Origin of the sequence: Wenyingzhuangia aestuarii, from assembly GCF_011927765.1 — a bacterium.
Classification (GTDB): domain Bacteria; phylum Bacteroidota; class Bacteroidia; order Flavobacteriales; family Flavobacteriaceae; genus Wenyingzhuangia; species Wenyingzhuangia aestuarii.
Map to the genome: position 1 here is coordinate 150,135 of NZ_JAATJG010000001.1, position 230,686 is coordinate 380,820.

212 protein-coding genes and 1 tRNA gene (2 of these 213 only partly in view) are annotated in these 230,686 nt (G+C 32.2%); 139 read left to right on the top strand and 74 right to left on the bottom strand.

Annotation, left to right across the window (positions count from 1 at the left end):
- The 16 genes from GGR97_RS00615 to GGR97_RS00690 all read left to right on the top strand — a co-directional run.
- Positions 1 to 198, top strand: partial view of an NADP-dependent malic enzyme gene (locus GGR97_RS00615; RefSeq protein ID WP_167896480.1) — the 3' portion only. 2,067 nt of this gene lie to the left of the window's left edge; the window shows 198 of its 2,265 coding nt (coding positions 2,068–2,265); its start codon lies off the left edge, out of view; it ends in the stop codon at positions 196 to 198.
- A 3-nt stretch (positions 199 to 201) separates the two neighbouring features.
- Positions 202 to 783 carry a Holliday junction branch migration protein RuvA gene (gene ruvA, locus GGR97_RS00620; protein WP_167896481.1) on the top strand — a complete coding sequence of 194 codons (582 nt, stop codon included), beginning with the start codon at positions 202 to 204 and terminating at the stop codon, positions 781 to 783.
- A 5-nt stretch (positions 784 to 788) separates the two neighbouring features.
- Positions 789 to 7,799 (top strand): T9SS outer membrane translocon Sov/SprA, encoded by a 7,011-nt coding sequence (gene sov / locus GGR97_RS00625; protein WP_167896482.1) that lies wholly within the window; start codon positions 789 to 791, stop codon positions 7,797 to 7,799.
- Positions 7,800 to 7,810: 11 nt separating this feature from the next.
- The gene (gene gcvH, locus GGR97_RS00630) at positions 7,811 to 8,191 is read left to right on the top strand and encodes a glycine cleavage system protein GcvH (protein ID WP_167896483.1); all 381 of its coding nucleotides are present in this window, start codon (positions 7,811 to 7,813) and stop codon (positions 8,189 to 8,191) included.
- Positions 8,192 to 8,249: 58 nt separating this feature from the next.
- Positions 8,250 to 8,543, top strand: a complete 294-nt coding sequence (locus tag GGR97_RS00635; protein WP_167896484.1) for a VanZ family protein — start codon at positions 8,250 to 8,252, stop codon at positions 8,541 to 8,543.
- Positions 8,544 to 8,593: 50 nt separating this feature from the next.
- Positions 8,594 to 9,325, top strand: a complete 732-nt coding sequence (locus tag GGR97_RS00640) for an energy transducer TonB (RefSeq protein WP_167896485.1) — start codon at positions 8,594 to 8,596, stop codon at positions 9,323 to 9,325.
- Positions 9,326 to 9,615: 290 nt separating this feature from the next.
- A complete protein-coding gene (trhO, locus tag GGR97_RS00645; protein WP_167896486.1) occupies positions 9,616 to 10,647 on the top strand; it encodes an oxygen-dependent tRNA uridine(34) hydroxylase TrhO in 1,032 nt (343 codons plus the stop codon).
- Positions 10,648 to 10,651: 4 nt separating this feature from the next.
- Entirely contained in the window at positions 10,652 to 11,896 is a 1,245-nt protein-coding gene (locus GGR97_RS00650; protein ID WP_167896487.1) for a peptidase U32 family protein, read from the top strand.
- Positions 11,896 to 12,126, top strand: coding sequence for a ferredoxin (locus GGR97_RS00655; RefSeq protein ID WP_167896488.1), 231 nt, complete (start codon positions 11,896 to 11,898; stop codon positions 12,124 to 12,126). The genes GGR97_RS00650 and GGR97_RS00655 overlap by 1 nt, the downstream gene beginning before the upstream one ends.
- A 139-nt stretch (positions 12,127 to 12,265) precedes the next feature.
- Entirely contained in the window at positions 12,266 to 13,810 is a 1,545-nt protein-coding gene (gene ricT, locus GGR97_RS00660) for a PSP1 domain-containing protein (RefSeq protein WP_167896489.1), read from the top strand.
- Positions 13,803 to 14,285: a gliding motility lipoprotein GldH gene (locus GGR97_RS00665; RefSeq protein ID WP_167896490.1), complete on the top strand. Its 483-nt coding sequence runs from the start codon at positions 13,803 to 13,805 to the stop codon at positions 14,283 to 14,285. The genes ricT and GGR97_RS00665 overlap by 8 nt, the downstream gene beginning before the upstream one ends.
- 11 nt (positions 14,286 to 14,296) lie before the next feature.
- Positions 14,297 to 16,588, top strand: a complete 2,292-nt coding sequence (locus tag GGR97_RS00670) for a transglycosylase domain-containing protein (RefSeq protein WP_167896491.1) — start codon at positions 14,297 to 14,299, stop codon at positions 16,586 to 16,588.
- Positions 16,589 to 16,600: 12 nt separating this feature from the next.
- Complete coding sequence (locus tag GGR97_RS00675; RefSeq protein WP_167896492.1) at positions 16,601 to 17,365, top strand: exodeoxyribonuclease III; 765 nt, start codon at positions 16,601 to 16,603, stop codon at positions 17,363 to 17,365.
- Positions 17,366 to 17,374: 9 nt separating this feature from the next.
- Entirely contained in the window at positions 17,375 to 18,322 is a 948-nt protein-coding gene (locus tag GGR97_RS00680) for an OmpA family protein (RefSeq protein WP_167896493.1), read from the top strand.
- 4 nt (positions 18,323 to 18,326) lie between these two features.
- Positions 18,327 to 19,847: a transglycosylase SLT domain-containing protein gene (locus tag GGR97_RS00685; RefSeq protein ID WP_245229422.1), complete on the top strand. Its 1,521-nt coding sequence runs from the start codon at positions 18,327 to 18,329 to the stop codon at positions 19,845 to 19,847.
- A gap of 6 nt (positions 19,848 to 19,853) precedes the next feature.
- Complete coding sequence (locus tag GGR97_RS00690; protein WP_167896495.1) at positions 19,854 to 20,861, top strand: DUF4837 family protein; 1,008 nt, start codon at positions 19,854 to 19,856, stop codon at positions 20,859 to 20,861.
- Here the strand turns inward: GGR97_RS00690 and GGR97_RS00695 are convergent.
- Positions 20,851 to 21,789: an ABC transporter ATP-binding protein gene (locus GGR97_RS00695; protein ID WP_167896496.1), complete on the bottom strand. Its 939-nt coding sequence runs from the start codon at positions 21,787 to 21,789 to the stop codon at positions 20,851 to 20,853. The genes GGR97_RS00690 and GGR97_RS00695 overlap by 11 nt on opposite strands.
- Positions 21,790 to 21,930: 141 nt before the next feature.
- Here GGR97_RS00695 and GGR97_RS00700 point away from each other — a divergent pair, with 141 nt between their 5' ends.
- Positions 21,931 to 23,295, top strand: a complete 1,365-nt coding sequence (locus tag GGR97_RS00700; protein ID WP_167896497.1) for a hypothetical protein — start codon at positions 21,931 to 21,933, stop codon at positions 23,293 to 23,295.
- 66 nt (positions 23,296 to 23,361) lie between these two features.
- Here the strand turns inward: GGR97_RS00700 and trxA are convergent, their stop codons facing one another.
- Positions 23,362 to 23,721: a thioredoxin gene (gene trxA / locus GGR97_RS00705; RefSeq protein WP_167896498.1), complete on the bottom strand. Its 360-nt coding sequence runs from the start codon at positions 23,719 to 23,721 to the stop codon at positions 23,362 to 23,364.
- Positions 23,722 to 23,926: 205 nt separating this feature from the next.
- Positions 23,927 to 26,014, bottom strand: a complete 2,088-nt coding sequence (locus tag GGR97_RS00710; RefSeq protein ID WP_167896499.1) for a glutamine--tRNA ligase/YqeY domain fusion protein — start codon at positions 26,012 to 26,014, stop codon at positions 23,927 to 23,929.
- 233 nt (positions 26,015 to 26,247) lie between these two features.
- Here GGR97_RS00710 and GGR97_RS00715 point away from each other — a divergent pair, with 233 nt between their 5' ends.
- From GGR97_RS00715 to trmB, 27 genes are all read left to right on the top strand, one after another.
- On the top strand, positions 26,248 to 26,715 hold the full coding sequence (locus GGR97_RS00715) for a (2Fe-2S)-binding protein (RefSeq protein WP_167896500.1): 468 nt from the start codon (positions 26,248 to 26,250) through the stop codon (positions 26,713 to 26,715).
- Between the two features lies 1 nt (position 26,716).
- Positions 26,717 to 28,855, top strand: coding sequence for a xanthine dehydrogenase family protein molybdopterin-binding subunit (locus tag GGR97_RS00720; protein ID WP_167896501.1), 2,139 nt, complete (start codon positions 26,717 to 26,719; stop codon positions 28,853 to 28,855).
- Positions 28,856 to 28,861: 6 nt separating this feature from the next.
- Complete coding sequence (locus GGR97_RS00725; protein WP_167896502.1) at positions 28,862 to 29,869, top strand: XdhC family protein; 1,008 nt, start codon at positions 28,862 to 28,864, stop codon at positions 29,867 to 29,869.
- 1 nt (position 29,870) lies between these two features.
- Entirely contained in the window at positions 29,871 to 30,476 is a 606-nt protein-coding gene (locus GGR97_RS00730) for a nucleotidyltransferase family protein (RefSeq protein ID WP_167896503.1), read from the top strand.
- 24 nt (positions 30,477 to 30,500) lie between these two features.
- On the top strand, positions 30,501 to 30,857 hold the full coding sequence (gene folB / locus GGR97_RS00735) for a dihydroneopterin aldolase (protein ID WP_167896504.1): 357 nt from the start codon (positions 30,501 to 30,503) through the stop codon (positions 30,855 to 30,857).
- Positions 30,858 to 30,926: 69 nt separating this feature from the next.
- A tRNA-Cys gene (locus GGR97_RS00740) sits at positions 30,927 to 31,000 on the top strand.
- A gap of 356 nt (positions 31,001 to 31,356) precedes the next feature.
- Complete coding sequence (locus tag GGR97_RS00745) at positions 31,357 to 32,151, top strand: HAD-IIB family hydrolase (protein ID WP_167896505.1); 795 nt, start codon at positions 31,357 to 31,359, stop codon at positions 32,149 to 32,151.
- Entirely contained in the window at positions 32,144 to 33,301 is a 1,158-nt protein-coding gene (locus GGR97_RS00750; protein ID WP_167896506.1) for a glycerate kinase type-2 family protein, read from the top strand. The genes GGR97_RS00745 and GGR97_RS00750 overlap by 8 nt, the downstream gene beginning before the upstream one ends.
- A gap of 1 nt (position 33,302) precedes the next feature.
- On the top strand, positions 33,303 to 34,514 hold the full coding sequence (locus GGR97_RS00755; protein WP_167896507.1) for a glycosyltransferase family protein: 1,212 nt from the start codon (positions 33,303 to 33,305) through the stop codon (positions 34,512 to 34,514).
- Positions 34,514 to 36,235, top strand: a complete 1,722-nt coding sequence (locus tag GGR97_RS00760) for a sugar phosphorylase (protein WP_167896508.1) — start codon at positions 34,514 to 34,516, stop codon at positions 36,233 to 36,235. Before GGR97_RS00755 ends, GGR97_RS00760 begins: the two co-directional genes overlap by 1 nt.
- A gap of 86 nt (positions 36,236 to 36,321) precedes the next feature.
- Positions 36,322 to 37,185, top strand: a complete 864-nt coding sequence (locus GGR97_RS00765; RefSeq protein WP_167896509.1) for an MBL fold metallo-hydrolase — start codon at positions 36,322 to 36,324, stop codon at positions 37,183 to 37,185.
- Positions 37,182 to 38,840, top strand: coding sequence for a S8 family peptidase (locus tag GGR97_RS00770; RefSeq protein ID WP_167896510.1), 1,659 nt, complete (start codon positions 37,182 to 37,184; stop codon positions 38,838 to 38,840). The genes GGR97_RS00765 and GGR97_RS00770 overlap by 4 nt, the downstream gene beginning before the upstream one ends.
- Positions 38,841 to 38,901: 61 nt before the next feature.
- On the top strand, positions 38,902 to 40,728 hold the full coding sequence (locus GGR97_RS00775; protein ID WP_167896511.1) for a M1 family metallopeptidase: 1,827 nt from the start codon (positions 38,902 to 38,904) through the stop codon (positions 40,726 to 40,728).
- A 51-nt stretch (positions 40,729 to 40,779) separates the two neighbouring features.
- A complete protein-coding gene (locus GGR97_RS00780; RefSeq protein ID WP_167896512.1) occupies positions 40,780 to 41,733 on the top strand; it encodes an NAD(P)H-dependent flavin oxidoreductase in 954 nt (317 codons plus the stop codon).
- A gap of 71 nt (positions 41,734 to 41,804) precedes the next feature.
- A complete protein-coding gene (porW, locus tag GGR97_RS00785; protein ID WP_167896513.1) occupies positions 41,805 to 43,952 on the top strand; it encodes a type IX secretion system periplasmic lipoprotein PorW/SprE in 2,148 nt (715 codons plus the stop codon).
- Between the two features lie 30 nt (positions 43,953 to 43,982).
- Positions 43,983 to 44,429, top strand: coding sequence for a bactofilin family protein (locus GGR97_RS00790; protein ID WP_167896514.1), 447 nt, complete (start codon positions 43,983 to 43,985; stop codon positions 44,427 to 44,429).
- Between the two features lie 34 nt (positions 44,430 to 44,463).
- Positions 44,464 to 44,610 carry a hypothetical protein gene (locus tag GGR97_RS15415; protein WP_394352672.1) on the top strand — a complete coding sequence of 49 codons (147 nt, stop codon included), beginning with the start codon at positions 44,464 to 44,466 and terminating at the stop codon, positions 44,608 to 44,610.
- A 5-nt stretch (positions 44,611 to 44,615) separates the two neighbouring features.
- Positions 44,616 to 45,029 (top strand): DUF6168 family protein, encoded by a 414-nt coding sequence (locus GGR97_RS00800; RefSeq protein ID WP_167896516.1) that lies wholly within the window; start codon positions 44,616 to 44,618, stop codon positions 45,027 to 45,029.
- A gap of 101 nt (positions 45,030 to 45,130) precedes the next feature.
- Positions 45,131 to 46,297, top strand: coding sequence for a F0F1 ATP synthase subunit A (gene atpB / locus GGR97_RS00805; RefSeq protein WP_245229423.1), 1,167 nt, complete (start codon positions 45,131 to 45,133; stop codon positions 46,295 to 46,297).
- A 39-nt stretch (positions 46,298 to 46,336) separates the two neighbouring features.
- A complete protein-coding gene (locus GGR97_RS00810; RefSeq protein ID WP_167896517.1) occupies positions 46,337 to 46,531 on the top strand; it encodes an ATP synthase F0 subunit C in 195 nt (64 codons plus the stop codon).
- A gap of 95 nt (positions 46,532 to 46,626) precedes the next feature.
- Positions 46,627 to 47,127: a F0F1 ATP synthase subunit B gene (locus GGR97_RS00815; protein WP_167896518.1), complete on the top strand. Its 501-nt coding sequence runs from the start codon at positions 46,627 to 46,629 to the stop codon at positions 47,125 to 47,127.
- An 8-nt stretch (positions 47,128 to 47,135) separates the two neighbouring features.
- Positions 47,136 to 47,690 (top strand): ATP synthase F1 subunit delta, encoded by a 555-nt coding sequence (atpH, locus tag GGR97_RS00820; RefSeq protein WP_167896519.1) that lies wholly within the window; start codon positions 47,136 to 47,138, stop codon positions 47,688 to 47,690.
- Positions 47,691 to 47,715: 25 nt separating this feature from the next.
- A complete protein-coding gene (atpA, locus tag GGR97_RS00825; protein ID WP_167896520.1) occupies positions 47,716 to 49,290 on the top strand; it encodes a F0F1 ATP synthase subunit alpha in 1,575 nt (524 codons plus the stop codon).
- 111 nt (positions 49,291 to 49,401) lie between these two features.
- Positions 49,402 to 50,262: an ATP synthase F1 subunit gamma gene (gene atpG, locus GGR97_RS00830; RefSeq protein WP_167896521.1), complete on the top strand. Its 861-nt coding sequence runs from the start codon at positions 49,402 to 49,404 to the stop codon at positions 50,260 to 50,262.
- Positions 50,263 to 50,351: 89 nt separating this feature from the next.
- A complete protein-coding gene (locus GGR97_RS00835) occupies positions 50,352 to 51,077 on the top strand; it encodes a metallophosphoesterase family protein (RefSeq protein ID WP_167896522.1) in 726 nt (241 codons plus the stop codon).
- Positions 51,078 to 51,152: 75 nt separating this feature from the next.
- Positions 51,153 to 51,362, top strand: coding sequence for a DUF6341 family protein (locus GGR97_RS00840; protein ID WP_167896523.1), 210 nt, complete (start codon positions 51,153 to 51,155; stop codon positions 51,360 to 51,362).
- Between the two features lie 9 nt (positions 51,363 to 51,371).
- Positions 51,372 to 52,043, top strand: a complete 672-nt coding sequence (trmB, locus tag GGR97_RS00845; RefSeq protein WP_167896524.1) for a tRNA (guanosine(46)-N7)-methyltransferase TrmB — start codon at positions 51,372 to 51,374, stop codon at positions 52,041 to 52,043.
- A 31-nt stretch (positions 52,044 to 52,074) separates the two neighbouring features.
- Here trmB and GGR97_RS00850 read toward each other — a convergent pair whose 3' ends face one another.
- Positions 52,075 to 52,902: a hypothetical protein gene (locus GGR97_RS00850; protein WP_167896525.1), complete on the bottom strand. Its 828-nt coding sequence runs from the start codon at positions 52,900 to 52,902 to the stop codon at positions 52,075 to 52,077.
- Between the two features lie 45 nt (positions 52,903 to 52,947).
- On the opposite strand from GGR97_RS00850, the gene GGR97_RS00855 reads away from it, so the two are divergent.
- The 5 genes from GGR97_RS00855 to GGR97_RS00875 all read left to right on the top strand — a co-directional run bounded on the left by GGR97_RS00855 (position 52,948) and on the right by GGR97_RS00875 (position 58,237).
- On the top strand, positions 52,948 to 53,280 hold the full coding sequence (locus GGR97_RS00855) for an MGMT family protein (protein ID WP_167896526.1): 333 nt from the start codon (positions 52,948 to 52,950) through the stop codon (positions 53,278 to 53,280).
- 157 nt (positions 53,281 to 53,437) lie between these two features.
- Positions 53,438 to 54,103 carry a DUF4331 family protein gene (locus tag GGR97_RS15345; RefSeq protein ID WP_167896527.1) on the top strand — a complete coding sequence of 222 codons (666 nt, stop codon included), beginning with the start codon at positions 53,438 to 53,440 and terminating at the stop codon, positions 54,101 to 54,103.
- 19 nt (positions 54,104 to 54,122) lie between these two features.
- Positions 54,123 to 54,671: a DUF4331 family protein gene (locus GGR97_RS15350; protein ID WP_167896528.1), complete on the top strand. Its 549-nt coding sequence runs from the start codon at positions 54,123 to 54,125 to the stop codon at positions 54,669 to 54,671.
- Between the two features lie 73 nt (positions 54,672 to 54,744).
- Positions 54,745 to 56,028 (top strand): tetratricopeptide repeat protein, encoded by a 1,284-nt coding sequence (locus GGR97_RS00870; RefSeq protein WP_167896529.1) that lies wholly within the window; start codon positions 54,745 to 54,747, stop codon positions 56,026 to 56,028.
- A 4-nt stretch (positions 56,029 to 56,032) separates the two neighbouring features.
- Complete coding sequence (locus GGR97_RS00875) at positions 56,033 to 58,237, top strand: TonB-dependent receptor (protein ID WP_167896530.1); 2,205 nt, start codon at positions 56,033 to 56,035, stop codon at positions 58,235 to 58,237.
- 123 nt (positions 58,238 to 58,360) lie between these two features.
- On the opposite strand, the gene GGR97_RS00880 is transcribed toward GGR97_RS00875, so the two are convergent.
- Complete coding sequence (locus GGR97_RS00880) at positions 58,361 to 59,167, bottom strand: anti-sigma factor (protein ID WP_167896531.1); 807 nt, start codon at positions 59,165 to 59,167, stop codon at positions 58,361 to 58,363.
- Positions 59,168 to 59,171: 4 nt separating this feature from the next.
- On the bottom strand, positions 59,172 to 59,717 hold the full coding sequence (locus GGR97_RS00885) for a sigma-70 family RNA polymerase sigma factor (protein ID WP_317165725.1): 546 nt from the start codon (positions 59,715 to 59,717) through the stop codon (positions 59,172 to 59,174).
- A gap of 156 nt (positions 59,718 to 59,873) precedes the next feature.
- On the opposite strand from GGR97_RS00885, the gene GGR97_RS00890 reads away from it, so the two are divergent.
- From GGR97_RS00890 to GGR97_RS00900, 3 genes are all read left to right on the top strand, one after another.
- The gene (locus GGR97_RS00890; RefSeq protein WP_167896532.1) at positions 59,874 to 60,431 is read left to right on the top strand and encodes a DUF3575 domain-containing protein; all 558 of its coding nucleotides are present in this window, start codon (positions 59,874 to 59,876) and stop codon (positions 60,429 to 60,431) included.
- Positions 60,432 to 60,583: 152 nt separating this feature from the next.
- Positions 60,584 to 61,720 (top strand): Mrp/NBP35 family ATP-binding protein, encoded by a 1,137-nt coding sequence (locus tag GGR97_RS00895; protein WP_167896533.1) that lies wholly within the window; start codon positions 60,584 to 60,586, stop codon positions 61,718 to 61,720.
- A gap of 35 nt (positions 61,721 to 61,755) precedes the next feature.
- Positions 61,756 to 61,992, top strand: a complete 237-nt coding sequence (locus tag GGR97_RS00900; RefSeq protein WP_167896534.1) for a NifU family protein — start codon at positions 61,756 to 61,758, stop codon at positions 61,990 to 61,992.
- A gap of 102 nt (positions 61,993 to 62,094) precedes the next feature.
- Here GGR97_RS00900 and GGR97_RS00905 read toward each other — a convergent pair whose 3' ends face one another.
- Together GGR97_RS00905 and GGR97_RS00910 are read right to left on the bottom strand one after the other, a co-directional pair.
- Complete coding sequence (locus GGR97_RS00905) at positions 62,095 to 63,960, bottom strand: ABC-F family ATP-binding cassette domain-containing protein (RefSeq protein WP_167896535.1); 1,866 nt, start codon at positions 63,958 to 63,960, stop codon at positions 62,095 to 62,097.
- Between the two features lie 54 nt (positions 63,961 to 64,014).
- Complete coding sequence (locus tag GGR97_RS00910; protein WP_167896536.1) at positions 64,015 to 64,842, bottom strand: glucosaminidase domain-containing protein; 828 nt, start codon at positions 64,840 to 64,842, stop codon at positions 64,015 to 64,017.
- Between the two features lie 225 nt (positions 64,843 to 65,067).
- On the opposite strand from GGR97_RS00910, the gene GGR97_RS00915 reads away from it, so the two are divergent.
- From GGR97_RS00915 to GGR97_RS00925, 3 genes are read left to right on the top strand one after another with little or no spacing between them, the layout of a single operon-like run.
- Positions 65,068 to 66,750, top strand: a complete 1,683-nt coding sequence (locus GGR97_RS00915) for an ABC transporter ATP-binding protein (RefSeq protein ID WP_167896537.1) — start codon at positions 65,068 to 65,070, stop codon at positions 66,748 to 66,750.
- Entirely contained in the window at positions 66,728 to 67,612 is an 885-nt protein-coding gene (locus tag GGR97_RS00920) for a DUF4292 domain-containing protein (RefSeq protein WP_167896538.1), read from the top strand. Before GGR97_RS00915 ends, GGR97_RS00920 begins: the two co-directional genes overlap by 23 nt.
- Complete coding sequence (locus tag GGR97_RS00925; protein WP_167896539.1) at positions 67,605 to 68,834, top strand: murein hydrolase activator EnvC family protein; 1,230 nt, start codon at positions 67,605 to 67,607, stop codon at positions 68,832 to 68,834. The genes GGR97_RS00920 and GGR97_RS00925 overlap by 8 nt, the downstream gene beginning before the upstream one ends.
- Position 68,835: 1 nt before the next feature.
- On the opposite strand, the gene GGR97_RS00930 is transcribed toward GGR97_RS00925, so the two are convergent.
- Together GGR97_RS00930 and GGR97_RS00935 are read right to left on the bottom strand one after the other, a co-directional pair.
- Positions 68,836 to 69,345 (bottom strand): acyl-CoA thioesterase, encoded by a 510-nt coding sequence (locus tag GGR97_RS00930; RefSeq protein WP_167896540.1) that lies wholly within the window; start codon positions 69,343 to 69,345, stop codon positions 68,836 to 68,838.
- Positions 69,346 to 69,387: 42 nt separating this feature from the next.
- Positions 69,388 to 70,278 (bottom strand): HU domain-containing protein, encoded by an 891-nt coding sequence (locus tag GGR97_RS00935; RefSeq protein WP_167896541.1) that lies wholly within the window; start codon positions 70,276 to 70,278, stop codon positions 69,388 to 69,390.
- 94 nt (positions 70,279 to 70,372) lie between these two features.
- Between GGR97_RS00935 and dprA the strand changes: the two genes are divergently transcribed.
- Positions 70,373 to 71,476, top strand: coding sequence for a DNA-processing protein DprA (gene dprA, locus GGR97_RS00940; RefSeq protein ID WP_167896542.1), 1,104 nt, complete (start codon positions 70,373 to 70,375; stop codon positions 71,474 to 71,476).
- Here the strand turns inward: dprA and GGR97_RS00945 are convergent.
- Genes GGR97_RS00945 through GGR97_RS00955 form a run of 3 tightly spaced genes read right to left on the bottom strand, consistent with a single transcriptional unit; the run spans position 71,473 to position 74,252 of the window.
- Positions 71,473 to 72,336 (bottom strand): DMT family transporter, encoded by an 864-nt coding sequence (locus GGR97_RS00945; protein WP_167896543.1) that lies wholly within the window; start codon positions 72,334 to 72,336, stop codon positions 71,473 to 71,475. The two genes, dprA and GGR97_RS00945, sit on opposite strands and share 4 nt — an antisense overlap.
- 5 nt (positions 72,337 to 72,341) lie before the next feature.
- On the bottom strand, positions 72,342 to 72,776 hold the full coding sequence (gene dut, locus GGR97_RS00950) for a dUTP diphosphatase (RefSeq protein ID WP_167896544.1): 435 nt from the start codon (positions 72,774 to 72,776) through the stop codon (positions 72,342 to 72,344).
- A gap of 33 nt (positions 72,777 to 72,809) precedes the next feature.
- The gene (locus GGR97_RS00955) at positions 72,810 to 74,252 is read right to left on the bottom strand and encodes an oligosaccharide flippase family protein (RefSeq protein ID WP_167896545.1); all 1,443 of its coding nucleotides are present in this window, start codon (positions 74,250 to 74,252) and stop codon (positions 72,810 to 72,812) included.
- A 62-nt stretch (positions 74,253 to 74,314) separates the two neighbouring features.
- Here GGR97_RS00955 and GGR97_RS00960 point away from each other — a divergent pair, with 62 nt between their 5' ends.
- Genes GGR97_RS00960 through GGR97_RS00970 form a run of 3 tightly spaced genes read left to right on the top strand, consistent with a single transcriptional unit; the run spans position 74,315 to position 76,201 of the window.
- On the top strand, positions 74,315 to 75,007 hold the full coding sequence (locus GGR97_RS00960) for a DUF6973 domain-containing protein (RefSeq protein ID WP_167896546.1): 693 nt from the start codon (positions 74,315 to 74,317) through the stop codon (positions 75,005 to 75,007).
- Positions 75,004 to 75,432 carry a hypothetical protein gene (locus GGR97_RS00965; protein ID WP_167896547.1) on the top strand — a complete coding sequence of 143 codons (429 nt, stop codon included), beginning with the start codon at positions 75,004 to 75,006 and terminating at the stop codon, positions 75,430 to 75,432. Before GGR97_RS00960 ends, GGR97_RS00965 begins: the two co-directional genes overlap by 4 nt.
- A gap of 10 nt (positions 75,433 to 75,442) precedes the next feature.
- A complete protein-coding gene (locus tag GGR97_RS00970; protein WP_167896548.1) occupies positions 75,443 to 76,201 on the top strand; it encodes a lysophospholipid acyltransferase family protein in 759 nt (252 codons plus the stop codon).
- Positions 76,202 to 76,270: 69 nt separating this feature from the next.
- Here GGR97_RS00970 and GGR97_RS00975 read toward each other — a convergent pair whose 3' ends face one another.
- Genes GGR97_RS00975 through GGR97_RS00985 form a run of 3 tightly spaced genes read right to left on the bottom strand, consistent with a single transcriptional unit; the run spans position 76,271 to position 79,754 of the window.
- A complete protein-coding gene (locus GGR97_RS00975; RefSeq protein WP_167896549.1) occupies positions 76,271 to 77,818 on the bottom strand; it encodes a RagB/SusD family nutrient uptake outer membrane protein in 1,548 nt (515 codons plus the stop codon).
- Between the two features lie 35 nt (positions 77,819 to 77,853).
- The gene (locus GGR97_RS00980; protein WP_167896550.1) at positions 77,854 to 78,624 is read right to left on the bottom strand and encodes an amidohydrolase; all 771 of its coding nucleotides are present in this window, start codon (positions 78,622 to 78,624) and stop codon (positions 77,854 to 77,856) included.
- Entirely contained in the window at positions 78,609 to 79,754 is a 1,146-nt protein-coding gene (locus GGR97_RS00985; RefSeq protein ID WP_167896551.1) for a methionine aminotransferase, read from the bottom strand. The genes GGR97_RS00980 and GGR97_RS00985 overlap by 16 nt, the downstream gene beginning before the upstream one ends.
- A 117-nt stretch (positions 79,755 to 79,871) precedes the next feature.
- On the opposite strand from GGR97_RS00985, the gene GGR97_RS00990 reads away from it, so the two are divergent.
- Positions 79,872 to 80,867, top strand: a complete 996-nt coding sequence (locus tag GGR97_RS00990; protein ID WP_167896552.1) for an NAD(P)H-dependent glycerol-3-phosphate dehydrogenase — start codon at positions 79,872 to 79,874, stop codon at positions 80,865 to 80,867.
- Between the two features lie 4 nt (positions 80,868 to 80,871).
- On the opposite strand, the gene GGR97_RS00995 is transcribed toward GGR97_RS00990, so the two are convergent.
- From GGR97_RS00995 to pheS, 3 genes are all read right to left on the bottom strand, one after another.
- Complete coding sequence (locus GGR97_RS00995; protein WP_167896553.1) at positions 80,872 to 81,276, bottom strand: hypothetical protein; 405 nt, start codon at positions 81,274 to 81,276, stop codon at positions 80,872 to 80,874.
- 102 nt (positions 81,277 to 81,378) lie between these two features.
- The gene (locus GGR97_RS01000) at positions 81,379 to 83,244 is read right to left on the bottom strand and encodes a DUF4153 domain-containing protein (protein WP_167896554.1); all 1,866 of its coding nucleotides are present in this window, start codon (positions 83,242 to 83,244) and stop codon (positions 81,379 to 81,381) included.
- 85 nt (positions 83,245 to 83,329) lie between these two features.
- Positions 83,330 to 84,349 carry a phenylalanine--tRNA ligase subunit alpha gene (gene pheS, locus GGR97_RS01005; protein WP_167896555.1) on the bottom strand — a complete coding sequence of 340 codons (1,020 nt, stop codon included), beginning with the start codon at positions 84,347 to 84,349 and terminating at the stop codon, positions 83,330 to 83,332.
- A 253-nt stretch (positions 84,350 to 84,602) separates the two neighbouring features.
- Here pheS and gdhA point away from each other — a divergent pair, with 253 nt between their 5' ends.
- The 6 genes from gdhA to GGR97_RS01035 all read left to right on the top strand — a co-directional run bounded on the left by gdhA (position 84,603) and on the right by GGR97_RS01035 (position 92,466).
- A complete protein-coding gene (gene gdhA, locus GGR97_RS01010; protein ID WP_167896556.1) occupies positions 84,603 to 85,946 on the top strand; it encodes an NADP-specific glutamate dehydrogenase in 1,344 nt (447 codons plus the stop codon).
- A gap of 227 nt (positions 85,947 to 86,173) precedes the next feature.
- Positions 86,174 to 87,373 carry a T9SS type A sorting domain-containing protein gene (locus GGR97_RS01015; protein WP_167896557.1) on the top strand — a complete coding sequence of 400 codons (1,200 nt, stop codon included), beginning with the start codon at positions 86,174 to 86,176 and terminating at the stop codon, positions 87,371 to 87,373.
- Positions 87,374 to 87,465: 92 nt separating this feature from the next.
- On the top strand, positions 87,466 to 88,557 hold the full coding sequence (gene dinB, locus GGR97_RS01020) for a DNA polymerase IV (protein WP_317165731.1): 1,092 nt from the start codon (positions 87,466 to 87,468) through the stop codon (positions 88,555 to 88,557).
- A 91-nt stretch (positions 88,558 to 88,648) separates the two neighbouring features.
- Positions 88,649 to 90,301, top strand: a complete 1,653-nt coding sequence (locus GGR97_RS01025; RefSeq protein WP_167896558.1) for a DUF1800 family protein — start codon at positions 88,649 to 88,651, stop codon at positions 90,299 to 90,301.
- An 11-nt stretch (positions 90,302 to 90,312) separates the two neighbouring features.
- Positions 90,313 to 91,950, top strand: a complete 1,638-nt coding sequence (locus tag GGR97_RS01030) for a DUF1501 domain-containing protein (RefSeq protein ID WP_167896559.1) — start codon at positions 90,313 to 90,315, stop codon at positions 91,948 to 91,950.
- Between the two features lie 72 nt (positions 91,951 to 92,022).
- Positions 92,023 to 92,466 (top strand): 3-oxoacyl-ACP synthase, encoded by a 444-nt coding sequence (locus tag GGR97_RS01035; RefSeq protein WP_167896560.1) that lies wholly within the window; start codon positions 92,023 to 92,025, stop codon positions 92,464 to 92,466.
- A 61-nt stretch (positions 92,467 to 92,527) separates the two neighbouring features.
- On the opposite strand, the gene GGR97_RS01040 is transcribed toward GGR97_RS01035, so the two are convergent.
- Positions 92,528 to 93,865: a DEAD/DEAH box helicase gene (locus tag GGR97_RS01040; RefSeq protein ID WP_167896561.1), complete on the bottom strand. Its 1,338-nt coding sequence runs from the start codon at positions 93,863 to 93,865 to the stop codon at positions 92,528 to 92,530.
- 66 nt (positions 93,866 to 93,931) lie between these two features.
- Positions 93,932 to 94,540 carry a hypothetical protein gene (locus GGR97_RS01045; RefSeq protein ID WP_167896562.1) on the bottom strand — a complete coding sequence of 203 codons (609 nt, stop codon included), beginning with the start codon at positions 94,538 to 94,540 and terminating at the stop codon, positions 93,932 to 93,934.
- A 136-nt stretch (positions 94,541 to 94,676) separates the two neighbouring features.
- On the opposite strand from GGR97_RS01045, the gene clpP reads away from it, so the two are divergent.
- From clpP to GGR97_RS01080, 7 genes are all read left to right on the top strand, one after another.
- Positions 94,677 to 95,336 (top strand): ATP-dependent Clp endopeptidase proteolytic subunit ClpP, encoded by a 660-nt coding sequence (gene clpP / locus GGR97_RS01050; RefSeq protein ID WP_167896563.1) that lies wholly within the window; start codon positions 94,677 to 94,679, stop codon positions 95,334 to 95,336.
- Between the two features lie 27 nt (positions 95,337 to 95,363).
- Entirely contained in the window at positions 95,364 to 96,596 is a 1,233-nt protein-coding gene (gene clpX, locus GGR97_RS01055; RefSeq protein WP_167896564.1) for an ATP-dependent Clp protease ATP-binding subunit ClpX, read from the top strand.
- Between the two features lie 87 nt (positions 96,597 to 96,683).
- Positions 96,684 to 98,756, top strand: coding sequence for a DNA primase (gene dnaG, locus GGR97_RS01060; protein WP_167896565.1), 2,073 nt, complete (start codon positions 96,684 to 96,686; stop codon positions 98,754 to 98,756).
- A 9-nt stretch (positions 98,757 to 98,765) separates the two neighbouring features.
- Entirely contained in the window at positions 98,766 to 99,287 is a 522-nt protein-coding gene (locus GGR97_RS01065; RefSeq protein ID WP_167896566.1) for a mechanosensitive ion channel domain-containing protein, read from the top strand.
- Between the two features lie 34 nt (positions 99,288 to 99,321).
- Positions 99,322 to 100,425 (top strand): glycosyltransferase, encoded by a 1,104-nt coding sequence (locus tag GGR97_RS01070; RefSeq protein WP_167896567.1) that lies wholly within the window; start codon positions 99,322 to 99,324, stop codon positions 100,423 to 100,425.
- Positions 100,422 to 101,705, top strand: a complete 1,284-nt coding sequence (locus GGR97_RS01075; protein ID WP_167896568.1) for a polysaccharide deacetylase family protein — start codon at positions 100,422 to 100,424, stop codon at positions 101,703 to 101,705. Before GGR97_RS01070 ends, GGR97_RS01075 begins: the two co-directional genes overlap by 4 nt.
- Positions 101,706 to 101,719: 14 nt before the next feature.
- On the top strand, positions 101,720 to 102,586 hold the full coding sequence (locus GGR97_RS01080; RefSeq protein WP_167896569.1) for a glycosyltransferase family 2 protein: 867 nt from the start codon (positions 101,720 to 101,722) through the stop codon (positions 102,584 to 102,586).
- Here GGR97_RS01080 and GGR97_RS01085 read toward each other — a convergent pair.
- Positions 102,583 to 103,272 carry a cell division ATP-binding protein FtsE gene (locus GGR97_RS01085; RefSeq protein ID WP_167896744.1) on the bottom strand — a complete coding sequence of 230 codons (690 nt, stop codon included), beginning with the start codon at positions 103,270 to 103,272 and terminating at the stop codon, positions 102,583 to 102,585. The two genes, GGR97_RS01080 and GGR97_RS01085, sit on opposite strands and share 4 nt — an antisense overlap.
- A 161-nt stretch (positions 103,273 to 103,433) precedes the next feature.
- Between GGR97_RS01085 and GGR97_RS01090 the strand changes: the two genes are divergently transcribed.
- The 4 genes from GGR97_RS01090 to GGR97_RS01105 are packed head-to-tail and all read left to right on the top strand — an operon-like array spanning position 103,434 to position 112,234.
- Positions 103,434 to 106,463 (top strand): tetratricopeptide repeat protein, encoded by a 3,030-nt coding sequence (locus GGR97_RS01090; protein ID WP_167896570.1) that lies wholly within the window; start codon positions 103,434 to 103,436, stop codon positions 106,461 to 106,463.
- Position 106,464: 1 nt separating this feature from the next.
- Positions 106,465 to 108,135, top strand: a complete 1,671-nt coding sequence (locus tag GGR97_RS01095; RefSeq protein ID WP_167896571.1) for a TonB-dependent receptor — start codon at positions 106,465 to 106,467, stop codon at positions 108,133 to 108,135.
- Between the two features lie 2 nt (positions 108,136 to 108,137).
- A complete protein-coding gene (locus tag GGR97_RS01100; RefSeq protein WP_167896572.1) occupies positions 108,138 to 109,481 on the top strand; it encodes a deoxyguanosinetriphosphate triphosphohydrolase in 1,344 nt (447 codons plus the stop codon).
- A gap of 38 nt (positions 109,482 to 109,519) precedes the next feature.
- Positions 109,520 to 112,234, top strand: coding sequence for a T9SS type A sorting domain-containing protein (locus tag GGR97_RS01105; protein WP_167896573.1), 2,715 nt, complete (start codon positions 109,520 to 109,522; stop codon positions 112,232 to 112,234).
- On the opposite strand, the gene GGR97_RS01110 is transcribed toward GGR97_RS01105, so the two are convergent.
- The gene (locus tag GGR97_RS01110; RefSeq protein ID WP_167896574.1) at positions 112,231 to 113,292 is read right to left on the bottom strand and encodes a DUF3078 domain-containing protein; all 1,062 of its coding nucleotides are present in this window, start codon (positions 113,290 to 113,292) and stop codon (positions 112,231 to 112,233) included. The two genes, GGR97_RS01105 and GGR97_RS01110, sit on opposite strands and share 4 nt — an antisense overlap.
- A 38-nt stretch (positions 113,293 to 113,330) precedes the next feature.
- Positions 113,331 to 115,106 carry a 1-deoxy-D-xylulose-5-phosphate synthase gene (locus GGR97_RS01115; protein WP_167896575.1) on the bottom strand — a complete coding sequence of 592 codons (1,776 nt, stop codon included), beginning with the start codon at positions 115,104 to 115,106 and terminating at the stop codon, positions 113,331 to 113,333.
- 87 nt (positions 115,107 to 115,193) lie between these two features.
- Here GGR97_RS01115 and GGR97_RS01120 point away from each other — a divergent pair, with 87 nt between their 5' ends.
- The gene (locus GGR97_RS01120; protein WP_167896576.1) at positions 115,194 to 115,643 is read left to right on the top strand and encodes a nucleoside deaminase; all 450 of its coding nucleotides are present in this window, start codon (positions 115,194 to 115,196) and stop codon (positions 115,641 to 115,643) included.
- On the opposite strand, the gene GGR97_RS01125 is transcribed toward GGR97_RS01120, so the two are convergent.
- Positions 115,640 to 115,870 carry a hypothetical protein gene (locus GGR97_RS01125; protein WP_167896577.1) on the bottom strand — a complete coding sequence of 77 codons (231 nt, stop codon included), beginning with the start codon at positions 115,868 to 115,870 and terminating at the stop codon, positions 115,640 to 115,642. The two genes, GGR97_RS01120 and GGR97_RS01125, sit on opposite strands and share 4 nt — an antisense overlap.
- Positions 115,871 to 115,933: 63 nt before the next feature.
- On the opposite strand from GGR97_RS01125, the gene glpQ reads away from it, so the two are divergent.
- Positions 115,934 to 116,950 (top strand): glycerophosphodiester phosphodiesterase, encoded by a 1,017-nt coding sequence (gene glpQ / locus GGR97_RS01130; protein WP_209272295.1) that lies wholly within the window; start codon positions 115,934 to 115,936, stop codon positions 116,948 to 116,950.
- Here the strand turns inward: glpQ and GGR97_RS01135 are convergent.
- The 6 genes from GGR97_RS01135 to GGR97_RS01160 form a co-directional block, all read right to left on the bottom strand.
- On the bottom strand, positions 116,931 to 118,730 hold the full coding sequence (locus tag GGR97_RS01135; RefSeq protein WP_167896578.1) for a chloride channel protein: 1,800 nt from the start codon (positions 118,728 to 118,730) through the stop codon (positions 116,931 to 116,933). The two genes, glpQ and GGR97_RS01135, sit on opposite strands and share 20 nt — an antisense overlap.
- Positions 118,731 to 119,009: 279 nt before the next feature.
- Positions 119,010 to 119,528 (bottom strand): ferritin, encoded by a 519-nt coding sequence (locus GGR97_RS01140; protein ID WP_167896579.1) that lies wholly within the window; start codon positions 119,526 to 119,528, stop codon positions 119,010 to 119,012.
- Between the two features lie 130 nt (positions 119,529 to 119,658).
- Complete coding sequence (gene aspS / locus GGR97_RS01145; RefSeq protein WP_167896580.1) at positions 119,659 to 121,416, bottom strand: aspartate--tRNA ligase; 1,758 nt, start codon at positions 121,414 to 121,416, stop codon at positions 119,659 to 119,661.
- A 146-nt stretch (positions 121,417 to 121,562) separates the two neighbouring features.
- Positions 121,563 to 121,976, bottom strand: a complete 414-nt coding sequence (gene mscL / locus GGR97_RS01150; protein WP_167896581.1) for a large conductance mechanosensitive channel protein MscL — start codon at positions 121,974 to 121,976, stop codon at positions 121,563 to 121,565.
- A gap of 40 nt (positions 121,977 to 122,016) precedes the next feature.
- A complete protein-coding gene (alr, locus tag GGR97_RS01155; protein WP_167896582.1) occupies positions 122,017 to 123,123 on the bottom strand; it encodes an alanine racemase in 1,107 nt (368 codons plus the stop codon).
- Between the two features lies 1 nt (position 123,124).
- Complete coding sequence (locus GGR97_RS01160; RefSeq protein ID WP_167896583.1) at positions 123,125 to 123,703, bottom strand: thymidine kinase; 579 nt, start codon at positions 123,701 to 123,703, stop codon at positions 123,125 to 123,127.
- 117 nt (positions 123,704 to 123,820) lie between these two features.
- Here GGR97_RS01160 and GGR97_RS01165 point away from each other — a divergent pair, with 117 nt between their 5' ends.
- Entirely contained in the window at positions 123,821 to 124,570 is a 750-nt protein-coding gene (locus tag GGR97_RS01165) for a hypothetical protein (RefSeq protein ID WP_245229424.1), read from the top strand.
- 1 nt (position 124,571) lies between these two features.
- A complete protein-coding gene (locus GGR97_RS01170; protein ID WP_167896584.1) occupies positions 124,572 to 125,180 on the top strand; it encodes a DUF4254 domain-containing protein in 609 nt (202 codons plus the stop codon).
- A gap of 33 nt (positions 125,181 to 125,213) precedes the next feature.
- On the opposite strand, the gene GGR97_RS01175 is transcribed toward GGR97_RS01170, so the two are convergent.
- Positions 125,214 to 125,561 (bottom strand): arsenate reductase family protein, encoded by a 348-nt coding sequence (locus tag GGR97_RS01175; protein ID WP_167896585.1) that lies wholly within the window; start codon positions 125,559 to 125,561, stop codon positions 125,214 to 125,216.
- Positions 125,562 to 125,615: 54 nt separating this feature from the next.
- Between GGR97_RS01175 and GGR97_RS01180 the strand changes: the two genes are divergently transcribed.
- Entirely contained in the window at positions 125,616 to 126,080 is a 465-nt protein-coding gene (locus GGR97_RS01180) for a DinB family protein (RefSeq protein ID WP_167896586.1), read from the top strand.
- A 14-nt stretch (positions 126,081 to 126,094) separates the two neighbouring features.
- On the opposite strand, the gene GGR97_RS01185 is transcribed toward GGR97_RS01180, so the two are convergent.
- From GGR97_RS01185 to GGR97_RS01195, 3 genes are read right to left on the bottom strand one after another with little or no spacing between them, the layout of a single operon-like run.
- Positions 126,095 to 127,018, bottom strand: coding sequence for a hypothetical protein (locus GGR97_RS01185; RefSeq protein WP_209272296.1), 924 nt, complete (start codon positions 127,016 to 127,018; stop codon positions 126,095 to 126,097).
- Between the two features lie 57 nt (positions 127,019 to 127,075).
- Positions 127,076 to 128,656 carry an Ig-like domain-containing protein gene (locus tag GGR97_RS01190; RefSeq protein ID WP_167896588.1) on the bottom strand — a complete coding sequence of 527 codons (1,581 nt, stop codon included), beginning with the start codon at positions 128,654 to 128,656 and terminating at the stop codon, positions 127,076 to 127,078.
- Between the two features lie 34 nt (positions 128,657 to 128,690).
- A complete protein-coding gene (locus GGR97_RS01195; protein WP_167896589.1) occupies positions 128,691 to 129,377 on the bottom strand; it encodes a ComF family protein in 687 nt (228 codons plus the stop codon).
- 68 nt (positions 129,378 to 129,445) lie between these two features.
- Between GGR97_RS01195 and GGR97_RS01200 the strand changes: the two genes are divergently transcribed.
- Entirely contained in the window at positions 129,446 to 130,357 is a 912-nt protein-coding gene (locus tag GGR97_RS01200) for a hypothetical protein (RefSeq protein ID WP_167896590.1), read from the top strand.
- Positions 130,358 to 130,420: 63 nt separating this feature from the next.
- Positions 130,421 to 131,965, top strand: a complete 1,545-nt coding sequence (locus GGR97_RS01205) for a glycine--tRNA ligase (protein WP_167896591.1) — start codon at positions 130,421 to 130,423, stop codon at positions 131,963 to 131,965.
- Positions 131,966 to 132,060: 95 nt separating this feature from the next.
- Here GGR97_RS01205 and GGR97_RS01210 read toward each other — a convergent pair whose 3' ends face one another.
- From GGR97_RS01210 to ileS, 3 genes are all read right to left on the bottom strand, one after another.
- Positions 132,061 to 132,675 (bottom strand): lipoprotein signal peptidase, encoded by a 615-nt coding sequence (locus GGR97_RS01210; protein ID WP_167896592.1) that lies wholly within the window; start codon positions 132,673 to 132,675, stop codon positions 132,061 to 132,063.
- 79 nt (positions 132,676 to 132,754) lie between these two features.
- Positions 132,755 to 133,141, bottom strand: a complete 387-nt coding sequence (locus GGR97_RS01215) for a TraR/DksA family transcriptional regulator (protein WP_167896593.1) — start codon at positions 133,139 to 133,141, stop codon at positions 132,755 to 132,757.
- Positions 133,142 to 133,146: 5 nt separating this feature from the next.
- Positions 133,147 to 136,551, bottom strand: coding sequence for an isoleucine--tRNA ligase (gene ileS / locus GGR97_RS01220; RefSeq protein WP_167896594.1), 3,405 nt, complete (start codon positions 136,549 to 136,551; stop codon positions 133,147 to 133,149).
- 232 nt (positions 136,552 to 136,783) lie between these two features.
- Between ileS and GGR97_RS15290 the strand changes: the two genes are divergently transcribed.
- Positions 136,784 to 137,038, top strand: coding sequence for a hypothetical protein (locus GGR97_RS15290; protein ID WP_245229425.1), 255 nt, complete (start codon positions 136,784 to 136,786; stop codon positions 137,036 to 137,038).
- Positions 137,031 to 137,636, top strand: a complete 606-nt coding sequence (locus GGR97_RS01225) for a sugar phosphate isomerase/epimerase family protein (RefSeq protein WP_245229426.1) — start codon at positions 137,031 to 137,033, stop codon at positions 137,634 to 137,636. The genes GGR97_RS15290 and GGR97_RS01225 overlap by 8 nt, the downstream gene beginning before the upstream one ends.
- A 62-nt stretch (positions 137,637 to 137,698) precedes the next feature.
- Here GGR97_RS01225 and GGR97_RS01230 read toward each other — a convergent pair whose 3' ends face one another.
- Positions 137,699 to 138,439 carry a TerB family tellurite resistance protein gene (locus GGR97_RS01230; RefSeq protein WP_167896595.1) on the bottom strand — a complete coding sequence of 247 codons (741 nt, stop codon included), beginning with the start codon at positions 138,437 to 138,439 and terminating at the stop codon, positions 137,699 to 137,701.
- A gap of 216 nt (positions 138,440 to 138,655) precedes the next feature.
- Here GGR97_RS01230 and GGR97_RS01235 point away from each other — a divergent pair, with 216 nt between their 5' ends.
- Positions 138,656 to 139,069, top strand: a complete 414-nt coding sequence (locus tag GGR97_RS01235) for a BrxA/BrxB family bacilliredoxin (protein ID WP_167896596.1) — start codon at positions 138,656 to 138,658, stop codon at positions 139,067 to 139,069.
- Between the two features lie 72 nt (positions 139,070 to 139,141).
- The gene (locus GGR97_RS01240; RefSeq protein ID WP_167896597.1) at positions 139,142 to 139,546 is read left to right on the top strand and encodes a hypothetical protein; all 405 of its coding nucleotides are present in this window, start codon (positions 139,142 to 139,144) and stop codon (positions 139,544 to 139,546) included.
- Positions 139,547 to 139,549: 3 nt separating this feature from the next.
- On the opposite strand, the gene GGR97_RS01245 is transcribed toward GGR97_RS01240, so the two are convergent.
- Genes GGR97_RS01245 through GGR97_RS01255 form a run of 3 tightly spaced genes read right to left on the bottom strand, consistent with a single transcriptional unit; the run spans position 139,550 to position 141,636 of the window.
- Positions 139,550 to 140,239 carry an RluA family pseudouridine synthase gene (locus GGR97_RS01245; RefSeq protein ID WP_167896598.1) on the bottom strand — a complete coding sequence of 230 codons (690 nt, stop codon included), beginning with the start codon at positions 140,237 to 140,239 and terminating at the stop codon, positions 139,550 to 139,552.
- 15 nt (positions 140,240 to 140,254) lie between these two features.
- Complete coding sequence (yihA, locus tag GGR97_RS01250) at positions 140,255 to 140,869, bottom strand: ribosome biogenesis GTP-binding protein YihA/YsxC (RefSeq protein WP_167896599.1); 615 nt, start codon at positions 140,867 to 140,869, stop codon at positions 140,255 to 140,257.
- Positions 140,869 to 141,636 carry an alpha/beta fold hydrolase gene (locus tag GGR97_RS01255; RefSeq protein ID WP_167896600.1) on the bottom strand — a complete coding sequence of 256 codons (768 nt, stop codon included), beginning with the start codon at positions 141,634 to 141,636 and terminating at the stop codon, positions 140,869 to 140,871. The genes yihA and GGR97_RS01255 overlap by 1 nt, the downstream gene beginning before the upstream one ends.
- Positions 141,637 to 141,858: 222 nt before the next feature.
- Here GGR97_RS01255 and mraZ point away from each other — a divergent pair, with 222 nt between their 5' ends.
- The 14 genes from mraZ (at position 141,859) to GGR97_RS01325 (ending at position 158,015) form a co-directional block, all read left to right on the top strand.
- Complete coding sequence (mraZ, locus tag GGR97_RS01260; RefSeq protein WP_167896601.1) at positions 141,859 to 142,332, top strand: division/cell wall cluster transcriptional repressor MraZ; 474 nt, start codon at positions 141,859 to 141,861, stop codon at positions 142,330 to 142,332.
- A complete protein-coding gene (gene rsmH / locus GGR97_RS01265) occupies positions 142,319 to 143,218 on the top strand; it encodes a 16S rRNA (cytosine(1402)-N(4))-methyltransferase RsmH (RefSeq protein WP_167896602.1) in 900 nt (299 codons plus the stop codon). Before mraZ ends, rsmH begins: the two co-directional genes overlap by 14 nt.
- A complete protein-coding gene (locus GGR97_RS01270; protein ID WP_167896603.1) occupies positions 143,218 to 143,544 on the top strand; it encodes an FtsL-like putative cell division protein in 327 nt (108 codons plus the stop codon). The genes rsmH and GGR97_RS01270 overlap by 1 nt, the downstream gene beginning before the upstream one ends.
- 8 nt (positions 143,545 to 143,552) lie before the next feature.
- Entirely contained in the window at positions 143,553 to 145,547 is a 1,995-nt protein-coding gene (locus GGR97_RS01275) for a penicillin-binding protein (RefSeq protein ID WP_209272297.1), read from the top strand.
- A gap of 1 nt (position 145,548) precedes the next feature.
- Positions 145,549 to 147,015 carry a UDP-N-acetylmuramoyl-L-alanyl-D-glutamate--2,6-diaminopimelate ligase gene (locus GGR97_RS01280; RefSeq protein WP_167896604.1) on the top strand — a complete coding sequence of 489 codons (1,467 nt, stop codon included), beginning with the start codon at positions 145,549 to 145,551 and terminating at the stop codon, positions 147,013 to 147,015.
- A complete protein-coding gene (mraY, locus tag GGR97_RS01285; RefSeq protein ID WP_167896605.1) occupies positions 147,015 to 148,229 on the top strand; it encodes a phospho-N-acetylmuramoyl-pentapeptide-transferase in 1,215 nt (404 codons plus the stop codon). Before GGR97_RS01280 ends, mraY begins: the two co-directional genes overlap by 1 nt.
- The gene (murD, locus tag GGR97_RS01290; protein WP_167896606.1) at positions 148,230 to 149,564 is read left to right on the top strand and encodes a UDP-N-acetylmuramoyl-L-alanine--D-glutamate ligase; all 1,335 of its coding nucleotides are present in this window, start codon (positions 148,230 to 148,232) and stop codon (positions 149,562 to 149,564) included.
- A 4-nt stretch (positions 149,565 to 149,568) separates the two neighbouring features.
- Positions 149,569 to 150,786 (top strand): FtsW/RodA/SpoVE family cell cycle protein, encoded by a 1,218-nt coding sequence (locus tag GGR97_RS01295; protein ID WP_167896607.1) that lies wholly within the window; start codon positions 149,569 to 149,571, stop codon positions 150,784 to 150,786.
- A gap of 4 nt (positions 150,787 to 150,790) precedes the next feature.
- On the top strand, positions 150,791 to 151,888 hold the full coding sequence (gene murG / locus GGR97_RS01300; protein WP_167896608.1) for an undecaprenyldiphospho-muramoylpentapeptide beta-N-acetylglucosaminyltransferase: 1,098 nt from the start codon (positions 150,791 to 150,793) through the stop codon (positions 151,886 to 151,888).
- Complete coding sequence (gene murC, locus GGR97_RS01305) at positions 151,879 to 153,222, top strand: UDP-N-acetylmuramate--L-alanine ligase (RefSeq protein WP_167896609.1); 1,344 nt, start codon at positions 151,879 to 151,881, stop codon at positions 153,220 to 153,222. Before murG ends, murC begins: the two co-directional genes overlap by 10 nt.
- 86 nt (positions 153,223 to 153,308) lie before the next feature.
- A complete protein-coding gene (locus GGR97_RS01310) occupies positions 153,309 to 153,938 on the top strand; it encodes a cell division protein FtsQ/DivIB (protein ID WP_167896610.1) in 630 nt (209 codons plus the stop codon).
- A 6-nt stretch (positions 153,939 to 153,944) separates the two neighbouring features.
- Positions 153,945 to 155,312, top strand: a complete 1,368-nt coding sequence (gene ftsA / locus GGR97_RS01315) for a cell division protein FtsA (RefSeq protein ID WP_167896611.1) — start codon at positions 153,945 to 153,947, stop codon at positions 155,310 to 155,312.
- Positions 155,313 to 155,337: 25 nt separating this feature from the next.
- The gene (gene ftsZ, locus GGR97_RS01320; protein ID WP_167896612.1) at positions 155,338 to 157,476 is read left to right on the top strand and encodes a cell division protein FtsZ; all 2,139 of its coding nucleotides are present in this window, start codon (positions 155,338 to 155,340) and stop codon (positions 157,474 to 157,476) included.
- 89 nt (positions 157,477 to 157,565) lie between these two features.
- On the top strand, positions 157,566 to 158,015 hold the full coding sequence (locus GGR97_RS01325) for a GatB/YqeY domain-containing protein (protein ID WP_167896613.1): 450 nt from the start codon (positions 157,566 to 157,568) through the stop codon (positions 158,013 to 158,015).
- 73 nt (positions 158,016 to 158,088) lie between these two features.
- On the opposite strand, the gene GGR97_RS01330 is transcribed toward GGR97_RS01325, so the two are convergent.
- A complete protein-coding gene (locus GGR97_RS01330) occupies positions 158,089 to 158,487 on the bottom strand; it encodes an acyl-CoA thioesterase (RefSeq protein ID WP_167896614.1) in 399 nt (132 codons plus the stop codon).
- 86 nt (positions 158,488 to 158,573) lie between these two features.
- On the bottom strand, positions 158,574 to 159,620 hold the full coding sequence (locus GGR97_RS01335) for a LacI family DNA-binding transcriptional regulator (RefSeq protein WP_167896615.1): 1,047 nt from the start codon (positions 159,618 to 159,620) through the stop codon (positions 158,574 to 158,576).
- A gap of 115 nt (positions 159,621 to 159,735) precedes the next feature.
- Between GGR97_RS01335 and GGR97_RS01340 the strand changes: the two genes are divergently transcribed.
- Positions 159,736 to 160,776 carry an NAD(P)/FAD-dependent oxidoreductase gene (locus GGR97_RS01340; protein WP_167896616.1) on the top strand — a complete coding sequence of 347 codons (1,041 nt, stop codon included), beginning with the start codon at positions 159,736 to 159,738 and terminating at the stop codon, positions 160,774 to 160,776.
- Positions 160,777 to 160,783: 7 nt separating this feature from the next.
- A complete protein-coding gene (locus tag GGR97_RS01345) occupies positions 160,784 to 161,191 on the top strand; it encodes an SPOR domain-containing protein (RefSeq protein WP_167896617.1) in 408 nt (135 codons plus the stop codon).
- Here GGR97_RS01345 and GGR97_RS01350 read toward each other — a convergent pair whose 3' ends face one another.
- Complete coding sequence (locus tag GGR97_RS01350; protein WP_167896618.1) at positions 161,192 to 161,581, bottom strand: DUF983 domain-containing protein; 390 nt, start codon at positions 161,579 to 161,581, stop codon at positions 161,192 to 161,194. It lies immediately after the preceding gene.
- 118 nt (positions 161,582 to 161,699) lie between these two features.
- Here GGR97_RS01350 and GGR97_RS01355 point away from each other — a divergent pair, with 118 nt between their 5' ends.
- From GGR97_RS01355 to GGR97_RS01370, 4 genes are all read left to right on the top strand, one after another.
- Complete coding sequence (locus GGR97_RS01355) at positions 161,700 to 163,619, top strand: ABC-F family ATP-binding cassette domain-containing protein (protein ID WP_167896619.1); 1,920 nt, start codon at positions 161,700 to 161,702, stop codon at positions 163,617 to 163,619.
- A gap of 72 nt (positions 163,620 to 163,691) precedes the next feature.
- Positions 163,692 to 164,609 (top strand): 1-aminocyclopropane-1-carboxylate deaminase/D-cysteine desulfhydrase, encoded by a 918-nt coding sequence (locus GGR97_RS01360; protein ID WP_167896620.1) that lies wholly within the window; start codon positions 163,692 to 163,694, stop codon positions 164,607 to 164,609.
- Complete coding sequence (locus tag GGR97_RS01365; protein WP_167896621.1) at positions 164,606 to 165,640, top strand: glucosaminidase domain-containing protein; 1,035 nt, start codon at positions 164,606 to 164,608, stop codon at positions 165,638 to 165,640. The genes GGR97_RS01360 and GGR97_RS01365 overlap by 4 nt, the downstream gene beginning before the upstream one ends.
- Before the next feature lie 143 nt (positions 165,641 to 165,783).
- Positions 165,784 to 166,995 carry a hypothetical protein gene (locus tag GGR97_RS01370; RefSeq protein ID WP_167896622.1) on the top strand — a complete coding sequence of 404 codons (1,212 nt, stop codon included), beginning with the start codon at positions 165,784 to 165,786 and terminating at the stop codon, positions 166,993 to 166,995.
- Between the two features lie 76 nt (positions 166,996 to 167,071).
- On the opposite strand, the gene GGR97_RS01375 is transcribed toward GGR97_RS01370, so the two are convergent.
- Entirely contained in the window at positions 167,072 to 167,554 is a 483-nt protein-coding gene (locus GGR97_RS01375; protein WP_167896623.1) for a hypothetical protein, read from the bottom strand.
- Between the two features lie 141 nt (positions 167,555 to 167,695).
- Between GGR97_RS01375 and GGR97_RS01380 the strand changes: the two genes are divergently transcribed.
- The 7 genes from GGR97_RS01380 to GGR97_RS01410 all read left to right on the top strand — a co-directional run bounded on the left by GGR97_RS01380 (position 167,696) and on the right by GGR97_RS01410 (position 177,433).
- Entirely contained in the window at positions 167,696 to 169,732 is a 2,037-nt protein-coding gene (locus GGR97_RS01380) for a YgiQ family radical SAM protein (protein ID WP_167896624.1), read from the top strand.
- 258 nt (positions 169,733 to 169,990) lie between these two features.
- Positions 169,991 to 171,604: a mechanosensitive ion channel family protein gene (locus GGR97_RS01385; RefSeq protein ID WP_245229427.1), complete on the top strand. Its 1,614-nt coding sequence runs from the start codon at positions 169,991 to 169,993 to the stop codon at positions 171,602 to 171,604.
- 445 nt (positions 171,605 to 172,049) lie between these two features.
- Positions 172,050 to 172,670 carry a GNAT family N-acetyltransferase gene (locus GGR97_RS01390; RefSeq protein WP_167896625.1) on the top strand — a complete coding sequence of 207 codons (621 nt, stop codon included), beginning with the start codon at positions 172,050 to 172,052 and terminating at the stop codon, positions 172,668 to 172,670.
- A 193-nt stretch (positions 172,671 to 172,863) separates the two neighbouring features.
- Positions 172,864 to 174,060 (top strand): argininosuccinate synthase, encoded by a 1,197-nt coding sequence (locus tag GGR97_RS01395; RefSeq protein WP_167896626.1) that lies wholly within the window; start codon positions 172,864 to 172,866, stop codon positions 174,058 to 174,060.
- A gap of 126 nt (positions 174,061 to 174,186) precedes the next feature.
- Positions 174,187 to 175,164, top strand: a complete 978-nt coding sequence (gene argC / locus GGR97_RS01400) for an N-acetyl-gamma-glutamyl-phosphate reductase (RefSeq protein ID WP_167896627.1) — start codon at positions 174,187 to 174,189, stop codon at positions 175,162 to 175,164.
- Between the two features lie 74 nt (positions 175,165 to 175,238).
- Complete coding sequence (locus tag GGR97_RS01405; RefSeq protein WP_167896628.1) at positions 175,239 to 176,366, top strand: aspartate aminotransferase family protein; 1,128 nt, start codon at positions 175,239 to 175,241, stop codon at positions 176,364 to 176,366.
- Positions 176,367 to 176,473: 107 nt separating this feature from the next.
- A complete protein-coding gene (locus GGR97_RS01410) occupies positions 176,474 to 177,433 on the top strand; it encodes an N-acetylornithine carbamoyltransferase (protein ID WP_167896629.1) in 960 nt (319 codons plus the stop codon).
- Positions 177,434 to 177,507: 74 nt separating this feature from the next.
- Here GGR97_RS01410 and GGR97_RS01415 read toward each other — a convergent pair whose 3' ends face one another.
- The 3 genes from GGR97_RS01415 to GGR97_RS01425 are packed head-to-tail and all read right to left on the bottom strand — an operon-like array spanning position 177,508 to position 180,176.
- Positions 177,508 to 178,107, bottom strand: a complete 600-nt coding sequence (locus GGR97_RS01415; RefSeq protein ID WP_167896630.1) for a hypothetical protein — start codon at positions 178,105 to 178,107, stop codon at positions 177,508 to 177,510.
- Positions 178,101 to 178,634: a hypothetical protein gene (locus GGR97_RS01420; protein ID WP_167896631.1), complete on the bottom strand. Its 534-nt coding sequence runs from the start codon at positions 178,632 to 178,634 to the stop codon at positions 178,101 to 178,103. Before GGR97_RS01420 ends, GGR97_RS01415 begins: the two co-directional genes overlap by 7 nt.
- 12 nt (positions 178,635 to 178,646) lie before the next feature.
- Positions 178,647 to 180,176, bottom strand: coding sequence for a hypothetical protein (locus GGR97_RS01425; protein ID WP_167896632.1), 1,530 nt, complete (start codon positions 180,174 to 180,176; stop codon positions 178,647 to 178,649).
- 70 nt (positions 180,177 to 180,246) lie between these two features.
- On the opposite strand from GGR97_RS01425, the gene argB reads away from it, so the two are divergent.
- Both argB and GGR97_RS01435 read left to right on the top strand, forming a co-directional pair.
- Entirely contained in the window at positions 180,247 to 181,026 is a 780-nt protein-coding gene (gene argB / locus GGR97_RS01430) for an acetylglutamate kinase (RefSeq protein ID WP_167896633.1), read from the top strand.
- A gap of 105 nt (positions 181,027 to 181,131) precedes the next feature.
- Positions 181,132 to 182,193 carry a M20 family metallo-hydrolase gene (locus tag GGR97_RS01435; protein WP_167896634.1) on the top strand — a complete coding sequence of 354 codons (1,062 nt, stop codon included), beginning with the start codon at positions 181,132 to 181,134 and terminating at the stop codon, positions 182,191 to 182,193.
- Positions 182,194 to 182,278: 85 nt separating this feature from the next.
- On the opposite strand, the gene ric is transcribed toward GGR97_RS01435, so the two are convergent.
- Together ric and GGR97_RS01445 are read right to left on the bottom strand one after the other, a co-directional pair.
- Positions 182,279 to 182,998 carry an iron-sulfur cluster repair di-iron protein gene (gene ric / locus GGR97_RS01440; RefSeq protein ID WP_167896635.1) on the bottom strand — a complete coding sequence of 240 codons (720 nt, stop codon included), beginning with the start codon at positions 182,996 to 182,998 and terminating at the stop codon, positions 182,279 to 182,281.
- A 50-nt stretch (positions 182,999 to 183,048) separates the two neighbouring features.
- The gene (locus GGR97_RS01445) at positions 183,049 to 183,483 is read right to left on the bottom strand and encodes an RrF2 family transcriptional regulator (RefSeq protein WP_167896636.1); all 435 of its coding nucleotides are present in this window, start codon (positions 183,481 to 183,483) and stop codon (positions 183,049 to 183,051) included.
- A 138-nt stretch (positions 183,484 to 183,621) separates the two neighbouring features.
- Here GGR97_RS01445 and argH point away from each other — a divergent pair, with 138 nt between their 5' ends.
- The 6 genes from argH (at position 183,622) to GGR97_RS01475 (ending at position 190,243) form a co-directional block, all read left to right on the top strand.
- Entirely contained in the window at positions 183,622 to 184,902 is a 1,281-nt protein-coding gene (gene argH, locus GGR97_RS01450) for an argininosuccinate lyase (protein WP_167896637.1), read from the top strand.
- A gap of 153 nt (positions 184,903 to 185,055) precedes the next feature.
- Entirely contained in the window at positions 185,056 to 186,084 is a 1,029-nt protein-coding gene (locus GGR97_RS01455; protein WP_167896638.1) for a helix-turn-helix domain-containing protein, read from the top strand.
- Between the two features lie 96 nt (positions 186,085 to 186,180).
- Positions 186,181 to 187,506 (top strand): sensor histidine kinase, encoded by a 1,326-nt coding sequence (locus GGR97_RS01460; protein ID WP_167896639.1) that lies wholly within the window; start codon positions 186,181 to 186,183, stop codon positions 187,504 to 187,506.
- The gene (locus GGR97_RS01465) at positions 187,503 to 188,144 is read left to right on the top strand and encodes a response regulator (protein WP_167896640.1); all 642 of its coding nucleotides are present in this window, start codon (positions 187,503 to 187,505) and stop codon (positions 188,142 to 188,144) included. Before GGR97_RS01460 ends, GGR97_RS01465 begins: the two co-directional genes overlap by 4 nt.
- A 71-nt stretch (positions 188,145 to 188,215) precedes the next feature.
- A complete protein-coding gene (locus tag GGR97_RS01470; protein ID WP_167896641.1) occupies positions 188,216 to 189,106 on the top strand; it encodes a hypothetical protein in 891 nt (296 codons plus the stop codon).
- 33 nt (positions 189,107 to 189,139) lie between these two features.
- Positions 189,140 to 190,243 carry a hypothetical protein gene (locus GGR97_RS01475; RefSeq protein ID WP_167896642.1) on the top strand — a complete coding sequence of 368 codons (1,104 nt, stop codon included), beginning with the start codon at positions 189,140 to 189,142 and terminating at the stop codon, positions 190,241 to 190,243.
- A gap of 59 nt (positions 190,244 to 190,302) precedes the next feature.
- Here GGR97_RS01475 and GGR97_RS01480 read toward each other — a convergent pair whose 3' ends face one another.
- Both GGR97_RS01480 and GGR97_RS01485 read right to left on the bottom strand, forming a co-directional pair.
- Positions 190,303 to 190,512, bottom strand: a complete 210-nt coding sequence (locus GGR97_RS01480; RefSeq protein WP_167896643.1) for a CDGSH iron-sulfur domain-containing protein — start codon at positions 190,510 to 190,512, stop codon at positions 190,303 to 190,305.
- A 61-nt stretch (positions 190,513 to 190,573) separates the two neighbouring features.
- A complete protein-coding gene (locus tag GGR97_RS01485) occupies positions 190,574 to 190,795 on the bottom strand; it encodes a CDGSH iron-sulfur domain-containing protein (RefSeq protein WP_167896644.1) in 222 nt (73 codons plus the stop codon).
- A gap of 76 nt (positions 190,796 to 190,871) precedes the next feature.
- Between GGR97_RS01485 and GGR97_RS01490 the strand changes: the two genes are divergently transcribed.
- Positions 190,872 to 191,423 (top strand): YbhB/YbcL family Raf kinase inhibitor-like protein, encoded by a 552-nt coding sequence (locus GGR97_RS01490; RefSeq protein ID WP_167896645.1) that lies wholly within the window; start codon positions 190,872 to 190,874, stop codon positions 191,421 to 191,423.
- 74 nt (positions 191,424 to 191,497) lie between these two features.
- Here the strand turns inward: GGR97_RS01490 and lpdA are convergent, their stop codons facing one another.
- The 11 genes from lpdA to GGR97_RS01545 all read right to left on the bottom strand — a co-directional run bounded on the left by lpdA (position 191,498) and on the right by GGR97_RS01545 (position 204,048).
- The gene (gene lpdA, locus GGR97_RS01495) at positions 191,498 to 192,901 is read right to left on the bottom strand and encodes a dihydrolipoyl dehydrogenase (RefSeq protein WP_167896646.1); all 1,404 of its coding nucleotides are present in this window, start codon (positions 192,899 to 192,901) and stop codon (positions 191,498 to 191,500) included.
- 109 nt (positions 192,902 to 193,010) lie between these two features.
- Positions 193,011 to 193,646, bottom strand: coding sequence for a CPBP family glutamic-type intramembrane protease (locus GGR97_RS01500; protein WP_167896647.1), 636 nt, complete (start codon positions 193,644 to 193,646; stop codon positions 193,011 to 193,013).
- 10 nt (positions 193,647 to 193,656) lie between these two features.
- Positions 193,657 to 194,091, bottom strand: a complete 435-nt coding sequence (locus GGR97_RS01505; protein WP_167896648.1) for a DUF6146 family protein — start codon at positions 194,089 to 194,091, stop codon at positions 193,657 to 193,659.
- A gap of 90 nt (positions 194,092 to 194,181) precedes the next feature.
- Complete coding sequence (locus tag GGR97_RS01510) at positions 194,182 to 194,997, bottom strand: T9SS type A sorting domain-containing protein (RefSeq protein ID WP_167896649.1); 816 nt, start codon at positions 194,995 to 194,997, stop codon at positions 194,182 to 194,184.
- Complete coding sequence (gene lnt, locus GGR97_RS01515; RefSeq protein ID WP_317165735.1) at positions 194,994 to 196,499, bottom strand: apolipoprotein N-acyltransferase; 1,506 nt, start codon at positions 196,497 to 196,499, stop codon at positions 194,994 to 194,996. Before lnt ends, GGR97_RS01510 begins: the two co-directional genes overlap by 4 nt.
- A 259-nt stretch (positions 196,500 to 196,758) precedes the next feature.
- Entirely contained in the window at positions 196,759 to 198,807 is a 2,049-nt protein-coding gene (locus GGR97_RS01520; protein WP_167896651.1) for a M3 family metallopeptidase, read from the bottom strand.
- A 5-nt stretch (positions 198,808 to 198,812) separates the two neighbouring features.
- Positions 198,813 to 200,174 carry a DUF58 domain-containing protein gene (locus tag GGR97_RS01525; protein ID WP_167896652.1) on the bottom strand — a complete coding sequence of 454 codons (1,362 nt, stop codon included), beginning with the start codon at positions 200,172 to 200,174 and terminating at the stop codon, positions 198,813 to 198,815.
- A gap of 4 nt (positions 200,175 to 200,178) precedes the next feature.
- Positions 200,179 to 201,153 carry an AAA family ATPase gene (locus GGR97_RS01530; RefSeq protein ID WP_167896653.1) on the bottom strand — a complete coding sequence of 325 codons (975 nt, stop codon included), beginning with the start codon at positions 201,151 to 201,153 and terminating at the stop codon, positions 200,179 to 200,181.
- On the bottom strand, positions 201,141 to 202,382 hold the full coding sequence (locus tag GGR97_RS01535; RefSeq protein ID WP_167896654.1) for a DUF4350 domain-containing protein: 1,242 nt from the start codon (positions 202,380 to 202,382) through the stop codon (positions 201,141 to 201,143). Before GGR97_RS01535 ends, GGR97_RS01530 begins: the two co-directional genes overlap by 13 nt.
- The gene (locus GGR97_RS01540) at positions 202,382 to 203,074 is read right to left on the bottom strand and encodes a hypothetical protein (RefSeq protein WP_167896655.1); all 693 of its coding nucleotides are present in this window, start codon (positions 203,072 to 203,074) and stop codon (positions 202,382 to 202,384) included. The genes GGR97_RS01535 and GGR97_RS01540 overlap by 1 nt, the downstream gene beginning before the upstream one ends.
- Entirely contained in the window at positions 203,071 to 204,048 is a 978-nt protein-coding gene (locus GGR97_RS01545) for a stage II sporulation protein M (RefSeq protein ID WP_167896656.1), read from the bottom strand. The genes GGR97_RS01540 and GGR97_RS01545 overlap by 4 nt, the downstream gene beginning before the upstream one ends.
- Before the next feature lie 23 nt (positions 204,049 to 204,071).
- Between GGR97_RS01545 and GGR97_RS01550 the strand changes: the two genes are divergently transcribed.
- Complete coding sequence (locus GGR97_RS01550; RefSeq protein WP_167896657.1) at positions 204,072 to 204,821, top strand: RDD family protein; 750 nt, start codon at positions 204,072 to 204,074, stop codon at positions 204,819 to 204,821.
- 61 nt (positions 204,822 to 204,882) lie between these two features.
- On the opposite strand, the gene GGR97_RS01555 is transcribed toward GGR97_RS01550, so the two are convergent.
- Positions 204,883 to 205,266: a DUF805 domain-containing protein gene (locus tag GGR97_RS01555; protein WP_167896658.1), complete on the bottom strand. Its 384-nt coding sequence runs from the start codon at positions 205,264 to 205,266 to the stop codon at positions 204,883 to 204,885.
- Between the two features lie 291 nt (positions 205,267 to 205,557).
- On the opposite strand from GGR97_RS01555, the gene GGR97_RS01560 reads away from it, so the two are divergent.
- From GGR97_RS01560 to trpA, 7 genes are all read left to right on the top strand, one after another.
- A complete protein-coding gene (locus GGR97_RS01560) occupies positions 205,558 to 206,952 on the top strand; it encodes an anthranilate synthase component I family protein (RefSeq protein WP_167896659.1) in 1,395 nt (464 codons plus the stop codon).
- Positions 206,953 to 207,053: 101 nt separating this feature from the next.
- Complete coding sequence (locus GGR97_RS01565; protein WP_167896660.1) at positions 207,054 to 207,641, top strand: anthranilate synthase component II; 588 nt, start codon at positions 207,054 to 207,056, stop codon at positions 207,639 to 207,641.
- A gap of 25 nt (positions 207,642 to 207,666) precedes the next feature.
- Complete coding sequence (gene trpD, locus GGR97_RS01570) at positions 207,667 to 208,656, top strand: anthranilate phosphoribosyltransferase (protein ID WP_167896661.1); 990 nt, start codon at positions 207,667 to 207,669, stop codon at positions 208,654 to 208,656.
- 79 nt (positions 208,657 to 208,735) lie between these two features.
- Positions 208,736 to 209,518, top strand: a complete 783-nt coding sequence (trpC, locus tag GGR97_RS01575; RefSeq protein WP_167896662.1) for an indole-3-glycerol phosphate synthase TrpC — start codon at positions 208,736 to 208,738, stop codon at positions 209,516 to 209,518.
- A gap of 90 nt (positions 209,519 to 209,608) precedes the next feature.
- Positions 209,609 to 210,238 carry a phosphoribosylanthranilate isomerase gene (locus tag GGR97_RS01580; protein ID WP_245229428.1) on the top strand — a complete coding sequence of 210 codons (630 nt, stop codon included), beginning with the start codon at positions 209,609 to 209,611 and terminating at the stop codon, positions 210,236 to 210,238.
- Between the two features lie 404 nt (positions 210,239 to 210,642).
- Positions 210,643 to 211,848, top strand: a complete 1,206-nt coding sequence (gene trpB / locus GGR97_RS01585) for a tryptophan synthase subunit beta (protein ID WP_209272299.1) — start codon at positions 210,643 to 210,645, stop codon at positions 211,846 to 211,848.
- A complete protein-coding gene (trpA, locus tag GGR97_RS01590) occupies positions 211,841 to 212,608 on the top strand; it encodes a tryptophan synthase subunit alpha (protein ID WP_167896663.1) in 768 nt (255 codons plus the stop codon). The genes trpB and trpA overlap by 8 nt, the downstream gene beginning before the upstream one ends.
- A 155-nt stretch (positions 212,609 to 212,763) precedes the next feature.
- Here trpA and GGR97_RS01595 read toward each other — a convergent pair whose 3' ends face one another.
- The 6 genes from GGR97_RS01595 to GGR97_RS01620 all read right to left on the bottom strand — a co-directional run bounded on the left by GGR97_RS01595 (position 212,764) and on the right by GGR97_RS01620 (position 218,373).
- Complete coding sequence (locus GGR97_RS01595; RefSeq protein WP_167896664.1) at positions 212,764 to 213,390, bottom strand: carbonic anhydrase; 627 nt, start codon at positions 213,388 to 213,390, stop codon at positions 212,764 to 212,766.
- Between the two features lie 124 nt (positions 213,391 to 213,514).
- The gene (locus GGR97_RS01600; protein WP_167896665.1) at positions 213,515 to 214,144 is read right to left on the bottom strand and encodes a carbonic anhydrase family protein; all 630 of its coding nucleotides are present in this window, start codon (positions 214,142 to 214,144) and stop codon (positions 213,515 to 213,517) included.
- Positions 214,128 to 215,663 carry a SulP family inorganic anion transporter gene (locus GGR97_RS01605; RefSeq protein ID WP_167896666.1) on the bottom strand — a complete coding sequence of 512 codons (1,536 nt, stop codon included), beginning with the start codon at positions 215,661 to 215,663 and terminating at the stop codon, positions 214,128 to 214,130. Before GGR97_RS01605 ends, GGR97_RS01600 begins: the two co-directional genes overlap by 17 nt.
- An 82-nt stretch (positions 215,664 to 215,745) precedes the next feature.
- Complete coding sequence (locus GGR97_RS01610) at positions 215,746 to 216,075, bottom strand: hypothetical protein (RefSeq protein WP_167896667.1); 330 nt, start codon at positions 216,073 to 216,075, stop codon at positions 215,746 to 215,748.
- Between the two features lie 12 nt (positions 216,076 to 216,087).
- Positions 216,088 to 217,362 carry a serine--tRNA ligase gene (serS, locus tag GGR97_RS01615; RefSeq protein WP_167896668.1) on the bottom strand — a complete coding sequence of 425 codons (1,275 nt, stop codon included), beginning with the start codon at positions 217,360 to 217,362 and terminating at the stop codon, positions 216,088 to 216,090.
- Between the two features lie 63 nt (positions 217,363 to 217,425).
- Complete coding sequence (locus tag GGR97_RS01620; protein WP_167896669.1) at positions 217,426 to 218,373, bottom strand: bifunctional riboflavin kinase/FAD synthetase; 948 nt, start codon at positions 218,371 to 218,373, stop codon at positions 217,426 to 217,428.
- A gap of 155 nt (positions 218,374 to 218,528) precedes the next feature.
- On the opposite strand from GGR97_RS01620, the gene GGR97_RS01625 reads away from it, so the two are divergent.
- The 7 genes from GGR97_RS01625 (at position 218,529) to bioA (ending at position 228,431) form a co-directional block, all read left to right on the top strand.
- Positions 218,529 to 221,483 carry a TonB-dependent receptor gene (locus GGR97_RS01625; RefSeq protein ID WP_167896670.1) on the top strand — a complete coding sequence of 985 codons (2,955 nt, stop codon included), beginning with the start codon at positions 218,529 to 218,531 and terminating at the stop codon, positions 221,481 to 221,483.
- A 175-nt stretch (positions 221,484 to 221,658) separates the two neighbouring features.
- Positions 221,659 to 223,173: a F0F1 ATP synthase subunit beta gene (atpD, locus tag GGR97_RS01630; RefSeq protein WP_167896671.1), complete on the top strand. Its 1,515-nt coding sequence runs from the start codon at positions 221,659 to 221,661 to the stop codon at positions 223,171 to 223,173.
- A 96-nt stretch (positions 223,174 to 223,269) separates the two neighbouring features.
- The gene (locus tag GGR97_RS01635; protein ID WP_167896672.1) at positions 223,270 to 223,563 is read left to right on the top strand and encodes a F0F1 ATP synthase subunit epsilon; all 294 of its coding nucleotides are present in this window, start codon (positions 223,270 to 223,272) and stop codon (positions 223,561 to 223,563) included.
- A 68-nt stretch (positions 223,564 to 223,631) separates the two neighbouring features.
- Entirely contained in the window at positions 223,632 to 224,777 is a 1,146-nt protein-coding gene (locus GGR97_RS01640) for an aminotransferase class I/II-fold pyridoxal phosphate-dependent enzyme (RefSeq protein ID WP_167896673.1), read from the top strand.
- A complete protein-coding gene (gene bioD, locus GGR97_RS01645) occupies positions 224,777 to 225,409 on the top strand; it encodes a dethiobiotin synthase (RefSeq protein ID WP_167896674.1) in 633 nt (210 codons plus the stop codon). Before GGR97_RS01640 ends, bioD begins: the two co-directional genes overlap by 1 nt.
- Before the next feature lie 80 nt (positions 225,410 to 225,489).
- Complete coding sequence (locus GGR97_RS01650; RefSeq protein ID WP_167896675.1) at positions 225,490 to 227,064, top strand: OmpA family protein; 1,575 nt, start codon at positions 225,490 to 225,492, stop codon at positions 227,062 to 227,064.
- Between the two features lie 101 nt (positions 227,065 to 227,165).
- Entirely contained in the window at positions 227,166 to 228,431 is a 1,266-nt protein-coding gene (gene bioA, locus GGR97_RS01655) for an adenosylmethionine--8-amino-7-oxononanoate transaminase (RefSeq protein ID WP_167896676.1), read from the top strand.
- Here bioA and GGR97_RS01660 read toward each other — a convergent pair.
- The 3 genes in view from GGR97_RS01660 to GGR97_RS01670 are tightly spaced (at most 1 nt apart) and all read right to left on the bottom strand, a layout consistent with a single transcriptional unit that may run on beyond the window.
- Positions 228,426 to 229,598 (bottom strand): THUMP-like domain-containing protein, encoded by a 1,173-nt coding sequence (locus GGR97_RS01660; protein WP_167896677.1) that lies wholly within the window; start codon positions 229,596 to 229,598, stop codon positions 228,426 to 228,428. The two genes, bioA and GGR97_RS01660, sit on opposite strands and share 6 nt — an antisense overlap.
- Position 229,599: 1 nt before the next feature.
- Entirely contained in the window at positions 229,600 to 230,682 is a 1,083-nt protein-coding gene (locus GGR97_RS01665; RefSeq protein ID WP_167896678.1) for an AI-2E family transporter, read from the bottom strand.
- Positions 230,663 to 230,686, bottom strand: the 3' portion of a protein-coding gene (locus GGR97_RS01670) for an acyl carrier protein phosphodiesterase (protein WP_167896679.1). The gene runs 576 nt beyond the window's last position; only the last 24 of its 600 coding nucleotides appear in the window; its start codon lies off the right edge, out of view — the gene reads right to left on this strand; its stop codon occupies positions 230,663 to 230,665. The genes GGR97_RS01665 and GGR97_RS01670 overlap by 20 nt, the downstream gene beginning before the upstream one ends.

Here is a 230,686-nt window from a genome sequence, read left to right on the forward strand (position 1 = left end):
ACTAATACATTTATTTTTCCTAGTTTAGATGCAGCAAATATTTCTTACAAAATGATTAAGGAATTAACAGATGCTACATCAATTGGACCTGTGTTAATGGGGCTTAATAAACCAGCACATGTTGTTCAGTTAGGTGCAAGTGTAGAAGAAATTGTAAACATTACTGCCGTTGCAGTAATTGATGCACAAAACCAATAATTAATGATTACCCATTTAAAAGGTAAACTTGTTGAAAAAAATCCTACCTATGCCATTGTGGAATGCAATGGTGTAGGTTATTTTTTAAATATATCGTTACATACCTATTCTCAAATTCCAGATAGTGAGTTGGTCACTTTGTATACCCAACTAATTGTAAAAGAAGATTCTCATACTTTGTATGGGTTTACATCTACGTTGGAAAGAGAAATTTTTAAACTGTTAATTTCAGTTTCCGGTATAGGACCAAGTATTGCAAGAACTATGCTTTCTTCTTTATCAACGGAAGAAATACAAAAAGCGTTGGCTACAGAAAACGTAGCAGTCATTCAATCTGTAAAAGGAATTGGTGCCAAAACGGCTCAAAAAGTAATTATTGAGCTAAAAGATAAAATCGTAAAAACATACGATATGGAAGAAACTTCTGCTTTTGTAAACAATAGTGCAAAAGAAGAAGCGTTATCTGCTTTAGAGGTTTTAGGATTTGTGAAGAGACAAGCAGAAAAAGTAGTAACTTCAATTTTAAAGGAAACTCCAGATTTAAGTGTCGAAAAACTAATCAAACTAGCTCTTAAAAAACTATAACTAACTTGAAAAAGTGTTTTCAAATAATTCTATTATTCTTTTTTGTCGTATCTATTGGATATGGTCAAGAAAAGGAAAAAGACACACTTAATTTAGAAGAAGAAAAACATACTTTTTCATTTGATAATACTACAGAAGGGGTTTTATATTTAAAAAATCCAACTGAAAAAAAAATAGAATACGATCCTACTATTGGTCGTTATATTGTTAGAGAAACTATTGGGAACACAAGTTTTACCACTCCCAAATATTTAACAGAAGAAGAGTACAAAGAGTATCGATTAAAACAAGATGTTCAAAATTACTTTAAAGCCAAAACAGCGGCTATAGAAGGTAAAAAGAAAGATGCCCAAGAAGCACAAAAAGACTTGTTGCCTACCATGTATGTAAACAATAGGTTTTTTGAAACCTTGTTTGGAGGTACAGAAATTAAATTGGTGCCAAGAGGTTCGGTAACTATGCGTTTTGGTGTTTTGTATCAAAATATTGAAAATCCGTTACTTTCTGAAGAGAACAGAAGTAGTTTTACACCAGAGTTTGATCAGCAAATTAGAGCCAATTTAACTGCAAAAGTTGGAGAGCGTTTAAATGCAGATATTAATTACGATACACAATCTACATTTTCATTTCAAAACCAATTAAAATTAGATTTTGAACCTGGTGAAGATGACTTAATTAGAAAATTAGAAGTTGGTAATATCAATATGGATATTAAAAACAATCTAATAACAGGTTCGCAAAGTTTGTTTGGGGTTAAAGCACAGTTGCAATTTGGTGCTACTACGGTAACAGGAGTGTTTTCTCAGCAACAATCACAAGCAAAAAATATTATTGCAGAAGGTGGTTCTGCCTTAACAGAATTTGAATTAAGAACCACACAATACGATAACAATCGACATTTTTTTATAGCACAATATTTTAGAAATAATTACAATACTGCTTTGGCAGAATTGCCATTAATAAATTCGGCTGTACAAATTACAAAGTTAGAAGTTTGGGTAACCAACAGAAATACCAATACACAAGATGTAAGAAATATTGTTGGTTTGGTAGATTTAGGAGAATCGGGAACCGATAAATATGATAACTCTAAATCTAATATTTCTAACAACACAGTAACAGAAACTCCCATAAACCCTCAGTTTATACCCGATAACAAAGCCAATAGTTTAAGTCAGTACATAGGAACCGATAAAACACAGTTAAGAGATGTAGAAAATGTTCCTACACAGTTGTCAGGTTTTGAACAGGGTAGAGAATATGCAGTTGTGGAAAATGCTAGAAAACTAAATGCTAGTGAATTTACATACAATCAACAATTAGGGTTTATTTCTTTGAATTCTAGATTAAACGATGGTGATGTATTGGCTGTAGCGTTTGAATATACCTATAGAGGAGAAGCTTATAGAGTTGGAGAATTGTCTACAGATGGTATAGAAAGTGATAAAAATATTGTTGTAAAATTGGTAAGACCTCAATTAATTAATACAGAAGATGTTGTCTTTAATTTATTGATGAAAAACGTTTATAGTATTGGAGCTTACAATTTAGACAAAGAAGGTTTTGTTTTTAATTTATTGTATAGAGATGATGCTACAGGGCAAGCAACTAACAATTTACTAGGTTCTAGTGAGGATGATATTAAAAAAAGAACCATTTTAAACTTAACCAATTTAGATAGGTTAGATGCAAACAACAATTTAACTAGAGATGTAACAGGTAAAGACTATCAAACAGGAGATGGTTTTTTTGATTTTATTGATGGATTAACGGTAGACACTAAAAACGGATCTATTATTTTTCCGCTAATAGAACCTTTTGGTAGAGATTTAGAAAGCTTATTAAGCAATCAGGCAGATAGAGATAAATATGTTTTTAAGGAACTCTATACCACAACAGCATCTGTAGCAGAAAATGATTATCAGAAAAAAGATAAATTTTTAGTTCAAGGACAATACTCATCTAGCACAAGCGATGGAATTTCTTTAGGAGCTTTTAATGTGCCAAGAGGATCTGTTACCGTAACAGCAGGAGGAATTGTTTTGGTAGAAGGAATAGATTATACGGTAGATTATTTTGCTGGAAAAGTAAAAATCATCAATCCTTCTATAGAATCATCAGGACAAGCTATTAATGTTTCTTTAGAAAATAATACCTTCTTTAATCAGCAACAAAAAACATTTGTAGGAGTAGATGTAGAACATAAGTTTAGTGATAATTTTGTGTTAGGGGCTACTTATTTAAACATTAAAGAACAACCTATTAGTAATAAAGTTCAGTTAGGGCAAGACCCTGTAAATAACTCTATGTATGGGTTAAATGTTAATTACAGTTCAGAAGTTCCTGTGCTTACAGACTTGGTAAACTATTTACCTAATATAGATACCGATGCTCCTTCTAATATTTCTGTAAGAGGAGATTTTGCCTATTTAAGACCCAACACTCCATCTAGTATAGATATTGGAGGAGAAGCTACTACGTATTTAGATGATTTTGAAGGAGCTCAAATTCCAATTAATTTAGGAACAGCACAAAACTGGTCTTTATCAAGTGCTCCTGTCGGTTTTGATGGACGAGATTTTGGAGCTAATAATAGCAATAGCTTAGAGTATGGTAAAAAACGTGCAAAATTAGCTTGGTATACTATAGATCAATTATTTTATACCGGTTCTAGTTTAAAACCTCAAAATATAGATCCAGATGAATTGTCTAGGGCTGAGGTGAGACCTGTGCAAAGTGAAGAGTTGTTTCCGGAAAGAAATTTAGATGTTACACAAAGAACCAATTTACAAACGTTTGATTTAAGTTACTATCCAAACGAGCGTGGTCCTTATAACTATACTCCAATTACAAATCCATCAAAACCTAGCGAATTAACAAATCCCGAAGATAAATGGGCGGGAATTACAAGAGGTTTGGTGGTTACAGATTTTCAACGTTCTAACATTCAATATGTAGAGTTCTGGGTGCAAAATCCGTATGAGAATTACAGTATTACAAATAACGAGGGAATTGTTACCAATCCAAACCCTACCAATCAGAAAGGAACTTTGTACTTAAACCTAGGAAGTATTTCTGAAGATATTTTAAAAGATAATAGAAAGGTTTTTGAAAACGGTTTGCCAGAAAATGGAGATACTACAACAGGGGTAGATGAAACTGTTGTGGCAAATATTCCTACAGAAAAATCGTTATTATATGCTTTTGATCAAGGTGATGATACTCGTAGAAATCAAGATGTGGGTTATGATGGAATGAGCGATGCCGAAGAGAAAACTAGGTTTCCAGATTTAGGAAGTTTAGCCGATCCATCATCAGACAACTTCCGATTTTTTAGAAGTACACAATATGATTCTGAAAATGCTTCTATCTTAAAAAGATATAAAGATTATAACAACACACAAGGAAACTCACCAACGGCAGCATTGTCTCAAGAGTCTTATCCTACATCTGCAACTAACAATCCCGATGTTGAAGATGCCGATAGAGATCAGACCATGAATACCATTGATTCTTATTGGCAATACAAGGTAGATTTGTCTCAGAATAACCTAAATAAAACAACCAATGAGTTTATTGTTGATGAAAGAACCACAACAGTTACTTTAGAAAATAATACAGAAAAGCAATTTAAGTGGTATTTGTTTAGAGTACCTATTGCTGCAGGAGAATCTATAGGGGGAATTAATAGTTTTCAGTCTATTCGTTTTATGCGTATGTTCCTAACCGATTTTGAAATTCCGGTAACTCTTCGTTTTGCAGATTTTCAAATTGTAAGAGGAGATTGGAGAATTTACGATAAAGTAATAGATCAGAATGATAATTTATCAGATAGAGGGACCGAAAATTTACTAGAAACAGGAGTTGTAAATATTGAAGAGAACGAAAATAGAGTTCCAGTAAACTATATTTTACCTCCTACCATTAGTAGAGAAGCTTTACAAGGAACATCTAATGTACTACAACAGAATGAGCAGTCTTTAACAGTAAAGGTTGATAAACTAGAGCAAAACAACACTATTGGGGTTTATAAAAATATAAATGTAGATATGCGAATGTTTAAGCGTTTAAAAATGTTTATTCATGCCGAAGAAATTTTACAAAACACTGTTGATGATGATGATTTAGTTGCGGTAATAAGATTAGGGAGCGATACTAATGACAACTACTATCAAATAGAAGTGCCGTTAACCATGACGGATATTCCTAATTTTGGAACAGGTAACGCTTTAAATGCAAGAGCTGTTTGGCCAGAAAATAATGATTTAGATATTTCTTTATTAGATTTAACCAAGGTAAAGCTAGATAGAGATAAACAAGGACAATCAGTTACTGCTATTTATCCAGAGCAAACGACTATAGATAATTCACAAACGGTTCTTAGAGTTAAGGGAAATCCTAATTTATCCAATGTTAGAACTATCTTTTTAGGAATTAAAAATTTAGATGCTACTCAAAAATCTGCTGAAATTTGGTTTAACGAACTAAGAATGTCTGGTTTTGATAATCAGGGAGGATGGGCTACAAAAATTTCTGCAGATGCTACCATTGCAGATTTTGCAAAAATTGCCGTAAACGGAGGTTATCAGTCTATTGGTTTTGGTAGTATTGATCAGAGCATAAGCGAAAGGAGTCAAGAAGAAATTAAAAACTACAGTGTTAATACTACTGTAAATGCAGGACAATTATTACCTAACAATTGGAATGTTAGAATTCCAGTAAACTATACCATTTCCGAAGAAATTAGAACTCCTAAGTTTGATCCAAAGTATGAAGATGTTTTGGCTAAAGATGCTATAGAACAAGGTGTGGCTGCAGAAAGTATTGATATTAGAACTAAGCGTAGAAGTATTAGTTTAATTAATGTTAAAAAAGAAAGATCAGAAGCTACTTTAAGAAAACCTCAAATCTACGATGTAGAAAACTTTAGTATGTCTTATAGCTATAGCGATGCGACTAATGAAAGTTATGTAATTGAAAAAGATATTAGTCAAAATGTAAATGCATCTGCTAATTATGCTTTTAAATTTAAGCAAATAGAAGTAAAACCTTTAGAAAATATTCCATTCTTAAAGAGTAAAAACTTAAGTCTTTTAAGAGATTTTAATTTTAATTTATTGCCATCAGATATTTCGGTAAACAGCTCTATTAAAAGAAACTATAGCGAGTATAAGTCTAGAGATTTATCAGAAGTAGCAGGGCTTGATATTCCAACTTTAAAGCAACGTAACTTTATGTTTGATTGGGATTATAGAATTGGATATCAACTAACCGATGCAATCAATCTAAACTTTAACGCAAGTAATAATTATATTTATGATACGTTTGAGCAAGATGCGCAAACAGAAGAAGAGTTAGATAGAATAGATTTATATTCTAACTTTTTTAATGTGGGTAGACCTAACAATTACACACAAAACTTAACAGCAACTTATAAAATACCTATTAATAAAATTCCTTTGTTAAGTTTTATAAATGCAGATTATTCCTACACAGGTAACTTTAATTGGAGAGCTGCTTCGCCAGATTTTGTAGAAAAAGTGGGGAATACCATTCAGAACGGAAATACACACAATGTATCTACCAATTTAAACTTCTCTAAATTATATTCAGAAATAGGATTAAAAAAACTGTTTTCATCATCTCCTAAAAAAAGAATGCCATCACCAGGAAAAACAAAGAAAAAATCGGGAACGGTTGGGGATTTTGTATACGGAGTACTTAGTTCTATTAAAACAGGTAGAGTTAGTTATAATAAAAATAGAAGTAGTTCTTTAGATGGTTACGTGCCAGAAATAGGGTTTTTAGGAAGAAATAAATACAACGGAGGGTATGCACCAAGTTTGGGGTATGTATTTGGTCAGCAAACTGATATTGTGAAAAGTGCTGTGCAAAACGGATGGTTGTTAGGAAGGTCTGGAGCTACAGATGATGTTGTTTATAATAAGAATTACAATCAAACAGAGTTTACAAGCTTAAATTACGATATTACCTTAAAGCCTATACAAGATTTAAATATTCAGTTAACGGGTAGCAGAAGTTATTCTGATACAGAACAACAGCAAATAGATTATATAACGGGGAGTAATGATATTGAAAGTGCTCAGGTAAATAAATCGGGAAATTATAATATATCTTATTCGTTAATTAAAACAGCCATGGGAAGTGACCCTGATGCTTTATTTAACACGTTTGTTACCAACAGAGCAAAAGTGGTTACGCAAGTGTATCCTGGAGGAGATGTTACTTCTGATCAAGCGTTAAATAGTCAAGAAGTTTTAATTCACTCGTTCTTAGCAGCATATAGCGGAACAGATGTGGTTTCGTCTAACAAAACCATTTTTAAGAAAATGCCACTCCCAAATTGGAATATTACTTACAGGGGATTAATGCGATTAGATTTTATTAAAAAGAACTTTAGCAACTTTACCTTGTCACACGGATACAATTCATCGTATACCATTAGTAATTTTTCAAATAACTTAAATTCAGACACTTCAAATCCGTATCAATCAAGTTTAATTTATTCTGGAATTACCTTAATAGATGCATTTTCCCCACTAATTAAATTAGATGTTAAGTTTAAAAGCTCTTTGTCTTTTAGAGGGACTATCAATACCAATAGAACTTTGTCTTTAAACTTAAATAATACTACGCTTTCCGAAATTAATGGAAATGAATATGTGTTTGGAATAGGGTATAGATTTAAAGATGTAAAAATTAAAACTCGTTTTTTAAGAAAACAAACTACTCTAAAAGGAGATATTAACATAAAGGCAGATGTGTCTTATAAAACCGATATTACGAATATAAGAAGTATAGATACTCTAACCAGTCAACCGGTGGGAGGACAAAATTTATTCGGAATTAAAGTTGCAGCAGATTATAATTTAAGTCGTAATTTTACGGCATCATTGTACTACGATCAAAATGTAGCTAGCTATGCTATCTCAACATTGTATCCAAGACAATCAGTAAATACAGGATTAAGTTTAGTATATAACCTAGGAAACTAAAAAAATAAAGAATGAATTTTCCAGAAGAATTAAAGTACACAAAAGATCACGAGTGGGTAAGAGTAGAAGGTGATGTAGTTGTTATTGGTATTACAGATTTTGCTCAGAGCGAATTGGGTGACATTGTTTATGTTGATGTTGATACCTTAGATGAAACAATAGAAGCTAATGAAGTATTTGGGTCGGTAGAGGCTGTAAAAACAGTGTCTGACTTATTTATGCCAATTACTGGTGAAGTTGTTGAGTTTAACGATGAATTAGAAGATGAACCTGAAGTAGTAAATGATGATCCATACGGAAAAGGATGGATGATTAAGGTAAAGGCAGATAATATAGAAGACGTACAAGACTTATTAGATGCTACAGCGTATAAAAAACTTATTGGAGCATAATAGCTTATTAATAGCTATTGCAAGTAGTCTTCTAATATTAGTGTTAAGTTTAATAAGTATGGAAGGAGTTCCTAACTTTAAATATAACTACACAGACAAATTTGAACATGCATTTGCGTATGCATTTATGTCATTTTTTTGGATGCTATCTTGTCAATTAGGCAAAATAAAATTAAAATTTTTGCATTTAATTTTAATTATTATCCTCTATGGTATAGTAATTGAAGTTTTACAAGCGAGTCTAACCGTAAGTAGAACAGGTGATTTGCTTGATGTTATGGCAAATTCCATAGGAGTAATTTTAGGCTATGTTATTTTAAGATTACTTCGTCGTTTATATTTGCAAGTCTGATTCTAATTTCGTTATTTTAGCAAACTAAAATTCAATTGAACTGAATAAAAATGGAAGTTAAAAAGAATCCCAAATCTAATCTTGAAAATTTTAGTAAGGTATTTACTTTGCTTGGATTGGTATTAGCGCTGTATATAGTCTATGTGGCTATAGAGCATAAAACCTATGACAGGGTTGTAGATGAACTACAATCGGTAACCTTACAATCTGATGATGTGGAGGACATGGTCTTGACACAAATCAAACCACCATCTGCACCGCCACCACCGCCACCGCCACCGCCGCCACCACCATCTCCGGAGAAATTTGAGAAGGTTGAGGATGACGTTGAAATTGAAGAAGTAGTAATTCAAACTACGGAAGCAGAGGTTGACGACATTGTTGAAATTGAACAAATTGAATATAGCGATGAAGCTGAAGAGGTAACTTATGAAGATGTCCCTTTTGCTGCAATTCAAAATCCAGCAATTTTTCCTGGATGTGAAAAAGCTAAAGACAAAAAAGCTTGTTTTAGTGAAAAAGTAAACAAGCACATTAGTAAAAATTTTGATACTGGTTTAGCTGATGAATTAGGACTTTCAGGAGTTCAAAGATTGGCAGCAATGTTTAAAATTGATACTAACGGGAAAGTAACGGATGTTAGAGTAAGATCTAAGAGTCCAGAGTTACAAAAAGAATTTGAGAAGGCTTTAAAGTCATTACCTCAAATGGTTCCTGCAAGTCAAAATGGTAGAAAAGTAAACTTATTATTTGCTTTACCTCTAGTGTTTAGAGTAGAATAGTAAGAATTTATAAAAGTTTAAAAAGGACAACTACATAGTTGTCCTTTTTTTGTGAAAAAAAACAATGTGAATTTCTTTTTTGGCACGTACTTTGTGAAAGGTATAGTATAAGATTTAAATTTAGTTTTAGATTATAGTTTTTCATAGTTTTAGTTTATAAACTCCTTGTAAAAAGTTAGTTGCTTTTACAAGGAGTTTTTTTGTGGAATTTAATAGCATATGCGCATTGCTTTAAGTTGGTAAGTATTTGTTACCTTTGCAAAAACAATGTTTAACTAAATTAATATAGCATGCAACTGTATAATAAGTTAAGCGCAGAAGAACGTGCGCAACTAATAGACGAAGCTGGAAAAGACCGTCTTACTATTTCTTTTTACCAATATCATCATATTGGAAATCCTCAAGTTTTTAGAGATCACTTGTTTATTGAGTGGGATAAAATAGATGTTTTAGGAAGAACCTATGTAGCTAAAGAAGGTATTAATGCTCAAATTTCTATACCCGCAGATCGATTTAATGAATTTAAAGCACATTTAGATAGTATTGTGTTTTTAAAAGATATTCGTTTAAATGTAGCTATTGAGCAAGACAATAAATCTTTTTTAAAGTTAAAAGTTAAGGTTAGAGACAAAATTGTGGCCGACGGATTAAATGATGATTTGTTTGATGTAACTAATAAAGGTGTGCATTTAGATGCTGAAGCATTTAATAAAATGCTAGAAGATCCAAACACTATTTGTGTAGATATGCGTAATCACTACGAAAGTGAAATTGGTCATTTTGATGGAGCTATTACACCAGATGTAGATACGTTTAGAGACTCTTTGGATATTATTGAGGCAGATTTAAAAGATCATAAAGAAGATAAGAATTTGTTAATGTATTGTACAGGAGGTATTCGTTGCGAAAAAGCAAGTGCTTATTACAAATACAAAGGTTTTCAAAATGTTTTTCAACTAGAAGGAGGAATTATAGAATATACTCGTCAGGTAAACGAAAAAGGAATTGAAAACAAGTTTAAAGGAAAAAACTTTGTGTTTGATCATAGGAAATCAGAGAGAATATCAGATGATGTAATTTCTAATTGCCATCAATGTGGAGAAGCTTGTGATACACACGTGAATTGTGCCAATGAAGCTTGTCATTTGTTGTTTATTCAATGCGATTCTTGTAAAGAGAAAATGGACGAATGTTGTTCTGATGCTTGTAAAGAAATAAATGCACTGTCATACGAAGAGCAAAAAGAGTTGCGTAAAGGGAAATCTAACAGCAATAAAATCTTTAAAAAAGGACGTTCAGAAGTTTTAAAGTTTAAGAAGTAGGCAGATGAACAAGATTGAATTAATGGCTCCTGCTGGTAGTTTTGAATCGTTACAAGCGGCTTTAGATAATGGGTGTGATTCTATTTATTTTGGTGTTGAGCAGTTAAATATGCGTGCTCGTGCTTCTGTTAATTTTACTTTAGATGATTTAGAAGAAATTTCTAAACGTTGTACAGCTAAGAATGTCCGTTCTTACTTAACGCTAAACACCATTGTTTACGATCATGATTTATCGATTGTTAAAACATTAATCAAAAGGGCAAAAGAAGCAAGTATTACAGCAGTTATTTGTATGGATCAAGCTGTAATTGCTATGGCAAGAGCCGAAGGAATGGAGGTTCATATTTCTACACAAATTAACATTACAAATATTGAGACTGTTAAGTTTTATGCAATGTTTGCTGATACAATTGTGTTGAGTAGAGAATTAAGTCTACGTCAGGTAAAGAGTATTACAGATCAAATAGAGAAAGAAGAAATTAAAGGGCCTTCTGGAAGATTGGTGGAAATAGAAATTTTTGGACACGGAGCTTTATGTATGGCTGTATCGGGTAAGTGTTACATGAGTTTACATTCTGCCAATTCATCAGCAAACAGAGGAGCTTGTAAACAAAATTGTAGAAAAAAATACACGGTTATAGATCAGGAAACTGGTTTTGAAATGGAGTTGGATAATGAATACATTATGTCTCCAAAAGATTTGTGTACCATTGATTTCTTGGATGATATTGCTGAAGCAGGAATTAAAGTGCTTAAAATTGAAGGTAGAGGACGAGCTCCAGAATATGTAGCTAGAGTAATTAAATGCTATAGAGAGGCCATTGATAGTCTAGAAGCTGGGACTTTTGACAAAGAAAAAGTAATTTCTTGGATGCAAGAGTTAGAGAAAGTTTACAACAGAGGTTTTTGGAGTGGATATTATTTAGGTCAAAAACTAGGAGAGTGGAGCAAGGGTTCAGGGTCTCATGCCACTCAGAAAAAAGTTTATCTAGGAAAAGGAATGCATTATTTTCCTAAAGCTAATGTGGGTGAATTTAAAATTGAAGCCTATGATATTACTGTTGGAGATACCATTTTAATTACAGGTCCAACAACAGGGGCCAAAGAAATGGAAGTAAAAGAGTTGTATGTTAACCAAACATCTTCTCAAAAAGCATCCAAAGGAGATAGTTGTACCTTAAAATTGGATTTTAGAATTCGTCCTTCAGATAAGTTGTATAAAATTGTCGAAAATACAGTAGAAGCATAATGGTAGTTATTACATTACAGCGCAATAAATGTATAGGATGTAATTATTGTGTAGAATTAGCTCCAGGACAATTCCAAATGTCTAAAAAAGATGGAAAATCGGTATTGTTGCATGCGCAAGAAAAAAAAGGATTTTTTACCCTTAAGTCTCCAGACGAAACTATTTATGATGTAGCTGTGGAGGCAAAAAAAGCATGTCCGGTAAAAATAATAGCAGTAAAACAGATGTAATGATAGATAGTCTAGCTTTGTGCTTTACTTTCTGTTAATTAAGTTATATCTTTAAAAATTGATAGAAAAAGACCAACTAAAATATTGGTTTTTGATGAATTACGAATCCTACACGAAAGTGTGATAATATATAAAACATATGAGCTGTACTAGTTGCTCAACTAAAGACGGTGGTGTGCCAAATGGGTGCAAAAGCAACGGAAGTTGTGGTACTGGAAGTTGCGATAAATTAACAGTTTTTGATTGGCTTTCTAACATGGAATTGCCAACAGGTCAAAAACCGTTTGATATTGTTGAAATCCGTTTTAAAAACGGAAGAAAACACTTCTTTAAAAACGAAAAAAACATTCAATTAACAATTGGTGAGGTGGTTGCTGTAGAAGGTAACCCAGGTCACGATATTGGAACAGTTTCTTTAACAGGTGAATTGGTTAAAATTCAAATGAAAAAGAAAAAGGTAGGTGTTGAAAGCGAAGAAGTAAAGAAAATTTACAGAAAAGCTACTCTTAAAGATATTGAAACTTGGGAAGAAGCTAGAAATAGAGAAACCGAAACTCAGAAAAAGGGTAGAGAAATTATTATTAAGTTAGGTCTTAAAATGAAACTTTCTGATGTTGAATATCAGGGAGATGGAAACAAGGCTACTTTTTATTATACGGCAGATGATCGTGTAGATTTTCGTCAATTAATTAGAGAATTGGCATCTGCATTTTCTATTAGAGTAGAAATGAAACAAGTAGGTTTACGTCAAGAAGCTGCCCGTTTAGGTGGAATTGGTTCTTGTGGTAGAGAGTTGTGTTGTTCTACTTGGTTAACAGATTTTAGAAAAGTAAATACGGCAGCTGCTAGATATCAACAATTATCATTAAACCCTCAAAAATTAGCAGGGCAATGTGGTAAATTAAAATGTTGCTTAAATTATGAGTTAGATACGTATTTAGATGCTTTAAAAGGTTTTCCTTCTCCATCTACTATGTTAAAAACGGAAAAAGGCTTAGCTATTTTTATTAAAATGGACATTTTTAAAGAGGTACTTTGGTACACTTATAAAGATGATAAGTCTAAATGGTTTAAGTTAACCTTAACTCAGGTTCAAGAAATTATAGAGGAAAACAAACAAGGAAATTCAGTTGATGGATTAGAAGAGTTTGATGCTGAGAATATTGAAGAAACTAAAATTGATTTTGAAAATGTTGTAGGACAAGATAGTTTAACTCGTTTTGACGAGCCAAAGCGTAAAAACAACAGAAGGAAAAACAATAATCGTTCTAAAAATAAGCCAAGACCTAATACTCCTCAACAAAGACAAACTCCTGCAGCTAAAAAGAGTGCTACTCCAGATGCTAAACAGCCAGTTAAAGAGGGGGCAAATAGACCTGTAAGAAAACCAAATAGAAGAAAGCCTACCAATAAACCTAATGCCAATGGTCCTGCACAAAAAGCAAATCCAAATGCTAAAAATGTAGAACCTGCTAAAGAAGGAGCTAGTACAAATAAGCCTAGACCTAAAAGAAGACCGCAAAAGGCAAAACCACAAAAACCGGAAGGACAACCAACTGCTAACAAGCCACAAGGAGGTGCGCAAGCAAGTTCGGAAAATAAACCGGCTAACAAACCAAAGCGTAGAAATAACAATAGAAAAAGACCAAACAAACCAACTAATGGGCCTGCTAAAAGTGAATAAAATTCTTTTTTGCATAGTGTTGATACTATCTTTTTCTTGTGATCGTTATAAGAAATATGATAGTTATCAAACCCTAGAAAACAAAGTATGGAAAGCTAAGGATTCTGTTTTGTTTAAGGTAGATATAGAAGATATATCAAAGCCTCATCATGTGTTTTTAAATGTTCGTACTGATAATCAATATCAGTACAGAAACTTGTACGTAATTTCTAAAATGACTTTGCCTAGTAAAATTGTAATTCAAGATACTTTGGAATACGAAATGGCAGATGCTTTTGGAAATTGGTTAGGAGAAGGTTTTACTGATGTTAGAAATAACAAACTGTATTTTTTAGAAAACTATACGTTTCCAGAAACAGGAACATATCGCTTTGAGTTTTTCCAAGCAATGAGAAAACGTGGACAGGTAGAAGGAATTCCTGAACTTTTAGGAATTACAGATGTTGGTTTAAGAATAGAAGAATCAAAAAAATAACTTTATAAAAAATGGAGAAGAAAAAAGAATCAAAACCAAACTTTAAGTCTTATTTAAAGATATTTTGGGGACTGTTTTCATTTTCTATACTAAGTATATTTGCTATATTTTTATTAGTAAATATGGGAGCTTTTGGAAAGCTACCAACTTTTGAAGAATTAGAAAGTCCAGAAAAAAACTTTGCAACAGAAATTATTTCTTCTGACGGTGTTACCTTAGGAAAATACTATAGAGAAAATAGAACTCCTGTAAAATTTGAGGATTTACCAGAGAACTTAGTAACAGCTTTAATTGCTACAGAAGACGAACGTTTTTATGAGCATTCTGGAATTGATTTTTATAGTTTGGCCAGAGCAATTGCTAAATTAGGAAAAGGAGGAGGTGGTAGTACCATTACTCAGCAGCTAGCCAAACAACTGTTTACAGAGAATTACGGAACTAGAAACATTGTAAAGCGTATTGGTCAAAAACTAAAAGAATGGGTTATTGCGGTTAAGCTAGAAAAGCAATACACCAAGAACGAGATTATTACCATGTATCTTAATAAGTACGATTTTTTGTACAATGCAATTGGTATTCGTTCTGCTTCAAGAATTTATTTTAACAAAGAACCTAAGGAATTATCGTTAGAAGAATCTGCAATTTTGGTTGGGATGGCAAAAAACCCATCACTATACAATCCTAGAAGATTTCCTACCAATGCCAAAAATAGAAGAAGTACTGTTTTTGGTCAGTTAGAAAGAAATGGAATCATCACAACACAGGAAAAAGATTCTTTAAATAATTTACCAATCAATATTGATTACACTCCAGAAGGACATAGTGATGGACATGCTACTTATTTTAGAGAATATTTAAGAGATTATTTAAAAAAGTGGATCAAAGAAAACCCTAAATCAGACGGAACTTACTACAATATTTATAGAGATGGATTAAAAATTTATGTAACGCTAGATTCTAAAATGCAAGCATATGCAGAGCAAGCAGTTACAGAACATATGTCTAATTTACAGCGTATCTTTTTTAAAGAGCAAAAGAGAAATCCTACGGCTCCTTTTTATGATATCGATAAAAGTCAAGTAGAATCTATTTTGTTTAGAGCTATTAGAACTACTGATAGATATAAAACTTTAAATGAACAGGGTTTAAGTAAAAAAGAAATTCTTAAAAAGTTTAAAGAAAAACGAAAAATGGAAGTTTTTGATTGGAAAAAAGGAAGTAAAGACACGCTAATGTCTCCTTATGATTCTATTAAATATTACAAATCATTTTTACGTTCAGGTTTGTTGGCGGTAGAACCACAAACAGGACATATTAAAGCTTGGGTAGGAGGAATCAATCACAAGTACTTTAAATACGATCACGTAAAACAAGGAAAACGTCAAGTAGGATCTACTTTTAAACCCTTTGTATATGCATCTGCTATCAATCAGTTTAGAATTTCTCCTTGTGAAAAATATCCCAATACACCTTTTACCATTCCAAAAGGAAAATATGATTTATTAGAAGATTGGACTCCTAAAAATGCAGGGGATGAATATGGTGGAGAGTTAACGCTAAAACAAGCTTTGGCAAAATCTGTTAACGTAATTACTGCTAGAATGATTGATAGAGTTGGACCAGAAACAGTGGTTCAATTGGCAAAAAAATCAGGAATTACATCTAACATTCCACCTTATCCATCTATTGCTTTAGGGACTATTGATGCTAGTTTGTATGATATGGTTGGAGCCTATGCCATGTTTGCTAATAAAGGTTTTAGAGTAAACCAAACCATGGTAATGCGTATAGAAGATAAAAACGGTAGCGTTTTACAACGTTTTGTTCCAGCATCTGAAGAAGTAATGAGTGAGGAAGCTGCCTATGCAGTATTAGATTTGCTTAAAGGAGTTACCATGGAGGGATCAGGAGTTCGTTTGCGTGGGAAATGGGGAAAATATCCAGAGAATGTAGCTACAGGTTATCCATATCAATTTACCAATCCAATTGCAGGAAAAACAGGAACTACACAAAATCAATCTGATGGTTGGTTTATGGGAGTTGTCCCAAATTTAGCGGTAGGAGTTTGGACAGGAGGTGAAGAAAGATCTACACACTTTGCCGGAATTACTTACGGACAAGGAGCAAGTATGTCTTTACCTACGTGGGCTTTGTTTATGAAAAAATGTTATGCAGATGAGTCTCTAAATATCAGTCAAGAAGATTTTGAACAACCCGAAGACTTTGGTATAGCAATTGATTGTAATTCGTCCGTAGACGAAGATGGAGAAAGCTCGCTAATTGAAACAAATCCAGATTTTTAAGAATACACGTATATGAAGATTATATCCTACAATGTAAACGGAATTAGAGCCGCCTTAAAAAAAGGTTTTTTAGATTGGCTAGAAGCAGCCAATCCAGACATTCTATGTTTACAAGAAACCAAAGCACATAAAGAACAATTAGACCTTAGCGTTTTTGAAAACTTAGGGTATAAATACACTTATTGGTTCTCTGCACAAAAAAAAGGATACAGTAGTGTAGCCGTTTTGTGTAAAGAAGAACCAAACCATGTAGAGTACGGAACGGGTATAGAAACTATGGATTTTGAAGGTAGAAACTTACGTGTTGATTACGATACGTTTTCTGTAATGAGTTTGTACTTGCCATCTGGAACTAATGATGCTCGTTTAGATTTTAAATTAAATTATATGGATGAGTTTTTGGATTATGTAACAACGTTGCGTACCCAAATTCCAAATTTAATTATTTGTGGGGATTACAATATTTGTCACGAAGAAATAGACATTCATAATCCAAAACAGAATAAGAATACTTCTGGGTTTTTACCGGTAGAAAGAGCGTGGTTAAGCAGGTTTATCAATAGTGGATTTGTAGATAGTTTTAGACATTTTAACAAAGAACCACATCATTATTCTTGGTGGAGCTACAGAGCCAATGCACGAAATAATAACAAAGGTTGGCGAATAGATTACCACATGGTAACTAAAACCTTAGAAGATAGATTAGAGAGAGCTTATATTTTGCCAGAAGCAAAACATTCAGACCATTGCCCAATAGTTGTAGAAATTTCTAAATAGTACCCTCACATGAAAAAAGTTTTATTGACCCTTTTTGCAGTTGCAACTTTAACTAGTTGTGTAACCAAACAACAATTCACAGAATTATCAGATAAATATGATAGATTAAGAGATACAAGTGCAGATTTGGTGGCTCAAAATGATGAGTTAATCAAAGATAAATTTGGAATGTCTAAGGAGTTAAGAGATTTAAAACAACAACATTTATACTATAGCAATCAATCTAAAAAATTGAATGAAGAAATTGAATCTATCATGGGTAGATACAACAAACTTCAAGAATCTTATGATGATTTATCTGCAAACAGTTCATCCACTATAAATTCTAAAGTTAGAGAAAATCAAACCTTATTATCAGAATTAGAAATTAAGGAAGATAAGTTGTTAAAAGAAGAAGCTAACTTAAGAAAGTTAAGAGCTGCTTTAGATTCAAGATCTCAAAGAATTACAGATTTAGAAGCATTAATAGCTAGTAAAGAGGCAGCTATGCAAAAGTTAAAAAGTGCTATTAGTGAAGCCTTGGTTAGCTTTGAAGGAAAAGGATTAACTGTTGAAAACAGAGATGGAAAAATTTATGTTTCTATGGAAAATAAATTGTTATTCCAATCTGGAAGATGGGATATTGGAGCCAATGGAAAATCTGCAGTAACAGAATTGGCTAAAGTTTTAGAAAAAAATCCATCTATTAATGTATTGATTGAAGGACATACAGATAACGATCCTTATCATGGTGGTGTTATACAAGATAACTGGGATTTATCTGTAAAAAGAGCTACGGCAATTGTTAGAGTTTTACAAGATCAAAACGTGTCTCCAAAGCAAATTACAGCGGCAGGACGTAGTGAATATATTCCAGTGGCATCAAATGCTACAGATGCTGGAAAAGCCAAGAACAGAAGAATTGAAATTGTGTTGTCTCCTAACTTAGATGAGGTAACTAAATTATTAAACGAGTAGTATTTTGAGTTGTAGATTGATGAAGTTTGGAGTAATAGCCCTATTAATAAGCTATTCTGTTGTTGCCCAACAAGAAAAAGATACTTTAGGTGTTGATGAAAAAGAAGTTGTAGAAACTTTTGTTACCTATGAAGATGCTATTGAAGAGGCTGAAATTGCTAAAATTGATAGTCTTTGGATAGAAAATTTATACAGAGCATCTTTATCTGATAGTTTGTTTGAAAATTTAAAACCTATTGAAGATGATAGATTTGTAAACGAAGATTTACCTACTGATACGCTAAAATATAGATTAGAACGTTTAAATGAGAAAACTCCTTTTCATATTGAATACAATATTGAATTGGAAAGAATTATTAAAAGTTACTTAAAATACAGAAAGAAGTATTATCCACAAATGATGGCAAGAGCGGAATATTATTTTCCGTTTTTTGAAGAGCAATTGGCTCAGTACGAAATTCCTTTAGAAATAAAGTATTTGGCTATTGTAGAATCTGCTTTAAAGCCTAGAGCAAAATCAAGAGTTGGGGCAACCGGTTTGTGGCAGTTTATGTATCAAACAGGTAAAATGTTCGATTTAAAGGTTAGTTCTTATGTAGATGAAAGACAAGATCCTGTAAAATCTACCAAAGCAGCTTGTAAGTATTTAGAGCAATTGTATCACAGTTTTAACGATTGGGATTTAGCATTGGCAGCTTATAATTCTGGACCAGGAAATGTATCTAAAGCTATTAGAAGATCTGGAAACAGAACTAATTATTGGAACATTAGACCTTTTTTACCAAAGGAAACAGCAGATTATCTTCCTGCGTTTTATGCTACCATGTATATTTTTGAATATGCCAAAGAGCATCAAATTTATACAGAACAACCAAGAATTCATAAGTTTGAGGTAGATAGTATTCAGGTAAAACAATTGCTAACATTTCAGCAAATAAATGATATGGTAGGTACAGATATAGAAATGTTAGAATTTCTAAATCCGTCTTACAAATTAAATATTGTGCCTTACGTAAAAGGAAGAAACTACAAATTAGCACTTCCACTAAAAGATGCTTTAGCTTTTGTAGACAATGAAGACAAAGTATATGAATATGCTACTTTGCAAGCAAATGAAAGAGAAAAACCGTTGCCTCAGTATTTTGAAATGAGTCAGCGTATTAGCTATAGAGTAAAATCTGGAGATTATTTAGGATTAATTGCAGATAGACATGGAGTTTATGTAAGAGATCTTAAAAAGTGGAACAATTTAAAATCTACCAATTTAAAAGTTGGGCAGCGATTAACAATATATCCTAAGCGGTTAAATTATACGGTTGCAAAACCACAACCTGTAAAAAAGCTAACCAAAGTAGAGGTTCCTAAAAAAGGAACAAAAACCTATCATACGGTAGTAAATGGAGACAATCTTTGGGATATTTCTAAAAAATACAACGTAACGGTTACCGCTGTTAGATCGTGGAATAATCTTTGGGGTAGTAACAATTTAAAATTAGGTAATCAATTGGTTATTTATAAAATGTAAGCATCTATGAAAAAAATAATTACTTTTTTAGCATTCGTTTTATTAGTTGCCTGTGGTAACAAAGATGGTAAAAAACAAGACAATAGTTATATGATTCCTGAATCTACAGGAAGAATCAATCATATAATTGTAGTGGTAGAACCTCAGCATTGGGAGGGTAAAATAGGACAAGCTTTTAAAGAATTAATAGCGGAGCCTATGGTGGGTTTACCACAACCAGAATTTCAATTTAACATTTCTACCATTCCACCAAAAGCATTTAATAAAATGTTTCAACACAGTAGAAACTTGTTAGTGTTGCAATTGTCCGATAAAGAAACGTTTAGAACTACTAAAGACAAATACGCAAAACCACAAACCATTGTAGAGTTAAAAGCTCCAACGGTAGAAGAATTGGTGAAATTAATAGCTTTAAAAGGTCCTGATATGATTAAGACTTTTAAGAATGAAGATATTAAAACCATTCAGAAAGAGAATAGCAGAAATAAAATGGTTAAAAAAATAAATGCTTTGACTGGTTTGGGAATAAAAATGGAAATTCCCAACAAGTACAGAGTAGTTATAGATACTCTAGATTCATTTATGTGGGTGAGAAGTCACATAGCTGGAGGAATTGCAGCCGGAGATCAAACAAATAATTTATTGGCTTATGAAGTGCCTCTTTTTGATGATAGTAAGTCTGTTTTAGAACAAATTATTCAGAATAGAGATAAAGTAGGTAAAGCATATATTAGAGGTAATAATGTAGATAAAATGTACATGATTACAGAAGCTGCTAGAACTCCTGTAGTAAAAGAAGTTACAATTAATGGTAAAAAAGCTTATGAAACTAGAGGTACTTGGGAGGTTTTTGGGGCTTACAATGCAGGTCCTTTCTTAAACTATTCTATTGTTGATGAAAAGAATAATAGAGTTGTTGTGGTAGAGGGTTTTAATTACGCTCCATCTGTAAACAAAAGAGATTTTATGTTTGAATTAGAAGCCATTCTAAAAACAACTAAACTTAAAGACTAATACATATTTTAGTTCCTTTAGCATATGCTTTCATGCTAGAAATAATAATTTCTTGTTGATTTAATTTTACTTCAACTAAATAAAAAACTCCTTTGTAATAGCTGTTTAACACAGTAGCTTTTATATTTGAGTTTTCTACAATCTTAAGCTGTTCTGGATAAAGAACAGCTTTTCCTTTTTTAGAAATTCCTAGAGAGCTGTACGGAATCTCGTTTACTTCGTTAAAAAAAGAAGCTACATAGGTTGATGTTGGATGTTCATAAACCTCTTTAGGAGACCCACTCACTATTATTTTAGTATCTCTTATAATATGTAAGGTGTCGGCAAAAGACAAGGCATCAGTACTATCGTGTGTAGCTACAATACAAGCTATATTTTGTGCTTTTAAATAGTTAAACAAACGTCTTCTTAAATGATTTTTTCTAAAGTTATCTATATGACTAAAAGGTTCGTCTAATAATAAAATTTTAGGTTCTTTGGCTAAAACTCTTGCAATGGCAACTCTTTGTTTTTGTCCACCACTTAAGTTTTTTACTTTTATATTGGCAAAATCACTCATGTCTACTACCTCTAGTAGTTCTTTAATTCTTGCCTGTTTTCTTTCTTTGTAAATGTTAGATAAAAATTCACCTACGTTTTCTGCAGCTGTTGTATAAGGCATTAAACTAAAATCTTGAGCCAAATACTTCATAAACGGATGACCAGGAATAAGATTAAATTTAGGACCCAATAATTTTTTATCGTTGTAAAAAATAGCTCCTTGTTCAATGTCCATCAATCCGTAAATTAATTCAAGTAAGGTACTTTTTCCACAACCACTTTCTCCCAAAAGAGCAATGTATTCACCAGCCTGAACCTTAAAGTTAATGTTCTTAAGTATGGGTTTATCTTTAATGTAAGCGTAGGAAACGTTTTCAATAGAAAGCATATAAATTTCTTTAAGCCACAAATATAAGGTTTCTAAGGAGATAGAATTTCAGAATACGAAAATCTGAAAACATAAAAATTACCTTGTGGTTTTCATAAAAACGTTTAAATTTAACATATGTTAAAACGTAAAACTATAACTATGAAAACTACAATAAGAATTGTTTTATTAGCGATTATTTTTGTGCAATTTGGATATGCTCAAGATGAGTTTGAAAGCTCTTTTGACAAAGAAAATACCTTGTCTGCAAATTTTGGAGCAACTACCATTGGGGATCAAACCTTTGTAGGGTTTAGAGTACAACCAGAATTCTCTATAGGTAAATTTGGACTAGGATTAGATGTGCCTTTATTGTTTAATACCGAAAATGGTGAGCTAAGAACACAGGAATTTAATAATGGTGTTGGAGTCTTAAGAATGGTTCGTTACTTACGCTACGGTAGAAAGAAAAAAGATGCTGTGTATGCTAAGTTAGGAGATATGACAGGTGAACAACTTGGTTTTGGAGCTTTATTAGGAAACTACAGCAACGCTATTTCTTTTGAAAGACGTAAAGTAGGTATTAGTGCCGACTTATTATTCAAAAAAACAATAGGTTTAGAAGCTATTTATAGCGATGTAAATTTTGATGGAACTCAAAAATTATTAGCCTTAAGACCTTATTATAAGCCATTAGCAAAAACAAGTATTCCAATTTTAAAAACATTAGAGTTAGGAGTTAGTTATGTTTCTGATAAAGATAATTTTGAAGAAACTACTGAAGCGGGTGTAACTTCTAACACAACTTTTACCAGAGATGGAAACAGTGCTGTTGGTGTAGATATAGGGATGACTTTATTAAAAAATGTTTTGTTAAAATTAACTTGGGATGCACAGTATGCTAAGTTAAATAAAAACGAAGCTTTGGCAGAAGATGTAAATATGAATCCAGGTAATTATCTTAATGGGAATACTTATGATGACGGTAGTGGTTTTGCAACAGGTTTAGAAGCTCAGTTTAGATTTGTGGCAAATGTATTTCATTTAAATGCTAGAATAGAAAGACAATGGTATGGAGAAAACTATATTCCACAATTCTTTAACTTTGCTTACGAAATTAATAAAGATGCTCGTTTGACTGAATTAGTGGGAGCAGAAAAATCTCAAGGTATTTACGGACGTTTAGGAAGTGAAATTTTAGGATTAGTGAAAATAGAAGGAGAATTAATTTTACCAGATGATTTAGAGAAAAGTAATAGAGGTGCTATTGTAGGTTTAAATTTACAAACAAAAGAGATTGCAAATTTTAGAGCAAGAGGTAAATATGTAAAAGGGCAATTATCAGATTTAGGAGATGCTTTTAAGTTTGATTCTAAATCGTTAGCTAATATTTTAGTGACCTATAGAATTAACAAGTTCTTAGAAGCGGGAGTAGATTACCAATGGACATATGCTGAAAAAGAAGATGGTACTTTTGGAACAGTTAACCAAGTAAGACCTTATGTAGGAGTAAATATTAAACTGTAATACAAATAATACATCATAAAAAAGGCTCACTATTGTGAGCCTTTTTTGGTTTTTAAAGGTTGAATCTTATTTTTCAACCTTTAAAATATCTTTAATCAATTCTTCAAATTGTTGCTTAGGTAAAGCACCTTGAGCCATTTGTGGTTTTTCTCCTTTTGGACAGAATAATAAAGAAGGAATAGAACGAATTCCAAAAGCACCTGCCAATTCTTGTTCAGCTTCTGTATCTACTTTATAGATATTTATTTTTCCATCGTATTCTTTTTGTAAGTCTTCTAATAGTGGGGCTAAGGCTTTACAAGGTCCACACCAGTCTGCATAAAAGTCAATAATTGCAGGAACATCTCCAGCAAAATCCCATTCCTGAGAAGCTTCAAAATTAAATACTTTGTCTAAAAAATCTTGTTTTGTTATTGTTTGTACCATTTTGTTGTTGTTTTAGGTTTATGGTTTCAAAATTATTAATTACTAAGTCGATTATCAGTAACAAAAATTACAGAAGTAAAATTGTAAGATTAATTCATTAAAAAAGGTTGTCTAAAAATGTTTTACAAACGTCATACTGAACTAAAATCAGGATGATGTGTATTGAACTTTTAGACAACCTCCATAGGTATAATATCAGCAAGTACTATGCCAACGCTGTCTCTATAATCTCTTTAATAAAAGGACTTTTTTCGTCAGCTAAAATAGCTTCTAATGCTATTTTATTTTCTGATAGTAAATTAGCATCTGAAATAGTAATGTTAATCGCTTCTAGTTTAATAGCACCATTTTTCATTCCTAAAGCTTTGCTAATAAATGCCTTTTCATCAGTACTATTAACTCCTATATATTTAAGTGTTAATAAACCAGCTAATACATCTTTATTGGCAATAGCATCATTTAATTTAGTGGCTAACACCTCTTTGTTCACTTTGTTAGCCAAAGGTTCTATTTGTGTTAAAAGTTCAGCTCTATCTTCGTTAGAACGTGCTTTTAAATATTTTCCTGCCAAAGCAATAATAGCATCATAAGAAGCATCGTTTGCAGGAGTAGCCGTTTTCTTTTCTTCTTTTGCCCAAGAATCTGTTAACCCAACCGTACGGTTAAAAATTAGCTGCTTAGAAGTACTATCTGTATCGGCACAAAAATATCCTTTACGTTGAAATTGGAATCTGTCTCCAGGTTTAGAAGTCAATAAGCTTGGTTCTACCAAAGCGGTAATTACTTCTAAAGAATTTGGATTGATGAATTGTTTAAAATCGATGTCTTTATGGCTGTCCGGAGCTTCGTCTTTAAATAAACGATCGTATAAATTAACTTGAGCTTTTACAGCGTGCTTGCTACTTACCCAGTGAATGGTTCCTTTTACTCTACGTTTGCTTGCTTCGGTTCCAGATCCAGAACGAGAGTCTAAATCTGCCGTACAATGGATTACGGTAATATTTCCGTTTTCGTCTTTTTCTATAGAGTCAGCTTTAATAATGTATGCGTTTTTTAAACGAACTTCTCCACCAATTTTTAATCTAAAGAATTTTTTATTGGCTTGTTCTCTAAAGTCTTCTCTCTCTATAAATAATTCTTTAGAAAACGGAACTTCTCTTTCTCCAGCAGCTTCATCTTCAGGATTGTTTTCTGCAATTAAAATTTCTTCTTTATCAGCAGGATAGTTATCAATCACTAATTTAATAGGATCTAACACTGCCATTACACGTGGTGCTGTTTTGTTTAGTTCATCTTTAATACAGAATTCTAACAAAGCCACATCGGTTACGTTGTCTCTTTTAGAAATTCCAGCAATTTCACTAAATTTTCTAATAGAATTAGGTGTGTATCCTCTACGTCTTAATCCAGAAATGGTTGGCATACGTGGATCGTCCCAACCAGAAACCAATTTTTCTTGTACCAATTGTAACAGTTTACGTTTACTCATTACCGTATAACTAATGTTTCTACGGGCAAATTCACGTTGTTTTGGTTGAATTTTATCAGCATCGGCAACTTGAGCTAAATACCATTCGTATAAATCTCTATGACTTTTAAACTCTAAAGTACATAGTGAATGTGTAATGCTTTCTAAATAATCAGATTCTCCATGAGTCCAATCGTACATAGGATATATTACCCAATCGTTTCCTGTTCTGTGGTGATGCTTTTTTAAGACACGATACATAATAGGATCACGCATATGCATGTTATTGTGTTGCATGTCAATTTTAGCACGTAAAATAGCTTCTCCTTCGTTAAATTCACCATTCTTCATTCTTTCAAACAAGGCTAGGTTTTCTTCAACCGGAGTATTTCTGTAAGGTCCTGCCACACCAGATTCGGTAGGAGTTCCTTTTTGTTTTGCTATTTCTTCAGAAGATTGCATATCAACATAAGCATTTCCAGCTTTTATAATGTCGATAGTCCAATCGTATAATTGTTGAAAATAATCAGAAGAATACAATTCTTTATCCCATTTAAAACCTAACCATTGTACATCACGTTTAATGGCATCCACATACTCTTGCTCTTCTTTAGCAGGGTTAGTGTCGTCAAAACGCAAGTTTACAGGAGCGTTATATTTTTCACCCAAACCAAAGTTTAAGCAAATAGAAGCAGCGTGTCCAATGTGTAAATATCCATTAGGTTCTGGTGGAAAACGGAATCTTAGATTTTTTGGATCCAATCCATTTGCCAAATCTTCTTCAATGATTTGTTCAATAAAGTTCAATGATTTCTTTTCTACCATTTCAACAAAAATAATCAGTTATTAAGTCAGCAAATTTACAGAAAACAGAACGAAAACGATGAATTTATAGTTTGAAGTTGAAATATGTTCTTATCTGGTATAAATACGATTTAAGAATGACCATATCTTTTTATAATTTAACCATCTGAAAATAAAGTATTGGTATTAAAATTGTGATTTTAGTGATTGATATATAATATCTTCTTAATTCTATTAAAATTAAAACAACAACTATGCAATTTAAGTTAACAGTTAACAACAAAAAATACGAGGTTGATGTAGATGGAGAAACACCACTACTTTGGGTATTAAGAGATTCGCTGCATTTGGTAGGAACCAAATTTGGTTGCGGTGTAGGTCAATGTGGTGCCTGTTCTGTTCATATGGATGGAGTTATTACACGTAGTTGTTTGTTGCCAGTTTCTATAGTGGGAGATGCTAACATTACCACGGTAGAAGGTTTGTCAGAAAAAAACGATCATCCTGTGCAAATAGCTTGGAGAGATATAGATGTACCACAATGCGGTTATTGTCAAGCAGGTCAAATAATGACAGCATCTGCATTTTTAGCACAGAATAATAATCCAAGTAAAGAAGAAATTAAAGAGGCTATGCATGGTAATATTTGCCGATGTGCTACTTATAAAAGAATAGAAAAGGCAGTAGAAAAAGCAGCAGAATTAACACAAACAATTAAGTAACATGGCAAAGCAACAACTACAAATGGATAGAAAATCTTTTATAAAAGTTTCGCTATTATCTGGTGCTGGAATTGTATTAGGAGTTAATTTTTTACAAAGCTGTCAGTTTAAAAATGACAAACCTATAGATTTAGAAGCCTTAGATTACAATGAATTTAATGCCTATATACAAATAGCTAACAATGGAAGAGTAACTATTTATTCTCCCAATCCAGAAATTGGGCAAGGAGTAAAAACATCTATGCCTATGATTGTGGCAGAAGAGTTAGATGTGCCTTGGGAACATGTAAGAGTGGTTCAAGCAAATTTAGATACTAAAAATTTTAAAAGACAAGTAGCAGGAGGAAGTCAGTCTATCCGATTTTCTTGGTTGCCTTTAAGAGAAGCCGGAGCTACAGCAAGACAAATGTTGATAAACGCTGCAGCTTTAGAGTGGAATGTAAGTGCTAACGATTGTAGTACAAGTGATGGAAATGTAATTCATCCCAACGGTAAAAAGTTAGGCTATGGAGATTTAGTAGTAAAAGCAGCAACGTTAGAAGTACCTACAGAAATTACCTTAAAAAATCCTGAGGATTTTAAAATTATAGGAAAACAAGCCAAAAATGTAGATAACTTTAAAATTACCCAAGGAGCACCATTGTATGGAATGGATTATTTTGAAGAGGGAATGGTGTATGCTTCTATTATACATCCACCGGCTTTTGGCCAAAAATTAATAAGGTTTGATGCATCGGAAGCTTTAAAAATTAAAGGAGTTTCAGAAGTTGTAAAAACAGGAAACAACATTGCCGTAATAGCCACCAGTACATGGATTGCTTTTCAAGGTAAAAAAGCGGTAAAAGCTACCTATAGCAAAGCCAATAAAAATGAAGATTCTACCTATTTTGATCAATTAGCAGAAGAAGCCTTAGCTTCTGGAAAGTTTAAAAAGGTAAGAGAAGATGGAGATGTAAAAAAAGCTTTTAAAGAAGCTGATAAAGTAATAGAAAGAGTGTACGAGGCTCCCTTTTTAGCACACAACACCATGGAGCCCATGAACTTTTTTGCCAATGTAACTGATGAGATCATTGAATTAAAAGGACCTATACAAACTCCAGAATTAACCGCTAAACAAGTGGCTAGAAATTTAAAAAGAGAGGTAGATGAGGTGCGTGTAGAAATGTGCAGAATTGGTGGTGGTTTTGGTAGACGTTTAAAAGGAGATTATGCCATTGAAGCTGCGTTAATTTCTGATAAAATTAAGAAACCTGTAAAATTGGTTTACACCAGAGAAGATGATATGACAGCGGGTTGGTATAGACCTAAAGTAAAATACAAGATAAGAGCAGCAATTAAAAACGATAAAATAACAGGCTATCATTTAACAGATATTTCTGTAAATGCGGTGGTTAATAAACAAAGAGCTAATTTTTTCCCTTCAGGAGCTATAGATAATTTGTTAATTGATACGTACAAAATAAAAAGTAAAGTAACTTGTTTTGCGTGGAGAGCACCCATTTGTAACATTTTGGCTTTTGCAGAACAAAGTTTTTTTGATGAGTTGTCAGAAGAACTAAACATAGATCCTATTCAGTTACGATTAGATTTGCTAGAAAATGCCAAAAAGCACAAAGATCAGAACATGGAATATTCTCCTGAAAGAATGCAGGAGGTTATTAAAAAAGTAGCTAAAGAAGCCCAATGGGGAGTTTCAAAGCAAGGAGTTTATCAAGGTTTTAGTGCTTATTATTCTCATAATACCCACGTGGCTCAAATTGCAGAAGTGGTTTTAAAAGACAACAAGCCTGTGGTAACCAAAGTATACTGTGTTGTAGATTGTGGAATTGTAGTAAATCCGCTAGGAGCAAGAGCGCAAGCAGAAGGTGGTATTATAGATGGAATTGGACATGCTATGTTTAGTGAAATGATTGTAGAAAACGGAGTGCCAAAAAGCAATAATTTTCATCAGTATAAATTAACAAGATTAAAAGATGCTCCGGAAGTTGTGGTTTCTTTTGTAGATAGTAAAGAAGCACCTACAGGAATGGGAGAACCTACCTTGCCACCGGCACCAGCAGCAGTAGCTAATGCTTTGTATGCTGCCATGGGTAAAAGATTTAGAAAACATCCTTTTGTTAAAAATGGCTTAAATAGTTAGGGTTTTATGACTCATGAATTTAAAGAAATATTAGAAGCTTACCTTAAAGCCAAACAACTTTCTAAAAGTACGGTGTTAGCAACCTTGGTATCTGTTAATGGATCGTCATACAGAAAAGAAGGGGTGCGAATGCTTATCCATCAAAATATGCAGATTGTTGGAGCAGTAAGTGGTGGTTGTGTAGAAAAAGAAGTGGTGTTACAGTCGCAATCTGTATTTGCCACAGGGCAATCTAAGTTAATTAGTTACGATGGAAGATACAGGTTGGGATGCGAGGGAACGTTGTATTTATTGTTAGAAAAACTAAACATTTCTGATGAGGTAATTCTTAAAATTCAACATTGTTTTGCAAATAGAAAGTCATTTCAACTCAATACTTTTTATGCTGATGCGCTAACTGTGGGAGGAGGAACCATTGTTCAGTTAGATGGTGTAGATTATCCAATTTCTAATTTTAATAGAAAAACAAAGTTTAAAAACTGCTTTCATCAAATCATGGAACCTATATTTCAAATTTACATTGTAGGTACAGAGCACGATGCAAATAGTTTAAGTCAGCAAGCCTCTTTTTTAGGATGGGAAGTAATTATTGTAAACGGAACTAAAACATTAAAATCTATCAATGATTTTATAGGAACTAAGAAAATCATCAATACAGAAGAAGACGATATTAATGAACTTAAGATAGATAGAGAAACGGCAATTGTGTTGATGAATCATAATTATGCAAAAGATTTGTGGTTTTTACAACGTTTAAAAAAATCAAAACCATTATATATTGGTTTGTTGGGAGCAACAAAAAGAAAAGAACAATTGTTTACGGCTCTAATTGAAGACGATTTGGATATTTCTGAAGAGTTTTTAGAACTCATTCATGGACCCACAGGTTTAGATATTGGTTCTGTAACTCCTCAGGAAATAGCAGTTTCTATTGTGGCAGAAATTATAGCTACTAAAAAGAATAAATTAGTAAGTTCTTTACCAAAGAATACTAGTTTAAAACTATCTATATAAGATGATTGCAAACACAGCCTTTTTAATAGTAGCAGCAGGAAGTTCAAGTAGAATGAAACAACCCAAGCAGTTACTTCCTTTTAAAAATGATGTTTTGTTAACACATGCCATCAAACAAGTATTGGCGGTTTCTAAAGAAAATGTGTTTGTGGTGGTAGGAGCAAATAGCGATGTTATTACTAAAACCATTAAAAAATATTCTGTACATATTTTAAATCATCAACAGTGGAAAAAGGGAATAGGAAGTTCTATTGCTTATGGAGTTTCAGTAATTCAGAAACTTAAAAAACACCAAAGAGTTTTTGTTTTATTAGCCGATCAGCCTAGTATTCAAACAAAAGATATTCAGCAAATTTTGGAATATCACTACCATCATCAATGTGAAATTACGGTAACAGCTTGTCTTAATTATACAGGAGTTCCTGTTGTTTTTGAACAAGAATTTTTTAAAGAATTAGTTTTGTTGTCTAAGGATGATGGAGCTAGATCGATTCTTAAAAAACACGAATCAGAAGTGTCTACGTTTGTTTTGAAAAAGGAAATTTTAGACATAGATACCCCAGAGGATTATGCTAAAATGTTAAAAAGTTTAAATGCTTTGTTATAGATTTGCGTTTCTAAACCAGAAGATATGGGAATTATTAGAGTTCAGAATATTAGAATATACAGCAATCACGGATGTTTAGAAGAAGAAGCTAAAATAGGTTCTCACTATCGTGTAGATGTAGCTGTAAAAGCAGATTTAAACAAATCAGCAATTTCAGACAAATTAGCAGACACGGTAGATTATGTTCATATTAACAAAATTGTAGAAGAAGAAGTATTGCAACGTTCGGAACTGTTAGAGCATGTGGTAGAAAGAGTGTTGGTAAGGTTGTTAAAAGAAATTTCTTTAATAGAAGAAGCTACGGTGGCTTTATCTAAATTAAATCCACCTATTGGAGGAGATGTAGAGGCTGTAACGATTGAAATGACTAAAAAAAGATAAGAATTTTTGAAAAAAAGTATGAAAGTGTATTGTACAATGTACAAAATTATATAAATTTGCACGCTCAATGGTGTTTTGGCCGAGCGGCTAGGCAATGGTCTGCAAAACCATGTACAGCGGTTCGAATCCGCTAGACACCTCCAAAGTAACCCATCACTTTTAGTGATGGGTTTTTTTATGAAATTCTATTTAATTACAGTGGTTCTTCCAAAGCTTTGGGATACTAAGCACCTCCAAAGTAATCCATCACTTTTTAGTAATGGTTTTTTATTTTTCCTCTATTTTCTACGGTGTGCTTTTCTTTTCAGCTCAAAATTAAGAGCTATCCGTACTACACAAATCTCATTACAACACCTGTTTTTTAGCAGGTCAATTTGTTTAATAATGTCTTAGTTTTATACTTTAAGTCAAATCAAAAAGCAATTTTTGATTTCTAAAAGGAATATCAGTTTGGTTTTTAAAACGCGTTACTCCTTGTATATTATTTTGAACATCAACTATGAAGACAGTTATATTTACAGATTTAGACGGAACTTTTTTAAACCATAACGATTATTCGTTTGCTGCATCTGCAGTGGCTTTAGAGCAGGTTTTTAAAAAAGAAATACCTCTAATATTTACCACAAGTAAAACCAAAATAGAAGTTGAACAGTTACAGCAAAAAGTAGGTGTTAAAGAACCTTTTATTGTAGAAAACGGTGCGGCTCTTTTTATTCCGAAAAATTATAAAGGTTTTGATTTTTCTTTTTTAGACGTGTTTGAATCTTATTACATAGTACAATTAGGAGTTCCGTATCATCAGGTTTTAGAGTTTTACAATACCTATAAAGAAGAGTTTGGAATGTTAGGTTTTAGCGATATGACAGATGAAAAGGTAATGGAACTGACAGGTTTATCTATAGAAAATGCAAAAACATCTAAACAGCGAAATTTTACAGAGCCTTTTGTGTTGGAAAATGATTTGCAAATAGAGGAGTTAGAAAAATTAGCGAGTAAGCATCATTTAAAAATTACCAAAGGAGGACGATTTTATCACTTGATAGGTGAAAATCAAGATAAAGGAAAAGCGGTAGAAAAATGTGTGGCAATTTTTGAAAAAATGTATCATGAAGAAGTGAAATCTATCGGATTAGGAGATGGACAAAACGATGTGCCCTTGTTAAATAGTGTAAATGTGCCTATTGCCATTCAAAATCACGAGGGAGAATATGTGGGTTTATCAAACTCAAAATTGCAAAAATCGAGCTTTAAAGGAGCTAAAGGTTGGAACGAAATGGTTATGAAAAATGTATAAATCAGAATTAGAAAAAATTTACTTTAAAGCTTTACACAAAGTAAAAGCTACGTCTTTAATAAAAGACAATATATCTGTAGATGAAAATATCATCACTATAGTAGAGAACGATTATGTGCTAAAACAAGATACACGCTTTTTTGTGTTTGGTGCAGGAAAAGCCGCTTTTGATATGGCTAAGGAGTGTGAAGTTATTTTAAAAGATAAAATTTCTGGAGGTGTTGTAATTTCTACATCTACGGGAGATTTACAATATGCAAAGCATTTTACATCTACACATCCTTTGGTGTCCGATAAAAGTATAAAAGCAGCAGAATTATTAGTAGAAGGAGTTCAGCAGTTAACAGAAAACGATGTGTTTGTGTTTTTGTTGTCTGGAGGGGCTTCGGCCATGATAGAAAAACCAATTGAAGGATTAACATTAGATGATTTCACCAAAATATCATCAGCTTTATTAACTTCTGGAATAGATATCAAAGCATTAAACACAGTAAGAAAATCAATCTCACAAATAAAAGGAGGTAAGTTAGCCAATCATATAAAAGCCAAAGGAGAAGTTTTGGTGTTGAGTGATGTTATTGGAGATGATTTACACACCATTGGTTCGGCACCTATGAATAATGGAAAATTTCCTCATCACATTATAGGAAATAATGAAATTGCTTTGCAAGAGGCAAAAATGTATATGAGTTCTAAGGTTGAGATTGCAGATATTGTAACTACAACTTTGGAAACAGATTCAGAAAACGCAACGTTATTTATTAGTGATAAAATCAAAGAATATGACAAACAATACAATAGTTTTTGCTTGTTGTTTGGTGGAGAAACTACAACGGTTGTGTCGGGTAATGGTTATGGAGGTAGAAATCAGGAGTTGGCTCTAAGACTGTTGTTAACAGATTGTGTAACAGAAAATATTAGTATTCTAAGTGCGGGTAGCGATGGTATTGACGGAAGGTCTGAAGCAACAGGTGCTTATATAGATATTAATAGTTATGAAAAAATAAAGAATAAAAAATTAGATCCACAAGCCTATTTAAAAAACAGTGATAGCAATACGTTTTTTAAAAAAATAGGAGATGATTTTGTAACGGGAATTTCGGGTACAAATGTGATGGATTTTATAATAATCGTAAAAAATAAAAGATAGTATGGCAGATTTTTTTCAGAATGGTGTAATTACAACACTTCAGAATTTAGGAGATAGAACATTAGAAGATTTAGAAAGTGAGTTAGAAGGTTTTAGCAAGCGAAGAGGAATGTTGTTAATGTTGCCTGCCTTGTATTCTGAATTTGAAACTCCTGCAATGCACAAAATTATAGAGGAGTTAAAACATGTAAAATATCTTTATAAAATTATTTTAGGATTAGACCAGGCTACAGAAGAGCAGTTTGAAGAAGTTAAAAAATTAATGTCTGTATTGCCTTGTCAGGTAGATGTTTTGTGGAATGATGGACCTAGAATACAAGAGTTGTATGCAGATCTTACTGCCGAAGGTTTTCCGGGTTTACAAACGCCAGGAAAAGGAAGAAATGTTTGGACCATGATTGGGTATGCATTGGGAGATAAAGATGCTTATGCTTTTGCTTTGCACGATTGTGATATTGTAAATTACAGTAGAGAAATTCCTGCAAGATTATTTTACCCTATAGTACACCCAGCTTTAGATTTTGAATTTAACAAAGGATTTTATTCCAGAGTAACCAATAAATTACATGGTAGAGCTACCCGTTTATTATACACACCTTTGGTAAACTCTTTGGCTAAAGTGTACGGAGAAAGTAAGTATTTAGATTATATGGGGAGTTTTAGATATTCATTATCTGGAGAGTTTTCTTTTGTAAGATCGTTGGCAAGAGGTATTGGAATTTCTCCTACTTGGGGGTTAGAAGTTTCTACGTTAAGTGAAGTGTATAAAAACACTTCTAACAAAAGAATTTGTCAAACAGAAATTATGGAGACCTACGAGCACAAACATCAAGATTTGGGAGATCAGGCTTCTGGTTCCGGAATTTATAAAATGTCTAAAGATATTGCCAAAACCTTGTTTAGAGTCTTGGCACAAGAGGGAGTTGTGTTTTCAGAAGCTTCTTTTAAAACGCTGTTAGCTACTTATTTTCAAGAATCCCGATTTGAAATTTCTAAATACAATGCCCTAAGTAAACTAAATGCATTAGAGTATACTAGAGAAAAAGAAATAAAGGCGGTAGAAGCTTTTCAGAATGCTATAGAAGAAGCCTCTCATGAGTTTTATGAAGATCCAATGGGTACTCATTCTTTATCATCTTGGATTACGGTGAGATCTGTAATGCCAGATTTTTCAGAAAAATTTGTAAACTACGTTAAAAAAGACAATGAATAATGAAGCATATTTCAGACAAAAACCACACAATTAACAAAAGACTGCATAAATTATATTCACCTGAAGTTGCAGATAGAGCTGTAGATAGTATCATTGATTTAATTTTTAAATACAAATCTAGAATACAATCAAAAGACTATCAGTTAAGTGAAAAAGATGTGATTTTAATTACCTACGGAGATCAGGTAAATAAAGATTACGAACCATCTTTACAAACTTTAAAAGGCTTTATGGATAAGCATTTAAAGGGGATTATAAATTCAGTACATATTTTACCTTTTTATCCTTATTCTTCTGATGATGGATTTTCGGTAGTAAACTACGGAGCCGTAGATCCTAAAATGGGTTCTTGGAGAGAAATAGAACAAATTAGTGGAGAATATAGATTAATGGTAGATGGGGTCATCAATCATATATCTCAATTTTCAGATTGGTTCAAAGCTTTCTTGGCAGGAGATCCTTATTTTCAAGATTTTTTTACAGAAGTAGATCCTACCTTAGACTTAAGTAAAGTGGTAAGACCAAGAGCTTTACCGTTGTTAAGTGAATTTGTAGATAGCAACGGAAAAACCAGACATGTATGGACTACCTTTAGTAAAGATCAGGTAGATTTAAATTACAAAAGTCACCGAGTTTTAAGAAATGTATTAGATGCACTTTTTTATTATGTAGAAAAAGGAGCAACTTTAATTAGATTAGATGCTATTGCATTTATTTGGAAAGAAATAGGAACCGAATGTGTTCACTTAGAACAAACACATGAGCTAATTCAACTAATGCGAGAAGTGTTGCATGAAGTAGCTCCGGAAGTAATTATTATTACAGAAACCAACGTACCACATCACGAAAATGTATCTTATTTTGGAAGTGGTGATGATGAAGCTCAAATGGTTTACAATTTTGCTTTGCCACCTTTATTGGTGCATTCTATTTTGAATCAGAATACCAAAACGTTAACAAAATGGGCTAAGACATTAACCTTACCTAGTGACAAAGTATGCTTTTTTAATTTTACAGCAAGTCACGATGGAATTGGGTTAAGACCTGTAAAAGGAGTTTTAACAGATGATGAGGTTCAGTACATAGGAAAAAGAGTGAAAGAACACGGAGGCTTGGTTTCTTATAAAACCGATGCTGATGGAACACAAAGTCCATATGAATTAAACTGTAGTTATATAGATGCTTTAACACATCCGGATGAAGATGATGAGGTTCGTTACAAAAGAATGTTTTTAGCACAAGCCACAGTATTGGCAATGCCGGGAGTTCCCGGAGTTTATTTCCATTCTTTGGTAGGGTCAAGAAATTATCACGATGGGGTAAAGCATTCAGGGGTAAATAGAACCATTAATAGAGAAAAATACCATATAGATTGGCTAGAAAAAGAATTAGAAACAGAAGGAACTTTGGCTAAAAAAATGTTAGAAAATTACAAAGAATTAATAGATACCCGTATAAATGAACCTGCATTTAATCCTTTTGGAAAATTTGAGTTTTTAGATTTAGGAACTTCACTTTTTGCAGTAGACCAACATTGTATACATCAAAAAGAAAGAATAGTGGCAGTACATAATTTTTCTGAGACTGCTGTTACTTGTGAGTTGCCTGGAACCATAGCATTTCCCTTAACGGATATTTTAGCTCCAAATTCTACAGAATTAACAAACTCAACCATTACTTTAAAACCTTTTCAAATGATGTGGTTAAAAGGAAAATTGTAGTAAATAAACGTTTTTAAGTATATTTTTAGAAAATAACATTCGGTTCTAAAGTCATTTTATATCTTTAATCTTAAAATTGATTTGGAATGACTTTATACCCGATAGAAGCAGGAAACTTTAAATTAGATGGTGGGGCTATGTTTGGAGTAGTGCCCAAAGCCATTTGGCAAAGAACCAATCCTGCAGATGCAACCAATAAAATAGATATTGGTATGCGATGTCTGTTGATAGAAGATGGAGGTCGATTAATTTTAATAGACACCGGTTTAGGAAACAAACAAAGCGACAAGTTTTTTAGTTACTACACTCCTTGGGGAGATTATACTTTAGATACTTCTTTGGCAAAACACGGTTTTCATAGAGATGATATTACCGATGTTTTTTTAACACACTTACATTTTGATCATGTAGGTGGAGCTATTCAGTGGAATAAAGACAGAACTATTTTAGAACCTTCTTTTAAGAACGCTACCTTTTGGTCTAATGCCAATCACTGGCAATGGGCTGTAGAACCCAATGCTAGAGAAAAAGCTTCTTTTCTATCAGAAAACATATTACCAATTCAGGAAAGTGGACAGTTAAAGTTTGTAGGATTGAATGGTGAAAAAAAATCTAAAGAATCTGAGTTAGGGTTTGGCATATTTTATGCTGATGGACACACGGAGAAACAAATGATTCCGATTATTAAGTACAAAGGAAAAACACTTGTTTTTATGGCAGATTTATTGCCAACAGTGGCTCACGTTCCTTTGCCGTATGTAATGAGTTTTGATACAAGACCTTTGTTAACATTATCGGAAAAAGAATTGTTTTTAAAAGAAGCTGCAGATAACGAATACTTGTTGTTTATGCAGCACGATGCGCATCACGAAATATGTACAGTGCATCAAACAGAAAAAGGAATAAGATTAAAAGAAACATTTACATTTAAAGAAATATTTAATTCATGAAATTAACAAAATACACAGCCGTTGTAGCCTTAGGGGCATTTGTAGTTAGTTGTAGTTCTATTCATAACATTGCTATTCCAGAAGGAAAGAGCACCACTATTCATATTCCTGCTAAAAAAGTTTTTGCAGAAGAAGATATAAATACTTGGTCACATTCAGACTTAGCTACAGACTCTATTCCGGGAATGAGTTTGGCAAAAGCCTATGAGTTTTTACAAGGAAAAAAATCTGTTCCTGTTATTGTAGCTGTTACAGATTCTGGTTCTGATATTACTCACGAAGATTTAAAAAGTAAAATTTGGGTAAACAAAAAAGAGATTGCAGGAAACGGTAAAGATGATGACAAAAATGGATTTATTGATGATGTTCATGGATGGAATTTTTTAGGGCCAACCTATGATGAAACTTTAGAGATTACAAGATTATATAGAACCTTAAAACCAAAGTACGAAGGAAAAACATCGGTAGATATTAAGAAAAAAGATACCGAAGATTATTTGGCCTTTAAAGCTTTAGAAGAAGATTATAAAAACAATTTAGAAGAAGCTAAAAAAGGACAAGAGCAATATATGCAGTATCAAGGTATGTTAAAAGATACCGATGTTGCTATGCAAAACTTAACGGGTAAAAAAGACTATACTTTAGAAGATGTTAAAGCTGCTACATCTAAGTTTGATTTTGTGAATTCTAAAAAAGAAATTGCTATCAGAATTTTAGAAAGCGGAAGTACTATAGAAGAGCAAATAGAGCAATTAGAACCTGCTGTTGAATACTACACTTCTAAAGTAAATACGTATTATAACTTAGAGTTTGATGGAAGAGCAGCGTTAAATGATGATGCGTACTCTATGAAAACAAAAGTGTATGGAGATAACAATGTAAAAGATCAAGCAGATGATGAAATTCACGGAACACATGTTTCTGGAATTATTTTAGCAGATAGAAATAATAATTTAGGAGTTGCCGGAGTAGCAGAAAATGCTTTGTTAATGGCAGTAAGAGTAGTGCCAAACGGAGATGAATATGATAAAGATGTAGCTTTAGGAATTAGATATGCTGTAGATAATGGAGCCAAAGTTATCAATACAAGTTTTGGAAAAGGATACTCTCCTAATGCTGAATGGGTATACGATGCTATTAAATATGCAGCTAAAAAAGATGTGTTAATTGTAAATGCAGCAGGTAACGATGCTCAGAATATTGATGACAAACCAAGCTATCCTAAAGATGTAGATGATGCTGAAGAAATATCAGATAACTTTTTAACAGTAGGTGCAGCAACGCGTTTTTATAATGAAAAATTATTGGCAGATTTTACCAATTACGGTAAAAAAAGTGTAGATGTTTTTGCTCCGGGTCATGATATTTACAACACAGTTCCTGGAAATAAATATCAAAAATTAAGTGGAACCTCTATGGCTTCTCCTGCTACAGCTGGTGTTGCTGCGTTAATTCGTTCTTATTATCCAGAATTATCTGCAAGTCAGGTAAAGCATATTATTATGAATTCTGGAACTTTGGTAGATTTAGAAGTTTTATTGCCAGGAGGAGAAGGTAAAAAAGTAAAACTATCAGAAATTTCTAGAAGTGGTAGAATGGTAAATGCATACAATGCTGTAAAAATGGCAGCAGCTATTGTAAGCAAGAAAAAATAAATTTAAAGTTTAATAATGATGTACCAGCCTGTTATGGGCTGGTATTTTTATTTAAAAGATTATGAACAAAATACTATTATTCTTAGGACTGTTGTCTTTTAGTGCAAATGCTCAATATTGGCAACAAAAAACAGATTACAAAATGAGTATTGATATGGATGTAACGACCTATCAATACAAAGGAAATCAAGAAATAACCTATAAAAATAATTCACCTGAAACTTTAACTAAGGTGTATTATCATTTGTACAATAATGCTTTTCAGCCTGGTAGTGCAATGGATGTAAAAATCCAAAACATGAAAGATCCAGATCATAGAGTAATGGTAAATGTTGGTACAGAAGAAGCACCTGTTAATAAGAGTAGAATTTCTTTATTAACTCCAGAAGAGCAAGGGTATTTAAAGGTGATTAGTTTAACACAAGGAGGAAAAGCTCTAGATTATCATGTAGAAGGGACTATTTTGGAAGTTGAATTAGCAAAGCCTTTAAAATCTGGACGTAAAACTCGTTTAAAAATGAAGTTTGAGGGGCAGGTTCCGTTACAGGTAAGAAGATCGGGAAGGAATAATAAAGAAGGAGTGGCTTTGTCTATGACTCAATGGTATCCTAAACTAGCAGCTTATGACGATGAAGGTTGGCATGCAAATCCGTATTTAGGAGCTGAGTTTTATGCAGACTGGGGAGATTATGAAATAGATATTACAATTGATAAAGCATATACTATTGGGGGTTCTGGATATTTGCAAAATCCTAATGAAGTTGGGCACGGTTATGAAGATTCAGCTAAAAAATTAAAACAAAAAGTAGTTGATGGAAAAATTACTTGGGAATTTAAAGCTCCCAATGTACACGATTTTTCTTGGGCTGCCGATGCAGACTATAAACACTTAAAACACAAAGTAGCTAACGGACCAGAAGTACATTTTTTATATAAAAAGTCACTATCAGAGGCTAAAAAAGAATCTTGGGAAAAACTACCTAAAGTAATGGATGAGTTGTTTTCTTTTTATAAAGAACAAGTAGGGGCTTATCCATATAAACAATATACTGTTGTACAAGGAGGTGATGGAGGAATGGAGTATGCTATGTGTACCTTAATTACAGGAGATAGAGAGTATAGAAGTTTGGTGGGAGTGGTAGCGCATGAATTGGCTCATAGCTGGTTTCAGTTTTTGTTGGCAAGTAACGAAACCAAACATGCTTGGTTAGATGAAGGTTTTACAACTTACATTTCTACTGTAATAGAAAATTTGTTATTTAACGATGAAAAAGATGCCTTTAAAAAAATGTACGCTAGTTATGCCAAATTGGTTTCTTACGGAATAGAACAACCGCTAACTACTCATGGAGATGCTTTTGACTACAATTATGGTTATGGAGTTTCTTCTTACAATAAAGGAGCTTTGTTTTTGCATCAATTAGAATATGTAATAGGAAAAGAAGCGCTTAAGAATACGTTGAGAAATTATTTTAAAGAGTTTAGTTTTAAACATCCTAAACCAGAAGATTTTATCAGAATTGCTGAAAAAAATTCAGGAATGGAGTTAGATTGGTATTTAAATTTTTGGATAGAAACTACAGCAACTATAGATTATGAAGTATTTGCCCCGTTAACCAATACAATTACCCTTCATAGAAAAGGTAAAATGCCAATGCCTATAGAGTTAACAATTACTTATACAGATGATAGTCAAGAAGAGTTTTATATTCCTTTGGATATTATGAGAGGTGAGAAAAAACAAAAAGCCACTGTTTTAAGAGATTGGTCTTGGATAAAACCTACTTATAGTTTTACAGCAACTAAATCTATTAAGAAGATAGAGATAGATAAAAATCATCGAATGGCAGATGTAAATGTAGAAAACAATGTTTGGAGTCAAAAATAACATTCATCAACTAAAAAAAGAGTAACTTAAACTTTCATTAGAAATAAATAAATGCCTCAATCAAAAACATTACAAGAAATTTTAAAGATAGATTTACCTTTTTTGGTAGCACCTATGTTTTTGGTATCTAATACAGCTATGGGTATTGCAGCCATGCAAAAAGGAGGAGCAGGGTGTATTCCTGCTTTAAATTATAGAAAAATTAGTGAGTTAAAAGAGGCTATTAGAGAAATGAAAGCTCATAAGCCCCCTAACGGAGCTTTTGGAATTAATATTATTGTAAATCCATCTAACTTAAAGTATAGAGATCAGTTAAAGGCTTGTTGTGATGAAGGGGTCGATTTTATTATTACTTCTTTAGGAAGTCCTAGAGAGGTGATTGTAAAAGCTAGAAGAGCTAAAATTAAAGTTTTTTGCGATGTAGTTAATCTAGATCATGCCAGAAAAGCAGAGGCTTTGGGTTGTGATGCTTTAATTGCGGTTAATAACAAAGCAGGTGGACATAGAGGAGAGTTTGGGCCAGAGGATTTAATTAAGGAATTGGTAGAAAACACCAATTTGCCAATAATTTCTGCTGGAGGAATTGGTTCTAAACAAGACTTAGACCATGTGTTGGCTGTTGGAGCGGCAGGTGCTTCTATAGGAAGTCCGTTTATTGCATCGGAAGAATCTCAAGTTTCAGAAGCTTATAAAAATGCTTGTGTTTCTTATGGTGCTAAAGATATTGTAATGACCAAAAAAATATCTGGAACACCTTGTACGGTCATCAATACACCGTATGTTCAAAAGGTAGGATTAGATGAAACTTGGTTGGAAAAAAAATTACATAGGTATCGTTTTTTAAAAAAGTGGATTAAATTATTACGATATATAAAAGGGACTCAAGATGTTGTTAGCTCTGCAAAAGAAGTAACTTATAAGAATGTATGGGTAGCTGGTCCAAGTATTGAACATACCCATAAAATTGAACCCATGTCCAAAATTATAGATAGATTTATTCTGTAAGCACAATCCCTTTGCTATTAGAACGTTATATTTGTCTTGTTAACAAACCCCATTTTTAGACTTAAACTTTTGTGAAGCACTATTTTTTATACATATCTGCATTTCTTTTATTGGCTTGTAGTACCCGTAAAGATAAATTTGTTAATAGACAATATCATGCTTTGGTTACCAAATACAATGTGGTTTACAATGGAAAACTAGCTTTTGAAAAAGGGTTAGAAAAAGTAGAAAACACCTATCAAGACGATTTTAACGAAATTCTACCTATAGAACCTTTTAGTTTTTATGCAGATCAGGAAGTAGATGGAGATGCAAAACCTATAGGACAATCTGATTTTGAAAGAGCCGAAGAAAAAGCGGTAAAAGCCATTCAAAAGCATTCTATGTTAATTGGAGGTGAGGAAAAGAATCCTCAAATAGATGAAGCTTATTTGTTGCTTGCAAAATCTAGATATTACACAAAAAGATTTGGTCCTGCTTTAGAATCTTTTGAATACATCATTAAAAATTATCCAAGTGCTAGTTTAATTTATGAAACTGTAGTTTGGAGAGCCAAGGCAAATATTCATTTAGACAATATAGAATTTGGTAAAAGAGCTCTTAAAAGATTGTTAACATCTTCTAGGTTGTCTGCTAAAATTAGACAGCAAGCTGAGGTTGGAGTGGTAATGGCTTATCAAAAAACACCTGATAGTTTAGATCAAATTGCTACGCATTTAGAGGCTGCTTTAGCTGCTTTGGATAAAGGAACTACCGCATCTAGAGTTGCATTTGTATTAGGACAGGTGTATAGAAAAAAAGGAATGATTAAAGAATCTGACCTTGCTTTTGATAAGGTGATTAGTACAAAAAATGGATTGTATAAATTTAAGGTTCAAGCTCAATTAGAAAAAATAAACAATCACTTAGAAGATTATACAACTCAAGAGTTTTTAGAAAATGTAAATCATTTAATAGGAGTAACTAAAAACCGACAATATATTGGTGCGCTTTTGTATGAAAAAGGACTAATTTATCAGGCTTCGGATTCTACTACATTGGCAAGACAATTTTTTACAGAATCTGTGCAAAGTGCTAAAAGTGATGTGAATCAGAAAGTGCTGTCTTACGAAAAGTTAGGAGATTTGTCTTATGATTTAAAAATGTATGAGCAAGCAAAATCTTATTATGATACCTTAATTAACGTAGCAAAAAACAAAAAATCAAGAAGAGTTATTAGAATAAAAAGAAAATCTAATAGTTTAGAAAAAATTGTCAATACTCAAAAAGAAGCTACTGTAAATGATAGTTTGTTGAAAATTGCTAGAATGAATAAAGTAGATTTGATTACTTTTTTTGAAAATCACATTGCTAAAATAAGAGCGCAAGAAAAGCAAGCTAGATTAAAAGAATTAAGGTTGTTGGCAGCACAAAATAAAATTGGTTTTGAAGATAAAACCGATTGGTACTTTTATAACAATAGCCAAAGAGTAAAAGGAAAAAAAGAATTTAAAGATTTGTGGAAATTGTCTTCTAAAAGAGAAAATTGGTATGCTAAATCTTTAGGAACGTCTAATTCTGTAAATGTGCAGCCAGAATCTACAGATGAAGAGAAAGCTGATGGAGATAACAAATACAATGTAACATTTTACACAAATACTATTAATAGAGATCCTAAGTTTTTAGATAGCGTTGCAAAAAGTAGAAACTTAAATTACTACGAGTTAGGAAATGCTTATTACAATCAGCTTGCAGAAAAAGAATTAGCCGTTGAAAAGTTAGAAAAGATGATTTCTTTTGATCCTAAAGACGATTTAAAAATAGGGGCTTATTATAGATTGTACAAAATATATAAGGATTCTGATGATTTGGAAAAAGCTAATTTGTATAGACAAAAATTATCAGAAGAATATCCAAATTCATCATTTACAAAATTAGTGAACAATCAAAATGGAGTAATAACAGTTGACGAAGAGGAAGATGCTTATATAACTTGTTATGAAACTATTTATGAATTGTATAAAATAAATTCTATTGATGCAGCTAAAGAAGAAATAGCTGAGGCTATTTTAAAATATGGAGAAACCAGTTTGGCTCCAAAATATGCATTGCTAAATGCGTATATAGCAGCAAGGTTAGAAGGTAAGGAAGCTTTTGAAAAAGAATTAAAAGATATTTCGTTTAGATATCCTAATTCTGAAGAGGCTACAAAGGCTAAACAGTTGTTAAATAAGAATTAACTAACTTTGAAAGAATAAATAGGAGAATATATGTTTGGTTCAGATAAAAAGAAAGCGCAAAACATGCAAGAGAATTTAACGATGGAAAGAAATAGAATTTCAAAGAAATCTGTTTTTAAAGGAAGCATTACATCACAAGGAGATTTTAGAATTGACGGTACTGTAGAAGGAGATTTAACCACAACAGGAAAAGTGATTATTGGTCCTGATGGAAAAGTTTACGGAAAAGTAAAATGTGTAAATGCAGATATAGAAGGTTTTTTTGAAGGTCATTTAGAAGTTAAAAATTCTTTGTGTTTAAAACCATCAGCTAAAGTAGCGGGTGATATTTATATGGAAAGTTTAACAGTAGAACCTGGAGCCGTTTTTAATGCCAATTGTAGAATGTTAAGTACTATAAAAGAATTAAATCCATCAACAATTGAACAATCAAAAGAGTCAAAAGAAAGAGAACACAACGTTTCGGAAGTTTCTTAGGTTTTCCGGAATAGGAGTGCAACTTGGAGTAATGATGTATATAGCCTCTAAATTAGGGAATGTTATAGATACTTATTTTCAGTTTGAGAAACAGTGGGCAACTCTTTTGTTCATAATAGCCGCTCTTGTTATTTTTGTGATGAATTTAATGAGGCAATTAAATAAACTTAATAACGAATAATTTTAATGATTAAGAATCATACCAAAGGTTTAGCCATTGTAATATTGGTAAACCTTTTTGCTTTTTTACTACACAGCTACTTAGGAACCGATAGTTTATTAGATAAAGTAATTTCAGTAATAGATTTACCTCTTTCTTATATAGTGAATGCAACACTATCTATTTTAGTGTGTTTTAGTGTATTATTGTTAAATAAGAAATATGAAAGTCAGATAGGTTTTATTTTTCTAGGATTAAGTGTTGTAAAGATGCTTGTTTTGTACTTTGTTTTAAATCCGACGAATAAATTTGGAGACGTAATTACACAAGATGCAATCGCTTTATTTGTTCCGTTTGGATTGAATTTGGTAATGGAGCAAATATTTATAGTAAAGTTGTTAAAAATAAGCGATTTAGCTAAAAATTTTAAAAAGGATTAAAGTTTTTGAATTTTGTGTAAAACAATGTTGAAAACTCATAGATATTTTAAATTATTGTTTACATTTGCACAAATTTTGAAACAATCCTTATTCACGAGAGAATGATAGTAAAATTGAACTTAAAGTTTTTAGTGGTGTTAATGTTAACATTAACAACGTTTACAAGTCAGGCAAACGATGATCAGCATTCTGTAGATGCGCACCAAACTGAAGCTGTACAGCATGAAAATCATGATGTAGAACATGCTTCTTCAACTCATAATTCTCACGCAAGTGGAGCAAATGATGGAATTAGTACTCCTGAGGAGATTACTGCTTATTCACAACATCACTTAGCCGATTCGCATGACTTTACTTTTTTCTCTGACGAAAAAACAGGTCATCATTACGGATTTCCATTACCAGTTATTTTGGTAGATAATGGATTAAAAGTTTTTATGTCTTCAGAATTTCACCACGGTGAAGCTGTAGTGTCTAAAAATGGATCTCATTACGTTTTACATCACGGAAAAATTTACAACTCAGATGCTGAGGGTAACTTATTAGAAGATGAGCATGGTCATCATGTACATCCTTTAGATATTTCTATTACAAAAAATGTATTATCTATTTTAGTAATCTCAATCATTATGCTTTTATTGTTTGTTAGTTTAGCAAACAACTATAAAAAAGGACCAATTCCTACAGGTATTTCTAGAGTGTTAGAACCATTAGTAGTTTTTGTTAGAGACGAGATTGCAAGACCTAATATTGGTGAAAAGAAGTACCGTAAGTTTATGGGGTTCTTATTAACAGTGTTTTTCTTTATTTGGATAACTAACTTATTAGGATTAACTCCATTAGGAATTAACGTTACAGGAAACATTGCTGTTACAGTTTGTTTAGCATTGTTTACTTTCTTTATTGTTCAATTTAGCGGAAACAAAGATTATTGGAAACATATTTTTTGGATGCCAGGTGTACCGGTTCCAATGAAAATAGTTTTAATGCCTATTGAGGTTTTAGGTATGTTTACAAAACCTTTCTCATTATTAATTCGTTTGTTTGCAAACATTACAGCAGGTCACACCGTTGTAATGGGATTAATAGCATTGATTTACACAGGTAAAGCAATGTTGGGTACAGGTGGTAGTATTGGAGTATCGTTATTATTAACGTTATTTATCAATGTTATCGAAATATTGGTTGCTTTCTTACAAGCATATATCTTTACAATGTTATCATCATTGTTTATTGGTATGGCAGTAGAAGAACACGATCATCATTAAGAAGAAATTTTTTGTTTAATTATATATAAATCAATTATTATGGCAATCCCAGGATTAGTAGGAGCAGGTTTAATCGTTATTGGAGCAGGTTTAGGTTTAGGTAAGATTGGTGGTTCAGCAATGGACGCTATCGCACGTCAACCAGAAGCAGCTAACAAGATTCAAACTGCAATGATTATTATTGGTGCATTATTAGAAGGTTTAGCATTCGGTGCTTTAATCTTAGGAAAATAATCACTAAGAAAAATTAAATACTATCTGTAACGGTTGGTTACAGATAGTATTTTTAAACAAAGAATATAAAACGAACTATATTAAATTTTACATAGATGGATAAGTTAATTAACGATTTTTCATTTGGTCTATTTTTCTGGGTAGCAATTATATTTGTTATCTTAATTGTTTTAATGCGTAAGTTTGCATGGAAACCTATTTTAGAAGCTTTAAATGAAAGAGAAGAAGGTATTTCAAGTGCTTTAGAAGCTGCAGAAAATGCTAAGAAAGAATTACAAGCGTTAAATGCTGATAATGAAAGAATCTTAAAAGAGGCTAGAGCAGAAAGAGACACTATGTTAAAAGAAGCTCGTGAAATTAAAGATAAGATTGTTACGGATGCTAAAGATGAAGCAAATGAGCAAGCAGGTATTATTATCTCTAATGCAAAACAAGCTATTGAAATAGAAAAACAAGCGGCGGTTGCTGAGTTAAAATCTCAGATTGCAGGAATTTCTATCAATATTGCTAAGAAAGTTATCAAGAGTGAATTAGCTTCTGAAAAAAGCCAATTAGAGTTGGTAGAGAAATCTTTAAAAGAAGTTACTTTAAACTAATATAAAGAATGAGTACAAGAGCAGCAATACGTTACGCAAAAGCGATCTTAAATCTTGCTAAAACTGATAATAGTGAATCAGCTGTATATACAGATATGCAATTGATTGAGGCTACCATTCAGGGAAGTAGTGATTTAAAGGTGTTGTTAAAGAGTCCTATTATAAAAGTAAGTGATAAAGTGAAAGCTTTAGAAGCTATTTTTGGGAGTCAAGTTAACAATTACTCTTTAGGATTAATTAAGCTTTTAGCGAACAACAAACGATTAAACGTTTTAGAAACAGTAGCAAGTGATTATCAAATTATTTATGACCACTTAAAATCTATTGAAGTTGCTATAGTAACTACAGCTGTTCCTTTAACAGCAGCATTAGAAGCACAAGTTATTGCTAAAGTAAAAGAATTAACTGGTCACGAAACTAAATTATCTAATGAGGTAAATCCAGACATTATTGGAGGATTTATTTTAAGAGTTGGAGATATTCAGTACGATGCTAGTATAGCAAAAAGCTTAAGAGAATTAGAAAGAAGTTTTGACGATAGTCACTACGAAGCAAAAATTTAAAAATTACATCAAATAATAAATAAAGATGGCAGCAATAAAACCAGCTGAAGTATCAGCAATTTTACAAGAGCAGCTAACTAATTTTGAAGCAAAAGGTTCTTTAAATGAAGTTGGTACTGTATTACAAATTGGAGATGGTATTGCACGTGTATACGGATTAGCAAATGTGCAGTATGGAGAATTAGTTGAATTCGAATCAGGATTACAAGGAATTGTATTGAACTTGGAAGAGGACAATGCAGGAGTTGTATTATTGGGTTCTTCTTCTCAAGTACAAGAAGGTTCTACAGTAAAAAGAACTGAAAAAATTGCATCTATTAATGTAGGTGAAGGAATTGTAGGTCGTGTAGTTGATACTTTAGGGAATCCTATCGACGGTAAAGGTCCTATTGCTGGTGAAACATTTGAAATGCCATTAGAGCGTAAAGCTCCTGGGGTTATTTTCCGTGAGCCTGTTACTGAACCATTACAAACGGGTATTAAATCTATTGATGCCATGATTCCTGTTGGACGTGGACAACGTGAGTTAATTATTGGTGACCGTCAAACTGGTAAATCTACTGTTGCTTTAGATACAATCTTAAACCAAAAGGAATTTTACGATGCTGGTGAGCCAGTTTATTGTATTTATGTTGCTATTGGACAAAAAGCTTCTACAGTTGCTTTAATTGTAAACTTATTAGAAGAAAAAGGAGCTTTAGCATATACTACTGTAGTTGCTGCTAATGCATCTGATCCTGCTCCAATGCAGGTATATGCTCCATTTGCAGGTGCTGCAATTGGTGAGTATTTCCGTGATACTGGTAGACCAGCTTTAATTGTTTATGATGATTTATCTAAACAAGCAGTTGCTTACCGTGAGGTATCTTTATTATTAAGAAGACCACCAGGACGTGAGGCATACCCTGGGGATGTTTTCTACTTACACTCTAGATTATTAGAGCGTGCAGCAAAAGTAATCAACAATGATGCTATTGCTCAACAAATGAATGATGTACCAACTTCATTAGTTGGTAAAATTAAAGGAGGAGGTTCTATTACAGCATTGCCTATTATTGAAACGCAAGCTGGAGATGTTTCTGCATATATTCCAACAAACGTAATTTCTATTACTGATGGGCAAATCTTCTTAGATGGAGATTTATTTAACTCTGGAGTTCGTCCTGCAATTAACGTTGGTATTTCTGTATCACGTGTAGGAGGTAACGCACAGATTAAATCTATGAAAAAAGTATCAGGTACTTTAAAATTAGATCAAGCTCAATATCGTGAATTAGAAGCATTTGCTAAGTTTGGTTCTGATTTAGATTCAGCTACTTTATCTGTAATTGAAAAAGGACAACGTAACGTAGAGCTTTTAAAACAAGCACAAAATGATCCTTATACTGTAGAAGACCAAGTAGCAGTTATTTATGCAGGTACTAAAAACTTATTAAGAAAAGTACCGGTAAATAAAGTTAAAGAGTTTGAAGCAGACTATATTCAGTACTTAAACGCTAAGCACAGAGACGTGTTAGATTCTTTAAAATCAGGTAAATTAGAGCAATCTTCTTTAGATGTTTTAGAGGCTGTAGCTGCTGAAGTTTCAGCTAAATACTAAAAAGTAATAAGTACTTAGTTCAGAGTAAATAACTTACTCTGAACTAAGTTGTTTTATATGTTTTTAATAAGAATATAAAAGATCTTATTAATTACTAAATACGATAAAAGAATGGCAAACTTAAAAGAAATTAGAAACAGAATTACTTCTATTGGCTCTACAATGAAAATTACGAGCGCAATGAAGTTAGTATCTGCTGCAAAGTTAAAAAAAGCACAGGACGCTATTACTGCAATGCGACCTTATGCTAACAAATTAACTGAGTTATTGCAAAACTTAAGTGCTACATTAGATGCTGATGCAAGTGGTGTTTACGCTGAGCAAAGAGAAGTTTCTAAAGTTTTATTGGTTGTAGTTTCGTCTAACAGAGGTTTATGTGGTGGTTTTAACACGTCAATTATTAAAAAGACAGAACAGGTTATTGCTGAAAAATATCAAGGTAAAGATATTTCTTTATATACTATTGGTAAAAAAGCAAATGACATTTTAGCTAAAAAATACAAAGTTGTTAAAAATGATGTAAATATTTTTAATGAATTAACTTTTAACAATACAACTGTTATTGCTGAAGAGTTAATGGAGTTGTATGCTAGTGGAGATTTTGATAAAATTGAAATTATATACAATGTGTTTAAAAATGCAGCTACTCAAATAGCTACATTAGAGCAATTCTTACCAATTGAACCAATTGAGGTAGAAGGAAATGTATCTGCTGATTATATTTTTGAACCTACAAAAGCGGAAATTGTAGAAGCGTTAATACCTAAGTCTTTAAAGACTCAATTATACAAAGCAATTAGAGATTCTTTTGCTGCTGAACATGGTGCTCGTATGACTGCTATGCACAAAGCAACAGATAACGCTAAAGACTTAAGAGATGGATTGTTGTTAACTTATAACAAAGCTCGTCAGGCTGCAATTACTGGAGAAATTTTAGAAATTGTTGGTGGAGCAGAGGCTTTGAATAACTAATTCTAAGAAATATAATTTAAAAAACCGATAACATTATGTTATCGGTTTTTTTGTGCGTTATGACTATATTTAAACTTTAATTTTAAGACATGGAAAGAACACTAGTAATAGGAGATATACATGGAGGTTTTAAAGCTTTAGAACAAGTTTTAGAAAGAGCAAGTGTAACCACAAATGATACACTTATTTTTTTAGGCGATTATGTAGACGGTTGGAGTCAGTCTTTTGAAGTTATTAATAAATTAATAAGTCTTAAATCATCGCACAATTGTGTGTTTTTAAGAGGGAATCACGATGAACTTTTTTACGATTGGATTGCCAACGGAAAAAGCAATCCTAATTGGTTACTACATGGAGGACAAGCCACTTTAGATTCTTATAAAGACAGACCGTATAACTTTGTTCAAATTCATGCTCATTTTTTACAAAATCTAGAAAACTATTATTTAGACTCAAAGAACAGATTGTTTTTACATGCAGGTTTTACCAATGTAAACGGAATCGATCAAGAACATTTTACCAAAATGTTTTACTGGGATCGTTCTTTATGGGAAACTGCTTTAGCTTCTAGAAAGTTAGATTTAAATGATGAATTTTATCCTCAACGATTAAAAATTTATTCAGAAATATATATTGGTCATACTCCATTGTCAAAAATAAATAGAGATAAACCTTTTTGTGCTTCTAGTGTTTGGAATGTAGATACAGGTGCAGCTTTTACAAATGCTTTAACTATTATGGATATAGAAACTAAAGAATTTTGGCAAAGTGATGCTTTACCAACATTATACCCAAACGAAAAAGGGAGAAATTAATATAAAATAAGAATTTCAGATTTATAATCTGATTACTTTTACTACTTTTGCAAGGCTAATAAAAATTTAACTATTATGACAGCATTAAACATCTTTAACACTATTGATGATTTATTTACAAACGGTTTATTTGCACCTTTTAAAGCGTTACGCTTTAGCGGTTCTTGGTGGGGATCTAATGCCTTAAACTTTGTGTTTGTAATTGTAGCTTTAGTGTACTTTGCTTACTGGATGAAAGAATCTAAAAAGTTTAAAGATACAAATACAGAAGATTCATCAAAATAAGAAACTAGATTGGGAAGTAAAAATAAGTTAAAACGTTTTAATGAAAATGAAACGTTTGACAATGTAATACAGCCAACTAGAGAAGAAGTTGTATCTGGTTTTAAATACCAAGGTAAATGGAATACATTCTTTAAAAACAACAATCCTATTGTATTAGAATTAGGTTGTGGTAAAGGAGAGTATACTGTTGCTTTGGCTAAAAGAAATCCAGACGTAAACTATATTGGTATAGATATTAAAGGAGCTCGTTTTTGGAGAGGAGCTAAAACAGCTATAGAAGATAATTTACCAAATGTAGCTTTTATTCGTACTCAAATAGAATTGGTTGATTTTATTTTTGCTGAAAACGAAGTAAGCGAAATTTGGATTACTTTTCCAGACCCTCAAATAAAATATAAGCGTACCAAACACCGTATGACAGGTGATGCTTTCTTAAGAAGATATCATAAAGTTTTAAATGCAGATGGAATTATGCATTTAAAAACGGACAGTGAGTTTATGCATGGTTATACCATTGGTTTGTTACACGGACAAGGTCAAGAGGTTGTTTATGCCAATCACGATGTGTACAGACAAGAAGGTGCTCCAAAAGAAGTAACCGAAGTACAAACGTATTACGAAAGTCAATATTTAGAAAAAGGTAAGGCAATTACTTATCTTCAGTTCAAATTAAAATATTAAAAAAAAGCTCATTAGTACTAATGAGCTTTTTTTATAAATATACTTTTCCTCCAAAAGCAAACATTTGGTAATTCACATTTCCAATATCATAAAATTGGATTCCTGCTTTTAGCGCATAGTTTTTATAATAATAATTTACACCTAAATTTGTTTGATAGACCCCATCATTTGTAATGAGAGTTCCTCTGTGTTCTACTTCTAAGCTTAAAGGGATTTTAAAAAAGTATTGAAAGCCCATTTTGTAAGTAAAGTAAGCTTTGTTTACGCTGGAATGTACATAGCTAGCACCCAAACCATAATGTAAACTAAAAGAGTTGGTTCTTATTCTGTAGTAATTAGCTGTAATATCGTGTAAAAAGAGTTGAGAAGTTTTTCCTTTTATAGATTCATATAAATAAAGCTGATTGTATTCTATACTTCCACGTTGTAAAAAACGAAATTTAGCATTTAAGTTATTACCCATAATGTTTTGTGCATCAAAAACTAATTGATTGGAGATGTCTAGCCTTATAGGTTTATAAGTTGTGGAATTATAAGTATAATCACCTACAAGATTATCTAAGTAAGGGTGTGGAGTTAATTCCATATAAGGATGCTTTCCATCTTTTTCTAAATAAGATTCTATAAACAATTCAAGAGTAACAACTTTGGCTAAAAAAATAATAGGTTTTGCTACAAGGTCAACAAATAAAACTTCTCCAAAAGAACTATCATCATCTTCTTCATAAACAGAACTACTACTACTGTTTACTTCAATGTTTAGGTCTTTCTTTTTTAAATGAGTTTTAGATTTTTCTAATTTTTGAGAAAAAACAGTTAAGGAAAATAGGCAAAGGAGATAAGGAGTAATCTTTTTCATGTATTTTTATAATGACCAAAACACAAAGCATACCAAAACATTATTTTGAAAACAGATAAACAAGATTTTTTTAAAAAAGTACATCGAGTAGCTAGGTTAATTCCAGAAGGAAGAGTAACCTCTTATGGAGCTATTGCGGAGTATTTAGGAGCAAAATCATCTGCTAGAGTGGTAGGTTGGGCTATGAATGCTGCGCACGGAGATTTGTCTATTCCTGCGCATAGAGTTGTGAATAGAATAGGAATGTTAAGTGGTAAACATCATTTTGAAGGGACCAATTTGATGCAACAACTTTTAGAAAGTGAAGGAGTGCTTGTAAAAGAACATCAGGTTCAAAATTTTAAAGAAATCTACTGGAATCCATGTAAAGAACTTTAAAAAATAACATAAATCTTTAACTCTCAAAAACCTCATAGACAATTGTTTATGAGGTTTTTTTTGTTTTTTGTTTAAAAAATAAAACTTTTTTAAAACCGCATAGAACTTTCTCTCGTACATACTTGTGTAAACGTTTTAATAACTAAAAAATACAATTATGAAGACAAGTAAAATTTTATTAGGGCTAGCAACTATAGCTTTGGTGTCTGGAGCAATTATAGCGGCAGACCATATTGATGCTCCAGACGTAAAAGGGGGTACAAGCGACATTACAGATTTTTATGCTTTTGAAGGAGCTAATTCAAGCAATTTAGTTTTTGTAGCCAATGTGCAAGGATTAATTAGTCCAGAAAATTCATCCTCTGCAAAATTTGACAAAAATGTTATGATTGAGTTTAACATTGATACCAACAATGATAACATTGAGGACTATGTAATTCAGGCCATTCCTAACGGAGATAATATGGAGATTTACGGACCTGCCGTTCCAAATGAAACAGGAGTTAACAGTACTATGTTAGATGCTAAGTTTAAAAGTAGTGTAGCTATAACAGCTTATGGAACCACTCAAATTGAAGCAACAGTTAATACTAGTTTAGTTTCAGGAGTAAAAGCTTTTGCAGGTTTAAGAGATGATCCTTTCTTTATGGATTTTGCAAAGTATAGTGAGATTATTGCTGGAGAGGCAACAGCTTTTGACAACCCAGGAACAGATACTTTTGCTGGTACCAACGTATTATCTGTAGTAGTAGAAGTGCCAAAAACTATGATTGGTGGTACAGGAACTATCAACACTTGGGTAACTACAAAAAGAAAACAATAACATTTAAAAACTAAAGATTATGATACGTAAAATAACAACTATAGGATGTATGTTACTAATAGCAGCAGTTTCTTTTAACTGTTCTAATGACGATAACAACAATATGGAAATAGAAACAAAAGCAGTATTTGCTTTAGAAGATCAAATGGGTAGACCAGCTGTAAATACTGTGTTTGTGTCGTCAGCAAGTAAAGATGCCTTTAATACCACTATTCCTTCAGAGCAAGGTGCCGTTTTTTCTGCAATGTTTAAAACAAATTTAGAAGCATTAAGCCCTGCTTTTAATGAGTCTACAGACACCAATGCACTTGGTCAAGATGCAACAGCTTTTACCAATTTATTAGCAACAGATGTTTTAAATGTTTCTTTAGATGGAACCACTACTTTTTACGATGGAACCAATTTGTTAACAGGTAGAGCTTTAACAGATGATGTGATTACTACAGAGTTATTATTGATTTTTGGTGGTGAAGATTTTTCTGAAAATCCAACATTGTCTGATGATCATGTAGATGCAAACGATAAAGAATTTTTATCAGAATTCCCATACTTGGCATCTCCTTGGTAAAAAAGGCAAAGAACAAATACTGGGGTTTCCCAGTATTTGTTTTTAAACCACAACACTACAATCCCCCTTAAACATGAAAAATCTAAACAAAATTAAAGTCTTTGTTTCTGTATTAATAGTTGTTGCTTGTACAAACAAGACCAACAATGTGGTACAATTAAAAGATTTAAAAACTTACTTAAGAGTTCAACAAGATGATGAGCTTATTAAAACACAAAAAAAAATTGCATTCTGGAATAAAAAATTAGAAGCCACCCCATCTCAATTTCCTTACAAAGTTCAGTTAGCAGGTTTAGAAAATCAATTATTTTCTAAAACCGGAGACATTCAACATTTAAAAAAATCTGAACAACTTTTGTTAGATGCCATTCAAAAAACAAGATCTAAAAACTCAGGTTATTTAAGAGCGTTGGCTAAAAACTATATTTCTCAACATCAATTTAAAAAAGCATTGGACCTGTTGCAAAAAGCAGAAGCTAATGGAGATAAAAAACAAGAAACTATTAAAATGTTATTTGATGTTTATCTTGAACTAGGAGCAAATCAAAAAGCAGAAATGTACCTAGGAAAAATAGAAAACAAACGTTCTTTTGATTATTTAATTAGAATAGCCAAATGGCAAGATTATATAGGAAATTTAGAGGCAACTATTTCTTATATGGAAGAAGCATTGGCCGTTGTACAAGCTAAAGAATATACAGAGCTAGAGTTGTGGTGCATTACCAATTTGGCTGATTATTATGGGCACCATGGTGATATTCAAAAATCTTATGAATATTATTTAAAAGCTTTGGAACTAAATCCGCATAATTATTATGCACTCAAAAAAATAGCATGGATTTCTTTTTCCAATGATAAAGATGTAGAAGAAGCCAAAGCAATTCTATCTTTTTTAGATAAAAACTATCAAGGAGTAGATGTAGATTTATTAAGCTATGAAATTGCTTTGTATGAAAATAATCAAATAGAAAACACCTATAACTCTTATTGGTCCCAGGTTCAAAATTCAGCTTATGGAGATATGTATAATGCCTATAATTTTGATATTTTTGTACACCAAAAAAAATATCAAAAAGCTTATCAAATAGCTTTAAAAGAAGTAAAAAACAGACCTACGGCAGTATCTTATTCCATGTTGGCATTGGCAACCGCTTATGTACAAAATCCATCGTCAGGATTGGCTATTATTAGTTCTAAAAATGTTTTAAAATCTTATGAACCAGCTGTGCGGTTAAGAGTTGCCAAAGTATATGCGTTAAATAATCAAATAGAAAAAATACAACCTTTAAAAAAAGAGCTGTTAGAGGCTGCTTTTGAGTTAGGACCCGTTAAAACTAAAGAAGTACAAAAACTATAACAACATGAAAAACTTAATGTATTCGTCACTATTCCTATTGGCAAGTGTTGGTTTTGCACAAACTACAAAAGGAATTGTGGTGAATGAAAACAAAGCTCCCATAGAGTATATGACGGTGGTAAATCAAAAAACAAAAGAGCATACGCATACAGATTTTAAAGGAAGATTTCAATTAGAAAACACAACAGCAGGAGATACTTTAGTGTTTCAAAAAATGGGATTTGGTGTTAAAAAAATAATCAGTAAAACCCCATTTGTAAACGTACAAGTAAATAGTAAAAGTATAGCCTTAGATCAGGTAGTTTTGTCTAGCGAAGTAAATGCAGCAAGTATTATTACAACTATAGATGTGGAAACAAATCCTGTAAAATCATCTCAAGAGTTGTTAACCAAAGTACCAGGTTTAATTATTGGTCAACATGCAGGTGGTGGTAAGGCAGAACAAATTTTTTATAGAGGTTTTGATATTGATCATGGTACAGATTTGCAAGTAACAGTAGATGGTTTGCCTGTAAATATGGTATCTCATGCGCACGGACAAGGATATGCAGATTTACATTTTGTAATTCCAGAAACCGTTCAGAATTTAGATTTTAAAGCAGGAACTTACAATGCAAAACAAGGAAATTTTGCCACTACAGGTACGGTAAATATTACAAGTAAAGAAAGCTTAAAAAACAATATCATAAAATTAGAAGCAGGAGATTTTGATACGCAACGATTACTGTTCATGAATCAGTTTATAACCAAAACCAATGAGTCTGCTTACATTGCTACAGAATACATTCGTTCTGATGGTCCTTTTGAAAGTCCTCAAAACTTTAAAAGATTCAACATAAATAGTAAGTACATTAAAACCATTGATGATACCAAGTTGGCTTTTACATTTTCTCATTTTGTGAGCAATTGGAATGCATCAGGGCAAATTCCAGAAAGAGCTGTAAATAACGGAAGTATTTCTCGGTTTGGAGCTATTGATGATACCGAAGGTGGAGAAACTGCTAGAACCAATGCTGCCTTGTCTATTACCAATTCTTACAAAGACAATTCACAATTAAAACACTTGTTGTATTATACCAACTATCAATTTGATTTGTATTCTAATTTTACTTTCTTTTTAGAAAATCCTGTAGATGGAGATCAAATTCAACAAAAAGAAAACAGAGATATTTTTGGATATCAATCAGATTATCAGAAAAAAATGAACCTAGCCAATAAAGAAGTGCTATTTACTTCTGGAATAGGAGTTAGAACCGATAAAGTAAAAAACAATCAATTATCTAACACAAAAAACAAAACAGAAATTTTAAAGAGGGTTCAATACGGAGACGTAAACGAAACAAACTTTTTTGGATACGTTAGTGGAGATATAGAATTGGGAAAATGGAATATAATACCAGCCCTTAGAGTTGATTATTTTTCTTTTGGATACCAAGATTTTTTATCTACAGATAACAAATTAAAAGAACAAAGCAGTACTGTAGTAAGTCCAAAATTAAGTGTGTTGTATACACCAGTAAATAGTTTTCAGGCTTATGCAAAAATAGGACAAGGTTTTCATACCAACGACAGCCGTTTGGTGTTAAATTCTTTAAGGAATGATATTCCAAAAGCGTACACAACAGATGTTGGTTTTGTTTGGAGAACAGATCCAAAGGTTTTAATTGGTTTAGGAGCTTGGGCCATGTATTCGGAACAAGAATTTGTATATGTAGGAGATGCTGGAGTGGTAGAGCCTAACGGAGCATCAGAAAGAGTAGGGCTTTCTTTAAATACCAGATTACAGCCAACCAACAACCTGTTTGTAAATTTAGATGCCAATTACACACATGCAAGATTTGCAGACGAACCTAACGGACAAAATTACGTGCCTTTAGCACCTAGTTTTACCTTAAAAGGTGGACTTACTTATAAAAAAGACAAAGGTTTTTACGGAGGAATAGACTTTTTACATTTAACAGATAGACCTGCCAACGAAGACAATTCTATTGTTGCAGAGGGGTATACATTAACCAATTTAAATGCAGGTTATAGATGGAATAAAGTAGAATTAGGAATTCAAATTCAGAACTTGTTTGATGTGGAGTGGAACGAAACACAGTTTGCAACAGAATCTCGTTTGCAAAACGAAGCTAGTTCTGTAGAAGAAATTCACTTTACACCAGGAACACCAATGTTTGTAAAAAGTAGCATTACCTATAAGTTTTAGTAAGTATAGTTTTTGTTTAGAAGAGTTGGGTTGTCTGGGGGGGCAGCCCTTCTCAACTTATTTAGTTGAAAGCAAAAAGACCATCTAGCAATAGATGGTCTTTTTATATGGGTATAATTTAGGTTAAGAAACTTTAGTGACCCCTAAAGTATACAATTGTTCCAATGTTGGAGATTCACTACCACCTGCAGGTTCTAAAGTAATTCCAAAAGCTTCAGATTTGTTTGGATTGCTTACTTTAATATATCTATCTCCTTTGTTATAAGCATCCATAGTTCCTAAACTTGTAGGAGTTAACGGGTTTAGCGTTAAAGACCAAAGCTGATATACTTTTCCTTGGGGTGCAGGTGGCAATCCTTTTAAATCTACATACATTTCGTTGGTTTTTGGACCCCAGTAAACGTTCGCATAACTTTCTGGAGCAACAGTTTGTCCTGCTAAGTTTACTTTTATAGTTTCTGATGAAGACAAAAATGCAATAACTTCATCTCTTGTTGTTAAATCTATATTTTTAGCAATTACATCACCTTGTAGTCTAGCTCTTTGCTCATCTAACAATTCGTTATTGGCAATTTGTTTGGTTAAGTTTTCTTTTAAGTTATTGCTGTTGGTGTATAAACTAATAATTCCTACGGTTAAGGCAATACTTGCAGCCCAGCCCATATAACTGTATAATTTTATAGGAACTACGTTGGTTTGTTTTTTAGTTACGGCATGCATCAATCTAGTAAAAGGATAAGATTTTAAACTTTCTTTTTTACTTAGTTCTGCAATTTTAATTACAGTATGCTCTATATTTTTAACATGTTCTTTTAATTCAGGGTACTTTTGTATGTTGGCATATACCTCATAACTATCTTCTCTGTTAAGGGTACCCGCTACATATAGCTCAAGTATACCAGACTCTATATATTCGTTTACATTTATCATAACCCTATTTATTAATGCTTAATTTTAAACTGTTTAAACAACTACGGCTTCTTGTTTTTACCGTACCCAAAGGAATATCTAATTCTTCAGAAGTTTCTCTTTGTGTGTATCCTTTGTAAAAAAGTAAGTCGATAATTTTTCTACATTTTTCGGACATTTTTTTCACTTTGTCAAACAATGTTTTTTCTTCATCGCTAACTTCTCTATCTTCTGGTACTGATATATTTACGAAAATATCTAGACTTTGGTTTCTTTTCTGAATCTTATAATCTTTAGATCTAGTTTTGTCTATGGCTGCGTTTCTAGAAATGTTTAACAACCAGGTAAAAAACCTTCCTCTTTTTGGAGTGTAGCTTTCTATATTGTCCCAAACTTTTATAAAAACTTCTTGCAGTACATCTTTAGATAAATCTTCGTCTTTAAGAATATTATCAATAACCCCTAACATACTTTTGTGGTACATTTTATAGAGTTCTTCATAAGCAACAAGGTCTTTTTCTTGCTGAAATTTTATCACCAAATCATCTACATCCATATATTGTTGTGTCAAAAATTAGATTCTGAATTTAACAATAAATTATGACTTATTAGACTTAATGATATTTGATTTTTATCATTAAGAAACACCTTTATTTTAAGTAAGTTTATTAAATAAATAAAGCGTTTATTCGTTCTTTTGTAATAAGAAAAAATGGAATTAAGAAGTATGAAAAAGAGAATAGGTTTAGTGATGTTGCTGTTTACTTTGGGGGTTAGTGCTCAGGTAGATAATGTTTCTGTAGTTAAAAATTTATACAATGTACAAGCGGGTTTTGGTTTGTGGGTAAATAATGAAACTAAGTTAACTTCCGAAGTTACTTTGCGTAGCGAAATAGGATTAAATGGAGGGTATCAAAAAGAAGGTAATACATCTACATTAGCTTTTATACCGGGTGTTTCTGTAGAGCCAAGATGGTATTTTAATTTAAAAAAGAGATATACAAAAGGGAAAGATGTAGCTTTTAATAGTGCCAATTATTGGTCTGTAAAAGCTTTTTATGTTTCCAATGCTTTTATTCTTGCAACTAACAATGCAGAACTAGAAAACAATCAATTAAACATTACGGTTAATTGGGGACTTAAAAGAAACATAAATGCACATTGGCACTATGAGTTAGGAGTTGGTTTAGGAGCAAATGCATTGTATAAAGATGAGGATAGTTTGTTTACTAATAATTCTCCTTTAGTCGGGAATTTAACAGTAAGAATAGGATATAAGCTATAGTGTTTATCATTCGTTATTTTGTTTTAAAACAAAACGGAATCACAAGAAAATTAAATATGTGTAAGTTTTTAATTAATGATAGACAATACTAGGGGATGTTATTAGAATAAGTCGAAATAACCTATCTTTGTCCACCAAATAAATACAGTAAAATGGGTATTACAAAATCAGATATAAAAGCAGTATTAGAAACCATTACAGCTCCTGGAGAAGGGAAAAGTTTGGTAGAAAATAACAACATAGTAAACATCGTTGTTTTTGGTGATGAAGTTATTGTTGATGTAAAAATTAGCAATCCTACATTACAGGCTAAAAAGAAAGCAGAAACTGAAATTGAAAAAGCAATTGTAGCTAAATATCCTGAGGCTAAAGTAAAGGTAAATTTATCGGTAGCAGTTAAAAAGGAAGAGCCAAAAGCAAATCCAAATTTAATTAAAGGAGATAAAATTCCTGGAATTCAAAACATTATAGCAGTAGCTTCTGGTAAAGGAGGAGTAGGAAAATCTACCGTAACGGCTAACATGGCAGTTACTTTGCAAAAAATGGGATTTAAAGTAGGGGTTTTAGATGCGGATGTATATGGTCCTTCTATGCACATTATGTTTGATGTTGCCAAAGCAAAGCCTATTTCTGTAGATGTTGATGGACGTTCTAAAATGAAACCTGTTGAAAGTTACGGAATTAAATTATTGTCTTTAGGTTTCTTTACCAATCCTAACGAAGCAGTAATATGGAGAGGTCCTATGGCTTCTAAAGCGTTAAATCAAATGATTTTTGATGCAGACTGGGGAGAATTAGACTTTTTATTAATTGATTTACCTCCAGGTACAGGAGATATTCATTTATCTATAGTACAAGCATTACCTATTACAGGTGCTGTTGTAGTAAGTACACCACAAACAATTGCATTAGCCGATGCTAAAAAAGGAGTAGCTATGTTTCAGCAAAAAAACATAAATGTTCCAGTTTTAGGAATTGTAGAAAACATGAGTTATTTTACTCCTGCTGAATTGCCAGATAATAAGTATTATATTTTTGGAGAAAACGGAGCTAAATATTTAGCAGAAGACATAGAAACAGCCTTTTTAGGAGAAGTTCCTTTGGTGCAAAGTATTAGAGAATCTGGAGATGTTGGACATCCTGTAGCTTTACAAAATGGAACTCCACAAGAAATAGCTTTTAAAGAGATTACCAAAAATATGGTAGCCGAGTTGGTAAAACGTAATACAGATTTACCACCAACAGAAGTCGTTAAAATTACAACAATGAGCGGTTGCTCAACAAAATAATAGTGCTATATTTAGACTAGTAATAAAAAGAAATTATGAGTTCAGAAGATTTACAGAAAAAAGTAGAAGATGCCTTAGAAGAGATTCGTCCTTTTTTATTAGCAGATGGTGGAGATATTTCTTTAGTTTCTATTGAAGATAATATTGTAAAAGTAAAATTAGAAGGGGCTTGCGTTGGCTGTAATGTAAACCAAATGACCTTAAAAAATGGAGTAGAAGCTACTATTCAAAAACATGCACCACAAATAGAAAGTGTAATAGATGTTAGTTAAAAACAACGGCTCTATATAGAAATAAAAAAACTCCCAAACTGAATTTTCAGTTTGGGAGTTTTTATTTAATGTTCATCGAGCGGAGTCGAGATGCAATATGTTTTACCCCTCCAATTTCTCACTCAATTCAAACCAACGCATTTCTTTAAATTCAATGTCATCAATAATTTTTTGAAGTTCTATAGATTTTTGATCAATAGCATCTCCAGTAATCTTACCTTCAGCAAATTCAAGTTCTATGGCTTCTTTTTTACGGTTTAATTTAGCAATGTCACTTTCTAAATTAATATACTCTTTGTTTTCGCTATAGCTTAGTTTGGCACCTGTTTTAGGCTTTTCTTTAACAGCTTCAATTTTAGTAGGTACAATTTCTTGTTCTTCTCCAGCATCAGAATTTTCGTAGGCTCTAAAATCAGAATAGTTTCCAGGAAAGTTTTCTATCACTCCATTTCCTCTAAACACAAACAAAGAATCTACAATTTTATCCATAAAATAACGGTCGTGAGATACCACTACCAAATTTCCAGGATAATCCAACATAAAGCTTTCTAATACGTTTAGGGTTACAATATCTAAATCGTTGGTAGGCTCATCTAAAATTAAAAAGTTTGGATTCTGAATTAAAACGGTACACAAGTACAAACGTTTACGTTCTCCTCCACTTAATTTTTCTACAAAATCGTATTGTTTCTTTTTATCAAACAAAAAGCGTTCTAACAATTGACTTGCCGATATTTTATGTCCTTTGGCTAAGGGAATAAATTCACCAAATTCTTTAATAACTTCTATAACTTTTTGACCCTCTTTAACTTTAATTCCAGATTGATGGTAGTATCCAAACTTAATGGTTTCTCCAACAACAACTTTACCACTATCAACTTCTGTATTTCCAGTTAAAACATTTAAGAAGGATGATTTTCCTGTTCCGTTTTTTCCAATAATTCCAATTCGTTCTCCACGATTAAAATTATATTCAAATTGGTCTAACATTACCATGTCTTCCCAAGCTTTAGAAACTTTGTGGAATTCCACAATTTTGTTCCCCAAACGCTCCATGTTAATTTCTAACTGAACTTTGTGTTCAGAACGTCTAGCTCTTGCTTTTTCTTTAATTACATAAAAATCATCTTGTCTAGATTTAGATTTGGTAGTACGTGCTTTGGGCTGACGTCTCATCCAATCTAATTCTTTTTTAAACAAGTTTTTGGCTTTAGATTGTACGGTTTGTTCTAAGGCAATACGCTCTTCTTTTTTTTCTAAATAATAAGAGTAATTTCCTTTATAACTGTACAATTCACCATTGTCCATTTCTATAATTTCGTTACACACACGCTCTAAAAAGTAACGGTCGTGAGTAACCATAAATAAGGTTATTTTTTCTTTGGCAAAGAAGGTTTCTAGCCACTCAATCATTTCCAAATCTAAGTGGTTGGTAGGTTCATCTAAAATTAACAAATCGGGTTTGCTAATTAAAACGGTAGCTAGTGCCAAACGTTTACGTTGTCCTCCAGAAAGTCCGCTTACTTTTAACTGTAAGTTGTCTAACTTTAGTTTGGTTAAAATTTGTTTGTATTGTGTTTCAAAATCCCAAGCGTTGTATTGATCCATCATATCAAAAGCTAATTGATATCTTTCTGCATCATCTGGGTTTTCAATGGCTTTTTCGTATTCCTGAACAATTTTTAAGACCTTACTGTCTGATGCAAAGATGACCTCTTCTACAGTTTGATTGTCATCAAAAGCATCTTCTTGAGATAGGTAAGAAATGTGTAAATCTTTACGAGCTACTATTTGCCCAGTATCAGGAATATCGTTCCCAGCCATAATTTCTAGCAAACGAGTTTTACCCGTACCATTTTTGGCAACAAAGGCAATTTTTTGGTCTTTGTTAATTCCAAAAGATAAGTTTTCAAACAACACACGTTCTCCAAAAGCTTTGGAAACGTTTTCTATAGATAGATAATTCACACAAAAATAATTTGTGCAAAAGTAAGGGTTTCTAATTAGAGTTGTGTATAAAACCTACCAAGCTTGTTCAAAAGGAGTTTTATTTAAATAAATGTCTTTAGCAAGCTCGTTAGCTCCTACGTTTTTAAGGATATTCATCACCTTTTTAGGCCAAGTTTCTCTAAAGTTAAAAGAGTTGGGTTTACCTCCAATGGTTTTGATGAATTTTTCGTTCAGCGCAGCATCAAAAAGAATATTAATTCCGTGTTTTTCTATCTCAGTATCTAGCAATTGTCTAGCATCGTTATAGGCTTTTATACGGCTAGTGTAAGAAATAAAACGAGTAACAAAGTCCGTTACGTTTTCTAAATTGGCTTTAGTTAGTTCTTCAGGATGATTTAGAAAATAATCTAATTTTTCTGTAGTTCCTGCAATTCCTTTTGGTCTGTAATCCTTTTTAAGAGAAGCAGGTCTTAGTTCCCAAATAATTTCGTTTTTAGCAATTTTGGCTAGTTTCTTTTTACTGAGAATAATTTTTTTAGTGGTTTTATGCTTGGGCATTTTTAGGGCAGGTAGTTCTGCATCTCTTCCAAAAGCATTTAAACTTAAAAAATTCCCTGTAATTTTACCAATATAACCTTGTCCCCAACCCGATTCTAAAGAAATAATACTGAGTACAGCTGCGGGTGGAACCCTGTGTTTTATACAAAGTTCTGTTACAGGTAAAGAAAGTCTTTGGTACAAGTCTTTAACATGACTGTATTTTCTGTACTTAAAAGTTTTCTTTTGTAAAGGTGTGCTCAAATTTTCAAAATAAGGTTGAGTAACCTTTGTTTCTGCAAAAGGAGTACCACCATATAGCATGATTGCAATAGGTAGCATATGTTTTCTAAGAGTTTTCATGCGAGTGGTATATTTGGCCAAAGATATAGAAAATAAAAAAGGTGTTAGAAATTACGCTAACACCCAAACCAAAAAATACTAAATTATAGAGAATAGTTAAATTGCTATGTGTGTAAATATAGTTTTAATAATAGCTTGTTTCTTTTCGGTTATTGATGAATGAAACCCTTTTTTTGATGCAAATAAGGAGAAAACAATACAAACGCATTTGGTATATTTACACTTATGGAGCCATTATTAAGAGTCAAAGACATTCAGATAGCATTTCACAATCAAGAAGAAGTACACCAGGTAGTACATGGTATTGATTTTGAAATTTATTCTAATGAAATATTGGGAATTGTAGGAGAATCTGGAAGTGGAAAATCTGTAACTTCTATGGCTATTATGGATTTGTTACCTAAAAAAAATGCAAAGGTCTCAGGAGAAATTTTATACAACCATATTTCTTTGTTGAAATTAGATAGTCAGGAAATTAGAAAAATTGTAGGCAAAGAAATAAGTATGATTTTTCAGGAACCAATGACTTCTTTAAATCCAAGTTTAACGTGTGGAGCACAAGTGGCAGAGGTTTTAGAGTTGCATACAAATTTATCTAAAGAAGAAATAGAAGCAGAGGTTTTACTGTTGTTTGAAAAAGTAAAATTACCTAGAGCGGCTAAAATGTATTCTCAATATCCGCATGAATTGTCCGGAGGACAAAAACAGAGAGTAATGATTGCGATGGCCATTGCCTGCAAACCTAAATTATTAATTGCTGATGAACCTACAACAGCTTTAGATGTTAGAGTTCAGAATGATATTGTCTTGTTGTTAAAAGAATTGCAACAAGAAACAGGTATGAGTATTTTGTTTATTACACACGATTTAGCTTTGATTGCCGAAATTGCTAACAGAGTAATAGTAATGCAAAAGGGTAAAATTGTGGAGCAAGGTACCGTAGAACAAGTGTTTTTACAACCCAAAGAGGTTTATACCAAAGCATTGATTAATGCAAAACCTAAAATGAAGTACAGAGTAAAAGAGTTGCCATCGGTAGCAAGTTACTCAGATGTAAATTTTAAAGAAGAGGTGTACACCACAAAAGAAAGAGAAGAATTTCATGAGCAGATCTATGCTACTAAGCCTTTGTTAGAGGTTAAAAACTTAAAAACCTACTACACTTCTAAAAACAATTGGTTTGCAAAAGCTAATGTAGTAAATGGAGTAGATGATGTAAGCTTTAAGGTTTTTGAAGGAGAAACCATTGGTTTAGTTGGGGAATCTGGAAGTGGAAAATCTACAATTGGAAGAACCATTTTAGGATTAGAAAAAGCCACAGCAGGAGAAATTTGGTACAAAGGAGTTAATTTGGTTGATTTGTCGGGTTTGGAAAGAAAAAAATACAGACAAGAAATTCAGTTAATTTTTCAAGATCCTTATTCATCCTTAAATCCAATCATGAAAATTGGAGAGGCTATTTTAGAGCCTATGCAAAAACATAAGGTATTAGGAAGTACCAAAGAGCGCAAAGAATATATTTATCAGTTATTAGAAAAAGTTGGGCTGTCTAAAGAGTTTTACAATCGTTATCCGCATGAGTTTTCTGGAGGACAAAGACAGCGTGTAGGAATTGCAAGAGCCTTGGCTTTACAGCCTAAATTAATTATTTGCGATGAATCTGTATCCGCATTAGATGTTTCTGTACAAGCACAGGTGTTAAACTTGTTAAATAGCTTAAAAAAAGAGTTTCATTTTACCTATATTTTTATTTCTCATGATTTGTCTATTGTAAAGTTTATGTCCGATCAATTGATTGTTTTAAACAAAGGGAAAATTGAAGAAATTGGAGATGCCGATGCAATTTATAATCATCCAGAAAAAGAATATACAAAAGCATTAATTCATGCCATTCCTAAAGGGATTTGATTCTGTGATTCCTCCTAATAAATTGTATATTGCATCAAAAATTAAACGTATGCAATTTAGGTTGTTAGTAGTGTGTTTACTGCTTTTTATGGTTTCATGTAAGTCTAAGCAAATGATTGAGCCTATTAAGGTTGAGGTGCCTAGAATGAGTGAGTCTAAATTATTAAAGAAGTATAAGGCAAAATCTTTTGAAGATTCTGATATTAAAACGGTTAAGATTAATGCTAAAATGTCCTATAAAATTGGAGATTCTTCTCATAAATTAGGATTAAAGTTTAGAATAGCTAAAGGAGAAAAAATTTGGATGAGTGCCGATTTTTTAGGAATTCCTGTAGTTAAAATGTTAATAGAAAAAGACAGTGTTCACTATTACAATAAATTTGACAAAACCTATTTTGAAGGTTCTTTTGATTTTATAAAAGACTTAATTGGTGTAGATGTTTCTTATGGTGTGTTAGAAAAACTGTTTATGGGAGATATGATTTTAAACATAGCCTCTAAAAGATATCGTATGGATATAAGTCAAGATTCATACTTTTTTTATGATGCTAAAAATCTAGATTATTTTATAGAAGGATCTGTTTATCCGTTTACATACAAAACAAAATCTCAGGTAATAGAGCAGGCTTATGGAACAAATAAATTTGCTGCGTATTACAAAACACATCAAACTGTAAATGACTTTTTATTTCCAAAGGTGGTAGAGCTTCAAGCAAATAATAAAGGAAAAATTACGGTAATTTCTATGGTTTATAATGATGTAACTTTTGATGAACATCTTACTTTTCCGTACAAAGTTCCTAAAGAATGTGATAAGAAAATAGAATTAAAATCTACAAAAGAAGCGAAAGCAGATGAGTAAAAAAATCTTTCTTTTCTTTAGTATTGTACTCTTAACTGTTACTTTTTCGTTTGGGCAATCTGCCAAACAAAAGGAGTTAGAAAAAAAACGTGCCCAATTGCAACAAGAAATTGCAAGGGTAAATAAACTGCTTTTTAGTACTCAAAAAGAAGGAAAAAACTTACTGAATAATTTAGAGGATATCAATAAAAAAATTCAGGTAAGAACAGATTTGATCAAAGCGATTTCTGCAGAAGCCAATTATTTAGAGGGGCAGGTTCGTAAAAACGAAAAAGAGTTAAAAAAACTAGAAGAAGAATTAGAAGCTTTAAAAAAAGATTATGCAGAGATGATTTTAAAATCATACAAAAGCAAATCGGAACAAAGTAAGTTGATGTTTTTACTATCGTCGGAAGATTTTTTTCAAGGATATAAGCGTTTTCGTTACATGCAACAATATGCTGATTTTAGAAAAAAACAAGGAGATTCTATTGTTGTGAAAGCTGAAAAAGTAGAAGACTTAACAAGAAAGTTACAAGTTCAGAAAGTACAAAAACAAGCTTTGGTTTCTAAAAACAAAAAAGAAGCAGAAAAAATTATATCAGAAAAGAAAACTCAGGAAAGTTTGGTGAAAAAAATCAAATCTAAAGAGCGAACTTATATTTCTGAAATTAAGCAAAAGCAACAGCAAGAAAGAGATATTGAAAAAGCAATAGAACGTGTGATTCGAGAAGCTATTGCAGCTTCCAATAAAGATAAAAATAAAAACACTCCTAATGTGGACACAAAATCGTCTGGTTTTGCATTAACTCCAGAGGGAAAAGCATTGGCCACTCGTTTTGAAGAAAATAGAGGAAAATTGCCTTGGCCTGTAACCGAAGGAGTAGTTACTAGAAATTATGGTGTTATTCCACATCCAACCTTAAGGGGGATTAAAATAGATAGTAAAGGAATTCATATTACCACCAAGAAAAATGCAAGTGCAAGAGCTGTTTTTAAAGGAATAGTATTGGCAATACAATCCGTAAGTGGTCGTAATGCTGTGTATATTCAGCATGGTAACTATATTTCTTTATACAATAACCTAGATAAGGTTTATGTAACCAAAGGGCAGAATGTAGTTTTAAAACAGTCTTTAGGAACCGTTTTTACCGATAAAGTAACTAATAAAACAGTTTTAAAGTTCCAAATTTGGAAAGACACTAGCAGACAAAATCCAACGTATTGGTTGGCTAGAATGTAGGTTACTCAAACAATGCTTTTAATTCAACAGCATCTTTAGGTTTCATTTTACCCGCAACAACTAAGCTTAGTTGTTTTCTTTGTAATGCATTTTCAAAACGTCTTTTTTCTAAATCTGTTTCAGGAATTAGTTCAGGAACTCGCTGAGGTTTTCCTTTTTCATCTACAGCTACAAAAGTGTAAATAGCTTCGTTTACTTTGGTACGTTTACCAGAAGATCTATCCTCTAAAAAAACATCTGCAATTACTTCCATTGATGATGTAAAAGCTCTAGAAACCTTAGCTTCAATAGTCATCATACTTCCTAAGGGAATTACTTTGTCAAAAGATACGTTGTTTACAGAAACAGTAACGCAAATAGCATTAGAATGCCTTTGTGCTGCAATACAGCAAATTCTGTCTACACGAGCTAATAGTTCCCCTCCAAACAAACCGTGTAAGGCATTGGTGTCACTAGGTAAAATAATGTCTGTGCTAATTGCTAAAGAGGCAAAAGATGTTTTGGCTTTCATAGAATATTCAATAAAACTTATGTCTAATATAAGGTTTATTGTTTATTCATTAATAAATAACCAAGCATGTTTGTTATCAACTTTTCTAATTTTATTTAACGTGTTGATGGCATCTCTTTTGCTGTTAAAAGACTCGTAACTTACTTGAGTTAATCCCCATTTGTTTAAACCAATAATACTTGCTTTGTAGCCTTTTTTATTTAAAAGTGCTACTTTTTTAGCAGCATTAGCTTCCTCTTTAAAAGCTCCAGCAATAATGTGGTATTTGTAAGTGATTTTCTCAGCTTCTTTTTTCTCAACTTTTAAAGTTACCGAAGGTAGTGGTGTTAAAATGTTAAAAGAGGCTTGCTGAATTTGAGCTGTAAGATCTTGTTGCGCTACAATGTCTTGTTGATTAGCTAAGTTGTTTACATAAATATTTCCTCCAATAAACAATCCTGCAATTACAGCTGCAGCAGCAACGTATTTACTGTAAGATTTTTTACGAACAATTTCTTGTTGAGGTGTTACAATGTTATTTCTTAGTACATAGTTAGCATCCACATCACTTAAGCCAAAAGAACTTGTTAAGTAATTAATTTTATCAATAGGTTCAAAAGAAAGTTGATCATCAACTAAAGTAAATTGACCAATGTTTTGCAATAAAAGTGGAGATTTTTGTAAATCTTGATTCCAGTTTTCTACCGTTTTTTGAATTCTAAGAGCAGCTTCATCAAAACTAATGTTTAGTGACTTTGCAATATGATTTACCAATAAACCATCGTTTTGTTGAAGGTTTACATTAAAAGAAATGTTTTTGGTTGGTGGTGTAAATCTATGGTTCTGATTGTTGAGTTGACTAGCCATGGTATTGCTAACAAATCCTCCAAAATTGGGAACCATTACACATTCATATCTGTAAAGTAAATCGCTAATGTATTTTGATAACTGCATAATACAAAAATATCAAAAAAATAATTAGGTTCAAGGTCAGATTTCTCTTTTTTGATAGAAACATTTTTGTAACTTATTAGGAAAAAAATTGCATATGGATATTGAAGAGCTTCAATATGCTTTAGCATTACAAGATACCAAGGGTGTTGGGAGTGTTACAGCTAAAAAATTGATTGCTATTTATGGAAGTGCCGTTAATTTATACCAAGCACATCAAAATAAAGAGGTAAAAGCAGGGGTGAATTCTGCTATTTTTAACAAACTTTTTTCTAAAGAAGCTATTAGTAAATCTAGTAAAGAAATTGATAGAGCCTTGGCCAGAGGAATTAGCTGTATTTATTATAAAAGTGAATCATATCCTAAGCACTTGTTAAATTGTTCCGATGCTCCGGTGATTTTATTTAAAGATGGAGGAGAAAACACAAATAACTTTAAGAGAATAATTAGCGTAGTAGGTACCAGGAATATTACAGCATATGGTAGAGATTTTTGTAAAGAACTTTTAGTATCGTTAAAAGGATACAATCCATTAATTGTAAGTGGTTATGCTTTTGGAGTTGATATTTGTGCACATATTGGAGCGTTAGAAAATGATTTGTCTACGTTAGCGGTGTTGGCTCATGGTTATGGATCCGTTTATCCAAAAGAGCATAAAAAGTATTATAGAGATGTTAAAGAAAGTGGTGGGTTTCTATCTGAGTTTACTTTTGAAGAACCTCCTTACAGAGAAAACTTTTTAAAGCGAAACAGAATTGTTGCAGGAATGAGTCAGGCTACTATTGTTGTAGAGTCTGCAGCTAAAGGTGGAGCTCTGGTTACGGCAGATATTGCAAATTCGTATAATAAAGATGTTTTTGCAGTGCCAGGTAGAACTACAGATCCGTATAGCAAAGGATGTAATAATTTAATTAAACAACACAAGGCTGCTTTAATTACGTCTGGAGAAGATTTAATAGAGCAATTAGGCTGGAGTTCTAAAATAGAATCTAGTCCTAAAATAGTGCAACCACAGTTATTTGTAGATGTAGAGGGAGAGGAAAAGACAGTGTACGATATGTTAGAAATATCATCTCTGTATATGGATGAGATTTCTAGAATTAGTGGAATTCCTATTTACAAAATAGCAAATATTGTTTTTCAGTTAGAAATGAAAGGATTGGTACAAGTACTGCCCGGAAAAATGATAAAGAGAGTTTAATTTTTCTTAGAAATTAAGCTTTCTAAAATTACAGCAGAAACAATAATACTACCTCCAATTAAAGTTGCTATTGTAGGTTTTTCATCTAAAAATAAATAAGCTAGAATTACTACATATACAGGTTGAATACAACTTAGTAGTGATGCGGTTGTAGCTGAAAAATATTTAAATGTTTTTACGTAATAAGTGTGTCCAATAGCAGTGGTAAAAGCTCCTAAAAATATTAAGTAAGGAAGTAAACTGTTGTAGTGAGCTACTTTAAAATCTAATAAAAATAAAAGAGGTGCTAGAAATAGAGCGATCCATCCGTTCTGATAAAACATTAGCATACTAGCATCGTAAGTAGCCACATGTTTTTTCATTAAAATATTTCGAGAGGCAAAAAATATAGCAGAAATAATTCCAAAGAAGATTCCAAGGCTAGTGTCGTTTCCAAAATTGAATTCAGGAGTTAAGATGTATAGTCCAAAAAGTACAACCAATGCTAAGAATAAATGCTTTGGATTAAATTTTGTTTTTAATAGCAAAGGTTCTAATAAAGTGGTAAAAATAGGAAAGGTAAATAGAGCAATTACACCCAAGCCAGCACCAGCTAACTGAAGAGCATAAAAATAAGTAATCCAGTGTCCACCTTGTAAAAAGGCACAAAAAATAAAAGAAGCAGTATCTTTTTTGTAATTGTAGCTAAGAGATGTTCCTTTGATTTTGTTATAAATAGCAAGAGTAATAAAGGCAAAAAAACATCGAGACCAAATTCCTATTTCAGGTGGTAAAGATATAAAGTTTCCTAAGGGAGCGGCTCCTGCAATAATTATTAAAGCAATGTTTAACTCTATAACATTCTTAAATTCTTTTTTCATGCTTTTTATTTAGTACCAGTACTTCCAAATCCTCCAGTTCCTCTGTCCGTAGTGCCTAATTCTTCAACTTCTAGCCATTCAGCTTGTTCGTGTTTGGCAATTACTAGTTGAGCGATACGTTCACCATCAGTCACTTCAAAAATTTCGTTGGATAGATTTACTAAAATGACTCCTATTTCACCTCTGTAATCAGCATCTACAGTTCCTGGAGAATTTAATACGGTAATTCCTTTTTTAGCAGCCAATCCACTTCTAGGTCTAACTTGCGCTTCGTAGCCATGTGGTAGTGCAATAAACAAACCTGTTTTTATAATGGCACGTTCTAAAGGTTTTAGAAATACACTTTCGCTAATGTTTGCTTTTAGGTCTAAGCCTGCTGCCCCAGTTGTTTCGTATTGAGGTAAAGCATGTTTAGATTTGTTGATGATTTGCACTTTCATACTAAAGAAATTTAGTACAAAGAAACTTCTTATTTACCTGTTAAACAATCTTTGTTTTATGAATTTTTGCTCACTGTAGTAAATCAATCCTAACGTAAACAATATAAAACCTGTGTTGATAAGAAAGTTTCCTCTAAAAAAATAAAAAGAAGTAAAACTTAAGGCTGAAATTAACAAAAATAAGCCTCCTATTTTAGTTATATTATAGGGGGTTTTATAGTGTTTTTGTCCGTATGTATAAGAAGTTACCATCATAATTGCGTAAACTACAAATGTAACCCAAGCAGCTCCCATATAACCCAATATTGGAACCATGGTAACCAAACCTAATACAGTTAAAATTCCTCCTAATACAGAAAAGTACATGGCATATCTTGTTTGTCCTGTGTTTTTGTACCACACAGAAAGGTTGTTGTAGATCCCTAATAATAAATTTGCTAATAGAATAACAGGTACAATAGCTAGTGTTTCAAAATACTCAGGCTGTTTTAATAATAGACCCGCAAAAAAATCTATATAAGCAACAATAAATAAAACAATTAGTGCTCCTAAAATAGTAAACCACTCTAAAATAAGTGCATAGGTTGCTTTTGCATTTTTTTGTTTGGCAATGTTAAAAAAGAAAGGTTCTGCACCTAATTTAAATGCAGTAATAAATAAGGACATAAAAACTCCTAGTTTGTAGGTTCCTGCGTAGGCACCAGCAATGCTTTTGTTTAGGTATCTAGGTAAAATTAATTTGTCTAAATTTTCGTTAGTTATGTAGGCAATTCCTGCAATTAAAATTGGCCAACTATAACTTAACATTCTTTTTAAAAGTGTTGTGTTTAGCTGAATTTTAAACTTTAAAAACATAGGTAATAGCAAGGCAAATATAAGTGCACTAGCTATTAAATTGGCTAAAAATATATAGCCTACTTTAGAAGTTGTGTGGAACCAATTAAGACTACTTTCGTTACCATGTGTTGGGATGTACCATAAAAATAGCAAGTTTAAAATGGCATAAATGGTAATGTTTAAAATTTTAAAAACGGCATAGTTTAATGCTTTGTTTTTTACTCTTAAATAGGCAAAGGGAATAACCACAAGGGTATCTAGTAAAGCAGTAATAATTAAAATTCTAAAGTGATTGGTTTCGCTAAACTCTAATACAGGAGCAATGGTGTCGGCTAAAAAAAACAAAGGAGTTAATAGTAGTAAGGCTACTAATCCTACCATGGTAAAAGTGGTGTTAAGTACTTGCGTTTTGTCTTTTTCCGAATTAAAAAATTTAAAAAAGGTGGTTTCCATTCCAAAAGTAAGCAATACGTTAAAATAAGCAGCCCAAACATAATATTCGGTGTTTATGTTAAAATCTGCAGTACTTGGTAAGATTTTTGTATGTAACGCAACTAGAAAAACGTTAATAGCTTTAGGTAAAACGGCTGCAATACCATAAACCAAAGTGTTTTTTATAAAAGATTTTAATGTGCTCAAATTAGAAATATATAGAGCAAATATATTCTATTTTTGCAGAAAGAAAATGAAAGTAAGAGGTTATGAAATTTAAAAAATCAACGTGGGTATTGTTGTTTGTGTTTTTGGCTGGTATTTCGGGTTATAGTCAATCTTCTAAAAAAGCCTTTAAAAAACTAAGTTCACCAGAAAAATGTTGGGTTGTATTTCATCCTTTTAAAGCTAAGAGAGCCTATAGAGTTACTAAAGAAGTAGAGCAGGTAATAGATTCTATAAGACAAATAGGGAATATGGGAACGCATCATGCAGGAAACCAGTTAGATGCTTTTAAGCATGCTTTTTGGATGTGGAGTTTGGCCGAAGAAATAGGATGGAGATCTGCTAAAAGTTTAGGAGATCAACACGAAAAAGGAAATTATGAATTCCATAAAGAACACAAATTAGAAGATAGAACTACTCCCGATAAAGTAAGTGGAGAAATGGATTTGTATAATAATGCTGTTGGAATTAGGCTTTATAAGAAATACAAAAAACAAAAATTAACGCAACAAGAACGAATTGAAAAAGTAAAAGAGGCGGTGTTAAGGGGAGAAATGAGAATGATTTATCAGACCTATTCTGGTAAATATTTAGATGCAACAGGTCGTTTGATTCCTAAAAACGAATATTATGGGGTGTGGGAAAACTCTAAATGCTTGGTGCCATCAACCTCTATTTTTTTAATGGCCGATAATAAATCTAAATCGTTAAATTTGTCTCAAAATATTAAAAAATGAAAACAGTACATTCAATTTTAGCAGCCTTTGTATTAATTGCCATTGCTATGGTAGTTTTTAATGCTGTAATGAGTTTAAAAAGAGAAGAAAAGTTTAAAGCCGGAGATCGTAAATTAGGATTGATAGCCTTAATTTTAACTCATACGCAGTTAATTATTGGTTTAATAACTTTTTATATATCAGATTGGTATATGGAGTTAAGAAGATTAGGCATGGGTGGAGCTATGAAAGATTCAGAAATAAGATTAATGAGTGTTGAGCATCCTTTAATGATGATTATAGCGATTGCTTTAATAACTGTAGGTTGGTCTAAGCACAAGAAAGCTACGGAAGACAAAGCTAAATTTAAATCTTTTGTAATTTTTTACGGATTGGCTTTGTTGGTAATTTTATCAAGAGTGCCTTGGGCTCAATGGTTCCAATAGATTTTACTTTATGGGAAAATATAAAAAAATGCCAATAGGTAAACGCTTATTGGCATATCCTTTATCTGTTGTTTTTTATTTAATGTATGCTATTTTGTTATGTGTATTTCATCCTTTACAATGGATGGCATTAAAAGTAGGTGGCTATACAGCACATAAAAAAATAGTAGATATTTTAAATTGTTGTTTAACGGCTTCTTTATACATTTTAGGAACTCGTGTAAAATTTATAAATACCTATAAGTTTGATAATTCAGTACCAAATATTATTGTTTCGAATCATCAAAGTACACACGAAATATCTCCTTTAGGATGGTTTTTTAGAGATTTGCATCCTAAGTTTGTGGCTAAGCAAGAATTAGGAAAAGGAATTCCAAGTGTCTCTTTTAACTTAAAACATGGAGGATCTGCTCTAATTGACAGAAAAGATGCTAGACAAGCATTGTCTGCAATTGGTGCTTTTGCAAAGTATTTAGAAAAAAACAAGAGAGCTGGAGTAATTTTTCCGGAAGGAACAAGAAGTAGAGATGGACAACCTAAACGTTTTTCGGAAAATGGGGTAAAGATTTTAACCAAGTTTGCTCCATCGGCAACGGTTATTCCTGTAACCATTAACAATTCTTGGAAGCTGTGGGAGTATGGTCAATTTCCAATGAATATTGGTGTAAAAATGACCATAGAAACACATCAACCTATTAAGGTTGCAGACCAATCTTTTAATGAGTTGTTTGCAGAGGTTGAAGAAAAAGTAAAGAGTAAAATAATATAGATTATAGATTTGCCAAAAAAGGGAGGTTTTGAATATTCAAAACCTCCCTTTTTTTATGCTTGTATTTATTTAATCCCCTGGATTTTGTTCTGCATTTATATTTGCAGATATCTCACTTTCGGGTATGGGTAATATTAGTTGATAACTCTCAATGTCAAGCACATTCACAGCTTTATGAAAAGCCTTTAAAATGTAGAATCTGTTTCCGTCTAATTTTAACTCCTTTGTCCATTGATTGAAAATAATCTCAGTCAATTCATCTTTTGTTTTAGGCTCAGTAATTGGAGTGTTAACGTTGGTTTTGTTTAAGTTTTCAATAGCTAAATTAGCTTTGTTGGTTTGGTTGTAAGCTTGAGCTAATGTTAATAAGACTTCTGTATAGGTTCCAAAAACAAGTTCATCTTTTTTAATAAATCTATTAAAATTAAAATCTATAGAATTGTTTTCAAGTGTGTTTAAAAAGACACTATAAATATTATTCTCCAATGTAGGGATTGTAATAGTTGTTAAAGTTTCAATGGTTTTAGTATAGTTGTTCTGATTAAAATAAATTCTACCTAAAAGGAATTTTGCAAAATCTGGAGAAACTTTTGAAATGTTTGAATCATTTTTTGGTAAATGTGCAATAGCAAATTCTAAGTCGATAATAATTTGCGTTTCAATTTCAGAAATACTGTTAAATGATGGATTGAAATCAGAAATATTACTTGCTGTTTTTAAGACTAATGGAACTTTTCCAAACCAATTTATAAGAGATGCGTATGTATAAGCTCTTAGTATGTAGGCTTGTGATAGAATTGTATTTAAACCATCAATATCATTGGGATAAGCTTTGTGAGCATTTTCTAATAACTGGTTTGCTTTATAAATGGTTGTGTAATATTCATTCCACAATTTACTCAAGGTTTCATCTTTGGAAGTAAGAGTATGATTTTTAATATCTGCAAAAGAACCAAAGACTTTGTCTTCTATTTGGTTTGTATATAAAGCATCTACTAAAATATGTTGTTGTTCTGTATTGATTAAACTATTGTAAACGCTTTGTAGTGCAGCTTCAACATCTTTCTTTTGTTGATCAAATCCCTCTGAAGGTAATTCATCGATAACTGTTGGTTTAATAGGAGTAATATTGTTGAAAGAACCATTGTTTAACTCTAATACATCGTTATCATCATTCACATTGACAAGCGAGAAATTAAATTTTCCAGAGATATTATATTTCTCATCTTTAGTAATGGTTAATGTTCCACCTTTTTTAGTGATGTAAGCATTTTGATTATCTAAATAAGAGGCAATTGCAATCGATTTTTGATTGAACAATTCTTCAGAAAAATAAATGGTATCCCCTTCAATATTAATAGGATTGTTTATAATTTCATAATTCCCTTCTATAGTATCGTTAATTCCTATTAATAAGGTTTCTGTATTATTTCCAAATGTTATTAAATACTCATCTACTATTTTGTAGGCAAAAACAGAGTCAGTAGTAAATATATTTCCGTTGATCGTGATTTCGGTATCTAATGCAGGTAAATCGGTAGGAGTGTTTTCTTTTTCCTCATTACAACTTAAAAGAAGTAAGAGGCAAGTAAAAATTAGATAGCATGTGTTTTTCATTTTGAGTAAGCTCTTTTTAATTGCTAATTTATCAATTATAATAGTTTAAATTCATCTCTATCTTCTAAAAAACGAAACTGATTTCTGGTTTTTGTTAAGGTGTTTTTTTGGAGTGTAATTTGTCTTACAACAGCTTGGTTAGAACAGTGTGTTAACAATTCTCCTAGAGGACCAATTACTTGGGAATCTCCTTGGTAATTTAAATGGTTTCCATCTATTCCTAATCTGTTTACGGCCACTACATAGCTCATGTTTTCTATAGCTCTAGCTGTTAATAAGCTGTTCCATGCAAAAGCTCTTTTGGCTGGCCAATTGGCAACATAGATAGCAATGTCATAATCATTGGTGTTTCTAGACCAAACAGGGAATCGTAAATCGTAACAAATAAAAGGTTGTATTTTAAATTCTTTATAGTTTATAGGGGTTAAGTTGCTTCCTGAAGTGTAAACATCATTTTCTTTACCATAAGTAAATAAATGTTTTTTATTGTAAACAGATTGGATTCCTTCTGGGGTTACAAATATAAACCGATTAAAGTAATTGTTGTTTTCTTGAATACTTAAAGATCCACAAATAGCACAATTTAATTCTTTGGCTTTGGCAAGCATCCAGGTAACAGAAATTCCATCCATAGGTTCTGCAATTTTAGCAGGTTCCATACTAAAACCTGTGCTAAACATTTCTGGTAGCACAATTAAATCTGTAGTTATGTTTGCAAGCTGCTTGTCTAAAAAATCAATAGTGGCTGTGCTGTTCATCCATTGAATGTCTGTTTGTACAAGCGTTATGTTTATTGAATTTTGCATAGTATTTCTGTAGCTTTAATAATTGTTTCATCTGTTTTGGCAAAACAGAATCTAAGAACTTTTTCATCTAAATGATTCACGTTAAAAACGGAAATTGGTATGGTGGCTATTTTAAATTCAATAACCAATCTTTTGGCAAAATCAACATCGTTTTCTTGCGTAATGTTGTCGTATTTTAACAACTGAAAATAGGTTCCTTTAGAAGGAATGTAGCTAAACTTAGCATCTTTAATTCCGTTTAAAAACAAATCTCTTTTGTTCTGATAAAACGTAGGTAAATAATTATAATTGTTGGAGTCTTTAATAAAAGTAGCAAATGCTTTTTGATAAGGTGTATTAATGCTATACACATTAAATTCGTGAACTTTTACAAACTCATCCATTAAGGGTTTTGGAGCAGCACAATATCCAATTTTCCATCCTGTGTTGTGAAATGTTTTTCCAAAAGAAGCAATCACAAAACTTTGTGCTTTTAGAATAGGATATTTACAAGCGCTTTGATGAATGTTTCCATCAAAAGTCATGTGTTCATAAACTTCATCACTTAATACAATAATATTAGTGTTTTTAATTAAGTTTTGTAGCGCTAGCATGTCTTGATCCTCAAACAAAGTTCCGGTAGGGTTTAGCGGAGTGTTTAAAATAATCATCTTAGTTTTTGATGTTATTTTAGAAGCTACTTCTTGCCAATTTACTTTGTAATTAGGGTAGTGTAGCTGAATAAAAACTGGAACTCCTCCAGATAATTTAACCACAGGTTCATAACTATCAAAAGCAGGTTTAAATATAATTACTTCATCATTTTTATGTATAAAACAAGTAATAGCATTAAACAAGGCTTCGGTAGCACCTGCTGTTATGGTAATTTCGTTTTCAGGATTGTATGTAGATTGATATAGCGTTTTAATTTTTTGTGCAATTACAGTTCGCAATTCAAGATCACCACGCATATGTGCGTATTGATTGTGCCCTTCTAACATAGCTTTGCTAACCAAATTTTGTAAAACAGTTGAGGTTTTAAAATTTGGAAAACCTTGAGATAGGTTAATGGCATTGTGTTCATTTGCCAAGCCACTCATGGTGGTAAAAATACTTTCTGGCAAATTGGGTAGTTTGGAATTGATAGTCAACGTACTAGTTTTTTATATACTATAAAAATAAGCATTGATTTGTGATTTAAATGTAAATTAAGGCTTAATTCCATAGAGAAGTCTTATTTTTGAGCGAATTGAAAAGAGTGATTTTTAATGAGAAGAGATACAAAAGTAGCAGTTTTTGGAGGAGGTAGTTGGGCAACAGCTATTGTTAAAATGTTGTGCGAAAAAGTAGATTTAGTAGGTTGGTATATGCGTAATACTACTGCTATTGAGTATATTAAGGAGCATAGTCACAATCCAAATTACTTAACTTCTGTAGAATTTAAACCAGGTCAACTATTCTTGTCAGATGACCTTAATGAGTTAGCAGCTTATGCAGATATCATTATTTTTGCCATTCCATCTGCCTTTTTAAATACAGAACTTTCAAAGTTAACAGTTTCTTTAAGCGATAAAATGGTGTTTTCTGCCATTAAAGGAATTGTTCCAGAAGCAGGATTAATTGTAGGAGAGTATTTAAACGAAAAACATGCAATTCCATTTGATAATATTGGAGTTATTGCAGGTCCTTGTCATGCAGAAGAGGTGGCTATGGAACGTTTGTCTTATTTAACAGTTGCTTGTCAAGATGAGTCTAAAGCTAAATGTTTGGCAGAATGTTTAACCTCTGATTATATTTTTTGTAAAACTTCTGATGATATTATTGGTACGGAATACGCAGCCATGCTAAAAAATATTTATGCCATTGCAGCGGGTATTGCTCATGGTTTAGGATATGGAGATAATTACCAAGCTGTTTTAATGTCTAACGCTATTAGAGAAATGAAGCGCTACATTAAAAAGGTTCATAAAATGAAACGAAATATTAACAATTCTGCTTACTTAGGAGATTTGTTGGTAACCGGATATTCTACGTTTAGTAGAAACCGTATGTTTGGGAATATGATAGGTAAAGGATATACCGTAAAATCTGCCATGATGGAAATGAAAATGGTAGCAGAGGGGTATTATGCAGTAAAATCTGCTTATGAAATGAATCTAATAAACGGAGCTAGAACTCCTATTATAGATACGGTTTATGCAGTTGTTTACGAAGGAAAAAGCCCAAGAAAACACTTTAAAATTTTATCGGAAAAGTTAGACTAATTTTTTAGTTTACTATTATTCCTTCTTTTCCTCCTAATTGTTTAATAACACGTAAAGCACCTTCTTTAATAGTGTTTTTTTCAAATTCGTACCTTTTTTCGTACATGGTGTTACCTACAAAAAAAGTAGTGTTAAAAAAGTTGGTTAGCTTAAATAAATCAGGTTGAATTAATTCTACTTTTGCAAAAGATTTTGCAGGAAGTTTCTGTAGGGTTTTACGCATAACAGAAGTTTCTATAAGCTTGTCTTCATCATATCCTTTAGAAACAATAAGAACCATTTCTAAGTCTTCTTCTTTATCGTTTACCAAATAAACATTCCAATCTTCGCATTGAAACTCATCGTTGTATTCTTTTACAACAGCCATAAATACGTTTTCTAATGTTGGAATTTTAATGTCTTTTTTCATGGTAATAGGTTGATGAGTTAAAATTGTTGCTTACAAATTTTAAAGGCACAAAAATACAAAGAAAAGGATGGTTAAAACAAATCCTTAAAAATTTTATTAGGTCTATTCTTTTTCTTTAAAAAATAAATCTCCACTAATACTGTTTAGCTCTAAAGTATCGTTCTTATAAGAAAAGTGTAGTCTTTCAATTTCTAATTTAATATCTAGTTTAGAAGTTTTAAAAAACTGAGTTAATTGTTCTTTTGGAATTTGGGTATTAGACCCCTTACCATGTGTTTTGTATAGTTCTTGATGAATTTTTGAAATATTTAGAACTACAGAGTCTTTATTTGTAGTAAGGTATAAAACTTTGTTTTTTCTGCTGATTTGAATTTTTTGATTTCCAATGTTAAAAGATTTTGTATTCTTCTTGTTTACAGAAAATGAATAATAATAATCGTAGCCTTTAGTCTCTATAACCTTTTTATATGGAGATCCATAAGTGTAAGATCTATTGCTTCTCCAACTATAATGTTTCTGATACTTTAAACCCATACTCTCCATGTATTTTTTTGCTTCGTTGTTATAGGAATATCTATGATTGGTTTCTGAGCTAATCATTGCATCTATATCTTGTGTAAACCAAGGTCTAATTTGTTTAAATCCATGATGATCATCTAAATAATCTATAATAGACTTTACCTCGTTATGAACAGAATCGGTTAGAATATTGTTGTTGGTAAGTTTTTTTTCGGCATAAAATTTAGGCAAACTATCTTGTGCCCAAATCACTTCGTTTTTTATCTTTCCATCAACTAAAATATGATTGTGTTCTAAAATTTCTTTTAATCGGTGTACTTGACTTTTTTCGCTTATAGTAAACATTCCCCAAGGTCCAAAAGAAACCAGAGCCAAAATAATAGCTAAGGATATTGGAATAAATTTGATGTTATTTTTTTTAAGGATAAAATACAAGCAAACTAAGGAAATCCATATTCCTAAAGCAAAGGCAGCATATCTTTTAATGGTAATACCATAGTCGTTTATCCTCATACAAATGGCTATAAATAGCACAATTAATAAAGGAGTAAGTAGTATGTAAAAAGCTCTGGAAAATTTTTGAATCCACTCGTTTTCTGAGGTTTTTCCGTAAGGATAGATTAATAAAATATTAAAAAATCCTAAGATAGAAACTCCCGAAATTAGATAAGAAACAATTCCTTTAGGCCAATTCCAATAGAAAATAATTTTGCCTACATAAATGTATAAGATAACTAGATAGATCATCAATAATGGCAATAACACGTATTGACTAAATATTTTTAATCCTTTAGGATATGTTTTAATAGTTTCTAATTGATTTAAATCTTCTGGAATTCCAGCTACAAAAAACCAAGTGTTAAACAATCCAATGGTAATGATGTAGATGTCTAAATACAATTCATCATGAACATTTACATTAAATAATTCCTTAACAGCAAAAATGGCTAAAATTAAACCTACGTATATAAAAAAGCTATAAAGTACAGAGGTGCAAAGCCTAATAAATAAGGTTTTGTTGTAGTTCCAAAAACCGTTTAATTCTTTTGTTTTAACAAATGGAGTAAAGGAAACTAGTAAATGTATAATTACGTTAAAAACACCGTATCTAATATAAGGAACCGAGGTGCTGTGGGTGTCTTCTATAGAAGGAAGAGATAAATAAATAAGAATTAAAACTAGAAATGCAATACCATATAGTATGTAAAGAAGTTTGTTGGTTAGGTTGTTTTTATTACTGTAAACCGATAAGCAAAAAAACAAAGGAACTCCAAGTGCTGAGCTTAATAAGCTATTAATATAAGGTAGTTTGTTTTTAATTTCATCATCATATTCAATAAGAATCAGAGATAGTACAACACCTACAAAAGCAAATAGAATAACTAGTGGAAATCTTTTTAAAGATTTTAGTGCGTTGTTAAACAAATATTTAAATGATAAAAATTTCATAGCAAATGGATTTTTATCAAATATAAAAAAGCTGCAAGGTTCAAAGTACCTTACAGCTTTTTATTTATAGTTTATTTTAAATGGATTAACTAATCGATTTAAATTGTTCTAAGAAGCGAACATCGTTTTCGTAAAACATTCTAATGTCTGGAATTTGGTATAACAACATTGCAATACGCTCTATTCCCATTCCAAAAGCGTAACCGCTATATTTTGTAGGGTCTATATTTGCGTTTTTTAATACGTTAGGGTCTACCATTCCACATCCCATAATTTCTAACCAACCTGTTCCTTTGGTGATTTTATAGTCAGTTTCGGTTTCTAGTCCCCAATAAATATCTACTTCGGCACTAGGCTCTGTAAATGGAAAATAAGATGGACGTAAACGTATTTTAGATTTTCCGAACATTTCTTGTGTAAAGTACAACAAGGTTTGTTTTAAATCGGCAAAAGATACATCTGTATCAATATACAATCCTTCTACTTGATGGAAAATACAGTGAGCTCTGGCAGAAATATCTTCGTTTCTAAACACTCTACCAGGTGATAAGGTTCTAATAGGTGGGGTGTTATTTTCCATATACCTAGTTTGTACAGATGATGTATGTGTACGCAATAAAATATCTGGATTTTGCTCAATAAAAAACGTGTCTTGCATGTCACGAGCAGGATGGTATTCTGGCAAGTTTAATGCCGTAAAATTATGCCAATCATCTTCAATTTCAGGTCCTTCAGAAACGGTAAATCCAATTCTAGAGAATACATCAATAATCTGATTTTTAACAATAGATATAGGATGACGAGATCCTAAATTTAAAGGTTCAGCAGGTCTAGTTAAATCGTTTAAGCTGTTTTTGCTAAGATTTGCATCTTCTAAAGCCTCTTTTAATTCGTTAACTTTTCCTTCTGCAGCATTTTTAAAAGTGTTTAATGCTTGACCAAATTCTTTTTTCTGATCATTAGCTACATTTTTAAACTCCGCAAAAAGATCGTTTAAAATTCCTTTTTTACCAATATATTTAATTCTAAATGCTTCAAGCTCCTCTTTAGTAGTGGCCTTAAAATCATTTACTTCACCAATCAGTTCTTTAACTTTATCTAACATACTTGTTGTTCAGAAATTAGATTGCAAATTTAACAAACTATTTGGAGTAATACTTTATTTAGATAGACTTTTATGCAAAAGAGCGTGGCTCTTTGTGGCTTTCGTTTCTATGTAAGGAGAACAGTTGCTTTTTCTACTACTTTATAAGGTTTAATAAGACGTTTATTTGGTTTGTTTTTTTAAATTAGATAGAGAATGGAGTTTCCTTTGGAACGTGTTTTGTTAGCTTATAATAACTAGATAAAATTTTAATATGGATAAGAGAGTACAAGAGTTTATGGAGACTGTAAAAGTTAGAAACAGTCACGAACCTGAATTTTTACAAGCAGTACAAGAAGTTGCCGAAACGGTAATTCCTTATATATATGAGCACGATATTTATGCTGGTAAAAATATATTATCAAGAATAGTAGAGCCAGAAAGATTAATTTCTTTTAGAGTTTGCTGGGTAGATGATGATGGTGTAATTCAAATAAACAGAGGATATAGAGTACAAATGAATTCTGCCATAGGTCCTTATAAAGGTGGTTTGCGTTTTCATCCAACGGTAAATCAAAGTGTTTTAAAGTTTTTGGCTTTTGAACAAGTCTTTAAAAACTCGCTAACTACTTTGCCAATGGGTGGTGGTAAAGGAGGTTCTGATTTTGATCCTAAAGGAAAATCTGACGATGAAATTATGCGTTTTTGTCATGCATTTATGAGTGAATTGTTTCGTCATATTGGTCATGATACGGATGTGCCTGCTGGTGATATTGGAGTGGGAGCAAGAGAAGTGGGGTATTTGTTTGGAATGTATAAAAAACTTAGAAATGAATTTACAGGAGTGTTAACTGGTAAAGGTTTGTCTTGGGGAGGTTCTCAAATTAGACCAGAAGCTACAGGTTATGGAGCTGTTTATTTTGCGGATTCTATGTTAAAAAGAAAAGGAGATGAAATTAAAAATAAAATAATTTTAATATCGGGGTCTGGAAATGTGGCGGAGTACGCTGCGGAAAAATGTATTCAATTAGGAGGAAAGGTGGTTACCATGTCTGACTCTTCTGGATATATTTATGATAAAGATGGAATTAATCAAGAAAAATTAGATTTCATCAAAGATTTAAAAAATGTGAAAAGAGGTAGAATATCAGAATATGTAAAAGAATATCCATCAGCAGTATTTCATCAAGGAAAGACACCGTGGTCAGAAAAATGTGATATGGCTTTTCCATGTGCTACTCAAAATGAATTACATAAAGAGGATGCAGAAACATTGGTGAAAAATGGATGTATTTGTGTGACCGAAGGTGCAAATATGCCATCTACTATAGAAGCAGTTACTGTTTTTCATAAAGCAAAAATATTGTTTGCTCCCGGAAAAGCATCTAACGCAGGAGGTGTGGCAACATCTGGTTTAGAAATGACTCAAAATGCTTTGCGTTACAAATGGACCCGTATGGAAGTAGATGAGAAATTAAAAGATATTATGAAAGATATTCATGCTTCTTGCGAGCAGTATGGTGCTGAAGATGATGGTTTTGTAAACTATGTAAAAGGAGCAAATATAGCAGGTTTTGTAAAAGTGGCTGATGCTATGTTGGCACAAGGAGTGATATAGTTTTTATACTTTTTTTAAAAACAAATAGCCTTAATCTTAAAAGATAATAGAACTTTATTTAGTTCCATGTGATTTTTAAGAAATCAATCTGCTTTGTGTTAACTTGTTGTTTTTTAGGTGTTTGTTTAATTTTTAGAACCATTTGTTTCTTGTTAAAAACCATATAAGGATAGGGTTAAGGTCTGTTGTTTCTAATTTTAATGCAACTAATTTTAAAAAATTTAAACATGATTAAAAAACTATCTTTAATGGTTGCTTTTGTAGCAACATTATTTTCGTACGGTCAAGCAGCAGTACAACAAGCTGATAAAATTGTATTTGGTATAACTCACGATGCTGCAAATGAGTTAGTAATTTCTACTAATGGTTTTTTCTTAAACAAATTACCAGGGGGTGGATATGAACCAGCAACTTTAACAATTACTTCTATTAGTGATTTTAGAACTTTAGGTGTGGGTAATGAGCCTAGTTATAATACAGCTTGGACACCTATTAAAACACCTGATAATGCTAATGTCTTTGCTGTTTCAAGTGGTTCTAAAACAGACAATGCAACAAGCAATGTGTTAAGTGCTAATACAGAGGACAGTGACCAGTTAACTTTAAGAACTAGAACATGGAATTACACTAAATTTGATATTACGAACGCAGGGTTAGCAGTTGTGGGGACTGGTTATGTATTAAAAATGAGTGGTGCTCTTGCTACCGGTTTGACACTTGTTAAGTTTCCAAATACCAATATAGAAATTGTAGAAGCTTACTACCCTGCAAACTATGTTGCGATCACAGAAGAGCAAACTGCTTTTGCTAGTGTTACTAGAGGTGAGGATTTTACAATGAGCTTTAAGTATACGGCAAACACTAATATTTCAGGGTTAAGATATAGAATATTACTAGTTCATCCTGCAGGAGAAGATCCTGTAGCTGATCCTTATACTAATGCAACTATTGATGATGTTACTGTGCCAGATATTACAGTTACAGGTACGGAAGAAAAACAAACTGGAACAGTTACTTTTGAGTTCCCAGAAGAAACAACATTAGGTGGTTTAAATGTAGGAACTACAGTTGCTGATGGAGAAGGTATGCATAAATTAGATGGTGTTAATTTTTATGGTTTGCAAAAGTATAACGGAACAGGTTGGGACTATGTTTCTTATAGTTTAGAATTTCCTGTGATTGAAGCAGCTACTTTGTCTGCAGGTAATTTTAACAAACAAGGTTTGGGTATTTACCAAGATTTAGAGAACGGAATTATTACAATTTCTGATGTATCGGGATTTGAAACAATTTACTTAAGAAATGTTTTAGGACAATTAGTAAAAACGTTTAAAGCTCAAAACAATTTGAATATCTCTTCATTGCCAGCAGGTATTTATTTCTTACAAACAAATACAGGGTTAAGACAAAAGATTATTAAAAACTAAAATTAGTGTTATAACAATTTTTAAAACTCCTTTGGTCTAGACCAAAGGAGTTTTTTTGTTTAGGTCTAAAAAGGAGTGTGTATCTTTATCGGGTGGAAAACAGAATAACCAAACATCGTAAAATAATTCATGTAGATATGGATGCTTTTTTTGCATCTGTAGCTCAATTGGATCATCCTGAGCTTAGAGGGAAAGCAATTGCTGTAGGAGGTGATGGACGAAGAGGAGTAATAGCAGCAGCTAGTTATGAAGCTAGAAAGTTTGGAGTAAAATCTGCCATGGCAGGTTCTTTGGCTAAAAAAATGTGCCCTCATCTTATTTTTGTTGGGACTGATTTTGCTAGGTATAAAGAAATCTCTAATCAGGTAAGAGAAATTTTTTATGAATATACAGACCTGGTAGAGCCTTTGTCATTAGATGAAGCTTATTTGGATGTTACTACTAATAAAAAAGGAATGCAATCTGCAACTCTGATTGCAGAAGAAATTAGAAAAGAAATTTTTAAGAGAACTGGGTTAAATGCTTCTGCAGGAATTGCACCTAATAAGTTTGTGGCTAAAATAGCTTCAGATATAAACAAACCTAATGGGCAAAAAACCATTGTTCCTAGTGAGGTTATCCCTTTTTTGGAAACCCTACAAATCCGAAAATTTTATGGAGTAGGAAAAGTAACTACTCAAAAAATGTATCAACTAGGAATTTTTACGGGAGCCGATTTAAAAAGTAAAACCTTAGCTTTTTTAGAACAACATTTTAAGAGTTCTGCACAACATTATTACAATATTGTTAGGGGAATTCATACTAGTCCTGTTCGTCCATCAAGGACTAGAAAATCTGTAGGAGCAGAACATACTTATTTAGAAAATTTAACTTCAGAAATTTTTATTCTTAAAAAGTTAGAAACTTTATCATCAGAAATAGAAAAAAGGCTCTTAAAGTCTGATGTTAAAGGAAGAACAATTACTCTAAAAATAAAATATAGCGATTTTTCTCAGACGACTAGGAGTAAAACTTTAACTAATTTTATTCATTTGCAAACGGATATTTTTCCAGTAGTTAAAGAGTTATTGTATCAAAATGAGTTGAATGAATCTGTAAGACTTTTAGGAATTTCTATCTCTAATTTAGATAATGAAGAGCCCAAGAGTGTAAAACAATACATTCAGTTAAAATTAAATTTATAAGACAAGTAGCACAGCTTATCTAGTGTTATTTGTTCTTTAATACAATTGGTTTAAATTCACTACTTTAGTAAGAATCCCATTGTTTAAAATTATGAGTTCAATTACTCCTTTGTCTGCTGTATTAGGTAAAACCAGAGCTAAGCATCTTTTAAAAAGAGCAAGCTATTGTGTGACTAAATCTAGAATAGATGAATTTAGTGCGTATACTGTAGATCAGGCTTTGTCTAAACTTTTAGAGCCTAACGTAAAAAAACGAAGTCAGCCTATTAATTACGAAACAGGCAATCCATGGATAGAAAACGATGCTGTTTTAGGAACAGCGGATGCTGAATTTGTGCCTGTTAAGTTAATAGAAGGAACCATTGCTTGGTGGTTAGATGAGGCTAAAGATGATGCATCTTTAACTTCTAGAATGACCTACTTTCTGTTTAGTTTTTTATGTGTAGATACCGTTCTTTTAAGAGGAAATAGAGGTATTTTTTATGATTATTTAAGGTTGCTAGAGAATTTTTCGTTAGGAAATTTTAAAAGTTTACTCTATCAAATTACCATCAACAATCTAATGTTGGCTTATTTAGACAATGGATCTAATAGCGTTAGCAATCCTAACGAAAATTTTGCAAGAGAAGTTTTAGAGTTGTTTACCATTGGTAAAGGACCTGTTGCTGGAATTGGAGACTATACAAACTTTACAGAAGAAGATATTGTTCAGGCAGCTAGGTTGTTAACCGGTTGGAGAATTAGTTACAATAGAGCTACAAACCATGGTGGTGGTAATGGAGGAATACCAACAGGGTGGCCATCGGTTGCAAAGCACGATTTTGGTAAAAAAACATTTTCTAACAGGTTTGGAAATAGGGTAATTGAAGCTTACGATACAACTGGAAAATCTTCCGATGAGAAAATTGTAAGAATGAAAGAGGAACTTATTGAGTTCTTTGATATGATTTTTGACCAAGATGAGGCTGCAAAATATATATGTAGAAGAATGTATAGGTATTTTGTGTCTAGCAACATAACTACAGAAATAGAAAACAATATTATTGCTCCGCTGTCTGTAACTTTTAAAGCCAATTACAATCTAAAGGATGCCATTACTCAATTGTTAAAAAGCAAACATTTTTACGATGAAGATGATACTGTAAGTGGTGATGAAATTATTGGAGGAATGATAAAATCTCCCTTAGAGTTGGCTTTACAAACATTAAGTATAACTCAGTATCCTGTACCTGATGCAATATTGGAGTCTACCGAACATTACTTGTATTTTTATAGAAGAGAAATTGTAAGAGATTTTTTGGAATTGTGTAGTCAAAAACCTTTTGATCCTCCTTCTGTAGCAGGTTTTCCCCCAATATACGAAGCACCTGTTTATGATAAGTATTGGTTTAATTCTACCACGATTATTCCACGTTATAATTTAGGAGAAATTTTATTGAACAAAAATACTACTAAGGCCAATTTTAAAGTTACCCAATTTGTAGAAGATGTTGTTAGCAATCCTGCTGATGTAGAAAGTTTAATTCCAGAGTTAATAGCATTGCTTTTTTCTAAACCAGTAAGTAATAATAGAGTTCTGTATTTTACCAACGAAATTTTATTAGACAATGGTTCTTTAACGCCAAATATGTGGACAAGAGAATGGAATAATTACATAGCATCGGGTAGCGATGTAGGAACAGAGGCAGCCTTGGTTCCTTTATTTAAGGCATTATTGTGGTCTCAAGAATATCAAACTAATTAATTTAAGGTGTTATGAATAGAAGAAAGTTTTTACAATTATCTGCTTTAAGTTCTACAGGTGCCTTATTATTAAATGGTCACAAAGTAAATGCGTTTTCACAAACTAATTTAGTGAATGCTATTCCAGAATCTGTAATTGATGGTAGAACGTTAGTGTTGATTCAGTTAAGAGGAGGTAACGATGGTTTAAATACCTTAATTCCCTTAAATCAGTATGATGAATATGCCAGGTTAAGACCTATAATTAGACTAAAAAATACAGGAACTAATGCAGCTATCTCTCTAGACAGTACGTTAAGTGATTCCGAAAAAATATTAATTCATCCTTCTTTAACGGGTTTAAAATCTTTGTATGATGAAGGCAAATTGAATATTTTACATTCTGTAGGATATCCTCAATTAAATAAATCTCATTTTGCTTCTAGAGCTATTATGTTTCAAGGAGGAGATGGAACTGCAGAAAATGCAACTAAATCAGATGGTTGGATGGCTAGGTTTTTAAACTCCGCATATGATTATTCTCAATATCAAGATCCTTTAGGAATTCAATTAGGAAGTCAAAAACCCTCTCTAGGGTTTCAATCTAGTCATGAACATAAGGTAGATTTAAATTTAGCAGGGCAAGATGTTTCTGGTTATTACAATGTGGTATCTAACATAGGAAACCCAGTTCCAGAAATTCCAAGTTCCGATTATGGAGATGCCTTGGCATACATTGCAAACATAGAAAGTGGAATTAATACCTATTCTCAACGAATTAGTGAAGTTTTTGATTTGGGCTTGTCCAAAAGAAGTTTAGAAAGTACAATCACCTATCCATCAGGAAATAAATTAGCGGATCAATTAAAAACAGTAGCTACCTTAATAAGAGGAGGATCTAAAACAAAAGTGTTTTTGGTGTCTCATGATGGTTTTGATACACACGGAAATCAAGTTCAGAGTCAAGATGAAACTCACATAGGAAAGCACGCAAACTTGTTAAAAGATGTGGGCGATGCTCTTAAATATTTTCAAGATGATTTAAAAATGTTGGGGATAGAAGATAAGGTGATTTCGGCTACATTTACAGAATTTGGTAGAAAGCCAGCAGAGAATGGAAATTTAGGGACTGATCATGGAAATTTAGGGCCTATGTTTGTAATAGGTAAGCATGTTAATGGTGGAATATCGGGTACAAATATGGATTTGTCTCAGGTAACAGAACATTACGATCAAACCATAATGCAACACGATTACAGACAGGTTTTTACGAGTATTATTAGTGATTATTTAGGAGCCTCTGAAGAGGTGTTGAGAGAAACAGAGTTTAATGAATTTAGTGCTGCTAAATTAGATTTAATAGCAAGTTCCCAAAAAGCTAGCACAGACTTATCTGTAGATGATGTATTAAAAGATAAGCTTATTTCTTTGTCAGAAAATCCGGTGTCAGCTGCTTTTACAATTAATTATGTGAGTAGCAGATATTTTAGAGGAAAGGTAGAGTTAAAAAGTATGGCGGGTAGTTCTGTTTTTACATTAACACAAGATTTTGTGCCTAGATTAAATACGGTGGCAGTAAATATTAGTCATGTAATATCAGGTGTGTATGTGTTGGTAATGTATGACGAAAATAACAGAAGTTTTCACAGGCAAAAAATTATAAAACAATAATGATTAGCTTTGAGTTCTAAAAATCATCTTATTTTATAAGGTGATTTTTTTATGAAGAATAAATAAGTGTCTATGGATAAACAAAAATTGGTGGAATTGTGTTTAAGTATTGTGAATAAAAAACTAGCAGTCATTCAACAAGCTATAGATGGTTATAAGGTTGATTTATTGAGTGAATCTAAAAGTTCTGCAGGGGATAAACACGAGACGGGAAGAGCTATGTTACAGTTAGAAATGGAGAAGCTAGGGCAACAGTATCAAACAGTTTTGGTTCAGAAAGAAGGTTTGGCTAAAATAAATAGTTCAGAAACTACAAAAGCTAGAGTTGGTAGTTTGGTAATGCTGAATGGTATTTATTACTTTATAGCAAGCAGTATTGGTCAGATCAATTATGAAGAAAAAACGATAATGGTAGTGTCTGTAAATTCTCCTATAGGTCGGTTGTTATTAGGAAAAGAAAAAGGAATGGTTTTGTTGTTTAACGGTAAGCAGTTAAAAGTAGAAGAAGTATTGTAAACATAAAAAAATCCCTATTTAAAATTTTAAATAGGGATTTTGTGTTTTTAAAGAAACTCAATTATTGTTTGGGTCTTCTTCGTTGAGGTTTCTTGTATTTTTTGGCAATTATTCTACGGTAACTACCTCCTTGATTTGTTTTGCTGTTTTTTTCTGACTTTTCGTGAAAAGCAGGACCTGGTGCAAATTCTTTAGAACCTAATTTTTGGTAAGGAGTAATATCATCCAACTCAAGTTCTTCTTCTAATAGTTTAGTTTCAATACGGATATCATCTGGCATTCCATATTTTGGAATTTCATAATCCATTAGAGTTTCAATTTCTTCTAAAATTTCAGCATTTTTGTCTGTAATAAAAGAAAGTGCAAATCCTTCATTTTCTGCACGACCTGTTCTACCAATACGGTGCATGTAAGCTTCTGCTTCTTTAGGTAAATCAAAATTAATTACGTGTGTAACTCCAGGAATATCCATTCCTCTAGACAGTACATCTGTGGTAATTAATACACGGTGCTTTCCTTCTTTAAAGTTTTCTACAGAACGCAAACGGTAGTTTTGAGTTTTGTTAGAGTGAATTAAAGCAAAAGTGTCTTCGGGATATTCTGCCATTCCCTGAATTTCATTGTACACTAAATCGGCTAAATATTTATGTTTTATAAATACCAAAACACGAGTCATTTCCTCGTCTTCTTGCAATAAGTAGTTTAGTAAATTAATTTTGGTGTAGAAGTTTGGCACTTCAAAGGCCATTTGTTCTATGTTTTCTAATCTTGTTCCCGATGCTGCTGCTTCTACATTAATTGGGTTGTTAAAAAACTCATTAATCAAGTCGTTCACATCATCTGTCATGGTTGCAGAAAACAAAATGGCTTGTTTCTTTTTAGGAACCAAATCAATAATATCAATTAACTGCAATCTAAAACCAAGGTTAAAGATTTCATCAACTTCATCAATTACTAATTTTTGAATAAACTTAAGTTTTAAAGCTCCAGCCATTCCTAAATCTATAACTCTTCTAGGAGTAGATACTAAAATATCTAATCCATTATGAATCATTTCTTTTTGTTTGTTGATGTTTGCACCACCGTAAATACCCCCGTATCTAACATTTAAATAGGTTGTTAATTTGTCCAAAGCATCTATTACTTGTACAACTAATTCACGAGTAGGAACAACAATTAACACTCTAGGGTGCTTTTGTTCCGAAAACGGTAACATTCTTAAAATAGGTAATAAATAGGCAAAAGTTTTACCTGTACCCGTTTGGGCAATACCTACAACATCTCTACCAGACATAATGCATGGGAATGCATCTTGTTGTATTTTAGTAGGTTCCGTATAGCCTAAATCATTAATGGCATTACGAAGTTGATTGTTAAGGTTTAAATTTTCAAAAGACATAAGTTCCTAAATTTCTAACTGCAAAGATAGGTAAACAAGACTAAGGAAAAGTTTATAGTAGAAAGCTTATTTCTCTTTCTTCCAATTTTTGTTTAATTCGTCTTGTAATTTTCTGCTTATTTCCTGAAAACGCTTTAACGAAGTCTTTTTGTGTTGTTCAAATTCTATTTCTAATTCGTTTAAATTAGAAACAGCCTTGTTGGTAATGCTTAAGTTTTGCTTGTATTTAAAAATAAAGAAACCTAAAAGAATTAATAAAACACTGTAGGTAATAACAATAATGATAGAAAAAATAGATTTATTTACAGGAATTCCAAATACAGATCTGCTGTCTTTTAAGTCTATAGAAGCCGTAAGTTCTTGTTGAGTACTAGCTAATTTTTCTTTAAGAGCAAGAATTTCTTTGTTATTAGCATTAATGGTTTTTACCTTATCTGTAATAATTTTCTGCTGAGAATTTAAAGAGTCTAGAACGTTTTGCTTTAATCCTTGGTATTTGTTTATAGAGATTACCTTGTACTCTTGGTATTTGGTAGAGGTTCTGTATAAATAATCAAATTGAGAGGAGATGTTTTTTTCTGTTTCTTCTTTAGGGGTGTCTGCTTGATTTTGGCTGTTTTGCGCATGGCAAAGAGGAGTTAAAATCAATAAGAAAAAATAGATGAAACTTTTCATAACTGGTTGTTTTAGGTAAGAGGTTACACAAAGGTAACAAATTCATCAAATATAAGGCCAATTGACAATTTTATGGATATGTTAATTCAACTTTACTTTAGTATATTTACCTTTGTAACCTATAAGAACAGAATATATGAATTACGGAAAAGAATTTGAAAAATATGCTACTAAGCACCACGGTATTAGTAGTACACATTACGATAAAATAGTTAGTTCAGTAACTCCATACATTATGGAAGAACGTCAGTTGAATATTACTCAAATGGATGTTTTTTCTCGTTTAATGATGGATAGAATTATCTTTTTAGGAACAGGAATTAACGATCAGGTAGCAAATATTATTCAAGCACAGTTGTTGTTTTTAGAATCTGTAGATGCTACCAAAGATATTTCTATTTACATTAACTCTCCAGGTGGAGGTGTGTATGCCGGATTGGGTATTTATGACACAATGCAGTTTATTAAACCCGATGTAGCAACAATTTGTACAGGAATGGCTGCAAGTATGGGAGCTGTGTTAATGTGTGCAGGAGCTGAGGGGAAACGTTCTGCGTTACCACACTCTAGAGTCATGATTCACCAACCTTTAGGTGGAGCACAAGGACAAGCTACAGATATGGAAATAACTGTAAGAGAAATTAACAAGTTAAAGCAAGAATTATATACCATTATTTCAAATCACTCGGGACAGCCTTTTGAAAAAGTATCTCAAGATTCTGATAGAGATTATTGGATGAAAGCCGAAGAAGCAAAAGCTTACGGAATGGTTGATGAAATTCTTGCAAGAAAATAATACCCAAAGCAATTAAAGCTTAAAGAAATGTCAAAAGAAGGAATGGAGTGCTCGTTTTGTGGGCGTAAGAAGGAAGAAACAAATCTGTTAATTGCAGGAGTAGATGCACATATTTGTGATAGTTGTGTAGCACAAGCTCATGGAATTTTATCTGAAGAGACGGCCGAAGAAGCTGGAGAAAAAAATGCTGATTTGGTGGTAAAAAAGCCAAAGGAGATTAAAGAATTTTTAGATCAGTACATTATTGGGCAAGATCAGACTAAAAAAACCATGGCTGTAGCTGTTTACAATCACTACAAAAGATTAACACAGCCAGATACTTTAGAGCAAGAAGTAGAAATAGAAAAAAGTAACATGATTTTGGTAGGTGATACCGGAACAGGAAAAACATTAATTGCAAAAACCATTGCAAAAATGTTAAATGTACCTTTTTCTATTGTTGATGCTACGGTATTAACGCAAGCAGGTTATGTAGGTGAAGATGTAGAAAGTATTTTAAGTAGATTGTTACAAGCTGCAGATTACGATGTAGAAAGTGCAGAGCGTGGAATTGTGTTTATTGATGAAATAGATAAAATTGCTCGTAAAGGAGACAACCCATCTATTACTCGTGATGTTTCTGGAGAAGGAGTTCAACAGGCATTGCTTAAATTGTTAGAAGGTACAGTAGTAAACGTAGCTCCAAAAGGAGGACGTAAACACCCCGATCAAAAATTTGTTGAGGTAAATACCAAAGACATTTTATTTATTGCAGGTGGAGCCTTTGCAGGAATTCAGCGTAATATTAGCAAGCGTTTAAATAGACAAGCTGTTGGGTTTGGAGCTTCTTTAAGCGAAGATAGGGTTGATGAAAAAAACTTGTTAAAATACATCATCCCTACCGATTTAAAGAATTTTGGATTGATTCCAGAAATTATTGGTCGTTTACCGGTGTTAAGTTACATGAATCCACTAGATGCAAAAGCATTACGTGCTATTTTAACAGAGCCTAAAAACTCTTTAATTAAGCAGTATACTAAGCTTTTTGAAATGGATGGTATAGCGTTTACTTTAACAGAAGAAGCTTTAGAATACATTGTAGAAAAAGCAATTGAGTATAAATTAGGAGCAAGAGGATTACGTTCTTTATGTGAAGCTATTTTTACAGATGAGATGTTTGAAATGCCTAGTTCTGAAGAAACTTCTTTTGAAGTAACTAAAGAATATGCAGAAAGTAAAATAAGCAGAAATATGCTAACGCAATTAAAGACGGCTTCTTAGTAATAAAGCAGAATTACAAAATTTATAATTAAGCCTGATGAAGATTTTCTTCTTCAGGCTTTTTACACAAATAACATATTCCTTAAAATGATATCAAGAGAAACCATAGATCGTGTTTTTGAAACTGCTCGAGTAGAGGAGGTGATAGGGGAATTTGTAACCTTAAAAAAATCCGGAAGTAGTTTTAAAGGATTGTCTCCTTTTGTAGATGAAAAATCCCCGTCTTTTATGGTATCTCCTGTAAAAGGAATCTGGAAAGATTTTAGTACAGGTAAAGGAGGAAATGCCATTTCGTTTTTAATGGAGCACGAACATTACTCGTATCCAGAAGCTATTCGTTATTTAGCAGATAAGTACAATATTGCTATTGAAGAAACGGAGCAAACAGATGAGCAAAAAGAAGCTGCTGATGAACGTGAAAGTATGTATTTGGTCTCTAAATATGCACAGGATTATTTTCATAACACCATGTTAAATACCCAAAAGGGAAAGGCCATTGGGTTAAGCTATTTTAAAGAGCGTGGGTTTACTAATGAAATGATTGAAACGTTTCAATTAGGATATTGTTTAGATGATTGGACCGCTTTTACAGATACAGCTTTAAAAAACGGATATGATTTACAATATTTAGAAAGCACAGGATTAACCATTGTAAAAGAAGGAGGAAAACAATTTGACCGATTCAAAGGTCGTGTAATGTTTCCTATTCACAGTATGAGTGGTCGTGTGTTAGGATTTGGGGGGAGAATTTTAACCAGCGATAAAAAAGCAGCTAAATATTTAAACTCTCCAGAGAGTGATATCTATCACAAGAGTAAAATTTTATATGGGCTCTATCAAGCTAAAAAAACAATATCAAAAGAAGACAATTGTTATTTGGTAGAAGGATATACGGATGTAATTTCTATGTATCAAAAAGGAATTACCAATGTAGTAGCTTCATCGGGAACAGCTTTAACACCAGATCAAATACGTTTGGTAAAAAGGTTAACCCCCAACATGACCGTTCTTTTTGATGGAGATGCTGCCGGATTAAGAGCTTCTGTTCGTGGTATTGATTTAATTTTGGAACAGGGAATGAATGTAAAAGTGGTTACTTTTCCTGATGGTGATGACCCAGATTCGTTTTCTAAGAAAAAATCAACAGAAGAATTAAAAGAGTATTTAGAAAATAATCAACAAGATTTTATCAGTTTTAAAGTTTCTTTATTGTTAGAAGAAGCAAAGAATGATCCTATTAAAAAAGCAGGATTAATTCGTGATATTGTCATGAGTATTTCTAAAATCCCCGATAGTATTAAGCAAGAAGTTTATATTCAGGAATGTGCCCGATTGATGGATATTTCGGAAACTGTTTTGTTTAATGAGTTGGCTCAAATGTTAGACAAGCAGGCTAGAGATGCTGAGCGTAAGCCAAGTGCTAGACCAAGAATGACCATAGCATCGTCTAACAAACCTACCAATTCATCTTCGGGAGGAGATGTGCCAGATGATGCTGCTTTTAAGGAGATGATGATGGCTCAAGAAGGAGGAATGTCTGCTTCAAAAGCAAAACAAGCCAAGCAAGGCGGACCTGCTCTTAAAAAGATTAACACCCTAGATTTATACGAGCGTGAGATTATTAAAATATTACTGTTGTATGGAAATCACGAAGTAACTTTTATAGATTGGGTAGAAGATCATGATGATAGAGGAAAGGTAATTATGGTAAAAGAAGAGTTTGTAAATACCGTAGCTAATGAATTGTATTTACAGTTACAAGATGATGAAATTGAATTTAGTAATCCTTTATTTCAAAAAATATACAAAGAGTTAAGCCATCAAATTAATCAAGAAGAAAAGTTGGTTTTAGATCATTTAACAAGTCATCAAGATCAAGAAATAGCAAGTGAGGTAACCAATATTTTAATGGATGATGAACATTACACTTTAAGTGATTGGGAGTCTAAGGAAATAGAAGTCACTCAAAAAACGGATGTATTACAAAAATTAGTTCAAGATGCTATTCTAAATTTAAGAAGAGTGCTTATTGAATTAAAAGTAAAAGAGTTAATGCAAGAGGTAGGTGTGGAAGAAAAAAGAGTGGAAGCCTTACAAGATGTAATGAATTACACACAGTTAAAAACATTGTTGTACGAAAAACTCCATAGAGTTTTATAATTTTAAAAAATGGAAAATTTAAGCGAATATAAATTTCAGTTGTTGTTTACACTTGTTATGGTGGTTTTAATGATAACAATTATTGTGTCAATTAAAAGAGCTATCAAAAAGTTTAGCTTTGTAAAAGCGATTGATGCAAACAGAAGAAAAATAATTTTTATACTTACTTACCTAATAGTTTACATAGTTTTTGGAGCATTTTTAGCAGTGGTTTGGGGAGTAGATTTTAAGCAGTTATCTATATTTATTTCCTCTATTTTAGCTGTTTTAGGTGTAGGTTTTTTTGCACAGTGGTCTTTGTTGTCTAATTTAACAGCCAGCGTTATTTTGTTCTTTAATCACCCAGTAAGAATAGGAAGTAGGATTAGAATTTTAGATAAAGATTTTGAGTTAACAGGAGAAGTAAAAGATATTACCGGGTTCTATTTTTTTATGAAAACAGACAAAGGAGAGGTCATTACATTTCCAAATTCGTTAATTATGCAAAAAGGGATAGAAATTTTAAAGGATGAAGACAATCCACCTGCATAGTTTTAGAATAATTAACCTCTGAAAAAAATAATAATTGAAAACAATTGTAGTTTCTGTAACTAACGATCTTGTCACCGACCAACGAGTACATAAGGTATGTACAAGCTTGCAAGAAATGGGGTTTTCAATTCATTTGGTAGGTAGGCGTTTAAAAAATAGTTTGCCTATAAAAAGAAATTACAAAACTACTAGAATGAAGTTGCTTTTTACCAAAGGTCCTTTGTTTTATGCAGAATATAATTTTCGTCTTTTTTTATTGCTGTTGTTTGCTAAAAAACAAGTGTTGTTGGCTAATGATTTAGACACCTTGTTGCCTAATTTTTTAGTAGCCAAATTAACTAATAAACCTATGGTTTATGATAGTCATGAATTGTTTACCGAGGTGCCAGAGTTAATTCACAGGCCTAAAGTTCAAAAAATTTGGTTGGCCATAGAACAATTTATTTTTCCAAAGTTAAAAGATGTGTTTACGGTTTGTTCTTCAATTTCCGACTATTATAAAAAAGAATATGGAGTTACTGTAAGAGTGCTAAGAAATCTGCCTAAACAGAAAAAAGAGCGTGATTCTAAAATTTCTTTAGAAATTTTAGAATTTATAAAAAACAAACCAGCTGTTATTTATCAAGGAGCGGTAAATTTAGGTAGGGGAATTGATGTAATGATAGATGCCATAGCTACTATGGATAATACTGTTTTATGTGTTTTTGGAAATGGAGATATTTTTGATGAAATAGAATTAAAGATACAATCAGAAAACTTACAAGATAAAATATTGTTATATGGGAGCGTTTGTCCTGAAGAACTTAGAAATATAACACCCCTGTTTGATGTGGGATTGTCTTTAGAAGAGGATTTAGGTATGAATTATAAATATGCATTGCCTAACAAATTGTTCGACTATATTCATGGAGGAATTCCTTGTTTGGTTTCTGATTTGCCGGAAATGAAAAAAATGGTGAACTCTTATCAGATAGGTCAAGTACTAAAAAGTAGAGAAATTAAGGTTGTTGCAGCACAAATACAGCAGGTAATACATCATAAAAATGATTACCAAAAAAACATAGAAATTGCAAAGCAAGCGTTAAATTGGGAAAAAGAATCAGAAGTTATTAAGCAGGTATATTCTAAATTTTTATGATACTAGTATATTCAAAGACCATTAGCAGTAGATTGATCTATGTTTTAAACGTGGTATTTAAATATGTGCTAGGAGTAGATTATAAATTGACAAAATCTTTAGCTGATTTTAAAAATCACAAGGGACCAAAATTAAATTATTCAGATAGTAAAATAGAGGAAAGTCTTCAGATAATTCCTTCTAAAATTCTGTGGGAATCAACAATTTCAGTGCAGAATATTCAGGTAGATTGGGTAGATGAGGTTCCTTATTTCTTTAAGACGAATGAGAATGAATACGATTTGTTAGCTTCTTCTTTTTGGATGCTTACTAGGTATGAAGAATACTTGCCTTTTACTCCCGATAAACATCATAGATACCAGGCAGAAGATAGTTTGGCTTATCAACAAGGCTTTTTAAAAATACCTGTTGTAAATGTTTGGTGTCAAAAAATTAAAGAAGAATTAAGTGCTAAGTTTCCCGAATATAGCTTTCCAAAAAGAAAATTCAAAGCTCTAAATACACTAGATATAGACACAGCTTATTTTTCTAAAGGAAAAGGAGTGTTTTACTTTTTAGGAGGGCTTTTGGTTGATGTTTTAAAAAAGAGAAAAGAAAAAGTACAAGTAAAATTAAGCTATTTAAAAAATAGAAAAGATGTTTTTGATACGTTTGATTTTATTGAAAAAGTTTCTAAAAACACAAAAACACATTACTTTTTTTTGTTAGGAGATAAATCAGAATTTGATTCCAATATTAAACATTACAAAAGGTGTTTAAAACGGTTGATAAAAAAAATAGGGGCAAAACATTCTATAGGAATTCACCCATCTTATATTTCTAACACAGAAAATCATCGAGTTACAAAAGAGAAACAACGTTTAGAAAAAATAGTAGGTTCTGAGGTTACCACAAGTAGACAGCATTTTTTAAAATTAGAATTTCCTAAAACCTATGAACATTTAATAAGTAATGGTATTAAGGTAGATTATTCTATGGGCTTTGCTAGTCAAGTAGGGTTTAGAGCAGGGATTTGTAATGCTTATCCTTTTTATAATTTAGAATTAGAGCAAGAGAGACCTTTGTATGTAGTTCCTTTTCAGGTAATGGATGGAACATTAAATACGTACTTACTATTGAGTCCAGAACAAGCTGTAAAAGAAGTAAAAGAATTAATTCATCAGGTAAAAAAAGTAGATGGATTGTTTGTGTCTTTATGGCATAATTCTTCTTTGTCAGAAAAGTTTGGATGGCAAGGGTGGAAAAAAGTGTATCAAGAAATGTTAATTTTACTAAAATAAGATTGTATTTGCTTATGATTTCTATCTGTATTCCTGTATATAATTTTGATATTTCTAATCTAGTAAAAGCTATTGAAAAGCAAACTACAAATGTGGTGTTTGAACTTGTTGTGATAGACGATGCTTCTGATGAGGTTTTTAAAATAGAAAACAGAAAATTGTTAGGAAACCATAAGTATGTTGAGTTGCCTAACAATATAGGGAGGTCTAAAATTAGAAACCTATTTAAGTCTTATGTACAATATTCCTATATGCTTTTTATGGATTGTGATTCTATGATTCAGAATGATGATTTTTTACAAAAGTATGCAAATTCTTTAGTCCCAAATGTTGTAGTGTATGGTGGTAGAATTTATCCGGATATTCTACCTAGTAAAGAACAGTTTTTGAGTTGGAAATATGGAATAGAAGTTGAAAGTAAAAGTGTAATAAAAAGAAACCAAGAGCCTTATTTGTCTTTTATGACGAATAATTTTTTAATAGATAGCGCTGTTTTTGAGGATATATTTTTTAATGAAGGTATTGATACATATGGGCATGAGGATACTTTTTTTGGCTATGAATTGGCTCAAAATAAAATAAAAATAATCCATTTAGAAAATCCTGTTTTAAATCTAGATTTAGAAACAAACGAACGTTTTTTTGTTAAAAACGAAACAGCAATTGCTAATCTTATCAAACTACAAGATGGTCTTTTTTCTAATCATGTTAGATTGTTGAGCTACTATAAAAAAATGAATGTTTTTCAGAAAATAATTGTAAAACGATTGTTTAATTTAACAGGATCCCTCATCAGAAAAAAAATGATAGCGGGTTTTTATTCAACTAAATTATTGAATTTTTACAAACTAGGATATCTAATTAAATCGGTTAAGAATTAACTAGTTTGCTGTTGATGTGCTACTTCAAAAACTTCTCCGTTTTCTACTTTAAAAGTTCGTTGAGGATATTTTAAAATTAAAGAATAATCGTGAGTAGCCATTAAAATTGTTTTTCCACTTTGGTGAATTTCATTCAACAATTCCATTACCTCCATAGAGGTCTTAGGGTCCAAATTCCCTGTAGGTTCATCAGCAATAATTAATTCAGGATCGTTTAACATTGCTCTTGCAATAGCAATACGTTGCTGCTCCCCTCCAGAAATTTGATAAGGCATTTTATATCCTTTTTCCTGCAAACCTACCTTTCCTAAAACTTCTTTTATTTTAGCATCCATCAAAGCTTTATCTTTCCAACCCGTTGCTTTTAAAACAAAAAGCAAGTTGTCGTAAATACTTCTGTCGTTTAATAATTTAAAGTCCTGAAACACAATTCCAATTTTTCTTCTTAAAAAAGGAATTTGTTTTTCTTTTAAAGCAGGTAAATCAAAACCAACTACTTCTCCAAGTCCACTGGTTAAAGGTAAATCACCATACAGTATTTTTAACAAACTACTTTTACCACTTCCTGTTTTTCCTATTAAATAAAAGAATTCTCCTGGCTGAATTTCAAAATCCACATTCTTTAAAATCAGAATGTTGTCTTGAAAAATATTGGCATCCTTTAAATGTAAAACAGGTTGTGACATGGTGTTGATTGTTTTTACAAACATATTTAAAATTAGATGAAACTTAAAATTATCGTGTCTATAAGAATTGAACAATGATGTTTCAAATAAATAGGCCGTGTTTCCGTTAATTGATTGGGATATTATTTATTTTTAATCACTGAAATTATAGGTCTAGATATATGAAGAAACAATTTTTGCTGTGCGTAACAACAATGTTTATGGTTGCTTTGCCATTAACAGCGCAAAACAGTTACCAATCAACAGCATCTCTTAAGTGGTATGAAAAAGCAATTCAGGCATTTGATAACAATCATTATTCACTAGCTAAAGCATATTTTAAAGAAGTAGAGCATTTAGACACTCAAAAAAGTATTGCACTAGAAAAATACAAGTTGTTAACTTCTTTGGAATTGAATGAGAAAAATGCGGGAGTAGAGACAGAACTGTATTTAAAAAAACATCCAAATACCATAGATAAAACTTCGTTAATACTAGCCTTGTCTAACTACTACTTTGCCAAAAGACAAGATTATAAGGCTTTGGAGTGGTTTGAGAAAATTGATGTAAAATCGTTAACAAATAAGCAAGAAACCAATTACAATTACAAATTAGCTTTTGCGAATTACAAAACTGAAAATTATACCAAAGCAAAAGAGTATTTATTGCCAATTTCTACAAGTGGAGCTTATCAAAATGAGGCTCATTACTATTTAGGAAATATTGCCATTCAAAATAAAGATTACAGTGCTGCTAATTTCCATTTTGATAAAATTAAGAACGTAAGAAAGTATTATAGAGAAGTTTCATATCAGTTATTGGTTATTGCTTATCAACAAAAAAAATACAAAGAGGCTATTGCTTTGGGTGAAAGTTATTACGGAAAAACTTCAGGAACAGAACAATCAGAAGCTGCAAAAATTATTGGTGAATCTTATTTTTATATAGGAGATTACAAAAAAGCTATAACGTATTTAACTCAATACAAAGGCAGACAAAGAAAATTAACAGAAGTAGATTATTACTTTTTAGGATATGCTTATTACAAACAAAATAAGTATGATAAAGCTATTGAGAATTTTAATAAAATTACCGATGAAAAAAGTGGAGTTTCCCAAAACGCACATTATCATTTAGGAGATTGTTATTTAAAAATGAATCAGAAAACACAAGCTTTAAATGCTTTTAAAAACGCATCAGAAATGGATTTTGATGTAAGCGTACAACAAGATGCTTTTTTAAATTATGCCAAATTGAGTTACGAAATTGGAAATCCATACCAAAGTAGTTCAGAAGTTTTGCAAGCTTTTGTAGATAAATATCCTAATGCAGAAGAAGCGAGTTTAATAGAGGGATTAATTGTAAATGCTTATTTGCAGTTTAAAGATTTTAAAGGAGCTATTGCGTATTACGACAAGCAAAGATTAATCAAAGATGCTCAGTATCAAGAATTGTTGCTAGAAAGAGGGTTTGAGTTGTTTAATGAAAATAAATACCAAGATGCATTGCCTTATTTTTCTAAAGCATCGGAATTATACAACAACAAAACCATTACTAACAGAGCTTTGTTTTGGAAAGCAGAAAGTTTATCAGAACTAAACAATTACCAAGAGGCAAGTTACTATTACAGTTCTTTTGTAAAAAACACAAACAATAAAAAGTTAGCAGAATATGCAGACGGAATTTATGGTTTGGCATATACATCGTTTCAGCAAAAAAGATACGAGGATGCGTTGGCCTATTTTACAGATTATGTAGCAATTTCTAAAAATCCAGCTAAAAAAAGAAATGCTGTTTTAAGAATTGCCGATTGTCATTTTGTAAACAAAACTTACTGGAGCGCTTTAGAAAATTACAATCAAGTAATAAAAGCCAATCAAGGTCAGGTAGATTATGCCATGCATCAAAAAGCATTGGCTTATGGATTCTTAGGGAAAAATGAACAGAAAAAAGAAACGTTAAAAGAGATTCAGACCACGTTTACACGTTCTGCTTATTTAGATGATTCGTATTATCAATTAGGGAATTTATTAGTCAATCAGAATAAAAATGCAGAGGCTATTAAAGTGTTTGATGAATTAATTTCTAAATATCCAAAAAGTCCTTTGGTAGTTAAAGCCAAATTAAAAAAAGGTATTGTATTGTTTAATTCTAATGAAAATCAAGCATCGGTTACGGTGTTAAGAGACTTGGTGGCAAGTTACCCAGGAACTGGAGAAGCTGTGCAAGCGGTAAAAATGGCAGAACAGGTTTACAAAGAAATGGATAGAGTAGATTTGTATGCAGCTTGGGTTAAAAAAATAGAGTTTGTAAACATATCTGATCAAGATATTGATAGGTCTATGTTTGAAGCGGCAGAGAATAAATACTTAGCCAACGATTTAAAAGCAGCCATTACCAGTTGCAAAAAATATTTGATTAATTTCCCGCAAGGACTACATGCTTTAACGGCTCATTTTTATTTGGCACAAGCATATTACAATTCAGGAAATAAAGAAAATGCAATTCCAGAATATCAAGAAGTATTAAAAGTAAATGCAAATGAATATACAGAGGTTGCTTTAAACAGATTGTCTCAAATTTATTTAGAAAAGGAACAATGGAATTTAGCAAGTACTTTGTTGTTGCAAATAGAAAACGATGCTACAAATACTCAGAACATTGTATATGCGCAAAGTAATTTAATGAAATTTTATTACAAAGAAAACAAGTTTGCCAAAGCGTTAGATTATACCCAAAAAGTGTTAGATAACAAAAAAAGTTCTGAACAAGCGGTAGCTGATGCTTATGTATACGGAGCAAGAGGTGCTACTGAGTTAGACGATTTTGTAAAAGCAAAAAGCTATTATCAAAAATTAGAAAGCATAGGAAAAGGAAGTGTAAAGGCAGAAGCTAATTATTACAAAGCTTTTTTCTTGCATCAAGAAAAAGAGTATCAAAAATCTAATGAACAAGTTCAGATTTTGGCTAGTAAATATCAAGCTTACAAAGTTTGGGGAGTTAAAGGTTTGTTACTAATGGCTAAAAACTTTCATGCTTTAAAAGATAATTTTCAGGCTAATTTTATTCTAAATAATATTATAGACAATGTAAAAGAACAAGATGATTTGGTAGAACAAGCCAAAGAATTGTTAGAAGAATACCAATCAGAAAACACAAGTACTAAAGCCGTAAAAGGAGAAACAAAAAACAATGCTACAAATACAATTTAAGATGAAAAAGCAGTGGATACTAGTAGCTCTATTTTTAGGAGCTGTAAATATATATGCTCAAACAGAAGATGAGGATATTAAAAAAGAAAATGTAGTGGTAGAGTTCTCTTTTAATCCTACGTTGTCTGATGTGTTTAAATTAAAATCTACACCAAATGCACAAGAAGAGTTTGCTAAGGAAAACATAAAGTATAAAATCAATCCAAAACAAGTTCCTTCGGATTTTGTGCCTATTACCAAGCAAGCTGTTTATGTAGATATAGATGATCCTAAACCTATAAATTATAGAAGCTATTTATATGGAGCTGTAGGTGTCTATGGAAATGCAGAAATAGAAATGATGCTAAGACCTAATGCTGTAAATGGCTATACTTATGGAATAGATTTTTCTAGTTATAATATTCAGAACGGAATAGACGATGAAAGAGTAGACAATGGTCAGTGGAATTCTAAAGTAAACTTGTTTTTAGCTAAAAATAACAAGAAATACAATTGGAAAACTAATGCAGATTATCAAAGAAATAAAATTCATTGGTATGGGTTAGATAGTGATGTTTTAGAATCTGATTATCAAAATCAAAATGTAGAACAAGTCTACAATTCTTTAACTTTTTCAGGAACTATAGATTATAAAAATGCAAAAGTTAAAAGTTTGTCACCCTCAATTAATTTCTTTTCAGATGGATTTGAAAGTTCAGAGGTAGACCTAAAAGTAGCTACCGTTTTAGACAAGTCTATGTTTAAGGATTATATAGAAACCAAAGTAGATTTTGAATATTTAAACGGAAGTTTTGGACAACAATATACTAATACTACTAATATTAATTATAGTTTTTTCAATTTAGGAGTAACACCATCTTATACTTATCAAGCTAATAATTTTCAATTAAGTGCTGCTTTAGGATTGTATGTAAATGCCAATAGAGAGGCTTCTACCTCTAAATTTTGGATTTTGCCAAACGTTCAGGCGGATGTTAAGCTAATTAAAAATATTATGACTTTACATGGAGGAATAAGAAGTAGCTTGGATCAAAATACGTATCAAAGTTTGGTTGCTCAAAATCCATTTATGTCTCCAACGGCTGAAATTTTAACCACAACAACCCCTGTAGATGTTTTTATAGGTTTAGATGGAAAATTAACAAAAACAATTTCTTATTCAACAGAAGCTAGTTACAAACAAGTAAAAAATAAAGCGTTGTTTGTTCATAATGATGCTTTAGCACCCACATCAATCAATCAACCATTCCAAATGGGAAATAGTTTTGGTGTTATGTATGATGATGTAACCATTTTGTCTGTAAAAGGAGCTATAGAAATGATGTTCTCTAAACAATTAACAGGAGGAGTGTTGGCAACTTTAAATAGTTACAGTCCAGAAGCTTGGAATTTACCCAACATGGTGATAGAAACTTATGTAAACTACACCCACAAAAAATGGTTTGGTCAAGTAGGATTAAATATAGTAGACGGTAGAGATGATTTAGTAGAAGAAGTGGCTACCAAAATTGATGGATTTTTAGACTTAAATGTAAAAGGTGGATACAAAATCAATAAAAGATTAAATGCTCACGTAAATATTTACAATTTACTAGACAACAATTATCAATCGTATACAAATTATCAAGTACAAGGGTTTCAGTTAGTGGCTGGACTTTCATTTAAATTTTAAACATGCACTGGGAACAATTATTATCTCTTAAGAGAGCTGGCGATACCAATGGTCGATATAGAAAAGATCAAGACGAAACAAGATTAGGATTTGAGGTAGATTTTGATAGAATTGTATTCTCATCAGCATTTAGAAGCTTACAAGACAAAACACAAGTAATTCCACTGTCAGACACAGACTTTGTACATACGCGTTTAACACACAGTATGGAAGTATCTGTAGTAGGACGTTCTTTAGGTAGAGTGGTAGGAAAACAGTTGTTAGAAAAACATCCGTATTTAAAAGAATTAGGATATACTTTTAACGATTTTGGAGCCATTGTAGCAGCTGCAGCTTTGTCTCACGATATTGGAAATCCTCCTTTTGGACACAGTGGAGAAAAATCTATTGGAGAATATTTTAACTCAGGAGCTGGTCAAAAATACAAAGAGGAATTAAGCGCTAAAGAATGGCAAGATTTAATTGATTTTGAAGGAAATGCCAACGGATTTAAAATTTTAACACAAGACGGTCAAGGAGTAAAAGATGGTCTTAGATTATCTTATGCAACTTTGGGTACTTTTATGAAATATCCTAAAGAATCCTTACCTAAAAAAGCCACAAAACACATTGTAGATAAAAAGTTTGGCTTTTTTCAATCGGAAAAAGAAAAGTTTAAAGATGTAGCCGAAACCTTAGGTTTAAAAGTAATGAGGTCTGGAGAAGATATTGCTTATCACAGGCATCCATTGGCTTATTTGGTAGAAGCTGCGGATGATATTTGCTATACCATTATAGATTTTGAAGACGGAATTAATTTAGGCTTGGTTGATGAAGAATTTGCCTTGGAATACATGATTAAATTAGTGCAAGATAAAATTGATACTAAAAAATATCATTCTCTAGGTTTAAAAAAAGATAGAGTTAGTTATTTAAGAGCTTTAGCAATTAGTACCTTAATAGAACAGGCGGCTACTATTTTTATAGAAAATGAAGAAGCTATATTAAACGGAACTTTTGAAAAATCCTTATTAGATAAATGCAAATACGAAGCGCAAATAAACGACATCATTAAACTAAGTATTGATAAGATTTACAATAGCAGAAGTGTTATAGAAAAAGAAGTAGCGGGTTACAAAGTAATTGCAGATTTGTTAGATGTGTTTATCAATGCAATAAACAACTCTTACATGGGCAAAGCCTCTAATTACGACAAGCTAATTTTAATGATGTTACCTCAAGAATTTAAAACTCAGCAAGAAACTTTGTATATACGTATAATGAATGTTTGTGCTTATGTAGCCGGAATGTCAGACAGTTATGCTATTTTAGTACATAAAAAAATTAGTGGGGTTATTGTTTCTTAACTTGTTATAATAAGAAAGCTCGCTAAAACACATTGTTCATGAAAAAAAATACACGTTACATAGTTCTCTCTTTACTTTGTGTGATTGCAGCTTTTATTAGTTACGATGCCAATCATATCTCTAAAAAAGAATTTCACAATTTAGTCAAAAATCATCCTATACAAGAAAGATTAAAACTATCTAAAAAGGAAAGAAAAAAACAAGGAATACCGCCCAATCGTTATTTTGATGAACAGTATTTGTTAGAAATGGATCCTGCCACAGGAAAAACATATCCAGAAAACTTAACTAAAGTTAGAGCTCAAAAAAAATCATCTTTGCGTTTTTCTGCAGTACCTGGAGAAAATTCAGACATGACATGGGAAGAAAGAGGTCCCGATAATATAGGAGGAAGAACAAGAGTTGTTTTTTACGATCCTAATGATGCTACTGGTAAAAGAGTTTTTGCAGGTGGAGTTTCTGGAGGTTTATGGGTAAACAATGATATTAGCAATGTTAACTCTATGTGGACTCAAGTTGGGATTGATGAGAATTTAGCAGTTTCTTGCTATGCTATAGATCCTAACAATTCTAATATTTGGTATATAGGAACAGGTGAGGCTTATACCGGTGATGATGGTGTAGGAAATGGAATTTGGATTTCTACCAATGGAGGTAGTACTTGGTCTAGCTACATTCCTGTTAATTTAGAGTTAGATGAAACGCAAAGAGTTTATTATGTCAATCAAATTTTGGCATGGAACAACAATGGAACTACAGAGGTTTTCTTTTCTTTAGACGGACAGTTTGATACTGATCCAGTTGGTTACAGCGCTTCTGGTTGGTGGAAAATAGGAGATAGTTCTATTAACAGAATTAGTTTTTTAACTACAGACGGAACCCCATCTCCCTACGTTTTTAGCGATGTAGAAATAGCTGCAGATAATTCTATTTGGGCAGCCACTAAAGGAAATCTTTTTGGAGATGGTGGTGGAAAAGTTTTTAGAAGTACAGATGGTGAAAATTTTACCGAAAAATATTCATTTACAAATGGAGGTAGAGTAGAGCTAGCGGTTTCTAAACAAAATGCAAACACAGTGTATGCTTTAGCTTCTACAAATGATAGTAAAAAAGTAGCGCTTGTAAAAACAACCAATGGAACCAACTTTATTGCAATGGCTAATCCAAATGATGTGGATGTAGATATTCCTGCAGATGATTTTGCTAGAAACCAAGGGTTTTATAATCTTACGTTAGAAGTAGACCCTACAGATGATACTGTTTTGTATGCGGGTGGAATTGATTTGTTTCGCTCTGCAAATTCAGGAACATCTTGGAGTCAAATATCTAAATGGTCAAACAATAATAATTTAAATAGTTTAAATGTTTCGTTGGTACATGCAGATCATCATGCTGTTGTTTTTAATCCTTTAGATAGTAATAAGGCTGTTTTTGCCAATGATGGAGGTATTTACTACAGTGCCAATATAAGTAGTGCTACTAGTAGCGCTACAGCTATAAAGAGTAGAAATACAGGTTATAATATAACTCAGTTCTATTCTGGAGCTATAGGTCAAGATAAAGATGATGAATTATTATTAGGAGGTGCACAAGACAATGGTTCTTTGTTTGGGGTAAATGTTCAAGAAGGAGTAAATTCTTTTATAGATATTTATGGAGGTGATGGTATTCAGAGTTTTATTGATAAAGATGGGGATTACCTAATAGTTTCTTATGTTAATAATGTATATGGAGCCTATCCAATTCCCTTTGATGATGGAAATGATATCGTAGATATTGCAGATGATCAAGACTCAGGGTCTTTTGCAAATATTGCAGATTTAGATGATAATTTAGACATGCTATATGCAAATGCTACTTTAGGGTCTAATGAAAGAATTGCCCGTTACTCAGATTTAATAGGCTCACCAGTCACAAAGTATTTTAGTAACAGTGCTTTGTTTGAAAATCCAACAGCCATAAAGGTATCTCCCTATACAACTACTTCGTCTACCGTTTTTATAGGAACCGAGGGAGCAAGTGTTTTAAAAGTGAGTAATCTAAATACAAACACTCCAACTTGGACTAATATTGATGTAGATAATGAAATTAATACAGGGTCTATTTCTGACATTGATTTTGGAAGGAATGAGAGTGAGCTATTAGTAACTTTACATAACTATGGAGTAAACAATATATACTATTCTAATGATGGTGGATTGTTGTGGGAAGAAAAGGATGGAGACTTTCCTGATATTCCCGTAAAAGCTATTAAAATGAATCCTAATAATGAAAATGAAGTAATTATTGGAACCAATGCAGGTGTTTGGAAAACAAGTAATTTTTTGTCAGAATTTCCTAATTGGACTCAGTCTCAAAATGGAATGTCTAGTGTGAAAGTAACAAAGTTCGATTATAGAACTTCAGACAGTACTGTATTAGCAGCCACTTACGGAAGAGGTTTGTTTACAGGAGCTTTTAAAGAGTCTTTAAATTTTACTGGTTTAGGTAACGGAAAAGGTTTGGCTAATAAGGTGGTGTTTAAAACAAATCAGATAGAGAATCAGGTATTGGAGTTAGAATTGTCTGACCTAGATGTTCAGTTTGATCTTTATGTATTTACTATGGATGGGCATACGGTTGCTCAACACCAAATAAATCCAGCAGATGGAAATACACAAGTTATTAATGTTCCTTTTCAGTCAGGAGTATACCTTGTAAAAGTTTATTGTGATGGAAAGAGTTTTTCTAGGAGAATAATAATTAGCAATTAGAAAATGTAAGTAACTCCAACTCCTAAAATTTGTTTTAACTGTAGTTTTGGACCTATTTGAGTTCCATCAGACTGAAGTATTTTAGCATCATCATCGTACAATAAATGTGAACTAATTCTAGAGTTAATAAACTGATTTACTTTCATGTTAATATTAATTTCAACATCACTATCTACGTTTCCAAACTTGTTTAAGTAGTCAGAGTAAAAAGAACTCTTTAAAGCAAAATCAATATTTTTCATTAATGGAGTTTTGTATTCAATACGTATCAATGTTCCAAATTCTGAATAAATATTTTCTCCTTTTTTTATAATTTCTCCAGCCTCGTCTTTAACAGCAGGAGTAACCCCAAAAGCTCCTTTGTTTGCTAGTTCTTGGTCTAGTACAAAAGTAACCTGATTGGTAAGTGGTGATAGGTGAACTTTAAAGCTGTCATCATCATCTGTATAAACAGCACCTACCCCTAAACGCATTCTGGCAGGAGCAAAAAAATTAGAAATTACAGTAGATCTATTGTTTCCTTTATATCCTTTTCCAAACTGAGTTGTTAAGTTAAATTCCCCAGAGTAATACCATTTAGATTCTATGTCTTTTTTATATCCTATACTGGACTTAAGATCTAGTATGTCATCTGTTTTTTTAGAGTATTCTGTACCATTTTCTTTGCTTAATCCATATCTAAAAAGGACTCCGTTTCTCCAGAAAAATTGTCCCTTTTTATAATTGTAGTCTCCTTTAAAAGAAAGAATTCCAGCAACAGTATTATTTCCCCCTTTTGTCCAGTTAAAAAATGAGGTTTGGGTAAGTAATAGCCCTGGTTTGTTGGTTAATTTCCAATAATTAGGTGCTACACTTTTTTTTAGAATTTGTTTAATGGTGTCTCTTTTTTCAGTTTTGGCAACACGAATAGAGTCTTTGTTTTTTTTAGTGAATACTTTTTTAATATTAGTAATTGCCTTAGGTGTAGGAATTGTATCGTTTATAAAGTACGTAGAACTATGGCTTTTAACACTAAATAATAGAGTAAACAGGAGAATAATGAATGTATGTTTTTTCATAGTCAAGTAATCTTGTAAAGTAGTATCTATAAAAGCCATTATAGGGTAGATAAAATTGTGTTTAAAATTGAAGTTTCATCAATTTTTACTAATGTTTTTAATTCTTGTGTTTGCCCATGTTCTATAAACTGATCACCGATTCCACACATTTTAATTTTGGTTGTATACCTGTGTTCTAAAATAAATTCACCTATAGCAGATCCCAATCCTCCATGTACCACACCATCTTCATATGTAATTATTTCACTGTAATTGCTACAAATATCATGCAACAATTCCATGTCTAACGGTTTAATAAACTGCATATTGTAATGCCCTACCATTTCTTTTTGGTGTTGTGGTAATTTATCAATGGTAAAATTAATAATATTTCCAAGGGTACCAATACTTAATACGGCAGTGGTTTTTCCTTTTTTAAGTGTTTTTGCTTTTCCAATGGTTAGCTTTTCAAAAGGTTGTTTCCAGTCCATAATTTCACCAATACCTCTTGGGTATCTAATGGCAATAGGAGTATTTAAACCTAATTGAGCGGTGTACATAATGTTTCTTAAATCCACCTCGTCCATAGGTGCATAAATAATTAAATTCGGAATGCATCTTAAAAAGGCAATATCAAAAACTCCATGATGTGTAGCCCCATCGTTTCCAACTAATCCAGCTCTATCTAAGCAAAAAATAACCGGTAGTTTTTGCAAAGCTACATCGTGTATAACTTGATCATATGCTCTTTGTAAAAAAGTAGAATAAATGTTACAAAAAGGAATTAATCCTTCTTTAGCCATTCCCGCAGCTAAGGTTACGGCATGTTGTTCTGCAATTCCCACATCAAAGGCTCTGTTTGGCATTTTAGCAATCATATATTTTAGAGAACTTCCTGTTGGCATTGCTGGAGTAATTCCAACAATTTTAGGATTTTGTTCTGCTAACTCTATAATAGTATGTCCAAAAACATCTTGATATTTTGGAGGGCTGTTTTTATGAATGGTTTTAATTCTATCTCCTGTTTGAGCATCAAATTTACCAGGGGCATGATAGGTGATTTGATCTTCTTCTGCTTTTTGTAATCCTTTTCCTTTGGTAGTTACTAAATGTAAAAATTTAGGACCTTCAATGGTTTTAAGTCTTTCAAATTCAGAAATTACTTTGGCAAGATTATGTCCGTCAATAGGACCAGAATAATCAAAGTTTAAAGCTTCAAATATATTATCTCTATTAGGTTCTTTTCCGTTTTTAGTTTGGGTTAAATAGTCTTTTAAAGCTCCAATGCTAGGATCTATTCCAATGGCATTGTCGTTAAGAATTACCAATAGGTTAGCGTTGGTAACTCCTGCGTGATTTAAAGCTTCAAAAGCCATTCCCGATGCTATAGAGGCATCTCCAATAACAGCAATGTGTTGTTGTTTAGTGTTTCCTTGAATTTGAGCTGCCATAGCCATTCCCAATGCTGCGGAAATAGATGTAGAAGAGTGTCCTGTTCCAAAAGCATCGTACTCGCTTTCAAAAATATTAGGAAAACCAGATATTCCGTGTAAACGTCTGTTGGTCTCAAAATTATCTCTTCTACCCGTTAGAATTTTATGACCATATGCCTGATGTCCCACATCCCAAATTAACTTGTCTTTTGGAGTGTTAAATACATAGTGCAAAGCAATGGTAAGTTCTACCACACCCAAGCTAGCTCCCAAGTGCCCTTCTTTAGTAGAAACTATATTGATGATAAAATTCCTTAGTTCCTGAGCTAGTTGTTCTAGTTCAGAAATACGAAGGCCTTTTAGGTCTTGCGGAGAATTTATGGTATTGAGAATATTTTTCACGGCCACAAAATTACAATTTTGAGATTTGTCCTTGCAACTTATCAATCAATAAAGTAGTTTAGAGGTATAGATTTATGAGACACAATTATGATTGATCCTTTTGATGATGACTATTACATGAAAAAAGCCTTAGACGAAGCTTATATTGCTTTTGAAAAAGGAGAAGTTCCTGTAGGAGCTGTTATTGTAATGAATAACCAAATTATTGCAAGAGGACACAATTTAACAGAACAATTAAATGATGTAACTGCTCATGCAGAAATGCAAGCGTTTACAGCTGCGGCTAACTTTTTGGGAGGTAAATATTTACAAGAATGTATTTTGTATGTTACTTTGGAACCATGCCAAATGTGTGCAGGTGCAAGCTATTGGACACAGATAGGGAAAATTGTTTACGGAGCATCTGACCTACAAAGAGGGTACTCTAAATTAAATACCTTGTTGCATCCTAAAACCAAAGTAATTTCTGGAGTTAGAGAAGAAGAGTGCAGTAAGGTGTTAAAAGATTTCTTTTTGTCTAGAAGAAACATGAATTAGTCTTCAATTCTACTTGCGTTAGGATCGTTGTGTTTTAAAGAATATTTGGTTAAATCCTTACCGTTGTATCTGTGGTAAATAAATAAGGGCATTAAAACCAAAGTTAGAATAATCACTCCAAAACCAATAAATTTAGGACTTTTAGGATTGTCTGTTAAAAAGAAAAAAGCTCCAATGGTCCAAAGAACAAAAACAATAGCCAATAATAATTTTAATAATATCTTCATATACGATCTCTTATAAGAATAGTAAAATTAGCTATTTTGGAATGAAATTGTACCATATCATTCATGAAGTTATCTATTAGGATTCCCGTTGTTTATTTTGTTATTTTATACGTGTTGTTATCGTGTAAGCAACCTACCCAAAACAAAAATATGGTTATTATTGCCCATCGTGGTGCTTCTGGATATTTACCAGAACATACGTTACCTGCCAAAGCTTTAGCTTATGGTATGTTTCCAGATTTTATTGAACAAGATGTAGTGTTGTCTAAAGATAACGTTGCGGTTGTTATTCATGATATTCATTTAGAAACTACCACAAATGTTGCAAATGTTTATCCTGATAGAGCTAGAAAAGACGGAAAGTTTTATGTGGTAGATTTTACTTGGGAAGAACTTTCAACGCTAAATGTATCCGAAAGATTTAATATCAAAACAAAACAAGCTGTTTATAAAGATAGATTTCCAATACACACTTCTCATTTTAAACTTCACACCTTAGCTGATGAAATTGAATTGATCCAGGGATTAAATAAATCTATGCATAAAAATGTAGGTATTTATGTAGAGATTAAAGAACCTCAATTTCATAGAAATGAAGGGAAAGATATTTCTGAAATTGTGTTGACTATTTTGGCTGATTATGGTTATATATCAGTAAAAGATAACTGTATGTTACAGTGTTTTGATGCTGTAGAATTACAGAGAATTAGAGAGGAATACAAGTCAGACCTATTTTTGGTTCAACTGTTGGAAATGGGATATTCGGATGCCATTTTTAAAGCGATGATTCCTGAAGAGATGGTTGCACATATAGCCAAGTATGCCAATGGAATTGGACCTTGGTACAAACAGATGATAGAAGGGGATGATAAAATGAATATCAAAGATTTTGAAAATTTGGTAAGCTATGCTCATCAACAAAACTTAAAAGTACATGCTTTTACTTTTAGAGCCGATGATTTAGGAGGTAAGACTTCTTTTAAGGAAGTCTTAAAAATAGCAGAAAATTTAAAATTAGATGGAGTTTTTACAGATCATCCAGATCAAGCAATTACTTATTTTAAGAAAAAGAATCACTAGCCATAATTAGTTTTCTTCTGTAGGAATTTAACAATCTAGATTTAGAAATAAATCCAAGATATTTTCCGTCTTTAATAATAGGAAGGTTCCATGCAGAAGTAATTTTGAATTTCTCCATAATTTCTTCCATAGAATCTTTGTCGTAATCAATAACTTCGGCAGGAGTAACCATTAAATCAGAAACAATAGTGTTTTCATACAATTCTGTATTAAACATTATTGGACGAATGTCATCCATATGTAATACACCAATTAATTCATGGTGATTGTTCACCACAGGAAAGTTGTTTCTTTTAGATTTTACAAGTGCTTTATGTACTAATTGACCTAAGGTCATGTTAGGTTTGGTAACAATAAAATCTTTTTCAACTACTTTGTCAATATTCATCATCATTAACACATTTTTATCTTTGTCATGTGTCATTAACTGTCCTTTTTTAGCTAATTCGGAAGTATAGATGTTGTGTGGAATGAATTTTTTAGTAATCAAAAACGAGATAGATGATACAATCATTAAAGGAATAAATAAATCATACCCTCCAGTAATTTCTGCAATTAAGAAAATTGCGGTTAGTGGAGCGTGTAAAACACCTGCCATTAGACCAGCCATTCCTACCATGGCAAAATTACTTTGAGAAACGGTATGAGATACTATTTTTGCATGGTTTACAATAGTAGCAACTACATAACCTGTTACACTCCCAATAAATAAAGTAGGAGCAAAAACTCCTCCAATACCTCCAGCACCAAAAGTAAGAGCCATAGCAATTACTTTAAAAATAATTAGACCTATTAATAGACCAACAATCATCCATATAGTATCTGCTTCGGTATTAAATATGTTGTTTTTTAAGATGTGAGAAGCATCTCCTCTTAATACTGCGTTAATAGTTTCAAAACCCTCTCCAAATAAAGGGGGAATAAAGTAGACAATAACACCAATTAAACTACCTCCTAATAATAGTTTGTACCAGGGGTTTTCTATTTTTTTAAAAAAATCGTGCGACCAAAAATAAACTTTGGTAAAGTAAATAGAGATTAAAGAACATCCCAATCCTAAAGTGATATAAAATACAATGTCTTGTAAGTCAAAGTTGTCTTTAATTTCAAAGTGTAATAAAACTTCATCACCTAAGAAAAAGTACGATGTTAATACAGCAGAAATAGAAGCTAGTAGCAAAGGAATCATAGAAACCATAGTTAATTCTAAACTAAAAATTTCTACAGCAAATACAATAGCGGCAATGGGTGCTTTAAAAATAGAAGACATAGCTCCTGCAGCAGCACAACCTACTAATAAAGTTCTAGATCTTTGGTCTAGGTGAAAAACTCTTGCAAAGTTAGATCCTAGCGCAGATCCTGTAGCAACAGTAGGACCCTCTAACCCAACAGATCCTCCAAAACCTACAGTTAGGGGAGCGGTAATTACAGAAGCCCACATTTGATAACGATGCATGATGGATTCTCTTTTGGAAATAGCATACAAAGTAGCGGGAATACCGTGACCAATTTTTTTTCTGATGATGTATTTTACCACTAATAAGGTAAGAGATAGACCTATGATTGGAAAAATAAAGTAAAATCCTATGTGGATACTTTTAATAAACCCCGTATTTAAAGACTCAAAAATAAAGTGTGTTAAGTTTTTAAGGGTAACTGCACCAATACCAGCCAGTAAACCTACAATAGTACTTAAAATGTAAAGAAAGTTTTCTTGAGAAATATGTTTGTATTTCCAAATTAGAAACTGATTTAACAAATTTCTTTTTTTTTGAGGCATACCAATGATTTTTTCGGATGGCTAAGGTAGTGTTTATAAGTAGAATAAAGTCAAACTACTTTAAGCTTGTACAGGGCATTTTTTACAATGGTCTTTCCCTTTTTTCTTGTACTTTTTACAACACTTTTTCTTCTTATCCTTTGCCAAATATGTAAAGCAACATCCCGTATATTCAGGAGTTATAATCTCTTCAATTCCTTTATTTAACATAATTTGCACTGATTAACTGTCTTAAAATCAGTGCAAATATAAGTTTTATTTTAACTAAATCTAAATAAACTATTCGTTTTTAGCATTAATTTCTGTTTGAGCAACAATACTTTCTATGTCTTTATCAAACAAATACGTTCCACTTTTATCGTTTCCAATAATTTTTAACTTGTCCAAAATAGTTCTTGCTAAAGATTCTTCTTCAGCTTGTTCTGCTACATACCATTGTAAAAAGTTATGAACGGTGTAGTTTTTTTCTTCTAAAGTTTGAAAAACTAAGTGGTTGATGCTTTCTGTAACTTGCTCTTCGCTTTCTAAGAAAACAGTAAAAAGTTCGTGTAAATCTTTAAAGGTGTCTTTTGGTGCTTCTAAGCTTGGAATGTTTGCTTTTCCTCCACGTTCGTTTACAAACTTTACTAGTTTTAACATGTGAACTCTTTCTTCATCTGCTTGATTGTAAAAGAATCCTGCAACTCCATTGTATCCAATTACTTCTGCCCAAGTTGCCATGGCTAAATATTTCATTGAAGCGTTAGCTTCTAATTGTATTTGTGTGTTTAAAGCACTTTCAATAGTTTCTGATAACATATTTTCTTATTTTATTTGATGAAAAAAACTCTCTAAGAACCATTGATAACTTTTACTTTGGAGTAAAAATAAAATCAATAGTTTTTAAAGAGCTATGGTAAATTTAAGGAACTCTAAGTTTTATTACAACTTATACCTTTGGAACTGTAACATTTATATTTAATTCAGATAAAACCTCGTTGGTAACAGCAGCAGGTGCATTGATCATTACATCTCTACCTGAATTGTTTTTAGGAAAGGCAATAAAATCTCTAATGGTTTCTTGTCCTCCTAAAATAGCAACCAATCTATCTAGTCCAAATGCCAAACCTCCGTGTGGTGGTGCTCCGTATTCAAAAGCATTCATTAAGAAACCAAATTGTTCTTTAGCTTCTTCTGGAGTAAATCCTAAATGTTTAAACATTAAAGATTGCATTTCTCTATCGTGAATTCTAATAGAACCACCTCCAATTTCGTTTCCGTTTAAAACCAAATCATAAGCGTTAGCTCTTACTTTTCCAGGATCCGTATCTAATAAAGAAATGTCTTCTGGTTTTGGGCTTGTAAACGGATGGTGCATTGCGTGGAATCTTTCTGTGTCTTCGTCCCATTCTAATAAAGGGAAATCAATCACCCATAAAGGAGCAAATTCGTTCGCTTTTCTCAAACCTAAACGTTCTGCCAATTCCATACGTAACGCAGAAAGTTGTGCTCTTGTTTTGTTTGCAGGACCTGATAATACACAAATTAAATCTCCAGGTTTAGCTCCTGTTGCTTTTGCCCAAGCGGCTAAATCTTCTTGGTCGTAAAATTTATCTACAGAAGATTTAAACGTGCCATCTTCATTGCATTTTACGTAAACCATTCCTAAAGCACCTACTTGAGGACGTTTTACCCATTCTATTAATTTGTCGATTTCTTTACGAGTGTAACTAGCTGCTCCTGGTACAGCAATACCCACAACCAATTCAGCATCGTTAAATACTTTAAATTCTTTTTGTTGAGCAGCACTATTTAATTCTCCAAACTCCATCCCAAAACGGATATCCGGTTTGTCGTTACCATACGTTTTCATGGCATGTGCATAGGTCATTCTTGGGAAGTCTCCAATTTCTACATTGTTCACTTTTTTAAGTAAGTGACGAGTCATTCCTTCAAAAATGTTTAAAATATCTTCTTGCTCTACAAAAGCTAATTCACAGTCTATTTGTGTGAATTCTGGTTGTCTGTCTGCACGTAAATCTTCATCACGGAAACACTTTACAATCTGAAAGTATTTATCCATTCCACCTACCATCAACAATTGTTTAAAAGTTTGTGGAGATTGTGGCAAAGCATAAAACTCACCTTGATTCATACGAGAGGGTACAACAAAATCACGAGCACCTTCTGGAGTAGACTTAATTAAATAAGGAGTTTCTACCTCTATAAAGTCTTGATTAGATAAGTAGTTACGTACTTCTTGTGCAACTTTACTTCTAAAGATCAAGTTGTTTTTTACAGGGTTTCTACGGATGTCTAAATATCTGTATTTCATACGGATGTCTTCACCTCCGTCTGTTTCATCTTCAATAGTAAAAGGTGGAAGTTTAGCTTCGTTAAGAATAGTTAATTCTTTAACCAAAACTTCAATTTCTCCTGTAGCCATTTTTTTGTTTTTGGCTTCACGCTCAATAACAGTTCCTTGTATTTGAATCACAAATTCTCTACCTAAGGTTTTGGCTTTGTCTAGAATTTCTTTTGGAGTTCTGTCTTCATCAAAAATAAGTTGCGTAATTCCATATCGATCACGTAAATCTACCCATACCATAAATCCTTTATCTCTAGATTTTTGAACCCATCCAGATAGAGTAACCTCTTGGTTTGCGTTTTCTATTCTTAATTCTCCGTTAGTGTGACTTCTGTACATGTTATTGTGCTTGAATTTAAAGGTGGCAAAGTTACTTTTTTAATTCCATGTCTGAAAGCTAAAATTTGCTTTATACAATAGGCTATAAACAATAAAACCTCCCTAATTATTAAGGAGGTTTAGGGTTGGTTACAGAGAATTCTGTATTATTTTTTAGCTAATAAATCTCTAATTTCAGCTAATAATTCTTCTTGACTTGGTCCTTTTGGAGCTGCTGGAGCAGGAACCTCTTTCTTCTTCGTTTTTTCGTATGCTTTTACAATCATAAAAATTACGAATCCAATAATAATAAAATCAATAATAGCTTGTACAAAGTTACCATAAGTCATTACGGCAGCACCGGCTTCTTGTGCAGCTTTAAAGGTTTCGTATTCTCCTGTTCCTAACACAAAAAACAAATCGTTTACGTTTTTACCTCCCATTAATAAACCTACAATAGGCATAATAACGTCTTTTACTAAAGAACTTACAATGGCTTTAAATGCTCCACCAATAATTACAGCTGTTGCCAAAGCAACAATATCGCCTTTCATTAAAAAGGCTTTAAAATCTTTTAACATAATTTAAAATAGTTTAGTTATACTACCAATATAATTAAAATTAATGTATAAAAGTTCTTTTTATTCGTTGAGATATGGCGGTTAGTATTTCATAGGAGATAGTGTTACAGATAGTTGCAAATTTTTCTACGGTTTCTTGACTGTTAAAAATGATGACTTCATCACCTTCTTTACAATCAATATTAGTAACGTTTACTAAAATCATATCCATACAAACATTTCCAGATGTATATGCTTTTTGTCCGTTAATAGATACATATCCGTTTCCACATCCTAAGGGTCTAGAAAACCCATCGGCATGGCCTATAGGAATAATGGCTATTTTTTCTTGTTGTTGAGCTGTAAAAGCTCTGTTGTAACTTACGTTGTCTCCTTTTTGAATGGTTCTAATTTGTGAAATAACCGATTTTAATGTGGCTACATTTTTTAATTGAGCAGTTTCTTTAGCATCGTTTCCAAATCCATACAAACCAATTCCTAATCTAACCATATCAAAATGTGCATTAGGATAGTTAATAACTCCCGATGTATTACTCATATGGACCGTAAAACGGTCTGTTAATTTTGATTGTAGTTGCGCAATAATATTGTTAAAAGTTGTGATTTGTTTCTCCGTAAATTCTTTTTCATTTAAATCTTCACTAGCGGCTATATGCGAAAATGCAGAAGCAACTTTAATGGTAGGGTTGTTTAAAACAAGTTTTAAAAGTTCATTAACCTCATTATTATTAAAGCCTAATCTGTTTAAGCCTGAATTAAATTTTAAATGAATGGGATATTCTTTTAGTTGTTGCTCTTTAGCAAAGTTTAAAAACTGTTTTAGAGTGTGTAATGAGTAGATATTAGGTTCTAGTTTGTACTTAACTAATAAACCGTAGTTCTGTGGTTGCGCATGTAAAACTAGAATGGGCGTATGGATTCCTTTTTCTCTTAATAAAATACCTTCATTAGCATAAGCCACTCCAAAATAATCAATGTTTTCCTTTTCTAGTTCGGCAGCTATGTGGGTAGGTTCTAATCCGTAAGCAGAAGCTTTTACCACAGCTAATACTTTTGTATTGGGCTTTGTTTTGCTTTTTAAATATTGATAATTGTGCTTTAAAGCCGTTAAATCAATTTGGAGTTCGGTAACATGCATGTTTTCCATACTAGTTGTTTTTTGCCTTATAGTAAGCTGCTCTACTTAAAGGTTCGTAAGCTTCATTTTCTCCTAACATTACTTGTTTTTCATCACTGTTTTTTCGGTGGCTGTAGTGAGCCAAATTTCCGGTTTTTGTGCAAATGGCATGTACTTTGGTTACATATTCTGCAGTAGCCATTAAATTGGGCATAGGTCCAAAAGGATTTCCTTTAAAATCCATATCTAAACCAGCTACAATAACTCTAATTCCTTTGTTGGCCAAATCGTTACAAACACTAACAATTTCATCATCAAAAAACTGAGCTTCATCAATACCAACCACATCTACATCGTTAGCTAACAAACGAATGTTGGCCGCTGCAGGTACGGGAGTGGATTGGATGTAGTTTTCGTTGTGAGAAACTACATTTTCTTCATCGTATCTTGTGTCAATAGTAGGTTTAAAAATCTCTATTTTTTGCTTGGCAATTTGAGCACGTCTAAGTCTTCTAATTAGTTCTTCGGTTTTACCAGAGAACATAGATCCACAAATAACTTCAATCCAGCCAAATTGCTCTTTATGGTTTACGGTGTTTTCAAGAAACATTTTGTAATTTTAACAGTGTTAGTATCTATCTAATATGCTTATTTTAGCATTGAGATAAGTTGCGCAAATTTATCAAATAAAAACGAACCTCTAGGACCTAAATTTATCAAACTACCAATGCAGAAGAAATTAGAAGGAGAATTAATGAGTTTGGCTCATAGTATTCTAAAATTAAAAAAAGGAGATGATGTTGTTTTGTTAAAAAACAAAGCATATCAGGTATATGAAAAATTAGCCGTTTTGGCTTTTATAGATAGTTATGTAAAAGAAACTCCTCAAAATACTAAAACAGTAGAGGAGTTGGTAGAAGAGACTTTTACAGCACCTTTAGAAGCATTAGAAAAAGAAGAACCTGTTGCACAAAAGGTAGTTAAGGACGAAATACAAGAAGTAGTTGTAGAGGATAACATTACAATAGAAGAAATAGAGGTAGAATTAGAAGAAGAGACCGTTAATGAAAAAGAAGAAGAGTTGGTTGATTTGTTTTCTACTTTGGATGTTGTAGAAGAAAAACCTAAAGATTTACAATCTTCTTTAGAAAAAGAATTTGGGAATACGGTTTCTTTAGATGTGGCTACAGATATTTTTGAAAATGCAGAAAGAGTAGCTCCTAAAAAATCGATCAACGATGCTATTATGCAACAAAAGAATTTGCAAATAGATTTAAATGATAGAATTGCGTTTGTAAAAAACTTGTTTGAGGGTAGTCAAGAAGATTTTAATAGAGTAATTTCGCAGCTAAATACAATGACTTCTGAGAAAGAGACTTTATCCTTCCTTAAAATGATAAAAAAGGATTATAATTGGGACGGAAAAGAAATTTATGAAGAAAGACTACTTTTGTTAATAGAAAGAAAATTTAATTAAGATGAGTTTACAAGCACAAGATTTTAATAAAATATTTGATGCTGTGATAGCGAAATATCACGTGGTGGATGATGTAGATCAACCGTTTGAAAATATATATGAAGCAAGTACTATAGAGCATTTGTTGTACAGAAAATGTTGGATAGATACCGTTCAATGGCATTACGAAGATATTATCCGTTTGCCAGAAATTGATCCTATTGAAGCTTTGGCTTTAAAAAGAAGAATTGATGCTTCTAACCAAGATAGAACTGATATGGTGGAGTATGTAGATAGTTATTTTTTACAGAAATACGCAGAGGTACAAGTAAAAGAGGGAGCTAAAATAAACTCAGAAAGTCCTGCTTGGGCTATTGATAGATTGTCTATTTTGGCTTTAAAAATTTATCATATGAACGAAGAGGCTACACGTGAGTCTGCTTCGGAAAGTCATAAACAAGCTTGTCAAAAAAAATTAGATATTTTATTAGAGCAAAGAGTTGATTTGTCTACAGCTATTGATGATTTAATTACAGATATAGAAAACGGAGACAAATACATGAAAGTTTACAAACAAATGAAAATGTACAACGACGATGAATTAAATCCGATGTTATACAATAAAAAATAAGCATAAAAAAACCGAGACAATGTCTCGGTTTTTTTATGCGGTTTTAGCAACCAATTCTTCAATTGTTTTTTTACTGTTTCCTACAAATATTTCATTATCTACAATAGCAACAGGTCTTTTTAGAAATGTGTATTCTGATAAGATTAAGTCTTTGTAATCGTCTTCGGATAGGTTTTTGTCTTTTAAACCTTGCTCTTTGTATAATCTTGCTCGCTTGTTAAATAAAGCTTCGTAAGACTTTGTAAAAGCATACATTTCATCTAATTGTTCTTTGTTAACAGGAGTGTTTTTTATTTCTTGTATTTCAAATCCATCAAGATTTACTTGTTTTAAAATTCTTTTACAAGTATCGCAGGTTTTTAAATGATATATTTTTTTCATAAGTGTTGTGTCTATTCTATCTTTACAATTATCAAAAGTATAAAAAACAAATAGATGAGTATTACAAATCAAGTTGATGTTTTAGTAAAAGGTAGGGCATTAATGTTAAAATTAATTGGAGATTATTCTCTAGAACAGATTAATAAAATACCTGAAGGTTTTAGTAATAATATTGGATGGAATGTAGCTCACCTAGTGGTTACTCAACAATTATTGTGTTACAAGTTTTCGGGACTAAAAGTAGCTGTTTCTGAAGAGATGATTGAGAGGTATAAAAAAGGAACAGCTCCTAATGGATATGTAATTGCTCAAGAAGAGTGGGCTTTAATTAAAGACTTGTTTGTGCAATTACCTGTGCAGTTAGAAAAAGACTATAATAACAAACTATTTGCATCGTATTCTGAGTATACAACAAGTGTAAATGTAACTTTAGATAGTATAGAAAAGGCAATAGACTTTAATAATTTCCACGAAGGAATTCATTTAGGAGTGCTATTAGCATTAAGAAAGCTAGTTTAATAACTAGCTTTTTTTTAGAATAAATGATAAATAATTCCTACACTAATAACAGTGTTGTAGTCATTAAATTTATCTGCATCTGTACCTTGACTTCCAAAGCTGTTTGTGTCTTTTAAATCAGGGTTTACAGCATCAATTCTGTCAGATAAATAGTAGTTTATTTTCATTTCAGTAACTAGGTCTACACTTCTACTTAATTTATATCTAGTACCTATAGCTGCTGTAGCAGAAATTACAAGACCCTTAATACCCGTAATTGTTTCAGGTGTATAATTATCTGGTAGTCCCCCAGACTCAGCCGTGTTGCTACCTGCGTTGTTGTTAAGTGCTTCTTGATCATAGCTAGGTGTTGAGCTTACATAATTAGCTCCAAAACCTAATGCTATATATGGGTTTGCTTTACTTTTTTGTCTGTATTTATTAAATCTATGTAAGTAAGATGTAATGTCTTTAAAGTAAAATTCTAGTTGTGTACCAAAGGTGATGATAGAAGTTTTAGATGTTAATCTAGCTAATAAAACATTATTTGGTGTTCTAGAATAATCTTTACCATCTGCATTTCCATCTCGAGTATCTTGACTAGGATCTACATTTTTGTATAAAAGTTCGTTTCCTGTTCCAAGTCCATGATTGTTAAAAGAACCGTAAGAATATCCAAAATTAGATTTTAAAATTAATCTTTTTACAAATATACTAGCATCATATCTTCTTGGTAATAGGTGAACTGAATGAGTTGCATTTATACTAAGTCCGTTTATGGTAACTAATCCGTCTATAGGTCCGTTTGCTTTAAAGTCAGATTGAAAGTTAGAAACACCAATGTTTCCCCCGATTTCATGCTGATATAGAACTATTCTTCTTCTCCCTCTACTCCATTGCGCATTAACATTTGCATACGAAAAGAATAGCATAATTATTAGTAGGTAAAAATTTTTCAACTCTAGTGTATTTATTAGGGTTATGTAGCCAAAAGTATAAAAAAATACTGAGCTATGTTAGTCTATTGATATATTTTCATTGATTTCTGAATTCGCTCTTAAAGTAATCGTTTTCGGGAAGTTAAAAACAGTTTCGGGCTGTGTTTTTGTTCTATAATTCCCTTTGTCAAACTTGTTGTTGCTATTCATGTCTTTAATGATTCTGATATTATATTCTTTGGGAACTAGCTTGGTAAAATATACTTTGTCAGATTTATTTATTATTTGGGTAGACTTAAAGTTTGTTTTTGAATCAAATAGTTCAATAATTAAATTAATTTCTTTAGGATTCTTGATATCTAGGATAATATCTCCATATTCTTCAATATCTAAAGTGGTGAAATTAATTTTTTTGTAGTGACTAGTGCTGTCAAAAAAATCTGCAAAAGCATGGTCTTTTAAAATTAACGAATAGCTTTTGTTGGTTTCTCTTTCAAAATCAATAATAAGTTTATGATTTTTGTTTTTAGAAATTACGTTGTATGTAATTGGAATAGAGTCACTCTCAAACAACTGAATGCTGTCATTATTTACAAAATAAACAGGTGTGTTGGTTGTTAATATTAAAGAGTCACTAGGGTGTAAAATACTTTTAATATTACTGTTTAAAACTAGTGTGTCTTTTTCTAATTCTCGTAGTTTATAAGTAAATTTTTCTGATAAAGTATCTTGAAGTACGTTTATGTATAAACTATCGGCTACTAATTCTTTAAACCAAACATATAAAGAATCTTTTTCTATTTCTCTACTTACAAAATAATTGTTTTCTGCAGTTCCCTTAATTTTTAAGGTCGGAATATCTTTTCCTTGATAACCAATAATAAGTTGGTTTCCTTTAGTTTGTTTGGGTCTGTAAATTTTATTGTCCTTAGGTTCTTTAAATAAAACAAAATCTATAGAGTCTACGGGTTGGTTTAAATCAATAGATTGATTGATGAAACCAATTCTTTCTAAACCTTTGTCGTATTTATAATTATTGTTTTTATCTTCTAAAGCAATTACTTTATAGTTAGCTTCGGATAAGTTTTCTAATTGAAAAATATTGGTTTTTAATGTATTTGTTAGGTAGTTAGGTGTGTAATTTCCTACCAGTGTATCATTTGCATTTTTATAAGCCATAATGCTAATACCTTCTACTTCTTCTTTGGCAAGTGGGTCTATAATTTTCCCAGAAATACTTAAAGAATCTAATTCTGGCCCTGTACTAAATACATAAGAAAATCTACCCAACTCGTTTCCTTCATTATTATCTACAATACTGTTCCCAAAATTAATAGTGTAAGTTGTGTTAGGAGTTAGACTATCTAAAAATTCAATACTTATTTTCTTAGAAACTCCAGATTGAGGTTTAATAATAGGCTTTTTCTCCATGGGAGGAGAAATAATTAATTGAGAGTTTAATTTTTCAAATTTGATGTATTCATCAAATAAAATCACAATCTTTTGTTCTTTAAAAGAGGTGGTTTTATTCATAGGTTTGGCAACAGCCATCACGGGAGGAATACTGTCCTTAGGTCCTCCATCTGGACTTCCCATTCTTGCACAACTCGATATTTTTAGTGCTAAGATTACAAAAATAAATACTAGTAGTTTTCTCATAATTTATTTTACAAAGAAACTATTTTTTAGCCTATTAAACTACACAAGCAATGGTAATTATAGATATGTTAACATTGTATGTGTTTTTAAGTGTATTGATGCAAGCCAATAAGGTGGCTCCAGTAGTTAAAACATCATCTACAATTAAAATATGTTTGTTGTTTAAGTTGTGTTTTAAATTTACTTTAAACATGTTTTTCACACTATTGTGTCTTTCTTCTTTGGTTTGTTTGGTCTGAGATTTATTGTTTGCTGTTTTTATAAGCGCATCTCTAATATACGGAGCCTTTAAATGTGTAGCTATTGTTTTTCCAAAGGTTTCTACCTGATTGTAGCCTCTTTTCTTTTCCTTTTTAGGATGTAAAGGAACAGGAACTACCATGTCAATTGCAGAAAATCTAGAAGTTTCTTTTAATTCATGAATAAGCGTATTAGCAGCTTCTGTACCAAAATGTTGCAGACCATTGTACTTTAGTTCTTTTAATAAGGTTTGAATGGGACTGCCTTTGTAGTAAAAATACAAAGAACATGCTTGATGAATTTCTACTCGTCCCCAAAACAGTTTTTCTAGTGGATTGTTGTTGTAGTCTGTAAAATTGGTATGACTTAATTGCAAACTACAAGACAGGCACAGAAAATTTTGATGTTTATGAATAATTGTTTTACAATGCAAACATCTATTAGGAACAAATAAATCTCTTAAATCTTTCAGGAGATTCATAGCTTTTGTTTTAAAAATAAACAATATTTTTAGATTACTTATGTGAACGCTTAAAAATAAATCACACTATGAAAAATATCAAAGAAATAATCATTGCTATCCTAGTATTAATCTTGTTGGGAGTAGTGTTTTATCTATCAAAACTTAACAAAGAAAATAATCTTTATAAACAAGATATCTTAAACGAAAAAGTAGCTTTAGAAAAAGATTTAGACTTGGCTATTCAAGATTTAACAGCAAATCAACAGCAAAACATAGCAATTACAAAAGATTTTAATCAAGCTAATGATAAGTTAAAAGTAATTAGAACTCAGTTAGAAAAATCAAAAAAGGAAGTAACTGCTTTAAAAAGTAGATTAACATCTTCAGAAGAAAATAGCTTTAAAGCTTTGCAAACATTAAGAGCGGCACTAGAGGGAGTTAAAATAAATAACCAATTGTTGTTTAAAAGTTTAGACTCTATTAAAACGTTAAATGATAGTTTAATGGTAACTATTGCCGTTACTAAATCGGAACTAAATGCAGAAAAGTTACAGAGTAAGGAGTTGGCTTTAAAATTATCTGAGGCTACAAAAATCCAGATTTCTAATGTAGAAGTTTTTGCAGTTGAAGAAAAAAAATCTGGAGAGTTTAAAACAACCAATCGCTATAAAGATGCCAATGGAATCCAAGTAAATTATAACATTTTAAATAACAAAGCATTAACAAATGCAGAGTGCGATGTTTTTTACATCTTAAAAAATTCAGATGGATTAATTGTAAAATCTAACGGAGAGTTTTTATACAAAGATGTCCTTAAAAAATTTACAGATGGAACTCGTTTAATTTTAAATGGAGAAACAATGCCTATAAGCGATGTGATTTCTTTAAAAGATGTACCGTTAAGCAAAGGAACCTATACTTTAGAGTTTTATAGCAACGATGCGTTGTTGTCTAAAGAATCTTTTGTCTTAAAAAGTAGTTTTTTAGGTGTTTTTTAAATAAAACAAGTAGTTTTTAGAACAGAATAATTATAATACAAAAAGCTTTTATATTTTTGCGCAATGGCAAAACAAGAAGATCAATTTAAGAAGGTTATATCTCACGCAAAAGAATACGGATACGTATTCCAGTCTAGTGAAATATATGATGGGTTAAGTGCAGTTTACGATTACGCACAAAACGGAGTAGAGTTAAAGAAAAACTTACGTGAATATTGGTGGAAAGCCATGGTACAAATGCACGATAATATTGTAGGATTAGATGCTGCAATATTTATGCATCCAACTACATGGAAAGCATCAGGGCACGTAGATGCTTTTAACGATCCATTAATTGACAACAAAGATTCAAAGAAAAGATACAGAGCCGACGTTTTAATAGAAGATTACGTAGCTAAGTATGATGATAAAATTGAAAAAGAAGTTAAAAAAGCGGCAAAACGTTTTGGAGATTCTTTTGATAAAGCTCAGTTTTTAGGAACCAATCCTAGAGTTTTAGAGTACAAAGCAAAAGGAGCGGCTATTTTAGCAAGAATGGGTAAATCTTTAGAAAATGAAGATTTAGCAGATGTAAAAGCTTTAATAGAAGAATTGGGAATTGCTTGTCCTTTGTCTGGATCTAAAGAGTGGACAGATGTAAAGCAGTTTAATTTAATGTTTGGAACCAAATTAGGAGCTTCTGCAGAGCATGCTACTGATTTGTACTTACGTCCAGAAACAGCACAAGGTATTTTTGTGAACTTTTTGAATGTTCAAAAAACAGGAAGAATGAAAATTCCTTTTGGAATTGCACAAACAGGTAAAGCCTTCCGTAATGAGATTGTGGCTCGTCAGTTTATTTTCCGTCAACGTGAATTTGAACAAATGGAAATGCAATTTTTTGTGCGTCCTGGTACGCAAAAAGAATGGTACGAAACCTGGAAAGAATCTCGTTTAAAATGGCATTTATCTTTAGGTTTAGGAATGGATAATTACCGTTTCCACGATCATGATAAATTAGCTCATTATGCGGATGCTGCTGCGGATATCGAATTTAAATTCCCTTTTGGATTCAAAGAATTAGAAGGAATTCACTCTCGTACAGATTTCGATTTAAAAGCACATCAAGAATTTTCTGGTAAAAAAATTCAATATTTTGATAATGAAATCAACGAAAACTATACACCTTATGTGGTAGAAACTTCTGTTGGTTTAGATAGATTATTCTTAGCCGTTTTCTCTAATTCTTTGCAAGAAGAAGAGTTGGAAGATGGAAGTTCTAGAACCGTATTAAAATTACCATCAGTAGTAGCTCCATTTAAAGCAGCTATTTTACCATTGGTTAAAAAAGACGGATTGCCAGAAATTGCAAAAGAAATTTTTGATGCCTTAAAGTTCGACTTTAATATTGCTTACGATGAAAAAGATGCTATTGGTCGTCGTTACCGTCGTCAAGATGCAAACGGAACACCGTTTTGTATAGCAGTAGATTACGAAACTAAAGACGATCATATGGTAACCATTCGTCATAGAGATACGATGGAGCAAAAACGTGTGGCTATTTCAGACTTAAAATCAATTATTGATGCTGAAGTAAACATGGGAGTTTGGCTAAATAAAGCTAAGTAAATGTTTAAAAATAGAATGTAAAAAAGGGCAAACGAATCGTTTGCCCTTTTTTGTACTTATATAATAGTATTCTTGTGTCAATATGTATAGATAAACTATTCTTTATTTTTAGATTCGTCCTTAGGAAAAATGGTTTTACTAAAGAACAATAAAATCATCACTCCAATAGATATTGCAGAATCGGCAATGTTAAAAATGGCATTAAAAAAAGTAAAGAATTTTCCTCCCATTACAGGAATCCATTCAGGTAAAATTCCTTGCCAAATAGGAAAGTATAACATGTCTACCACTTTACCGTGGAATATAGTTCCATAGGCTTCTGAGCTAGTAAAAGTAGCTACTTGACCATAAGAGTCGTTAAAAATAATTCCGTAGAATACAGAGTCTATAATGTTTCCTAGCGCTCCACAAAAAATTAATGAAACTGCAATAATTAAAAGATGATGACTTTTGTCTCTAATGCAATTACGCAACCAAATTCCAATACCAACAATGGCACACAAACGGAATAAGGTTAGAATTAACTTTCCTGTTTTACCACCTAGTTCTGTTCCCCAAGCAGCACCATTGTTCTCTATAAAATGAATTCTAAACCAATCAAAAACATAAATTTCTTCTCCTAATTGGAAGTTGGTCTTAATGTATATTTTACTAATCTGATCTATTAACAGCACAAGTACAATTAATAAAATGGATTTTTTTGCGTTCATAGGATGTTTTAAAAAAAAAGTTTGCAATGGGTATTGCAAACTTTTATTATATGGCAATTAAAAGGATAGCGTCCTTTTGTTATTTTCTTTCTGCGTTTTTTGCGTCAATACTTAAAGTTGCATGAGGAACCAATCTTAAACGTTGTTTTTGGATTAATTTTCCTGTTGCACGGCAAATTCCGTAAGTTTTGTTTTCTATACGTAACAAAGCATTTTTTAAATCACGGATGAATTTCTCTTGACGAATTGCCAACTGTACATTCGCTTCTTTAGACATGGTTTCAGAACCTTCTTCAAAAGCTTTAAACTGAGGAGAAGTATCGTCTGTATTGTTAGAACTTCCGTTCTTATATGAGCTTTGTAGAATTTCTAAATCTACTTTAGCCTTCTCAATTTTCTTTAAAATAATTTCTTTAAATTCTGCTAGATCAGCATCGCTGTATACTACTTTTTCATCTGTTGCCATAACACTTAGATTTTATGTATAAATATTTTACTTTTAATATCGTCAAATTCAATTTCTAAACCATCATTAAGTTCAGCTACAAATTCTAACTCGTTTGTTAATGTTTCACTTTTAATGTATTCTTGATTGGTGTTTACTGCATTGTTTAAAACTTCGTTATCAAGAATAGATAATTTAATTTTATCAGTAACTTCTAAACCAGAATCTTTACGTAAGTTTTGTACTCTGTTTACCAATTCTCTTGCTACTCCTTCGTTTCTTAATTCATCAGAAATAGTAACATCTAAAGCAACGGTTAAACCTCCTTGGTTTACAACCAACCAACCCTCAATATCTTGTGAGCTAATCTCTACTTCATCTAGTGTTAAATCTACTAAATTTTCTTCAATTTTAACAGAAATTTTACCTTCACGCTCTAATTTAGCGATGTCTTCTTGCGTAAATTTTTGAATTTCAGCACCTACGAATCTCATGTTTTTTCCAAAACGAGGTCCTAAAACTTTAAAATTAGGTTTGATATTCTTAATCAATACCCCAGAAGCATCGTCTAACAATTCAATTTCTTTAATATTTACCTCAGATAAGATTAAACTTTTAACAGCTTCAATATCTTCTCTTTGTTGATCGTCTAATACAGGAATCATAATTTTTTGTAACGGTTGACGTACTTTAATCATTTCCTTTTTACGTAAAGACAATACCATAGATGATATTTGTTGTGCTTTTTGCATTTTACGCTCTAAGTCACTGTCAATAGCTGTTTTATCTGCCTTTGGAAACTCGGCCAAATGTACAGATTCAAAGTTTTCAGTTTGTGTAGCTGTTGTTAAATCTTTGTAAAGGTTGTCCATAAAAAACGGTGCAACAGGAGCTCCTAATTTAGCTACAGTTAACATACAAGTGTATAGGGTTTGGTAAGCTGATATTTTATCAGTTCCATAATCTCCTTTCCAAAAACGTCTTCTACTTAAACGTACAAACCAGTTTGATAAATTTTCGGTAACAAAATTCTGAATTTCACGAGTTGCTTTGGTTGCTTCGTATTCATTGTAAAATTTGTCAACTTTCTCTATCAATGTATTTAATTCAGATAAAATCCAACGATCAATTTCTGGTCTATCTTCAAATTTAATATCTGCTTCTGCATATTTAAATCCATCAATATTGGCATATAAAGTAAAGAAAGAGTACGTGTTGTATAAAGTTCCAAAGAACTTACGTCTTACTTCATCAATTCCATCTAAATCAAACTTAAGGTTGTCCCAAGGGTTTGCGTTAGAAATCATGTACCAACGCGTAGCATCGGGTCCATATTGATCCATAGTTGTAAATGGGTCTATTCCGTTTCCTAAACGTTTAGACATTTTTTTACCGTGTTTGTCTAAAACCAATCCGTTAGAGACTACATTTTTATAAGCAACATTGTCAAAAACCATGGTACTAATCGCGTGTAAAGTATAGAACCATCCACGAGTTTGATCTACTCCTTCTGCAATAAAATCAGCAGGATAGAATTCTCTATTGTCAATTAATTCCTTGTTTTCAAAAGGATAATGTTGTTGAGCATAGGGCATAGCACCAGAATCAAACCAAACATCAATAAGGTCTGCTTCACGTTTCATAGGTTGTCCTTTAGGAGAAACTAACGTAATAGCATCTACTACATTTTTATGTAAATCGATGTTGTCATAGTTTTCTTCAGACATGTTTCCAACTTCAAAAGCATCAAAACTAGCAGGGTTTTCAATTCCAGCAGCTCTTGCTTTTTCAATTTCAACTTTTAATTCTGCTACAGAACTAATTAAAATTTCTTCTGTACCATCTTCGGTTCTCCAAATAGGTAATGGAATTCCCCAGTAACGAGAACGAGATAAATTCCAATCGTTCGCATTTTTTAACCAGTTTCCAAAACGACCTGTTCCGGTAGATTCGGGTTTCCAGTTAATGGTTTCGTTTAGTTCGTGCATACGGTCTTTAACCTCCGTAACTTTTATAAACCAAGAGTCTAATGGGTAATACAAAATAGGTTTATCGGTTCTCCAACAATGTGGATAACTGTGCTTGTATTTTTCTACATTAAACGCTTTGTTTTCTTCTTTTAACTGAATGGCAATTTCTACATCAATAGATCTTTCTGGAGCTTCACCATCGTTATAATATTCGTTCTTTACATATTTTCCTGCATGAGGACCTACGTGTTTGGTGAATTTTCCTTGTAAATCTACCAAAGGAACTGGATTTTCATTGTCATCTAATACCAACATTGGTGGTACTTCTGGTGTTGCATTTTTGGCTACAAAAGCATCATCTGCACCAAAAGTAGGAGCGGTGTGTACAATACCTGTCCCATCTTCTGTAGTTACAAAATCACCAGTAATAACTCTAAATGCATTTTCTGCATTTTCAAAAGGCAATGCCCATGGTAATAATTGCTCGTATTTAATTCCTTCTAAATCTTTACCTATGAAAGTTTCTCCAACTAAGAAAGGAATTTTTTTATCACCTTGTTGGTAAGCTTGGATTTCCTCTTGAGTAGTTACAGCAGTAAACTTTTTACCAAATTGTTTTCCAACTAAGTTTTTAGCTAAAATTACATGGATAGGTTCAAACGTATATTGATTGTAAGAGGATACCAATACGTATTCAATTTTTGGACCTACAGTTAATGCGGTGTTACTTGGTAAGGTCCAAGGAGTGGTTGTCCATGCTAATAAATGTACTTCAGCTAAGTTTTGTAAACTTGTAGGCAATGTTTCTTTAACAGCTTTAAACTGAGCAACAATAGTAGTGTCGGTCACATCTTGATACGCTCCAGGTTGATTAATTTCGTGAGAACTTAACCCTGTTCCAGCTTTAGGTGAATAAGGCTGAATGGTATATCCTTTGTAGATTAAATCTTTTTTGTAAATCTGACCCAACAACCACCAAACAGTTTCCATGTATTTGGGTTTGTAGGTTACATACGGATCTTCCATATCTACCCAGTAACCAATACGTTCCGTTAAGTTGTTCCAGATATCTGTATATTTCATTACTGCTTTTTTACAAGCAATATTGTATTCTTCAATGGTAATTTTTGTACCAATATCTTCTTTGGTAATACCCAATTCTTTTTCAACACCTAATTCTACGGGTAAACCGTGTGTATCCCATCCTGCTTTACGCTGCACTTTAAATCCTTTCATGGTTTTAAAACGAGGATAAACATCTTTAATGGTTCTCCCTAAAACGTGGTGAATTCCTGGCAATCCGTTGGCCGAAGGAGGTCCTTCAAAAAACACATACGGTTCTTTACCATCTCTAGCATCAATACTTTTCTGAAAGATGTTGTTTTCTTGCCAAAACGCTAAGGTTTCTTTAGCAATGTTTGTTAAACTTAATCCTTTGTGTTCTTTAAAATTTGCACTCATTTTATTGGGTATTCATTTAGGTTTGCGAAAATACGCTTTTAATTGATGAATCACAATAGGTATTTTTGCTTGTATTTGAGGTTTTTAGAGGATAATAATAAGTGCGTATTGAACTTAATTTTAGGATGTAGGTGATGATCTTGAATTTTTAACAAAGGTTTGAAAAAATATTACTGAAAAGAACTTATTTTGGTACAAGGTTAGATGAGTAAATAATCTAAAATTTAGAATGATGAATGTAAAATATGGAGCTTCTTTATTATCGTGGATAAAACCTTTATGGACAAATGAAGCGGGACTTTATGCAATTGAAAAAACGGCAGAAGCAGGTTTTGATTTGATAGAGATTTTGTTACCACATACCATGAATGTTGATGCTGTAGCTGTAAAAAAACATTTAAAAAAACACAATCTACAGCTTGTTTGTTCTTTAAATCTAAATAAAGAAATGCATTTGCCATTACATCCCAAAAAAAGGATTGTCTAGAATAAAAGAGGCTTTAGATAAAACGGCTGAGTTAGATACTGATTTTTTAGCAGGAGTTTTGCATTCGGGAATTGGATGTTTTAGTGGAAACCCGATCACAAACCAAGAAAAAGAAATTGTAGTGAATGTATTGGGAGAAGCGGCAAGTTATGCTCAAAAACTTGGAATAACGATGGCAATAGAGCCTATTAATAGGTATGAGAGTTATGTGTGTAATACTGCTGAGAATGCTTTAGAGCTAATTGATAAAACAGGAGCTAGCAATCTTAAATTACATTTAGATACTTTTCATATGAATATAGAGGAGGCTAATTTTAAAACTCCTATTCTAAAGGCGGGAACTCAATTAAAACATATTCATATTACTGAAAGTCATAGAGGTATGTTGGGAGAAGGAACTGTAAATTGGGTTGAGTTGTTTGCTGCTTTACAGGTTATAAATTTTGAGGGGAATTTGGTTTTAGAAAATTTTTCGTCTTCTATTACAGGTATGCAACAAGCGGTGTCTCTATGGCAAAAATCTCCTTACCAAGCAGAAGAATTAGCAGTGGAGAGTTTAGCGTTTATGCAAAAAATGGCAAGTTCATACAATTCCTAAAAGTTAGAGATATCGCAAAAAAAAGGAGAAAATCGTAATTAAGATTTTCTCCTTTTTTTATTTTACAACCCTCTTTCCTTTTTAATAATATCGTAAGCTTCTTGAATTTTCTGGAATTTTTCTTGTGCTCCTTTCAAGTGCTCTTCACCTAAATGACTTAATTTATCAGGGTGATGTTGTTTTACCAATCTTCTGTATGCTTTTTTAAGCTCATCATCTGTAGCGGTTTTATTAATTTCTAAAATCTGGTAAGCAGATTCTGTATCATCATAAAACATTGCCTTTATAGAATCAAAACTAGCCTGGTTAATATCTAAATAAGTAGCGATGGATCTTATGGTGTTTATTTCTACATCTGCTACATGTCCGTCAGATTTTGCAATGGCAAATAAGAAGTGTACTAATTGAGCTCTAGACTCTGGAGCCATATGACTTCTAATTTGTACGCATACTTCTTGAGCAGACAGTGTGGTGTCGTTAATAATTCCTTTAAATAATTTAAAGGCATTGTTAGCTCTATCTTTTCCGTACATCTGTACAAAATAGTTGCGAACGTAGTCCAATTCTTTTTGAAGAATTTTTCCGTCGGCTTTAATGACTACTGCGGCCAGGAATAGCAAACTAATTTCAAAGTCACCCGCTTGAGTTGTTTTGTTAGTGTAGTTGTTGTCGGTTTGAAATTCAGAATAATCTGTAGCGGCTCCTTTAATTACAGATCCTATTAAATAACCCAAAGCAGCACCAATAGGTCCTCCAGCAGCCCATCCAATTCCGGCACCAATCCAACTTGCAAATTTTTTCATATTTGTTTTTATTTTAAAGTAAGTGTTAAAACAAGAATCTTGCCTTAATTAGAATCGGAAGTATTGTCAGAGTTTTACAAGTTGTTTTAAAGATGAATTATGAATAACTGTTTAAATGTCACCTTGTAAGGTTTTGGAATATTTATTGTCTAAATTTGCATAACGATTCAAAAGAATTGAATCAATTATTTATTGAATTTAAAAAAGTATATACATATGTATCCACAAGAATTAACGGCTCCAATGGAGGCTCAATTAGTACAAGCAGGAGTAGAGGCTTTAAAATCTCCAGCAGATGTTGAATCATTTATTGCAAAAGAAGGAACTGCGTTAGTAGTAGTAAATTCTGTTTGTGGTTGTGCTGCAGGAACTGCAAGACCAGGAGTAATTGCTTCTTTACAAAATGCAAAATTACCAACAAGCTTAGGAACTGTGTTTGCAGGAGTTGATGGGCCAGCGGTTCAAAAAGCTCGTGAATTTATGATTCCTTTTCCTCCATCTTCACCAGCGGTAGCGTTGTTTAAGGACGGACAATTGGTACACATGTTAGAACGTCATCACATTGAAGGGCATTCGGCAGAAGCTATTGCAGCTAACTTGTCTGGAGCTTATGATGAGTATTGTTCTTAATATTTTAGAATAAGATAATAACGAAAAGCCTGATTTTATATCAGGCTTTTTTATTTTTGAAAAAAAATAAAAATGAAAAAGTGGTTTATAGTTGTTGTCTTGTTTAATAGTTTTTTTGGTTTTTCGCAAAGTTTTAAAAACCAGAAACGGACATCTGTAAAATTAAAGAGTGAAATAGGTCAAAAAAAAGTGCTAAAAGATTCTGTGGTTTTAAAGAGTAGTGCTTTTTTTAAATTAAAAGATACTGTTGGTAAAACACTTGAATTGAAAATTCCTGGAGTGGAAGTATCAAAGGATTTGACAGTTTATTCCAAAAAGAAGAGGAAAGAAAAAAAGAAGAAAAAGAAAAGAGAGCTTGATTCTTGGTTTGTAAATCAGTTTCATCAAAATTTATTTCAAGAACAACAAAATTATCAAAATCAGATAATGCAACAGCAGATGCAGCGAGCTCAAAATAATATGATGAGAATTCCTTAAGGTTTAAGCTTCACAAGCTTTCCAAATAGCATCATCAGGAACCGGAGCAATTATTGTTACCAGTTCTTTTTTTACCGGATGTATAAATTCTATTCTACGAGCGTGTAAGTGAATGCTTCCGTCTTTGTTACTTCGCTTAGCACCATATTTTAAATCTCCTTTAATAGTGCATCCTAAAGAAGAAAGTTGTACTCTAATTTGGTGGTGTCTCCCTGTTTCTAATTCAATTTCTAACAACTGAAAATTATCCAATTTCTTTACTATATGGTAGTGAAGTATAGCGTGTTTAGCTCCTTGTGTAGTAGCTTTGCAAATAATGGATTTGTTATTCTTAGGGTTTTTAACCAAATGATGAGATAAGGTTTGTTTTGCAAGAATATCAATTTTGTTTACAACAGCCCAATAGGTTTTGTGAATTTTTTTATCACGTAACGCTTTGTTTAATCTTTCTAAAGCTTTAGAGGTTTTTGCAAAAATTACAATTCCAGAAGTAGGTCTATCTAATCGGTGTACCACACCTAAATAAACATTACCAGGTTTGTTTTCTTTGTCTTTTATATATTCTTTAACAACATCACTTAAAGGTTTATCGCCTGTTTTATCACCTTGTGTAATATCGCCAGAGCGTTTGTTAATCACTATAATGTGATTGTCTTCAAATAAAACCTGTAAATTTTGTTTTGTAGAATGCATAACTAATAGTGCTAGTTATATATTTCCAGCATTAAAATCTTTATTGATAGAATCAATAAAATTTAAGATTTCCTCTTTTCCGTTTTTATTACTAGACGATGATGTGAAATAAGTAGGAAAGTAAGCCCAATTACTTTTTAACATTCCCTCTTTGTATTTGGTAATGTTTTGCGTAATTGCTTTAGGTTTTAACTTATCAGTCTTGGTGAATATAATGGCAAAAGGAATTTCGTTTTCTGCTAAAAACTCCATAAAATCAACGTCAATCTTTTGTGGAGTATGACGAGAATCAATTAGTACAAACGTACAAACCAATTCTTTACGTTGCTTAAAGTAATCTGTAATAAAACTTTGAAATTCTTTTTTAGTAGATTTAGATACACGAGCGTATCCGTATCCAGGTAAATCTACCAAGAACCAGTTTTTATTAATCTTAAAATGATTAATTAATTGTGTTTTACCAGGAGTTCCCGAAGTTTTGGCAAGTTTGTTTCTTCCTGTAAGCATGTTAATTAAAGAAGATTTACCTACGTTAGATCTTCCAATAAATGCATATTCAGGAAGTTTTTCTGTAGGGCACTTTGCAACCTCAGAATTACTTACAATAAACTCGGCAGATTTGATCTGCATTACTTTATGTTGTTTTTGTCAAACCAAGCGTTTACTATTTCGTTAAATAAATCTGGGTGTTCCATCATAGGAGCATGTCCACATTTATCAATCCAAAATAATTCAGAATTTGGCATTAGTCTGTTAAATTCATCAGCTACATCAGGAGGAGTAACATCATCTTGTTTTCCCCATACTAAACATGTAGGAATTTTCATATCTGGCAAGTCTTTAGCCATGTTGTGTCTAATAGCACTTTTGGCTAAAGCTAAAATTCTAATAGCGCAATTACGATCGTTTACAACTTTAAATAAATCGTCTACCATTTTTTTACTTGCCGTTTTAGGGTCGTAAAAAACAGCTTCTGTTTTTGTTTTAATATAATCGTAGTCTCCTCTTTTAGGGTATGTATCACCCATTGCTTTTTCATACAAACCAGAACTTCCAGTAAGTACTAAAGAGTTAACCAATTCTGGGAATGCTTTTGTAATGTATAAACTAACGTGTCCACCTAAAGAATTACCTAACAAAGTAGCTTGAGGAACATTTTTATATTCCATAAAATTCTTTACAAATTTAGCTAAGTTTTTAACGTTGGTTTTAATTATAGGTAGCGTATATATTGGTAACTCAGGTACCAGTACTTTATATCCGTTTTTAGAAAAGTGCTTTACCACACCCGCAAAATCATCAAGGGTTCCCATTAAGCCATGTAAAACAATAATTGTTTTACCTTCTCCGGCTTCAATGTATTTAAACTCTCCTTCTGTTTTAACGTTATATTCCATGCTTAATTTTCTAGGCTTAGGTTTGGCACAAATGTAAACTTTTTTTGATAAAAAACCATGTATTGTTAAATATAGCTGTTTTATAGAGGTTTAAGATCTTAACTAGTTGATATTTAAAATATAAGCATTTATGGGCTTTGTGGGAAAACTTATTAACAATGTGGGGGAAAGTGGTAAAAGGTGGTAAAATATTTTATATTTTTGAAAAATAGAACTGAATACGTGGAATCATTAATAGGGACATACGAATGTAAAACTGATGCGAAGGGTCGTGTTATGCTTGCTGTTGGATTAAAAAAACAGCTAGAAAGTATTGTGCATGAGGGTTTTGTGTTAAAACGTTCTGTGTTTCAGCCTTGTTTAGAGTTGTATCCAATGAAAGAATGGAACAAGGTAATGGGGCAAGTGGGGAAACTAAATCGTTTTGTAAAAAAGAACAATGATTTTATAAGATTGTTTACTGCAGGAGTAAAAAATGTAGAATTAGATGCTTCGGGTAGGTTGTTATTACCAAAAGATTTGTTGGCTTATTCTAAAATTCAGAAAGAAGTAGTGTTGTCGTCGGCAGTGTCTATTATAGAAATATGGGATAAGGAATTGTATGAAAATGCAATTAATGGTGCGTTGGATGATTTTGCTGAATTGGCAGAACAAGTAATGGGTGGTTTAAATACAGAAGAAGATGAGTTATCATAGTCCAGTGTTGTTAAAGGAAAGTGTAGATGCTTTAGAAATAAAGCCTGATGGAATATATGTAGATGTAACTTTTGGTGGAGGCGGACATTCCAAAGAAATTTTATCTCGTTTGGGAGAAAACGGAAAGTTGTTTGCGTTTGACCAGGACCCAGATGCGCATAAAAATGCTTTGGAGGATGAGCGTTTTACTTTAATCCCTCAAAATTTTAGATACATTCAACGTTTTTTAAGATTCTATGGAGCTAAAAAAGTGGATGGTGTTTTGGGTGATTTTGGAGTTTCTTCTCATCAGTTTGATCAGGCAGAAAGAGGTTTTTCTACTCGTTTTGATGCGCAATTAGATATGCGTATGGATCAAAAAGCAGAAGTAAGTGCTCAACATATTGTTAATTATTATTCGCAAGATGATATTGCAAATATTTTGTTTCAATATGGAGACTTAAGAAATGGTAGGGCTATGGCAAAAGTAATTGTGGCGGCTCGTGAAGAAAAGAAAATAGAAACAAGTTTTGATTTAAAGGAGGTGTTAGCAGCCTTTTTACCAAAAGCAAAAGAACATAAAATTTTAGCTCAAATTTTTCAAGCATTAAGAATTGAGGTGAATCAAGAGTTAGAGGTTTTAAAAGAATTTTTAACGCAAATTCCAGAAATTTTAACAGAAGATGGAAGGTTAAGTGTTATTTCTTATCACTCTTTAGAAGATAGATTGGTCAAACGATTTATACAAAAAGGAATGTTTGAAGGAGAGCCTGAAAAAGATTTTTATGGAAACTTTAGTGTACCTATGGCAAAAGTAGGGGGCTTAATAGTACCAACTAAAGAAGAAATAAAAAACAATAATAGAGCAAGAAGTGCAAAGTTGAGAATTGCAAAACTTAAAAACTAATGATAGGAGTTGGAGAGTTTTTTTCTGGAGTATTAAAAGGAGATTTTTTAATTAAAACGGACTCCTTTAAGAACTGGAAAGTAATTTTTGTGATTTTAGGAATGTCTATCGTGATGATTACATGTGCACACAAAACGGACGAGAAGGTAATTAAGATTGCTTCTTTAAATAAGCAAATTAGAGCTTTAAAAGCTGAGTATATAGATAGTGCAACAAAAGTGACTCATTTAAAAATGGAGTCTACCATTAAAGAAAAAGTAGAAAGTCAAGGCTTAGAAACATCCAAAGAGCCTCCTGTAAAAATAGTAGTGAAAATACCTAAATAAATTAAACCTTGAGTACCACAAAAAAAAGCATAATAGACAGATTGGGCTGGTTAGTATTAATGCTAACTGTGCTTTTTGTTGTTTTGGCGGTACGTGTAGGTTATATTCAGTCAGTAGAAGGAGCTCATTACAGAAAAATTTCTGCACAGCGTACTATAAAGACAGATACTGTATTTGCGAACAGAGGAAATATTTACGCAACTAGCGGAGATTTGTTAGCAACAACCATGTCTAAATACACTGTTAGATTAGATATGGTGTCTATTCAAAATGATGTGTTTGAAAAAAACATCAATGCTCTAAGTGATTCTTTATCTGTTCTGTTTGGAAAACCATCTTCTTATTATAACAAGTACTTACGCACAGCTAAAAGACGTAGAAATAGATATTTATTTTTAGCAAGAGATTTAGGGTATATAGATTATGCTAGGCTAAAAACTTTCCCAATTTTAAAATTAGGGCAGTATAGAGGTGGATTAATTACAGAGCAAAGAAATGTAAGAGCTAGACCTTTAGGAGAAATGGGAGTAAGAACCATTGGTTATGCTGATTATAGAGGAAATGTAGGAGTAGAAGGAGCTTATATAAAATATTTAAGAGAGCATCACGGTTGGCGAAAAAAACAAAAAATTGCCAAAGGACAGTGGAAACCTATCAATGATAAAAACGAACAAGAGCCACAAGATGGTAGCGATGTAATTACAACGATTGATGTGAATATTCAAGATGTTGCGCATCATGCTTTGTTGGAGCAATTAGAAAGTTTTGAAGCAGATCATGGTTGTGTGGTGGTCATGGAAACCAAAACAGGAGAAATTAGAGCTATTGCAAATTTGGGTAAAAATGGTCCAAATGGTGGGTATTACGAAAAAAGAAATTACGCAATTTACGAAGCACAAGAGCCAGGGTCTACATTTAAATTAGCTAGTTTATTAGTTGGGTTAGAAGATAAAAAAGTAGATACAGGAGATGTTATAGATACTGAAAAAGGAAGAATAAAAGTCTACGGAAGAAGTATTATAGATTCTCATAGAGGAGGTTATGGAAAAATATCTTTAGCAAGAGCTATAGAGGTTTCTTCTAATGTTGGAATTGCTAAAATGGTTATGGAATCTTATAGTAGCAATCCACAGCAATTTGTAAATGGAATTAATAAGTTAGGTTTTGGTAGTAAAATAGGGGTTCCTATTAAAGGAGAAGGAAAACCATTTATACCCGATCCTAAATATGTAAAGAGAGGAGATCCAAAAAGTTGGAACGGACTTTCTTTGCCTTGGATGGCTTGGGGATATGGAGTAAAAGTAACGGCTTTACAATTAATTACTTTTTACAATGCTATTGCTAATGATGGGGTTATGGTAAAACCAAAATTCATCAAAGAATTAAGAAACAATGGAGAGGTAGAGAAATCTTTTGATCCTGTAGTTTTAAATTCTAAAATAGCTTCAAAAGAAACCATTAACAAACTACAAACCATTTTAGGAAACGTAGTAAAAAGAGGAACAGGAGAAGGTTTGTATTCTCCAAATTTTTCTATGGCGGGTAAAACAGGAACTTGTCAAACAGAATATTGGACGGACAACACACAGTATGTTTCGTCTTTTGCAGGGTTTTTTCCAGCAGAAAATCCTAAGTATTCTTGTATTGTGGTGGTAAATAAACCCAATAAAAGAAAAGGATATTACGGAGCAACAGTGGCAGCTCCTGTGTTTAAAGCTATTGCTCAAAAAATTTACACTAGTGAAATGCAAGAGCAAGAAGTGATGTTAGATACACCTGTGTTAGCTACGGTAGAAAAATCAAACAAACAGTTTCAAAAAGAAAATTTAAATACAGAAAGCAAAATGCCAAATGTTAGTGGTATGCCTGTTATGGATGCGGTTTCTGTATTAGAAAATAAAGGATTAAAAGTGGCTCTTAATGGAGATTTAGGATTTGTTAAAAAACAATCTATAAGACAAGGAGTTGCAATTAAAAAAGGACAACAAGTAGTATTGTACTAAAATGGAATTAAATAAAATTTTACATAAGGTAAAAGTGCTAGCTTCTAAAAACTGGAACCAACAGTTGTTAGAGGTAACAGCTATTGCTTTTGATTCTAGAAAAGTGGTAGCAGGTACTTTGTTTGTAGCTCAAAAAGGAGTGCATGTTGATGGGCATTTATATATAGACAAAGCTATAGCTTTGGGGGCAAATGTTATTGTTTGTCAAGAATTACCAGAAAAAATTCATTCATCCATAGTATATATAGTTGTGAATAATGCCAATATAGCTTTGGCTCAATTGGCAGCTAATTTTTACGAGCATCCCTCAGAAAAAATAAAATTAGTAGGAGTTACAGGTACTAACGGAAAAACAACCGTTGCAAGTTTGTTGTGTCAGTTATTTCAAGTATTAGGGTACAAAACAGGATTGTTATCTACGGTAAAAGTAGTGATAGATCAAGAGGTTTTTCCTGCTACGCATACTACACCAGATTCGTTAGCAATCAATCAGTTTATGGCTCAAATGGTGAAAAGTGGAGTGGAGTATTGCTTTATGGAGGTGAGTTCTCACGGAATTCATCAGTCTAGAACTTATGGGTTAGATTTTAATGGTGGAGTTTTTACCAATATTACACATGATCATTTAGATTATCACAAAACGTTTAGCGAGTACAGAGATGTTAAAAAAGCATTTTTTGATGAGTTGCCTAAAACAGGATTTGCTTTAACTAATGTAGATGATAAGAATGGGAATATTATGTTGCAAAATACAAAGGCAACTAAAAAATCGTATTCACAAAAAACATTGGCAGATTATAAAGTAAGAATTTTAGAAAAAAGTTTTTCTGGAATGTTGTTACAAATCAATAATCAAGAAGTTTGGGTGCAGTTGGTTGGAGGTTTTAACGCTTCTAACTTAGCAGCTATTTATGGAGTAGCTAAAGAATTAGGTGTTGATGATTTGGAATTGTTAACAGCCTTAAGTCAATTAAAAAGTGTTGATGGTAGATTTCAATATCAAGTATCTAATACAGGTATTGTAAGCGTGGTAGATTATGCACACACTCCCGATGCTTTAAAAAATATACTAAGTACTATAAAAGATATTGCAGAGCCTAACGTGAATTTAATTACGGTAGTAGGTTGTGGTGGTGATAGAGATAAAACCAAAAGACCTAAAATGGCAGCGATTGCTGCTGAATTAAGTACGCAAGTTATTTTAACATCAGACAATCCCAGAACAGAAAATCCTACTGCTATTTTAGAAGATATGGAGGCTGGAATTACAAACGAATTTGCAGCCAAAGTTTTAACAATAGAAGATAGAAAACAAGCCATTAAAACAGCTTGTAAGTTGGCAAAAAAGAACGATGTGGTTTTGGTGGCTGGAAAAGGACACGAAACCTATCAAGAAATTAATGGAGAGCGCTCTTATTTTAACGATAAAGAAACACTAATAGAAACCTTTGAAATACTAAAAAAATAATGTTGTATTACTTGTTCGATTTTTTAGAAAATGAATATCAATTAACAGGAGCTAGTTTGTTTCAGTTTATCACATTCCGTTCTGCTTTGGCATTTATGGTTTCATTACTATTGTCTACTATTTACGGAAAAAGATTAATCAACTATTTAAGAAAACAACAAATAGGAGAAACGGTTAGAGATTTAGGTTTAGATGGACAAGTGCAAAAAGCAGGTACTCCTACCATGGGGGGAATCATTATTATTTTGGCCACCTTAATTCCGGTGTTCTTATTTGCAAAGTTGGATAATATATATGTGATTATTCTAATAATAACCACTTTGTGGATGGGGGTTATTGGATTTATAGATGATTATATCAAAGTATTTAAAAAAGATAAAGAAGGGTTAAAAGGAAAATTTAAAGTTTTGGGTCAGGTTGGTCTAGGATTGTTTGTAGGGGTAATGTTTTATTTTCATCCAGCAGTAACCATGAAATCTGAATTGCCTTTTTCTGAAAAAATTGCCAATACACATTTGTTTGGAGAAGCTCATAAATCTGTAAAAACAACCATTCCATTTTTAAAAGGAAACGAATTTGATTACACCTCTGTTTTAGGTTGGACGGGAGACAATGCTGCAGATTATGCGTGGCTTATTTTTATACCAGTAGTTATTTTTATTGTAACAGGGGTTTCTAATGGAGCCAATCTAACAGATGGGATTGATGGTTTGGCTGCAGGAACATCTACCATTATTGTAGCGGTTCTGGGGGTTTTTGCATGGGTGTCTGGAAACATTGTTTTTTCAGATTATTTAAATGTAATGTACATTCCAAATTCAGGAGAAATGACAGTTTATATTAGTGCTTTTGCAGGAGGATTGATAGGGTTTTTATGGTATAATACCTATCCAGCACAAGTATTTATGGGAGATACAGGTAGTTTAACTATTGGAGGAATTATAGCGGTAATTGCCATTGCAGTTCGTAAAGAATTGTTAATTCCCGTATTGGCAGGAATCTTTTTTGCAGAAAATATGTCTGTAATTCTGCAAGTAGGATGGTTTAAATACACAAAGAAAAAGTTTGGTGAAGGTAGAAGAATATTTAAAATGGCTCCTTTACATCATCATTATCAAAAGAAAGGATATCACGAAAGTAAAATAGTTGCAAGATTTTTAATTATAGGAATTTTGTTGGCTGTATTGTCTGTTGTAACCTTAAAAATGAGATAGATGAATAGAGTTGTTGTTTTAGGAGCAGGAGAAAGCGGAGTAGGAGCAGCCATTTTAGCAAAAAAGCTAGGAATGGATGTTTTTGTATCTGATAAATCTGTAATTAAAGAAAAGTATTCAAAGCAACTAGAAAAAGAAGGAATTGCTTTTGAGTCTGGACAACACACAACTAATTTGATTTTGAATGCCAATGTGGTAGTAAAAAGCCCAGGAATTCCAGATCATATTCCATTCATCAAAAATATAATAGCAGCAGGAATTCCCGTGATATCAGAAATAGAATTTGCAGCTACTTATAGTAGTGCAGAGGTTATTGGAATTACTGGTTCAAACGGAAAAACAACCACCACAATGCTAACACATCACCTGTTAAAACAAGCAGGGTATAATGTTGGGATTGGAGGAAACATAGGAGATAGTTATGCGGAACAAGTAGCCAACCAAAATTTTGATAAATACGTTTTGGAGTTGAGTAGTTTTCAGTTAGATGGTATTGAGTCTTTTAGACCTCATATTGCTATGATTACGAATATTACTCCAGATCATTTAGATAGATATGAATACGATTTTGAACAATACATCGCTTCAAAATTTAGAATTACCAAAAATCAAAAATCATCAGATTATTTAATCTATGATGCCGATGACCCTGTGGTTGTGGAGGGAATAAAAAAACACAAACCCAAGGCTCAATTAGTACCCTTTTCTCTAGTTACAAAACAAGAATTTGGTGCCTATGTTGACCAAAATGATATAGTGATTAATATAAATAAAGAAGAATTAAGAATGAGCATTTCAAAATTATCGTTACAAGGTAAACACAACACTAAGAATGCCATGGCAGCTACTTTAGCAGCACAATTGCTTAAAGCAAGAAAAAAAACAATTTTAGAGTCTCTTGAAAACTTTGAGGGTGCAGAACATAGATTAGAGCATGTATTAAAAGTAAATGGAGTAGAATATATTAACGACTCTAAAGCAACCAACGTAAATGCTACATTTTACGCTTTGGAATGCATGAACAATCCTACGGTTTGGATTGTAGGTGGAGTTGATAAAGGGAATGATTACGCAGAATTGTATCCGTTGGTAAGAGAAAAAGTAAAAGCAATTATTTGTTTAGGGTTAGATAATACCAAAATTAAAGCTGCTTTTGGAAGCATTGTAGATTTTATAGAAGAAGTTGAAAGTGCCGATGCTGCTGTAAAAATTGCTTACAAGTTAGCTGATAAAGGTGAAACAGTTTTATTGTCTCCTGCTTGTGCTAGTTTTGATTTGTTTGAAAGCTACGAAGACAGAGGTCGTAAATTTAAAGATGCAGTAAGAAATTTATAAACTAATGAAGTTGTTAACCTATATAAAATCATACATCAAAGGTGACCTATTTATATGGGCACTAGTTGCTGTGTTGGCATTGTTTTCTTTTATGCCCGTATACAGTGCAAGTACTAATTTGGTATATGTAGCAGGTAACGGAACAACCATAGGTATTTTAATTAAGCATGCAGTATTGCTGTTAATGGGGTTTGGAATTATGTTCTTTATTCACAGAGTTCCTTATCGTTATTTTAGTGGGGTTTCTGTAGTAATGATTCCAATAGTAATTGTCTTATTAATTGTAACACTAGCGCAAGGAACCACTATTGGAGGGGCTAATGCAGCTAGGTGGATTCGTATTCCTATTATTGGTGTAGGTTTTCAAACATCAACCTTAGCCGGTTTGGTGATTATGGTGTACACAGCTAGGTATTTAGCTAGACATAAGGATGTTGAAATTAATTTAAAAGAAAGTTTGTTAAAGCTTTGGACTCCTATAGCCTTAGTTTTGATGTTTATTTTACCAGCCAATTTTTCTACCACAGCCATTGTGTTTTTAATGGTGTTAATGGTGTGTTTTGTAGGCGGATATCCTATAAAATATTTAGCAGGAATTGTAGGGGCTGGAATTCTAATTTTACTCTTGTTTGTATTGTCGGCAAAAGCTTTTCCAGGATTAATGCCAAACAGGGTAGATACTTGGATGAGTAGAATAGAGTCTTTTTCAGACAAAGATTCAAAAGAAGGGTATCAGGTAGAAAATGCAAAAATAGCCATAGCTACAGGAGGATTAACGGGAAAAGGACCGGGTAAAAGTGTTCAAAAAAACTTTTTACCTCAATCTTCTTCGGATTTTATTTTTGCCATTATTGTTGAGGAGTATGGGTTAATTGGAGCTAGTATGGTTTTGTTGGCTTATTTTATGTTGACTTTTAGAATGTATGTGGCAACCAAAAAATCGGGAACGGTGTTTGGAAAGTTGCTGGTTGTTGGAGTAGGATTTCCAATTGTATTTCAATCGGTTATTAACATGATGGTGGCAACCAACCTAGGGCCTGTAACGGGACAAACTTTACCGCTTATAAGTAGTGGAGGTACATCTATTTGGATGACTTGTTTGGCGGTTGGAATGGTCTTAAGTGTAACAGCTTCTACAGAAGTTACAGAAGAAGAATTGGAGTTAAAAAGTGAAGATCCGTTAGAAAATTTATATCCTAAAGAAGAATTAGAAGAAGAATAAAAGTATGAGCAACATAAAGAGAATATTAATTAGTGGAGGAGGAACAGGTGGACATATCTATCCTGCTATTGCCATTGCTAACGAATTAAAAGTTCGTTATCCAGATGCTGAATTTTTATTTGTGGGAGCTCAAGATAAAATGGAAATGGAAAAAGTTCCACAAGCAGGATATCAAATTAAAGGGTTGTGGATTGCTGGTTTACAAAGAAATTTAACCATTAAGAATTTAATGTTCCCTTTTAAATTATTTGATAGTGTTAGAAGAGCAAGAGGAATTGTTCGTGCTTTTAAACCTGATGTGGCTATTGGAACGGGTGGTTTTGCAAGTGGACCTACATTGTATGTAGCTGTTAAAAGAGGAGTACCAGCCTTAATACAAGAACAGAATTCGTATGCTGGAATTACCAATAAATTATTAGCGAAAAGGGTAGATAAAGTATGTGTAGCTTACGAAGGATTAGAATCGTCTTTTCCTGCGCATAAAATAGTATTTACAGGAAATCCGGTAAGGCAAGATTTGTTGACAATTTCATCAAAAAGAGAAGAGGGAGTTCAGCATTTTAAACTAGATACTTCTAAAAAAACATTGTTGGTCTTAGGGGGGAGTTTGGGAGCGAGAGCCATCAATCAAATCATAGAAACCAATTTAAGAGATTTGTTAGGTCAGGAGTTACAGATTATATGGCAAACAGGTAAGTTTTATATAGAAGAGTATAAAAAACACAATAGTTTAGAAGGAGTTCAAACTCATGCCTATTTATCTCAAATGGATTTAGCGTATGCGGCTGCAGATATCATTGTCTCAAGAGCAGGAGCAAGTTCGGTGTCAGAATTATGTATTGTAGGAAAACCAGTAGTGTTTATTCCGTCTCCTAACGTAGCAGAAGATCATCAAACTAAAAACGCAGCAGCTATTGTAAATAAAAATGCAGCTGTTTTGTTAAAAGAATCAGAAAAGGAGCATTTTATGACAAAAATAAAGTGTTTGCTTCAAAAAGAAGAAAAGGCAACTCAGTTGTCAGAAAATATAAAAGCATTGGCTAGGCCAGATGCAACCATTAGAATTGTAGAAGAAATAGAAAAAATAGCCAAGTGGAGTTAAAAGAAATACAGAACATATATTTTGTGGGGATTGGTGGTATTGGAATGAGTGCCATTGCTAGTTATTTTGTGAAAAATGGCAAGCAAGTAGCAGGTTATGATAAAACTCCATCTGTGGTAACCAATGCTTTGGAAGATCAAGGTGTGGCTATTTCTTTTGTTGATGAAATTGAAACTATTGATACCTCTTTTTTAAAGATAGAAAATACGTTGGTGGTGTATACACCTGCCATTCCAAAGGATAGTAAAATATTAGCGTATTTTAATCAGAATGGCTTTAAAGTAATAAAGCGTGCGGCTATTTTAGGAGAAATTACCAAGAGTACTAAATGTTATGCAGTAGCAGGTACGCATGGTAAAACAACAACTTCTTCTATTTTAGGACATATTATGCATGTGTGTAAAACGGGAGCAACTTCTTTTTTAGGTGGAATTACAGAAAACTATAATTCCAACTTAATTTTAGGAGGTGATCAAATATCGGTGGTAGAGGCAGACGAATTTGATCGTTCATTTTTACAATTGGCACCCAATGTGGCTTGCATTACCAATATGGATGCAGATCATTTAGATATATATGGAGAAAAAGAAGCTTTAGAAACTTCTTTTAGAGAGTTTGCTAATAAGGTAACAGAATTATTAATTGTAAAAAAAGGATTACCTGTTGATGGCTTGACTTATGGAGTTGAAGAAGAGGCAGATTATCAGGCTTTAAACGTAAAAATAGAAAATGGATCTTTTGTGTTTGATGTAAAAACACCTAGTGGTTTTGTGCAGAATGTAGTGTTTCATTTGCCTGGTAGACACAATGTGTCTAATGCGTTGGTTTCTATTGCAATGGCAGAAAAACACGGGTTGTCTTTAGAGGAAATTAAGGAGGCTTTAGCTTCTTATAGAGGGGTAAAAAGACGTTTTTCGTATAAAATTAAAGAAGATAATTTTGTATTGATTGATGATTATGCACATCATCCAACAGAAATAGCAGCTGTAGAAAGTGCGGTTAGAGAAATGTATCCAGGGCAAAAAATATTAGCAGTGTTTCAGCCACATTTGTTTTCTAGAACTCGTGATTTTATAGATGATTTTGCAAGTAGCCTTTCTAAGTTTGATGAGGTTGTGTTGTTAGATATTTATCCTGCAAGAGAATTACCTATTGAAGGTGTGAATTCTGCTTGGTTATTGGGTAAAATCACGAATAATAACAGATATTTGCAAACCAAAAAAGAAGTAATTCATACCGTTAAAAACACAGATGCTACGGTGGTAGTAATGTTAGGTGCTGGAGATATTGGAGTATTGGTAGAAGAAGTAACCAAAGAATTGTTAATCGCGTAATGAAAAAATATTTTGTTTACATAAAAACAATTTTGTTCCTACTGTTAGTTGGGCTTATTTTGGGGTTTACCTCCAAAAGAAATGCTATGCGAACGGTTTCTGAGGTAACAATTACGTTTAGCAATGAAGACAATTTATTCTTAACGCATCAAATGGTTAATAACTTGTTGATACAAAAAAGCAAACACGTTGTAAACCAAGCAAAAACCTTAATAAATTTACAAGAATTAGAAAATAAAGTGCAGGCACACCCAATGGTCTCATCTGCACAAGTTTCTGTTGGGGTTACAGGAGAATTAGAAGTAAGTGTAAAACAAAGAAAGCCGTTGGCTAGAATGTTTAATGCGCAGAATGTGGTTTATTTAGATGCTAAAGGTTTAGAAATGCCTTTGTCTAGCAACTATTCAGCAAGAGTTCCCGTTATCAATAATAAAAATGGTTTTATAAAACCAAAAGAAGTGTTTCCGTTAATTCAGAAAATCGAAGCAGATGATTTTTTGAAAAAATTAGTGGTTTCAGTTCAAAAGGATCAAGAAGGATATTGGTTTCAAACTCGTTACAATCAGCAAAAAGTATTGTTAGGCGATTTAAATAAAATCAATCAAAAGTTAAAAAAATTAAAAGTGTTTTACACCTTTATGGAAAAGGATAGTTTGTCTGGCACTTTTAGAAAAATAGATTTACAGTACAACAATCAAGTTGTTTGCTCAAAATAAGTAAGAATGGAAAATAACCGTATTGCTATAGGATTAGATATTGGTACGACTAAGATTGCTGCCATGATTGGTCGTGAAAACGAGTATGGTAAAATTGAAGTTTTAGGAATAGGTAAAGCAAAAAGCCTAGGAGTAAAACGTGGAGTTGTAAACAATATTACTCAAACAATTCAATCAATTCAACAAGCTGTTGAAGAGGCTGAAAATGTTTCGGGTTTAAAAATTGATACGGTAACTGTAGGGATTGCAGGACATCATATAAGAAGCATTCACCATAGTGATTATATTACAAGACAAGATCCAGAGGAGGTAATTGATGAGCAAGACATAGAGAACTTAATCAATCAAGTACACAAATTGGTAATGTTACCTGGTGAAGAAATTATTCATGTACTGCCACAAGAGTTTAAGGTAGATAGTCAATCGGATGTAACAGAGCCTATAGGAATGTACGGAGGTAGATTAGAAGCAAACTTTCATGTTGTAGTAGGACAAGTATCTCAAATTAAAAATATTGGGAGATGTGTGACTAGTTCTGGTTTAGGTTTGTCTGCCATAACATTAGAACCTTTAGCATCTGCAGAAGCAGTGTTAAATGCAGAAGAAAAAGAAGCAGGAGTCGCTTTAATTGACATTGGAGGTGGAACTACGGATTTAGCTATTTTTAAAGATGGTATTATTCGTCACACAGCAGTAATTCCTTTTGGAGGAAATGTAATTACAGAAGATATTAAAGAAGGTTTTTCTATTATAGAAAAACAAGCAGAGTTGTTAAAAGTAAAATTTGGATCTGCTTGGCCAGGAGAAAATAAAGACAACGAGATTGTTTCTATTCCTGGATTAAGAGGTAGAGAACCTAAAGAAATTACTTTAAAAAGTTTGTCTCAAGTAATCCACGCACGAATTACAGAAATTGTAGAGCAAGTATATGTAGAAATTAAAAACTACGGACACGATACGCAAAACGGAAAACTAATAGCAGGAATTGTATTAACCGGAGGAGGTGCTCAGGTAAAACATTTAAAGCAATTGGTAGAATATATTACAGGAATGGATACTCGTATAGGATATCCTAACGAGCATTTAGCAGGAGGTTCTGATGAAGCTTTGTCTAGTCCTATTTTTGCAACCACAGTTGGGTTGTTAATGAAAGGATTGGAAAAATTACCTGAAGAAGTAAAAGAAGAAGAGGTAGAAGAAGCTCCCGTTTTTGAAAGAGTAGAACCAAAAGAAGAGGAAATAATTCAAGAGATACCTGTTGAAGAAGAACCAGAAATGGTGCAAAAAGAAGAAGTAAAGAAAAAAGAAGTTAAAAAATCGTTTTTTGAAAGATTTGCATCTGGATTAAAAGATTTTTTAAACGAAGCAGAATAAAAATTGACCCATAAATCCCATAATTATGAGTGATACATCATTTAACAATGTTGCTTTTGACATGCCAAAGTCTCAATCAAATTCTATTAAAGTAATAGGAGTTGGAGGAGGTGGTAGCAACGCAGTAAACCACATGTTTACACAGGATATTAAAGGAGTAGACTTTGTCATCTGTAATACAGATGCGCAAGCTTTACAAAATAGTCCTGTCCCTAATAAAATTCAATTAGGAGTTAGTTTAACTTCTGGATTAGGAGCTGGAGCAAATCCAGATGTAGGTGAAAAAGCAGCCGAAGAAAGCATTGACGAAATCAAAAAAGTATTGACTTCTCAAACAAAAATGGTATTTATTACTGCTGGTATGGGAGGTGGTACAGGTACTGGAGCTGCTCCAATTATTGCAGGTATTGCCAAAAAAATGGACATTTTAACAGTTGGGATTGTTACTATGCCATTTCAGTTTGAGGGAAGAATGCGTTCTAAACAAGCTCAAAAAGGAGTAGATGAACTTAGAGATAATGTAGATTCTTTAATTGTTATTAATAACAACAAACTAAGAGAGGTTTACGGGAATTTAGGATTCAAAGCTGGTTTCTCTAAAGCAGATGAGGTTTTGTCTACGGCATCTAGAGGAATAGCAGAGGTAATTACACACCACTACAAACAAAATATAGATTTACACGATGCTAAAACAGTACTGTCTAACAGTGGTACTGCTATTATGGGGTCTGCTAAAGAAGCAGGAGAAAATAGAGCAAAGAGTGCTATTATGAAAGCATTGGATTCTCCATTGTTGAATGATAATAAAATTAGAGGTGCCAAAAACGTATTGTTGTTAATTGTTTCTGGAGCCGAAGAAGTTACTTTGGATGAGATTGGAGAAATTAACGATTTTATTCAGGAAGAAGCTGGGTACGAAGCCAACATTATTATGGGGGTGGGTGAAGATGATGAATTAGGAGATGCTATTGCAGTAACTGTAGTTGCTACCGGATTTGCTATTGATCAGCAAAGAGATATTACCAATACAGAGGTTAAAAAAGTATATCATACTTTAAATACAGAACAAACTGCTCATTACAATTTTGAGGAAGAACAATCTGTAGTAAGACCAAGAATGACACGTATTGTTGATGAACCTATTGTAGAAGAAAAAAAGGTAGTTCATCAATTGTTAGAAGAGGAAGAGCCAGAAATGTTTGCTACTCCTAAAAAAGATGTCACTAAAGATTTAGTTTCAACTACATCGGCAATAGAACAAATAGATGTTGTTTTTGAAGAGGTAAATTCTACTGTAGAAGAAAAAATAGAAGAAGTATCAGAAGATGATTTTATTATTAATGATGTTACACCAGATTTATTTTCTGCAATAGAAGAAGAGCCTAAAGCCAAAGTAAATGTTTTTGATTTGCCTGTAAAACAAGCTGTAGAGGTTAAAAACGAAGAAATTAACGTTTTTGATTTACCTGTAGTAGATGCTCAAGAAGTAAAAGTAGAAGCTGTAGCAAAGAAAATTAAAGAAGAGGTTTTTGATATTTTTGAATTGCCTGTAATAGATGTAGAAGAGGTTGTTTTTGAGAAAAAAGAAGAAGCTCCAAAAAGAACGGTATTTGTTTTAGAAGAAGAGGAAGAAGATATTGATGATGAAGTTGAAGTTGTTGCTAAGAAACAAGCAGAACCAGAAGTAAGAGTTGAAAACACTCCTAATGGTGGAAAAAAATATACTCTAGACAGTTTTGATTATCAGCCAACAATTAGCAAATCATCATCTTTACAGATGGATAGAAAAGTTGCTGCAATTGAGGTAAACGAACCTGAAGAAATTAAGTTTGAAGTAAGAGAAAAATCTGTAGCAAGAACCGTTCTAGATGAGGATTGTGATGACAAAGTTTCTCCGTTAAACGTAACGATTTCTGAGTTGCAAAGAAGTGCAGAAAAAAGAAAGAGTACCTTTAAAAAGTACAGTCATCGTTTTAAAACAGCTAGGCTAAATGAGGATGTAATAGACGATATTGAAAGAGAACCTGCTTATAAGAGATTAGGAGTAGAATTACACAGCAAACAAGATGTGGATAAAATTTCTAGAACCTCTATAGATATTTCTAACGATAATGAAGTGACTATTAGAAAGAACAATTCTTTTTTACATGACAATGTAGATTAGTAAAGTATAACATTAAGTATTAAAAACCCAATCCTAATAGATTGGGTTTTTTTAATACTTTTGTATTCCAATCATCTAAACAGAATAAAATGAGTTTATCAAAAAAAATCATGGTTAAAATGAAAGAAGCCATGAAAGCCAAAGATACAGTAGCATTAGAATCATTAAGAGCGGTTAAGTCTGCTATTTTGTTAGCTCAGACAGAAAGTGGAGCTAAAGAAGAATTAACAGAAGATGCAGAGCTTAAAATTTTACAGAAGTTGGTAAAACAACGTAAAGATTCTGCTACTTTATATACAGAACAAGGAAGAGCAGATTTAGCAGAACCAGAATTGGCTCAGGCTGAGGTAATTTCTCAGTTTTTACCTGCTCAAATGACAGAGAATGAGTTAAAAGCGGCTTTAAGTAAGTTAATTTCTGAAACTGGAGCATCATCTATTAAAGATATGGGAAAGTTAATGGGAGTAGCTTCTAAAGAGTTTGCAGGAAAAGCAGATGGAAAAGCAATTTCGGTAGTAATTAAGCAACTATTGTCTTAAGAACTAGTAGATTATAGTATAAAAAAACCGACTCATTTGAGTCGGTTTTTTTATGTAGGAATTAGATCTGAAATTAATCGTTAGTCGCTGCTAATCGGTCTTTTACAAATTCTATTTCTGTTTTTCCGTGTGGTTTTGGTTTACCATCATCACCTAAATTAACCATAATAATATTGTCAACTTTTATAATGGTTTCTCTGGTCATTTTATTTCTTACCTCGCAATTTAGTGTTAAAGATGATTTTCCAAATTTAACAACTTCAATTCCTATTTCAATAATATCACCTTGCCTGGCAGAACTTAAAAAGTTTATTTCTGACATGAATTTGGTAACAACTCTACTGTTCTCTAATTGAATGATAGAATACAAAGCAGCTTCTTCATCAATCCAAGCTAAGAGTTTACCTCCAAACAAAGTTCCGTTTGCGTTTAAATCTTCGGGTTTTACCCATTTTCTTGTATGAAATCTCATATGTTCTGAATCTTTATATAAAGATACGTTTCATAGTATACAAAACAATACTTATGTAATAGATATAAACTGTAGGAGTAGTTGTGTTACTTATAGTTTAGTTTTAAGAAAGATTTGGTAGAACTTCTCATGACTAAATCTGTCTTAATAATTTTGGTTTCGTATTCTGGTTTTTCTACGTCTTCTTCTATTCGCTGAATTAAAAGTTTAGCAGCTTTAGCTCCCATTTTTTCTCCATGCTGACTAATAGTGGTCATTTGAGGACTAGCGTGTCTTGCTAAAATTCCGTTAGAAAAGGCAATTACAGAAAAGTTGCCAGGAATGTTGTATCCTAATTTTTGTGCTACTTTTTGAATGGCAATACCTGTGGCCTCGTTGGTTGTAATAACACCATCAATTTGATGTTGTTCCAACATGGGTGTTAAAGCTTTTTCGTATTCTTTATAGTTAATTTCTGTTAAATCAACCATAATGTCTTGGTTAATAGGAAGGTTAAATTCTTCCAAAGCTTTTAAGTATCCTTTTTTTCTTTTTTTAGTACTTGTTAATTTGTTGTTGGTAGATATAAAAGCAATGTTGGTACACCCTGTGTTTTTTAAATGTTCCACAGCGTTGTAAGTTGCTTTATGATCCTTAATCATTACTTTGTCACAATCTAATTCTTTAGGAATTCTATCAAACATTACAATAGGGAAACCTTCATCTAAAACATCTTGAAAATGACTATATTCTTTGTTAATGCTTGTTTCTAAAGCTGGGGAAATAATAAAACCATCAATACTACCGTTAGATAGCATTTCTAAAATTTCTATTTCTTTACTAGTTTTTTCGTTAGATACACAAGTAATAATTTTGTACCCAAGGTCATTAGCAACCTGTTCAATTCCATTAAAAACTTGTGCGTAAATATATTTAAGCATGTTAGGAATTAATACGGCAATAGTTTTTGTTTTTTTGTTTTTTAAACTTAGTGCATTAAAATTGGGTTTGTAATTAAACTCTTTGGCATATGCCTGAATGCGTTTTTTGGTAACCTCGGCAATTTCATGACTGTCATTCAGTGCCTTAGAAACTGTAGAGATAGAAACGTTCAGTTCTTTCGCTATGTCTTTAATTGTAAGTTTTTTTCTCATAAATTTTATATCCCCAAAAAAATAGTGAATTTTTAGATTCTAAAAGCAAATATACTCATAATTAATAAGTTGTATTTTAATATCCTTCAATTTCTTAAAATTGTAAATTTGCCACATGCAAGTAGATTATATTATTGTTGGTTTTGGATTGGCTGGAATGGCTATTTCAAAAGAATTAGAAGATAAAGGACACTCAATTGTAGTGTTAGATAACGCTTCACAAGTGTCATCGCGAGTAGCGGCAGGAGTTTTTAATCCTGTAATTTTAAAGCGTTTTACTCCTGTTTGGAATGCCGATGAGCAATTGGATTGTTTGTTCCCTTTTTACAAAGAGGTATCAGAAAAATTTGGGGGTGAATATTTAACTTTTTTTGAAACTTTAAAAGTTTTTAAATCTATAGAAGATCAGAACAATTGGTTTATGGCTTGCGACAATCCTTTGTTGGAAAAATATATGAATCCTAAAATTTTAAAAGATGAAATTAAGGGGATTCATTATTTTGAAGGTTTTGGAGAGGTAAAGGGTACCGGAAGGGTTTTGGTTAAAAAAGTATTAGATGATTATATTTTATATTTAAAAAATAAGAATCAATTTTTAGAAATCCCTTTTGTTCATGATGAGTTGGAAATTAACGAGGAATCGGTTGTCTACAAAGATATTACTGCCAAAAAAATAATATTTGCAGAAGGCTACGGCTTAAAAGAAAATCCATTTTTTAATTACTTGCCATTAACAGGTACCAAAGGAGAAATGCTGTTTATTAAAGCTCCTGAGTTAAAATTAACACAACAAATAAAATCGGCTTTGTTTGTATTGCCCGTTGGAGATGATACTTATTGGATAGGTGCTACTTTTAATTGGAATGATAAAACTTTAGACCCTACCCAAGGAGGAAGAAAAGAATTGGTAGATAAGTTAAATACGATGATTGATGTTCCTTACGAAATTGTAAATCAGTTTGGAGGAATTAGACCTACCGTAAAAGATAGAAGACCTTTGGTAGGAAAACATCCTGTACATAAAAATTTAATTGTTTTTAATGGAATGGGAACACGTGGAGTAATGATTGCTCCTATGGTAGCAAAACAACTCTATAATTATTTAGAAAATAAGGAGCCTTTACCTAAAGAGATTGACATAGAAAGATTTAAATAAAAAACAGATGCTTATCTTTAAAGAAAAAAACGCAATGCAGTTCAAAATAAGTAAAATAGTTTGTGCACAATATGTATTTTTAGCAGCTATATTTTTGATAGGTTGTTCATCAAAACAAGAAGAAACCTCTAAAGAAAAAGTAGTAACACCCGTTACACAAAAAGTGGTAGAAAAAGAAACTACTAAAGTTGTGAATACCGTTTCTTACGGAGTGCAAATAGGTGCTTATAAAAAGTTTGATGCTGAATTTACTTCTACCGTAAAAAAAGTAGAAGTAAACGGTTTACAGCATTATGTTTTAGGTAATTTTGCAACGGTTAAAGAAGCAAATAATCTTCAAAAAATCCTGATGGATTTAGGAGTAAAAGATGCGTTTGTGGTAAAGTTAGAAAATAATAAAATTGTAAAGTTTTAATTATTTTACTCTCTTGTTTGGGTCTTTTTGATAGCTTACAAATAAGTGAATCCATAGAACTCTAGAAAGTCTTAAGGTCCATGGAGCTAAGGTAAACAAACCTATGGCAATAGCCACAAGGCTTTCTCTCATGGTAAGTCCAAAAAACAATGTGCTAATTACATAAATAGCAATAGCCAAACCAACACTTAGTCCGTAACCTACATACATAGCTCCGTAAAAAAAAGAAGGTTCTCTCATGTACTTTAAGTTGCATTTTGGGCAGTGAGTTTTAGTAATTGTAGTTTTTAAAACATTAAAAGAAAATTTGTTTTCAAAAAACGCTCCTTCTCTACATTGTGGACATTTAGAAGTAAATATGCTATATAGTTTGCTTTTATTTGTAGACATGGTCTATTTATTTATGGTATTTTTGCGGAACCTTTAAAAAAAGGAAATGCATTAAGGTTCTAGTTGTTACAAGCAAATATAGTTCCAATTTAATAGATATAAGCAACAAAAGTTACATATGGTTAACGTACATAATTTAACAGTTACATTTAATGGTGAAGATCTTTTTTCGGGAATAACTTTTAAGTTAGAAAAAGGAAATAGAGTAGGATTGGTAGGTAAAAACGGAGCAGGAAAATCTACACTATTAAAAGTATTGTCTAAAGATATTCCTAGTGATGGAGGTACCTTAGCTTTTGATAAAGATATTCAGATTGGTTTTTTACGTCAGGATATAGATTTTATTCCGGGCAGAACTATTTTAGAAGAGGCTTATCAAGCTTTTGAAGAAATAAAACAAATTGAAGTTGAATTAGAACAAATTAATACGGAATTAGCAGAACGTACCGATTATGAAAGCGAATATTATGTAGAATTAATGCATAGTTTGGAAGAAAAAACAACTCGTTATGAGTTGTTAGGGGGATACAATTACCAAGGAGAAACCGAAAAGATTTTACAAGGATTAGGTTTTAATAGAGAAGATTTTGGAAAGTTAACCGATACCTTTTCTGGAGGATGGAGAATGCGTATTGAATTGGCCAAATTGCTATTGCAACAAAACGATATTTTGTTGTTAGATGAGCCTACCAACCACTTAGATATTGAATCTATTATTTGGTTAGAAAACTTTTTAAGAGGATATGCTGGAGCCGTGGTTTTAGTGTCTCACGATAAAATGTTTTTGGATAATGTAACCAACCGAACTATAGAAATTTCTTTAGGTCAGATTTATGACTATAAAAAACCGTATTCAGAGTTTTTATTGTTGAGAGATGAGATTAGAGAAAAGCAATTGCAGGCTCAAAAAAATCAAGAAAAAGAAATAAAAGCCAAAGAAGAGTTAATAGAGCGTTTTAGATACAAGGCTACTAAAGCTTCTTTAGCACAATCGTTAATTAAACAGTTAGATAAAGTTCAGCGTATTGAGGTAGATGGAGAAGACAATGCGGTTATGAATGTTCGTTTTCCATTGTCTAAAGAGCCAGGGAAAATTGTGGTAGAGGCCGAAAAATTATCTAAAAGTTACGGAAATAAACACGTGCTGTCTAATGTAGAATTGATGATTGAACGTGGTTCTAAAATTGCATTTGTAGGTCAAAACGGTCAAGGAAAATCAACCTTAGCTAAAATGATGGTGGGTGACACAGATTATTCAGGTCATTTAAAATTAGGACACAATGTAGAAATTGGATATTTCGCTCAGAATCAGGCAGAACATTTAGATGGTGAAGTTACCTTGTTAGAAACCATGGAAAATGCTGCTAACGATGGAAACAGAGCTAAGGTAAGAGACATGTTAGGTTCTTTTTTATTTAGAGGTGATGATGTAGATAAAAAAGTAAAAGTATTGTCTGGGGGAGAAAGAAACCGATTGGCTTTGTGTAAAATGTTATTAGAACCTTTTAATGTTTTAATCATGGATGAGCCTACCAACCACTTAGATATTGCTTCTAAAAATGTACTAAAAAAAGCCTTGGAAAATTTTGAAGGAACGTTGATTTTAGTTTCTCACGATAGAGATTTTTTACAAGGTTTAACTGAAAAAGTATTCTACTTTAAAGACAAAGTGATTAAGGAATATTTAGGGGATTTAGATTATTTCTTAGCAGAGCATAAGTTAGAAGATATGCGTGCTGCAGAAATGAAAACCGTAGTTGAAACGGAAAAACCTGTGGAGAAAAAAGCGGGAAAATTAAGTAGAGAAGAAGAAAAGGAATTAAAGAGAATTAAAAACAGATTTAGCAAAGTAGAAAGATCTATTGCGGATTTGGAAAAAGAAATAAAAAAGTTAGACAATCAACTGGCAGAAGATTACGAGAAACACGCTGCTGATGGAACTTTCTTTGAAAAATACCAAGCTAAAAAAGACGAGCTAGATGCTTTAATGGAAGAACTGTTTGAGTTGGATGATGAAATTTCAACCAAAGAAGGATAGTTAATATGTTCTCTACTCCGCTCGAACACCATCAAGGTCATCGAGCGGAGTAGAGATGTAAATACAAAATTTATGATTTCTCAAAACATACAAATCAACCTTCCTCTTTTACAAGAAAAAGAAGTAGTGCTGTATGTAAAAAGAGAAGATCTATTGCACCCTTTTATTTCCGGGAACAAATTCAGAAAATTAAAATACAATTTAGCAGAAGCTAAAAAACAAAAGAAAGAAGCTTTACTCACTTTTGGGGGGGCATATTCTAATCATATATTGGCTACTGCTGCTGCGGGAAAAGAATTTGGCTTTAACACCATTGGAGTTATTCGGGGTGAAGAATTGGGAGCTAATTTGCAAAAAACGCTCACTCAAAATCCAACTTTACGTCAAGCACATGCGTTTGGTATGGAGTTTTTGTTTGTTTCTCGTTCGGATTATCAACAAAAAAAAGAGTCTGATTTTTTAGCAAAATTAGAGCACCAATATCCCAATAGTTATTTTGTTCCCGAAGGAGGAACAAATAATTTGGCAATCAAAGGCTGTGAAGAAATTTTATCAGAAAAAGATAAAGAATTTACACATGTTTGCTGCGCTATGGGAACAGGAGGAACCGTTACGGGAATTATAAACAGCAGTAACATTCATCAAAATATTTTAGTCTTTCCTGCGTTAAAAGGAAGTTGGATTCAAGATGAAATTAATAGTTTACAGCCCAATAAAGAAAATTGGAAAATGGTTTCGGACTATCATTTTGGTGGCTATGGAAAAATATCCGACGAATTAATTACTTTTATCAATCAGTTTAAAGAAGAAACGAGTATTCCTTTAGATCCTATTTACACAGGAAAAATGATGTTTGGTTTGTTAAAAATGATTGTCAATCATCAATTTAAAAAAGGAAGTACAATTTTAGCAATTCATACAGGAGGACTTCAGGGAATTGAAGGAATGAATGTATTGTTAAAACAAAAAAACAAACAAATTATTTTATGAGGAAATTTTTAGTTTTAGGAGTTGTATTGTTGGTAATTTCTTGTGGGTCTAGTAAAAAAGTAACACAAAAAAGCAATGCCAAAAACATAAATACTCGTCAGGAAGTAATGGTGGTTCCTAGCAAAGAAGCTTTAAAAGAAGTAGAAAAGGCAGTTAAAGAAACTAAAAAAGATGCACATAGTAATTTAAACGAAACAACCTTGGCTTACATAGCGCAATACGCTCCCTTGGCTATGGATGAAATGCGAAAATTTAAAATTCCTGCAAGTATTACTTTAGCTCAAGGAATTTTAGAATCGGGAAGTGGAAAAAGTCAGTTGTCGGCAAAATCCAATAACCATTTTGGAATTAAATGTCACACAGGTTGGAAAGGAGAAAAGGTATATCATGATGATGATGCCAAAGGAGAGTGCTTTAGAAAATATCAATATCCAGCAACTTCGTATCAAGATCATTCTTTGTTCTTAACCACTCGTTTTAGATATGCAAGTTTGTTTAAACTTAAAAAAGATGATTATAAATCTTGGGCTAAAGGTTTAAAAAAAGCAGGTTATGCTACCGATCCAAAATACCCAAACAAGCTGGTTGCTTTTATTGAAAAATACGAATTGTATAAGTACGATAAAATGGTGTTAAAAGGAAAAATAGATACAGACCATTTAACTCAAAAAGCCGAAGTAGCAGAAATTGTAGACGATTTAAAACATGAAGCTAAGAGAAGAAAAAAACTAAATAGAAAAGGAGTACACACCGTAAAAAATGAGGATACTTTGTATTCTATTTCTAGAGAATACAACATTTCTGTAGAGGAACTAAAAGCTTTAAATAATTTATCAGATCATATCATTCATAAAGGAGATGAATTAAAATTAAGAAGCAATGCAAAAAGAGAACATTATCATACGGTAGAGAAAAAAGAAACTTTATATTCTATTTCTAAGGAATACGATACAACGGTAGAGGAGTTGAAAAAGATGAATAATTTAAGAACAAATGATTTATCAATAGGTCAGGAGTTAAGAGTGGAGTAGTTTTTACGTATATAATTTAACATCCATAGTTAAACAATATTTGTTTTTATGGGTGTTTTTTTATTTCCAAACATTCAAATGCAACATTGTTGCATTTGAATGTTTTTATTTTATATTTGCCGTGTATTTATAAAAAAATAAAAATGAAATCTTTTAAAATTTTAGGCTACGCGCTAGCCATTTCTACAATGTTATCTTGTTCAGATGATGAAAACGGAATCACTGAAAAAACAATTCTTGAAGAAGAAAACACAGCTTTGTTAATTTCTGATGTCAATTCAACAAAGTTAAATCTTTTAAAACCTTTTGATAAAACGGTTCAGAGTTTTGAGGCTAGTTATAGTGGAGGAAGTGTTTATGTAACGGAGTCAGGTAGCTATGGTGTTATTACGCATAGAGATCATAACTTTACAGAAACCTTTAGTTTGGGTGGAGAAATTCCTCACGGAGACCATAGTCACAATCTTGGAGAAGTAGGAATGGGAGCTATTAGTTTTGAGAGTGAAAAACCTACACATTTTAAATCTGAGCAGGGGTTTGTACTTGTTTATAATGATGGAGATGCTACTTTAAACTTATTTAATGAAAACAGTATTCATAACAATGCTTCTCTGGTAAGGTCTATAGGTACAGGTTCTGTTGCTCATCATGGAGCTATGGTTGTTTTTAACAATGGAACAATTGCGGTTACAGCATTGGGTAATGGTGTTGGATTGCCAGAAAAAGTGCAGATAATAAATCAAAGTGGAGAGGTAGTTTATGGAGGTGAATCAAGCGTTGTCACTTCTGGAATTCATGGAAGTGCCGGAAATGGAACGGTGGCTGTTTTTGGTTCTAACACAGGTGTTTTGGTTGTAAAAAGTACTGGAGAGCAAAGCTTGATTGATTATCCTAATGATTTTGAAGAGAATGTGTGGTTTGGGAGTTTGTTAAGTACCAATGTTGCTAATGTATTTGTTGGGTATACAGCTAGTAAAGGAGTTTATTTTATAAATATAGATAGCAAAAAAATAACTCCTGTTTTTGAAAACACAAACTTGTTTAAATGTATGATGTCAAAAGAAGGTGATCTTGTAGCAGGATTGTCTAAAGAAGGAAACTTTAGTGTTACAGATGTAGTTAGTGGAGTAGTACAATACCAGGGAAAATTAAATATTACTATGGATACAGAATCTACAGATCATGGTTCGGTAATTAGTAATATGGCCATAACAGATAGTTTTCTATATATTTCTATTCCGTCAAATAAAAAAATAGTTCAAATAGACTTAGCGGATTTAACTATTCAAAATGAGTTTAATTTAGAAATTACACCTTATCAGTTTCAAGTATTAAAACACGATTTGGATCACTAAATAGATTAGAATCTTATTGTAAAAAAAGCCTCTTAAATTATTTTAAGAGGCTTTTTCTGTTTGATAGCGATAGTATTTAAGCAGCAGATTTATCACATTTCTGATCTCTTTTACCATTGCATCCTTTGTGGCCTTTTTTCTTGTGGCTAAACATTGCTTTTCTTTTTTGTCCATGTTTTTTATGCATTTCTTTCCAAGTAGCATATTGGTCTTTGTTTAAAATGTTTTTCATTTTATTTTGAAAAGCTTCTTGTTCTTCTATGTGAGCCATAGCCATTTTAAACTTATCATCACTAGAAAGTATTTTTCTATCTTGCTTGTGTTCTCCTCTTTTAGATTTAAATTCAGCTTTTTTAGCTTCCATTTTAGTTGCTTTATCAACCATGATAGGTGTAATCTTAGCAATTTGTTTAGAACTTAAATCTAAATCAATGCTTAGTTTTTTAATCATTAACTGAGTTTTTTGTTCGGTGCTTAATTCATTTTTTTGATGCTGTCTTTTTTGAGAAAAAACAGTTGATGAGATAATGAATACGGCTAATAAAAGTATTTTTTTCATGATATAAGTTTTTAGAATTACTATTACTTTAGACCTTAGCTTTTTAAAAAAGTTTTAAAACCTTTAAGTTTTTGTGCTTATCAGCAAGTACTGTTTTGTTCTAAAGGCTTACAATTCACTTTTTCCCCGTATCTTTGCGCTATGGAACAAGAGTTAAGACTATCAAGCTGGTTGCCAACCACTAAGAAAGAATGTAAGATTAGAGGATGGGATGAATTAGATGTAATTCTATTTAGTGGAGATGCCTATGTGGATCATCCATCATTTGGACCTGCAGTAATTGGTCGTTTGTTAGAGAGTTACGGGTTACGTGTAGCTATTGTACCACAGCCAAGTGTTACAGATAACTTACAGGATTTTGAAAAACTAGGAAAGCCAAGATTGTTTTTTGGAGTGACTTCTGGGGTAATGGATTCTATGGTAAGTAACTACACAGCTAGTAAACGTAGAAGAGATAAAGATGCTTATACACCAAATGGAGATAAAGGTTTACGTCCTGATTATGCCACTATTGTATATTCTAAAATTTTAAAAGAAAAATATCCAGATACTCCTGTATTAATTGGAGGGATAGAGGCTTCTTTAAGAAGAGTTACGCATTATGATTATTGGTCCGATAAATTAAAGCCTAGTATTTTAAAAGAATCGGGTGCTGATATTTTGGTGTACGGAATGGGAGAGCAACCTTTAAAAGAGATTGTAACTTTAATGCAAAAAGGAGTTCCGTTTAGTTCTTTAAAAACAATTAAGCAAACCGCTTATTTACAGCCTAAAGAGGAGCCTTTACAAAAAAATAAAAATTGGGTAGATAAAAGATTAAGCTCTCATGAAGCTTGTTTGGCAGATAAAAAAACATTTGCAGCCAATTTTAAAACCATAGAACAAGAATCTAATAAAACCTACGGAGGTAGAATTTTACAAGATATAGATGATGAGGTTTTGGTTATCAATCCACCGTATCCAACCATGTTGGAAAAAGAGATAGATGCTTCTTTTGATTTGCCTTATACAAGGTTGCCACATCCAAAGTACAGCAAGCGTGGACCTATTCCTGCGTTTGAAATGATAAAGTTTTCTATCAACACGCATAGAGGCTGTTTTGGAGGATGTAGTTTTTGTACCATTTCGGCACATCAAGGAAAATTTATAGCTAGTAGAAGTAAAGAGTCTATTTTAAAAGAAGTAGATCAGGTAGCTAGTATGCCAGATTTTAAAGGGTATTTGTCTGATATTGGTGGGCCATCAGCCAATATGTATCAAATGAAAGGAAAGGTGCAAGAAATTTGCGACAAGTGTGTAGCTCCTTCTTGTATCAACCCAGTAATTTGTTCAAACTTAGATACTTCTCATGCTCCTATGACAGATTTGTATCAGGCAGTAGACAAGCATCCAAAAATTAAAAAATCTTTTATTGGTTCTGGAATTCGTTACGATATGTTAGTGCCAGATTTTAATAAAAATGCAGATCCTCAGGAGTTAGAAGATTACACAGAAGAGGTAATTACCAATCACGTATCGGGTCGTTTAAAAGTGGCTCCAGAACATACTTCAGATAAGGTTTTAAAGTTAATGCGTAAGCCATCGTTCTCAAACTTTCACGACTTTAAAAAGATTTTTGATAAAATCAATTTAAGAAAGAAGTTAAATCTGCAATTGATTCCTTATTTTATTTCAAGTCATCCACAGTCCGAAATTGAAGACATGGCAAACATGGCTGCAGAAACTAAAGATATGGGATTCCAATTAGAGCAAGTACAAGGGTTTACACCAACACCTATGACAGTAGCTACGGTTATTTATTATAGTGGATACCATCCTTATACTTTAGAAAAAATGGACACTCCTAAAACAGCTCAAGAAAAAGAAGAGCAACACCGATTTTTCTTTTGGTATAAAAAAGAAAATCAAGCTTGGATTCGTAAATCGTTAACCAAAATAGGAAGACACGATTTGTTAAACAAGTTGTTACCTAAAGGAGGAACCAATACGTATAAAAAAGATTTTAAATCTAAAAATACTTTTGATGATACGGTAGATGTTCCTAAGGGAATCATTAATAAAAAATCCAAACCTACTAGAGGAAAAAGAAATCAAGATGGGTTTGTAAGTGTTTTAGATAAGAACAAAAAAACAGAAGAACCTTTTAAAAAGCGAAAGCCTAAAAAAAGAAGAAGATAGAAAGAATGCTTTGTGAATATCACAAGGCATTTTTTTTCGACTTTTTTTAAATGAGAATTAAACCTTTTGTATCTGTTTGGGTCTTAGAATAGATTACAAAGTTTTTTGGTTAGTAAATTTGTAATTTTTTAATCATACTTAAGATAATTGATTAAAGATTTGGTTAGTTTAAAGCTCCTAGCATTTGTTAGGAGCTTTTTTTATTGTAATCAGAAGCAAATGGCTATTTTTGAATATCTAAAAATAGACCCATTGATTATGAAAAGAATAGTATTGTTTTTCTTGTTGATAAGTGCATCGTTAATAGCACAAAATGACGAAGTTAAAGTAGACTTGTCTAGTCCTTATAAAACAATTTTTACTCACTTACATTTTTTACAAGCAGAAAGCTATAATGAACAAAAGGCTGCGGCTACCATTAATGGAGAGTCGCTAGAGAAATCTATTCAGATTGCTATAAAAATTAAGCAAGTTTTAGACGGAAAAGGATTAAAGGTAAATATGAAAAATTTGCCAACCAATCCAAAATATAAGGATACCATTTCTGAGGTTGAAATTAGAAGTCAATACGTTTTGTTTCCTAAGCAATTACCAGAAGTGTATTTAGAAAGAGTAAACGGTAAATGGTACTATAGTCAAGATACCAATGAGCAGATTTTTTCAATTTACAAACAAGTGTTTCCTGCAGGTACAGAATTCATCAAAAAAATAATTCCTAATGTAGGACACAAGGTTTTTTTAACAATTGAATTGTGGCAATATGTTGGAATTTTCATTTTTATCCTTCTAGGAGTTTTGTTGTTTTGGCTATTAAACAAGACTATTTTCTTTGTGTTAAAAAGGTTGGAGAATTTTTTCATGCGTTTTTCTCATGACTCTTTAAATAAAACTTTAGATAAGTTGTCTAGACCGGCTGCCTTGTTAATTGTGTTCTATTTAATAGAGGTTTATATTCCTGTTTTACAATTTAATATTGATATCAATTCTTTTTTGATTAAAGGATTAGAGATTGGACAAATTGTTTTGTGGATATACGTTTTCTTAGAAATTGTAAGTGTACTAATAGAGGTGTATGTTTCTTATACATCAAGAACAGATAGCAAGTTAGATGATCAATTAGCTCCTATTTTAAGTAGATTGTTAAAAGTGTTGGTGGTTTTTCTTGGGGTTTTAAAAATGCTAACCATTTTTGGAGTAAACACAACTACGGTTATTGCAGGGGCTTCTATAGGAGGTTTGGCTGTTGCTTTGGCATCTCAAGACACGGTTAAGAATTTAATAGGTACGTTTATGATTTTCTTAGACAAACCTTTTCAAATTGGAGATTGGATAGAAGGTGGTGGTGTAGAAGGAACGGTGGAAGAAGTTGGTTTTAGATCTACAAGAATTAGAGCTGTAGACACTTCAATTTTTACCATTCCTAACAGTAAGTTGTCAGAAATTGTGATTAATAATAAAGGATTAAGACAGTATAGAAGGTATCAAACCAAATTAGGAATTAGATACGATACTCCTCCAGAATTAATAGAGGCTTTTGTGGTAGGAGTTAGAAGAATTATTGAGTTACATCCAGAAACTTTAACAAAATCTTACAATGTAGAGTTTGTTGGTTTTGGAGATTCCGCTTTAGAGGTATTAGTAAACACCTATTTTGTGTCTTTAGAGTGGGGAGTAGAACAATCGTCAAAACATAGATTGCATATGACTATTCTAACCTTGGCAGCAGAATTAGGAGTAGATTTTGCTTTCCCATCACAAACAGTCATGATAGAGCAGTTTCCAGAAAAGAGTAATGCCAATGGAAAATATGAAACAAATCAAGAAAAAATAAACGAAATTCTAAAAAACATAGAAAACGGATTTAGAGATTAGTATGTTTTTTTGATTGTTTATTGATTATTTAATAAAAAAATATATCTATATTTGAGGATATTGGAAATAGATAGATTTTGTTTTGTTAAAGTCATTGTTTCATAATTAATTGATTTAATTATATTCATGTTGATTATTTTTTCGCTGTTGAGCTGGTTACTCAACAGCGATTTTTTTTTTGTTGCTGTTTTTTAAGTGATTAGCAATAAATCTTTTCTCTATATTAATTTATAATTGTATTTTTGCACCCTATTTTTTATTAATAACTATGCATCAGGCAGTTAATATATTATTTTCATATGCTTCAGGTAAAATTACCTGCAGTACTGCTATTGTGTTTATTCGTAGGCGACGAATTAGAGAATAGCCTGTTGTTACAGGGTATTCAAAATTTTTAACACCTAATTTTTAGCTAAAACGAAACAAAACTTATAAAAACACAATAATGAAAATTGTATCTGCCAACAAATCACATTTTAAATACGCTGACATCATATGCGATACCATAGAGACTTCTGCAAGAGTTAGAGGAACGGGTATTGCTAAGAGAACTCCAGAGTATATTAAAAAGAAACTAGAAAGTGGTGATGCTGTTATTGCTTTAGATGGAGTTAAATTTGCAGGTTTTTGTTATATAGAAACTTGGGAGAACAAATCTTATGTAGTTCACTCAGGACTAATTGTACATCCGGATTACAGAAATCAAGGATTGGCAAAAAAAATAAAAACAAAAGTTTTTAATCACTCTAAAGAAAAGTATCCTGATGCTAAAATTTTTGGAATCACTACTGGTTTGGCAGTGATGAAAATAAATTACGAGTTAGGATATAAGCCTGTTACTTTTTCAGAGCTTACTAGAGATGAAGCTTTTTGGAATGGATGTAGATCTTGTAAAAACTTTGACATCTTAGAGCGTAACGAACGCAAAATGTGTTTGTGTACAGGAATGTTACACGATCCTAAAGAAGCGGAACGCAAAAACTTAAACAAAACAAAGGAGCCTAGTTTTGAGTTTAAAGCGAAGTTGGCTAGATTGAAAGATAAATTCTTTCATAAAAAAAGCTAAAACTTGTTAAAAAAATCTAATTCAAATCTGAATTAGTGTTTTCATTCGTTAATTTTTAATGTTTCATTCACATTCCGTATTTTTGCGGACTGAATATTAAATCATTACTGTTTAAGGTAAAGTGGTCTTCGATGGTAGTCAAGATGAATTGTTCTTGACTAGGCTCGAATACCTATTAAAATATATAAATATCATGGAAAAAGTAGTATTGGCATATAGTGGAGGTTTAGATACTTCGTATTGTGTAAAATATTTAATCAACGAACTAAACTTAGAAGTGCATTCAGTTTTGGTAAACACAGGTGGTTTTACCAAAGAAGAATTGGCTGTTGTTGAGAAAAAAGCATACGAAATGGGAGTTACCTCTCATGCTAGTAAAGATATTATTGAAAAATACTACGATAAAGCTATTAAATACATGGTATACGGTAACGTGTTAAAAAACAATACCTATCCATTATCTGTATCAGCAGAGCGTGTGTTTCAATCTATAGAGGTTGTAAAATATGCAAAGTCAATAGGAGCAAAATACATTGCACATGGTTCTACAGGAGCAGGAAATGATCAAGTTCGTTTTGATATGATTTTCCAAACCATCGCACCAGAAATTGAAATTATTACTCCTATTCGTGATTTAAAATTAGCTCGTCAAACGGAGATTGATTATTTAAAATCTCACGGAGTAGATATGAACTGGGAAAAATCTAAATACTCGGTTAATAAAGGTATTTGGGGAACATCAGTAGGTGGAGTAGAGACTTTAAAATCTCAAAAAGCATTACCTAGCGAAGCGTACCCAAGTCAATTACAACGTAATGATGAAGAAGAAGTAACCTTAACTTTTGACAAAGGTCAGTTAGTGGCTTTTAATGGAGTAAAAGATACTCCGGTAAACAATATTTTAAAGCTAGAAGATGTAGCAACTCAATTTGCTATTGGTAGAGATATTCACGTTGGAGATACCATTGTAGGAATTAAAGGACGTGTAGGTTTTGAAGCTGCTGCTGCAACGGTTATTATCAAAGCGCATCACTTATTAGAAAAGCATACTTTGTCTAAAGCACAACAAATTACCAAAGAAGGATTGGCAACTACTTATGGAACATTTTTCCATGATGGTCAGTACTTAGAGCCTTTAATGCGTAACATAGAAAAGTTTTTAGAAGATTCTCAAAAAACAGTATCGGGTGATGTATATGTAACCTTACGTCCATATCATTTTATTGTAACAGGAATAGATTCTAAATACGATTTAATGGCTTCTGGATTTGCAGACTACGGTGAAGAAAACAACGCTTGGTCTAGTCAAGATGCTAAAGGGTTTATAAAAATATACGGTATGCAAAATAAAATCTTTTACCACGTAAATAAAGATTTGTTAGATGCATAGTTAAAAAGTTGTTTATAGGATGAATCGTTTATTTGTTTAATCGATTTAACTAAAAACAAGAACGTTTAAAAGTTGTTAGGTGATCGAGCGTAGTCGAGATTATATAACTTTAAAAACTAAAATGAAATGATAAAAGCAGGAATAGTAGGAGGAGCAGGATATACAGCAGGAGAATTAATCAGATTGATTTTAAATCATCCTGAATTAACATTGGATTTTGTGTACAGTACTTCTAATGCTGGAAACAAATTATACAAAGTACATGTAGATTTGTTAGGGGATACCGAACAAGATTTTACAGATACCATTAACCCAGAGGTTGATGTGTTGTTTTTGTGCTTAGGACACGGAAATTCTACTACTTTTTTACAAAATAATACGTTTTCTGACAACACTAAAATCATCGATTTAAGCAACGATTTCCGTTTGAATGCAGATATGGTTTTTGAAGGAAAAGAATTTGTATACGGATTGCCAGAAGTAAGCAGAAAAGAAATTAAGAAAGCAAAATACATTGCCAATCCTGGTTGTTTTGCTACTTGTATTCAGTTTGCTTTGTTGCCTTTAGCAAAAGCTAAAAAATTAGAAAACGATATTCATATCAACGCTACTACAGGAGCTACAGGAGCGGGAGTTTCGCCAACGGCAACATCTCACTTTCCTTGGAGAGATAACAACTTTTCTGTGTACAAACCTTTTACACACCAGCATTTGGGTGAAATAGGAGAAACGTTAGAAGCTTTACAAGGTTCTAAAGCAGGAGAATTGTTCTTTATTCCAAATAGAGGAAACTTTAGTCGTGGAATTTTTGCATCAGTCTATACCAAGTTTGATGGAACTTTAGAAGAAGCTAAAGAGATTTTTACACGGTTTTATGCAGATGCACCTTTTGTTCACATTACGGATGCACCTGTGAATATGAAACAAGTTGTGAATACAAACAAATGTGCCATTTCCTTAATCAAACACGGAGACCAAATTTTAATTTACTCTGCCATCGATAATTTATTAAAGGGAGCTTCAGGACAAGCGATTCAGAACTTAAATTTAATGTATGGTTTTGAAGAAACTTTAGGGTTGAATTTAAAAGGAAGTGCATTTTAAATAGTACAAAGTATACAGTACAAAGTATTAAGAATACTCTGTACTCTGTACTCAGTACTTAATACTAAGAAAAAATGAAATTATTTGACGTTTACCCATTATACAACGTGACTCCTGTAAAAGCAGAAGGAGCTTATGTTTGGGACAATAAAGGAGATAAATATTTAGACTTATACGGAGGTCACGGAGTGATTTCTATTGGTCATACACATCCACATTACAAAGCTGCGTTAGAAAATCAATTAAGTCAAATTGCTTTTTATTCTAATGCTATTCAAAATCCATTACAACAAGAATTGTCTGATAAATTAGGAGAATTATCAGGTTGTGGAGAAGAGTATGCTTTGTTTTTGTGTTCTACAGGAGCAGAAGCAAACGAGAATGCTATTAAAGTAGCTTCTTTTTACAATCAGAAGTCTAGAGTAATTGCGTTTCAAAATGGATTTCACGGACGTACTTCGGCAGCTGTATCGGTAACAGACAATAAAAAAATTATTGCTCCGGTAAATGCGCACAATCCTGTGACTATTTTACCTTTAAATGATATTGAAGCTGTAAAAGCTGAAATTGAAAAAGGAGACGTAACAGCAGTTATTGTAGAACCAATTCAGGGAGTTGGAGGATTAGATATGCCAACCACGGAGTTTTTAACGGAGCTACGCTCAATTACAAAACAACACAATGTGTTGTTAATCTTAGATGAGGTTCAGTCTGGTTACGGACGTTCTGGTAAATTCTTTGCGCACCAACATCACGGAATCAAAGCAGATATTATTCCAATGGCAAAAGGTATGGGGAATGGTTTTCCTATTGGAGGAGTGTTAATTGCCAATCATATTGAACCTTGGTACGGAATGTTAGGGACTACTTTTGGAGGTTCTCACTTAGCTTGTGCTGCGGGTATTGCGGTGTTAGATGTGATGAAACAAGAAAACCTAATGCAAAATGTTCAGGATGTAAATGCTTATTTTCAAGAACAAGTAAAAGATTTGCCAGGTGTAAAACAAGTAAAAGGAAAAGGATTAATGCTTGGGTTAGAATTTAACTACGAAGTAGGAGAATTGCGCAAGAAATTAATTTACGACTATAAAATATTTACAGGAGGAGCCAACAACAAAAACTTGTTGCGTATTTTACCACCTTTAAATGTAACTAAAGCAGATATTGATGTGTTTGTGAAAGCATTGAAAGAATTATTATAAGATATTTATTATTAGTAATTTTACAGAGTTCTTGAGCAATCAAGAACTCTTTTTTGTTAAGAAGAAACAAATAAACAATTACACGATTCAAAGAATCCCATATTTATATGAAACACTACTTATCCATTCACGATTTACCAAGTATTAAAGACACGGTAAAAGAAGCGATTGAAATCAAAAAGAATCCATTAAAAGACCAGACTTTAGGAAAAGATAAAACCATTGGTTTGTTGTTTTTTAATAACAGTTTGCGTACGCGTTTAAGTACTCAAAAAGCAGCGTTAAACTTAGGAATGGAGCCTATTGTAATGAATTTTGGTTCAGAAGGATGGCAGTTAGAGTTCGAAGATGGAACCATTATGGATCAAGGAAAATCTGAACATGTAAAAGAAGCGGCTGAGGTAATTTCTCAATATTGTGATATTATCGCTATTCGTGCATTTGCAGGATTAGAAGACAAAGAAAAAGACGAAGCAGAAGAAGTGTTGTCTGCCTTTGTAAAATATGCTACTGTGCCTATTTTAAATATGGAATCTTCTGTGGGGCATCCATTGCAAGCCTTGGCAGATGCTATTACGATTGAAGAGCACAGACCAGCTAAAAAGAAATTAAAAGTGGTATTGTCTTGGGCACCGCATCCACGTGCTTTGCCTCATGCAGTAGGGAATTCTTTTGCAGAAATGGCTTTGGCTCACGAAGATGATTTTGAAGTAGTCATTACCCATCCAAAAGGATATGAATTAAACCCGGAAAGAACCAAAGGAGCAACTATTGAATACGATCAAAAGAAAGCTTTTGAAGGAGCAGACTTTATTTATACTAAAAACTGGTCGTCTTATAACGATTATGGAAAAGTTGCAAATACAGATAAATCTTGGACAATTACAGCAGATAAAATGGCCGTAACAGACAATGCCAAATTTATGCACTGTTTACCGGTTCGTAGAAATGTAATTGTGGCTGATGAGGTAATTGATTCTGAAAATTCAATCGTTATCAAACAAGCAAATAACAGAACTTATTCTGCGCAAGTTGTATTAAAAAAGATTTTAGAGAATTTAAAATAAGGTCATCGATAGGTGGTTACAGAACGTAGTCGAAGTATATTTGTTATATACCTCGACTGTGTTTGTGTACCAATTTAATAAATGGAATTTTTGTTAATTTCCTTTAAAATTTTTTTTGCTAAATAGTGGGTGTTAAAATTACTTATAAAATTATTTTTTTTATCAGAAGATTCAACTTCTACAGCAAAGCATGAAAGGTTGTATATTAACTTTGAATTGGCTAAATCATAAATACGAATATTAAACTGAATCTCATTGGAACGAGTTTCATGAATTCCTATTTTTTGCTTCGTAATATTTTGGTTGAAAATGTTTTTAACGGAAGGTACAATGATATAATCATGTTTTGTTAGTTCTCTAATTATTTTAAGATCTTTTTTAGATAGCTTTTCTTTGATAGGAAAGGGAAAAACATATTGACCTTTGTTGTTCTTTAATGTCTCAATTTGCATTAATCGACCCTTTAAAAAAGAATTTAAAGGGTGATTTTTAAATAAGTTATCAGAATCAGTATTAATGATTTTTTGATTTGAAATCAACCATTTTCCTTGTCTAAAATCAATAGTTTTATTGTTACTATTATAATCAAAAGAAGTGTATATGTTTTTTTGAAAAAAACAGGAAATTAAACAATTAATGATTATTGTGTAGATGAATATTTTTTTTATTACCATCCTAACCCAAATCTTAAGTGAATATTGATTGAAGATTCGAAATTGTTAGTCTTAAAATTACGTTGAATACCAAGTCCAAAACCTGTTTCATAGTTTAGGGAATTGTTAATATTTCTTCTAATTCCCCAAGTGATATTACTTTTTAGAATATTGTTTAGGTTGTATTCTTCTCTTTGATTGTTTTTAATAATATTATCTAAATAATATTTAGTCTGAAGACTTATAAAATTAGCACTATTGTTTTTAATGTCTTTTCCTTTGATTTGTCTTTTCTTAATATTATAGTACCATTTAGGCTCAATAGTTATAGATGGATTTGCTATAAAAAAGTTTTTACCAAAACCAATATCTGTTCCTATTTCTGTTCTTAATACTGTATTGTGTATAAGTTGAGTTTCATTGTATGCCCATATTCCGTATACACCTATTTGACCTCCATAAATATTTTTTTCAACTTTGCTTTCTTGTGAGTAAGAAAGCAAAGTGAAAAAACATAAAATAAATGTAATTTTATTATAGTTTTTCATGATAATTTAAAATTAATTTGAACCAATAATTCTTTTACCGTACCACCTACCATTATATAAAGCTGCACCATAAATATCAAAACTTTTTATTTCTTGAATTGTTTTGTAATTTGAAAAAGAAAAATTACTAAAACTAAAATTACCTCCTAGGGTGTGAGAATATCCAATCATAAATCCTAAGTCTATATATTTTTTAATACTATTGTCGCCAGATTTAATATGTTTTATATTACCAATAGTATATAGTTGATTCCAACTATCTTGATTACGTATTTTAAAAGCTGGTTCAGATGTGTTTTTTAAGACATTAGATAGTTGCTTTATCCCATTTTTTAATTGCTGTTGAGCTAAATTATTAATGGATTTATATAAATCTATTTTTGTATAATCTAAATGAATTTCATTAAAAAGAGGGACTTTAAGATTGATGTTAATGATGTTGTTCGGGATATCTACATTTGCTGTATTTAAAGGAAAACTATATATTCTTTCTTTGGAGACTTCTTTACCATAAGAGTCATAATATCTATTATAATACTCAAATTGATATGTATCGTTACTCCAATCGTTGTTGAAGTTATATATGGATGGTTTTTTTCTAATAAGACTCATGTTGTTGATACCTAACTGGACTTTTGAAGGGTATGATTTTTCCCAAAAAGTCCATCTCCAAACTTTTCTTTTTTTCTGAAATCTAACCTCCATTCCAGTAGAGTTAAATAAAAGATAGTTGTTGTCCCAATATTTTATTTTAACTCTTCTATTGTTTGGTGTGTAAACATATGTTGTGTGATTAATTCCTATTTTTTTCTCCCATAAACTATTTCTTCTTTCCTCGTCATAATCTAAATTGGATGAGTTTTCAAATGTCATTTCACTATCATTACTATTTCTCATAGATGTTAATGGATGCTTAGTCTCATTCTTAATCTCGCCTATTTGGCTGTAATCGGAAATTATATTATTTTGAAGATTAAGTTTAATAAAAGTTACATTATTTTTAGCCTCTTTAATTAAAGATTTTCTAGAATTATTATGGTCTACTATTGGTTGTATATATACACCTTCAGATGTGTAACGGTATAGTTTATTGTCAATTATTAATTCTCTATTTTTATTTAGTAAAACTTGAAAATTTGGATCAAGTATGATTGTTTCTTCAAAGACTATTTCATCTTCGTTGTTTAAATAGAATTTTTCAAGATATTTTAATCTTTCATCATCGTTTTCAAAATACGGCTTAAGTGGTATAAAGCCAGATTGTATATTAGGTTTTACATATTGATTATAATATTTCTCTGGAGTTAATAGTTTTATAGATTCTATTTCTTTAAGGAATTCATTTTTATTATTAAAAGAAATTTTGTTGTCTACAAATTGTAAGTTTTTTATACTTGATACTTTTGTAGGTTTACCTTCTATCAATTCATTGTTTTTAGAACAGGAGGTACTAAATAAAAAATGACTGAGTATTAGTAAATGTATAAGATACCACGTTCTTTGTTTCTTTGTTTCTTTGTTTCTTTGTTTCTTTGTTTTCATAACAATTTTAAATTTTAGTTAAAATTTTTTTCTACGAATATATAAATCAATTAATAATTTTACCATCAATATGAAAAAAAAACTAACCATCGTAAAAGTAGGAGGAAACGTAATTAACAATGCAGAGGCATTGGAAAATTTTTTAACGGATTTTGCTGCTTTAGAAGGAAATAAAATATTGGTTCACGGAGGTGGAAAACGTGCTACTCAATTGGCAGGTGATTTAGGTATAGAAGCCAAAATGATCAACGGACGTAGAGTGACTGATGAAGCAACTATTGAAATTGTAACCATGGTCTATGCAGGTTTGTTAAACAAAAACATCGTAGCTACGTTGCAAAGTAAAAACTGTAATGCCTTGGGATTGTCGGGTGCGGATGGGAATTCTATCCAGGCTCACAAACGCGTGGTGGTAGATGTAGATTACGGTTTTGCTGGAGATGTTGATGGTATCAACGCACAAAACATTGCTACGTTTATCAATGGAAAAATGACTCCTGTTTTTTGTGCCATTACGCATGATGGAAAAGGGCAGTTGTTAAATACCAATGCAGATACGATTGCAAGTACCATTGCTGTAGGAATGTCAGATTTATATGATGTTTCTTTGGTGTATACATTCGAGAAAAATGGAGTGTTGACTTCTGTAGAGGATGATGATTCTGTTATTACAGACATCAACTCAGAAAAATATGCACAGTTAAAAGCAGATGGAATTATTGCAGATGGAATGTTGCCTAAAATGGAAAACTGTTTCAATGCTTTACAACAAGGAGTGTCAGAAGTAATTATAGGCAACCCAACGGTAATTAAAAATAAAAAACAATTGTTTACAACGTTGACTATGTAGTTTTTAGTTCATAGTTCTTGGTTCATGGAGGTTTATTTTAGTTGAACAAAGAACCACTGTGTCATTTCTAAGAACTAAAAACTAATAGCCAAGAACCAAAAGAAAATGATAGAAACATTACAAAAAGAAGCTTTAGAATTATTACAAACCTTAATTCAAACCCAATCTTTTTCCAAGGAAGAAGAACCTACTGCCGAAATTTTATCAAATTGGTTAACGGCTAGAGGAGTGGAGGTAAAAAGAGATTTGAATAATATTTGGGCTACCAACAAATATTTTGACGAGAGCAAACCTACTGTTTTATTAAACTCACATCACGATACGGTAAAACCCAATCAAGCATATACAAGAGATCCTTTTGAAGCCAAAATAGAAGGAGATAAATTATACGGATTAGGTTCTAATGATGCTGGAGGCTGTTTGGTAGGATTAATGTCTGCTTTTGTGTATTTCTACAATCAAGAAAATTTAAAATACAATTTTGTATTGGCTGCTACGGCCGAGGAAGAAATTTCTGGTGAGAACGGAATTGCCTACATGCAAAACATCATGCCTAAAATAGATGTGGCTATTGTGGGAGAACCTACCTTGTTAGATTTGGCTATTGCAGAAAAAGGATTGGTGGTTTTTGATGGAAAAGTAACGGGAACTCCTGGGCATGCTGCGCATATTCCAAATCATCAAAACCCAATATTTAAGGCTTTAAAGGATTTAGAGTGGATCAATTCTTATAAATTTCCCAAAGTATCTCCTTTTTTAGGAGAGGTAAAAATGACGGTTTCTCAAATCAATGCAGGGAATCAACACAATGTAGTCCCTTCAGAATTAACTTTTGTGGTAGATTGTAGGGTTACAGATCAATATACCAATGCAGAAATTGCAGAAATTATTGCTGAACATACCGAGTGTGATGTTATTCCTCGTTCTTTACGATTAAACTCCTCATCTATAGATCCAAATCACGACATCGTAAAATCGGGTATTGCTTTAGGGAAAAATACTTATGGTTCTCCAACCTTGTCAGATCAGTGTAGGTTAACTTGCCAATCTGTAAAAGTAGGACCAGGAGACTCTTTACGTTCTCATTCAGCAGATGAATTTATTTATGTACAAGAAGTTTATGATGGTGTGGCGTTTTATATTGATTTACTAACTAGAATAGTATAATCAATAACTAACAGAATGCAAAAGCCCAAACAGTAAATGTTTGGGCTTTTGTGTTTATAGTAAAAATGAATCATCAAGTGTTGGTCTAAACATATTCAATTTCCTTTTCTAGGGCAATGGCTTTTGGAAATAAAATGTTGTTTTCTAAATGAATGTGCATATGCAAATCTTCTTCAAATTCTTTGAGCATTGCAAATACCACTTTGTATGTATTACAGGCTTCTTTAGGTGGTGTATAATCATTACTTAAAGCGGCAATTTTTCTAAAGCGTTCCCCTTCATTGTCGTGTTCGTGTTTCATACAATCAATAGGGTTTTCTAAAGTTTCAAAAAAAGGTTTTTCAATAGGATTTCCTTTAACCATAGCAATCTGTTTGGCAAACGGAAATACAATCGCTTCTTCTTTTTGCATGTGAGCGGTTAATTCTTCTGCAGAGGCTAAAAATAAATCTCTAATTTCTAACAATTCAGGATGATGTTGCCCGTGTACAGTAGCTACTTTTTTAAGGTATTGACTAATTTCTGGAATTTTAGCAACTACATATCGGTGATGTTTTTTCTGAATATAATCAGCTAACAAATCAAGATCCCAGGATTGAAAATCTGTAATGTGATCAACATTAGAGTTGGGTAGGTTGTTTAATTCCTCTAGAATTTTTTTAACATTCAGTCTTTTTTTCTCACAAGCCTGTGCAATGGTTCTGTCTCCGTTGCAACAAAAATCTATTTTATGAGCTTTAAAAACAGAGGCTGTTCGGTAGTTTTGAGCGACCAATTCTCCTATAATTTGATGTGCTAGTATCATATGGTTTTATTTTAATTGGATGTTTTTATCCGATTTATATTCAAATTTTTTTAAATCTTTAAATGAGTTAATCCTTCCGCTAAGCCTAAACTTAATTTCAGGATACTGGTATTCTCTAACATTTCTTTTAAATTAGCTCTTATGGCTTTAAATTCATGATGGATAGGACAAGGTTTATTTTCGTTACATTGATGCAAGCCCAACCCACAACCACTATATATTTTAGGGCCGTCTATGGCGGTTACAATTTCTAAAAGAGTTACGTTTTTTTGTTTTTCAGCATCTAAAACATAACCACCATTAGCTCCTTTAATAGAAGTTACAATTTTACCTTTGGCTAAGGATTGTAAAATTTTAGCAGTAAAAGCTTCGGGAGATGCTATAGCTTGTGCAATATCTTTTACACTACATCTACCTCCAGCATTGGTTTGTTTGGCAATATGTAATGTGGCTTTAATACCGTATTCGCAAGCTTTTGAAAACATAATTTTCTTTTTAAGTAGTACAAATATACGAATAAAATCAATAGAGGACTAAATCATCCGATATTAAATTTTAAATCCTCTCACTTTTAACATTACAACCTAAAAGAGTATCTTTGCGCTCATACAAAAAGAACCATTATGAAACTTTGGGACAAAGGATATGCTACCGATAAAAAAATTGACATTTTTACTGTAGGAAACGATAGAGAATTGGATTTGCAACTAGCTAAGTACGATGTGCTTGGAAACATTGCACAGTCTAGAATGTTAAACGCTATTGGAACCATTACAGATGAAGAATTAGAAGGATTAGTAGCAGAGTTAAACAATATTTTAAAAACAGTTGAAGGCGGTACGTTTACCATTGAAGACAGTTTTGAAGATGTACACTCAAAAGTAGAGTGGTTGTTAACAGAAAAATTAGGAGATGCAGGAAAGAAAATCCACACAGCACGTTCTCGTAATGATCAAGTTTTGTTAGATGTGCATTTGTATTCAAAAGATGCCCTTTTAGAATTAAAAGATTGGACAAAAAAATTGTTTGATTTGTTAATTGAATTGGCAGAAAAATATAAAAATCACTTATTACCTGGTTACACACATTTACAAGTAGCCATGCCTTCTTCTTTTGGAATGTGGTTTTCTGCTTATGCAGAAAGTTTAATTGATGATGTGTACTTTTTAGATGCTGCTTACAAAGTGGCGGATCAAAATCCATTAGGTTCTGCAGCAGGATATGGTTCTTCTTTTCCTATTGATAGAGAAATGACGACCAAAGAACTTGGGTTTTCTGCTTTAAAAGTAAACTCAGTAGCAGCTCAAATGGGACGTGGTAAATTAGAAAAATCTATTTCTTTTGCCATTGCAAGTGTATCGGCAACTTTGGCAAAAATGAGTATGGATATTTGTTTGTATATGAGTCAGAATTTTGGTTTTGTTACCTTTCCTGATGAGTTAACAACAGGTTCTAGTATTATGCCTCACAAGAAAAATCCAGATGTTTTTGAATTGATTCGTGGAAAGTGCAACAAGTTACAAGCATTACCTTACGAATTAACTTTAATCACCAACAATTTACCAAGTGGATATCACAGAGATTTACAATTGGTGAAGGAAGGATTAATTCCATCGGTATCTACCTTAAAATCTTGTTTAGACATGATGGTGTTTTCTTTAGAAAATATTATTGTAACAGAAAATATTGTACAAGATGATAAGTACAAATACATTTTTAGTGTAGAAGAAGTAAATGCATTGGTACAAGCGGGAACTCCGTTTAGAGATGCTTATAAAATTGTAGGTGCTAAAATTCAGAACGGTGAATTTAAGCCGAACTTAGAAGTAAAACACACACATATTGGTTCTGTTGGAAACTTAGGTTTAGACAGAATTGTAGCTAAAATGGAGGCTTGTTTTTAGAATAAGCATTTAAAACAACATTTGTTAAAAAGAGGAAGATGGTTTATCTTCCTCTTTTTTTGATTTATGGAATTTTTAAATAGCATAGCAAGCATTCAAATTTTGTTTTTCTTTTTTCTATTATTTAGGAAAGAGAATATATTGAATAGACTTTTGGCTCTTATTATTTTAATACCAGGGTTTAATTTTATTTCTAATACAATTAATCTGTTAGGGGGTAGTGCCAATGCTCCTTTTTTATACGGAAGCCTTTTCTTTTTTGTGCAAGGAACTTCTATGTTGTTTGCACCCTTAGTGTTTTACTATACAAGCTTAATGTGTGGTAAAAAAGTAAAACTAACCTATGGCTTGTTTTGGGTAACAGGATTGATTATTTGCTATAATTTTTATCAGTTTTTAGAGTTTTTTAGTTTGCCTGAAAACTTAAAGATTCAATTTCTAGAAGGCCTTAAAAACGAAGAGTTCCCTATGGGGCAATTGGTGATTAATTTGTTGTTTATTATAATGCAACAAGTTTATTTCACAATAGCTGCTATTAGAGTTTTTAAGTTTAAGAATAAAATAAAAGATGTGTTTTCTACAAGAAGTACGCTTAAAGTAGGCTTTGTTCAAAATTTTATTACCCTAGTTTGGGTGTTAAACATTATAAGTTTGATTTTATATGCGACAATTCCAATGTATTTGGTAGAGTATATTGTACTGCCTTTGGTAATTATTTGCATCAACTTTTTTATTGTTTATTTTGCTTTTGAATACCGAGTAATTTTTAACAAAGACACCTATGCCATTTTTTTAAAAGATTTAAAATTATTGGATTTAAACAACATACAAGACTCCAAAATAGAAATTAGCAAACGAGAGTTACACGCAAATGATATTATGGAGTTTTTAAAAAGTAATAAAACGTATTTAAATCCAGATTATACCATTTTTGATTTGGCAAAAGATTTAAATACCTCTCAGCAATTAGTTTCTTCAATTATTAATAAAGAAATGCAACAATCTTTTTCTAGATTGATAAATCATTACAGAGTAGAAGAGTCTAAAGTTCTTTTAAAAGAAAAATCAGATACAATTACTATAGAAGCTATCTCTGAACTTTCTGGATTTAAAAGTAGAGCTTCTTTTTACAGAGCTTTTAAAAATGAGACACAACAGACTCCTTCTCAGTATTTATCGTAGTTTAACTGTCTCAATCCTATTTTTTGAGACATCTTTTTCTAACTTTTGTAAATAGGATTATTTTTCATAAAATACTTTTACCATTCATTGTATTTTATGAATTTGGTAGAGCTACTTAGTCATCCTAATGAAAACGGTATTTTAGAATTTGTTCTAGGAGTACTTTTCATATTATCTATTTATCATTTGTTTTTGTTTTTTCAGAACAAAGACAAGGCTTATTTGTATTATTCGTTATATACGTTCTTAACCATTTTTGGTTACATCTGTTTGGCCAAAAACAATATTACTTCACAAATTATAGCTCCAATTCAAAGTAGTTTAGAAAAATTTGATGTGTATTCTAAGTTTCTTTACAATGCTATGTATTTTGTGTTTGCGTTTGAATTTGTAGGAATTAGCAGCAAATCTAAAAAATGGACTCAATACATTTTTTATCCCTTAATTTTTATTGTTTTTGTGGGAACTGTAGCACAAGTTATTTCTTTAATAACCCAGAATAATAGCTATATTTTTAACACGTTTCATCTGTTTTTTATACCCGCCATTTTTGTGCCTACAATTATTGGGTATATAGCTTTGTTTAAGTTTTCATTTATAGGTAAAAGTTATATTATTTGGGGTTCTTTTATTTTGTTCATAAGTTCTATGACAGGGGTTTTGTTGCATCATGTTCTAGGGAGCGATGAAACAAATGAAATACGATTTACAGTTTTTTACATAGGTTTAATTTTAGAAAACATTTGTTTTTCACTAGCCATAGGTTACAAGCACAAATTGGTTTTAGAACAGAACCAAAAAAGAGAGCAATTGTATTTGCAAAAAATGTTAAACAGCCAAGAAGAAGAAAGAATACGAATAGCCAAAGAACTACACGATGGTATTGTGCAAAAAATAGGAACGGTTATTTTGTGCATGAGAAATAATGTAAAAAATTTATCCGAAGAAAAACGAACAACCATTGTTTCTGAATTGTCTTACATAAACCAAGATTTAAGAAACGTATCTCATAGAATGATGCCAAAAGCATTGACAGATCTAGGGTTGAAATTTGCATTGATGGATTTGCTAGAATCTAGTTTTCAGTATACCGATATTGGTTTTGAGTTTAATGATTTTAACGTAGATCATAGATTCGATTCTAAAATAGAACACAATTTATACAGAATATCTCAAGAACTTATTCAAAATATCATCAAACACAGCAAAGCCAAAAGAGTTTCTTTTTTGTTGTTAAAAAACAAAACTAATGTGCTGCTAAAGGTAGAAGATGATGGAGTAGGTTTTCCTGTTTTAGAATTAAAAAAAGGAGTAGGATTAGACAATATTCAAACAAGAGCAACCTTGTTACAAGGAAAAGTTTCAATAGAGTCTAATCTTGAAAAAGGAACAATAATAACGGTTAAAATTCCATGGAAATGATAAAAGTTTTAGTAGCCGATGATCATCCGTTAATGGCACAAGGTATTAAAAATAGCTTAGCAACAACAGCAGAAATACAGGTAGTAGCCATTGTTAGCAACGGAAAAGAAGCAATTGATTTTTTAGAGCAAAATAAGGTTGATGTTATTTTGTTAGACATTGAAATGCCCGAAATAAATGGAATCGATTGTGCAAAATATATTTTAAAACACAACATTTCTACTAAAGTTATTATGTTGTCTATGTATCAAGAAAAATCAATTGTAAAAATGTTGTACGATGTTGGAGTAAATGGTTATTTGTTAAAAACAACCACATCATCTGTATTAATAGATGCAATTATAGAAGTACAAAAAGGAGATAAAATTTTTGAACAAAATTTTACAGATTCTACATCTAGTCAATCAAAAATACTGAATACAGCCAATCAAAATCAAAAAATAGTAAAAGAGTTGTCTAAAAGAGAAATAGAGGTTTTAAAAGAACTTTCTAAAGGGTTTACCAATAAAGAAATAGGAGAAAACCTTTGCATAAGCCCAAGAACTGTAGATACGCACAGAACCAATTTAATGAAAAAAATAAATGTACATAACGTAGCAGGTCTTATAAGGTTTACTTATGAAATGGGCTTGTATTAAAAATACGGTAAATACCGTATTTACAAACGTTGTTTTAAGCCATTCCTTTGTTTCTAAAATTAACTATTATGATGAAAAAACCATTTTTTTTTAAACTATTTTTATTCTTAAGTCTATTTTTAAGTGTGTTAACAAGTTGTTCATCTGATGAATCTGACAACTCCATAGACACCAAAGAATTAACTACTGCACAAACAGAGTTTATGGACCTTTTAAAATCTAAATATCCTACCCAAGTAGTTCAGTTTAACACAGAAACGGCCATAGAAAATGCTCCTTTTGTAACCAATCAAAAATTAACGTTTACATTTTCAAGTTCTGGAATGTTGTTTATAGATACCAATCCAGCAAAAAATGATGGAGATGAAATTGAGTTGCTTGTTTTTACTATAAGCGGAAAAGAATATGTTTGGAAAGATGCTAAAAACGATGTGTCTTATGCGTTGTCTTTAACCACAGAAAATTTTATAAATGAAGTCAATGTTTTTAAAACATCAACCAATACGTTATATGCTTCTTTAATAACTGTAGTAACAGATATTGTAACAGAAAATCCTGGAGAAAACAAAATAGAATCTTATTACTTTTTTACAGATGATAATATAGAATGTGCACCAGTATCACAAAGCAAACCCTTGGTATCTACTGTGCATATTATTTCCAAGCCATGTCAATCAAGCAGTGCTGCTTTAACCTTTTATTTCGATTTAATGAAATCGATCAATACAGGAACTTACACAGTTTTAGCATCTGAAGGAATTAATGTAACCCCAGGAGCTGGAAAAGTAACCATTGTTTTTTATAGCCACGATTCTAAAACTTGGTTTGCACAATCGGGAACTGTTACGGTAACCACTAATAGTAACGATGAATCTAAAATAGATGTAACGTTTAAAGACTTGGTAATGAAAGCAGAAGATGGAACAGAAACTACATTTACAGGTCAGATTATAGGGGTGTAAAAACAACAATAAGCAACAACTAAAACTAAAAACATGAAAACAAGATTACTATTAATTGCTATGTTGACTATTTCATTAGCAAATGCTCAACAAATTTCAGAGGTAAAACTAAAAACCAGAGAGTTTGGATTAAAGAAAGCAAAAAAAGAAACTAAAAAAGTATTTATAAAATCGTTTAATATTTACTATGAAGTTTATAAAGAAGCCGTTGATTATAAAAACGGATACAATGGAACCAGAGGTAAAAAAGTAGGATCTGCTACAGCAAGAGCCGCTGTTGGATTAGATGGTGTTCAAAAAGATGACATTCAGGAAAAAACAGATTTATTATACAAGGAATTTGTAAATGATTTTACATCTAAAGGTTATGAAATAATTACTGCTGATGAAGCAAGCAAAATAGAAACTTTTGAGGGGTGGGAAAAAGCAACAGGACCTTTTGTAAGAGAATCTGAATTGCCAGGAGTGCTAACTTGTGTTCCTAATGGATATTCATATTTATTTAAAAACAGATCTAAGGTATCAAAAAAGTTAAATCAAATTTTTAAAGGTCTTAAAACTCCCGTTATTTCTAAAGAGTTAGACAATGCTTTGGTAATAGATGTTAACGTGTATATTATGTTTTCTGAAATTGCATCTAAAGGTTTTAATTTAGGAAGTTTAGACAAAGTAGCCAAAGTAAAAATAAATACAAATTTAAGATTGGCTAATAATTACACAGTACAATCACCTAAAGAACCAACCAAATTAGGAGTGTTTGGGAGTATAGGTATTAAAGGAGCTATGACATCAAAAAATATTACTTCTTCTGTAGATGTTGTTTACGGAAAAGCAAAAATAGCAGCAAGTGCTATAGGTCAATATAACGGAGGAATTAAAAAGTCTATCGAGATTCAAGGAGTGATGAAAAAAGACAAGATAAGAGCTTACCAAAAACAACAAACCGTAGTGCCAACTTCTTTTTCTAATAACTATCAGCAAATAGGGGGAATGACTTTAGTAACTGTGGAAAACAGATTTTCTAAAAATGCAACCTGGATAAAAGTAGACAGTAAAAAATACGCAGAAGGATTGTACAATGCAAGTAGTGCATTTTTAAAGGCAAATACAGAGGAAATTTTAGATAAAGTTAATTAATGTTTTAGGTGAACAAGGGAACAAAAAGCCTATGAAGTTTTCTTCATAGGCTTTTTTATTTATGAGTTGTGACTTCCATCACAATAGGGTTTGTTACTGCTTTTACCACATCCACACAAAGCAACATCACCATCTTCTTCGGGTGTAAATAAAATAGGTTTTCCTCCGCCTTTGGTTGCATGAGCACTATCACAAAATGGCATTACTTGTGAATGTCCACAAGTACAATATTTATACGTTTTTCCTTTTTTTAATTCTATTACAGGCATTTATAAGTTGTTTTTGTTAAGTATTAAAACTAACCAGAAATAACTTTAGAAAGACTATAAATTAATGCGATCCATCACAGTAAGGAGCATCTTTAGTACTACCACAGGTGCATAAAAATGTCTTTTCATTTTTAGGTACTTTAAACAGCAAAGGTTTGTGTTGTGTTCCTTTATGGCTACCATCACAATAAGGTTTGGTTATGCTGTGATTACAAGTACAATATGCATAGGTTTTATCTTTAATAAGATAACAGGCTTTGGGTGTGGGAATAGGTTTGTTCATATAGGAATAATATAAAACACAAATTTAGGACTGTTTCTTAAGGATTACTAACTTTAGGGAACTAAAATAAAATCATATGAAACTAAAATTATATCAATTTAGTCTTGTTTTGTTCTTGTTAGGAAGCACTTTGTTTGCTCAAAAAACATTTACATTAACAAGTAAAACATTGGGAGGGCAAGGAACCATTACAGAAGAATTTAATGGGTTTGGATGTACGGGTAAAAATGAATCGCCACAATTGTCTTGGAGTAATGCTCCAGAAGGAACTAAAAGTTTTGCAGTTACCATGTACGATCCTGATGCTCCTACGGGAAGTGGATGGTGGCATTGGGTAGTATTTGATATTCCTGCAAATGTAAACGAGTTGGTGAGCAATGCTGGAAATATAGCGTTAAAATTAGCTCCCAAAGGTGCTGTGCAAAGTATTACAGATTATGGAAAACCTGGTTATGGTGGTCCTTGTCCGCCAGAAGGACATGGAGTGCATCAGTATATAATTACAGTCCACGCTTTAAAAACAGATACATTAGGTTTAGATACAAATACAAACCCTGCTACAGTTGGTTTTTATTTGTGGAACAACACGCTTGCCAAAGCTAGTATAGTGACGTATTATAAAAGATAATTACGAGTTATTCGTATAAAAAATCCCTCTTGAATTTTCAAGAGGGATTTTTTTAGGTTTGTATTTTAAATTTTTTAAGCATGAATAGCTCTGTCTGCAGTAGCAGCCAAACAAGCTTCTTTGATAGCTTCTGTATAGGTAGGGTGTGCATGGGACATTCTAGCAACATCTTCTGCCGATGCTCTAAATTCCATAGCAACCACGGCTTCTGCAATCATATCTGCAGCACGCGCACCAATCATGTGAACTCCTAAGATTTCATCGGTAGTGGCATCTGCTAAAACTTTTACTTGTCCATCCGTATCCATAGAAGCTCTTGCTCTACCCAAAGCTCTCATGTTAAAAGAACCCGATTTGTAAGCAATACCCTCTTCTTTTAATTGCTCTTCTGTTTTACCAACAGCGGCAACTTCTGGCCAAGTATACACAACACCTGGGATTAAGTTGTAGTTAATATGTGGCTTTTCACCAGCAATAATTTCCGCAACCATGGTTCCTTCTTCTTCTGCTTTGTGAGCCAACATAGCACCTTTTACTACATCACCAATGGCATAAATGTTCTCGATGTTGGTTTGCAAATGGTCATTAGTTTCTATTTGTCCTCTTTGAGTGGTTTTAATTCCAATATTGTTCAATCCTAATCCTTTGGTAAAAGGAACACGACCTACAGAAATTAAAGTATAATCTCCTTCAAAAACAACTTCTTCTCCTTTTTTGTTGTCAGCTGTTACTTTTACACCATCTCCTGTATTGGTTACCGATGTTACTTTGTGGCTTACAAAGAATTTAAGTCCTTGTTTCTTTAAAGATTTTTGCAATTCTTTAGATAACATAGCATCCATTCCAGGAACAATTTTAGGCATGTATTCTATCACAGAAACTTCTGCTCCTAAACGTTTGTAAACTTGTCCTAATTCCAGTCCAATGACTCCACCACCAATCACGATTAAGTGTTTTGGGACTTCTTTTAATTTTAAAGCTTCGGTAGATGTAATGACTCTTTCTTTATCAATATTAATGAAAGGTAAAGATCCTGGTTTAGATCCTGTAGCAATAATGGTTTTTGCAGATTCAATTTTTTCCACAGAACCATCATTTTTATGAATGTTGATGTGTGTCGTATCAAAAAACTCTCCACGACCTTCGTACACATCAATTTTATTTTTATCCATTAAGAAATTGATTCCAGATGAAGTTTGAGAAACAACCTCAGCTTTACGTTCAATCATCTTAGGAAAATCTAAGGTAATATTGTCAACCCCAATTCCGTGTTTGTCAAAATGAGACAAGGCATCGTGGTAGTGGTGAGACGAATCTAATAATGCTTTAGATGGAATACATCCTACATTTAAACAAGTACCACCCATAGTGCTGTACTTTTCTATAATAGCAGTTTTTAATCCTAATTGTGCGCAACGTATAGCTGCTACATATCCTCCGGGTCCAGAACCGATTACGGTTACATCGTACTTGTTCATGAAAGTTTTTTTTTCTTATGAATAACAAAAGTAAATAAAAGAGCGCAAGAGTTTTAATCAAACATCATCAAATAACGTTTTTCTGCTTTTTGTTGATTTTTTAGTTATTTTAAATAGGAAAGCCTAACATTTTTCCCATACCTACAGTAAATAACCAGCCTCCGTAAATAAGATGTTCTACACTAACCCAAAACATAGATTTGGTTTTGTGGTAGGTATATGCAAATAAATAACCTCCAATAAAGGTAATTCCTAAAACTAAAAAGCTTTGAAACATAAGGTGAGCAATAGAAAAAACAAAAGCATTTACCAAAAAGAAAATTGGTGAGTTTTTAAAAAGAAATCTATATCGTTGGAAATAAAAAATCCGATAGAGGAATTCTTGAGGAATTACAGATAAAAAAGTATAGATAAAAATCATCTCGATCCATAAAATTGGACGGGTTAAAATAGATTTAAACAATAAGTTTGGATCCATAGATAGCACATACAAAATAGTTGCAATAGCTATTATAAGCCAACGTAAACTTACTTTGTACCAAAACTGACGAGGTTTAACTTGTTTTCTTTTTTTAAAGAGTTTTTTTCGGTGTTTATAACTTAGATAAATAATATAGATGGCAACAAACGGAGCAAAACTAAGTCTAATGCTTAAAGGAATACTGTTAATTCCCAATAAAATAGGATAGAGAATAAAGAGTAGAATTAGTTCTATACTTCTTTTTAAACGTTTAGTTAGTTTCATAAACAATGCTTTACTTGGCATTGGATAAGTTTTGACGATACTTTTGTTGAAAATATAGAAAGTAGTTGTAAAGCAAATAATTAACCTCGTAGCCATAATTAATGTTAGAGTCGTAATTTATTTGCATAGTATACAAATCTGAAGAGTAAGTTAAGGGTTGACTAGCTCGTATATTCCAAGTAGTCACAAATTGAAGGTTTTTATTTTCTAAATAAGCTTGATTGTAAAACCCTCTTTGTTTGGCGGTACTGAGTAACCAAAAATTAAAACCAGGGTCTATAATAATAATTTCATAGTTAGATGCTTTATGAACAATTTTAATGGTGTCTGTTACACTAATATCTTTGGGAATCTGTTTTTGGCTAGTTGGTTGATAAGAACTGCAATGAAATGCAGTAATTAACAAAATAAATACACAAAGAGTTTTTAAAATTTTAGAAAACATAATCTACGATTTTCTTTAAAATTACAAAAAAAGAGCTGTTTATCAATTGGATAAACAGCTCTTAAGGTTGATTTATTGTATAAGTAAAAATTACTCTTTAACAATTTTAAAAATAGCTTTTTTATTGTTTTTAGTAGAGATAGTAACAAAATAGATTCCAGAATTCAAAGACTCAGTATTTAAAGTAGTTGAGTTACCTTCTAATATTTTTTGTCCTGAAATATTATGAACAACTACATTTGTAATTTTATTTTTACTCTCAATGTTAAGAGTATTGTTTATAGGGTTGTTGTAGCTAAAACTACCTGGTTCTAAAGTATTGTTATTTAATGTAGTTGGATCTACAAGGGTTAATGATGCTAAGGTGCTTCCCGCTGTATCAGTTAATCCGTTAAGACGAAAATAATATGTGGTGTTGATAGCATCCTCTGTAGGTTTTATAACAAATTCAAGTTCTGTGTATGTTGCATATGATAAAGAGTAGCCACGAGTAATATTAGAGCCTGCAGGAGGGGCTTCTTTAACACCAGCAGGCTGGAAAGATTCAGTACCAAATTGTTGGGTTGTAGCTTCTCCGTCTGTTAGGTTTGGAGAGTCTACATAAATAAAATGACTATCCGTATTATCTAATTCTTTCGTTGTGGAGTTTAAGTCTGTGGAGTATATAATTTTTGGATTAAAACCAGCATTACGTTTAGCATTATCATAATTATATATTTGAACTCGAAGCCTTATAATTGAGTTTCCATCATTGGCAATGGTTATAGGGGCATTCATATTAGCTTTCCAGGTAGCAGTTGTTTCATTTCCATCATCGTTTCTCCAACGGTAAGCTGTTTGTCTAATGTCAGCACTGGCAGTGTAAATACCAATAAAAAATAGTAAATAAAGTAATTTTGTTTTCATAACTGTAAAAATTTAAAGTGAATAGAATAATTGATTATTAATAAGGCAATCAATAAGTAAATAAATCCTAAAGGATGTTTACTCATTAAGGTTTTGTTGCTGTTTGCCTGTAAGGTTCCATGTATTACGGTAGGTTTATTTCTTTGGGTGTATTGAGGAATATTTCCATTGCTTTTAATAATAGCATTGTAGCCACAATTGTTGCTAATAGCCATGTCTTTTCTATACTCAACAGCAAGTAATCGGTTGTAATAAAAATGATGTTTGGCAACATAAGAATCTTTAAACCAACCATCGTTGCTAAGGTTAAAGAAGAAATGAACATTGTTAGTTTTGATTTGTTTTAAAGCAGCTTGTTCTATAGTAGATTCGTTACATATTAACGTACCTGCATTGCCAAAGGGAGTGTTAATAATATGATTTGTTAATGCTTTTTTTACAGTAAACTCGTTACCATTAGCCATGGGAAGTAGAAAACCTAAGAAAGGAACTTCGGTTCCTTTTACAGGAGTTTCCTTATGGTATTTTCCTGTAATCTTTTCTTGCTTAAAATAATATGCAGAATTGTAGACTTCTTTTTGGTTGGCGGTTGTTAATATTCCTAAAACATTAGTGGTGTTTGTGTTTTTAGAAATTTTTAATATTTCATTTAACAAATCATCTTTTTCACTATAAGTCCATGGTATCGTAGACTCTGGCCAAATAATAAAATCAGGACTACTTTTGATAGCTTCTCTACTAATGGAAAAATAATCTTTAGCCATTTGGTTCACCTTAGCTTGGCTCCAATTTGTGTTAGGGTCTGTGTTGGCAGATACAGATGCTACTTTAAAAGGCTGTTTTATATTTTGTGGTTGATAGCTTTTGTAGGTAATAAAACTAATAGCAAAACAAATGAAAGGAATAGTGATACCTTTTAATAAAGAGATTTTTGTTTTTAACAATAAAAAATCTGCGAACAATATATTGGTTAATATTACAACAAAGGTTAATAGGGAAAGTCCTCCAATAGGAGCTAATTGAATTAGATAAATGTTTTCACATAAAGGAAATCCTATACGATAGCTATGAAATGGGAACCCTTTAAGAACTAAGGCTAAAATAAATTCTCCTAATACCCAGATAGCAGCAATAGTTATGCGATTTATGAAACAGTAGCATTGAGAAGTGCTGTTATTAAACCATGTAAACTGGCTTATCCAAAAGAGGAGTGAGAAATAGACTCCTGAAAAAGAACAACTAAAAAACAAAAATAAAATAGCCAATCCTATAGCTTTACTAGAGTAGTTTATAAAGCCATTTGTCATCCAAAAATAGAGACATAAAGAATATAGAAAACCAAAAACAAACCCTAGTAATATCGCTTTTCTCTTTGTTAGAGATGTTAAGCAATAAAAAACAGGAACAAAACTAATAAAGGATAACAAATAGTGCATCTTCATAAGTGTGAAAGCACTAAATACTGCGGAAAAAAGAATTAATAATATTTTATGTCTTAGCATAATGAATGTCTTTTTTGAAAAGATCCTTTTCTAATTGAAATCACCAAACATGAAATTTAATAATTCATAAATGTATTTGATTTTTTTTTTCTTGAATAGCCCAATCGGGTATATCATTAGCCCAATCGGATATTTTTGTGTTTTAACTTGTTTTTTAAAAACAAGTTTGATTAGCTACTAATCCTTGTTTAAAAGAAAAAAGAAAAGGACAATTTGTTTTACAAATTGTCCTTTTTAAAGGGGGTGAAAAAATGTTTATTTACAACAATCCTGCTCTTTTTAGTAAAGCATCGGGTTTGGGCTCGTGACCTCTAAATTGTTTGTACAATTCCATTGGTTTTTGGGTTCCTCCTTGGCTTAGTACAAAGTCTTTAAATTTAGTAGCGGTTTCTTTGTTAAAAATTCCAGTTTCTTTAAAGTATTCAAATGCATCGGCATCCAAAACTTCTGCCCATTTGTAAGAATAGTAACCCGCAGAATATCCTCCTTGAAAGATGTGAGAGAAAGCGGTACTCATACAATTTTCTGCAACATCAGGGTACAATTGCGTGCTTTTAAAAGCTTCTTTTTCAAATTCTTTTACACTTTTTGTTACATTACCGCTGTCAAAACTATCCGGGCTTTGTCCGTGCCATGCCATGTCTAAAAGACCAAAACTCAATTGTCTTAACGTTTGTAGACCTTCTAAAAAGTTTGATGCTTTTTTAATTTTCTGGATCAACTCAATAGGAATAATTTCTCCTGTTTTGTAATGCTTGGCAAAGAGCTCTAAAGCCTCTTTTTCAAAACACCAGTTTTCCATGACCTGACTTGGTAATTCTACAAAATCCCAAGAAACCGATGTTCCAGATAAACTTGGATAGGTGGTGTTGGCTAGCATACCGTGCAAAGCATGTCCAAATTCGTGAAACAAAGTAGTTACTTCGTTAAAAGTTAACAAACTAGGTTTGCTTGCTGTAGGTTTGGTAAAATTACAAACAATAGAAATGTGAGGTCTAGAGTTTTCGCCATCTAAAATCCATTGGCTTTTGTAGCCCGTTTTCCAAGCTCCGTTTCTTTTTCCTGGTCTAGGATGAAAATCAGCATAATAAACCGCTATAAAATTGCCTTTCTCATCGGTAACTTCATAGGTTTTAACATCTTTATGATATTTTTCTATATTGTTTACTTCTTTAAAGTGCAATCCGTACAAGCGTTTGGCAATTTCAAAAGAACCGTTAATTACGTTTTCTAATTGAAAATAAGGTTTTAAAATTTCCTCATCAAAGTCGAATAGTTCTTGTTTTAATTTTTCACTGTAATAAGCACCATCCCATTTCTGAAAATCTTCAATTCCATCTTTTTTACGAGCAAAGTCTTTTAGTTGATTGTATTGTTCTAAAGCTTTAGGTTTTGCTTTTTGCAACATGTTTTCTAAGAAATTGGTTACTTTATCAGCAGATTCAGCCATACGCTCTTCTAAAACAAAATGAGCATGACTTTTGTAACCTAATAATTGAGCTCTTTTACAACGTAATTCTACAATGCGTAAAACAATTTTTTCGTTATTGTTTTTATTGTCTTGAAATCCTTTTTTTCCGGCAGCAATGGCCATTTCTTTTCTTAAAGATCTGTTATCAGCATACGTTAAAAAAGGAATGTAGCTAGGGAAGTCTAAGGTAAACACCCAACCTTCTTTGTTTTTGTCTTTGGCTGTTTGGGCAGCATCTTCAATAGCACCTTCTGGCAAACCACTTAGGTCTTTTTCATTACTGATATGCAGTTCGTAGTTTTGTGTTTCTGCCAATACATTTTCCCCAAAAGTTAAAGAGAGTTTAGAGAGTTCAGTGTCTATTTTTCTTAATTCCTCTTTTTTGTCATTATTTAAATTAGCTCCGTTACGAGAAAAACCTTTGTATTTTTTTTCTAATAAAGTTTGTTCCTCAATAGTTAAGTCTAAAGAATCACGTTGCTCATAAATTGCTTTTACGCGTTTAAACAATTCCTCATTTAAACTAACATCGTTAGAAAAAGCGGTTAAAATAGGAGAAACCTCTTGTGCAATTTTTTGCATTTCATCGTTGGTTTCTGCCGAGTTTAAATTGAAGAAAATAGAAGAAATTCTACTTAAGGTGTGACCAGAAAAATCTAAAGCTTTAATGGTGTTTTCAAAAGTAGGGGCTTCGCTATTATTGGTAATTTCATCAATTTCTTCTTTTGCCTTTTTAATGGCTTGTTCAAAAGCAGGTTGATAGTGTTCGTTTTTTATTTGCTCAAAAGGAGCCGTACCGTAAGGTGTGTTAAATTCTTGTAAAAGTGGGTTGCTCATATTTTTTAGATTAATCCTTTAGATTTAATTTCTATATACTTGTTAATGGAATCTATAGTAAGGTTTTCTGGAGTTGTTAAAATAGAGTTTACTCCGTATTTGCTTAATTCTAGCACCATTAATTCTTTGTCGTAAATAAATTTTTCTGCGACAGTTTTTTGGACAATTTCTTGTTCTGTACTTACTTTTTTATTGGCAAGTTTTAAAATTTCTGTATTCTTAAAGAAAATAACAATTAGTAAATGACTTTTGTTAATGGCTCTAAGATAACTCATTTGCCTTTCTAAGGCATCCATACTATCAAAATTGGTATAAAGCAGTAGCAAGCTACGTTGCCTTATGTTTTGTTTTATAGCACTGTATAAAATTCCAAAATCTGTTTCTTCGTAATTTGTTTTTACATTGTATAGAGATTCCAAAATCATACCTAATTGATGATTTCTTCTTTCTGCTGACACATAGTCATTGATGTTTTTAGAAAACGAAAACAAACCTGCTTTGTCTTGCTTTTGAATAACTACATTACTTACAATTAACGATGCATTAATGGCATAATCTAATAAGCTGAGTCCGTTAAAAGGCATTTTCATGGTTCGTCCTCTGTCAATTAACATATAAATGTTCTGAGCTTTTTCATCCACAAATTGATTGACCATTAACTGATTTTTTTTAGCCGTAGCTTTCCAGTTAATGTCTTTAATATTATCGCCTTGTACGTATTCCTTAATTTGTTCAAATTCAAAAGAATTTCCAATTCGTCTTACTTTTTTAATTCCGTAAGCAGAAGATAAACTGTTGATGGTTTTTAAATCAAACTGCTTTAATTTTAAAAAAGAAGGATATGTTTTGGTAACCGTTTCTTGTCCTAAAACATATTTTTTAGTCACCATATTTAAAATAGAATGCACAAAAACATGGGTGTGTCCAAAATGATATGCTCCTCTTTCTGTAGGAACTAAATCATAAGAAAGTGTTTTAGAACTCTGTGCCCTTAGTTTGGTGTGGATGCTAAAATCTCTAATTTGAAATTGAGCAGGAAGTTCATCAATAACTTCTATAAAAACATCTAGAGGATAGTTGTTTTTTAGTTGAATATTGATGGTGTTTTGGTCTCCGTTAGATAATTTTTCGGGTAGTGTTCTAGTGGCTTCAATTCCATTTTGAATTCTAAAAACTAAGTAAATATCAAAACAAACAATTCCTATAAAAACTACAAATAGCAATTGGCTAAGAAGGTAGAGTTCTTTGATGAAAAAACTAAGAACAAACAAAACCACAAATCCAGACAATAGGTAAAAGAACAAATTGTTTAGATAAATGCTTTGATAAGCCTTTTTTAGTTTGTTTAGAAAAGAGGTTTCTTGCATAGAATTAACTTGGTATTTCGGTAGATTGAATACTATCGTTAATAATTTGAGCAGCCGTAATTCCTTCCATTTCTCTTTCCGGAGTTACAATCACTCGGTGTTGTAATACAGGAACGGCAATTTGCTTAATATCTTCTGGAGTTACAAAATCTCTTCCGTTAATGGCAGCAAAAGCTTTGGAAGCTTTTAACAAGGCAATAGAGGCTCTTGGTGAGGCTCCTAAATACAAAAAGGAATTGCTACGGGTACTCACCACAATATCTGCAATGTATTTAATTAGGTTTGGTTCTACAATAACTTGTTTTGCAAGTTGCTGATAAGCTAGTATTTGTTCTTTGCTAATGCTTTCCGAAACAAAATCTAATTTTGGTTGTGTTGCCTGGTGCTCTCTGTTGATGATTTCTATTTCATCAGTTAAATTTGGATAATCTACGGTAATTTTAAACAAAAAACGATCTAATTGAGCTTCGGGCAATCGGTAAGTTCCTTCTTGGTCTACGGGGTTTTGCGTAGCAACTACAAAATAAGGAGAAGCTAAATTGTACTTAGTTCCATCAATAGTTACTTGTTGTTCTTCCATTACCTCAAACAAAGCGGCTTGTGTTTTTGCGGGAGCTCTGTTAATTTCATCAATTAAAATAAGGTTAGAAAAAATAGGTCCTTTTTTAAATTCAAATTCCGATTTTTTCAAATCAAAAATAGAAGTTCCTAACACATCCGAGGGCATTAAATCTGGAGTAAACTGAATTCTTTGATAGTCTATAGCCAATGTTTTGGCCAACAGTTTTGCTGTTACTGTTTTGGCAACTCCAGGCACACCTTCTATTAATACATGTCCTTCGCACAACAAAGCGGTTAATAACAAATTAACCATGTGTTTTTGTCCCACAATAACTTTAGAAATTTCTTGCTTTATGGTGTTAATTCCTTGGTGTAGTTCGGTTAAATCTATTCGGTTGCTAAATTCTAATTCTTCCATGCGTTTGTTTTTTTGTTAAAGTCTTCTATTTCTTTATTTAATTTTTTTAAGAGAGCAATAGAGGAGCTGTCTCTATGTTTTAGTACGTTAATAAAACGGATTAATTCTTTGGTTTTTTGTGCATCGTAACCCGATTTTAAACTTAGTTGTTTGGCCAGTTTCTCGTTGGTGTTGTCGGTAATCAGATTGTATTTTTGACGAATGTTTTTATAAAAAATATTTATCTTATGATGAATCATGGGTTGAAAATCATCAGCCTCTTCATATAAAACAGAAATGGTTTCTACAAAGTCTAAACTGGTGTTTCTGGTTTTGGGAATGATAGGAATAATTCTCTGTTTCCTTTTAGCGTTGATTAATAAAAACAAGCCAATTCCTACGAGTATTAACACCCAAGCAAAATAAAGCTCTTTCTGTTTTTTAATAAATCGTAAAGGGCTGTTTGCCAAATCTGGATTTCCTTTGTAATTACTCTCAAAATACAGGGTGTTAAAAGTTGTTTTGTTAGCAGTAATAGTACTTGGAAAAGAAGATAATAGCTGATCTATATACTGTGTGTTTGGAATTGCTAGCAAATAATAATTGCTAAAAATCTCGGGTTGTGTATGTAAATAGAATCGTCCTTTTTTATAGGGAACTTCAATAAAATTAGTGAGAATTTTAATAGGTTCATTTTTAGGGGTGTAGCTAATTGTTCCTAGAGATGTAAGATGTGTACTGTCTTTAAAATGTCCTTGATAAAATTTGAGTTTCTTTTCAATTTTTAAAAAATGCTTAGAGTGATGTAGGTTGATATATAAAGAATCTACGTTGTTTAACTCTTTGCTTTTAAAGCTTTTTAAAAGATGTAGACTATCTAACAATTCATCAGCAAAAGTATTGGCACTAATAAAGGCAGTATTTCCGTTTCCAATAAATTCTAAAAGTTTGTTTCTAGAGACTTTATCGGGTATAAAAACATCATCAATATTAAGGTATAAGTTGTTTTGTTCTTTTTTTACAGATGGGTTTTCTTCTTGATATTCGTAAAACGTGTTTTTAAGCGTAACTATTTTTTCAGAAGTAAATACTTTGTTTAATTGATCGTAAAATACTTTTAAATCAAAAGGGTTTTTGTTTTGCTCGTTATAGGTTTTATCCCAAATGATTTCTTTGGGACTAAGACTGTCTATAAGAATGACCAATAATACAATCACAATTCCTAGAATAATAAATCCTTTCTTTTTCATTAGGCAAGGTCTTTTAGTAATTGTTGGTAGCTAATTTCAATTTTTTGATAAGCTTCTTGGTCGATTACAAACTCACCATACCAAATATAATTGTAGTAATAAGAAACACTTTTAAAATGAGTATCATAAGAAGTGTCTTCTGTTTCTAGTTGATAATCGGCATTGGTTTTAAGATTGCTTAATTCAATAATTTCTTTTTCCGATAATTTTTGCAACACCCATAAATAATAATACTTAACAGCCAATCTGTAATTGGTTTGTGTTAGTGCTTCTTTTACAAGAATATCAAAATTGGCAGATTCAATTTCTTCCACTTCGTTTTGATAGGTTAAGTTGTTGTTCTGTTTTTTTCTAAAAAGCCAAGTACCTTCTTTGTAAAAAATCATGCGTGCAATTATATAAATGGCACCTATAATAATTAAGGTATAAAAAACAAGTTTAGTGTAATAAATACTTGTACCTCCTAAACCTAATTTTTTATAAAGATTGTAGATAAGTTGTGCCAACCATATTTTAAATTCAAGCCAAAAAGAAGGTTCTTGTTCTTGATAATTATAATCTGATGAAGTATACGCTTCTTTGTAGTTTTCTGGAATTTTTCTAGAAACCTTTACAATGCTATCGTTTGTAGCTTTTACTACGCTAACAAACATTAACAAAATTAGGTTGATGGGTTTGTTGATGAATCTCATAGCATAGAGGAATCTAAAGTTACTTTTTTAGCTATTTTGTGTGGATAGATTAAGAAATAGTAAGAAATAAGACTTAAGGTTCCTATAATAATAGCAAAGGCCAAAATAGTAGGCATGCTATTTCCGTACCTAGATACAAATCCTTCTAAAAAACCAGCAGCAATGGTAAAAGGAAAGGTGCTGATGATGATTTTAATTCCATTTTGCATTCCTTCTTTAAAAGAGTCTATTCTTTTTAAAGATTTAGGAAACAAAATACTGGCTCCTAAAAGCAATCCTACGGCTCCTTCTATCACAATGGCAAAAATTTCCATGGCACCATGAATCCAAATTCCCTTAATGCTTTGGAGCAACACACCTTGTTCTGCAAAAAAGTATTGAAAAGCTCCTAACATAATTCCGTTTTGCAGCAGTACATAAGCCGTTCCTATTCCTCCGGTAATTCCAAAAGCAAAGGCCTTTAAACCTACATACAGGTTATTAAAAGTAATTCCAATAAAGCTTCCCCAATTAGATCCCGATTTGTAAATAGCGGTGGGATTTCCGTTTTTAATATTCTCTAAAGTTTCATTTACATAACCGTCAGAAAGAATCAATCGTACAAAACTATCATCATAAATAGCAGAAAGAAGACCAATACCTACAGACAAACCAAAAATGATGAAGGAATAATAAATGTATTTTTTATAGGTATAGAGTAACAAAGGCACATCAATTAAGAAAAACTGTAAAAGTCTGTTTTTGTCTTCTTTTTTAGATTTGTATATTTTTTGAAAAGCTAAAATGGTTAAATGATTTAAATACACCACCAACTTGCTTTTTTTGTAGTATGTTTGAGCAAAAGCTAAGTCGTTAATTAAGTGTAGATAAAGTTTAGATAACTCTTCTGGATGCGCTATGTTTTTTTCTTTGATTGCGCTTTCAAAACGCAACCATTTTTCTTTATTTTGTTTAATAAATGCAATCTCTCTCATAGAGTATCAAATTACTAGCTTTAATGGCAGAAATACAAATTACCACGACCCAAAATGTAAACTTAGATTTTAAGACTGCGGAGTTAAATCATAGGATTGCAGCTTGGTTTATAGATGTATTAGTCAAATCAGCTTACATAGCTGTTTTTGCTTATTTGTTTTTTGGACTTTTAAATTTAGGAAAGTATTTAAAAACCAACGATCAATGGTCGGTAATTGCTGTGATTATAGTGTTTTTAATTCCTGTTATTTTTTACACGTTAGCATTAGAAACTATGCTAAACGGACAAACAATTGGGAAAAAGCTAATGAAGCTTAAGGTGCTTAAAATTGATGGTTACCAAACAGGGTTTATCGATTTTTTTATAAGATGGGTGATGCGTATTGTAGATGTAAATATGTTTTCTGGTGCCATTGCTTTGGTGTTTATTGGGAGTACTAAAAAATCTCAAAGATTAGGAGGAATTGCATCTGGAACGGCAGTGGTTAGCTTGCGAAATAAAATAAATATTAGCCACACCATTTTAGAAGAAAATTTAGTTTCTAATTACCAGCCAACTTATACATCGGTAGTTAAATTGTCAGACAACGATGTTAGAATTATCAAAGAACATTTTCTTAGAGCCAAAGCTAAAAGAGATCATGCTTTGTTGTTAAAACTAAAAGAAAAAATTATAGGGGTTATCAATCAACAACCCCTAGAAAACCAAACGAGCACACAGTTTATAGAAGTGGTTATTAAAGATTATAATTATTACACGCAGAATATGTAAAAAAAACCCTCTTTAGAAACTTCTAAAGAGGGTTTTTATGTTTTGTAAAATTAGTAATTGCTTAAGCAATACCAATTTCATTCAATTCGTCTGTAGGATTTTTAGGATCAGGTCCGTATTGGTTAGGTCCCTTATCTCCTTCTGTAGCAAGAACTACAATAAGCCATATCATCCCAACTAAAGGAATTAAGGCTATAAACATAAACCATCCACTTTTGTTAACGTCATGTAATCTTCTAATACTAACACCTATACCTGGTAGTAATACAGCTAGACTATATATACTAGCAATGTAGCCTATTAAACTAAATCCAGAAGTGATAGCGATTCCCTGTAGCACCCAGCTAATAATTATGTTGAATAAAAAGAACATCCAATATTCTTTTCTTCTTGCTCTACCGTTAAAATCTGCGTACTGTTTTAATACTTTTAAATACCAATCCATTTTTCTATAGTTTAATTTTTTTGTGAAAATACAAAAATGCATAGAACATAAAAAAAACTATTTACGGCTTAATTATAGAATTTAAAAGGAGTTTGTAAATACAATATAAATAATTTGCAAATTCAAAAATCTATGCTAAATTTGTGTCAATGAAATTAGATGCAAAAAATACTTGGTGGTGGCACACTCTTAATTAATTAAGCGTGAGTATCATTGTGTATTTTAATCAAATAAATATATAAAGGCTTATCTCACGATAAGCCTTTTTTTATAGTGTATAAGCAAAAGTTTATGAACAAATTACAATTTAAGACAGTTATTAAAGAGCAGATGGCCGATACGGTGACACCTGTTGGATTATATTTAAGATTTAGAGATCGTTTTGCCAACACCGTTTTGTTGGAAGGATCTGATTATCATTCAAAAGAAGACAGTTATACCTTTATAGGAATAGATCCTTTAGTTCATATAAAAGCAGAAAATCATTCGTTAAGTTTAAGTTATAGAGACGAAGTGTTGAGTACAGCTCCCTTGCAAAGAAATTTTCACGAAGTATTTCAGTACTATTCGGATTTAATTCAGACAGATTCTCCTGCAGAATACAAAGCGTTTAACGGTTTGTATGGATATACAACCTATGATGCCGTTCAGTATTTTGAGAACATCAAACTACAAGCAAAACAAGCAGAGTCTGCCATTCCGTTTTTACACTATAGTTTTTTTAGATATGTAATTGCGATCAATCACTTTAATGATGAAATGATCATTATAGAAAATGTGCCAGAAGGAGAGGAGTCTAATATTGATGAAATCATCACTATTGTAAACAATCCAACCTATCAAACACAAGATTTTTCATACGATGAAACAACAGAAACATCAAGCTGTACCGATGAAGAATTTAAAGAATATGTAAGAAAAGGAAAAGCACATTGTAAACGCGGAGATGTATTCCAAATTGTACTTTCTAGACAGTTTCAACAAAAATACAAAGGAGACGATTTTAACTTATATAGAGCCTTGCGTTCTATCAATCCATCACCTTATTTGTTTTATTTTGATTATGGTAGTTTCCGTTTGATGGGATCATCACCAGAAGCACAAATTAAAGTTAAAAAAGGAATTGCAACCATCAACCCTATTGCAGGAACGTTCAGAAGAACTGGAAATGCAAAAGAAGATCATTTGTTAGGAGAAAAATTATCAAACGATAAAAAAGAAACGGCAGAACACGTAATGTTGGTAGATTTAGCTCGTAACGATATGAGTAAACATGCCGATAATGTTACAGTAGAAGTGTTTAAAGAAGTGCAATACTTTAGCCATGTAATTCACTTAGTATCTACCGTAGTAGGAAAAATAAAAGGAGATCCTTTAAAAATTGTGGGAGATACCTTTCCTGCAGGAACTTTGAGTGGAGCTCCAAAATACAAAGCCATGCAGTTAATAGATACATACGAATCTCAAAGTAGAGGTTTTTACGGTGGAGCTGTTGGTGTAATTGGTTTGTCTGGAGAAGTAAATCTAGCCATTGCTATTCGTTCTTTTGTAAGTAAAAACAACACCTTGTATTACCAAGCAGGAGCCGGAATTGTAATGGATTCTACCGAAGAAGGAGAATTACAAGAAGTAAATAATAAGTTAGCAGCATTAAAGAAAGCTTTAGTGTTAGCTGAGAAAATATAAATTTAGTATCTGGTAACAGGTAGCAAGTATCAAGATAAATAGTGTAACAACTAAAAGTCAAATACTAGATACCCGATACTAGATACCTGATACTATAAAGTATGAAAATATTAATATTAGATAACTACGATTCTTTTACTTACAACCTAGTGCATATGGTAGAAGAAATTACGGGAGAAACTCCAGATGTTTTTAGAAATGATGAAATTCCTTTAGAGGTTGTTGGGGAATATGATTTAATTATGTTGTCTCCAGGACCAGGGGTGCCAGATGAAGCAGGGATTTTAAAAGAAGTAATTGCTGAATATGCAGGTAAAAAACCAATTTTTGGAGTGTGTTTAGGGTTGCAAGCAATTACCGAAGTTTTTGGAGGGAAGATTATCAACATGGACAATGTATTCCATGGAGTAGCTACAGAAATGAAAGTGGTAGATGAAAATGCTTTAATTTTTAAACAATTACCACAATTTTTTACAGCAGCCAGATATCATTCTTGGATTGCAGATCCTGCTACCATGCCTAAAGTATTAAAAGTAACTTGTGTAGATGAAGATGGAGGTGTAATGGCTATTGAACACAAAGATTTTAATATTAGTGCTGTGCAATTTCATCCAGAATCTATTTTAACACCAGATGGTGAAATTATGGTTCGTGAGTTTATAGAAAATGCAAAAAAGAACTTATCATAGATAGTTAAAGGTCAAAGAAATTAAGATGAAGAAAATATTAGCAAGATTATTTGAGTACGAAAAGCTAAATCAGCAAGAAGCAAAAGAAATTTTAATTAGAATTGCTAACCGTGAATTTAACAATTCACAAATAGCCTCTTTTGTAACAGTGTTTTTAATGAGACCTATCACTGTTAATGAATTGGCAGGTTTTAGAGAGGCTTTGTTAGAGTTAGCCTTAAAAATAGATTTGTCAGAATTCAATACCATCGATTTGTGTGGAACGGGAGGAGACGGAAAAAACACTTTTAATATTTCTACATTAACTTCGTTTATTGTTGCAGGTACAGGTCATAAAGTAGCTAAACACGGTAACTATGGAGTGTCTTCTGCATCGGGTTCTTCTAACATGTTAGAGCATTTAGGATACCAATTTAGCAAAGAGGAAAGTGCTTTAAAAAATCAGTTAGACAAAGCGAATATTTGCTTTTTACATGCCCCTTTATTCCATCCTGCAATGGCAGCTGTTGGACCTGTAAGAAAAGAAATGGCAGTAAAAACATTCTTTAACATGTTGGGGCCTTTGGTAAATCCAAGTATGCCACAAAATCAGTTAGTAGGAGTGTTTAACTTACAAGTAGGTAGGTTGTATAAAAATATTTTAAGTCAGACTTCTGATAATTTTGCAGTAGTACATGCTTTAGATGGTTATGATGAAATTTCTTTAACAGGGCCGTTTAAAATTTACACCAAAGACAACGAACAAATATTAAGACCTAGCGACTTTCATTTAAATCAGATTCAACAATCTGATATTTATGGAGGGAATACAGTGCCCGAAGCCGCTGAAATTTTTATCAATATTTTAGATGGAAAAGGAACCGAAGCACAGAATAATGTAGTCTTAACAAACGCAGCATTTGCTTTAAGAACTTTTGATCCTAGCAAATCTTTTAAAGAAGCGTTTGCGCAAGCACAAGATAGTTTAATGGGAGGAAAAGCTAAGCAAAGTTTAAAAACTTTATTAGAGTTATAAAAAGGTGTTCGAGCGGAGTCGAGAACAAAGCAGAGTTGAGAACAATACGAATTAGTTAAAATTTGTAATTAATTATAAGATGACAATATTAGAGAAAATTGTAGCCTACAAAAAGAAAGAAGTTGCAAAAATAAAGGCAGAAGTACAGGTTAAAAAACTAGTAGAAAGTCCTAATTTTAAAAGAACACCACTTTCTTTAAAAAGATCATTATTAGAGGTTGGGTCTACAGGAATTATTGCAGAATTTAAAAGACAATCTCCTTCTAAAGGAATTATAAACGATAAGGCAGATATTTTAGAGGTAACCAACGGTTATTTAGATGCCAATGTAGCCGCACAATCTATTTTAACAGATACCCACTTTTTTGGAGGTACCATGGTAGATTTAATGAAAGCTAGAAGCATAAATGAAACCAAGCCAATTCTTAGAAAAGATTTTATTGTAGATGGTTTTCAAATTGTAGAAGCCAAAGCTATTGGTGCCGATGTTATTTTATTAATTGCGGCTTGTTTAACTAAAGAAGAGTTAAAGCAATACGGTCAATTAGCAACAGATTTAGGAATGGATGTGTTGTACGAAGTTCATACCCAAGAGGAGTTAGATAAAATTGATGCAAACGATAAAATTATCGGAATTAACAACAGAAACTTAAACACATTTAAGGTAGATTTAGAACATTCTATTGAGTTAGCTTCTAAAATTCCAGACAATTGTGTAAAGGTTTCAGAGAGTGGAATTAGCGATCCTAAAATTATTATGGGATTAAAACAATATGGTTTTCAAGGATTCTTAATTGGAGAGAATTTTATGAAAACAGACAATCCAGGTCAGGCTTGTAAAGAGTTTATTGGACAAATGTAAAATATAGTACAAAGTAAATAGTAAAGAGTACAAAGATAGCGTAGCTACGGTACTCAATACTTAATACTCAGTACTCAGTACTTTAAAAATATGAAAATCAAAGTTTGTGGAATGAAGCACGAGGAGAATATAAAAGCAGTAGCGGGTTTACAGCCAGATTATATGGGGTTTATATTCTATCCAAAATCGCCACGTAATTTTGAAGGTGCTATTCCTAAAATGGATGAACACATCAAAAAAACAGGAGTGTTTGTAAATGCCCCTATAGATTTTGTATTAGAAAAAGTAAAACAATACGGTTTTAAAGCGGTACAATTACACGGATCAGAATCGGTAGCCTATTGTCAAGAACTAATCAGTCACGATTTAGATATTGAGTTATTTAAAGTCTTTTCAATTAAAGACGAGTTTGATTTTTCTGTACTAAAAAATTACGAACCTTTTGTAAATTACTTCCTGTTTGATACCAAAGGAAAAGACAAAGGAGGGAATGGTTATACGTTTGATTGGTCGGTGCTAAAACAATACCCATCAACCAAACCTTTTATTTTAAGTGGAGGTATAGGAGTTGATGAAATAGAAAAAGTAAAAGAAATTTTAAAAACAGAATTGCCTATTTATGCTTTGGACATCAATAGCAAATTTGAAACTGAACCTGCTGTAAAAGATGTGGCCTTGTTACAGCAATTTTTTAATGAAATAAAAGGTCTTGGAGCGTAGCCAAGAAGTCAAGGAATAAAAAGGTAATAAAGAAGTGTAAAGGGTGTTCGAGCGGAGTCGAGAACTATTATATCACGACTAAGCTTGATGACCAAGAAGGTAAAAAAGAGTATTGATTTGTTATTCGTTTAGTTGTTTAATCAACTTAAGACTTTAACAGATTCGTAAATAAATATAAATAAAAGGTCTTGGAGCGTAGCCAAGAAGTCAAGGAATAAAAAGGTAATAAAGAAATGTAAAGGGTGTTCGAGCGGAGTCGAGAACTATTGCATTCCGACTAAGCTCGATGACCTAGAAAATAAAATAGAAACAATAATTAGTACAGAGTATTTAGCACAAAGTACAAAGTGAGCGTAGCTACTGTACTCAACACTCAATACTCAGTACTCAGTACTATATAAATTATGTCAGAATTTCAAGTAGACGAAAATGGATATTACGGACAGTTTGGAGGAGCTTATATTCCTGAACTATTGTATCCTAATGTAAAGGAATTAGAAGATAATTATTTGGAGATTATCAATTCTGAAGCTTTCCAAAAAGAGTATTTGTATTTGTTAAAACAATACGTAGGTAGACCTACACCATTGTATTATGCACCTAACTTATCAGACAAATATGGAGCTCATATCTATTTAAAAAGAGAAGATTTAAACCACACAGGTGCTCACAAAATAAACAATACCATTGGGCAAATTTTAATTGCTAAGCATTTAGGTAAAAAAAGAATTATTGCAGAAACAGGAGCAGGGCAACACGGAGTAGCTACAGCAACAGTTTGTGCGTTAATGAACCTAGAGTGTATTGTGTTTATGGGAGAGGTAGATATTAAACGTCAATCTCCAAACGTAGCACGTATGCAAATGTTGGGGGCTGAGGTAGTTGCCGCAACAAGCGGAAGCAAAACCTTAAAAGATGCAACCAACGAAGCTATTCGTGATTGGATTCAACACCCAGAAGAAACCTATTATTTAATAGGATCTGTAGTAGGACCACACCCATATCCAGATATGGTGGCTCGTTTACAAGCTATTATTTCAGAAGAAATCAAATGGCAGTTAAAAGAACAAACAGGAAAAGAAAATCCAGATACCATTATTGCATGTGTAGGTGGAGGATCTAATGCAGCTGGAGCTTTTTATCACTATATGGATGATAAAGAAGTACAGTTAGTAGCGGTAGAAGCTGCTGGTTTAGGAATAGATACCGGAGAAAGTGCTGCAACATCTCAGTTAGGAGAAGTAGGGGTTATTCATGGTTCTAAAACCATTTTAATACAAGATGAATACGGACAAATTGTAGAGCCTTATTCAATTTCTGCAGGATTAGATTATCCTGGAGTAGGACCTTTACACGCACATTTGTTTGAAACAAAAAGAGGAACCTTTTTAAACGCAACCGATCAAGAGGCATTAGATGCTGCCTTTGAATTAACCAAATTAGAAGGAATTATTCCAGCCCTGGAAAGTTCACATGCTTTGGCGGTGTTAGGTAAAATGGATTTGCAAAAAGATCAAGTAATTGTCATCAATCTATCAGGTAGAGGAGACAAAGATTTAGAAACATATATTACTGAATTAGGTAAAAGACAAGCTAGAGGAGATGAGTAAATTAACCCAATTATTTAAGGAGAAACCAAACAGATTGTGTTCTGTTTATTTCACATCAGGATATCCACAGTTAAATGATACAGTTAGTGTAATTAAAGGTTTAGAAGCTGCTGGAATAGATTTTTTAGAAGTAGGATTGCCTTATTCAGATCCTATGGCAGATGGACCTACCATTCAAGAAAGTAGTGCTATTGCATTAAAAAATGGAATCAACTTAGATGTTATTTTTAAGCAATTAGAAGAAATTAAAAACCAAGTAAATATTCCATTAATTGCTATGGGGTATTTTAACCAAATGGTGCGTTACGGATCAGAAAAATTCTGTGAAAAATGTCAGTCAGTAGGAATAGAAACTTTGGTTTTACCAGATATGCCTATGATTGAGTACGAAAAAACTTACAAGGCTATGTTTGCTAAATACGGGTTGTCTAACGTGTTTTTAATCACACCACAAACATCAGAAGAGCGTATTCGTAAAATTGATGAAATGACCGATGCTTTTATTTATGTAGTAGCTTCATCGTCTATTACAGGAGCAAAAGGAAGTATTTCGGAAAAGCAAATAGCCTACTTTAATAGAATTAAATCTTACAACCTAAAAAGCACCTTAATTGCAGGTTTTGGAATTTCTAGTAAAGATACTTTTGATACCGTTTGTGAACATGTAAACGGAGCTATTATTGGATCTGCATTTGTAAAATATGTAGGAGCCAATGGAGTGAATACAATAAATGGATTTGTAAAAGAAATTATAGGTTAGGACGTTCCCCCGTACTTACGGGGTCGGGCTTTTACCACTCGCTTTTTAGATCCTGAAACAAGTTCAGCATCTAAAAGAGCTCAAACAAAGGTGCAATCCCTAACGCAACAACAAATAAAAAAGCCTTCTGAATATTCAGAAGGCTTTTTTTGTGATTAGTGTAATCTATAAATTTCTCTAATTTGATCTAGAATTTTTTCAAAATCAATTTTTAAATCTATCAATTTACCAGAGTGAATATCAAAAACCCATCCGTGAACAGTTACTTTTCTGTCGTTGTAAGCTTGTTGAAACTCCGAAGTTTTAATAACATTTACACATTGCTCTTGAACGTTTAATTCCACCAAACGTTTGTATTTTTTGTCTTCGTCTTTAATCGTGTTTAATTCATCTTTGTGAATTCTATATACATCTCTAATATTACGTAACCAAGGGTTTAAAATTCCTAAGTCTTTAGGTTGCATAGCTGCTTTAACACCTCCACAGTAATAGTGACCACAAACCACAACGTGATTTACTTTTAAGTGCATTAACGAATAATCAATAACAGACATTGCGCTTAAATCTGTGTTAGGAACCATATTAGCTATGTTTCTGTGCACAAAAGCTTCACCAGGTCCAACTCCCATCATTTCTTCGGCAGTTACTCTACTATCAGAACATCCAATATAAAGTATTTCTGGATTTTGTCCTTTAGACATGTCTTTAAAATAGTTTGTATCAATAGCTAATTGATGTTGTACCCATTTCTTGTTGTTTTCAAATATTTTTTGAACCTCCATGCGTAGTGATTTTTAGAGTTTTTTATAGGTACTAGTACTGTTATTTTAATAGTACTAAGATAGTTCATATAAACTAAAAAAAGAGGTCGTAAGACCTCTTTTAAAACGTTATGTAATATTGTTTTTAACTAAAAAAAGTTACAGAACCATCGCTAACATTGTACATGGCTCCAACAATCATAATTTCTCCTTTTTGTTCCATATCGGCCAAAACATCACTTTCGTTTCTAATTCTGTCTATGGTAAGTTGTACATTTTTTTTCGAAACGTTGTCTACAAACTCTAAGTTAGTAGATGTTCTTAAACTTTCTTCTTTAGGCTCTTTAATAGAATTTACGGCAGGTTTAATGTTGTTAAGCATTGCTGTAAGGTTTCCTAGTTTAGCATTGTCACAAGCACCTTTTATAGCTCCACAACTAGTGTGTCCTAAAACTACTATTAATTTTGTTCCTGCTAATTTAGAGGCAAATTCCATAGAACCTAAAATGTCTTGGTTTACAAAGTTACCTGCAATTCTAATGCTAAAAATATCTCCCAATCCTTGGTCAAATACAAGCTCTGCAGATACTCTAGAATCTATACAACTTAAAATGGTTGCAAAAGGAAATTGTCCTTCACTAGTATCGTTTACTTGTTCTAGTAAATTTCTATGTGCTTTTAAGTTGTCTTGAAACCTTTGGTTACCTTCTTTTAAAAATTCTAATGACTTTTCTGGAGTCATTGTGGCTTGCGTTTCTTTAGTGTGTGCTTTCATTTTTTAATACTTTTATATGAGGCATTGGTTTGTTGTGCTTGTGTAGATTTATGTCCAAATCAACCAATGTCAATTTAATTTCTTTGTTAGCAGCTTTCACCGCAAAATCTTGAATAATTTCTACAATATCCAAATGTATAAATTGTGTTTTAGTAGCAATAATAGTTACAATACTTTTTTCTGGAATTTTATCCAATATTTTTAAAACAGAGGCTTTGTTTAAAAACGTAACATCTTCTGACAATTCAAGAGTATAAGTTCCTATGTCTCCATCTTTACTGTGTTCTAAAAAATAAGGGATTTTGTAGTTGTTTCTTAATATAATAAAAATAGCCACGGCTATCCCTAATCCTATTCCCATCAATAAATCTGTAGCAACAATACCTACTACAGTAACAACAAACGGAATAAATTGATCCCATCCTTCTTTGTACATTTTTTTAAATGTAGCTGGATTTGCCAATTTATAACCTACAATTAATAGAATAGCGGCTAGAGTTGCTAATGGAATTTGGTTTAATAAGGTTGGAATTAAAAGGATACTAATGAATAATAAAATACCATGAAAAATAGTAGATAATTTACTTTGTCCTCCTGCTTGTTGGTTGGCAGAACTACGAACAATAACCTGAGTAACAGGTAAACCTCCTATAAGTCCAGCACACATGTTACCAACACCTTGTGCTATTAATTCTTTGTTGGTAGAAGTGGTTCTTTTTTGAGGATCTTGTTTGTCTGAGGCTTCTACACAAAGAAGAGTTTCTAGACTAGCTACAACGGCAATTACAATAGCTGTAGAATATACAGCTGGATTTAATAGACCTTTAGAAAAATTAGGAAAAGTAAAATTGTTCAAAAATTCTGTAGGAGAGGTAGCAACGGGAATTTTAACAAGAAAAGTGGTATTGATAGGAAATACAAATAATTGTAGTAAAATACCAACTGTAACTGCTAATAATGCACCGGGAATAATAGCTAGGAAACTAATTTTTTGAATAAATTTAGTTTGCCATAGTAATAAAATACCCAAAGAAATTGCAGTAATAATAGCTACGTTAAAAGTGATTCCTGTTTTAATTGCTTCAAAGTTTTGGGCTCCAAGTGCATTGGGAATTTGTTTGTAAAAAATTAAAATACCAATACCTGCAAGCATTCCTTTAATTACAGAAGATGGAAAATAATAAGCAACAATACCTGCTTTTAAAATTCCCATTATTAACTGTAGCAATCCGGCAAGAATAACACTTACCAAAAATATCTCAAAGCTACCCAAGTCTGTAATAGCATTTAATACAATTACAGCCAATCCGGCAGCAGGTCCACTAACACCTAGTGCAGAGTTACTAAGAGATCCCACTACTACACCTCCAATAATTCCACTAATAATACCAGAGTATAATGGAGCTCCAGATGCTAGAGCAATTCCTAAACATAAGGGAAGTGCTACTAAAAAAACTACAATACTTGCAGGAAAATCTTTAGATAGATTTTTTTTAAAATTATTCTTTATGTTGTTCATTTTTATTTCTTTAACGCGTAAAAATATAACACCTTAATTCTAAATTAAGAGTTGGTAATATGTGTAATGTGTAACCTTAAGGTTATGCTAAAGAAATGTCGGGTGGAGGAGTATGTACCTTTAAATAGGGTGAGATAATTTTTAATAAAGAATGGAAAACAGCATGCAATAAAGTATTGGTGTAGTTTTCCTGATTAAAATCGGTAGAGTTATTGTATTTATTATATACTTCTTTACCTATTTTAGATTCTTTTTCGTGAGATTCTTCTTCTAAAAGTTGTTGAGAAGAAGTTTTTTTGGCCATATCTATAGAGTCTATAGCGGCTTTTAAAGAAGGAGCAAACACAACAGAAACAGCCATACATAGCATTACTAAAATGTTTAAAACGTATGTTTTTTGTTGTGTTTGCATTCTTTTATAATGTTAGTCTATAAGGTTAAACCCAGTATAAGGTACTAAAACTTTTGGGATTTGAATACCGTCAGCAGTTTGATAGTTTTCTAAAATAGCGGCTAATACTCTTGGTAATGCTAGTGAACTACCATTTAAGGTATGTGCTAAAGTGCTTTTTCCTTCAGCATTTTTGTATCTTAATTTTAATCTGTTGGCTTGGAATGTTTCAAAGTTAGAAACAGAACTAATTTCTAACCATCGGTCTTGACCTGCAGAAAATACTTCAAAATCATAGGTTAATGTAGAGGTGAATCCTAAATCTCCACCACATAGGTTTAAAACTCTGTAAGGTAATTCTAACTCGCGTAAAATTTCTTTAACATGAGTTACCATTCCATCTAAAGCAGCAGCAGAACGTTCAGGGTGTTCTATTCTTACAATTTCTACTTTGTCAAATTGATGCAATCTATTTAAACCACGTACATGTGCTCCATAAGATCCCGCTTCACGTCTAAAACATGGAGTGTATCCGGTTAAACAAATAGGAAAGTCTTCTTCTTTGATAAGTTCGTCTCTAAAAATATTTGTTAAAGGAACTTCTCCTGTGGGAATTAAGTACAAATCATCAATAGTAGAATGGTACATTTGACCTTCTTTGTCTGGTAATTGACCTGTTCCCATTCCAGAAGCCTCGTTAACCAAATGAGGTACTTGTGTTTCTTCGTATCCTGCAGCGGTGTTTTTATCTAAAAAATAGTTGATCAATGCACGTTGCAAACGGGCACCTTTTCCACGGTATACAGGAAAACCAGCTCCTGTAATTTTATTTCCCAATTCAAAATCAATCAAATTGTATTTTTTAGCCAATTCCCAGTGTGGTAATTTATCTGTACCTAAAGTAGGGATGTCTCCTTCTTCAAACACAGTTTCGTTATCATCTTCAGAACTACCTGCGGGTGTGATTTCGTTAGGAATGTTGGGAATGTTATATAATAGGTCTAATAATTTACGATCAGCATTGTTAAATTCCTCCTGTAATTCTTTAGATGTATTTTTTAATTGTCCGGACTTTTCTTTTAAGATGTTTGCTTTTTGAGCTTCTCCAGATTTGAAAAGCAAACCAATTTCTTTGTTCAAAGCATTAGATTCAGCTAGCACAGTATCAAGTTTTGCTTGTGTGCTTCTTTTTAGCTCATCGGTAGCTAAAACATCATCAATAATAGTTTCAGCATTTTTAAAGTTACGTTTAGCTAATCCAACTAATACGCGTTCTTTGTTTTCTCTAATAAAAGGGACTTGTAACATACCTGTAAAATTGTTTGCAACAAAGTTAAACTTTCCATTGAAACACAGAAATAATCTTAGGAATTAAGATGCTTTGTTTTGGGTAAGGTTTTGAATGTAATTTAGACTGTTTTTTTTGTCTACGGCTAATTGTTCTTTAAGAGCTTCTATAGAATAAAATTTTTCTTCTTCTCTTAAGTAATAAAGGAATTCTATTTTAATGTCTTCTCCATATATATTAAAGTCAAAATCAAAAATATGAGCCTCAATAGTTTTGTCTTTTCCGTTAACAGTAGGTCTGTTACCAATGTTTAACATACCGTAGTAATTTTGTTCTTTATGAGTGGCTAAAATTACATAGACTCCGTTTTTAGGAGTAAGTTTGTAAACTTCGGAAATTTCTATGTTTGCTGTAGGGTAACCAATAGTAGCTCCTAGTTGCTGTCCTTTTACAACAATACCATTGATAAAAAAAGGAGTGGTTAAGTACTGATTGGCAATTTCAATTTCACCCGTATTTAAAGCATTTCTAACTTTGGTAGAACTTACAGCAGTATTGTTAATGTCTTGGGCTTTGATTTCTTTTATTTTAAAATCAAAAGTATGACTGTATTCTTTTAATTGTTCAAAATCTCCTTCTCTATTTTTTCCAAATCGATGGTCGTAACCTACAACCAATTCTTTTACATTTAATCGAGTAACCAAAACATCTCTTACAAAGTCAAAGGCAGAAAGGTTGGAAAAATCTCTGTCAAAAGGTTGAATAACTAAATAATCTAAATCTGTTTTAGATAGAATATCAATACGTTCGTCAATAGTGTTAATCAACTTTATAGAATTGTCGGATTGTACAACCATTCTAGGGTGAGGAAAAAAAGTTAGCAATACAGATTTTAAACCTTTTGCTTTTGCTTCTTTAAAAAGTTGATCCAAAATTTTTCTGTGTCCTACATGTACTCCATCAAAAGTACCAATGGTAACAACCGTAGCTATGTTTTCAGGAAAATTATGATAGTTGTGAATGACTTCCAAGTGCTAAGTATTTAATAACAAAAATAAGAATAGTATTTTTAAATGATTTGATGATACGAAGGAAATAATTAGAGAATTAGATAAAAAACAAAACAAATCATTAGCATTTGTTTATTTTTTGTATTTTGTATAATGAACAACTATTCTATAACGTTATGAAAATCAAACTTACACTTATTTTTTCAGTACTATTTTGTCTAAGCTCTTATGCACAATACTCATTTGTGGTCAAAGGAAGGGTTTTAGATAAGAAAGACAAATCTAAAATTAATACAGCTACAGTTTCGGTTTTGGGATCTTCTCAGACAGCTGTTGTGAATAATAACGGAGAATTTGTATTAGAGTTAAAACAGTCTCCTCCGGTAGAAATTACGGTAAAAGCAATAGGTTATAAAAACCATAGTTATGTAATTACAGCCAAAGAGGAAGAACTAACCGTTTTGTTAGAAGATGATATTACTAGTCTAGATGAAATTGTGTTATCAGCTTCTAGAACACCAGAACGTGTTTTTGAATCTCCTGTATCTGTAGAAAGAATGGGGATAACCGCTATAGAGAATACAACGGCTCCAAGTTTTTATGATGGACTAGAAAACATGAAAGGGGTAGATGTAAATACAGGAGGACTAACGTTTAAGTCTGTAAACACTAGAGGGTTTGCTGCTATTGGAAATACTCGTTTTGTACAGTTGGTAGATGGAATGGACAATTCTTCACCGGGATTAAATTTTCCATTAGGAAACTTAATTGGGTTGAATGAACTAGATGTAAGTTCTGTTGAATTATTACCAGGGGCATCATCTGCATTGTATGGAGCCAATGCCTTTAACGGAATTATGTTTATGAGAAGTAAGAGTCCTTTTGTGCATGAAGGAACAAGTGTATATGGTAAAACGGGAGTAACCAATTCAGAAAACACAGGAGTAAATGAGTTTGTAGATGTAGGAGTAAGAGTAGCAAAAAAAATTAACGATAGATTTGCGATTAAATTTACATCTTCTTTGTTAAAAGGAACAGATTGGTTTGCTTCGGATACTAGAAATATAGATGGAGATGGAAAGATTGTTGCGGGAGATAGAAGTACAATTGATTATAACGGTATTAATGTATATGGAGATTTAATCAAAACAAACTTAAAAGCAGTTGCGCAAACTCTTGCTGATGCGGGGGCTGCCATAGATCCAAATGATTTTAATGCAGAGGATGTAGTTTCTAGAACGGGGTATTCAGAACAAGATTTAATCAATTCTGATACAGATAGTTTTAGAGCTTCTTTTTCAGCACATTTTAAACCTATTAAAGGAGATGATGATACCGAAATAATTTTGAGTAGCAAATTTGGAACAGGAAACACTATTTATCAAGGAGCTAGTAGATATGCGTTAAGAAACTTTATCATGCATCAGCATAAAATCGAAATTCAGTCTAAGCATTTTATGTTTAGAAGTTATGCTACTATAGAAAATGCAGGAGATTCTTATGACATTCGTTTTGCAGGAGTAAATACCTTAGGTACTACAAACGGTGGAAATGCGAGTTGGTTTGGAACTTATGCAGGAGCATATGCACAAGCTATTAATAGTAATAGTCCAGGAGTAAATCCAACAGCAGCCCACGCTATTGCTAGAGTTCAAGCAGATGGGTTAAGATTAAATCCAAATTCTGCAGAATTTAGAACTGCATTTAATAATGTTATTAGCAATTCCGACTTAACCCAAGGAGCTAAGTTTGTAGATAGCTCTAGATTGTATCATTCAGATTTGAATTATAATTTTAAAGAATTAATTGATTTTGCAGAAGTGCAAATAGGAGGTTCAGCACGTAGATATGCTTTAAATTCTGAAGGGACTATTTTTACGGATACCAAAACAGAAAATATTACGTATGATGAATTTGGAATATACACACAGTTGCAAAGAAAGTTTATAGAGGATAGATTAAAGTTGACGGGATCTTTGCGTTATGACAAAGCTCAAAACTTTGATGGAAATTTTTCACCACGATTGTCTGCTTCCTATAATGTAGATTCAGAAAAAAATCATAACATAAGAGCTTCGTTTCAAACAGGATTTAGAAATCCAACAACACAAGATCAATATATAGGACTGTATTTAGGGAATACCATATTAATAGGTTCTGCTAAAGACAATCCAGAAAGATATAACAGAAGTTTCTCTGTAAGTTCTCAAGCAGGGCAGTTTGCTGCAGGTGGAACAAGCATTAACTTTAATGGATTGCAAGGGTATACAAATTCTTACACAAGATCATCTGTAGAGGCTTTTGGAAAAGCGGTAACAGAAACGGCAACTCAAATTGTAGTAAATTCAGGGGGAACCACATCGCCAAGTTATGCTAAAAAACAAGCAGCAGCATTAAATGCAGGTTTGTTACAACAGTCTAATATAGATTATGTAAAACCAGAACAAGTAAAATCTTATGAATTTGGGTATAGAGGTAGGTTGTCTAAACATACAGTTTTAGATTTTAGTGCCTATTATAGTCAATACAAAGATTTTATTGCTATTGTAACTACAGTAGCACCTTTGTATGGAAATGTTTCTGCAGGTATTACAACTGCAGAGTTGCAAAGTACTAGTCCAGTACCAAACAATTCTAAATTATTATTAAATGCAATTGGAGAAGGAGAATATACACCTGCTTCATTGTATACAAATACAGATGCAGATGTTGCTTCTTATGGAGTAAATGTTGGAATTGAGACTAAAGTATTTGGAGATTTTGATTTTGGAGTAAATTACGCTTATGCAAAACAAGACTTTGATCAGTCTCAAGACCCTGATTTTGAAACAGGATTTAACACCCCAGAGCACAAAGTAAAAATGTCTTTTGGAAATAATAACTTATATAAAGGTTTAGGGTTTGGGTTAAATGTACGTTGGCAAGATGATTTTTACTGGCAATCTACTTTTGTAGATGCTCAAATAGATGCTAGAACCCTAGTAGATTTACAGTTGACTTATGCGATAACTCACTGGAATTCAAAAGTTAAAATAGGAGGGGCTAACATTCTAGAGAATGAGTATGAGTCTGCTCCAGGTTCTGGAACAGTAGGGTCTCAATTTTACGGATCATGGACCTATAATTTTTAATTATTTCAAACTAATAGTCAGTAGATTGAAGTAATTTACATTATTATTAAAAACAAGGCTATTTTTTTATAAAATGAGTTGTGTGCAATGATAAAAAAATTATCTTTGCACACACTTAAATACGTGAAATCATTTAAGTAAAAACTAGAAATTAAATTCTTTTAATAGTATAAAAATGTCTAAAACAACAGGTAAAATCGCTCAAATTATTGGACCAGTAATTGATGTTGCTTTCGAAACTGGGACTGAGCTTCCAAAAATTTACGATTCTTTAGTAATCAACCGTACTAACGGTAACACTTTAGTGTTAGAGGTAGAACAACACATTGGTGAAAGCACTGTGAGATGTATCGCAATGGATTCTTCTGATGGATTGTCAAGAGGTCAAGAAGTAATTGTTACCGGAGACCCTATTAAAGTTCCTGTTGGTAATAATATTTACGGGCGTTTGTTTAATGTATCTGGAGATCCTATTGATGGATTACCTGCATTACCAAAAGATGGTGCTAATGGATTACCAATTCACCGTGATGCTCCAAGATTTGAAGACTTATCTGTATCTACAGAAGTTTTATTTACGGGTATTAAAGTAATTGACTTAATTGAGCCTTACGCAAAAGGAGGTAAAATTGGATTGTTTGGTGGAGCCGGAGTAGGTAAAACTGTATTAATTCAGGAGTTGATTAACAACATTGCAAAAGGACACGGAGGTTTATCTGTATTTGCAGGAGTTGGAGAAAGAACACGTGAAGGAAATGACTTGATGCGTGAAATGATTGAAGCTGGAATTATTGCTTATGGTAAAGATTTTGAGCATTCAATGGAAGAAGGTGGATGGGATCTTGAAAAGATCGATCACGAAAAAATGAAAGAATCAAAGGTAACGTTTGTATTTGGACAAATGAATGAACCACCTGGTGCACGTGCTCGTGTTGCTTTATCTGGTTTAACAATTGCTGAATATTTCCGTGATGGTGCTGGAGAAGGTGCTGGACAAGGAAAAGACGTATTATTCTTTGTTGATAATATTTTCCGTTTTACTCAAGCTGGATCTGAGGTTTCTGCTTTATTAGGACGTATGCCATCAGCGGTAGGATACCAACCAACATTAGCAACTGAAATGGGGGCTATGCAGGAGCGTATTACTTCTACAAAAACAGGATCTATTACATCTGTACAGGCAGTATATGTACCTGCGGATGATTTAACTGACCCTGCACCAGCAACAACGTTTGCTCACTTAGATGCTACAACTGTATTGTCTCGTAAAATTGCAGAATTAGGTATTTACCCAGCGGTAGATCCTTTAGATTCTACATCAAGAATTTTAACAGCAGATATTTTAGGTAAAGATCACTATGAATGTGCTCAAAACGTAAAAGAGTTGTTACAACGTTACAAAGAATTACAAGATATCATCGCTATTTTAGGGATGGAAGAATTATCTGAAGAAGATAAATTAGTAGTTCACAGAGCACGTCGTGCACAACGTTTCTTATCTCAGCCTTTCCACGTAGCAGAACAGTTTACTGGAATTCCTGGAGTATTGGTAGATGTTAAAGATACAATCAAAGGATTCAACATGATTATGAATGGTGAATTAGATCAGTATCCAGAAGCAGCTTTCAACTTAAAAGGATCAATTCAAGAAGCAATTGATGCTGGAGAGAAAATGTTAGCAGAAGCATAATCAATGAACAATTTGCAATGAGCAATTAACAAAAGTTTTAATTGACCATTTGTAAGTATGGAACATTGTTAATTATTAATTGTTAATTGATAAAAAATGTATTTAGAAATAGTATCACCAGAAGCTGTATTGTTTTCATCAGAAGTGGATTCAGTAGTAGTACCTGGAGTTCAAGGAGAGTTTCAGATGTTGGATAATCACGCAGCGATCGTTTCTGTTTTAGGAAAAGGTATTGTAAAAATCCACGTACATACTCAAGAACATTTAGAGTTTGATGAATTGTCAGGGGATGTAAATCCAGAAATTGATGATGATAAAATCTTAACACTAAAGATTAAGAGTGGAACTGTTGAAATGAAAGACAATAAAGTTACCATTTTAGCAGACTAAAACTTTCGAATAAAATAATACAAAACGCTATCTAATTTTTAGATAGCGTTTTTTTATTTTTGCAACCTATGTATAAACTTCCTATATCTTTACAAGAAAAACTAAATCATAGAAATCAAGAGAATTCTTTTAGATCTTTAAGTCTATTTCAAGAAGGTGTCGATTTTTATTCAAATGATTATTTAGGGTTTTCTAGATCTAAAACAATTGCTGAGAATGCATTAAGTTTCTTAGAAGAAAATTTGGGTTGGAATGGAAGTACGGGCTCTAGATTAATTTCGGGTACTCATAAATTACATCTAGAAGTAGAAGAACAACTAGCAGTGTTTCATAAAGCAGAAGCAGCTTTGTTGTTTAACTCAGGCTACGATGCTAATGTAGGTGTCTTCTCTTCCATGTTACAAAAAGGAGATGTGTTGCTGTTTGATGAACTGATACATGCCTCTGTACGAGATGGAATTAGATTGAGTACAGCCAATACTTATAAGTTTAAACATAACAATCTATCTGATTTAGAAGCCAAACTGATTCGTTGGAAAGAGAATGCAAATCAACTATATGTCGCTATTGAAACTGTTTACTCTATGGATGGAGATAAAGCTCCGTTAAAAGATATAGTAGACCTGTGTAAGAAATACAATGCGCATTTAATTGTTGATGAAGCACATTCTGGAGGAGTGTATGGTGCTAACGGACAAGGCTTGGTGTGTGAGTTTGGTTTAGAGGCTGATGTATTTGTTAGAGTACACACATTTGGAAAAGCATTAGGGGGGCATGGAGCTGTGGTTTTAGGGTCTAAAATGTTAAGAGATTATTTAATCAATTTTTCTAGATCTTTTATTTATACAACAGCGATTCCTTTGCATGCTGTAGCTACTATAAAAGCTGCTTATCTAGAATTAGGTAAAACAAATGCCATAGAAAAGTTAAGAGCTATCATCTCTTATTTTAAGCTACAAATAAAAGAGTTACAATTAGATGATTTTTTCATAATCAGCGATAGTGCAATTCACTGTTGCGTGATTTCTGGAAATACTCAAGTTAAAAATGTAGCCTTACAAATTCAAGAATTAGGTGTAAATGTAAAAGCAGTGCTATCTCCAACAGTTCCAAAAGGGAAAGAAAGATTGCGTTTTTGTTTACATGCTTTTAATACTAAAAAAGAAGTGAATTTGGTATTAAACACATTGGTTAAAAATTTAAAAGAAGCATAATGTCAAAAAATATATTTGTTACAGGTATCTCTACCGATGTAGGTAAAACACTAGTGTCGGCGGTTTTAGTAGAAGCATTAAAAGCAGATTATTGGAAACCTATTCAGGCAGGGGAATTAGACTATTCTGATATGGATAAAGTAAAAGGATTGGTGTCTAATACAGTATCAAAGTTTTTTCCAAACAGCTATGCTTTACAAACACCTATGAGTCCTCATGCAGCTGCAGAGATAGAAAATATTACAATAGAGACAGATAAAATTAATATTCCACAGACGACTAATAATACTTTGGTGATTGAAGGTGCTGGAGGTATTTTAGTTCCTATTAACAATACGCAAACCATTTTAGATATTATTCCAAAGGATGCTTTTGTAATTGTGGTATCTAGACACTATTTAGGAAGTATCAATCATACTTTAATGACTTTAGAATTGTTAAAGCAAAAAGGATTTAAAATTGGAATCATTTTTAGTGGTGATGAACATAAATCTACAGAAGATATTATTAAAAAAATGAGTGGAGTACCTGTAATTGCTAGAGTAAGTGAACAAGCTGTGGTAGATAAGTCCACCATTACGACTCTTTCTAAAGAGTTACAAAACATTCATTTAAAGGAGTTTATTATTTAGTTTTTTTTCTCGCAATATTAAAATATTAACATTTATCATTTTTATTGATGATAAATGTGTATTTTTGCACGAAAAAAAATATGCAAATCAATAAAAGATTATTACTTATTGTATCTTTTTTTACCTTAACATCTACAGTTTTTTCTCAGTATAAAGATGCTAAAGCTACATATAAAGATCAGAAGTATAGATTAAGAACATTAGAACTTAATACAAAGTATCGTGAATATGGTACAAGCTATATAAATGATACAATGGTTGTTTACTCTGGACCTGATTATAAAAGTGTGGCTAGTTCAAAAAAATCTTCACGTATAGAGTTAACTCAAGGCTTGGTAACAAAGCATGGGGATCTTGTTAATGTAGATAAATTCTCTATGGATTTAAATTCTGGGTTTCAAGAGGCAGACTTTGCTTTTACTAAAGATGGTAAGTATGTTTATTTTACTAGTGGTGAAAAAAAACTTGGAAAAGGACTAAGAAACTATCAAAAGATTCAATTATATGGTGCCGATGTGGTTGATGGTGCTATCAAAGATATCAAGCTTTTACAATTTAACGATAGAAGACATTCTATAGGGCAACCAACCTTAGCTGACGACGACCAAACGTTGTACTTTGTTTCTGATAGACCAGGAGGAAAAGGAAAAATGGATCTTTACAAAGTGGCTATTTTAGGGTACAATCACTATGGAGATGTTGTTAATTTAGGGGATAGAATTAACTCTTCAGAGGATGAGGTTTATCCTTTTGTTGATATTGATGGGACTTTGTATTTTTCTTCTAATAGACAAGGAAGTAAAGGAGGATTAGATGTATATGGGGTGTCTTTAACCAATTCTTTAGATAGTGTTTATCAATTACCGTCCCCTGTAAATTCATTAAAAGACGATTTTAGCTTTGTTTTATCACAAGCTAATCATGGTTTCTTTTCTTCTAATAGAGATGGAGGAAGAGGAGATGATGATATATATGCTTTAAAGTTAAACAGTCTTCAGAACATTACAGGACTTGTAAAAAACAAAACAACAAAAGAGCCGTTGTCTAATGTTCAAATTGGTATTTATAAAAGTGGGATTTTAGTAGATTCCTTACAAACCAATCCTAAAGGAATGTTTACTTCTAGTCTAAAAGTAGAAGCTGATGAAAAGTTTAAATTAGTAGCTCTTAAAAAGAATTATTTAGGGGATTCTATTTTGATAACCACACCTAGAATTCGATATTTTTCAAACAAAGTAAATTTAAGTCTAACTGAAATAATCAAAAAGAAAAAGGTTAAAGAGGTTCTTAAGGTTTTAAATATAGAACCAATTTATTATAGCTTTGATGAATCAAAAATTGATAATGAATCTGAATTAGTGTTAAATAAATTAATAGAGATTCTAAACAAACATCCAAAAATAGTGATTGCAGTTAATTCCTACACAGATGTAAGAGGAGGTGAAATTTGGAATCAAATGTTGTCTGATAAAAGAGCAAATGCAGTTGTTGATTATTTAGTTTCTAAAGGAATAGCTTTAGAGAGATTAAAAGCCAAAGGTTATGGAATGCACAATTTGGTGAATCAATGTGTAGAAGGGGTGATTTGTAGTGAGAAAGAGCATCAGTTAAACAGAAGAACAGAGTTTAGAATAATTTCTAAACAAGAGGAATAAAAAACAACTAAAAATAACATTAAAAAAGGAGGCTCTAATTAGAGCCTCCTTTTTTAATGTACTAGCGTTTCATTGATTATTTTAGCATAAATTTTTTAGGCATGAGTTTAAATTCAAGAGATCAAAAACATTTATGGCATCCTTTAACCCAACACAAAATGACCAAAGAACATTTGGGAATTGTAAAAGCTAATGGAGTGTATTTGTACGATGAGGAAGGAAATAAATATGTAGATGCTATATCGTCTTGGTATACTTGTGTGTATGGACATTGCAATCCACATGTGGTTCAAAAAGTAACAGAGCAAATAACTCAGTTAGACCAAATTGTATTTGCAGGTTTTACCCACAAGCCAGCTGTAGAAATGTCGGAAAAGCTAATGGAGATTTTACCTAAAAATCAACAAAAGATATTCTTTTCAGACAATGGCTCTACCACAGTAGATATTGCTATTAAAATGAGTTTGCAATATCATTTTAATCAAGAAAAAAAGAAGTTAAAAATAATTGCTTTTGAAAATGCATTTCATGGAGATACTTTTGGAGCAATGTCTGTATCTGGTTTAGATGTATACAATGGTCCTTTTGAAGATGTTGTTTTAAATGTAGATAGGATTCAAGTTCCGAACGATGATAATTTTGATTTGGTAGTTACAGAGTTTAAAAGGTTGATTGCAACAAAAGAAGTAGCTTGTTTTGTGTTTGAGCCTTTAGTGCAAGGAGCCAATTGTATGCATATGTACAAAGCAAAATATTTAGATGAATTAATAGCCTATGCACAAGAGCACGATGTAGTCTGTGTAGCAGATGAAGTAATGACAGGCTTTGGTAAAACAGGAAAGTTGTTTGCTTCGGACTATTTGGTTCATAAGCCAGATATTATGTGTTTATCCAAAGCATTAACAGCAGGTATGGTACCTATGGGCTTAACTACCTGTTCTCAAAAAATATATGATGCTTTTTATGCTGATGAAATTGCAAAAGGTTTTTTTCATGGTCATACCTATTCTGCAAATCCTATAGCGTGTACTGCCGCTATTGCAAGTATTGAATTGGTGCAATCTAAAGAAATTCAGGCAGGAATTCAGATGATTGAAGAATCTCATGTTAATTTTGCTTCAAAAATTAAAAGTCATACAAAAGTTACAGAAGTTAGAACTTTGGGAGCCATATTAGCAATTGATTTAAATATTGATATTGATAGATATGGTAAAGAAAGGAATGTGATTTTTAAACATTTTATGTCCAAGAGAATTTTTCTAAGACCCTTAGGGAATACATTATATATTTTACCACCTTATGTGATAACAAAAGAAAAGCTAAGTTTTATTTATACAGAAATAGAGCACTTTATACATTCGTTATAACTTTTTACAAAGAAGAACAATTTGTTCTTCTTTTTTGTTTGTGGTAAAAAATAAGTAAACAGATCCTCCGTCTTTAATTCCTGTTTTCTTTCGGATGCTAGCAACACTTTCTTTAAAGTTACGCGTTGTTATGTTTGCTTTTTTATGAGGTAACTTTTTTAAAAGTTGCTTTTTATTGTAGGGCAATATTTCCAAAACTTCAAAACTTCTACCTGGGAATGTGATTTCTGATGCGGACGTATATATATGAGAGTGTTTGTGTAATTTGTATAGGTCAAACAATTCAGAAACGGCCTCAAAACCACCTGATTTTAAAATAGCACTGTTGGGCTCATAAATATATTTTAAAGGCTCAGAGAGTACTACATTATAATCTTTTTGATAAGTAAAGCTAAATTCATCGGTTGTTTCTTGAAGGTTAACAGCGTGAATTTGTATCGTTCCTTGGTACTCTTTTTCTACGTGAACTAAAACTTCTTTTACCTCGTTGTAAAGTGCTATAATATGAATTTCCTTTACAAAAGAAAGTTCGTTAATACAGCTTGTAAGATCAATTAGAGGGGAGTTTTTAATGAGAATATTATTGCTTTTTTCTAACAATGCATTTAAGTGCAAAGGAATATTGGGCAAGCAATCCTCTAATAAAAAGACTTTTCCTTTAACATCATTTCTTCTCGAAGGATCTACATAAATCCAATCGTAATGAGTGTTGTTGTTTGTAATATAGGTTACTCCATTACCCTTGTGTGTTTTAATAGTATCAACCTTAAGACTTTTAAGATTATGTTTTACAATGTCAGATAAAGATTCGTTTAGTTCGCAATGAGTTACAGAGTCAAACTGTTTGGAAAATGCATAACAATCTACTCCAAATCCTCCTGTAATATCAATTATAGAAGTTCCACTCATCAACTTACTTTTGTAAGCAGCAGTAGCTTCTGAGGAGGTTTGCTCTATGTTTAATTTGTTGGGAAAATAAATAGCACTTGTGTTGTACCAGGTAGGGAGTTTTCTTTCACATCTCTTTTTGGCTTCTATTTGCTCTATTAATTCTGTAGTGTTAATAGTAGGAAAAGGAGAGCCTTTTAAAACCAATTTAGTAATATCGGCTTTAAGGTTTTGATGAATGAAATCCTGAACTTCAGGTAAAAGAATAGAAGGGTTCAAATTAAAAATCTTTAGTCAGTAATTTTACAGCTTTGTACTTATTAAAAAATTCTTTAGCAATAACTTTAATGGCTGTGTAGGCGGGTATAGAAACGACCATTCCTATAATACCAAACAAGCTTCCAAAAATCATAATAACTAAGAAAATTTCTAAAGGATGCGATTTTACACTTTTAGAAAAAATAAGAGGTTGACTCACAAAATTATCAATTAACTGAGCCGTTAAATAACCTCCCATGATGTATAAAGAGTTTGGTAGAATTTGAGTTTGAAAATCTAAATCTAAATTGCTAGTGGTAGCCAAAACAAACATGATTAAACCACCAATTAAAGGTCCTATATAAGGGATAAGATTAAACAAGGCACATAAAAAAGCAATAATAATAGCATTTTCAATATTAAAAACACTTAATACAATGCTGTAAATAGTAAATAAAACAGAAATTTGAATAACCAAACCAATAAAATATCTAGACAATAAATCTTTAATAGTTTCTATAGATCTGGCAGCGTGTAATACATGTACTTTAGGAATAAAAGCATAGGTTCCTCTAGATAAAATTCTAGAGTCTAGCATAAAGAAAAAGGTAATAAACAAAACGGAAAACAGTCCCATACTAAAAGAACCTATTTTACTTAGAATAACATTTAAAATATTGGGAATGTTTTTTAGGCTTGGTAGAAAATCTATGTTTTTGGTCTTTTCTAAAATGTCAATATTGTGAAAAAGTAAATAATCATTCACCTCGTTGCTTAGTTTTTCTATGTTGTTTTTAAACTCATCAGAATTTAACAAGGCAATGTTTTCACTCTGCTTACTAATCAAAGGAGTAAAAGCATTAAAAACAAGTAGTGTAAAAAAACTATATAGGAGAATGGTAATTACCACGGCTAAGGTGTTGTTAAACTTTAGTTTTTGTGTTAAAAAACGAACTCCTGGTCTAGAAATTAAAGCCAAAACAGCCGATATAATAATATAAACAACAATGGTTTGTATTTGTATAAAAAACCAAAGTAATCCAATAATACCTACTAAAATACCAAGGGTTCTTAAAAGTCCGTTACTAAGTGTTTTTGCGGTCATAGTT

Excerpts from the sequence above, each read along its gene's own strand:
- GGR97_RS00960 (WP_167896546.1), top strand. The coding sequence starts at position 74,315 with ATGAAATTTAAAAAATCAACGTGGGTATTGTTGTTTGTGTTTTTGGCT.
- GGR97_RS00755 (WP_167896507.1), top strand. The coding sequence starts at position 33,303 with ATGGCAGATTTTTTTCAGAATGGTGTAATTACAACACTTCAGAATTTA.
- GGR97_RS01135 (WP_167896578.1), bottom strand. The coding sequence starts at position 118,730 with ATGCCTCAAAAAAAAAGAAATTTGTTAAATCAGTTTCTAATTTGGAAA.
- GGR97_RS01255 (WP_167896600.1), bottom strand. The coding sequence starts at position 141,636 with ATGGAATATAACGTTAAAACAGAAGGAGAGTTTAAATACATTGAAGCC.
- GGR97_RS01120 (WP_167896576.1), top strand. The coding sequence starts at position 115,194 with ATGATTGATCCTTTTGATGATGACTATTACATGAAAAAAGCCTTAGAC.
- GGR97_RS01105 (WP_167896573.1), top strand. The coding sequence starts at position 109,520 with ATGAAAAAAAATACACGTTACATAGTTCTCTCTTTACTTTGTGTGATT.
- GGR97_RS01365 (WP_167896621.1), top strand. The coding sequence starts at position 164,606 with ATGAGGAAATTTTTAGTTTTAGGAGTTGTATTGTTGGTAATTTCTTGT.
- ileS (WP_167896594.1), bottom strand. The coding sequence starts at position 136,551 with ATGAGTGCAAATTTTAAAGAACACAAAGGATTAAGTTTAACAAACATT.
- bioD (WP_167896674.1), top strand. The coding sequence starts at position 224,777 with ATGTCAAAAAATATATTTGTTACAGGTATCTCTACCGATGTAGGTAAA.
- atpA (WP_167896520.1), top strand. The coding sequence starts at position 47,716 with ATGGCAGCAATAAAACCAGCTGAAGTATCAGCAATTTTACAAGAGCAG.
- GGR97_RS00925 (WP_167896539.1), top strand. The coding sequence starts at position 67,605 with ATGAGTAAAAAAATCTTTCTTTTCTTTAGTATTGTACTCTTAACTGTT.
- GGR97_RS00730 (WP_167896503.1), top strand. The coding sequence starts at position 29,871 with ATGATTGCAAACACAGCCTTTTTAATAGTAGCAGCAGGAAGTTCAAGT.
- GGR97_RS00840 (WP_167896523.1), top strand. The coding sequence starts at position 51,153 with ATGACAGCATTAAACATCTTTAACACTATTGATGATTTATTTACAAAC.
- GGR97_RS00935 (WP_167896541.1), bottom strand. The coding sequence starts at position 70,278 with ATGCAGTTATCAAAATACATTAGCGATTTACTTTACAGATATGAATGT.
- GGR97_RS01175 (WP_167896585.1), bottom strand. The coding sequence starts at position 125,561 with ATGAAAAAAATATATCATTTAAAAACCTGCGATACTTGTAAAAGAATT.
- GGR97_RS01480 (WP_167896643.1), bottom strand. The coding sequence starts at position 190,512 with ATGCCTGTAATAGAATTAAAAAAAGGAAAAACGTATAAATATTGTACT.
- GGR97_RS01525 (WP_167896652.1), bottom strand. The coding sequence starts at position 200,174 with ATGCAAGAAACCTCTTTTCTAAACAAACTAAAAAAGGCTTATCAAAGC.
- GGR97_RS00635 (WP_167896484.1), top strand. The coding sequence starts at position 8,250 with ATGGAAGGAGTTCCTAACTTTAAATATAACTACACAGACAAATTTGAA.
- GGR97_RS01200 (WP_167896590.1), top strand. The coding sequence starts at position 129,446 with ATGAAAAATATCAAAGAAATAATCATTGCTATCCTAGTATTAATCTTG.
- argB (WP_167896633.1), top strand. The coding sequence starts at position 180,247 with ATGAAAAAAAAACTAACCATCGTAAAAGTAGGAGGAAACGTAATTAAC.
- murD (WP_167896606.1), top strand. The coding sequence starts at position 148,230 with ATGAATAGAGTTGTTGTTTTAGGAGCAGGAGAAAGCGGAGTAGGAGCA.
- GGR97_RS00970 (WP_167896548.1), top strand. The coding sequence starts at position 75,443 with ATGGGAAAATATAAAAAAATGCCAATAGGTAAACGCTTATTGGCATAT.
- GGR97_RS01235 (WP_167896596.1), top strand. The coding sequence starts at position 138,656 with ATGTATCCACAAGAATTAACGGCTCCAATGGAGGCTCAATTAGTACAA.
- GGR97_RS01600 (WP_167896665.1), bottom strand. The coding sequence starts at position 214,144 with ATGAAAGCACACACTAAAGAAACGCAAGCCACAATGACTCCAGAAAAG.
- GGR97_RS00710 (WP_167896499.1), bottom strand. The coding sequence starts at position 26,014 with ATGGTAGAAAAGAAATCATTGAACTTTATTGAACAAATCATTGAAGAA.
- GGR97_RS00760 (WP_167896508.1), top strand. The coding sequence starts at position 34,514 with ATGAAGCATATTTCAGACAAAAACCACACAATTAACAAAAGACTGCAT.
- GGR97_RS00640 (WP_167896485.1), top strand. The coding sequence starts at position 8,594 with ATGGAAGTTAAAAAGAATCCCAAATCTAATCTTGAAAATTTTAGTAAG.
- GGR97_RS01065 (WP_167896566.1), top strand. The coding sequence starts at position 98,766 with ATGGAAAATTTAAGCGAATATAAATTTCAGTTGTTGTTTACACTTGTT.
- GGR97_RS00890 (WP_167896532.1), top strand. The coding sequence starts at position 59,874 with ATGAAAAAGAGAATAGGTTTAGTGATGTTGCTGTTTACTTTGGGGGTT.
- aspS (WP_167896580.1), bottom strand. The coding sequence starts at position 121,416 with ATGTACAGAAGTCACACTAACGGAGAATTAAGAATAGAAAACGCAAAC.
- GGR97_RS01045 (WP_167896562.1), bottom strand. The coding sequence starts at position 94,540 with ATGAAAAGTTTCATCTATTTTTTCTTATTGATTTTAACTCCTCTTTGC.
- GGR97_RS01500 (WP_167896647.1), bottom strand. The coding sequence starts at position 193,646 with ATGAAACTAACTAAACGTTTAAAAAGAAGTATAGAACTAATTCTACTC.
- GGR97_RS01325 (WP_167896613.1), top strand. The coding sequence starts at position 157,566 with ATGAGTTTATCAAAAAAAATCATGGTTAAAATGAAAGAAGCCATGAAA.
- GGR97_RS15290 (WP_245229425.1), top strand. The coding sequence starts at position 136,784 with ATGAATGTAAAATATGGAGCTTCTTTATTATCGTGGATAAAACCTTTA.
- GGR97_RS01090 (WP_167896570.1), top strand. The coding sequence starts at position 103,434 with ATGAAGAAACAATTTTTGCTGTGCGTAACAACAATGTTTATGGTTGCT.
- trhO (WP_167896486.1), top strand. The coding sequence starts at position 9,616 with ATGCAACTGTATAATAAGTTAAGCGCAGAAGAACGTGCGCAACTAATA.
- GGR97_RS00650 (WP_167896487.1), top strand. The coding sequence starts at position 10,652 with ATGAACAAGATTGAATTAATGGCTCCTGCTGGTAGTTTTGAATCGTTA.
- GGR97_RS15415 (WP_394352672.1), top strand. The coding sequence starts at position 44,464 with ATGTATATAGCCTCTAAATTAGGGAATGTTATAGATACTTATTTTCAG.
- GGR97_RS00915 (WP_167896537.1), top strand. The coding sequence starts at position 65,068 with ATGGAGCCATTATTAAGAGTCAAAGACATTCAGATAGCATTTCACAAT.
- GGR97_RS01015 (WP_167896557.1), top strand. The coding sequence starts at position 86,174 with ATGATTAAAAAACTATCTTTAATGGTTGCTTTTGTAGCAACATTATTT.
- GGR97_RS01195 (WP_167896589.1), bottom strand. The coding sequence starts at position 129,377 with ATGAATCTCCTGAAAGATTTAAGAGATTTATTTGTTCCTAATAGATGT.
- GGR97_RS01000 (WP_167896554.1), bottom strand. The coding sequence starts at position 83,244 with ATGAAATTTTTATCATTTAAATATTTGTTTAACAACGCACTAAAATCT.
- GGR97_RS01335 (WP_167896615.1), bottom strand. The coding sequence starts at position 159,620 with ATGAGAAAAAAACTTACAATTAAAGACATAGCGAAAGAACTGAACGTT.
- GGR97_RS01205 (WP_167896591.1), top strand. The coding sequence starts at position 130,421 with ATGGCAAAACAAGAAGATCAATTTAAGAAGGTTATATCTCACGCAAAA.
- gdhA (WP_167896556.1), top strand. The coding sequence starts at position 84,603 with ATGGATAAGAGAGTACAAGAGTTTATGGAGACTGTAAAAGTTAGAAAC.
- GGR97_RS01505 (WP_167896648.1), bottom strand. The coding sequence starts at position 194,091 with ATGTTTTCTAAAATTTTAAAAACTCTTTGTGTATTTATTTTGTTAATT.
- GGR97_RS00920 (WP_167896538.1), top strand. The coding sequence starts at position 66,728 with ATGCCATTCCTAAAGGGATTTGATTCTGTGATTCCTCCTAATAAATTG.
- GGR97_RS01370 (WP_167896622.1), top strand. The coding sequence starts at position 165,784 with ATGAAATCTTTTAAAATTTTAGGCTACGCGCTAGCCATTTCTACAATG.
- GGR97_RS00780 (WP_167896512.1), top strand. The coding sequence starts at position 40,780 with ATGCCTCAATCAAAAACATTACAAGAAATTTTAAAGATAGATTTACCT.
- GGR97_RS01580 (WP_245229428.1), top strand. The coding sequence starts at position 209,609 with ATGAAAATCAAAGTTTGTGGAATGAAGCACGAGGAGAATATAAAAGCA.
- GGR97_RS00680 (WP_167896493.1), top strand. The coding sequence starts at position 17,375 with ATGAAAAAAGTTTTATTGACCCTTTTTGCAGTTGCAACTTTAACTAGT.
- GGR97_RS01025 (WP_167896558.1), top strand. The coding sequence starts at position 88,649 with ATGAGTTCAATTACTCCTTTGTCTGCTGTATTAGGTAAAACCAGAGCT.
- GGR97_RS00870 (WP_167896529.1), top strand. The coding sequence starts at position 54,745 with ATGAAAAATCTAAACAAAATTAAAGTCTTTGTTTCTGTATTAATAGTT.
- GGR97_RS01360 (WP_167896620.1), top strand. The coding sequence starts at position 163,692 with ATGATTTCTCAAAACATACAAATCAACCTTCCTCTTTTACAAGAAAAA.
- GGR97_RS01485 (WP_167896644.1), bottom strand. The coding sequence starts at position 190,795 with ATGAACAAACCTATTCCCACACCCAAAGCCTGTTATCTTATTAAAGAT.
- GGR97_RS01625 (WP_167896670.1), top strand. The coding sequence starts at position 218,529 with ATGAAAATCAAACTTACACTTATTTTTTCAGTACTATTTTGTCTAAGC.
- argH (WP_167896637.1), top strand. The coding sequence starts at position 183,622 with ATGAAACTTTGGGACAAAGGATATGCTACCGATAAAAAAATTGACATT.
- GGR97_RS01410 (WP_167896629.1), top strand. The coding sequence starts at position 176,474 with ATGAAACACTACTTATCCATTCACGATTTACCAAGTATTAAAGACACG.
- ricT (WP_167896489.1), top strand. The coding sequence starts at position 12,266 with ATGAGCTGTACTAGTTGCTCAACTAAAGACGGTGGTGTGCCAAATGGG.
- GGR97_RS01125 (WP_167896577.1), bottom strand. The coding sequence starts at position 115,870 with ATGAAGATATTATTAAAATTATTATTGGCTATTGTTTTTGTTCTTTGG.
- GGR97_RS00790 (WP_167896514.1), top strand. The coding sequence starts at position 43,983 with ATGTTTGGTTCAGATAAAAAGAAAGCGCAAAACATGCAAGAGAATTTA.
- GGR97_RS00850 (WP_167896525.1), bottom strand. The coding sequence starts at position 52,902 with ATGAAAAAGATTACTCCTTATCTCCTTTGCCTATTTTCCTTAACTGTT.
- GGR97_RS01395 (WP_167896626.1), top strand. The coding sequence starts at position 172,864 with ATGGAAAAAGTAGTATTGGCATATAGTGGAGGTTTAGATACTTCGTAT.
- GGR97_RS00880 (WP_167896531.1), bottom strand. The coding sequence starts at position 59,167 with ATGATAAATGTAAACGAATATATAGAGTCTGGTATACTTGAGCTATAT.
- ftsZ (WP_167896612.1), top strand. The coding sequence starts at position 155,338 with ATGAGTGATACATCATTTAACAATGTTGCTTTTGACATGCCAAAGTCT.
- GGR97_RS00965 (WP_167896547.1), top strand. The coding sequence starts at position 75,004 with ATGAAAACAGTACATTCAATTTTAGCAGCCTTTGTATTAATTGCCATT.
- GGR97_RS01330 (WP_167896614.1), bottom strand. The coding sequence starts at position 158,487 with ATGAGATTTCATACAAGAAAATGGGTAAAACCCGAAGATTTAAACGCA.
- GGR97_RS01490 (WP_167896645.1), top strand. The coding sequence starts at position 190,872 with ATGAAACTAAAATTATATCAATTTAGTCTTGTTTTGTTCTTGTTAGGA.
- GGR97_RS00895 (WP_167896533.1), top strand. The coding sequence starts at position 60,584 with ATGGGTATTACAAAATCAGATATAAAAGCAGTATTAGAAACCATTACA.
- rsmH (WP_167896602.1), top strand. The coding sequence starts at position 142,319 with ATGAGTTATCATAGTCCAGTGTTGTTAAAGGAAAGTGTAGATGCTTTA.
- GGR97_RS00810 (WP_167896517.1), top strand. The coding sequence starts at position 46,337 with ATGGCAATCCCAGGATTAGTAGGAGCAGGTTTAATCGTTATTGGAGCA.
- GGR97_RS00750 (WP_167896506.1), top strand. The coding sequence starts at position 32,144 with ATGTATAAATCAGAATTAGAAAAAATTTACTTTAAAGCTTTACACAAA.
- dprA (WP_167896542.1), top strand. The coding sequence starts at position 70,373 with ATGGATATTGAAGAGCTTCAATATGCTTTAGCATTACAAGATACCAAG.
- GGR97_RS01420 (WP_167896631.1), bottom strand. The coding sequence starts at position 178,634 with ATGAAAAACTATAATAAAATTACATTTATTTTATGTTTTTTCACTTTG.
- GGR97_RS00945 (WP_167896543.1), bottom strand. The coding sequence starts at position 72,336 with ATGAAAAAAGAATTTAAGAATGTTATAGAGTTAAACATTGCTTTAATA.
- murG (WP_167896608.1), top strand. The coding sequence starts at position 150,791 with ATGAGCAACATAAAGAGAATATTAATTAGTGGAGGAGGAACAGGTGGA.
- mscL (WP_167896581.1), bottom strand. The coding sequence starts at position 121,976 with ATGTTAAAAGATTTTAAAGCCTTTTTAATGAAAGGCGATATTGTTGCT.
- GGR97_RS01110 (WP_167896574.1), bottom strand. The coding sequence starts at position 113,292 with ATGAAAAAACATACATTCATTATTCTCCTGTTTACTCTATTATTTAGT.
- GGR97_RS01040 (WP_167896561.1), bottom strand. The coding sequence starts at position 93,865 with ATGTCTTTTGAAAATTTAAACCTTAACAATCAACTTCGTAATGCCATT.
- GGR97_RS01270 (WP_167896603.1), top strand. The coding sequence starts at position 143,218 with ATGATAGGAGTTGGAGAGTTTTTTTCTGGAGTATTAAAAGGAGATTTT.
- bioA (WP_167896676.1), top strand. The coding sequence starts at position 227,166 with ATGAGTTTAAATTCAAGAGATCAAAAACATTTATGGCATCCTTTAACC.
- GGR97_RS01610 (WP_167896667.1), bottom strand. The coding sequence starts at position 216,075 with ATGCAAACACAACAAAAAACATACGTTTTAAACATTTTAGTAATGCTA.
- GGR97_RS01470 (WP_167896641.1), top strand. The coding sequence starts at position 188,216 with ATGAAAAAACCATTTTTTTTTAAACTATTTTTATTCTTAAGTCTATTT.
- GGR97_RS01030 (WP_167896559.1), top strand. The coding sequence starts at position 90,313 with ATGAATAGAAGAAAGTTTTTACAATTATCTGCTTTAAGTTCTACAGGT.
- GGR97_RS01280 (WP_167896604.1), top strand. The coding sequence starts at position 145,549 with ATGGAATTAAATAAAATTTTACATAAGGTAAAAGTGCTAGCTTCTAAA.
- GGR97_RS01165 (WP_245229424.1), top strand. The coding sequence starts at position 123,821 with ATGCAGAAGAAATTAGAAGGAGAATTAATGAGTTTGGCTCATAGTATT.
- GGR97_RS01640 (WP_167896673.1), top strand. The coding sequence starts at position 223,632 with ATGTATAAACTTCCTATATCTTTACAAGAAAAACTAAATCATAGAAAT.
- GGR97_RS00900 (WP_167896534.1), top strand. The coding sequence starts at position 61,756 with ATGAGTTCAGAAGATTTACAGAAAAAAGTAGAAGATGCCTTAGAAGAG.
- GGR97_RS01295 (WP_167896607.1), top strand. The coding sequence starts at position 149,569 with ATGAAGTTGTTAACCTATATAAAATCATACATCAAAGGTGACCTATTT.
- dnaG (WP_167896565.1), top strand. The coding sequence starts at position 96,684 with ATGATATCAAGAGAAACCATAGATCGTGTTTTTGAAACTGCTCGAGTA.
- GGR97_RS00990 (WP_167896552.1), top strand. The coding sequence starts at position 79,872 with ATGAGAAGAGATACAAAAGTAGCAGTTTTTGGAGGAGGTAGTTGGGCA.
- ftsA (WP_167896611.1), top strand. The coding sequence starts at position 153,945 with ATGGAAAATAACCGTATTGCTATAGGATTAGATATTGGTACGACTAAG.
- trpC (WP_167896662.1), top strand. The coding sequence starts at position 208,736 with ATGACAATATTAGAGAAAATTGTAGCCTACAAAAAGAAAGAAGTTGCA.
- GGR97_RS01240 (WP_167896597.1), top strand. The coding sequence starts at position 139,142 with ATGAAAAAGTGGTTTATAGTTGTTGTCTTGTTTAATAGTTTTTTTGGT.
- GGR97_RS15350 (WP_167896528.1), top strand. The coding sequence starts at position 54,123 with ATGATACGTAAAATAACAACTATAGGATGTATGTTACTAATAGCAGCA.
- GGR97_RS01375 (WP_167896623.1), bottom strand. The coding sequence starts at position 167,554 with ATGAAAAAAATACTTTTATTAGCCGTATTCATTATCTCATCAACTGTT.
- folB (WP_167896504.1), top strand. The coding sequence starts at position 30,501 with ATGGGAATTATTAGAGTTCAGAATATTAGAATATACAGCAATCACGGA.
- GGR97_RS01310 (WP_167896610.1), top strand. The coding sequence starts at position 153,309 with ATGCGAACGGTTTCTGAGGTAACAATTACGTTTAGCAATGAAGACAAT.
- GGR97_RS00875 (WP_167896530.1), top strand. The coding sequence starts at position 56,033 with ATGAAAAACTTAATGTATTCGTCACTATTCCTATTGGCAAGTGTTGGT.
- lpdA (WP_167896646.1), bottom strand. The coding sequence starts at position 192,901 with ATGAACAAGTACGATGTAACCGTAATCGGTTCTGGACCCGGAGGATAT.
- GGR97_RS01555 (WP_167896658.1), bottom strand. The coding sequence starts at position 205,266 with ATGGATTGGTATTTAAAAGTATTAAAACAGTACGCAGATTTTAACGGT.
- GGR97_RS01245 (WP_167896598.1), bottom strand. The coding sequence starts at position 140,239 with ATGCATTCTACAAAACAAAATTTACAGGTTTTATTTGAAGACAATCAC.
- GGR97_RS01520 (WP_167896651.1), bottom strand. The coding sequence starts at position 198,807 with ATGAGCAACCCACTTTTACAAGAATTTAACACACCTTACGGTACGGCT.
- argC (WP_167896627.1), top strand. The coding sequence starts at position 174,187 with ATGATAAAAGCAGGAATAGTAGGAGGAGCAGGATATACAGCAGGAGAA.
- serS (WP_167896668.1), bottom strand. The coding sequence starts at position 217,362 with ATGTTACAAGTCCCTTTTATTAGAGAAAACAAAGAACGCGTATTAGTT.
- GGR97_RS01510 (WP_167896649.1), bottom strand. The coding sequence starts at position 194,997 with ATGAAAACAAAATTACTTTATTTACTATTTTTTATTGGTATTTACACT.
- GGR97_RS00720 (WP_167896501.1), top strand. The coding sequence starts at position 26,717 with ATGGCAAAGCAACAACTACAAATGGATAGAAAATCTTTTATAAAAGTT.
- GGR97_RS01350 (WP_167896618.1), bottom strand. The coding sequence starts at position 161,581 with ATGTCTACAAATAAAAGCAAACTATATAGCATATTTACTTCTAAATGT.
- GGR97_RS00910 (WP_167896536.1), bottom strand. The coding sequence starts at position 64,842 with ATGAAAACTCTTAGAAAACATATGCTACCTATTGCAATCATGCTATAT.
- GGR97_RS00775 (WP_167896511.1), top strand. The coding sequence starts at position 38,902 with ATGAACAAAATACTATTATTCTTAGGACTGTTGTCTTTTAGTGCAAAT.
- alr (WP_167896582.1), bottom strand. The coding sequence starts at position 123,123 with ATGGAAAACATGCATGTTACCGAACTCCAAATTGATTTAACGGCTTTA.
- glpQ (WP_209272295.1), top strand. The coding sequence starts at position 115,934 with ATGAAGTTATCTATTAGGATTCCCGTTGTTTATTTTGTTATTTTATAC.
- atpB (WP_245229423.1), top strand. The coding sequence starts at position 45,131 with ATGATAGTAAAATTGAACTTAAAGTTTTTAGTGGTGTTAATGTTAACA.
- GGR97_RS01210 (WP_167896592.1), bottom strand. The coding sequence starts at position 132,675 with ATGAACGCAAAAAAATCCATTTTATTAATTGTACTTGTGCTGTTAATA.
- GGR97_RS01605 (WP_167896666.1), bottom strand. The coding sequence starts at position 215,663 with ATGAACAACATAAAGAATAATTTTAAAAAAAATCTATCTAAAGATTTT.
- GGR97_RS00670 (WP_167896491.1), top strand. The coding sequence starts at position 14,297 with ATGGAGAAGAAAAAAGAATCAAAACCAAACTTTAAGTCTTATTTAAAG.
- GGR97_RS00980 (WP_167896550.1), bottom strand. The coding sequence starts at position 78,624 with ATGCAAAATTCAATAAACATAACGCTTGTACAAACAGACATTCAATGG.
- GGR97_RS01405 (WP_167896628.1), top strand. The coding sequence starts at position 175,239 with ATGAAATTATTTGACGTTTACCCATTATACAACGTGACTCCTGTAAAA.
- GGR97_RS01340 (WP_167896616.1), top strand. The coding sequence starts at position 159,736 with ATGCAAGTAGATTATATTATTGTTGGTTTTGGATTGGCTGGAATGGCT.
- GGR97_RS01425 (WP_167896632.1), bottom strand. The coding sequence starts at position 180,176 with ATGAAAACAAAGAAACAAAGAAACAAAGAAACAAAGAAACAAAGAACG.
- GGR97_RS01390 (WP_167896625.1), top strand. The coding sequence starts at position 172,050 with ATGAAAATTGTATCTGCCAACAAATCACATTTTAAATACGCTGACATC.
- GGR97_RS01170 (WP_167896584.1), top strand. The coding sequence starts at position 124,572 with ATGAGTTTACAAGCACAAGATTTTAATAAAATATTTGATGCTGTGATA.
- clpP (WP_167896563.1), top strand. The coding sequence starts at position 94,677 with ATGAATTACGGAAAAGAATTTGAAAAATATGCTACTAAGCACCACGGT.
- trpD (WP_167896661.1), top strand. The coding sequence starts at position 207,667 with ATGAAGAAAATATTAGCAAGATTATTTGAGTACGAAAAGCTAAATCAG.
- GGR97_RS01560 (WP_167896659.1), top strand. The coding sequence starts at position 205,558 with ATGAACAAATTACAATTTAAGACAGTTATTAAAGAGCAGATGGCCGAT.
- GGR97_RS01535 (WP_167896654.1), bottom strand. The coding sequence starts at position 202,382 with ATGAAAAAGAAAGGATTTATTATTCTAGGAATTGTGATTGTATTATTG.
- GGR97_RS01650 (WP_167896675.1), top strand. The coding sequence starts at position 225,490 with ATGCAAATCAATAAAAGATTATTACTTATTGTATCTTTTTTTACCTTA.
- GGR97_RS01465 (WP_167896640.1), top strand. The coding sequence starts at position 187,503 with ATGATAAAAGTTTTAGTAGCCGATGATCATCCGTTAATGGCACAAGGT.
- atpD (WP_167896671.1), top strand. The coding sequence starts at position 221,659 with ATGTCTAAAACAACAGGTAAAATCGCTCAAATTATTGGACCAGTAATT.
- trpA (WP_167896663.1), top strand. The coding sequence starts at position 211,841 with ATGAGTAAATTAACCCAATTATTTAAGGAGAAACCAAACAGATTGTGT.
- GGR97_RS01160 (WP_167896583.1), bottom strand. The coding sequence starts at position 123,703 with ATGTTTCTTGAAAACACCGTAAACCATAAAGAGCAATTTGGCTGGATT.
- lnt (WP_317165735.1), bottom strand. The coding sequence starts at position 196,499 with ATGCTAAGACATAAAATATTATTAATTCTTTTTTCCGCAGTATTTAGT.
- GGR97_RS00930 (WP_167896540.1), bottom strand. The coding sequence starts at position 69,345 with ATGAAAGCCAAAACATCTTTTGCCTCTTTAGCAATTAGCACAGACATT.
- GGR97_RS00995 (WP_167896553.1), bottom strand. The coding sequence starts at position 81,276 with ATGAAAAAAGACATTAAAATTCCAACATTAGAAAACGTATTTATGGCT.
- GGR97_RS01075 (WP_167896568.1), top strand. The coding sequence starts at position 100,422 with ATGATACTAGTATATTCAAAGACCATTAGCAGTAGATTGATCTATGTT.
- GGR97_RS01035 (WP_167896560.1), top strand. The coding sequence starts at position 92,023 with ATGGATAAACAAAAATTGGTGGAATTGTGTTTAAGTATTGTGAATAAA.
- GGR97_RS01190 (WP_167896588.1), bottom strand. The coding sequence starts at position 128,656 with ATGAGAAAACTACTAGTATTTATTTTTGTAATCTTAGCACTAAAAATA.
- GGR97_RS01215 (WP_167896593.1), bottom strand. The coding sequence starts at position 133,141 with ATGGCAACAGATGAAAAAGTAGTATACAGCGATGCTGATCTAGCAGAA.
- clpX (WP_167896564.1), top strand. The coding sequence starts at position 95,364 with ATGTCAAAAGAAGGAATGGAGTGCTCGTTTTGTGGGCGTAAGAAGGAA.
- GGR97_RS01665 (WP_167896678.1), bottom strand. The coding sequence starts at position 230,682 with ATGACCGCAAAAACACTTAGTAACGGACTTTTAAGAACCCTTGGTATT.
- GGR97_RS01435 (WP_167896634.1), top strand. The coding sequence starts at position 181,132 with ATGATAGAAACATTACAAAAAGAAGCTTTAGAATTATTACAAACCTTA.
- GGR97_RS01230 (WP_167896595.1), bottom strand. The coding sequence starts at position 138,439 with ATGAAAAAATTTGCAAGTTGGATTGGTGCCGGAATTGGATGGGCTGCT.
- GGR97_RS15345 (WP_167896527.1), top strand. The coding sequence starts at position 53,438 with ATGAAGACAAGTAAAATTTTATTAGGGCTAGCAACTATAGCTTTGGTG.
- GGR97_RS00715 (WP_167896500.1), top strand. The coding sequence starts at position 26,248 with ATGCAATTTAAGTTAACAGTTAACAACAAAAAATACGAGGTTGATGTA.
- GGR97_RS00675 (WP_167896492.1), top strand. The coding sequence starts at position 16,601 with ATGAAGATTATATCCTACAATGTAAACGGAATTAGAGCCGCCTTAAAA.
- GGR97_RS01475 (WP_167896642.1), top strand. The coding sequence starts at position 189,140 with ATGAAAACAAGATTACTATTAATTGCTATGTTGACTATTTCATTAGCA.
- GGR97_RS00655 (WP_167896488.1), top strand. The coding sequence starts at position 11,896 with ATGGTAGTTATTACATTACAGCGCAATAAATGTATAGGATGTAATTAT.
- GGR97_RS01385 (WP_245229427.1), top strand. The coding sequence starts at position 169,991 with ATGAAAAGAATAGTATTGTTTTTCTTGTTGATAAGTGCATCGTTAATA.
- trxA (WP_167896498.1), bottom strand. The coding sequence starts at position 23,721 with ATGGTACAAACAATAACAAAACAAGATTTTTTAGACAAAGTATTTAAT.
- dut (WP_167896544.1), bottom strand. The coding sequence starts at position 72,776 with ATGAAAGTGCAAATCATCAACAAATCTAAACATGCTTTACCTCAATAC.
- GGR97_RS01445 (WP_167896636.1), bottom strand. The coding sequence starts at position 183,483 with ATGTTTTCAAAAGCTTGCGAATACGGTATTAAAGCCACATTACATATT.
- GGR97_RS01545 (WP_167896656.1), bottom strand. The coding sequence starts at position 204,048 with ATGAGAGAGATTGCATTTATTAAACAAAATAAAGAAAAATGGTTGCGT.
- GGR97_RS00765 (WP_167896509.1), top strand. The coding sequence starts at position 36,322 with ATGACTTTATACCCGATAGAAGCAGGAAACTTTAAATTAGATGGTGGG.
- GGR97_RS00835 (WP_167896522.1), top strand. The coding sequence starts at position 50,352 with ATGGAAAGAACACTAGTAATAGGAGATATACATGGAGGTTTTAAAGCT.
- GGR97_RS00695 (WP_167896496.1), bottom strand. The coding sequence starts at position 21,789 with ATGCTTTCTATTGAAAACGTTTCCTACGCTTACATTAAAGATAAACCC.
- GGR97_RS01140 (WP_167896579.1), bottom strand. The coding sequence starts at position 119,528 with ATGTTATCAGAAACTATTGAAAGTGCTTTAAACACACAAATACAATTA.
- GGR97_RS00745 (WP_167896505.1), top strand. The coding sequence starts at position 31,357 with ATGAAGACAGTTATATTTACAGATTTAGACGGAACTTTTTTAAACCAT.
- ruvA (WP_167896481.1), top strand. The coding sequence starts at position 202 with ATGATTACCCATTTAAAAGGTAAACTTGTTGAAAAAAATCCTACCTAT.
- GGR97_RS01345 (WP_167896617.1), top strand. The coding sequence starts at position 160,784 with ATGCTTATCTTTAAAGAAAAAAACGCAATGCAGTTCAAAATAAGTAAA.
- GGR97_RS01380 (WP_167896624.1), top strand. The coding sequence starts at position 167,696 with ATGGAACAAGAGTTAAGACTATCAAGCTGGTTGCCAACCACTAAGAAA.
- GGR97_RS01635 (WP_167896672.1), top strand. The coding sequence starts at position 223,270 with ATGTATTTAGAAATAGTATCACCAGAAGCTGTATTGTTTTCATCAGAA.
- GGR97_RS01180 (WP_167896586.1), top strand. The coding sequence starts at position 125,616 with ATGAGTATTACAAATCAAGTTGATGTTTTAGTAAAAGGTAGGGCATTA.
- GGR97_RS00770 (WP_167896510.1), top strand. The coding sequence starts at position 37,182 with ATGAAATTAACAAAATACACAGCCGTTGTAGCCTTAGGGGCATTTGTA.
- GGR97_RS00800 (WP_167896516.1), top strand. The coding sequence starts at position 44,616 with ATGATTAAGAATCATACCAAAGGTTTAGCCATTGTAATATTGGTAAAC.
- GGR97_RS00815 (WP_167896518.1), top strand. The coding sequence starts at position 46,627 with ATGGATAAGTTAATTAACGATTTTTCATTTGGTCTATTTTTCTGGGTA.
- trpB (WP_209272299.1), top strand. The coding sequence starts at position 210,643 with ATGTCAGAATTTCAAGTAGACGAAAATGGATATTACGGACAGTTTGGA.
- ric (WP_167896635.1), bottom strand. The coding sequence starts at position 182,998 with ATGATACTAGCACATCAAATTATAGGAGAATTGGTCGCTCAAAACTAC.
- GGR97_RS01595 (WP_167896664.1), bottom strand. The coding sequence starts at position 213,390 with ATGGAGGTTCAAAAAATATTTGAAAACAACAAGAAATGGGTACAACAT.
- GGR97_RS01415 (WP_167896630.1), bottom strand. The coding sequence starts at position 178,107 with ATGGTAATAAAAAAAATATTCATCTACACAATAATCATTAATTGTTTA.
- GGR97_RS00725 (WP_167896502.1), top strand. The coding sequence starts at position 28,862 with ATGACTCATGAATTTAAAGAAATATTAGAAGCTTACCTTAAAGCCAAA.
- GGR97_RS01085 (WP_167896744.1), bottom strand. The coding sequence starts at position 103,272 with ATGTCACAACCTGTTTTACATTTAAAGGATGCCAATATTTTTCAAGAC.
- GGR97_RS00975 (WP_167896549.1), bottom strand. The coding sequence starts at position 77,818 with ATGAAAAACACATGCTATCTAATTTTTACTTGCCTCTTACTTCTTTTA.
- GGR97_RS01460 (WP_167896639.1), top strand. The coding sequence starts at position 186,181 with ATGAATTTGGTAGAGCTACTTAGTCATCCTAATGAAAACGGTATTTTA.
- pheS (WP_167896555.1), bottom strand. The coding sequence starts at position 84,349 with ATGTTAGATAAAGTTAAAGAACTGATTGGTGAAGTAAATGATTTTAAG.
- gcvH (WP_167896483.1), top strand. The coding sequence starts at position 7,811 with ATGAATTTTCCAGAAGAATTAAAGTACACAAAAGATCACGAGTGGGTA.
- GGR97_RS01530 (WP_167896653.1), bottom strand. The coding sequence starts at position 201,153 with ATGGAAGAATTAGAATTTAGCAACCGAATAGATTTAACCGAACTACAC.
- GGR97_RS01080 (WP_167896569.1), top strand. The coding sequence starts at position 101,720 with ATGATTTCTATCTGTATTCCTGTATATAATTTTGATATTTCTAATCTA.
- mraY (WP_167896605.1), top strand. The coding sequence starts at position 147,015 with ATGTTGTATTACTTGTTCGATTTTTTAGAAAATGAATATCAATTAACA.
- GGR97_RS00700 (WP_167896497.1), top strand. The coding sequence starts at position 21,931 with ATGAAAACTACAATAAGAATTGTTTTATTAGCGATTATTTTTGTGCAA.
- yihA (WP_167896599.1), bottom strand. The coding sequence starts at position 140,869 with ATGCAGATCAAATCTGCCGAGTTTATTGTAAGTAATTCTGAGGTTGCA.
- GGR97_RS01540 (WP_167896655.1), bottom strand. The coding sequence starts at position 203,074 with ATGAGATTCATCAACAAACCCATCAACCTAATTTTGTTAATGTTTGTT.
- GGR97_RS01095 (WP_167896571.1), top strand. The coding sequence starts at position 106,465 with ATGAAAAAGCAGTGGATACTAGTAGCTCTATTTTTAGGAGCTGTAAAT.
- GGR97_RS00690 (WP_167896495.1), top strand. The coding sequence starts at position 19,854 with ATGAAAAAAATAATTACTTTTTTAGCATTCGTTTTATTAGTTGCCTGT.
- GGR97_RS01100 (WP_167896572.1), top strand. The coding sequence starts at position 108,138 with ATGCACTGGGAACAATTATTATCTCTTAAGAGAGCTGGCGATACCAAT.
- GGR97_RS01565 (WP_167896660.1), top strand. The coding sequence starts at position 207,054 with ATGAAAATATTAATATTAGATAACTACGATTCTTTTACTTACAACCTA.
- atpG (WP_167896521.1), top strand. The coding sequence starts at position 49,402 with ATGGCAAACTTAAAAGAAATTAGAAACAGAATTACTTCTATTGGCTCT.
- atpH (WP_167896519.1), top strand. The coding sequence starts at position 47,136 with ATGAGTACAAGAGCAGCAATACGTTACGCAAAAGCGATCTTAAATCTT.
- GGR97_RS01550 (WP_167896657.1), top strand. The coding sequence starts at position 204,072 with ATGGCAGAAATACAAATTACCACGACCCAAAATGTAAACTTAGATTTT.
- GGR97_RS01355 (WP_167896619.1), top strand. The coding sequence starts at position 161,700 with ATGGTTAACGTACATAATTTAACAGTTACATTTAATGGTGAAGATCTT.